The following is a 230,686-nucleotide window of genomic DNA, read 5'->3' on the forward strand; positions in this document are numbered from 1 at the left end:
GATGCATCCCTATACCGAAGGGCTTATCGGGTCCGTACCGACGCACAACCGTCGCGGCGAGCGGCTGAGGCAGATTCCCGGCATGACCCCCTCGCTGCTCAGGCTGCCGCCCGGTTGCGCCTTCCGCAATCGCTGCTCCTACGCCGACGATGCCTGCATGGACGAACCGCCGGTCATCGAGCCCGGACCCGGTCGACAGGTGCGCTGCATCCGGCCGCTGTCCGCGGGAGATGCCGCATGACGGCGATGATCGAGCTTTCCGGTATTTCCAGGCGTTTTGTCAAAAGTCTCGATCTGGCGGAGAAGATCGCCGGGCGATTGGGGGCCAGCGTGCATGAACAGGTCGTGCATGCGGTGGATCATGTCGACCTGCGTATCGACAAGGGCGAGGTGCTGGGGCTGGTCGGCGAGAGCGGGTGCGGAAAATCCACCCTTGGCCGTGTGGTCGCGGGCATTCTCCAGCCCAGCAGCGGGATATTGCGTTACCGCGGCAGGGACGTGAACGACCTTCGGGGTGACGAGCTGAGGGCCTACCGGCTGGCCGTCCAGATGATCTTCCAGGACCCGTTCGCCAGCCTCAATCCGAGAATGCGGGTCATCGACATCATTTCCGAGGCGCCGATTGCCCACGGTCTGATACGTTCCCGCGACAGGGAAGGCTACACGGCTGAGATCATGGACCAGGTGGGGCTCGATCCGGGTTTCATGCGCCGTTATCCGCACCAGTTCTCCGGCGGCCAGCGGCAGCGGGTCGGCATTGCCCGCGCCATTGCGGTCAAACCCGAATTCCTCGTGTGCGATGAGGCGATTGCCGCACTGGATGTGTCCATTCAGGCGCAGGTCATCAACCTGTTCATGGACCTGCGCGAAAAGCTCGACCTGACCTATCTCTTCATCAGCCACGACCTGTCCGTCGTGGAGCATGTCGCGGACCGGGTCGTCATCATGTATCTTGGCCGGGTCGTCGAGGCGGCACCCACCGGGACGCTTTTTGCCGGACCCGCACATCCCTATGCCACGGCATTGCTCGAAGAGGTGCCGAGGCTCGATTCCCGGCACCGGAGATTCCAGCCGATCAGGGGCGAGGTCCCGTCGCCGCTCGATCCGCCTCGGGGATGCCATTTTCATCCCCGATGCCCGCAGGCCATGCCGCGCTGCTCCGTCGAGCGGCCGGAATTGCGGACCATCGCCAGCCGGCATATCTGCGCATGTCATCTGAATGACGGGTGAGCCGTACACGCTGGTCCGGCCGGATCGCGCCGGCGATGCCCTGCCGATCCTCTACGACAGTCCGCACAGTGGCCGGGAATACCCCGACGATTTCGGCTCAGCGCTCGACCTCTCGCTGTTGCGCCGGGCCGAGGATGCCCATGTCGACGAACTGCTCTTAGAAGCGCCGGCGCAAGGGGTCAGCCTGCTGCATGCGCATTTTCCACGTGCCTATGTCGATGCGAACCGCGCACGCGACGACGTGGATCCGCGCATCCTCGACCGGGCGCCGTCCATGGCGCTCCACCCCGGCGAAAAATCGTCAATGCGCATTGGTCTCATTCGCGAGATCGTCACGCCTGGTCTGAATATCTATGACCGGAAGCTTTCGTGGAGTGAAGTCGAACGCCGTATCGAGCGCTGCTGGCTGCCCTATCGAAATGCCCTGACGTCGGTGCTGAGCGAGCTGCGCCGGCGGCATGGGCGCGTGCTGCATGTCCAGTGGCATTCGATGAAATCCGTCGGCAATGCCGCCACTCCGGACGGACCGGGCAGGCGGCGGCCGGACATGGTGGTGGGAGATCGGTTCGGAACGAGTTGCACAACATCGACCCGCGACCTGCTCCTGGAGCTGTTGCGCGAAGGGGGGTATGCGGTTTCGCTCAACGATCCCTATGCCGGAGGTGCCATCCTGAGCGAGATTGCCGATCCCGGCAACGGGATCGAAAGCCTGCAGGTCGAGATCAACCGGGGTCTCTACCTCGACGAGGCGAAAGTCGAGAAAACACTTGGATTCGAACGCCTGAAGTCGAATATTTCGGCGCTGACGGAACAGCTCGCCCGGAGATGGCAACCGTGATCGAAGCGCCTTATCTGATGTTCATTGGCGATGTCGCCGACCAGCTTGCCGCCAAGACATCGCAGGGGGTCGTCCACTGGCGGCCCCAGTTCTGCACCGGCCAGTTGCGGCTGGACGGGTGTCGCGCCGATCTCGACCTGCCCGACATGACCGTTGCCGAGGCCGCAGCCGCCGGTTGCCGAACCCTGCTCGTCGGCGTGGCCAATTCGGGCGGGGTCCTGCCCGGGCACTGGACGGCCACCATCGTCGATGCGATCGAGGCGGGCATGGATGTCGCGAGCGGCCTGCACATGCGGCTGGAAGACGTGCCGGCCATCGCCGAAGCGGCCGCGCGCAAGGGGCGGCGGCTGGTCAATGCCCGTCATCCGCGGCGGGGCTTCCGCACGGGCACCGGCCTGCGCCGTACGGGCAAGCGGGTTCTGGCGGTGGGCACGGACTGCTCATGCGGCAAGATGTACACCATGCTGGCGATGGAACGTTGCATGCGCGAGCGTGGGATGAAGGCCGATTTCCGCGCGACCGGACAGACGGGTATCCTGATTACCGGCGAGGGAATCGCGATCGACGCCGTGGTCTCGGACTTCATTTCGGGCGCCGTCGAGGAACTGGCCCCGGCGAATGACGACGATCACTGGGACCTGATCGAAGGACAGGGGTCGCTGTTCCACCCCGCCTTTGCCGGCGTCAGTCTGGGCCTGCTCCACGGCGCACAGGCGGATGCGCTGGTCCTGTGCCATGAGCCTACCCGCACCCACATGCGCGGCCTGCCGCACCAGCCCCTGCCATCGCTGGAGGACTGCCTGAAGCGCAATGTCGAGGCGGGGCGGTTGACCAACGCCTATGTTCGTTGCGCCGGGTTGAGCATCAACACGAGCGCGCTGGGCGAGGCGGAAGCCGCCGACTATCTCGGGAAGGTCGAGGACCGCATGGGGCTTCCGGCTGTCGACCCGTTCAGGCACGGCGCAGAGCGGCTGGTGGATGCCCTGTGATGCGGGCGTTGTCGATCACCTCTGTCAGTTTTCCCCTGCGCAAGCCCTTTTCCATTTCGCGTGATAGCGTCACCGAGGTTCATCTCGTTGAAGTGACAATCGCTGAACAAGGAACAAGCGGTCGTGGCGAATGTCGCCCTTACGCGAGATATGATGAAACGATAGCGAGCGTCACCGGGCAGGTCGAGGCGATGCGCGACGCCATCGGGAGCGGCATGGATCGTATCGCACTGCGCGAGGCCATGCCGCCCGGTGCCGCCCGCAATGCGCTGGATTGTGCATTGCTCGACCTTGAGGCGAAAATTGCGGGCAGGCCGGTGCACGAAATCCTGAAGGTTGCACGGCCGCGGCCCGTCGGAGTGACCTACACCATCAGCCTCGATACGCCGGATCGCATGGCGGCCGAGGCGAGGGCGGTCGGGCGGCCGCTCTACAAGCTCAAGCTGGGTGGCGAGGGGGACCTGGAGCGCGTCCGGGCCGTGCGCGAGGCGGCACCCGATGCGCGGCTCATCGTCGACGCCAACGAGGCCTGGACCGTGGACAGGGTCGAGCGATGGCTGCAACCCATGGCCCGTCTCGGCGTGGAGCTGATCGAACAGCCGCTGCCGGCGGGTGGGGACGAGAGCCTGCGCGGCATCGACCGGGCCGTACCTCTTTGTGCCGACGAGAGCTTCCACGACAGCCACGATGTCGACCGCCTTCGCGGCCTCTATGACTACGTCAACATCAAGATCGACAAGACCGGAGGGCTGACCGAGGCGCTGGCGGCCGCCGATGCCGCGCGCGACGCCGGTTTCGGTATCATGCTGGGATGCATGATGGCGTCGTCCCTGTCGATGGCGCAGGCGTTCCCGCTGACCACACGCGCCCGTTTCGTCGACCTCGACGGTCCTCTGCTGCTTGCACGCGACCGCGACCCGCCGGTGCGCTACGATGGTGCCGTCATGCAGCCACCGCCGCGCGAGCTGTGGGGATAGGATCGGTCCGGGTCAGGTTTCATCGATGGGTCACGAGTGCTTGCGCGCAACCGCATCCTGAACCAGCGCCGTCAGGCGGAAGAAGCCATGCGCCATCTTGGTGTAGGGTGTGAGCAGGAAGAAGGTGAGCACACCGCCGAGATGCAGCGCCAGCAGGAGACCGGTCAGGCCGGTTCCGCGGACGGCGTAGAGAAGGAGACCGCTGAGGCCGACATACCCCAGAAGCAGGACGAAGGCCCGTTCTCCGGCGGCGCGCCTCGGTGTTCCCAGCTGTGGATCGGCCTTGCGGCGCAGAATTTCGAGGCCGAGGCATCCGGCGACGAGGAGAAGCCCGCCGGCGACGCCGAGGAGCTTGGGCAGCGACCAGAAGGGGTAGGGGGCGGGTGCGTTGAACCCGTAGTGAAGAATTGTGGCTGACGTGGTGGAGGCAAAGCACAGCAGGAAGCCGTAAAGGACGGCCTGATGGGCGTGGCGTCTTGCATCCGAATAACGTTCACCCTTTTCGAAGTTACACCCCTGACCCTGACCACCGGAGAGGTTCTTCATGCGTCCGGCGGAAATCGCGGCATCGAGAAAGGCACCCAATGTCAGATGTCCACCGTCGACTTCCTTCCAGTACCGGCGAAGGCCGACACCAACCGCCACGAGCGGCAGAATGAATGCAGGCAGGAATATCGCCACCATCGCACCATGTCCGAGCCATGCATAGAAGCCGCTCCCGGAGCCGGGAAGGGTGGCGATGGCCAGGAACATCAACGCGCTGGCTATCACCAATGCGGTAGCGATGGCCCCGCCCCGCGCCTGGAACAGGCGGGCCAGCGCCTGCGGCCAGACCATCCGCTCCCAGCTTTGCGCGCGTGCGGCGGCCAGTGCCCGTGGCAGGTTCAGGTCGAATTCGTGCGGTGCGGTGTACTGGCATGCATAATAGCAACCCCGGCAGTTGTGGCAGAGATTGGCCAGTTGCGTGATATCGCCATCGGTGAATATCTTCTTCCGGGTGATGGCTGGAAAGACCGAACAATATCCCTCGCAATAACGACAGGCATTGCAGATCTCCACCTGCCGGCGGGCTTCCTCGACCGGATCGGCCGAAATCGCGCCGGGATCGGTTTGCAGGGTGACATCAAGCGACATGGGCCGCGGCCTCCCGTCCGGCGATGCGCCCGAAGACCGTGCCGATGGTCATGCCGAATCCGGCAAGATAGCCCTGGCCGAGGATCGAGCCCGCCATCATTTCTCCAGCACTCCAGATGTTGTCCCAGGTTCCGTCGCGCCCGCTCACGCGAGCGGTCCGGTCGACCTTGAGGCCCAGATAGGTGAAGGTGACGCCGGGCCGCAGCGAATAGGCGTAGAACGGCGGTTCGACGATGGGGCGTGCCCAGTTGGTCTTGGGTGGGTCGATGCCTTCCGTGGCCACGCCGTCCAGCCGCTGCGGGTGAAAATCCCCGGGGCGGCAGGCGGAATTGAAGGCCGCCACTGTCGCTTCCAGACGGTCGGCGGGGAGGTCGAGCCGGCGGGCCAGCCCGCCGATCGAATCAGCGGCGATCGGCGGATAGACGGACGGCATGAACAGGTCGATGGAGCGGCTGTCGATGATCGAATAGGCAACCTGTCCGGGCTGCCCGGCGACAAGGCGACCCCAGATGGCATAGCGCTTGGGCCAGACATCCTCGCCCTCGTCATAGAAGCGTTCGCCGTTCCCGTTCACGACGATGGAGAATGGAACGCAATCGAGCCGGGTGACGATGCCGCCGTCATACTTCGGCGCACGCCCGTCGATGGCGACCGCATGGCACTGGGTCGGGTCGCCGACTGTTTCCGCACCCTGGTCGATCATGTCCTTGAGGAGAACGCCGCGATTGTATGGTGTGCCCCGAATGAGGAAATTGCGGGCCGATTCGCCCCAGGCGCGGGCCAGCCAGTCGATGTCCGCCTGAAATCCACCGGCGGCGAGAACCACGGCACGCGCCGGGATCTGATGGGTCATGCCACCTGTCTTCACTTCGAGATGGGTGGCGCGGTGACCATCGAGAGCCACGTGTTTGACCTGGGCATCGTAGACGATCGTCACACCGAGATCTTCCGCCGTCAGGTAATAGGCATTTACCAGGGCCTTTCCCCCACCGAGGAAAAACGCGTTGGTGCGGTCGAGCGACAGCGTCCCCGCCAGCGAGGGCTGGAAACGGACCCCATGCGCCTGCATCCAGGGCAGGCATTCCGCCGATGTCCTGATCGCGTGACGGGCCAGATCTTCATCCGTCTTTCCACCGGTCACCCGAAGGAGATCTTCCCAGAACTCCTCCTCGTCATAGGTCTCGACCAGCGGCCCCAACGATCCATGATGCATGCAGCGGAAGTTGCGGGTGTGCCGGGAATTGCCGCCCCGGTAGGATCTCGGCGCGCCTTCGAGGACGAGCACGCGCGCCCCGGCTTCAGCCGCTTCGATGGCGGCACAGAGGGCCGCATTGCCGCCACCGGCAATGACGACGTCCCATGTCTCGCGGGCGATGCGTTTCGGGTCGGTCATGGTCATTCCTGCCGGTCCGGTGAAGACTGCCGCAACATGCGCAACCGTGTGAGGTGGGCGCGTTCCATGTGGAGGCGCATGGCCGTTTCCGCCGCGCTGCCATCGCGTGCGAAGAGCGATTCCAGAATGTCCTGGTGCTCGGCCACCGCCTCCTTGGCGCGGGTCGGCGATTCCATGCTCGTCGGCCCGAGGATCAGCAGCGTCGATTCGACCGAGGCCATGGATCGGTGCAGGAACCGGTTGCGCGCAGCGTCGAGGAGGCGGGCATGGAATTGACGGTTGAGGCGGACCAGGGCAGTGGCGTCGCCGATGGAAGCCTTCATGTCGACGTTGATGGATTGCAGTTCCTCGAGCTCGACCGACGAGGCCGCCCGTGCGGCCAGGCGGGCCGCGGTCGCCTCAAGGACCATCCGCATCTCGTAGAGTTCCATCATTTCGGAATATTCCAGCCTTCGGACGACCGCTCCGGTACGGGGCTGGTGTTCGACAAGGCCCTCGCTCTCGAGACGGCGGATGGCCTCGCGAACCGGGGTCCTGCTGATGGACAACCGCTCGGCAAGTTCGTTTTCCGTCAAGCGTGCTCCGGGTTTCAGCGCGCCCGAGCGAATCTCCTCCCTGATCCGCTCGAAGGCGCTGTCGCCCTGCAGGACGCGCGATTCGGGGTTTCCGGAAGTTGATCCACTCTTTCCCATTTTTCCTGTTTTCTTCATGCATCCAATCGTATACATCAGCATACAAATGCGTCAAGAACCCTCGTCCTTCATCCATCGCCTACCCCTCCGCCGCGCGGGCACGCTGGCCCTCGCCGGTTGCGGCGTCGTCGTGTTCCAGGCGTTGGGCCTGCCGTTGCCCTTCCTGTTCGGGCCGATGTTTTCCTGCCTCGCCGCCGCCCTGCTCGGGGTGCGACTTCGGGGCTTTTCCACGGTATCCAAGGGGGCGCGAACGATTCTCGGTGTGGCGGTCGGGGCTTCGATCACGCCAGAGGTCGTCCACCAGCTGCCGCAAATGGCGGGTTCGGCGGCGTTCGTGCCAATCTACATCATCGCTATCGGTCTCGTCGGCGTTCCCTATTTCCGCCATGTCTGCGGGTTCGACATGCCCACAGCCTATTTTGCAGCCATGCCCGGCGGGCTTCAGGACATGATCGTCTTCGGGCAGGAGGCCGGTGCGGATGTCCGGGCCCTATCGCTCGTCCATGCGACCCGGGTGCTCATCATCGTCACCATCGTCCCGGCCATCCTGCTGCATATCTTCGACCGGCCGCTCGTCAAGCCGATCGGGGCGCCGGCCTTCGACATACCCCTGGCGGAACTCGTCCTGATGGCTGCGGCCGCGATCGGTGGCTGGAAGATCGGCGAGCGGGTCGGACTGTTCGGTGCCGCCATCCTCGGTCCGATGATCGCAACCGCGATCCTTTCCCTGACAGGCCTCGTCGAGCACCGGCCGCCACGTGAGGCCATTCTCGCGGCGCAGCTGTTCATCGGTATCGGGATCGGTGTCGGCTATGTCGGTGTGACCGTTAGTGAAATTCGCCGCTTCGTGCTGTCGGGGATGGCGTTCGTAGCCATCCTCGCGATTCTCGCCGCCATCGTCACGGAGATTGTCGTTCAGCTGGGATTTGCTTCGCCAGTGGAAGGCTTTCTTTCCTTCGCGCCGGGCGGGCAGGCCGAGATGACCGTCCTTGCCATCGTTGCCGGGGCGGATCTCGGATTCATCGTCGTGCATCACCTGCTGAGGCTGACCCTGGTCATCATGGGTGCGCCGATCTTCGCCGCGATCCTCGGTCTGCGCGGCCCAGGGAGGGACAAAAAAAGTCATACATCATAACGTATTTCGTCGTGTCCTCCTGTGAATGAATTTGATTTATCGCGTTCCACCTGACATCCTGCGGGAACAGGCCGGCTCATTTTCGCGGCCGAATCATCTGTCACCTTGCGGGAAAGCCCTGCACGTTTCTCATTTCTCACAGGGAGGAAATGAATGAAAAAAGCACCGATCCTGATGTCGGTCGCCGCCAGTCTCTTTGTCGTTGCGGGAGCCCATGCAGTCCGCGCCCAGTCGTTTGACGGCAGCACCATCGACTATGTCATTCCATTCTCGGAGTCCGGCGGGTCGGCGAAATGGGCCAATTTCTATGCGCCGCGCCTGTCGCAGGAGCTTCCCGGCAATCCCACGGTGGTGGTCCGCTATCGTCCCGGTGCCGGATCGACCGAGGGTGCGAACTGGTTCCAGGGGCAGCAGGACAAGGGTGACGGACTTCTTGTTTTCGGCGATTCGGGCTCGACGAAATTCCCCTACCTGCTCGGCGATCCCCGTGTCCGCTACAAGTACGAAGAATGGCAGCCCGTTCTCGCGTCGGCCACCGGTGGTGTTGTGTACCTTCCGCCGGAACTCGGCACGAAGTTCGACGGCGACATGGATGACCTGAAGGACGAATTCTACCTTTACGGCAGCCAGGGCGCAACGACACTCGACCTCGTACCGCTGCTGGCATTCAAGATGCTCGGCCTTCAGGTCGATCCGGTCTTCGGCGTCGAGGGACGCGGCGATGGCCGGCTGATGTTCGAGCGCGGCGAAGCCAACATCGACTACCAGACATCGTCCGCCTACATCGCCAACGTCCAGCCGCTGGTCGATGATGGGCTGGCGACACCGATCTTCTCGTGGGGCGCGCTGGACGAAGCGGGTGCCATCGTCCGCGACCCGACCTTCCCCGACCTGCCGAGTTTCAAGGAAGTCTGCGAGGCGACGGCGGGTTGCGAAACCGAAGGCGTGGCATGGGACGCATTCAAGGCCTTCTTCGTTGCCGGTTTTGCCAACCAGAAGACGATCTTCCTGCCATCGTCGGCGTCGCAGGAGGTCGTCGACACCTATGTCGAGGCCCTGCGCAAGGCCATTGCGGCCGACGGCTTCACGACCGATTCGAACGAGGTTCTCGGCGTCTATCCCCAGCTTGTCGGCGAGGCCGCGGTCGAGGCGACGAAGCAGGCGACGACGATTTCCCCGGAAGCCAGGAAGTATGTCATCGACTGGCTCAAGGCCGACTACGATATTTCACTCGACTGATCTGATCGGGTGACGGCATGATCCGGCCCCGCCCGCGGAAACCGGGCGGGGTCCCTGTCTTACAAGCACCGGTCGGAGAATGTCTTGGAGACGCTTGCACAGGCCCTGCCCGAACTCGGGCGGGCGTTCTCACTCATCCTTCAGCCCTCGCAAATCCTTCATTTGCTGGGCGGTGTGCTTCTAGGTCTTTCGATTGGCGTCCTGCCCGGCCTGGGCGGAATTGCCGGGCTCGCGCTGCTTTTGCCCTTCATGTACGGCATCGATCCGGTTTCGGGCCTTGCGCTGATGGTCGGCCTCGTCGCCGTCATCCCGACATCGGACACGTTCTCGTCGGTACTGATGGGCATTCCCGGATCGTCGGCCAGCCAGGCCACTGTGCTGGACGGGTTTCCGCTGGCACGTCAGGGGCATGCGGCGCGTGCGCTGTCGGCGGCGTTCGCCTCCTCGCTCTTCGGTGGCCTGTTCGGGGCGATGGTCCTCACTGGGGTAATCCTCATAGCGCGGCCGTTGATTCTCGCGTTCGGTCTGCCCGAGATGCTGATGATCACCATCCTGGGACTATCCATGGTGGCGATCCTTGCCGGGCGAGTACCGCTCAAGGGTGTCGTCGCGGCCGGTCTGGGGATCATGGTCGGTACGATCGGGTCGGCGCCTGCTGGCGGCAGCCTGAGAATGTCAACTTACGATATTCCCTATCTGGTGGATGGCTTCCAGCTGGTCATTGTCGGGCTTGGCATCTATGCGGTGCCGGAGATCGTCTCGCTCCTGAGACAGGATCGCGCCATCGCTGAAGGCGGGACCCTCGGCGATGGCTGGGTCCAGGGGGTGGGCGACTGGTGGCGGCACAAATGGCTGTCGCTGCGCTGCGCGACCATCGGGGTGATCGTCGGCATCATTCCCGGTCTCGGCGGTTCCGTGGTCGACTGGCTCGCCTACGGTTCGGCGGTGCAGACCGCAAAGGATCGCTCGCAATTCGGACAGGGCGACATTCGCGGCGTCATTGCCCCGGAGAGCTCGAACAACGCCAAGGAAGGCGGCGGGCTGGTCCCCACGCTGATCTTCGGCATTCCCGGCTCCGGTTCCATGGCGATCTTCCTCGGTGGCCTAGCGCTGCTGAACATGACGCCGGGCCCGCAAATGGTCCGCAACAACCTCGACATCACCTACACGATTGTCTGGTCGCTTGCCCTGGCGAATGTCTTCGGTGCGGGACTTTGCATCCTGCTGTCCAAATGGATCGCGCGGATGACGACCATCCGTTTCACGATCCTCGCTCCCTACCTTTTCATGATCATCGCATTCGCCGCCTTCCAGTCGCGACAGTCGGCCCTCGACCTGGCGGCGCTGGTCGGCATCGGCATCTTCGGTATCCTCCTGCGCAGGTTCGATTTCTCGCGCCCGGCCTTCCTTATCGGCTTCGTGTTGAGCTACCAGTCGGAAGTGTTCGTCAATCAGGCGTTCCAGATCGCCGGGGCCCGGTTCCGCCGCAGCTTCGAAGCCGGATGGGACTACCTGCTGTCGCCGATCTCCATCGCGCTTCTGGTCCTGACGATTGTTTCCGTTGTTGTAGGTATTCGCGCTTCCAAGAACATTCGTGAAAACATCGATGCGCCAACGGGCGGTAAAACGGCGCCGGCGATTTTCCTCGGTTGCATCGCTTTCTACCTCATCGTCGCCTGCTGGAATTCCTGGGAAGTAGGACGGTTCCAGGACAAGATCTTCCCGCTGACGATCGGCCTCGTCACGCTCGCGGGCGCTGCGGCGCTGCTGGTACGCATGGCGGTCAGGCCCAGGAACGACGATGTCTTCATCGATCTGGAGTGTGGCGAGGAGGGCAAGGCGCCGTTCGGCCTGTGGTCGACCCTGGCATGGTTCCTGCTGCTGGTCGTCATGACCTTCTGTGTCGGTCTGGTCATCGCCCTGACCGTTTTCCTCATTGCCTTCTTCCTCGTCCGCGGCCGGCTCGGGTGGATGCGCAGCCTGTTCGCGACTGCAGCCGGCCTGGCGTTCATCCTGTCGCTCGCCGCCATTCTCGGCCGGGACTTTCCGCCGGGCTATCTCCAGTCGATCATCGACCTGCCCTGGCCCTTCACGTGAACGGAACGTCATGAATCAGACTCCCATACCCTATTTGTTCTTTCGTGGGGGGACCTCCCGAGGGCCGTATTTCCGGCGAAGCGACCTTCCCGACGACCGCGAGACCCTGAGCGAGGTTCTCATGTCGGTGGTCGGTGCCGGGCATCCGCTGAACATCGACGGCATCGGCGGTGGCAATGCCGTGACGACCAAGGTCGCGATGCTGAGCCCGTCGGAACGCGAAGATTGCGATGTGGATTATTTCTTCGCACAGGTTGCCGTCGACAAGCGCGAGGTCGATTATCGGCCGACCTGCGGTAACATCCTCTGTGGTGTCGGGCCTGCCGCCATCGAGATGGGCATGGTCCCGGCCGCCGACGGTGAAACGCTGGTCCGCATCCATGCCGTCAACACCGGTGCGGTGATCGAGGCGCGGGTCCAGACGCCGGCGGGGAATGTCGCCTATGAGGGAAACTTCGAAATTGCCGGTGTTCCCGGAACTGCGGCTCCGCTACGCTTGGATTTCCTCGAAACCGTGGGATCGGTGACAGGAGCGATGCTTCCGACGGGTCACATGCGCGACACCATCGATGGGATCGAGGTGACCTGCATGGATGTGGCCATGCCAGTCATGATGGCCAGGGCCGAGGATTTCGGCCTGACCGGCCATGAGACCCAGCGCGAGCTGGATGACAACCGGGCGTTCTTCGAGCGTGCGGAGGCCATCCGGTTGAAGGCGGGCGTCCTGATGGGGCTGGGAGATGTATCCCAGTCCGTGACACCCAAGATTGCGGTGCTTGCCCGACCCCGCAATGGCGGGTCCATCGCCGCCCGGTATTTCATGCCATGGGCATGCCATCCCTCGATGGCGGTGACGGGAGCACAATGCATTGCCGCCTGTGCCATCCTTCCGGGCACCGTTGCCGATGGTCTCAGTGATGGGCTGGAAGGCCAGCCGACGCCGGTCACCGTATCCGTCGAGCATCCTGCGGGAACATTCGATGTCCTGGTGGATTTCGCCCGCGCGGATGACGGTATCGAGATCCGCTCGGCCGGACTGGTGCGAACCGCCCGGTTCCTTGCCCGCGGCGAGGTAATGGTTCCGCACGGTGTCTGGAAGGGATTTTCTTGACGATTGGCACAATGTTCCCGGTGCGGGATCATGGCTCCGCGGTCCCGTCCGTATACCCACGCGAAAGGTAGCTGCACGCCACACGACTGGCGCGGGTACGGATCGCATCGATGACGCAGACAGGATTCGAGGACGATGTCTCAGCATGTTTTTGAATGGCTCGCCGACAGCTTCGTCAATGAGGGTGTCGAAGCCTGTTTTGCGTTGCTGGGCGATGCGAACATGAACTGGGCCACCGCGCTGGCCGGCCGCGGCGTACGGATGATCCATGTCCGGCATGAACATTGCGCTGTCGCGGCGGCGACCGCCTATGCGCGCAAGTCCGGAAAGCCCGGAATTGCCACGGTAACTTGCGGTCCCGGCCTGACGCAGGTGTTGACGGCGCTGCCGGCCGCCGTACGGGCGCGGATTCCACTGGTTGTATTCGCGGGAGAAGCTCCGTTGAGTGCATCGTGGTACAATCAACAGCTGGATCAGGCACCGTTCATCGCCGCGACGGGAGCAAGTTACCACGCGCTCCACCACGTTCCCCGCATGGCGGATGGGATCCGCGACGCGTTCGTCGAGGCGAAGGAGGAGCGGCGGCCGGTCGTGCTGGGCGTGCCGTTCGATCTTCAGACGCAGAAAATCAACAATGGTGGTAAACTGCCATTGCGGTCCGATGCGGTCATGGCAAAACTCTCTCCCGTCCCGCCAAATCCGGCCGATCTTTCCCAGGCTGCGGACGTCATCGGCCGGGCACGCCGGATCGTCATCATGGGAGGCATGGGTGCTGCCGCATCGGGAGCGCGGGAAGCCTGCACGCGATTGGCGGAGAAGGTCGGCGGGCTTCTGGCGACGACGCTTCCGGCCCGCGGGCTGTTTCATGGCAATCCGTTCTCGCTGGGTATAGCTGGCGGCTTTTCTTCCACGTTGACACGTGCCTGTCTGGCTGAAGCGGATCTGGTCCTCGCCGTGGGCTGCCAACTCACCCAGCATAATCTCGACAAGGGAAAGCTGTTTCCAAAGGCCGATATCCTTCATGTCGACATTCAACCCAGAACGTTGATTCAAGGGATGACCCCTGCCCGTTACTGGTTGCGTGGCGATGCGCGCTTGTCCGTCGAAGCCCTGCTGGAAATGGTCGGGACCCAGCCCGGATGGAGGTCGGATCGATTGGCCGAAGCCATCGCCGAAGCTCCTTCCGATATGGCGGAATTCCCCGCTGAGCCAGGTTTGCTCGATCCGCGAGATGTCGTGGCCAGTCTCGATGCGGCGCTGCCGGAAGACTGGCAGATGGTCAACTCCTCGGGTCACTGTTCCTTCTATTTTGCCCATATGAACCGACCGTTCGATAAATTTCTGACAATCCGGGAATTTGGTGCAATCGGGAATGGCATCTCCTATGCAATGGGCGTTGCCGTCGCCCGTGCGGGCGACACCGTGGTGATGTTCGACGGCGACGGCTCCCTCCTGATGCATGTTCAGGAACTCGAAACCATCAGGCGCAACGGCCTGAATATCATCATCTGCGTCATGAATGACGGTGCATATGGTTCCGAGATTCACAAGCTCCGCGATGAGGGATTGTCGGATGCCGGGGCGGTTTTCGGACAAGTCGATCTCGGCGCTGTCGCCCGGGGTTTCGGCCTTGGCGGTGTCAGGGTCGAGAAACTCTCCGATTTGCCCAAACTTGTGGAAGAGTTCTCAAAAACAGGAGGTGCCGCAGTCTGGGATTTTCCCGTTTCGGATCGCATAGCCTCGCCAGTCATCCGCCGTGCCCACCCCGGAGGACATGCCGGTATCGAGCGCCAGCCAGACGATTTGGGATCGCTGTTCGGACCGGATTGAACCTTTCCCGTCACAAGTCCCCGTTCCCGGGATGCCACCAGAACGGGAATGGTGCTACTGGGTCAGGGCATCGTGATTTTCGACATCATTCAGCAACTTCCTTGTTTCGTCGACAAACTCGCCTGAGAGCGCGACGACTTCTTTGGACTTTCCACGATCGGGCGGCGATTGGGTGATGAGCGCCAGAAGCGCCTTGTCCTCGGCATCGCTCATTCGGGTCGAATACTGCCCCTCCAGTTCGGTCATGGCCTGCCGGTCGTTCCGTTGTGCGAGGGTCATGGCCAGCCGAAGGACGATTCTTGCAGCCTCGCCCCTGATCGGCGTTTCTTGTCCCATGTCCGCCAGATAGGCATGCGCCTCGCTGATGACGACAGGAGCGTTGCCGGTGGCGAATGCCTCATCGATGCGCAGTGCGCGGGCCCAGGGTTCGTTGCGTTGTGCGAGGGTCTGGTCGAGTTCGGTGCCGCGGCCAAGATCGCGCAAGGCTTCGGCGATCATGCGATCGCGCTGTGCCTGTCCGACTGTTCCAAGCGCCTCCATGGCATCGCTTCTGAGGATCTTCAAGGCCGCCTCGGCGTCGCCGGCAGCCAGGTGCATGCGGGCTGCTTGCAGGCGGATCGGGCCTCGGTCCATGATCTCATCCAGGCGGAACGTGGCCTGTCGGTCGAGCATGGCCGCAGCCACGTTGTGCAGGCCGATACCGTCGACCTCTTCCGCAAGCCGGTTGATCAGGTCGTTGCCAACCTTGCCAGTGGGCAGGAGTTCGCGATAGCGGCGATAGATCGCCAGGGCCTGCAGGGGCGTACGCTTCCAACCATCGCGCCCGGCGAGGATGTCGGCGAAGAGCACGCCCATGTCCTCGCTGATCACCCTTGCCATTTCCGGCGAGGGCGCCCGCTCGGCTGCGATCTGCCAGACTTCCAGGGCCTCTTCGGCGCGGTTGCCTTCGGCCAGTAGCTTGCCATAGCGGCGCAGGTATTTCGATTCGTCCTTCTGGCCACGCCACAACGGCCGCTCGGGCTTGAGTGCGGCAATTGCCTGATCGACAGTGATCTTGTCGAGTTTCCGCATGAGTTCCGTGATGTCGAAGGAGACATCGAGCGCCAGCGGCATGCGGGCGCTTTCCCTGGCCTGTTCCAGATAGGACAGTGCGCGTTCGTTATCGCCATCGCGCTCGAAGGCCATCGCCTGCGCCAGCCGGAACGGAGCCTCGTTTTCGGGTGTCATCGGCTGCCGGTCGAGATGGTCGATCAGCACGAAGGCGGGATCGGCCTTGCCTTCGTCGAGATAGGCCCGGATGAGATCGATGCCTAGTCGGGCCCGCATCGGCGGCCCATAGGTCTTCAGTGTCTGCAGCAGTTGCTTTTCGGTCAGATCCGCGGGAACCGGTCCGTCGTCGCGTATGCTCATGACAGCCCGCCAAAGGGCGATTTCGGGATCTTCCGCGAGATCGTCGGCAGCAAGTTCCCCGCGCGCCTCATCGAGATCGCCATCCTGCAGGTCGGCGACCGCCTGAAGGGCATCGAGGACCTTCGATGCGTCTTCCCGACTGTCCGGGGCGACTTCCGCCAGAATGTCGCGCGCGCGGTCGACATAGGTCCGGGCTTCGCGCCCGAGGCCATTGGCCAGGTACAATCGGGCCATTCGGACATGCGCCATGAACCGATGCGGAGCATCGCCGCTGACAAGGGCGGGCAGGAGTTCGCGCTTCTGCTGCCATAGAGTGGAGGGCACCTTGACGTCCACCGACCCGAGATCCAGCAGCTTGTCGGCCGCGACCTTGAGGTCGGGAGACGACGGGACATGGTGGCCACCGGGTAGTGCATCGTCATGTTGCGCGGCCGCTGCCATGTGGCCGGTATCGGGATCACTGGCATTTTCGCCATGTCCGGCATCATCTTGAGTTGCGGCGTGATCTCCTGTGGCACCTTCGCCGGTTGTGTCGTCATGTCGGGCCATGGCTGCTGCGCTGGGCCAGTTGCCCAACCGCAGACCCTCGGGCCTGTCGATCAGCAGACCCCGCTCGATCGGGATAGTCTCCAGATCAGGACTTTTGACGCTCCATACCGCACCCTGAATTGCCGGAAGAAAGGCAAGGTTGACCAGCTCCCGACTGCGGCCAATGCCGATGCCCGGCTGGTCGAAGAACGCTATGCCCAGCATGTCGCCGACCGTCGGATCGGCCATGGTGACCGCACCTTCGGAATCTTCGAGGACAAGGGCGGGATTCGGACCGACGCGCAGAAGGCCGGGTTGCTCGGGTGGAGGACTGCCGCTTCCAAACTGGACGATCCAGCCAGGTCCGTCTCGCACGACCCTGGGCATCGACCGGCCCGTCATCGCGAACCGGAAGATCGTGGAATCGGCCTGGGGTTCCTGACGGATCGAGCGAATGTAACTGGTGGCATAACGTTGCATGGCTTCGCGGTCGGCAGTGACTGAATCGACCCGGGCATGGAATCCTACCCACAGATAGCCGGCGCGCTGAAATACGGCGGCAGCTACAGGCTCGGGCCAGAGAAAGCGCAATTCGACACCGTTATCCCGTGGAGCGGCGACGACCGGCAGCTCGGCGAAATGGGGTATCTTGCTGGAGACGCGACGGACCAGAACGGAGCGATCGATCTGGGCAAGGTCTTTCTGCGGCGGTCGATGATCCCTCGATATGGACTGGCTCCCATGGGAGAGCGTCAGGTCGTGCCCATCTGCTTCACCGGAGGCGGAATGCGCATCGGATGTCACGCCATGCCCGGCATCCGATATACCGCCATGGTCCCGTGTCGTATCGGTTTGGGGGTGTTCTTCGTCGAGCTTCGCTTCACCTGTGACGGCCTGTGCCGAAGCAGACTGTTCGTTCGATGAGGAAGACGTACGGGGATCACGTGTGCCATGAGTGTCGCCGCCATGCCCCCTCGGTGCGGGAACGGGTGTCGGCGGAGGAACGTCGTGCCCCGTGCCGTGCGTTGCAGTCCCGGATGCCCGTTGGTGCGTATCGGGCGCATGTTGCCGGGCCGCTTCACCGGTGGTCATCGGAATGTCGATGACAAGCTTGTCGCCGTCGACATTCATCGTTCGGACCGGGCCAGGGTGGGCGAGCTGCAGCGACAGTGTCGATCCCTCGACATGGGCATCGGAGATCAGTTTGCGGAATTTGGCCAGTCTGGCCAATTCCTCTCGCGGCAGAAGTCCTGGAAGCGGGACAGTGATGTGCCCCTGATTGTCGCGGATCGAGCCGTCTCCGGGCATGAACGGTTCGAGAACGACACGCAGGAACGTCTCATGTTCGCCGAGCCGCAGTCGCATCGTCCCCGTGTTCGTTGTCCGCGAGTTTGCTGGCGGTCGGTCGGTGATGAAGTCGATGGCGAGGATATTCCGGTCGATCACGCTCGTTCGTGTCGTGACCGACGCCTTGAGACCGATTTGCAGCGACAGGCGATCACGCGACAGGCTCGCGGTCGTCACCAACCCGTCCAGCCTGCGCCAGGTCTGCATGATTTCGAGCGGCACAGGCCGGGAGATCTGAAGCCGCAGTTCCCGATTGCCGTTGGCCCATCGCGCTTCGATCGGGTCCGGCCACTCGATGGCGAGACGTGTGAAGTCGGCATGCTGGCCGATACGGATTGTCGGCTCCGCCGCCTGGACAGCCGGCGCCATGCCAGGCAACGCAATGAACATCAGTACCGCGATGGCCACAACTCGACAAAGGGCGCTCACGGGGGCTGAAATGCGGTTGAGCGGGTTGTCCGTCATCTCGTCATTCCCGCTGCAATCGGAAGCCGATTTCGTTCGACAGGCTGACATCGGGCGCGTCCGTGACCAGCACGGTCCGGATTTCATCCGGGGATGTGACCTTCAACACTGCATCGCCGCGGGCGAGACTGGTCTCGATGTCATCATCGCGTCCCCGTGGTACCAGCAGAATCACTTGCCGGCCGTTGGCATCGGCTGCCTGCAGGATCTCGTTGATCGCAGCCATGGCGTTCGGTGCGAGGGACCAGCGGCCGGCATTCGACGTCGCGAGGTTTCGAAGGGTCACATCGAGACCGCGCATTCCGGATCCTACCTCAAGGTTCGGGCCGAGACCGAGACTTGCAAGTCGTGTGGTCAATACCGTCGCCAGATAGCGGTCGCCCGCACTGATGACCGGCCTGTCGGGATCGGCACCATGCTTCTGCGCGTCCGGGGGGTCGGCGATGAAATCCGCCGGCAGGGCAGTCCGGGTCTCGCCATGGGGTGAATACAGATCCTCGACGCGGATGGTCTGCATCGAGAAGGTGAGGACGAAGAAGGCGAGGATCAGTGCGGCAAGATCCGTGAAGGTGGCGATCCAGCCCTGTGTTGCCGGCGATCTCCGCATGAGACCGCGGTTCATGACGGCCGGTCCCGTGAATCGATTTCGAAGACCCAGCGATAGCTGTCGGCCATGCGCAGGCCGACGGCGATCCTTTCCATCGGTGCACCGAACCTGCGCATGGTCTTGCGCAGGATGTCCAGTCGTTTGGTCATGGCCGCCCGATCGACGCCGGAAAGCCGGTCGATCGGGCCTTCGAGTATCATCGATGCCTGGGTGGCCGATCCGGGTGCCGGGTTGCCCAGACTGTTGGCGAGGCGACGCAACATGACGAGACGGTCGATCTTGAGGATGGGGCGCGGTTCGTCGAACAGCTCGTCGGGGCGCATGAAGAAGCGGAAGGCATCGGCATCGATCGTCTCCGATTCCAGGTGCAACGCGATCGAACGGCGCAAGCGAGCCACCTGAACGTCGTTGGAGGGAAGGTCAACCGCGCTCAGGTCGGTGCTCGCGCCCTCGATCACCGAAATGATGCGGTAACCTGGATTGAACGTTCCTTCCAGCGACCGGAGCACTTTCTCCGCACGTTGCTCTTCAACATCGGACATTGAAACCAGAACGGCAAAGAAAGCGACCAGCAACAATAATACACTCAAAAAAAGCTGTTGATTGGCCTGATTCCCGTTGCCGGCAGCACCATCCCGGAGCCTTCGCACCGAAACCCCGGGAGCGCCCCGGCCGGCATCGTCGGCCTCTTCGATCCTTGATGGGTTGCCGTCGGCTTGCCGGGCATCGGCGGTCGAGGTGGTCACGGTTGGTCGCTTCCACATGCGATCGCTTGCGACCGGCATCGGTTCCGCACCATGGTGCGAGCAGATTTCGATGGGCTGTAATCCATCTCCCGTTCAATCCATTCCTCAAAGATTCCCTTTTGCCGTCATGGCGATTTCACCTGACCAGGAAGATATCTAGAGGTCGAAGCTGGCGAACAACGCATCGATATCCTGCTGGGTGTTGGCCGCAGCAGGAGTCTGTGGCCCGTTGAGGAGTTTCTCATCCTCGCTCCGGTTATCCACCGCTGGCTGCTTCGATGCGCTTTTGCCCGTGCGATGGCCGAAGGCCCGCAACAGCAGATCAACCCGCGTTTCAATATTTTGCAGCGTGTTGACGATCTTCGAGATGCGCTGTCCACTAAGATCCTGAAAATTGCAGGCCTCGTAGATCTTGGTAACAGCGTTGGCCAACTTCTGACCCGGATCTTCTTCAAGCGTTGGAATGATCGCTTCGACGGCTTCACAGGCGTCGAGAATGGTTCCGGTAGCCTCCTCGAGATGAACGCCGATCGCATCGAGTTCGATGCTGGCGATCGGGATCTGCTCGTTGGAAATCTCCTCCGGACGAATCTCGCTGATTTCCTGCTTGGCCTGGTAGATATAGCGCGCAAGGGCCTCCAGCTCGCCATAGACACGGAGATCCTGCGATGTCAGATCGCCGTGCAACGAGCCGAGCAACGCTTGTGTCACATTGCCGATTTCATCAATGGATACAAGATCGCCATGCTCCTTCTTGAGCACGGCGATCCGCTCGGCCAGTGTTGCATCGAAGTTACCAGAACGATGTTTGGGCGCAGTCATTGCGTGAACTCCAAGGGCCGGCTCCGCGAAGTCAGAACGGCCCGAGCACGCTCGCGATCTTGCCCTTGAGCGTCTCTGCGTTGAACGGTTTGACGATGTAGTTGTTGACGCCCGCTTCCTTGGCCGCGATCACGTTTTCCGTCTTGCTTTCTGCGGTCACCATGATGAACGGCGTATCCTTGAGATCGTCATCGGCGCGGACGTCGCGGAGCAGGTCAAGCCCGGTCTTCGGCTGCATGTTCCAGTCCGATATGACCAGCCCGTATTTCTTTTCCTTCATCCTGGCGAAAGCCATGCTGCCATCGGTGGCTTCGTCTATGTTCTGGAAATCCAGTTGCTTGAGCAGATTCCGCACGATACGCAGCATCGTCTTGTAGTCGTCAACGATGAGTATCGGCAAATTCTTGTCGACCGCCATAAATAGGGACTCCCGGGACCAGGTTAGGATTGCCGGTGGAAGCCGCACACGGAAAGTCGCCCCCGTCGAACAGCATCCCTCCATGGAATGGGAAGGTAAGCGCAAACCGTTAACTCGCAGTTAACGCCCGAATTCGCTCGGAGTGTCGATGAAACATGGTTATTTTCGGAGGTAATCGCGGCTCTCCCGTTGTAAGCAGCCGCCGGTTGGCGCCTACTGGGTTTGGTGTCTGAAATCTAGGATACGTCGCGATAGGTGTGTCTTGGAGCAAGAGCATTGGGTCGAGTGGAGATATTGACGGGTCCGGAGTGTCGTCGGAGGCGGACGGCTCGGGAGAAGTTTGCGATTGTTCGGGCATCGCTGGAGCCGGGTGCGGTGATAGCGGATGTTGCGCGGCGGTTTGGGGTGACGCGTCAGCAGGTGTATCAATGGCGATCGGATTTCCGGTCCGGGATTTTGCCGGCACCAGCCGAAGGCGCGGCGGTTTTTGCGCAGGTGGCATTGAGTGGTGGCGAGATAACTGATGCTGTCAGCACGGGCGCGGTTTCAGAGACGGTGGAGGTTCGCCTGCATGGCGGTCGTGTGCTGGTCGTCCCCTTGACGATCGAGCGCCGGCGGCTGCAGGCCCTGATCCGGACGGTAGAGGCGTCATGATCGGGCCGGGCACGGGTGTGCGGGTCTATCTGGCCTGCGGGGTCACCGACATGCGCAAGGGGATCCAGGGCCTGGCGGCTGCGGCGCAACAGGTCATTCAGCAGGATCCGTGCTCAGGCGCGGTGTTCGGCTTTCGTGGACGTCGAGGTGACCGGATCAAGCTGCTTTATTGGGACACCCAGGGTTTCTGCCTCTATTACAAGGTGCTGGAGCATGGCCGCTTTCCCTGGCCGTCGCCCGCCGACGGCATGGTTCATCTCACCTCGGCGCAATTGGCCATGTTGTGGGAGGGAATCGACTGGCGCCGGCCAGTTTGGTCATCCCCGCCATCGCGATTTTGAGCACTCTTCGAATCATCTTCTATAGTATTGAATCATCGTTGTTTTATCCTTTTTGAATGATCTGTTCCGGGCTAGAATCCGGTCATGAAGATCCATCTCGACAACCTGCCCGACGATCCGGTGGCTTTGCGTGCGATCATCGCCGAGCAGTACCTCCGGTTAGCTTTTCCCGTTCAGGCGGAATAGCCTGAACGATCAGGAAATGCGTCGAAACAAACAGATAGAGCGTAAGCGGGCGGAGATTGGCGCATTTTACGCGTTTTGACGCTCGCTTACCATCAAATGGCGGGCACAAATTGATCGGGAAAACCAGGAAGACGACAGCCTGCCGGAGGAATACCCTGATTGGCCGGTGACCTTCTATCTCGATGAAATGCCCCAGCTTGGCTATATGCGCATCATTGAGGATGCCGTGGCCATCACCCGCAGCTATCGCATTCGGCTGTGGCTGTTCGCCCAAGACATGGCGCAGCTCAGGGAAGTTTACCCGAAATGGCAAAGCCTCCTCGCCAACTGCCGCTGCAAGATTTTCTTCAGACCGAATGACGTGGACACAGCGAAAGACATCGCCGACATCCTCGGTATGCGGAAAGACATCTGGGGCGGCGAGGATTGGGTCGCCTCCCCGCAGAAACTCATGGGAAGGGAATTCCGTGAGGATGCAGTGATCTTTCAGGACGGCTTGATGATCCGCTCCCGCATGACCGCACCCGCCCATGAAAACCCCGGCCTTCAGGCATGGATCGCCGAACAGAAAGCCGATTTTGGCGAAGAGGTCATTCGGGCACCCCGTGCCGAACCGCCCGCCGCTCCCCTGCCGGGCGACATACCGCCCCCGGACCCGTCAGCACCTGACGGCAGCGGGGCAATCGCCGACACCCCCAAAAGTGAAGGCTCAGTTCGCATTAGCTGTTGATGGTCAACCGCAGCCATTCACGATGGTCCGGAACATCGGGCTTTTTGTCGAGCACGTGGTGCCATGCCAGATAGTTCGGCAGGTATTTTTTCGTGGCGACGCCGTTGAAGGCGGCGATCCAGCTCTTGAGGCGGCTGTGGCGGGCGTTGGCGTTCTGGATGTGCCAGCTTCTGTCGCGGACATGCTCGCCCTGGCGGCTGTTGACGGGCTCGTGATGGATGCCGTGGCGGTCGGCAACCAGGCGGAAGGCCGCGTGGCTGTCGGTACATAGGACGCCGTCGGCGGGCAGGCTGGCGCCGATGGCGGCGTCGATGGCATCGGCACTGCGGTCGGCCAGAACCGCCGCGCGTGTCGATCCGGTGCGGTCGCGGGCGACCAGCACGGCACCTGCTCATCGCTCAGACCGCGCTTGCGGGCCGGTGTGGCGCGTCTTTTGGGCGGACGCGGCGGCGGATCGACCTGTTTTCGCCAGCACCGCGAACCCTTGAACGAACGCCGGAAGAAAGTCTCGTCGGCCTCGACGATGCCCGAAAGCGCCTCGGCATCGGCCACGCCCGCCCGAAGAAAACGATGCCGCCAGCGAAAGCTCGTCGCCACCGCCACCCGGCACACTTTCGCTGCCTTGCGAACAGTGTCACTTCGGGAAAGGCAAGCGGTGAAGCTCGACCATTGCGCCTTCTTGCGCAGGCGCGCCAGCGGTGTGCCGGTCAGCGCATTAAACGTCCGGCTGCAGGCCGCACATCGAAAACGCCGCAACCCATGACTCTGACCCCACGGCTTCGAACCTTCCGCCCGGCAATGCGGGCAGGCCGGTTCCGGGCGAAGGCGAGCTTCCAGAAGCCCGATCACCACCGCCTCGTCCCCGCCACCGGCAAGCGCCGCTTCGAGCCGTTGTTTCTGCTCAACGTCAAGGCGAGCAACCATCGAAAGAAACAGTTCGAATTCCTCATTGCGCATCAGTCGGTTCTCCCAAATCTATAGAGAACATAACACGAACAACAGCTAGTGGGAACTGAGCCACGGGAAAAGCTTGAACTTGTCATACCTCCAGGGTGTCGGTATTTTCTGGCGGTATGCGTATTTGTGCGAGGGAAGGTCCATGGAAACGGCGACGAAACGAAAAACATCTCTGACACTTGATGCCGATGCACTCGATGCAGCGCGGGAGTTCGGCGTGAATGTCTCGGCAGTTGCCGAGGAGGCTCTTCGCCGCGCCGTTGCAGATGCCCGCCAACGCCGCTGGATCGAGGAAAACCGTGAGGCGTTTGCAGCACAAGCTGAGTGGCACGAGCAAAATGGTCATCCCTTGGCAGATATTATGGCAGGGCCGGCGCACACAACATGGAGCAACTGAGACGCTTCGATATAGCAGTTCATCGAAATGTCATGATGGTCGTTATCGAAAGCGAGCTTCTTCCACAGGATCCGGCGGTTGTCGTTATACCGTTGCTACGCGATTATCCCGCCGTCCGGCATCTGAACCCTGCAATACGGGTCGGAGATGAACATCTGGTGTTGGCCACGCGGCTTATCGGAGCAGTTCGGCGCGCGAGTTTGAGGCGTGTGGGAAATGCTTCGGAGCAAGGAAATGAAATCACACGAGCCGTCGACGTCTTGATGATAGGAGTCTAGCCTCAAGGGCACCTTCAATATTGCAAGAGAATAAGGACGTTATCTTATCCCACAAGTTTATCTTTCATAGAGTGTAAATGGTTTGGCCTACGAAAACAAGTTTTGTAGGGCCGCGCCGCGGGCGCCGGTCGGTGTGTGGTCTCGGCGGCCGCCGGCTCAATCACCCTGGAGTGGGAAGGGTGCTGAGCTTGTAACCCTTTTCACCATCTGCTAGACCAAACCACGCAAGATTTTCTCGCGCCAGACCATGACTTAGCACCATTTCAGGAAGTTCTCCGCTTGGCCGAACCCGATCAGCCCAAGAGCTTCGATATCGTTCCGATCGTGGACGAGATGAAGCGCTCCTACCTCGATTACGCCATGAGCGTGATCGTCAGCCGTGCGCTTCCCGATGTCCGCGACGGCCTCAAGCCGGTGCAGCGCCGCATCCTCTACGCGATGCGCGCGAATGGCTACGATATCGGCAAGCCGCATCGCAAGTCGGCACTGATCGTCGGCGATGTGATGGGCAAGTACCACCCGCATGGCGACAGTGCGATCTACGATGCGATGGTGCGCCTCGCCCAGGATTTCTCGATGCGCCTCGTGCTCATCGACGGCCAGGGCAATTTCGGCTCGATGGACAACGATCCGCCGGCGGCAATGCGCTACACCGAGGCACGACTTGCGCGTCCGGCAGCGGCCCTGCTCGATGATATCGACAAGGACACGGTCGACTGGCGACCGAACTATGACGAGTCGATCGAGGAACCGACGGTCCTCCCGGCGCAGTTTCCCAACCTGCTGGCCAATGGTGCCGGCGGCATTGCCGTCGGCATGGCGACCAACATCCCGCCACACAATCTGGGCGAGCTGATCGACGCCTGCGTGACGATGATCGAAAAGCCCGACATGGATGTGGTCGAGCTCATGGAGATCATCCAGGGACCGGATTTTCCCACGGGTGGCATCATTCTCGGTCGTGCGGGCATTCACCAGGCGTATTCGACCGGCCGCGGCAGCATCATCGTCCGCGGCAAGGCGGGGATCGAGGAGATCCGCAAGGATCGTCAGGCGATCATCGTCACCGAGGTGCCCTATCAGGTCAACAAGGCGCGCATGGTCGAGCGCATCGCCGAGGTGGTGCGCGAGAAGCGGGTCGAGGGTATCGCGGACCTGCGCGACGAGAGCGACCGCCACGGCGTGCGCGTGGTCGTGGAGGTCAAGCGCGACGCCGACGCCGATGTGGTCTTGAACCAGCTCTACAAGTTCACACCGCTGCAGACGAGCTTCGGCATCAACATGGTGGCGCTGAACGGCGGCCGGCCGATGGTGATGAACCTCGCCGAGGTGCTGCAGGCGTTCCTCGAATTCCGCGAGCAGGTGATCCTCAGGCGCACCGCCTTCGATCTGGCCAAGGCCCGCGACCGGGCGCATGTGCTGGTCGGGCTTGCCGTCGCCGTCGCCAACATCGACGAGATCATCGCGCTGATCCGCGCCGCGCCCGATCCGGCGACCGCCAGGGCCAACCTGCTGGCGCGCGTCTGGCCGGCGGAGAACATCCTGCCGCTTCTTCGCCTCGTTGAGCCCGCGAAGGACGGCGAGGAGGATGCTTCGACCTACCAGTTGAGCGAAACCCAGGCCCAGGCGATTCTCGATCTGAGATTGCATCGCCTTACCGGTCTCGAACGCGAGAAGATCACCGACGAGCTCACCGAGATTGCGAAGAAGATCGAGGAGCTGCTGCTGATTCTCAACGATCGGGGCCGTCTGCTCGAAGTGATGCGCGAGGAGCTATTGTCGGTGAAGGAGCGCTTTGCCGATCCGCGCCGCACCTTCATCGACACGGATGCCGAGATCGATATCGACATCGAGGACCTGATTCCCCGCGAGGACATGGTCGTCACGGTGACGATGAAGGGCTACATCAAGCGCGTGCCCCTTTCGACCTATCGTGCCCAGCGGCGCGGCGGCAAGGGTCGGGCCGGCATGAAGACCCATGAGGACGATTTCGTCAGTCGCATGTTCGTTGCCAACACCCACACGCCGGTGCTGTTCTTTTCTTCGCTCGGGCGTGTGTACAAGCTCAAGGTCTACAAGCTGCCGCTGGGAAATCCACAGGCGCGCGGCAAGGCGATGATCAACCTGTTCCCGCACCTGTCCGAGGGCGAGACAATCACCGCCATCCTGCCGTTGCCCGAGGACGAGGAAACCTGGGGCGAGTTGTCCGCCTTCTTCGCGACGGCATCGGGCAAGGTCCGCCGCAACGCCCTTTCCGATTTCACCCGCGTTCCGGTCAACGGCAAGATCGCCATGGGCCTCGACGACGCCGACCGCCTGATCGCCGTCGATGTCTGTGACGACGACCACGACGTGCTTCTGGCCATGGCTGGCGGCAAGGCCATCCGCTTCCCCGTTTCCAGCGTGCGGGTTTTCAAGTCGCGCAGCTCGGAAGGGGTTCGCGGTGTCGACCTTGCAGCAGGTGACGAAGTTATCTCCATGTCGATTATCGACCATGTGGAGGCGACCAGCGAGGAACGCGATGACTACTGCCGTGTTTCGGGCGCCATGCGTCGCGGCGACAGTGATGTGCCGGCCCTGCAGGCCATCGACCGGTCCCGCTTCGAGGAGATGCGTTCCCGTGAGCAGATCCTGCTGACCATCACGATCAACGGTTATGGCAAGCGCAGCTCGGCCTTCGAGTACCGCGTCACCAATCGTGGCGGGCAGGGCATCATCAATATCGAGACCTCCGAGCGCAACGGCATGGTCGCGGCCACCTTCCCGGTGGATGACGGCGACCAGGTCATGCTGACCACCGACAAGGGCAAGATGATCCGCATCCCCGTGGGCGGGATCCGGGTGGCAGGGCGCAATACCCAGGGTGTCACGCTGTTTCACACCGATGCCGATGAGCATATCGTCTCGGCCGCCCGTCTCACGGAAACGGACGAGGGCGACAGCGAGGAGCTCGACAGCGATGGCTGAGGCATGATCGATTTCCCGCCCGCGGCCTTCACATCAATAGTCTGTCAACACGCTGTTAAATGCTGTCCGGTATAAAGGGTTCTTGCCGGCCGTTGTCTGCAGACCTTGAATGGGTCTTGAGGAGCCGGGAGGAGACGTTGATGGCCCACCGAGGCGATGCGTTGCTGCAGGCCCTGTCGATGTCGATTCGTGGCCTCCAGTCTTTCCGGGAGACTTGTCAGCGGAGCGGGGGCAGAAGTGCCGGGATCTGCGACTATTGCGGTTCGACGATCCCCTGGAGCCAGTACCATTGCTCCGGCTGTGGGGCTGCCGCGCCGCCTCAGGTGCCGGCCGTTGCAGCAAGCGATTCTCCGGATCGCCGCTGGGTCGTGCCCTTGCTGCTGTGCATGGTTTTCCCGCCGGTGCTCGTGATCGTCGCTCCGATCCTGTTCGTGCGATGGATCCGAAGGCCGAACCGTGGCTGGATCGTTCCCGTTCTCTTCTGCCTGCTCTTTCCACCGGCCGTGATCGTCGTTGCACCCGCGCTTCTGTGGCGGTCGCCCGCAAGACAATAGAATCTTGCCGTCAGGACGGTCCGACGTCGCCTTTCGGGGGCCTTTCGGTGGTGGCACGAGGTGGTTTTGCCGGGCGGGGGTTGATGAGCAGGGCGACCTTGTTCATGAAGTCCGCGTCATTGCCATCGACGACAAGCGGTATGGCCTGGGTGATCGCTTCGAGAAGGGGGGCCAGCCAGTCCCGGTCCGTCTTGGAGAAGTCGCCGAGCACATGGCTCAAGACCCGATCCTTGTGGCCCGGGTGACCGATTCCTATCCTTACCCGGCGAAACTCCGGAGTGCCGATGCAGGCAGCGATGCTGCGCAGTCCGTTGTGACCGGCAACACCGCCGCCCAGCTTGACCCGCACCTTGCCCGGAGCGAGATCGAGTTCATCGTGCAGGACGATGATGTTCTCGGGAGCCACACGATGAAAACGGGCCGCTTCGGCGACGGCACGTCCCGATTCGTTCATGTAGGTCTGCGGCTTCAGCAGCAGGACCCTCTGGTTCCCTAGCTGGCCATCGGTCGACTGGCTCTGGAACTTCCTGCGCCAGCCCGGCAGGCGGAATGCCTCGACAACCGAATCCAGAACCATGAAGCCGACATTATGCCGGTGTCTCTGGTATCGGTCGCCCGGATTTCCCAGTCCGACAACGAGCTTCAATGGCCAGACTCGCCCAAGATGAACATATCGAACTCCGGAGCATTTCCCCATGGGGCACCATCGGGAAATGCCGGCTGTTCGTTTCGATGCATCAATTCTTCGGTCAGGTAATCTCTCCCAACTGAAGAAAACCTACTCTTCGTCGCCGCCCTCTTCTTCCTCCTCGGCCTCGTCGCCTTCCTCGCCGCCGCTCGGCCCGCGGCCGACGACGGTGCAGATGGTGAAGTCGCGATCGGTGATCGTCGGCGTCACGTCGGCAGGCAGGGTGATATGGCTGATGTGCACGGAATCACCGATTTCGCACGTGGCCAGATCGACCTCGATGGCCTCGGGGATATGGTCGATCGGGCAAACCAGCTCGATCTCGCGGCGCACGATGTTGAGCACACCGCCCCGCTTGATGCCCGGACAGGTTTCCTCGTTGAGGAAGTGGACCGGGATTTCCAGGGTGATCGTCGCACCCTTGGCGGCCCGCATGAAATCGACATGCAATGGAAAATCACTGACCGGATGAAGCTGGGCCTCGCGCGGAACCACGCGGATCTTGTTCTTGCCATCGTCGTGCAACTCGACCACCGAGCTGAAGAACCGGGGGTTCATGTCGAGCTGGCGGCGGATTTCGCGGTCGGAGACGGCAATCTTGGCGGGCTCGCCCTTGCCACCATAGACAATGGCGGGCAGCCAGCCTTCGCGACGGAGCGCGCGCGCGCCACCCTTGCCGGTACGCTCGCGGGGCACGTAGATCAGGGAAACGGTATCGGACATGGTCACTCCTTGGCCCCTCCGGCATGCCGCACCATGCGCGCACCCCGGACAGGCATGTGTCAGGCGGGATAGTCCCGCCCGGTTGAACTTCTCTTAGTCGAAAAGACTCGATACCGAGCTTTCCGAGGAAATCCGGCTGATTGCTTCGCCGATCAGTTGGGCCACCGACAACACGCGAATCTTGTCGGTCACACGGACACCCTCCGTCGGCCGGATGCTGTCGGTCAGGACCAGCCGGTCGAGCGAGCTGGCAGCCACCTTGGCCACGGCCCCTCCCGACAACACGCCGTGTGTTACATAGGCCTGTACCGAGCGGGCGCCTGCCTGCAACAGCGCATCGGCGGCATTGCAAAGCGTTCCACCACTGTCGATGATGTCATCAACGAGAACGCAGTGCTTGCCGGTACAGTCGCCGATGACATGCATGACTTCCGAAACGCCCGCACGTTCACGCCGCTTGTCGATGATCGCCAAAGGTGCGTCAAGCCGCTTGGCCAGACCGCGCGCCCTGGCGACGCCGCCAACGTCCGGTGAGACGATCATCAGGTCGTCAATACCCAGATTGTTGGCGATGTCGGGCGACAGCAGCGGCGTCGTGTAGAGATTGTCCACCGGGATGTCGAAGAATCCCTGGATCTGGCCGGCATGAAGTTCCATCGTCAGGACGCGGTTGGCGCCGGCCTCGGTGATCAGGTTCGACACGAGCTTGGCCGAAATCGGCGTACGCGAACCGGATTTGCGATCCTGACGCGCATAGCCGAAATAGGGAATGACGGCGGTGATCCGGCGTGCCGACGCACGGCGCAGGGCGTCGATGCAGACAAGCAGCTCCATCAGGTTGTCATTCGCCGGGTAGGACGTCGACTGGACGATGAAGACATCCTCGCCACGTACGTTTTCGTGGATTTCGACAAATACCTCCATGTCGGCAAACCGGTGTACCGTGGCACGGGTGAGTTCGACGTGCAGGTAATCGGCAATAGCTTCGGCCAAGGGCCTGTTACTGTTCCCGGCGAGAAGCTTCATGCAGAATTTCCGAAGGCGGTGACAAGGTTGCGCGCTCCATAGCAGCGAGGTGCACGGAAGTAAACGCAAACAGCCCGCGGCACGGTCCGTACGGATATCCATGCATCATGCCGTCGCCGGCCTGCCCGGGCGTCGCGGTTGCGACCTCTACCAGTCTTTCACGTAACAGGCCGGTGGCACCAGGCAGGGCTCGATGCTTGCGAACTGCTGCAGGAGTGGCCCATCGTCATGCGGATATTCGCGCGAAAGCAGCAGTCCCTGGGGAAGATGCTGCCACATGCCATCGGCTGAGAACGAGAACATGGGAACATAGTTGGGCCGGGACGTGTCGGGCACAAGCTTGTCATCCAGATTGTCGAGAAGGAGATATTGCCGGTCCCGAAACAGGGTTACCACGGCATGTACGCTATCCGTGGCCTCGTCCTTGACGACTGCCATCCGCAGGGTGTCGCTTGAAACCCCGAGATTGGCCAGTGCCACATATTTTGCGATGGCGTAGTCGTCACAATCGCCGCCGCGTCCCAGGAACTCGAGCGGGCTCGCCCAGTAGTCGCTCTTGCCGAACTGCCGAAGGTCCGACCTGTAGGGATGAAGGTTGATGAAACGGTTGATTTCCTCGATGGAAGCGAGCGCAATACGGCCTGTCTGGCGGCGCGAGAGGGAAAGCCAGCGCCGTGTCGCCTTGTTGGGACAGCGGGCGGAATCGTTGCGGCAGGCGATGTAGGTCGCCCGCTCCTTGTCGATCTTTTTCTGCAATGCCCGCCATTTTGACCACAAGTGGCCAGCTTCGACCCTCAGTTCGATCGTGCCCGACAGCGCGACGGGTGGGATAGCGTGACAGGTCCGCCACGGCGCGACCAGCAGGATGGCTGTCGCAAACAGGATTCTGAAAATCATCCGGCGTCTCATCTTCTTGTTTGTCCGACATACGGCGTTCAGACGCCGAACAACAAGTTTACGATGAAAATGCCTGATATTTCAAAGAGTTGCTATTCCTATAAGTTGAATAAATACTCAAAATATTCTCCCTCCGATTGAAAATACTTTTTTGTACCTGCAACCGGAGGGAATGATGAAATCAGCCGCGCTGATCGATCTGCGGGAAGGGACGGTGCTGTGGTCCGACATAGAGCTGGCGGGGGCGACCGATCTTCTGCTCGGGATCCTCGATCATCTCGTTCCACTGGGCGATCCAGCCGACGGTGCGGGCCAGCGCGAAGATGGCGGTGAACATGCGGGTCGGAATGCCCATCGCCTCAAGGATGATGCCCGAGTAAAAATCGACATTGGGGAACAGTTTGCGTTCGCGGAAATACTCGTCTTCAAGAGCAATGCGTTCCAGTTCCCTCGCGATGGCCAGCTTCGGATTGTGCTTCTGGCCGAGTTCCGCCAGCACCTCATCGGCACTCTTCTTGAGCACGCCGGCGCGCGGGTCGTAGTTCTTGTAGACCCTGTGGCCGAAGCCCATGAGCCGGAACGGGTCGTCCTTGTCCTTGGCCCGGTTGATGAATTCGGGGATGTGCTCGGGCGAGCCGATCTCCTCGAGCATGTTGACGACCGCCTCGTTGGCGCCGCCATGGGCAGGACCCCAGAGACTGGCGATACCGGCTGCGATGGCCGCATAGGGGCTTGCGCCGGTGGAGCCGACGAGACGTACGGTCGAGGTCGACGCGTTCTGCTCGTGGTCGGCGTGGAGGATGAAAATGCGATCGAGCGCACGCGAGAGGGTGGGGCGCTCCTTCCACGGCTCGCAGGGCACGCCGAACATCATGTAGAGAAAGTTTTCAGCGTAGGACAGGTCGTTGCGCGGATACATGAACGGCTGGCCGACCGAGTATTTGTGCGCCATCGCCGCAATCGTCGGGATCTTGGCGATCAGCCGGTAGCTGGCGATCATCCTGTGGTGCGGGTCGTCGGTATTCAGGTCCTCGTAATAGAATGCCGACAGCGCACCGACGACGGCGATCATGACCGCCATGGGATGGGCGTCGCGTCGGAAGCCGCGGAACAGGTAGATGATCTGGTCGTGGATCATCGTGTGATGTGTGATGTCGTGCTCGAATTGGGACTTTTGCGCAGCCGTCGGCAGCTCGCCAAACAGGATCAGATACGCGGTTTCCAGAAAATCGCTCTTTTCCGCAAGATCCTCGATCGAATATCCGCGATGCAGGAGAATGCCTTCCTCACCGTCGATGTAGGTGATCTTCGAACGACAGGCGGCGGTCGAGGTGAAGCCGGGATCGTAGGTGAAACAGTCGGCTTCACCATATAACTTGCGGATGTCGATGACATCCGGTCCGATGGTTCCTGCTTCCAGCGGCAGTTCGATGGGCGCGGCGCCATCGACGGTCAGGGTCGCAATACGGGCCTTGGCCGTGTCGGTCATACTATGTCTCCATCTTGCTGTTTTGTCAGAGCGCCGGCAGGCAACTCCCCCCTCGATTGTAGTCAACCTAGACCGAGTTTTGCATACGCTCAATCCTCATGCTGCATTGCGGGGTTGCGGCCAGATGCAGCATCCATCAGCCGACCGGAGACTTCCTCCTTGCCGAGAACATGCATCACCTCGAACAAGCTCGGCGATGCAGCACGGCCGGTGATGGCCGCGCGAAGGGGTTGCGCGACCTTGCCGAAGCCGACGCCCTGTTCCTCCGCAAAACCACGCAGGTCGTGTTCCAGCGCTTCCTCGCTCCAGTCGGCTACCGCTTCGAGCCGCTCCCGGACGGCCGTGAACAGGTCCTGGGATGCACCCGCTATCATCCTGGCCGCCTTGGCCTCCACCGGTACCGGCCGGCTTTCGACGTAGATTCTCGCGGCATCGGCCAGCTCGACAATCGTCCTGGCGCGCGAGGCGAGGCCGGGCATGCCCGCCACCAGTCGTTTCATCGCCGTGCCGTCCACAGCGAATCCCCCGTCCTTCAGGAGAGGGGCTGCAAGCCCGGCCAGTCGCGCCGGGTCGGCGGCCTTCATGTAGTGGGCGTTGAGGTGGGCGAGCTTGGCGAAGTCGAACCGTGACGGCGAACGGCCCACGGCGTCCATGTCGAACCAGGCGATGGCCTGATCGCGATCTATCACCTCGTCGTCGCCGTGTGACCAGCCGAGACGCAGGAGATAGTTGCAGACCGCTTCGGGAAGATAGCCCATGTCGCGATAGGCGTCGACGCCGAGCGCGCCGTGGCGCTTGCTGAGCTTGGCGCCGTCGGGGCCATGGATCAGGGGCATGTGGGCGAAGGCCGGCGCGCTGTGGCCCAGCGCCTCGAACAGGTTCTGCTGACGTGCGGCATTCACCAGGTGGTCATCGCCGCGGATGATGTGCGTGATGCCCATGTCGATGTCGTCGACCACGACCGACAGCATGTAGGTCGGCGTGCCGTCGGCACGCAGCAGGACCATGTCGTCGAGCTGGCTTCCGGCGATGCGGACAGTTCCCTGTATGAGATCTTCGACAACGGTATCGCGATCGGTCGGGGCCTTGAAACGGATGGCCGGATCGATGCCGGGAGGAGCCTCGGACGGGTCGCGGTCGCGCCAGCGGCCGTCATAGAGTGTCGGCCGTCCGGCCGCCTTGGCCTCCTCGCGCATGGCTTCCAGCTCGGCTGGCGTGCAGTAGCAGCGATAGGCGAGCCCTTTTGCCAGCAGACGTTCGACCGCAGCCTTGTGGTGATCGAGCCGGGCGAACTGGAAGATGGCAGGTTCATCCGACTCGAGCCCCAGCCATGAAAGGCCGTCGAAAATGGCGTCAACCGCAGCTTGTGTCGATCTCTGCCGATCGGTGTCCTCTATCCGGACGAGATAGCGACCGCCATGGTGACGGGCAAACAGCCAATTGAACAGTGCCGTCCGTGCGCTACCGATGTGCAAGAAACCTGTAGGCGAAGGAGCAAAGCGAACAACTACACTCATGGTTGCTTTCGGCATCATTATATGGTGAATGAGAGGTTCCGCCACTAGCACAATCGGTCAAGCCTTGCAGCAATACCTCAGATTCCGGGCTGGTCCGCTCTTCCGTCGACCGGGTTTCGCATGGGTACGACCGGTTCGTCTTGCCCGGTATCTGCGGCTGCTGATCGAGCTCGAACACCAGCGCTGGTTCCTGTGGATGCCGGTGGCGTTCGCGACGGGTATCGCCATCTTCTTCTCGCTGGATACCGAACCCGGATTCTGGCCGGCCGGCGCCCTGTGCCTCGCGACCATCCTCGTCGCAACGGCATGGCTGCCACGGCACAACAAGATCGCATCGTGGCTTGTCGTTCTGGGGATGCTGGTTCTGGCGGGTTTCGTCGTTGCCCAGTGGCGCAGCGCTCGTCTTCAGGCCCCCGTGATCGAGAAGCGGGGCACCTATGAGATCGTCGGACGTATTGCCCTGGTCGAGCCGCGTGCCCGCGGACCACGCGTCTTGCTTGAAGACCTGCGGATCGAGGGGGTCGACGCGGACCGGACGCCGGTCAGTGTCCGGGTCACGCTGAAGGGCACGAAACCATGGGTGAGTGCCGGCGATGTCATTGCCGTCAAGGCACGGTTGCAGGCGCCGGGCGGCCCGATGCTGCCCGGGGGGTTCGATTTCGCCCGGAATGCCTATTTCAGCCAGCTTGGCGGTATCGGCTTCGCCTACCGGCCGGCGGCGATCGTCGAACCCGCGACCGACAGCGCGATTCGCGGTGCGATCGCCCGGTTGCGCGCCACCATTGCCGAGAGGGCGCAGGCCGCCATTCCGGGTGCCGAGGGCGCGGTCGCGGCGGCCCTGGTGACGGCCCTTCGCGCGGACATTCCCGACAAGGTCTGGCATGACATGCAGATTGCCGGTCTGGCCCATCTGCTGGCCATTTCCGGCCTGCACATGGGGCTGGTGGCGGGCACGCTGCTGCTGTTCTGCCGCTATGGCCTGGCGCTGATCCCATGGCTCGCGCTGCGGGTGCCGGTCGTCAAGCCGGGTGCGGCCATAGCGCTCGCGGCATCCGCGTTCTACCTGCTGCTTGCCGGTGCCACCGTGCCCACGCAGCGCGCCTTCTTCATGACCTCGGTGGTTCTCGTCAGCATCATGATCGACCGCAGTCCGCTTTCCATGCGGCTTGTGGCGGTGGCGGCGATGATCGTGCTGGTCTTTCAGCCCGAAAGCCTGCTCGGGGCATCGTTCCAGATGTCATTTGCCGCGGTGGTGGCGCTGATTGCGGCCTATGAGCGCGAATACCGCATCGCGGAAACGACGGAAAGCGAACCGGACCAGCCGCCGTCGGCCATGCATCCGCTCCTGCGCTATTTCATCGGCGTCACGCTGACCACACTGATTGCCAGCCTCGCGACGATGCCCTTCGCCGCCTACCACTTTCAGCGAATTTCCCTTCTTGGCGTCGTTGCCAATCTGGTGGGCGTTCCGTTGACCGCCTTCTGGATCATGCCGGCCGGGTTGCTGGCACTGGCCGCCATGCCCTTCGGTCTCGACGGGATCTTTTTCACGGTGATGGGTTGGGGAATTGCGATGCTGCTCGACGCTGCAGCCATCGTGGCGTCGTGGCCGGGAGCGGGTGTGCAGTTGCCGCAATTGCCGATCGTGGTGATTGTCCTGACCGTGCTGGGCGGGTTGTGGCTCTGCCTGTGGCAACAGGTCTGGCGATGGGTCGGGGTACTCCTGTGGCCGGTTGCCCTGCTGGTCGCTGTCATGCACCAGCCGCCGGATCTGCTCGTCGACCGGGCAGGCAATCTGGTGGCGCGGATGCTGCCTGACGGGCGCGTGCAGATGGTTCGCTTCCGCAAGGATAATTTCGTCGAGGAAGGCTGGCTGCGGGCTCTCGGCGCAGAGCGGCCGGTCGACGCGCCGGAGCCGGGAGGCCCGCCTGTGGATGGCATGTCCTGCGATGATGGTGGCTGCCGCTTCCGGCTGGGCGGGCACACCATCAGCCTGGCCAGGACGCCGGCTGCCGCGATCGAGGATTGCCGGGAGGTCGATCTGGTGATTGCCCTGCGCACCATCGACAGGTGTCCCGACGGCACGCGGATGGTCGGATCACGCGATCTCTGGCTGTCGGAAGGTATCGCGCTCACCCTGCGCCGCGGCCATGCCGATATCCGGGAAACTGCTGCCGGACGCGGAGTGCGTTACTGGACTGAAGTTTACCAAAAATTCAATCATAAGTAGAATATTATTTGATGTTAATCGCGAAAACGAGTATTCTCATGATCGTATCGGAGTTGCTGCCATGACACCGTCGACATTTCCGTCAAAGTGGCGGACAGGGCTGGTCTGTGCCTTTCTTGCCGTGTTTTTCCACGCTGCCCTCGTATTGGCCGGGCACCCTGCCGCGGCGCTTCCGGTGAATGACGACCAACGGGCGACCACCATGATGCTGCTGCTGGCACTGGGCTTTCGCCCGGAGGCGTTGTCGCCGGAGACCACGTTGCCCGCCGCCGGTCCGCAGGACGATGATGTGCAGCCGTCCGCCGGTGCGGTTTCACCCGCGGCCCGGCCGGCCGGAAAGGGCGGCGAAGCGGCGGTCCGGGCCGGCGGCAATGGGTCGTGGCTGCTGCATGTTCCCGACGGCAATGCCGAACCGATGCCATGACGGCGGGATCCGGTTCCCCGAATGACGACGCCTCGCTGCTCTACATCCTTCGCGTGATCGGCGGATATCGCTGGCTGATCGGCGGCGCGGCTGCCCTCAGCCTCGGTACGGCCCTGCTGGTCCTTGTCATGGTCGAGCCGGTCTATCTCGCCCGGTCCATGATCCTCGTCGAACCGGCGCGCGAGGGCCGGCCCGACGAGGCGGTGGCCGAGGTGGGGATCGTCAACGACAGCGCGGCCATCGAGAGTCAGGCGAAGATTCTGGCATCACGTTCGATGGCACACCAGGTCATCGAACGTCTCGGGCTGGTCCGGGATCGCGAACTGGGCGATGACGGCGATCTTGAGACCGCAATCCGGTCCTTCATCGACCGCGTGCAGGTCGAACGCGACGGACGGACGAACGTCATTGCCGTCGGCTTCCGGTCCCGCGAGCCGGTCAAGGCCGCGCGGATCGCCAACGAACTGGCCTCGCTCTACATCGCGGACCAGCTGAGGGCCAAGCACGAGAGTACGCGCCGCGGCACGGAATGGCTGAGTGTCCAACTCGAACATGCCCGCCTTCGCTTCGAACAGGCCGAAGCCGCCCTGCATGACTATCGTGCGGGAATCCAGCCGACCTATGCCGATGCCGAGGTCCTTCACGGCATCGACATCGCGAATCTCAAGCGTGACCATATCGCGGCGCTGGCCGATATGGCGGCCCGGCGGGCGCGGCTGGAGCGGGTTCGCAGGCTGGTCAACACGCAATCGGGTGTTCAGGCGTTCGAGGAACTGGGCGGTTCGGCCGTGCTGCAGAACCTTCATGCGCTGAAGAACCAGACGATGAGGCAGGAGGCCGAGCTCTCCACCGACTTTGGCGTTCGCCATCCCAGGCGGCTCGACCTGCACAACCAGATCACCCGCCTCGACCTGCAGATCGCCACCGAACAGCGGGCTCTCGTCAGCCGGATGCAGAGCGAGCTGGATGAGGCCGTGGCGCGCGAGCGCACGCTGCGTCGCGAACTGGACAACCTGAAGGATCAGACGCTGGCGCAGCGCGAGGCCGAGACCCGCATGGCCGAGCTCGAACGCGAGGTCGAGATGGCGCGCCGGCTGTATGAGAGGTATCTCGGGCGCTTCGAGGCGGTTGTGGATACCGAGGAGACCCAGCGTGCCGATGCCCGGTTGATTTCCGAGGCGGTGCCGCCGCTTCGTCCCGTGGCACCCGATCCCGTCATGGTGGTCAGCAGCGCGCTGGTCGCCGGAATCGCCACTGCGCTCCTGTTGATCTATCTGCTTGAGCAGCGTGACCGGGGCTTTCGCGGCGGCCAGCATCTCGAAGCCACCATCGGGTTGCCCTGCATTGCCCATGTCCCCGTGATCTCCGGACGCGTCACCGGAGGGGTGCCGCCGCAGGATTACGTGGTACAGCAATCCCGGTCGCGGCTGGCCGAAACCATGCGCGGGCTGATCGCATCGCTCGATCTTGCCGATCGCAGACAGCGGGCGCGGGCCGTCCTTCTGACTTCCGCCGTGCCGGACGAAGGCAAGTCGACACTGGCTGCCTGTCTTGCCCGGGTGGCGGCCCAGGATGGACTTCGCGTGCTGTTGATCGATGCTGATCTGAGAAAGCCCACCTTGCATGAACTTCTCGAAACCGAAGCGGAAACCGGGCTGCAGGAGATCCTGCGCGGCGAGAAGCGGGTGGGCGAAGTCCTTCAGCATGACGCACCTACATCGCTCGTGTTGATTCCCGGCAAGCCGCGCAGGGACCAGCCGGCGCGGCTTCTCGGGCGGGAGGGGCTCGGGGCGCTGATCGAGAGTGCGCGCGACGATTTCGACCTCATTCTGGTCGATTCCGCTCCGCTGATGGCGGTTGCTGACGGTCGGTTGATTTCGCGAATGGTAGATGCAACCCTGTTTGTCTGCCGCTTCGACCACACCCCTCGTGCCATCGTAACCCGGTGCGTCGAGCAGCTGCGCGAAGCCGGCGCCGTGCTGGCGGGCGCCGTGCTGACCCGCGTCGACCCGGTTCGCCTTGCCCGCTACGGAGCCGCTGAATCCCGCATTCATCGCCGCGACGTTGCCGCCTACTATGCCGACTGACCTGCCATCCGGGCGTATTCCCCCTGCGATGCAGCATGTCATGGACCCTGCGGCGAACATCTGCTAACCGTCCTGCCCCGAATGTGGGGAAGAAACCGACGTGAATGTGCAGATCCACAATACGCTGACGCGCCGCAAGGACAGGCTGGAGCCCATCGAGCCCGGTCACGTGCGCCTATATGTCTGCGGACCCACGGTCTATCAGCGAATCCATATCGGCAATGCGCGGCCGCTGATCGTCTTCGACACGCTTGTCCGCCTGCTGCGTCACCTCTACCCGAAGGTGACATATGTGCGGAACATCACTGATATCGAAGACAAGATCATTGCCCAGGCGGAGGTCAATGGCGAAACCATAGCCGAGCTGACCGAACGTACCGCCGCCGCCTTCGCCGGGGATTGCGCGGCACTCGGCTGTGCCTCACCCGATCATGAGCCGCACGCCACTGCCCATATCGACGGCATGATCGCCATCATCGAGACGCTGGTCGGTCGCGGCCATGCCTATGCAGCCGACGGGCATGTGCTGTTCAACGTGCCGTCCATGCCGGCCTATGGCCGGTTGTCGGGCCGTTCGCGCGATGACCAGATCGCCGGGGCAAGGGTCGAGGTCGCCCCCTACAAGCGCGATCCGGCCGATTTCGTCCTGTGGAAGCCGTCCGATGGCAGCCAGCCGGGCTGGGACAGCCCCTGGGGCCGCGGCCGTCCGGGCTGGCACATCGAGTGTTCGGCGATGTCGGAAAGTCTCCTCGGGGTACCATTCGACATCCATGGTGGTGGTATCGACCTGGTCTTTCCCCACCACGAGAACGAGATGGCGCAGACCTGCTGCGCATCCGGCGAGGCAACGATGGCCAGCATCTGGATGCATAACGGCTTCGTCGACATGTCCGGTGAGAAGATGTCGAAATCGCTGGGCAATGTCGTGCGGGTCGACGAGGCGCTGGCGCTGGCCGATCCGTCGCCGGTGCGGCAGGGCGAGATCATCCGTTTCTGGATGCTGGGCGCGCATTACCGCCAGCCGATCGACTTCACCGCGGATGGCCTGCGCCAGGCCCGGGCCCAGCTCGACCGCTTCTACGGCGCGCTGGAGCGGGCGGGCGAGGCGACGGGAAGGACGGAGCCTGACAATGCGGTCGTGGCGGCGCTGGCCGACGACATGAACACGCCCCAGGCCATTGCGGTCCTTCATGAGATCCTGGGCGATCTCAATCGGGCGAAATTCGCCGAGAAGCCGGCCATTGCCGGCCGCCTGCGGGCCTCGGCGGCACTCATGGGCCTGCTGCAGGCCGATGCGACGACCTGGCTCAGGGGCGATGACGGTGGCGATGAGGAGCGCGTTGCCGCACTCGTTCAAGAACGTATCGACGCGCGCAAGGCGCGCAACTTTGCCCGCGCCGATGAAATCCGCAACCAACTCAACGCCGAGGGGATCGTCCTGGAGGACGGCCCCGGCGGGACAACCTGGCGCAGGGCATGACTGAGCGCATCTATATCTACGATACCACGCTGCGTGACGGCGCGCAGACCCAGGGCGTCAGCTTCAGTCCGGAGGACAAGCGCCGCATCGCCCGCGATCTCGACCGGCTCGGCATCGATTATATCGAGGGCGGCTGGCCCGGCGCGAATGACACCGACAATGTGTTCTTTGCCGAGAATCCGGGTTTTTCCACGGCGAAATTCTGTGCTTTCGGCATGACCCGTCGTTCCGGCCGCAGTGCGAGCAACGATCCGGGTCTGGTTCGCCTGTTTCAATCCACCGCTGAAGTCATTACCCTTGTCGGCAAGAGTTCGCGCAGCCAGGCCGAAGGGGCGCTCGGTGTCGATGCGGAGGAAAATCTCCACATGATCCGCGATTCGATGTCCGAATCGCGGAAACATGTCGGCGAGGTCATGTACGATGCCGAGCATTTCTTCGATGGTTTCAGGGAAGATCCCGAATATGCCCTGGCCGCCATCGAGGCCGCGTTCGAGGGGGGAGCCCGATGGGCCGTCCTGTGCGATACCAATGGCGGTGCCCTGCCGCATGAGGTGAGGCGGGCGGTGAGCCGGGTGGTGTCGCGGTTCCCGGCGGACAAGATCGGCATCCATACCCACAACGACACCGAGAACGCGATCGCCAACACGCTGGAGGCGGTGCTGGAGGGAGCGCGTCAGGTTCAGGGCACGCTCAACGGGCTGGGCGAGCGTTGCGGCAACGCCAACCTGATTTCGCTTATTCCCACGCTCAAGCTCAAGCTGGGCTTCGACATCGGCGTCAGCGACGAGGCGATGACCCATCTCACCGCCATCTCGCGTGCCTTCGACGAGCGGCTGAACCACACGCCGAACCGTTCGGCGGCCTATGTCGGGGCCAACGCCTTCGCCCACAAGGGCGGGTTGCATGCCTCGGCGGTGCTCAAGGACCCGGGGTTCTACGAGCATGTCAACCCGGCCCTTGTCGGCAACCAGCGCGACATCCTCGTGTCGGATCAGGCCGGGCGCTCGAATCTCCTGCGTCGTTTCGAGGAGATGAACCTCGCCATCGAGCCGAGCGACGAACAGGTCTCGACGATCCTCTCCACCATCAAGGAGCGCGAGGCCCACGGTTTTTCCTACGACGGTGCGTCGGCGAGCTTCGAGCTTCTGGTGCGGGAGGCGCTGGGGCAGCGGCTGGACTATTTCGAGCTGCTGACCTTCCGGGTGATCGACGAACGGCGATACAATGCCGTGCGGGAACTGGTCACGATGTCGGAAGCCACCATCAAGGCGCGGGTCAACGGCAACGATTACTACACCGTCGCGGATGGCAATGGCCCGGTCAATGCGCTCGATCACGCACTGCGGCAGGCGCTGGCGAACATCTACCCGTCGCTTGAGCAGATGGAGCTGATCGACTTCAAGGTGCGCATCCTCTCGCCCGAGGCCGGTACCGGCGCCATCACCCGCGTCATCATCGAGAGCAGCGACGATGACGGCCGTGTCTGGCAGACCATCGGTGTTTCCTCCAACATCATCGACGCGTCGTACAATGCCCTGTCGGATGCCATCATCTACAAGCTCGTGATCGACGGCCACACGCCTCCATGAAGTTGCAGTCCCGGCCGCGTGGCGGTGTGGAAAATCTCGGACCGGCACCCGTTGTCATTCTCTGTCGTCCCCAGATGGGGGAGAATGTCGGTTCGGCCGCGCGCGCCATGCTCAATTTCGGATTGACCGAACTGCGGTTGGTGAACCCGGCCTTCGGCTGGCCCAACGCCAAGGCGGTGGCATCGAGTTCTGGTGCGCATGCCATTCTCAACATGATGACAGTCCACGATACGCTTGAGGAAGCGGTCGGTGATCTTCACCACTTGTATGCAACGACAGCCCGCGAGCGCGGCATGTCCAAGCCGGTGCAGGGCGCGCGCGAGGCGACCATTTCCGCACGGGCACTCATTGACGACGGGAGAAGGGTGGGAATCCTGTTCGGGCCGGAGCGTACCGGATTGGTCAACGAGGAACTCACTCTGGCCGATGGCATCATTTCCGTCCCGTTGAACCCTGCCTTTCCGTCGCTGAACCTCTCCCAGGCGGTCCTGCTGTGCAGCTATGAGTGGCACATGTCGGGATTGGCGGAAGGTGAAGGATATCGCCCGGCGGCAATGGACGCCGATGTGCCCGCGACCAAGGGCGACCTTGCCCGGCTGCTGGATCATCTGATCGGGGAACTCGACAAGACGGGATATTTCCGCAGCGACGATCGTCGCATCAGTCTATCCCAGACCATTCGCGTGATGTTCGAACGTCGCCAGATGACCCAGAGCGAGGTCCATCTCCTGCGCGGGATCATCAAGGATCTCGTCAACGGCCGGCGCGTCGTCAATCGCGGCTAGGCGATCTTCGGCATCTTACAACAGTCCCGATCCGCGGAAGCTTGTGTGCCTGTTCTTGCCGATGATGACATGGTCGTGGACGGAGATGTTGACGGGTTGCAGGGCGCGGATGACCTGCTTGGTCATCTCGATGTCGGGCGGCGAGGGGGTCGGGTCGCCCGAGGGGTGGTTGTGGACGAGGATGATGGCGGACGCCGCCAGTTCCAGCGAGCGCTTGACCACCTCGCGCGGATAGAGTGGGGTGTGGTCCACCGTGCCGCGGCTCTGCACCTCATCCTTGATGAGGATGTTCTTGCGGTCGAGGAAGAGGATGCGGAAATGTTCTGCCGGTTCGTGGACCATGATCATTTCGAGATAGTCGATCAGCGCATCCCATGAACTGATGACCGGTCGCTCCGCGATCTGCTCCTTGAGCGCCCGCTCGAAGCATGCCTTGACGGTTTTCAGCAGGGCCTGTGTGAAATGGAGGTCGTCGGCACCGCGGTCCCCCGCCGCATCCGGCTGCGGGAGGACTTCGGCATAACGGGCCGGGTCCGCCGCAAGTGTCCCGCCGATGCCGCCAAAGCGCTCGATCATCGCCTTGGCGATGGGCTTGGTGTCGCGCCGCCAGATCGAAAAGAACAGGAGCAGTTCGAGAATTTCATAATCGGCGAGGCTGTCCGCGCCCTTTTCGAGCAGCTTGTTGCGCTGGCGGCCGCGGTGCCCGTGATAGTGCTTGCTGCCCCATGCGTCATGGTCCGGCGGGCCGCCCGGGGCGATGTCGAAGGGGCTCTGGCTTTCGGCGAGGCCGCCCGCGTCGCCGGCGATCAGGGAAGCGAGTCGTGCCAGTTCTCCGGCGCTGGCAAGGCGCCAGCACTGCTCCTCGCGACTCCAGCGGCCGCCCGCCTGCTTGATAAACTCCTTCACGCGGAACGTTTCGCCGGCGATGGCGAACGGGCGTTCATGTCCGGTTTGTTCATTGAGGGTGAGACCACGAGAGGCGAATGCCGTGCGCAGGGTCTCGTCTACCATGGTGGGTGGTGTCTCCCGTCGGGCGAAAGGGTGAAGGCTTCGACGCCATCCTCGGTGATGGCGATGGTATGTTCGAACTGCGCGGAAAGGCTGCCGTCGGTGGTGATCACGGTCCAGCCGTCTTCGAGCAGCGTCGTCTCGCCCGAGCCGAGGTTGATCATCGGCTCGACGGTGAGGAACATCCCCGCTTCGAGTTTCAGGCCCTTTCCGGGCAAACCGACGTGAAGCACCTGCGGCGGGGTGTGGAATTCCTGTCCGATGCCGTGACCGCAATAATTGCGGACCACGCTCATGCCCTGGCTTTCGGTGTAGGACTGGATGGCGTGGCCGATATCGCCCAGATGACCGCCGGGCCGGGCCGCACGGATGCCGCGCCACATCGCCTCGAAGGTTACCCGGCACAGCCTGCGGGCCTGCGGGGACGGCGTCCCGACAAAATACATGCGGCTGCTGTCACCGTGCCAGCCATCATGGATCACGGTGACGTCGATGTTGAGAATGTCCCCGCTCACCAGCTTGCGGCTGTCGGGAATGCCGTGACAGACCACTTCATTGAGAGAAATGCAGGTGGCTTTGGGGTAGCCGCGATAGTTGAGCGGTGCCGGCGTCGCGTCCATCGAGCGCATGAGTTCATGGCAGAGGTCGTCGAGTTCGGCGGTGGTGATACCGGCTGCCACATGGGCCTCGATACCATCGAGGACTGCCGCGCAGATCATGCCTGCACGGCGCATCCCGGCGAACGCCTTCGGCCCGTGAACGGGAACCGACGGCACAGCCTTGCGTTGCTTCAAGCGGGATAGCATGGATCGCGACTGCCTCATCCTGACATCTATACTGCAAGTTCCATCTTATTTCGAAGCTTTATTTCAAATTCATTGACGTCGCAGGCATAGGCCAGGAATTCGACACCGGCCAGGCGCGCCTCATCGAAGGCCGCACGGTAGTCCGGATCGATGTCGCCCGCGATCGTCAGCCGTTCGACATCGCCGCGCTGGGCCACGAAAAGCAGGGTGGCGGGATGGCCGGCGCGCACCAGCTCCGCCAATGTGCGCAGATGTTTCGTTCCGCGGCTGGTCACCGCGTCGGGAAAGGCGCCGATACCGTCACGTTTCCAGCTGACGCTCTTCACCTCGATGTGGCGGGTGATCGTCTCATTGCGGGCGATGGCGAAATCGAGACGGGTGCCTTCCTCGACCCGTACCTCGCGCAAGACGGTGTCATAGCCGCTGAATTCGGGAATCGTGTGCGCTTCCAGTGCCTCGCGAGCGATGCGGTTGGCATTGAGTGTGTTGATGGCGACCCGTGCACCTTCCTGTTCGATGATCTCCAGGCGGTAGGCGAGCTTGCGTCTGGGATCGTTCGAACGGGACAGCCAGGCTTTCGCATCCTCGACCGCCAGGCCCGGGAGCCGGCCCGGATCGGCACAGTGGGCGGTGACCATGGAGCCGTCCTCCAGCCGTATGTCGGCGAGAAATCGCTTGTATCGCCTGATCAACGAGCCGCTTATGAGGGGAGCCGGCAATTGCATGTCGTTCTTTCATCCATTGGCTTCGAAGCGAGGCGCACCTTGAGTGAAACAGAGACCGTCACCGCCTGCCTGATCATCATCGGCAATGAGATCCTTTCGGGAAGAACGGTTGACGCTAACCTTCCACATATCGCGAAAAGGCTGAATGAGAAGGGCATCCGCCTCACTGAGGCCCGCATTGTGCCCGATATCGAGGCCGAGATCGTCGATGCGGTCAACATATGCCGGGCCAGGCACAACTATGTGCTGACCACCGGTGGCATCGGCCCTACCCATGATGACATCACCTCCGCCTGCATGGCAAAGGCGTTCGGCGTGCCCTTCGGGCGCAATGAGGAAGCGGCGCGCCGGCTGGAGGCCTTCTACGGCGACCGGGTCAATCCTGCGCGCATGCGCATGGCCGACATGCCGGAAGGTGTGGCGCTGATCGACAATCCGGTGAGCACGGCGCCGGGCTTCATCATCGGCAACGTCATCGTCATGGCCGGGGTACCCAAGATCATGCAGGCCATGCTCGAAAACGTCCTGCCGATCATGCAGGGCGGGGAGCCCATGCTGTCGCGCACGATTGTCGCGTACCGGCCCGAAAGCGAAATGGCACCGGCGATGGCGGGCATCGAACGCGACTTTCCCGGCATCGAGGTCGGCAGTTATCCGTTCTTCCGCATGGAGCGCTATGGTACGTCCGTCGTGCTGCGGGGCACCGACGGCGACAGACTTGCCAGGGCAGCCGCGCATCTGCTGGACTATCTCCGCGTGGAGAACATCGACCATGAAGACGCCGGCTGACGCGATCGTCGACAGACCTGCATTTTCCCGATCTTGAGAAAATTCGGACTGGTTGATTCCGTCATGTGGAAATTCACCGGATATCGATGAAATTCTCGCCCCAGATCCCGGCCTTGCGACTCATCGCGATCTTCTCCAGTTGGCGATATTGATATGGCGCGTTCTCACGGGTGAGCGCGAAGCCCTCGATCAGCAGTCTCGCTGCGAGGTCCACCGGCGGATCGAACATGCGCCGGCCGGACACCGTGCAAACGGCCGAGACAGTGTCCACCGGTGTGCAGCGCACGAAGCCGTGCACAAGGTCGTCGAGCACCAGCACGGCACGCTGACCGCAGCGCACCGGTCTCAGGCTCGTGCGGCAGTCCCGGCCGAACGGAGCGAGTTCGATGCCATAGAGGGAAAAGCGCCGGCCGGCCACGGCGAGGGTGCCGTCATCCCGGACAGATGCGAGCCCCTCCACCACGCGTGGTTCCGCCGACGCTGGACCGATTGTCAATAATCCAAGCAATGCGATGACCCATATCATGGTGATATTATCGCAAATGCAAGGAGTGCCCGGCAACCCGTTCAAGCCGGATTGCAGACGTTCTTCAGGATGAAAAGAACAATTGGTGCGGGCGGAAGGGGTCGAACCTCCGACACCGGCGGTGTAAACGCCGTGCTCTACCGCTGAGCTACGCCCGCAAGCCCACAGGGTCCCGCATGCGGTCCCATGGTGCCGGCGATTATTAGAAGCACCGGCACCATCGGGCAAGACATCCGGAACCGGTGTCTGCAATATTTGATCCGGCTGGGCCGATTGTCATTTTCAGGGCCTACTGGTTCAGGGCCTACTGGCCTGCCTGTGGCAGTTCGACCGAATTGATCATCGACCGCAGCTGCTCGATCAGGGCGCGCGACTGGGCGGCCGTGTCATCAAGCTGTCTTTGCTCGCCGCGCAGACTGGCGACCCTTTCCTCCAGCGCCTGTACCTCGGACTGCCTTTCACCGAGTGCCGCTTCGGCCTCTTGCAGTCTGGCCTGCTGTTCGCCGAGTTTCGCGGCAGCGACCTTCGCAGCCTCGTCGGCAGCCTGCGCTGCCTGCTGGCTTTCCCGCAGGGCCTGTTCCTTCTTCAGCGCCGCCGCCTCGATTGTCGCCAGCCTTTCGGCGGCACCATCGATCGTTTCCTGCGCCTCGTTCGCGCGCTGCTCGACAGCGGCAATCTCGTCGTTGCGGGCCGCGATGGCCGTCCGCTGTTCATCCAGTCGGGCGGATGCCTCCGTCAGCTGCTGCTCGACAGCCGTCAGCTCGCCCTGACGACCTTCCAGTGCTGCCTGCGTTTCGCCGAGATCCGCCTGTGCCTTCCCGAGAGCGCCCTCGCGCTCGCCCAGCGTCGCGAGTTTCTCGTTGAGACTGGTCGCGGCGTCGCGGAGCTGGGTTTCGGCCGTGGCGATCTTGGCCTGGACCTCCTCGAACGAGCCATTGGCGCTGGTCATCCGGTCGAGCTCACCCCTGGTGCTCGTCAGGGACTCGTTCAGGGACGTGAGTCTCGCCGTGAGCTGCGAGGACTCGCTGCTGGCGTTGATCCAGCCGACAAGGCAGACCACCGTGGCCAGTGCGAAAGCGCCAAGGGCCACCATGGGGGGCAGCTCCATGCGCTTGAAGCTGTCGAGCGGATTGCCCGGTCGCGAGGCGCCTGCCTTGCCGCCGGTTGCGGGAAGCTGGTTCCTTGCGTCCTTGCCCTGACCGGTTGCCTGCTTTCCCCCTTGTCTTGCCATGGTGTTTCCCTTCTCGACGTTCCGGGTGGGGTCCGGGTGGCTGGTTGTGTCGCGTGTAGCGACCATCTAGCAGCACTCGGCCGCGATTGCGACACTCCTGACCCTGCATGTCTCTCCGCAGGCCCTGCCCGGCGGGTTTGGGCAATTGACAGATGCGGCCGGAGGATTGTAAAAGCCGCCAGCTCGTGAGTGGCGCTCTCGGCTGCGGTCTTGTGCGTGCCGGCGCCCACCCCCTCACTACCGGTGGATTCGATGTACGCAGTGATCAAGACCGGCGGCAAGCAGTATCGTGTCGCCAAGAATGACGTCATCAAGGTCGAGAAGCTTGAGGCGGAAGCCGGAAGTTCGGTCGATTTCGGTGAAGTTCTCCTTGTTGGTGGCGATGGTGAGCCGAAGGTCGGCACGCCGCTTATCGATGGTGCGAAGGTCACCGCCGAGGTGCTCGAGCAGATCAAGGGTGACAAGGTCGTCATCTTCAAGAAGAAGCGACGCAAGAATTTTCGACGCAAGCGCGGTCATCGTCAGCTGCTGACGGTCCTGCGCATCACCGATATCGCGGCCTGAGGAGAATTCGGCATGGCACACAAGAAGGCAGGCGGCAGTTCACGGAACGGTCGCGACTCCGCGGGCAAGCGCCTCGGCGTCAAGAAGTTCGGTGGCGAGCATGTGCTGGCCGGCAACATCATCATCAAGCAGTGCGGTACCAAGTGGCACCCCGGCAACAATGTCGGCCTCGGCCGCGATTTCACGATCTTTGCCCTGACCGAGGGGCACGTGAAGTTCAAGAAGGTGGGGGCCCGCACCACGGTCAGTGTCGAGCCGCTCGCCCAGGCCGCCGAGTGACAGCCGGTTAGCTGACCGCTTCTTCGGGGCGAACATGAAAGAAGGGGAAGGTCATCGGACCTTTCCCTTTTTTCGTTCGCCCCTGTCGATTTATGTTCCGGCACCCTTCCTCAATTTTGGGAGACCGTCCCCGAATCGGGAAAGGTGTCGGTGTTCCTGCGTCCGGCAGGATGACCGGCAACCCGTTCATGCGATGACGCATTGCGGACCACTCAGGACCAGGACCAGACCATGCGGTTCCTCGACTCGGCAAAGATCTTCATCAAGAGCGGCGATGGCGGTGCTGGAGCATGCAGCTTCAGGCGCGAGAAGTTCATCGAGTTCGGCGGGCCGGACGGTGGCAATGGCGGCCGTGGCGGCGACATCGTGGCAATCGCCGATCCCGATCTGAACACGCTCATCGATTTTCGCTACCAGCAACACTTCAAGGCCGGTCGCGGTGGGCATGGCATGGGCCGGAGCCGCAGTGGCAAGGCCGGTGAAACCATCGAGATGAAGTTGCCGGTGGGGACCCAGATTCTCGACGAGGATGGCGAGACGCTGCTCGTGGACCTCGGCAAGCCCGGCGACCGGATGATCCTCGCCCGTGGCGGCGATGGCGGCTTTGGCAACGAGCACTACAAGAGCTCCACGAATCGCGCGCCGCGCCGCTTCGATCCGGGCTATCCGGGAGAGGAGCGCTGGATCTGGCTCAAGCTGAAACTGCTGGCCGATGCGGGGCTGGTCGGACTTCCCAATGCCGGCAAGTCCACTTTTCTTTCGGCGGTCAGCCGTGCGCGACCGAAGATCGGCGACTACCCCTTCACCACGCTTGAACCCGGTCTCGGTACGGTCGTCATGGACGATCGCAGCTTCGTTATCGCCGACATTCCCGGATTGATCGAGGGTGCGCATGAGGGCGTGGGATTGGGGGACCAGTTCCTTGGTCATGTCGAGCGTTGCGCTGCGTTGATCCACCTTGTCGACGGCACGCAGGATGATGTCGCCGGGGCCTATGTCACGATCCGCGACGAGCTTGAGGCCTATGGGCACGGGCTTGTCGACAAGCCGGAGCTGGTCTGCCTCAACAAGATCGATGCCATGACCGACGAGGCGCGGCAGGAAGCCCGCAGTGCGCTCGCGGAGGTCTCCGGCCGGCCGGTCCATCTCGTCTCGGGCGTGAGCGGCGAGGGTACGGCACCCATCCTGAGAGAGGTATCGGCGATCGTCCTTCGCCGCCGGGCATCGGAGGAATGACAGGGCGGGGGGTGGAAAAAGCCCTTGCGGCACAGCGTCTCACGATCAAGATCGGCTCGGCACTGCTCGTCGACCGGGGCAAGGTCCGGCGTGACTGGCTCGACAGTCTGGCCGACGACATTGCCGAGTGGCGCGCCCGCGGCCAGGAAATCATTGTCGTCACCTCCGGGGCCATCGCTCTGGGACGGCCCGCACTGGGCCTGAAGAAGCGCGCCCTGCGGCTGGAGGAAAAACAGGCTGCCGCTGCCGCGGGGCAGATCCTGCTGGCACGGGCATGGCAGGAAAGTCTCGCGCGGCACGACCTCGCGACGGCTCAGTTGCTGGTTACGCCCGATGATACCGAGGACCGGCGGCGGTACCTGAATGCGCGGGCGACGGTGGATACCCTGCTGCGCCTTGGTGCGGTGCCGGTGGTCAACGAGAACGACACGGTAGCCACCAGCGAGATCCGTTTCGGCGACAATGATCGTCTGGGCGCGCGCGTGGCCGTCATGGCCGGTTCGGAAACGCTCGTGCTGTTCTCCGACGTGGACGGACTCTATACGGCGAATCCGTCTACCGATCCGGCGGCCGTCCACATCCCGGAAGTCGTTTCCGTCACGCCCGAGATCGAGGCGATGGCCGGCGAAAGCCTGTCCGGCGTCGGGTCCGGCGGCATGGTCAGCAAGATCGCGGCGGCCCGCATCGCGACCCGCGCCGGCACCACTGTCCTCCTGTCGCGCGGATCTTCCGCCCATCCGGTCCGCGAGCTCGCCGGCGGCGCCCGGTGCACCGTCTTCACCGCCCAGGTGACGCCTCGACGTGCCCGGAAGGACTGGATCGGTGCCGGTCTGGTCGTCAATGGACGGTTGACCATCGACGATGGCGCCGTCAGCGCCCTGTCGCGGGGGTCGAGCCTGCTGCCTGCCGGCGTGACGGCGGTGGATGGCAGTTTCGAGCGCGGCGACACGGTGCTGGTGTTGAGCCGCGATGGCCGCCAGCTGGCCAAGGGATTGTCGGCCTACGATTGCGACGACGCGCGCCGGATCGCCGGGCGCAAGACGGCCGAAATCGAGGCCCTGCTGGGCTGGCGCGGGCGCGACGAGATGATCCATCGCGATGACATGGTGTTGCTGTGAGTGGTAATCGCGGTGACATGGCCGCGGTTCGCGAGCATTTTCGCAATCAGGCGCTGGCCTGCGACCGGCTGGGGTCGCGCTACAATGCGAGGCTGCTGGCGCTGGCTGCCGATCGTCTGGACGAGGCTGCCGAACCCGATCGCCGGATCCTCGACTGGCCGGGCGATCCGGCGGCCGATGCGCTGGCCTTGCGCTGGACGGGCGCACTGCATGCCCTGGTGCTGGAGGGCCGGTCGCCTTCGATGATCGATATCGACGACGATGAGGCGCTGTGGCAGGCCGTCCGTGTCCTCATGGCGGCTCACGAATCGTTCATCGGCACCTTCCTCGATCATCCACCGCAGACCAACGAGGTCGCCCGTTCCGCGGCGTTGATGCCGGGATTCCAGGTCATCCACGCGCAGACGGGCCGGCCGCTGCGGCTGCTCGAACTCGGGTCTAGTGCCGGGTTGAACCGTCTCTGGCAGCACTGGCGCTACGAGGCCGGCCAGTGGAGCCATGGCAACCGCTCCGCTCGGGTGACCCTGCAGGTGGACTGGCAGGGTGGCCGTCCGCCCCTGGCGGACCCGGTCGTCCTTTCATCCCGTGGCGTTGATATTCGACCTGTCGATATCATGGACCATGACCAGCGTTTGCGGCTGCGGTCCTATATCTGGCCCGATCAGCCGCTCCGGCTGCGTCGGCTCGACGGGGCCATCGCCCAGGCGGCGGACTCCGGCATGACCGTGGAGCAGGGGGATGCCGCAGACTGGCTTGAGGCGCGGCTGGCCGAGGATCCTGATGACGGCGTCACCGTCATTTTCCACTCGATCGTCTGGCAATACCTGCCTCCGTCCGTCCGGCGGCGCTGCCGTGCCGCCATCGAGGGGGCGGGTGAAAGCGGTCGTTCCGTTGCGTGGCTGCGCATGGAGCCGGATGAGAGTGCCAGTCATGCCGTGCTGCATCTCGATCTGTGGCCGAAACGGCGCCATTTCCATCTGGCGGACTGTCATTTCCACGGAGCCTGGGTGCGCTGGCATGGAGAAAGGGGGCCGGGCGGCAATCGGATATAATCATATCTTGGTTTTGGAATGTGACGATTTGTTCCAGTCAAATATCTTGGATCGCCCCTTTGTATCTGGTCTCATTGCAGATAGAGATTGTCTCTTGCATGAGACGGGTGAGATCCGCCCTGTCCTTGAGCCAGATCAATGAAGTCATCTGCGGTTACGCGCAGGGCATCCCTGTTGGCGCCACCTGTATGGAAGTTCCATGGACGAAGCCGTCACGATCGAACAGGTCGAATCCCGCAAGGAGCAGCGTGATTCGAAGCTCTACCGAGGGCGGGTCGAGGTCTATGCCCGCTCGGTGAAGGGCAAGTTCAGGCGCATCAAGTGGGCCGTGCTCACGGCGCTGCTGGCGCTTTATTACATTGCACCGTGGATTCGCTGGGAACGGCCGGGCGCCGCGCCCGATCAGGCGATCCTTGCCGATTTTACTACGCGGCGGCTGTATTTCTTCTGGATCGAGATCTGGCCGCAGGAGGTCTACTACCTCACGGGCATCCTCATGCTCGCGGCCTTCGGGCTGTTTCTCGCCACCGCCCTGTTCGGCCGCCTGTGGTGCGGCTTCACCTGCCCGCAGACCGTATGGACGGACCTGTTCATGATGGTGGAGCGCTGGATCGAGGGCGACCGCAACGTCCGCATGCGCTTCGACAAGGCGCCCTGGACAGCACGGAAACTGCGCAAGCGCATCCTGAAGCACGCGGTCTGGCTGTTCATCGCATTCTGGACCGGCGGCGCGTGGATCATGTACTTCAACGATGCGCCGACGGTGACGGTCGATTTCTGGACCGGAAATGCCGGTCTTTCCGTGTATTTCTTCACCTTCCTGTTCACCGCAACGACCTACCTGCTGGCAGGGCACGCCCGCGAACAGGTGTGCACATACATGTGTCCGTGGCCGCGCATCCAGGGCTCGCTGGTCGACGAGGACACCATGGCGGTGACCTACGAGGCCTGGCGTGGCGAGCCGCGCGGCAAGCACAAGAAGGGCGAGGACTGGGAAGGACGCGGGGATTGCGTGTCCTGCCGCCAGTGCGTGGCCGTCTGTCCCATGGGCATCGACATCCGTGACGGCTTCCAGCTCGAATGCATCGGCTGCGGCCTGTGCATCGACGCGTGCAACAGCGTGATGGAAAAGGTCGACCGCCCGCGGAATCTCATCGCCTATGACAGCGAACGGAACCAGGAGCTGCGCGCCGAGGGAAAGCCTTCGGAAAACCACCTTGTCCGTGCGCGGACGGTCCTCTACGCGGCAATTCTGGCATTGGTGGCCATGGTCATGCTGGCGGCACTCGTCACGCGCAAGACATCCGACGTCAACATCCTTCCCGAGCGCAACCCCCTGTTCGTGCTGCTCGCCGATGGCAGCATCCGCAACGCCTACACGTTGAAGATCATGAACAAGGAGAATACGGACCGGACCTTCGAGCTGACCGTGCCGGGGCTTGACGACGCGAGGCTGGAAAAGCTGGGGGATACCGAACCTTCGAGATCCGTCGAGATGGTTGTGCCCATGGACGGTGTCGGTACCTACAAGGTGATGGTGATCCTGCCCAGAAAGGACATCGAGGGCCATTCCATGGATCTGGATTTCGTTCTGACGGACAAGGCGACCGGCGACAGCACCCTCCATGCGACGGTATTCAGGGGGCCATGACGGTGGAACGGGAACGGCAGCGCGGCTGGTGGATTCCCTGGCTGTTCGTCGGCCTGTTCGGTGTGGTGCTGGTCGCCAACGGTACGATGATCTTCTATGCGGCCAATAGCTGGACGGGTCTCGCGACGACCGGGTCGTATGAAAAAGGGTTGAAATACAACGAGAATCTTGCTGCGGCGGAAGCCCAGGACGAACTGGGATGGGATTTCGCCCTTGAGGTGAAGCTGGATCAGGGCCTGACCGGCCACCTGCTCGTCCAGCTGCGGGACCTTGAGGGCCAGCCGCTCAATGACGCCGACATCGAGGTGAAGTTCGAACGTCCCACCCATGAGGGCGACGATTTCAGCGTGGTCCCCGCCTTCGTCGGCCAGGGAAGGTACGAGGCTGAATTTACCGCGACGATGGCCGGTATATGGAACACGCACACCGTCATTCGCCGTGGCGATGACTTTCTTGTGCGTGACGGCCGTCACGTGCTGCGCTGATGGCCACGGTCATCCCGCGGGCGGTCGACCCGAAACCCTTCATCCAGTCGACGGAGGGGAAGACCGCCCACCGCCTTCACCTCATGGTGGAAGGGGTTCATTGCGGCGGTTGCGTGCGCAAGATCGAGAAGGCGCTGTCCGGGCTCCCCGGTGTCGATCAGGCACGGGTGAATCTCACGACCCGGCGGCTCACCGTCGGCTGGCACGGCGATCCCGCCATCGGCCAGCGGGTCACCGAAACGGTCCGGGATCTGGGTTATGGCGCCGTGCCGTTCGATCCCGAACGGCTGGGGGCCATCGACCAGTCCCATGAGAAGTACCTGCTGCGCTGTCTTGCCGTGGCAGGCTTCGCCGCCTCCAATGTCATGCTGCTGGCCGTGTCCGTCTGGGCCGGTCATTTCGAGGGCATGGGCGAGGCGACCCGCGCGTTCCTCCACTGGTTCGAAGCCCTCGTGACCCTGCCGGCCGTGGCCTACGCTGGACGACCATTCTTCCGGTCGGCGATATCGGTCCTGCGCAACGGGCACACCAACATGGACGTGCCCATCAGCCTGGCCCTGCTGCTGGCCTGCGGCATGAGCCTGCTGGAGACCGTCACCGGTGGCGAGCATGTCTATTTCGACAGTGCGGTGACGTTGCTCTTCTTCCTGCTCGTCGGCCGCTATCTCGACACACGGGCACGGGGCAGCGCACGCGCCGCTGCCCAGCGGCTGCTGGCCATTGGCGCCAAGGCCGTGACCCGGATCGCCGCAGACGGCTCGACGCAGGCGGTGCGATCGGAAGATCTGGTCAAGGGAGACCGGATCCTGATCGCCACCGGCGAACGCATCGGCGCCGACGGGGTCCTGCTCTCCGGGCATGCCGAACTCGACATGAGCACGATTTCGGGGGAAAGCGCGCCCTTGGGGATCGTTTCGGGCGAGCGGATGTTCGCCGGGACGATCAATCTCGGTGCCGCCGTGGAAATGCGGGTGACATCGGCCGGCGAGGGGACGCTGCTTGCCGAGATCGTGCGCATGATGGAGATGGCCGAACAGAAACGCGGCCGGTTCGTCAGCCTGGCTGACCGGGTGGCCGGTTTCTACGCGCCGGCGGTCCACAGTCTCGCTGCGGTGGCCTTCCTGTACTGGTGGCTGATCGGCGGGCTTGGCTGGCAGGAATCGCTGCTGATAGCGGTCGCCGTGCTGGTCGTCACCTGTCCCTGCGCCCTGGGCCTTGCCGTTCCGGCCGTGCAGGTCGTGGCGAGCGGCCGTCTGATGCGCCAGGGGATCCTGCTCAAGTCGGCAACCGCACTTGAGCGCCTCGCCGATATCGACCGGGTCGTGTTCGACAAGACCGGGACGCTGACGGAAGGGGTGCTGGAACTGGAGCGGCCCGTCGATGACGAGGCATTGCGCATTGCTGCCGGAATGGCCGCGAATTCGACGCATCCGCTCGCGCGGGCCGTCGCGGCGGCCTGCCCCGATGCACCGCGGTTGAAGCCGGTGCGGGAAATTGCCGGGTCGGGGCTGGTCCATGACGATGTCCGGCTTGGCCGGGCGGGTTTTGCCGGTCCCGACGTCGAGGGCGGCGATGAGCCGGAATTGTGGCTCGACCGTCCGGGACATGAGCCGGTGCGGTTCGTCTTTTCGGACCGGGTGCGCGATGATGCCGCACTGGTGGTCGATGCGCTGGCCGGGCGCGGGCTCGGCGTGGCCATGCTGTCGGGCGACCGGGAGCCGGTGGCGGCAGCCGTTGCCCGGGAGGTCGGCATCGGGGACTACGAGGCGCGCTGCACGCCCGCCGACAAGGTCCGGGCGCTTCAGGATGAGGCGGATGCCGGGCATCGGGTCATGATGGTGGGCGATGGTCTCAACGATGCGCCGGCATTGGCTGCTGCCCATGTCTCCGTGTCTCCGACGAGCGCGGCGGATATCAGCCAGATGGCTGCCGACGTTGTCTTCCAGGGGCGGCACCTTTCCCCGATTATGGAATTACTTGGTGTGGCACGAAGTTCGCGGCGGCTGGTCCTTCAGAATCTCGTCATGGCCTTCGGCTACAACGCGATAACCATACCGCTGGCGATGGCGGGATATGTCACGCCACTTCTGGCAGCCATTGCCATGTCGACAAGTTCCATCGTCGTTGTTTCCAATGCTCTCCGATTGTCGAGAATTTCTATACATTGACACTTGTACCGAATTTCCGGTCTATCTTGATACCGAGAAGTTTGGAGGAACGAGCATGAATAACCAGCCGACCCGCCTCGACGAACCCGGCCGCGGCCGCATCTACGACAGCATCGCCGAAACGGTGGGCAATACTCCGCTCGTTCGCGTGCCGCGGTTCAGCGGGGAACGGGGGCTGAGGGCTGATCTTCTGCTCAAGCTGGAGTTCTTCAACCCGCTGGCGAGCGTGAAGGATCGCATCGGCCTGTCGATGATCGATGCGATGGAAGCCGAGGGGCTGCTCAAGCCCGGTGGAACGATCGTCGAGCCGACGTCCGGAAATACCGGCATTGCCCTGGCGTTCATGTGCGCGTCGCGTGGTTATCGGCTCATTCTGACCATGCCGGAGTCGATGTCCGTCGAACGGCGCAAGATGCTTCGGTTCCTTGGGGCGGAGATCGAACTCACGCCGCGCGAGAAGGGCATGAAGGGGGCCATCGACCGGGCGAGGGAACTGCTGCGCGAGATCGATGGCTCGATCATGCCCGGGCAGTTCGAGAATCCGGCCAATCCAGCCATTCACCGCCATACGACCGCTCTGGAGATCTGGAACGATACCGGCGGCAAGGTCGATGCCGTGGTCAGTGGTGTCGGCACCGGCGGCACGCTCACCGGCTGCGGTCAGGTGCTCAAGGAGAAGAAGCCGGACCTCAGGATGATCGCCGTCGAGCCCGAAGCGAGTCCGGTCCTTTCGGGCGGCAACCCTGCGCCCCACATGATCCAGGGGATCGGTGCCGGCTTCATTCCCGATATTCTCGATACCGATCTTATCGACGAAGTGGTCAAGATTGCCAACGAAACCGCGCTGCAGACCTCGCGTGAACTGGCAAGACTCGAGGGAATTCCGGCCGGCATCAGCTCCGGCGCGGCGGTGGCGGCGGCCTGCGAAGTCGCCGAGCGCCCGGAGATGGAGGGCAAGATGGTTGTCGTTATCGTCCCGTCCTTCGCGGAGCGCTACATCACGACTGCACTTTTCGAGGGGTATTGACCGGTTGATCTGCATCAACGCCATGATGTGACCCCGCAGCCAGACTCACGAACCGGGTTCGTGTCGACCAGGAGGACGTAAGCCGTATGGACCAGAACGACCGCACGCCTGTGGAGGCCGAAGCGCCGAAGCTCAAGGATACAACCGACGCCGGCGGGGCGTCCAACGGCAGCGCTCCGTCTGTGGTTGCAGGCACCGCCGAGACAGGGAGCGAACCTGCCGTCGCCCGTGAAACCGGCAAGTCTGCCAAGGCTACTACGCCCAAATCGGGGAAAGTTGCCAAAAGTAGAAAATCTGCCGGACCTTCCGTTGCGGCTGATGGGAGCGGGAAGGATGGTGCGATTGCTGTCGACGGCGAACCGCCTGCGGCAGGGGAAGGCAGCCGTGCCCATGTGCTGGCGGAAATGCGCCGCGATCCTGCACTCATCCGGAGAATGTTTGAAACAGGGGAATATCCCTATCATTCGAAGATCCGCCGGAGGACCTACGAAAAGCAGAAGGCCGAACTTCAGGTCGAGCTGCTGAAGGCGCAGGCCTGGATCAAGGACACGCAGCAGAAGGTCGTGCTGCTGTTCGAGGGGCGCGACGCTGCCGGCAAGGGCGGCACGATCAAGCGTTTCATGGAGCACCTCAATCCGCGCGGCGCCAAGGTCATTGCCCTGGAAAAGCCGTCCGAGCGCGAGAAGACCCAGTGGTTCTTCCAGCGCTACATCCAGCACCTGCCGGCCGGCGGCGAAATCGTCATGTTCGACCGCTCGTGGTACAACCGGGCCGGCGTGGAGCGGGTCATGGGCTTCTGCACGGCCAACGAGTACCTCGAATTCATGCGCCAGTGCCCCGAGGTCGAGCGAATGCTCGTGCGCAGCGGGATCTGGATGTTCAAGTACTGGTTCTCGGTGACCCAGGAAGAGCAGTCGCGCCGCTTCGCCGCCCGCGAGCACGACCCGCTCAAGCAGTGGAAGCTGTCGCCCATGGATCGCGCCTCGATGGATCGCTGGCCCGAATATACCGAGGCCAAGGAAGCGATGTTCTTCTACACCGACATCGCCGACGCGCCCTGGACCATCATCAAGTCCGACGACAAGAAGCGCGCACGGCTCGAAACCATGCGCCACTTCCTCAATGTGCTGCCTTATCCGGACAAGAACTTTCACCTCATCCACGAGCCGGATCCGCTGATCGTCGGGCACAGCGAGCACGTGATCGGCCGTAGCGAGAACGTGCTCGTGAATAGCCAGCACCCCGACAAGCGCAAGGCGAACGCCGACGGGGTCAGCAAATCCTGAACCCGCGATAACCCTCGGCTGCCACCCTGTCGCAGATCTCGCGATAGGGCGGGCAGCCGACATAGGGCATGAACACCCGCGGCTTGCCGGGAATATTGGCCCCGAGATACCAGCTGTTGCAGGTGGGGTAGAGGGTACGGCCGGCCACCTCCCGCACGTGTTCGACCCACTGCGCCTCGGCGTCGGCCTCCGCCTCGATCCGTGTCCGGCCATCCGATGCCAGCGCCGCCAGACAGTCGCTCACCCATTCGACATGCTGCTCGATCGACGCCAGCATGTTGCTCAGCACCGACGGGCTGCCCGGTCCGGTGATGGTGAAGAGGTTGGGGAATCCCTCCACCATCAGGCCCAGATAGCTCACCGGCCCTTCGCTCCACTTCTGCTTCAGCGTCCGCCCGCCGGTACCCTCGATGCGAATGCGATCCAGGCTGCCGGTCATCGCATCGAAGCCGGTGGCAAAGACGATGTCGTCCAGCTCGAAGGTCCGCCCGCCGGCCACCAGCCCGCCCTCGGTGATCCGTCCGATTGGCGCTTGCGAAATGTCGACCAGTTCCACATGGGGAAGGTTGAACGTCTCGTAATAGCCGGTGTCGACGCACAGCCGCTTGCAGCCGATCACGCTCGCGGGCGTCAGCCGTTCGGCCACCTGCGGGTCCTTCACCGCCTGGGCGATCTTGCGCCTGATGAAGTTGCCGGCCAGTTCGTTGGACCGCGGGTTCGTCAACTGGTCGGCGAAGCAGTTGTTGAACGACAGCCCGCCCAGCTGCCAGCGATCCTCGTAGACCTGCTCGCGCTCCGCATCGTCGACCTCCAGCGCGGATCGCGGATCGAAGGGGAAATCGATGTAGTTGCGGCGCATCCGCGCCCGTGCCCGGATCTCGGCGTAATGCGCCTTCATCTCCGCCTGCTCGTCCTCGCCGAGCGGACGGTTGCGCGCCGGAACAATGAAGTTGGGCGTGCGCTGGAACACCGTGAGGCGCGCCGCCTCCTCCGCGATCACCGGGATCGACTGCACGGCCGAAGACCCCGTTCCGATCACGCCCACCCGCCGGCCGGTGAAATCAATCTTCTCATGCGGCCATTCGCCGGTATGGAAGACGCGTCCGCCGAAACTGTCCAGCCCCTCCATTGTCGGGCGATTGGGAGACGACAGGCAGCCCGTGGCAAGGATCAGGAAGCGGGCATCGAGCGCCAGACCCTGCGCGTCGACATGCCAGAGGTTCCCGTCGTCGTCGAACCGGGCCCGCTCCACCCGTGTCGAGAAGGTGATGTCCCGACGCAGATCGAACCGTTCGGCCACATGTCGCGCATAGTCGAGAATCTCCGGTTGTGACGCAAACCGCTCGCTCCACTCCCACTCCTGCTCAAGCGCCTTGTCGAAGGAATAGGAATATTCGAGACTCTGGATATCGCATCGCGCGCCCGGATAGCGGTTCCAGTACCATGTCCCGCCGACATCGTCTCCGGCCTCGATCACACGGGCGGTCATGCCCAGGCCGCGCAGCCGATGCAGCATGTAGAGCCCTGAAAATCCCGCCCCGACAATCACGGCATCAAACGCGTGTCGCTCAACCAAGTGAATTCCTCCCCGAATTCATAACTCCGACACCGGTATCCTAGCAGCATCGGCAGGGCATGCGATCCTTGAGGAAGGAAAGGGAGGAAGAAAAAGGGAGGTCCTACAATTACACTATTTTCATTGTAAAATAACCCCGCACGAAGGCGTCAGGGGATGCCGGAGAGCGATTTTCCGAATACCGGGTGGGGTTTGCAGACCGGCAGCGGCCGCAGCGTTGGCACGGGCGGCACAGGCGGCGGCGGCAGGTCGGGGAAATCGCCGGGCGGAAGCGCGCGGATCAGGCGCAGTTCGTCCGGCGCGAAGATGGCAAACGCTCCCGCCTGCGGGGTCGTCATCATCGCGTCGAGGATATGCTCGTGGAGACTTTTCAGCAGGCGGGACCGTCCCCTGGCGCGGAGCCTTTCCTCCTCGCTGCGGGATTTCCTCGCCCTTGCGGGTTTCGCCGCTCCGGGAGTGTCCTTCGTGAGCGACCATGGCACCGGGCAGACATCCGGCACGTCGATCCCTCTGGCCACCGACTTCAGCAGCGAGGTGATGACATTCCCCATTCCCCTGCGTCCGGCACGATCCAGCCATGCCCTTTCGGCACCATCCGCCGATGCGACGGATTGCGCCAGGGAGTTGTCCTGCAACTGGCGGAACCAGTCGCGGGAGTGAAACAGCAGCAGACGGTGGAGGATCACCCGGAGGCCATGACCACCATGTGGGGATAGTCCCGCCCGCATCGCCGACAGGACACCCGCCACATGCGGCAGATGTTCCAGCCCGTCGACCTCCGCCACATCAAGCCGGACCTGCGGCCCCGACAGCACCCCGCGCCGCCCGGTCGCCACCAGCCAGCACACCTTCAGGAAACGAACCGCGCCCCAGCGAAAGACCCGGCCGGCGAGTTTGCGCGGCAATATGGGGAGAGACGTGGTGGGGGTGTGGGACATGGGGGGAGGTTATGATGGAAGGGTAGCGCAAGAGTCAAGGAATTTTTTCTTATAAATGATTTCGACATCTGTCGTGCCGGTCAAGCCATACCCGGTGAACGGACCAAGACAAAGCGCTTCATGTGGAAAGCGAAGGTTCGGACCGGTTCACGGAAAATCAAAAAGTCGCGAGAATATTCAATGCAAATCAAGATTTTATGGCAAAAATTCTGGAAAAACAGGGAGTTGATAAATTTTACGAAAATTGGTGTGGCTTTTTAAGGTAGTTCCATCCGGTGTGCAAGTTTTTATTATGGCATTTTTAAGGCGAGCTTATTACACTGGCCGGTGTTGCTAATGCCAATCAGGAGGTTACAAGCAAAATGTCCTTGCAAGAGCATGTCGTAAGTCTCCGAAGCAAGCATGCCCGTCTCGAACAGCTTATCGACGACGAGCAACATAGACCCCTTCCTGACCAGACAACTCTTGCGAAGCTCAAACGGGAAAAGCTCCGGGTCAAGGATGAGCTGGAGAATTTACAATTGGAAGTTGAGAGTCGTGCGGGAGCTGCCAGCTCCGCAACCATCAACTGAACTTCGGCAAGGTCGCGTGAGCGGCCGTTTTCGTTTGTAGCCCGCATCAGCGGCGGCATGTTGTTCCTTGATGTGTTTTTCGCCGGATGCGGAGGAATGTCGACAGGGACTGCGGTCCTTGGCGCAGAACATGTGACCAGAACTCCAACGGGCTTCGCGACAGGGCACCTGAAGGTGCCCTGTCCTGTATCGATGGACCCGTTGCGACGACAACGTGATTCAGAGCAGGTTGCGCGAAGAGAGATTCCGCAGCAGGGCAGTGGTACCGAAGACCCATGGTGCCGCCTTGTCGGAAGTTGTCACATCGTTGACAAGCGCTCCCAGTCCCGCACTGCGGATGGTGACGATGTCGCCCGCCTTGTGGGTGAAGCCTTCTCCCTTGACGTCCCGGTCCTCGGTGGGCGCAAACATGGTTCCGCAGAAGAGCACCGCGCCATCGGGGTATTGGTGCGTATGGCCGCAAAGCGCCTGGGCGAGGTCCAGCGGGTCGCGGCTGATCTGGCTCATTGAACTCGAACCGCGCAGGACGAAGCCGTCCTTGCCGGTCACTTCGAGCTCGACCGTTTCGCCGCGCACGTCATCAAGACCGTAGCTGTCGTCGAAGAGGCGGATGAACGGGCCGATGGAGCAGGATGCGTTGTTGTCCTTGGCCTTGCTCAGCAACAGCGCACTGCGCCCCTCGAAATCGCGCAGGTTGACGTCGTTTCCGAGCGTCGCGCCGACGATGCGGCCTTTGGAAGATATGGCCAGCACCACCTCGGGTTCGGGGTTGTTCCAGTTCGACCGCGGATGCAGGCCCACCTGGTCACCATGGCCGACAGCGCTCATTGGTTGCGCTTTGGTGAATATTTCCGCATCGACACCGATGCCGACTTCCAGATATTGCGACCAGAGGCCCTGTTCGATCAGGTGATCCTTGAGTTTCAGCGCGCCCTGCGAGCCCGGTTCGACCGAGCGCAAATCGCCGCCGATCAGCGACTCGACGCGGGTGCGGATATCGAGCGCCCTCGCTGCATCGCCACGCGCCTGCTCTTCGATGACCCGCTCCAGCATGCTCCTGACGAAGGTCACGCCTGCCGCCTTGAGGGCCTGCAGGTCGACGGGAGCAAGCAGGCGCGGGGTTGTCGGCGACCGATCGGCGGCAACCGTGGAGCGCAGCAACTCGTCGAGACCCATGAGGCGCTCGCCCTGCACGGAACGCGCGGCATCGGCCGGATCGTCGAGATCGAGCAGTTCGCTCATCAGCGGGAACTTGCGGGTCAGGTCGACCAGGCCGTCCCGTTCGACCCGCACGACATGCGGGCCGTCATCGAGCCACACGCGCCCGAGCAGCGTTCCCTTGCAGCCATCTTCCGGCAGTGTCCGTTCGGCGGACAGTTCAAGGCTCATCGTTTCTCCCCTTGCTGATGATGTGTCGGAGGCGGGCGGCGTCAAAGCCCGCGCGCCCGCTCCCGGAGCTGGAATTTCTGGACCTTGCCGGTCGAAGTCTTGGGCAGCGGGCCGAAAATGAACGTCCTGGGGACCTTGTAATGGGCGAGATGTTCCCGGCAGTGCGTCTGGAGTTCGGCGTGGGAGACCTCTGTACCCTCCTTCAATGTGACGAAGGCACAGGGAGTCTCGCCCCACTTTTCGTCGGGACGGGCGACGACGGCGGCTTCAAGAACGGAAGGGTGGCGATAGAGCGCCCCTTCCACCTCGATCGAGGAGATATTCTCGCCGCCGGAAATGATGATGTCCTTCGACCGGTCCCTGATCTCGACATAGCCGTCGGCGTGGCAGACAGCGAGGTCGCCGGTGTGGAACCATCCTCCGGCAAAGGCGGTGTCGGTGGCCTCCCGGTTCTTGAGGTAGCCCTTCATGACGTCGTGGCCCCGCATCATGATCTCGCCGACGGTCGTTCCATCGCGCGGAACTTCCACCATGGTTCCGGGATCCATGACCGACAGCCCTTCGAGCACGGGATAGCGCACGCCCTGCCGGGCCATCCGGTCGGCGCGGGCACGGCTGTCGAGGCCGGACCAGTCATCCTGGACCGCGCAGACGGTCGCGGGACCATAGACTTCGGTGAGGCCGTAGACGTGCGTGACCTCGATGCCGAGCCGTTCCATCCTTTCGAGTACGGCAGCCGGCGGCGCTGAGGCCGCCGTCATCATCCGCACCTTGTGGCCGAAGTCGCGCCGGTCGCTGTCGGGTGCATTCACGATGAGGCTCATGACGATCGGAGCGCCGCACAGATGGGTGACGCCATGTTCGGCGATCGCGGTGTAGATGGCGGCGCTCTCGACCCGTCGCAGGCAGACATGCGTCCCGGCCTGAAGGCAGACCGTCCATGGAAAGCACCACCCGTTGCAGTGAAACATCGGCAGTGTCCAGAGATAGACCGAAGCCTGTTCCATGCCCCATACGATCACGTTGCCGACCGCATTCAGATAGGCGCCCCGATGATGGTAGACGACCCCCTTGGGGTGGCCGGTCGTGCCCGACGTGTAGTTCAGCGATATGGCCTGCCATTCGTCGGCGGGGAGAAGGGGATCGAAATCGGCATCGCCCGAACGCAGGAACGCCTCGTATTCGATGTCTCCCGGAGAGGTCCCGGTGGCGCCGCGATATTCCGGGTCGATGATGTCGACGACGGCGACCTTGCGGCCGATACTGTCCAGTGCTTCCCGGATCGCCGGTGCGAACTCGCTGTCGACCAGGATCAGGCGGGTTTCACTGTGTTCGATGATGTAGGCAAGGGTCGCGGCGTCGAGGCGGTAGTTGAGCGCGTTGAGGACCGCACCGGCCATGGGAACGCCGTAATGGGCCTCGACCATCGCCGGGATATTGGGGGCCATGATCGCCACCGTATCTCCGGGAACGATGCCGTTCTTCACCAGCGCCGACGCGAGCCTGCGGCAGCGTTCGCGCAGTTCGGCGTAGCTGCGCCGGATCGGGCCGTGGATGACCGCGATGCGTTCGGGGTGGATGTCGGCGGTACGTTCCAGGAAGCTCAATGGTGTCAGGCTGGTGAAATTCGCATCGTTGCGATCGAGGTTCCGTTCGTACGCGGATTGCGCCGGGTGCCGGCAGTAGCGTGTCATCGGATCGATTCACCTCCCCAATAGGCACGGCATTCCGAATGCGCCTGCCTGCCAGTTGCACGCAGCGACGGTGTGCCGTTTGCCCATACATATCAGGATGGCCGCGAGCCTGAAACAAGGCATGCGCATGAGTCTGCTCCCGTCATGCGCTTCTTCGATGACTTCTTCGCGAAATCCGGCAATTCGGGAAGATTGCAAACATGGAAACGCCGCCGGAATCGATCCGGCGGCGCATCTGGCAAGTCTTTCCGAGAGGATCGGACGTTCAGCGGGCGGCGGCGACGCGCATGGGGCCCGTACGCAGGACAAGGCAATCCTGCTTCTGGCGGTGCAGCGCCTTGCATGCGGTCTCGGCTTCCTTCTGGCTCAGGCCGACGAGGCGGGAACGATAGACCGGCCGCCGGCCGCTGCGCAGGGCGCTGACGTCGACATTCCCCTTGAGCAGGATCGACGGCAGTTTCTGGGCTATCCTGTACGCCTGACGTCGCGCCTTGTTCGCGTCATGGTAGGCACCGACCTGAACACCGTAATCTCCCTGGGCGAGCTGCTTGGGCTGGCCTTCCTTGAGGCGCATTCCCGGCTTGGGGGCCGGCAGCATCAGGTCGTCATCCGAGGCGACGACGGGGGCCACCACCACCGGCAAATCGCCGGAATCATCGACGAGAGATTCGGCCAGTGCCACGATCTGCGGCTCGTCAGTCTGCGTGCCGGCCATCGCCGGCTTGGGCAACACGGGATCGATGCTGGCCAATACCGTAGCCGGCGCCGCGGGCTTGATCCTGGGGGGACCCAATACGAGGAGCGGCGCCGGTTCGGGTTTCTTCGGAAGTTTCGAAAAACCCAGATCCATCAGGCGGGCAACTTCCGCATCACGCGAGGTTGCCGTGCGGCCACCGAATACCACGGTGATGATGCGACGGCCGTTCCGCTTCGCCGACGCCGCGAGATTGAATCCCGAAGCCTGGATGTAACCCGTCTTGAGACCATCCATGCCGTCATAACGCTTCATCAACCTGTTATGGGTGCGATAGGTCCGACCATTGTAGCGAAAGGAAGCCGCACTGAAATACCGGTAACGGTCGCCATGCCTGGAAATCAGGCTGCGGGCGAGTGTCGCCATGTCGCGGGCAGTGGTCTTCTGGTGGCGATTGGGCAGGCCGGATGCGTTCTTGAAGGTCGTCTTGCTCATGCCGAGCGCACGCGCCTTCTTGGTCATCTTGATCGCGAACTGGATCTCGCTGTCGGCCAGCGCCTCGGCAATGACGACAGCGACGTCGTTGGCCGACTTGGTGGTCAGGGCGAAGATGGCATCCTCGACGCTGATCGTCGCGCCCCGCTTCAGGCCAAGGCGCGAGGCCGGCATGCCGGCGGCCCTGCGGCTGACCTTCAGTTTCGATTTCAGGCTCAGCTTTCCGGCGTCCATCGCGTCGAACAGCATGTACAAGGTCATCATCTTCGTCAGCGAGGCCGGATAGACCAGCTTGTCCACGTGACTGGAATGGATGATCTTGCCGGTATCATAGTCCATGACGATAGCGGTGTACTGACGCGCAGCGGCCGGAGTTGCCGTCGCGAACCATGCCATGGCCAGGACAGCCATGACTCTCACGCCAAATTTGAACACGCCTGTCACGATCACGGGTCCTTCGACGATGGGTGAATGTCCAACCGCTGCACGCAGCATTCCAGATAACGAACGTCAGCTGCAATACTTATCGCAAATGGTTAACGTTCGATTAAAGGAAATCAACTAACAGGCGTACTTTTTTATGGAATTGTGTCGCATGCGTTCCCGTCGTGCGATCATTCCGCAACAGGCTCAAGCCACTTCTTGTAGATGTATCCCTCCTGGCCATTGGGCAGGACGACCCTTTTCCAACCGAGCTTCTCGCCGATGACCCGCACCTTGACATTGCCGTCCACTGCTCCGACCCGAGCATCGTCGTTGCTGGGTCCCGCGCGAAAATACACGGCCGAAATCGTCCGATAGATGTCCCCGTTGCCGGAATCGGCCGGGGCAACGGCCTGTTCCGCGGCCGTGCTTTCCGGTTCCGTCCTTGCGGTGTCGCCGCCGGTCGTGGCAGCGTCATCCACGCCCCTATCCGCGGCAACCGGTGCCGTGGGAACGGATGCGGCCGCCGATTCCGCATCGGTAGTCGTCTGCGCCATGGAGGATTCCGGAATCGCGGGAGGCGAGTTGCTGGCGGTCGGGGTAGCTGCCGGAGCCGACATGGCGGCTTCAAGTTGACCCACGACCCTCTTGAGATCGGCATTCTCGGGATCTCTCGCGAGCGCGGCCTTGTAGTCGGCAAGCGCACCGTCGAGGTCACCTTCTTCCGCGTTCAGCTGGGCGCGCTTGATATAGGCCGCGGGGTGGGTCGGATCGGTCGCGATGGCTGAGTCGAAGTCGGCGCGAGCTTTTTCGGCCGAGTTCTCCTTGATGTAATCCATGCCGCGCTTCAGGTAAGCGACGCGCAGGTTGCGCAAGGTGGTCTCGTCCTTGGGGGACAGCGTCAGTGCCTTGCTGTAGTCCTCTATGGCACGATCGGTGTCTCCGATCTCACCGAGTGCGACACCTCGATTGTTGTAGGTGATCGCCAGCGCCTCCGGATCGAGTTCGCCCGAGGTGATCGCCCTGCCGAAGGCGTCGATGGCAAGTTGGTACTGACCGGATTTGAAAGCCGTGTTGCCTTCCTTCACATCAGTCAGTGCATCGGCATGTGCGGAACCTTGCCATAGGACAAGAGCGAAAGCGGCGAGGATCAGCAGACCGCGCATTCCATCAAACTCCTTTCAAGGGGGAGGACCATCGTCCACGGTGCGCATTCATCAAGGCAAAAGTGTAGCATTCAAAAGCCATTTCGTCAGCCGCGCTTCCTGGCATTCCGGGTCTTGCGCAACTTCTGCCGAAGCGGCTCCGCCGCACCTTCATGAACATTCTGCGGACTTCGGGTCAGTGCGACAGCTCCGGCCGGCACATTTCTGGTAATCACGCTTCCGGCTCCGACAATGGCACCATCGCCAATGCTGACCGGGGCAACCAGTGCCGAATTCGAGCCGATGAAAACCCGTTCGCCCAGTTCGGTCCGATGCTTGCCGAAGCCGTCATAATTGCAGGTGATCGTTCCGGCGCCGATGTTCGAGCCGCCGCCCACGCTGCAATCGCCGAGATAGGTGAGGTGGTTCGCCTTGGCTCCGGGACCGAGTTCCGCATTCTTGATCTCGACGAAATTGCCCACGTGGACATCGGCTGCAAGCCTGGAACCGGGGCGCAACCGCGCATAGGGGCCAACAATTGCGCCGGGGCCGATATCGGCATCCTCGACATGGCTGAATGCGCGGATGCGCGCACCTTCGCCCACCTGCGCGCGACCGGCAAAGACCACATTGGGCTCAATAACCGCTCCGGCACAGATATCGACATCGGCACAAAGCCAGACGGTCTCGGGAGCAGGCATGATCACTCCGGCATCCATCAACTCCGTCCGGCGGCGATTCTGCCAGATGGCTTCGGCCTCGGCAAGCTGTGCCTGGGAATTGACGCCGTGACCTTCCTGCCAGGGCCCTTCGAGCGATACGCAATTATAGCCACGCCGAACAGCCAGAGTGACGATATCCGTCAGGTAATACTCGTTCTTTTCCGGTTGCAGTTCGATGGCTTCGACCAGCTCGCGCAGCAATGCGCCGTCGATGGCCATCACGCCGGAATTGCACAGGCCCTCGCGGCGCAGCTTCTCGTCGGCATGACGATGCTCGACGATCTCGACAAGATGCCCGTCATCGCCGATCCGCAAGCGGCCGTAGCCATCGTTCGCGGGCGGATTCATGCCGAGCACCGCGACGGCGGCGCCATGAAGTTCCCGCGCAGCCACAAGGCGCCGTACGGTATCCTCCAGCAACAGTGGAGTGTCGCCGAACAGTACAAGAACCGTTCCGCGGCCTTCCAGACCGCCCATCGCCGCAGCGACCGCATGCCCGGTGCCCAGGGGGGGATCCTGAATAGCGATACGAAGTTCCGGGTCGATTTCCCGGGCGACGTTTTCCACGGTCTCCATGCCGGGAGCGAGAACCAGGACCGTTCGCTCGCAGCCGAGATCTTGTGTCAGCTTCAGGACATGTCCTATCAGCGGTCGACCGGCCAGCGGATGCAAAACCTTGGGAAGAGGTGCGCGCATCCGCGTACCCTTGCCGGCTGCAAGGACTACAGCGCTCAAAAGCCCCACGCTCATCGGTCACCTGCTCATGAAAGATTCGAGGTCCGAGGGTCGAACTAGCGTTCATGACGGATCGATGCAAGGTCGCCTGTATGCCGATCAGCCACCGATACGCCGGCATTTGTCGTCACCGGGGTCTCCGGGGATGATCTGCCATCCCGGGATCACGGATTGTAGATCACGCCGCCGAGGACCGGCGGCATATGGACTCCCAGATTGACCGGCCCCAGATCGAGCCCGGCGTTCTTGTGCTGCCAGCCGCTCATGTAGGTGACATTCCATCGCCTGTCGTCATGAGTGAGAACGAAGCGACGGTCGTTGAAACCGTGACAGTGACCACCCCGCGACGGATCCTCGGCATTGACCCCGCCGACAACGTCATAACGGAGATTGACTTCAATCCGGTCCGCATTTCTCGACACTTCATTGACACGCGTGATGGCATTCATTCGCGGGTTGGTGCAAAGGGCGCGATTCTCGACGGCCCATTTTTCGTAATAGTCGCGCACGCTCCGCTCCACCTGCGGGTCGAGGCCGTCGGTCATGGCCCCGCACCCGCAGAGAATGCCCATGGCGACCCCGAGAAGCGAGCCCGGTGCCCGGATGCCGCCCGTCCTGCGATATCCCGATACCTTTTCGACCATCCGGGCTCCTCCGCCTGCCATTTCCACACGAATAGCCATGTCATGCGGTCGATGCTACGGTTCCGCCAGAAGAATCAACGGGAGAGTGGAATGCGGTTCGCGGGCAAGGCGGTGATCGTCACGGGTGCAGGGCGCGGCATCGGGCTTGCATGCGCGCGTCGCTTCGCAAGCGAGGGAGCCTACGTGATCGTTGCCGAGCGGGATGAGCAGTCAGGATCGCAGGCGGCCGCGATGATTGTATCCGACGGCGGCCTTGCCCAGTTCGTCCACACCGACGTCGCCGATGCGCGATCGGCCGGGGCGGTCGTCGATGCGACACTGGAATGGGCCGGTCGCGTCGATGTCTTGATCAACAACGCCGGGATCGTCCGGACAGGCAATATTCTCGATATGACAGAGGCCGATTTTGACGATGTGATCGGTGTCAACCTCAAGGGGGCATTCCTGGTCGGTCAGGCCGCTGCAAACGTCATGGCCCAGCGAGGCGGCGGAGCCATCGTGAACATGTCGTCGATCAACGCGCAGGTCGCGATCGCCGACCAGCTCGCCTATGTCGTCAGCAAGGGCGGGCTCAATCAGCTTACCCGTGCGATGGCCCTGGGGCTGGCCGATCGCAACATTCGCGTGAATGCCATCGGGCCGGGATCAATCCGCACCGAAATGCTCGACCAGGTGATGAACGATGACAGCGCGCGCTACCGCATCCTGTCGCGTACACCCTTGATGCGTCCGGGCGAGCCGGATGAGATCGCGGCACTCGCGGCTTTTCTTGCAAGTGACGAAGCGAGCTATATAACCGGCGAAATCATCTACGCTGATGGCGGTCGCCTCGCCCTCAACTATACCGTGTCCGTACCCGATTGAACCCGTGGTCTTCGCGATTCCGGGGAATTGCGTCGCCAGGCAGGTTTCGACGGTCCGGGGCAAGCGGGGCCATCAGCAGGATCAGACGCCGAGGAGCTATTTATGGACAGACCCCTCATGCCCAAGGCGACGGCCGTGTGGCTCGTCGACAATACCGGGCTGACCTTCGACCAGATCGCCGACTTCTGCGGCCTCCATCCGCTTGAGGTCAAGGGCATCGCCGATGGTGAGGTGGCGACCGGGATTCGCGGCCTTGATCCTGTCAGTCAGGGAATTTTGTCGCGCGAGGAGCTTCTTCGTTGCCAGAAAGACCCCAAGACGCGATTGAAGGCGCTTCGGTCGATCGCCCTGGACATCAAGCAGCCCAAGCGCAAGGAGCCGCGCTACACGCCGCTGTCGAAGCGCCAGGATCGCCCCGACGCGATTGCCTGGCTGTTGCGGCATCATCCCGAGCTCGCGGACCAGCAGATCTGCCGCCTGCTTGGAACTACCAAGAACACGGTCCAGGCGGTTCGCGACCGCACCCACTGGAAAAGCCAGGACATTCGCCCGCGCGATCCGGTATTCCTCGGTTTGTGCCAGCAGATCGAGCTGGACGAGGCCGTGGCCAAGGCGCGCGCGCAGCGTCCCGAGGATGTCCCTGTCGCCCCGCCTCCGGACTATGACGATGAGCAGCCGGAACTCGGTGAGGGGGGGATGCCCGCCGAGTTCCAGCTCGACGACAAGCCCTGAGTCCATCGCTGCCGTCCTGCCGGGAACAGCCGGAACCGACGGGGCAGGGAAACTGCCAGGAAGATTGCGGGTGGCGGGCTCCTTCGACCGCCTTTTCTCATGCCCTTGCGGTGCGGGTCATGGCCTGAACCGCAAGGGTGAGAAGAACAATTCCTGGCGGGAAGTGCCTGCTGTCATCATTTTCAACAAGGTAATAATTCTCACACCTGTTGTCCAACATGTTGAATTTGCGAGAATTATGAAAATTTCAAAAGCATGAACTTTGTCATGGTAGCCTTGTAAGCGGTTTGGTAAGGTTTCCTCATGTGTGGAAGGCGGGAGAGGTCGCAACGCCCCTCCTGTCCGCTCTTGCAATTCAGAGGAGGGAACCATGAAGAAACTGGCAGTTGCTGTCGGTGCTTCGCTGATGGCGTTCGGCTTTGCTTCGGGAAGCATGGCGGCCGAAGAGCGCTTCATCACGATCGGAACCGGCGGGCAGACCGGTGTCTACTACGTGGTCGGCCAGTCGATCTGCAAGCTCGTCAACCGCGCCGCGGCCGATCATGGCATCAAGTGCACGGCTCCTTCGACCGGTGGATCGATTGCCAACATCAACGCGATCCGCGAAGGATCGATGGACATGGGAGTGGCCCAGTCCGACTGGCAGTACAATGCCTATCATGGCACGTCGAAGTTCGAGGAAAACGGTCCGTTCGAGGACTTGCGCGCCGTGTTTTCCGTGCATGCCGAACCGTTCACGGTGGTTGCCCGCGATGATGCCGACATCAACAGTTTCGACGACCTGAAGGGCAAGCGCGTCAATGTCGGCAATCCCGGGTCCGGGCAGCGCGGCACGATGGAAGTCATCATGCAGGCGAAGGGCTGGACCATGGATGACTTCCTGCTCGCCTCCGAGCTGAAGTCCGCCGAACAGTCCGCTGCACTCGGCGACAACAAGGTCGATGCGATCATCTTTACCGTCGGCCACCCCAACGGTTCGATCCAGGAAGCCACCACCACGACCGACGCCCATCTGGTTCCGGTTGAAGGCCCCGAGATCGACAAGCTGGTCGAGGAAAACTCCTATTATTCGAAGGCCGTCATTCCCGGCGGGATGTACAAGGGGTCGGATACGGACACCAACACCTTCGGTGTCCGTGCCACTTTCGTGTCTTCGGCCAAGGTGGACGATGAGGTCGTCTATGAGGTCGTCAAGGCCGTGTTCGACAATTTCGACCGCTTCAAGGGACTGCACCCGGCTTTCGCCCATCTCACGGAAGAAGAGATGATTTCCGCCGGTCTCTCCGCTCCGCTGCACCCCGGTGCCGAGCGCTACTATCGGGAGCGTGGCTGGATCCAGTAGGTCCTGCCGCGTCGCTCGCAGGCTGTCGGTGCGGCTCCCGTGGGGCACATCGGCAGCCTGCGGGGAAATGCCGCAACACCATCCAAGCAACAAACAATCATTCTTGAGCAGGCAGTCGTTTCAAGTCGGGCAGGACAACAGGCATGAGCAGTCAGACCGAGGTCGTCACCCAGGCGCCAGATCTGGAGGAGATGGTAGCCCAGTCTGATACGGGTGCGCGCAACCCGGGCGGGGTGGCCGCCAGGATCATTCTGGGGGTTGCGCTCTTCTGGTCGCTTTTCCAGCTGTGGATCGCTTCACCGATACCTTTCATGCTCGGTTTCGGGGTATTCAACGACACCGAAGCCCGTTCGATCCACCTTGCGCTGGCCCTGTTCCTCGCCTTCACCGCCTATCCGGCATTTGCCCGGAGTCCGCGCGATCACGTGCCGGTCGCGGACTGGATCTTCGCCGTGGTCGGTGCGTTCTGCGCCGCCTATCTCTACCTGTTCTACAACAGCATCGCCGATCGCGTCGGAGCGCCGGCCACCCAGGACTATGTGGTTGCGGTCATCGGAATGCTGCTGCTGCTGGAAGCCACGCGCCGGTCGCTGGGACCGCCCCTGATGATCATCGCGATCGTGTTTCTGGCCTACACCTTCCTCGGGCCATACATGCCGGAGATCATTGCCCACAAGGGCAATACCCTCGGTGAAGTTGTCAATCACCAGTGGATCACCACGGAAGGCGTGTTCGGTATTGCGCTGGGCGTCTCGACGAGTTTCGTCTTCCTGTTCGTGCTGTTCGGCTCGCTTCTCGACAAGGGAGGTGCGGGCAACTACTTCATTCAGGTCGCCTTTTCGCTGATGGGCCACATGCGTGGCGGACCGGCCAAGGCGGCGGTCGTGTCGTCGGCGATGACCGGCCTGATTTCGGGTTCCTCCATCGCCAATGTGGTAACCACCGGCACATTTACCATTCCGTTGATGAAGCGAGTGGGTTTCTCGCCGGAAAAGGCCGGCGCGGTCGAGGTGGCCTCGTCCGTCAACGGGCAGATCATGCCGCCCGTCATGGGTGCTGCGGCCTTCCTGATGGTCGAGTATGTCGGCATTCCCTATTTCGAGGTGGTCAAGCACGCATTCGTGCCGGCGCTCATCTCCTATATCGCCTTGGTCTACATCGTTCACCTGGAGGCGATGAAGGCTGGCATGGAGGGACTGCCGCGCTCCTACACACCGGGTCCATGGACCCGGCGGTTGATGATGCTGCTGTTCGGCATCGTCGTCCTGTGCGGCCTGTCGCTGGCGGTCTATTATGGCATTGGCTGGATTCGCCCGGCCTTCGGCGAAAATGCCTTCTGGGTCATCGCTGCCGGGATCGGTGTCGTCTACGTCCTTCTTGTCGGGTTCGCCTCGCGCTTTCCCCCCTTGAAGATGGACGATCCCGACGCGCCCATCACGTCGCTGCCGTTGCCCGGGCCGACGGTCAAGGCGGGTCTCCATTTCCTGCTGCCGGTGGTCGTGCTCATCTGGGCGTTGATGGTGGAGCGCCTGTCTCCCGGTCTCTCGGCGTTCTGGGGCTCGGCGTTCATGATCTTCATCCTCGTGACGCAGAGGCCGCTATTCGCGATCTTTCGCCGCACCGGCAATGTCGGCAGCGAATTCGTCGCCGGGTTCAGCGACCTGCTCGATGGCCTGATCGGCGGCGCCCGCAACATGATCGGCATCGGCATCGCGACCGCCGCAGCGGGTATCATCGTCGGGGTGGTCAGTCAGACCGGCGTGGGATCGGCGCTGGCCGATGTGGTCGAGGTCCTGTCGGGCGGCAACATCCTGGCCATGCTGTTTCTTACCGCCATTCTGTCACTGATCCTCGGAATGGGATTGCCAACGACAGCGAACTACATCGTCGTGTCAGCCCTGCTCGCTCCCGTTATTGTCACGCTGGGCCAGCAGAACGGCCTCATCGTGCCGCTGATCGCCGTGCACATGTTCGTGTTCTATTTCGGCATCATGGCCGATGTCACGCCTCCGGTCGGCCTTGCCTCCTTTGCAGCGGCCGCGATCTCGGGCGGTGATCCGATAAGAACCGGTTTCGTCGCGTTCTTCTATTCACTGCGTACCGCGGCGTTGCCGTTCCTGTTCATCTACAATCATGAGCTGCTCCTGATCGATGTGACCTGGTATCAGGGCATTTTCATCTTCGTCATTTCCACCGTCGCGATGCTGATCTTTGCCGCTGCGACGCAAGGGTGGTTCATCACCAGACTCAAGTTCTGGGAAATTCCCCTGCTGTTGCTGGTAGCGTTCTCGCTGTTCCGTCCCGGTTTCTGGATGGATCAGGTTTCACCACCTTATGCGGAGGTGGCACCTACGGAACTGGCGAGTGCCGCCGACGCGACGCCGGCCGGGCAGGACCTGCGCATCCGGATCGCCGGTCTCGACCAGTTCGGCTCACCCATGGAAACGGTGATGCTGCTCAACATGCCCGAAGGTGCGACGGGTGAGGAGAAGTTGCAGGCTGCCGGTCTCAACCTGCGCCATGATGGCGACAAGGTCATCGTCGATGATGTCGCCTTCGACAGTCCGGCACAAAAGGCCGGCTTCGATTGGGATCAGGAAATCATCGCGGTGCGCAAGCCGCTCGACCAGCCGAGCAAGTACTGGATCTTCATTCCCACCTTGCTGGTCCTGGGAGGGATTGTCGCCCTTCAGCGCAAGCGGGCCGCAAGCCCGGCCTGAAACCATCGGCATGTTGTCGACAGGTGTTGGATATCGGTGGTTAACGAGACGGTCAGTGACTGGTTGCTGATCGCGGCAGGAATGGAGCCCGAGGGAGCCCGGACGATGTACAAGCGCATTCTTCTCCCCGTCGATGTCGGCCAGCAACCCACCTGGGAGCGGGCGTTGCCCTCGGCGGTCGAGATGGCAGAGCGGCATGCCGCCGGACTGACGGTGATGACCGTGGTCCCGGACTTCGGGTCGAGCCTCGTGGCCGGTTATTTTCCCGAGGGATTCGAGGAAAAGGCGACGGACCATGCACGAAGGGAGCTGGAGCAACTCGTCGCCCGCGAGGTGGCGCCATCGCTGCAATGCGACCTGCTCGTCGCGCATGGCCGTATATGGCAGGAGATCTGCGAAGCCGCGCGGAAGGTCGATGCCGATCTGATTGTCATGGCGTCGCACAAGCCTTCGTTCAGCGACATTCTTCTTCAGCCGAATGCGTCGCAGGTGCTTCATCATGCTCCTATTTCGGTACTGATCGTCCGTTGAGGTCTTTCATCGACAGGAAGTTGGTGACGATAACCTGGTTCTGCCGTCTGCAATGGCGACACGGGATTGACGGCAGGATGTTCAGGTAATATTGAATTCCGAATTCAATGCTTGGTGCACATGAACTGTGAAACCCATAGAACCCCAGCCCAGCCGCGGTGAACAGGTCTATCAGGCCATCGTCGACGAGATCTGTACCGGCGGTTTGCTACCGGGTACCCACCTCGTGCAGGATCAACTTGCCGAGCGGCTCGGTGTCTCCCGACAGCCCGTCCAGCAGGCCATGGCGCTGTTGAAGGCGGACGGTCTGGTCGAGGACGCGGGGCGCCGGGGTTTGCGTGTGGCCAGCCTCGACCTGGCGCGAATGCGCCAGCACTACGACATCCGGGCGGTTCTGGACGGGCTGGCTGCCCGGCGGGCGGCAGGACAGTCGGTCGCGGCCGGAACCGTTCGTTCCGCGCTCCGGGCGGCAGGGGAGGATCTCGTCCGGTGTGGCAGGGCGGCCATCGAGCGTGGTGCCATACCCGAACAGATTCGCCTCGATGAGGCATTCCACAAATTGATCTATGATCATTCCGGCAATCCGCTTCTTTCGCGTACTGCAGAGCCGCACTGGCGCTTTCTGCGGCGGGCGATGGGTGACGTGCTGCGCCGCGCGGCACCGCCGGCGAGTATCTGGGATCAGCATGCCGCCATCCTCGAAGCCATCGTCTGCGGCGAAGCAGAGCGTGCGGAAGCGCTGGCCATCGATCACGTCGAACGCGCGGCGACGCGGCTCGAACGGGCACGAAAGGCCGGTGAAGCGGCCTCGTCGCAGGAGGAACCGATATCATGTCCGACCCGCTGACGCTGGGACAGCTCCTGTCGGCGCAGGCACGCCTGCGGCCGCAGGCGCTGGCCGTGCGCGACCTCGAACGCAGCCTGACCTTCCACCAATGGAACCAGCGCGCGTGCAGGCTTGCCAATGCACTCGTCGGCATCGGTCTCGAACGGGGGGACAGGGTCGCGGTGCTGGCCTACAACCGTCTCGAATGGGCGGAGATCTATGCCGCGACGGCCAAGGCCGGGCTGATTGCGGTGCCCATCAATTTTCGTCTCGTCGGCAGTGAGGCGCGGCATGTCATCGAGGACAGCGGTGCGCGGGCCCTGATCGTCGAGGAGGAGCTGTCGGGCGTCATCGACAGCGTGCGCGACACCCTGTCCGTGGACGAGGACCGCTATATCCTGATGTCGTCCGGCGGAACGGCGGTGCGGCCCGGTTATCGCCGCTACGAGGAATTGCTTGCCGCAGGGGCTCCGGGCGAGCCTCGGGTGGATGTAGGTCCGGATGACACATGGTGCCTGATGTATACGTCCGGCACGACGGGAGCACCCAAGGGAGCGATCCGCAATCATCGCAACATGGCGATGCTTGCCCTGATGACCCAGGTCGAACTGGGGTTGCATCGACGCGACGAGGCATTGCTGGTCATGCCCATGTGTCATGCCAATTCCCTGTTCTTCTTCATGTCATTTATCTATTGCGGCGGTGCGGTGACCATATTCTCGCGGTCCTCCTTCGACCCGGAACTTTGCCTGCGGACCTTCGCCGACACCGGAGCGACATTCACGTCGCTTGTTCCCACTCACTATACCATGTTGCTCGAAACACCGGCATCGAGCCGTCGTGGAGATTTCACGAGGGTCGAAAAGCTGATGATCTCATCGGCACCGGCGCATGCCGAGACAAAACGTGCCGTAATGGCGATGTTCCCGAATTCGGGATTGTTCGAGCTGTACGGTTCCACCGAGGCGGGCTGGGTGACGATGCTCCACCCGCATGAGCAGTTCGACAAGCTGGGGACGGTGGGGCGCGAGACCGTGGGATCGGCACCGATCCGCCTGCTCGATGGCGACGGGGCGGAAGTTCCTGACGGTACACCCGGCGAGTTGTTCTCGTGCGGACCATATTGTTTCCAGGGATACTGGAACCTCCCGGAGAAGACTGCCGAAGCCTTCAGGGGACCGTGGCTCAGTGTCGGCGACGTTGCATTGCGTGACGAGGACGGGTTCATCCGGCTCATCGACCGGAAGAACAATCTCATCATCTCCGGTGGAGAAAACATCTACCCCTCCGAAGTGGAGACCGTCATTGCCGATCATCCGGCCGTGCGCGATGTTGCCGTCATCGGCCGGTCCGATCCCAAATGGGGTGAAAGCGTCCTGGCCGCGATTGTCTGCAAGAGTGGAATGTCGGCGAGCGAGACCGAGATCATCGAATTCACGCGGCAACGGCTTGCGGGATACAAGCGGCCGCGCGGTGTCGTGTTTCTCGATGTCGAAGAGATGCCGCGCAACGCCACCGGCAAGATCCTGCACAAGAATCTGAGGGAACTGTTGAGCAAGCGATTCCCGTGAAAGTCCGGCGCCACGACCTTTCGCGCCGCTTCGATGTCATTCCGGAGGTATCCCATGAGCGAATATGACAGCAGCCTGCCGCAGCAGGATCTCAACGAGAGTGCGACCAGCGTGGCCGCATGGGTCGCAAGGTCGTTGAAGGCCCGTGGCGTGGACCGGATCTTCGGCCTTCAGGGCGGTCACATCCAGCCCATCTGGGATCATGCGGCGCGACTTGGCATCCGGATCATCGATGTTCGCGATGAAGGTGCGGCCGTCCACATGGCGCACGCCCATGCCGAACTCACCGGGAAGCCGGGCGTGGCCATGGTCACGGCCGGACCGGGAGTGACCAATACGGTGACGGCCATGGCCAATGCTTCGCTGGCACGGATACCGCTGCTGCTGATCGGTGGCTGCACCTCGCGACCTCAGGCCAACATGGGGCCGCTTCAGGACATTCCGCATGTCGATATCCTGCGCCCCGTGACCCGTTGCGCCCGCACGGCGCGCGTGGCCGAACAGGCCATTCGTGAACTGGACGAAGCCATGGCACGGGCAGGTGGTGACATGGGCGAGCCCGGCCCCGCCTATATCGAGTTCCCCACCGACGTCCTCAGGACGAGCGTGGCCGCCGATCTCGTCCTGCCGGAGTGGATCGAAGGCCGCCCCGGGCGTCGCATCCATCCCGATCCCGATGGTGTCCTTGAGGCTGTCGGCGCCATTCGTGCCGCCCGTCGTCCCCTGGTCATCAGTGGCGGCGGCGCGCGCCGTGCATCAGCGGCGCTGGAGCGTTTCCTCGACGCTGCCGACGCGTTGTATCTCGATACCCAGGAAAGCCGCGGACTGGTCCCCGCCGATCATCCGTCGGTCGTCGGTGCGGTACGCGCTGCGGCCATGGGTGGAGCCGATCTGGTGATCACACTGGGCCGCAAGCTGGACTACCAGCTCGCCTACGGTTCACCCGCAATTTACGGCGACGCAAGGTTCATGCGGATTGCGGACAATGCCGGCGAACTGATCGACAATCGGCGCGGTGCTCCCGAGCTTCTGTCCGACGTCGGCCTCGCGCTCGATGCCATCACCGACGCACTCGGCAACGATGCAGGTTCGCGGGACTCGGACTGGCTCGATGGTCTTCGCAGCAAGCATCGCGAGCGCATGATGCGCGGCGAAGCTGCTGCCATGCCGGCAAATGGTCCCGATGGCAAGATTCACCCGATGGCGATCTTTGCAGCATTGCGTAAACTGGTGGAGCCCGATCACATCGCGATCGCCGATGGTGGCGACCTCCTGAGCTTCGCGCGTGTCGGACTCACGGCCTCGACCTACCTCGATGCGGGCGCGTTCGGTTGCCTTGGAGTGGGGGTCCCCTATGCGGTCGCAGCCGCGCTGGACTTTCCGGGCCGGCAGGTGATTGCCGTCAACGGCGATGGTGCATTCGGCATCAATGCCATGGAAATCGACACCGCTGTCAGGCACGGTGCGAAAGCCGTCTTCATCGTCTCCAACAATGCGGCGTGGAACATCGAACGCGTCGATCAGGACGTCAACTATGGTGGCCGCGTCGTCGGCACGACGCTCCGTCATTCGGATTATGCGGCCATGGCTCGCGCGTTGGGTGCGCATGGCGAACGGGTCGAGGATCCGGCGGATCTGGAGGCCGCTTTGAAACGCGCGTTCGACAATGCGCCCGCGGTGGTCGATGTCGTGACCTCGCGATACGTGGTTTCCTCCGACGCCAGCAAGGGGCTCGGTTTCGTTCCCGACTACCAGCCCCTGACGGCCTGGGACGATGCCGAGCGCCGCCGCCGGGGTGAAATCTGAAGGGGAGCGAGCGATGACATCGATGAAAGGTCGATGGAGCCGGCGGTGCTGATCGGTCATCACGCCCTTGAAGGCTGGCTGGCTCGCGTGCTCCATGCCCGAACGGTCCGTGTCACCGCGGCGGAGCAGCTTTCGGGCGGAGCCATTCAGGAGAACTGGGGGCTGGAAATCGACCTGGATGGCGAGATGCGCAACCTTGTCCTGCGCAAGGATTCACCGGCCACCATTGCCGCCAGCCGCAGCCGTGCCGAGGAATACCAACTGTTCGTCGCAGCCCACGCGGCGGGTGTGCGTGTGCCCGAGCCCCTGGGGTTCTGCGATGATCCGGAGGTGCTCGATGCACCCTTTGCCGTGGTGGAACGGTGCCGGGGTGTGGCCTACGGACCCAGGATTGTCCGTGATCCGTCATTGGGCGGGGACCGGCGGGCGCTGGGAGAGGAGCTGGGACGCCAACTCGCCCGCATCCATGCCATTGTTCCCGGCGATGACCTGCAGGCAATCCTCGGTGCAAGGCCGATTGACCCGGCGCAAGATGTTGTCGCGACGCTCCGGCAATGGCTGGACGGAATGAGCGCCGACAGGCCGGGTCTGGAATGGGCGTTGCGTCAGGCGGAAATCCATGCGCCGGAGATGGCCGAGACCACACTCACCCATCAGGATTTCCGTACTGGCAATTTTCTCGTCGACGGGCAGGGTCTCACGGCCATCCTCGATTGGGAATTCGCCGGCTGGTCGGATCCGATGTCCGATATCGGCTGGTTCTGTGCGGAGTGCTGGCGGTTCTCAAGGCCGGACCTCGAAGGCGGGGGGCTTTGCGAGAGGTCCGACTTCTATCGCGGTTACGAGGCGGAGAGCGGGCGTCCGATCGATGACATACGGGTTCACTGGTGGGAAATCATCGCCCACATTCGCTGGGCGGTCATTGCCCTGCAGCAGGGCCATCGGCACGCCAGCGGTGAGGAACGCTCCCTGCATCTGGCGTTGACCGGCCGGATGGGCGACGGTCTCGAACTTGCGGCATTGCGCATGACCCGGCCCGGAGCATTCGCATCATGACGACACAGGCATTCGATCTCCTTGAGGAGACCGTTTCCACCCTGCGTGAAAAAATGGCGCCGCAGGCTCGTGGCGAGATCCGCTATCTGACGCTTCTGACGGCCAACGCGGTGGCGACGGCGGTCCGGGAGCTACGGATGGCAGGACAGCTTGATGCGCTGGAACATGCTGTTGCTGCCGACGGCAGGGCGATCCGTGCGGGGAAGCACGACAGGGACGCGGAACTCTATCGGCAGCTCGTTCACGTGGCCGCCATACGCGCCTGGATCGCCGATCCCGACAACCTCGATGAGCGCGAACGGACGACATTCATCGACGATACGATATATCGCTGAACGTTCCTGTTCCAGGTGAAGAAAAAGGCCCGTCCGGAAGGACGGGCCTTTGGTGTCTGTTGCGACAGGGAGAGATTCTACTCCTTGACGGCACCGGTCAGGCTGGAAACATAATATTCCACAAAGAACGAGTAGAATAGTGCCACCGGGATCGATCCCAGAAGCGCGCCGGCCATCAGAGATCCCCAGTGGTAGACATCCCCCTCCACGAGCTGGGTCAGAACCGCTACCGGAACGGTCTTCTTCTCGTTCGACTGGATGAATGCCAGTGCGTAGATGAATTCGTTCCAAGACAGTGTGAAGGCGAAGATTCCCGACGAAATCAGACCCGGTACCGCGAGGGGAAGGGTGATCTTGGTCAAAATCTGCAAACGGGAGGCACCATCGATCAGGGCACATTCCTCAAGTTCATAAGGTATCGACTTGAAGTAGCCGATCAGCAGCCAGGTGCAGAACGGGATGAGGAAAGTGGGATAGGTGAGGATCAGTGCCCATTGGCTATCATAAATGCCGAGATGGAAGACCATCGTCGCCAGGGGAATGAACAGGATCGACGGAGGTACCAGATAGGCAAGGTAAATCGCCAGCCCTACCCAGTTGGAGCCCTTGAAGCGCAGGCGCTGGATGGCATAGGCAGCCAATACCGATGCGAAGATCGATACCAGTGTCGATACGATGGCCACCGTCATGGTGGTCATCAACCATGATGGATAGTCCGTGTCGAACAACAGTTTCTTGACGTTCGCCAAGGTCGGGGAACTGACCCAGAAGGGGTTGTAGTCCTTGTAGTTGTACAGTTCTTCATTGGATTTCAGCGTGGTGATCGTCATCCAGTAGAAGGGGAAGAGCAACACCACGACGAAGCAGATGAGCGGCGTGTACAGCGTCACGATGCGGCGCGGGAGGCTCTCCCACTGGATCATGCCGGTACGTTCGCCCGTGTCTGTTGCAGCGGCTTCCTCAGTCATCGGCACCTCCCTGCTGCCATTTGCGCCGGGCAAGCGCGAAGTAGCTGAAGACTGTCGCAGCAATGAGGAAGGGGATCATCGCGACCGCGATGGCCGCTCCTTCGCCAAGCATGCCGCCCGGAATTCCGCGCTGGAAGGCCAGCGTCGCCATGAGATGGGTGGAGTTCACCGGTCCGCCGCGGGTGATGGCGTAGACCAGTTGGAAATCCGTGAAGGTGAAGATCACAGAGAAGGTGAGGACCACAGCCAGGATGGGCATCAGCATCGGAAATGTGACGTGGACGAAGCGCTGCCAGGGCGTGGCGCCATCGAGCATGGCCGCCTCGTAGAGCGACGGCGAGATCGTCTGCAGCCCGGCCAGAAGGCAGATGGCCACAAACGGGATGCCGCGCCAGATGTTGGCGGCGATCAGCGACATCCTGGCGTTCCAGGGATCACCCAGGAAATTGATGTAGTTATCGAGAATGCCGAGCTTGTCCACGAGCACGTAGGAGATGATCGAGAACTGCGGGTCGTATATCCACCAGAATGCGATCGCCGACAGCACCGTCGGAACGATCCACGGAATGAGAATGATGGCACGCAGAAGCGACTTGAACGGCAAGTGATGATTGAGGAGCAGCGCCAGCCATAGCCCGAGGGCGAATTTCCCGATGGTCGCCACGACCGTGTAGAGCAGCGTGTTTCCCACCGACATCCAGAAGATCGGATCGTTCCACAGCCAGGCGTAGTTCTCGAAACCGACAAAGTTGCCCGTTCCGCCAATCCTCGTGTCGGTAAAGGCCAGCCAGATGCCCAACCCGAGAGGATAGGACAGGAACACACCGAGCAATCCCACCGCCGGGATCAGGCAGATTATGATCAGGAATATCCTGTTGTCGAACAGCCTACTCAGCCAACTATCCTTTGGCCGATCATAAGCCAGCGATTTTGCCGACGTTGCCACCCCGTTCTCCGATCTTATCAAGCATGCTGCCCCCGTCCGGTCCCGGGCGGGGGCAGCGCCATTGACCGTTATTTTCGCGACCTACGACCTGTAGTACCGGCTGGCGCGACGTTGTGCTTCGGCGGCTGCCTCCTCCGGAGTTGCCTGTCCCGAACACACGGAAGCGACCATCTGAACGATGATGAAATCGGCAAGCGTGGCGGCACTCTCCGGACCAAGGCGGCCGGAATACCCATCCCACACGGCATCCTTCATCACGTGCTTGTAGGCTTCGTGCTTCGGGTCGTTGGTCCACACAGGGCTGGCATCGTAGGCTTGCAACGGATGGTTGAAGTAGCCGATCCCCTTCTCAAGCCATTCGCCATATTGCGGGCTTTCCATCATGAAGGTCAGGTAGGCCTTCGCCGCATTCGGATACGGAGTGTAGTCGAAGATCATCGAGTTGAAGACGAGGCAGCGCTCGGTGGGGATACCCACGGGACCGACCGGCATGCGCGCATGGAAGATGTCCTCGGCCAGTGCCTTGATGGCCGGATCTTCCGATGTCTTGGCGGCATAGTACACGGAGATGCCGTTCTGGGTCAGGGAGATTTCCTGGGCGAGGAAAGCCTTGTTGTTGTTGGCGTCCAGCCAAGAGAGCGTGCCCGGAATGAAGGTCTCGTAAAGCTTCTTGCCATATTCCAGGGCAGCGACCGTCTCGGGGCTGTCGATGATGAGCTTGCTGTCGTCATCGGCAACCTTGCCGCCATGCGACCACACCAGCCAGTGCGTCCAGGCATTGCCGTCGCCGGGGGCGTTGCCTACGGCGAGACCCATGGGTGTGCCATTGGCCTGCAACGCCTTGGCCATTTCGAGGAAACCGTCGACATCGCCGGGAACCTCGCTGAAACCCGCAGCCTCCAGCATCGACTTGCGATAGACGATCCGGCCACCCGAGGCGCCAACCGGCATGGCGATCCACTTGCCGGTGTCGGGATCGACGCCATAGCGCTCGGCCAGCGGCCACCAGCCACCATATTTCTTTCCGAGATAGGACGTGATGTCACTCAGATCGTGAAGCTTGTCCTTGTAGAGAAACGGATTGTCGGCAAAGCCGATGACGACGTCGGGACCGGAGCCGACATTGGCCGCAACGGCCGTCTTCGTCGGTACATCCTCCCAGCCCTCGAACTCCACCTTCACCGGCACGCCCGTTGCTTCGGTGAACTTCTTGGTATTCGCCAGCCAGATCTCCTCGTCGGTCGCGACGAACTTTGTCGGGCGCAGCAGGGTGAGGCTGGCACCGTCCTCGATGGGCAGGTCGGGCGGCGCGACATCGGCTGCCGGAATCTGTGCACGAAGGCCGACCGGACCCCCGAGAGCCGTCCCTGCGAGCGCTCCGGCTCCAAGGATCATTGAATCGCGTCGTGTCAGACGAATGGCCATTGCCGAAGTTCTCCCTGTTATCCGGGCCCGACAGGCAGGTCCCTTGATGGTCCAAGAACCTGCCAAAATAACGAGTTGAAAGCAACGGTGGCAGGCCCCGAATCATCGAATTGTTCATCCGGGGTACTGTCATTGCCCGGATCTGCGCGCATGGCATGGCGTTTCACACGAGGATACGGGTTCCGCTTCGGGCGGCATCGAATACCGCTGCGACCGCGGCCAGCGTGCGCGTGGCATCCCGTGCCGGCACGAGGGGCTCTTCCTCGCCACGGACCACGGCACAGAAATGCGCGATCTGCCGTGCATAGGGATCGGCTTCCTCGCAAGGCAGCACCTCGCGCTCCATGATGTCGTGCCAGCCCAGACCGGCGCCCCCATGCTTCCACAGCACCGGATTGGGAAATTCGAGGGATGCCCTTGTTCCGCTGAAGCGGTGCGTGTTCTCGCCGACGGCCGGAAAATCCGGGTTCTCGCCCGTGGCCAGCTCCCAGGCCCAGGGAGCCGGTGTACCATCGGAGATCAGGACGGTGCCGATCGCCCCGCTTTCGAACGTGAGAACAAGTGCGGCCGCGTCTTCCTTCTCGAAGTTGTGGACACGGTCGGACAGTTCCGCGCTGATCGAGCGGATCTCACCGCAGATGAAGCGCAACGTATCCATCTCGTGGATGAGATTGGTCAGGACCGGACCGGCCGCGCGCTTTTTGCGCCAGTCCGCAGCGAAGTAGCTGTCGGGTTTCTTCAGCGTCCAGTGGGCGTGAAGCGCAATCAGACGGCCGATATTGCCGCAGGCAATCCACTCGCGTGTCTTGCGCAAAAGGGGATAGTAGCGTCGGTGATGGCCCACGAGTACCTGTCTTCGGTTCGCTTCCGCCCGGGCGATCATCTGTTCGGCTTCATCGACAGTCGCCGCTATCGGCTTTTCCACGAGCACGTGCGCACCGGCATCCAGCAGTTCGAGTACGGGTGCGAGGTGATGCTCGGTGGGCGTTGCGACAATCACCCCATCGGGGCGCTGGTCGGCCATCAACGACGCAATCGAGGAACAGCATGTCGTGGCGAATTCATCGGCGATGCGGGCGGCTGCCGGGGAAGGGTCGACGATGCCGACGATCTCCACATCGTCGCTGGCGCGCATGCGTTCGAGATGGACACGGCCGATGGTGCCGGCGCCCACGATGGCGAGTCTGACCGGCGTGCGACGGTCGCGTGCGGTGGATGGCATGAGAATTTCCCGGGAAGCCAATTGTATCGCTGGTGTAATGCTCCATCCCTTGAAGGAAAAGGAGTTGGTCCCTTCGTAACATGACGCTCCGGGAGGCAGTCTTTCTGCCTGCGGAGGGCATACTCAGGTAATCAGGACTGGTAGAAAGTTATACTACAGATACAATCATGCGTTGCAAAACGATCGGCGTCGTAATAACTCGCCCAGCTGCGAGTCTGGTCTGTAACTCTGGGAATAAGCATGCGCAAAGGTCTCGCCGAACTTATCGGCACATTCACACTCGTGTTCCTTGGCTGCGGGTCCGCGGTTATCGCGGGGGATTTCATCGGTTTCGCCGGGATTTCCTTTGCATTCGGCTTCGCGTTGATGGGCATGGCCTACGGCATCGGGCGGATCTCCGGTTGCCACATCAATCCGGCGGTAAGCCTTGGCGTCCTGCTGTCCGGGCGGATGGGTTTCGGCGAGTTCGTGGTCTATGTCATTTTCCAGTGTGCCGGCGCGATCATCGCCGCTCTGGTCCTGCTGATCATCGTCCATGGTGGAACGCCTCCTGTTGAAGGCGAGGTCGTCAGCCTCGGCCAGAACGGTTTCGGCCCTGGCTATCTCGGCGAGTACAGCCAGTTCTCGGCCTTCGTTTTCGAAGCTGTTGCGACCTTCCTGTTCGTGATCGTGATCCTGGGTTCGACGCACGGTCTCGCTGCGCCGGGCTTTGCCGGGCTTGGCATCGGCATCACCCTGACGGCCATCCATCTTGTCGGCATCAATATCACCGGCGTGTCGGTGAATCCGGCGCGCAGCCTGGGGCCGGCCCTGTTTGCCGGTGGAGAGGCGATGAGCCAGCTCTGGCTGTTTATTGCCGCTCCCGTCGTCGGCGCGGTCCTCGCGGCCATCGTCAATCGTGTTCTCGAAGGCAGCAACGACTGACCACGTTGCCTGCTGCTTTCTCTCCCACCTGGCCGGCAGTGCTTTGCCGGCCAGGTGCACCTGTTGATCGGATCGCGAAAATAACAAGCGGGCCATGTGATGCCGGCGGCGGTCCTGTCTCAGACGACGAGGGCACCCGTTGCCAGGCCGACGCCGAAGACGCAGTGGGTCATGAAGGCCAGCACACAGGCTTTGGGCGGGTTTGGCGTGTTCCGCCCGAGAAGCCCTCCTCCCATTGCAGGCATGAAGAAAAACCATGGAACCAGCACACTGATGGCACCGAAGACGAGCCCGTTGAGAATCGTCGGTTCCAGCCCCAGAAGATCCCGGATGACCCAGAGATAGATGAAACCGTAGGCAATGCCGGTGACGTAGTGCCCGATCCAGCCGATCGCCAGTTCGTGATCGACCGGTTTTGCCTCGGTTATCGGATCGTGGAACATCCTGCCCTGGGGAAGATGAGCAAACCAGCGTCCTACCAACGCCCAGTTGCTGACAGGAATACCAGCCGCCAACCTGAGGATACGCTGCCAGGCATCGAGGAACAGCGTGGCAACAACTCCCGACATGATGGCTTCGATCATGAAGCTCTTTCCCCCCCTAAGATGTTTTCGATCCCATCTTGACGATCTTCTCGTCAAGGCTGAACTGTTCGGACATTTCGTCAACACGCTGTTAAAATATTCTATTGGAACAGATCGCCACAACTCTCAGTTCTTGTCTGGTCGATGTTGCCGTCTCCGGTTCCCCGGCCTCCTGCATTCAGATGGAACCGGTACGTGATAGGAAGGCGCATTGAAGTGGGCACCAGCAAGGTAGTGGGCTGCCATCATATCCGACCGGCATGTCCTAGCGTTGCAGTCGATAACCGCCGGGTTCCGTGAGCAAGATGGTGGTTTCCCCGGCGACAGGCTCGATTTTCTGGCGAAGCCGGTAGATATGAGTTTCCAACGTATGAGTTGTAACGGCAGCATTGTATCCCCAAACTTCATCGAGCAGCACCTCGCGTGAGGCGGGGCGGTCGCCGATCCTGTAGAGATATTTGAGGATTGCCGTTTCCTTTTCGGTGAGATGGATCTTCTTGCCATTCTCCATCACCAGCATCTTTACCGCAGGGGTGAAGCTGAAAGGGCCGATGGTGAAGGTCGCATCGTCACTGAGTTCGAATTGCCGCAACTGGGCCCTGATTCTCGCCATCAGGACACCAAGCCGAACCGGCTTGGCAACATAATCATTCGCGCCGCTGTCCAGGCCGACAATGACATCGGCATCGTTGTCATGGGCCGTGAGCATGATCACCGGCGACTTCAATCCCTTGCGTCGCAACAGTTTGCACAGGTCGCGACCGTCCGTGTCCGGCAGGCCGACATCAAGCACGACCGCATCGAAAGATTGTCCAGCCGCAAGAGCCAGCGCGTCCTTGCCCGAAGCTGCCTGAGCGACAACAAAACCTTCATGCAGCGCCAGTTGCTCGGCGAGCTCCTGACGGAAATCATTGTCGTCGTCGACAACGAGGATCTGGCTTCCGGTATGCATACTCGAATCGTCCGCGAAATAGGCCACGACATTCCCAAGTTCATGTGACGAGAGGACACCGGACCGATGATAACGGGCTTGAACAGCTTACAAGCTGCCTGAAGCAAGGTCGACCCTGCTCCTCGGCATTTGTGCCATACAGTATCGGCGCAGGTCGTCATTCCTGCCCGCAAATTCACCGGCTTGCGGCAATTGGCGACAAGCACAAACTGGCATAACGGGAATGTCGCAACAGAAGGAAATTATACCAATGGACAGAAATCTTGCGATGACAACACTGGCTGTCCGGCAATGTACAATGGATGTGGCGCTTCAGGGCACGGCCATGAGAGCCGCCGCGGCAACACGTCCATCGCCGATCAGCAGATTGTAGGTCCGACAGGCTGCCGGAGTGGCCATGATGTCGACGGCCATGCCGATCTTGCGCAATTCCGCCGCAAGCCCCGCGGCGGATGGATCGAACCGCTCACCCGTACCGATAATGAGAATTTCCACGGGAGGAGTCAGTCGGGCGAGTTCCTGCATCCGCCCGACCTCAAGGGCACCATCCCATGCCGTCACCGCTTCGCGATGGATCAGGATGGAACCGTCATGACGCGCCGCCTCCACGCGGAAACCGCCATCGCCATAGCTGGCGATGGTGAGCCATTCGTTGGTAAGAACACGCCGCGCTTCCATGAGTTAGTTCCCCGGAATTGCCCGTTCGCGTTGCCGTGGCGGTCGAATCAGGGTGCCTGTTCGGCTTCGGCCTTGTTCCGGCCGATCGACCGCAGGTCGAGATGGATGAGGATGGGAGCAGCAATGTACACCGTGGAGTAGGTACCGACCAGAACTCCCCAGATCATCGCGAAGGTGAAACCCTTGACCACTTCGCCACCGAAGAAAAACAGCGCCAGCAGGGCGATGAGGGTGGTCAGTGACGTCATGCAGGTTCGAGCCAGCGTTTCATTGATCGACAGGTCGATAAGTTCACTGATCGGCATCGATTTGAAACGACGCAGGTTTTCGCGAATGCGGTCGAAGATGACAACGGTATCGTTGAGTGAATAGCCGACGATGGTGAGCACGGCGGCGACAGTCGTCAGGTTCACTTCGAGGCCGGTGACGGCAAACATGCCGATCGTGAGCGCAATGTCGTGGATCAGGGCGGCAATTGCTCCGACACCGTACTGCCACTCGAAACGGAACCATATGTAGATCAGCACCGCCACCAGGGACAGGCCGATGGCGAGCATCCCGTCCTGCAGCAGTTCCTCGCTGACCTTGGGGCCGACGAATTCGGTTCGGCGGAAGGTGACGTCTTCCCCTGAGAGTTCGTTCAGCGCGTTCTTGACGGTTTCAACGGCCTGTTGCTGTGCGTCCTCGCCACCTTCCTGGCGCTGGATGCGAATGAGGACATCGTCGGCAGCACCAAATTCCTGCAAGGCGACCTGCCCCAGGCCGAGGCCATTCAACTCCGCTCGCAGGGTGCCCAGATCGGCGGGGCCGGGTGTCTTGACCTCGACGAGGATACCTCCCTCGAAATCGATGCCGTAATTGAGGCCGGGATAGAATGCCAGCACAGCCGAAAGGACAATCCCCACCACGGACATGACCATGCAGAGCATCTGCCAGCGCATGAATTTGAAAGTCGGCTTTTCGGGAAACAGGCGAAGTCGCATGAGCTTGGCCTCAGATTGGAAGGGCGGCGGGGCGCGCGCGCTGGAACCACATCATCATGAGCAGGCGTGTCACCATGATGGCTGTAAACATCGAGGTGACGATACCCACCGTCAGTGTCACGGCAAAGCCCTTCACGGGGCCGGAACCGAACTGGAAGAGCAGCACGGCTGCGATCAGCGTGGTGACATTGGCGTCGACAATCGTGCGCATCGCCTCGCTGAAACCCGTGCCGATCGCCGCGAGCGGGGTCCTGCCGCGACCCACCTCATCACGTATGCGCTCGAAGATCAGGACGTTGGCGTCAACCGCCATGCCGATGGTGAGCACGATTCCGGCAATACCCGGAAGGGTAAGGGTGGCTCCAAGCACGGAAAGCGCAGCCACGATCAGTACCAGATTGGCAATCAGCGCCACGTTGGCAAAGATGCCGAAGAGTCCGTAATAGGCGGCCATGAAAACCGCGACCAATACCAGCCCGAGGATGCTGGCGAGCTTGCCGGCCGCGATCGAGTCCGCTCCCAGATCTGGCCCGACAGTGCGTTCCTCGATGATGGTGAGCGGTGCGGGAAGCGCACCCGCGCGCAACAGGACTGCCAGATTGTTGGCTTCGTCGAAGCTGAATGAGCCGGTGATGATACCGCTTCCACCCAGGATCGGCTCGCGGATACGCGGAGCCGAGATGACCTTGTCATCGAGCACGATGGCAAACAGCCGGCCGGTATATTCCTGCGTGATCTCGCCGAATTTCCGCGCTCCGGTATTGTCGAAGCGGAAACTCACAGCCGGCATGTGGTTGCTGTCGACCGTCGCCTGGGCGTCCACGAGATTGTCGCCTGACAGCTCGACCTTGTTCTCGACGAGGTAGTATTCGGGGCCGGGATTGCTCGGGTCGGCCTCGAGAAGGCGGGAGCCGGGCGGCACGCGTCCCGCCAGCGCATCCTGGACACTGCCCTCCATGTTGACCATGTGGAAGGTCATGCGTGCTGTCGTGCCAAGGAGAGCCTTGAGCTTTTCGGGATTGCGCTCGCCCGGTACCTGAACGAGTACCCGGTCGTCCCCCTGACGCTGGATGGTCGGCTCGCGCGTGCCAAGTTCGTCGATACGCCTGCGAACGACTTCGAGCGACTGGCTTACTGTACTGGTGACGAGTTGTGCGCGGGCAGATTCGCTGAAGCCGATGGTGATGCGGCCGCTGCTGTCGTTCTCGATCTCGTAGGTGCGCCCGGCCGGGTTGCCGAAAGCACCGGTGGGGACGACCGGATTGAGGGTTTCGATCTCGGCAAGCGCATCCTGCAACTGGGCCGGGTCGGTGAGCGAAACCACGAGATGCTCGTTGCGCACGGTCTGCCGATGCCCGATCTGGGCCTTTCGCAGCGCCAGACGAACGTCATTGCGCAACGTGTCCAGACGTTCCTTGATGACGTCGCCGATCTCGACCTGCAGCAGCAGATGCGAACCACCCTGAAGATCGAGCCCGAGATTGATCTGGCTCCTCGGGAGCCAGTCGGGAAGGCTTTCGGCAGTCTCCCTACTGACCAGATTGGGGAGACTGAAGGCTATGCCGAACAGCAGCACGACACTGACGACTATGACCTTCCAGCGCGGATAGTTGAGCATCGGGCCCCGCTATTTCTTGAAAAGCTTGCCGAGGAAGCCGCCACCTGTGCTGCTGGTCGAAGCAGGCTGCGCCTGAGTGTTCGCATTGGCTGCCGGCTGTGGCTTGGATGCCAGCTCGGAAACCGTGCCCTTGGCGATCTTGACCTGTACGTCCTTGGCAATTTCCACCATCAGGAATGTATCTTCAACCTTGGTGATCTTGCCGAAGATCCCGCCGGAGGTGACGATCTGGTCGCCGCGCTTGAGGTTGTCGATCATCGCACGATGATCCTTGGCCCGCTTCTGTTGCGGGCGGATCAGCAGAAAATAGAAAACCACGAAGATCAGGATGAGAGGCAGGAGAGAGACGAAAAAATCGCCTCCGCCTGCCGGAGCAGCCGCTTGAGCGTAGGCCGGCGAAATGAGCATCGGTTCCTCGAAGAGCTTTTTGAAAGACTGGTTCGGTGGCGCCTTATATCTGGTGTGCAGCCATTTGGAAACAACCGCCGGGCCTGCCGGTCATTTCGTGGCCGCCGCAGGATTGTCCAGGAACAGGGATGGCCATCATGTCCGCGGTGCCGGGGCGGGATGGCCGATGAACGTGGCGTCCCCCTTGAATGATGAACGAAAAAATCGTTGATGCGGGGTAACGCCATCGTGAACCAGACAAATTCCGGAATGTCGCGGATGTCCGATCCAGCCGAAATCCAAACACTGCTCGTTCGTATTGCCGAAGCCCTCGAACGAATGGCACCGCCCAAGCAGGGTGTGCTCGACATGGGTGTCGGGGACGCTTTCGTCTACGACAGCAATGCGGACAATCTGAGGGTGATCGACAAGGTCAGCCGCATTCCTCTCGAACTGCTCTGCGGCATCGACCGGGTGAGCGAGATTCTGCTTGCCAATACCGAGCGCTTCGCTCGCGGCCTTCCGGCCAACAATGCGCTCCTGTGGGGTGCGCGCGGCATGGGCAAGAGCAGCCTCGTCAAGGCCGTTCATGCCACCGTCAACGATGCGGTCGACGACCCTCTCGCGTTGATCGAGATCCATCGCGAGGATATCGACCACCTGCCGGATCTGCTGGAACGACTGGGGCGCAGCGGTCGCAGGTCGCTGCTGTTCTGCGATGACCTTTCGTTCGATGCCGGCGAGACCAGTTACAAGTCGCTGAAGGCCGTACTCGAAGGTGGTATCGAGGGACGACCTGACAATGTCCTGTTCTATGCCACTTCAAACCGCCGGCATCTGATGCCCCGGCAGATGATCGAGAACGAGCGGAGCACGGCAATCAACCCCGGCGAGGCTGTCGAGGAAAAGGTATCGTTGTCCGACCGCTTCGGCCTCTGGCTCGGGTTCCATGCCTGCAATCAGGAAACCTACCTGGCCATGGTTCACCGTTACGCGGGGCATTTCGACCTCGCGGTTGACGACAAGGATGCACTCGAATGGGCGGCCACCCGCGGTAACCGCTCAGGCCGCGTGGCATGGCAGTTCATCCAGGACGCGGCCGGCCGTCTGGGGCGCGTTCTCTGAGGGCCGGTTTGCCCGGCCCGGAAACGAAGCTGCCGGCAATGTACGGGGTCACTCGGCGCTGGCCACGCGGGTACCGTTCTTGGGCAGATGCGACAGCGGGTTGAGAGGGGTCGTGCCCTTGCGCAGCTCGAAATGCAGGCGCGGGCTGTTGACGCCGCCCGAGGTACCGACCTTGGCCACGGGTTGACCGCGCCGGACCCGGTCTCCGGTACGCACGAGCAGCGCATCGTTGTGGGCATAGGCCGACAGGAAACCGTCGGCGTGGCGAATCATCAGCATTCGCCCCATGCTGGGAATGTCATCGCCTGAGTAAACAACAATGCCGCTTTCCACCGAACGCACCGTACTTCCCCGGGTCGCCTGGATATCGATGCCATCGCTGCGCTGCCCATTTCCGCGTGCGCCGAACCGGGTCACGACCACACCTTCGACCGGCCAGATGAAGCCATCCCGGCTGAGGTCGGGCACAGGCGCCGACGCCAGCAGGCGCTGGGTCCGTTGCGTCTCGCTCTCGCGCCGGTCGGCCGTCATTCCCGGGGTAGTCGTGGCATTGCGCCGGGGAGCCGCTGCCGGCTCCACATCGAACGGCGAGACGGGGGCAGCACTGGAAGCCATCGCCGTACCGGTGGTGATGCGGACCTTCTGGCCGACACGGATCCGGTTCACGTCGAGATCCGGATTCATCGCGCGCAGCTCGTCAAGCCTGCGAGCGTAGCTGCGGGCTATGCTGGAAAAGGTTTCCCCGCGCCTGACCGTATGGAGCTGCTTGCCGGCGGGTATGGGCCGGGTCAGGACCACCTGCCCGACATAGACCGGATAGGGGATGTCGAGGCGGTTGATCGATGCGAAGTCGCTCAGGGACAGCCCATAGGCGCGGGCGATCCCGATGGCCGTATCGCCCGGCATCACGACATGGCGATTGTCGGACTGCGGACGCACGCCGGGCGGACCGGGCGCTGCCGCCACGCCCTGCTTCTCTCCGCGCTGCTGCAACGACACGGTCATGGAACGAATGGCATCGTCCTGGGCACGCATTCGCGAAGCCTCCCAGCCGATCTGGTCATTCCACTCGAAGTTCTGATAGTCCGAGCACCCTGCCGTGATGGCCAGCACGCCGGCGGACCAGAGACGGAGCAGGGTGATCGCGCACGTTTTCATCATGACCTGAAAATTAACGATAACGCCGATCGCCGATCAAGCGGAACACCTCAGAGCGACCGTGAGCTGTTGCTGCAAGGACACGGATTTTCCTGCCGCGAAGGTGGAATTGAACCGGTGGATATCGCGTTCAGCCAGAGTTCAATCGGGTGAGATGTTCGAAACAGCCGTGATGGGTCATGTCGAGGTGGATCGGGGTGACCGACACGAAGCCGTCATTGACGGCCGCCAGATCCGATCCCTTGCAATGGCGGTCGGCACCGCGCAGGGCCCCTACCCAGATATAGGGTTCGCCACGCGGATCGATGCGCTCGATCAGGTCCTCCCCGATGTCGCGCCGCCCCTGCCTTGTGGCGCGAAGCCCCCTGACCTCATCAGGTTCACGGTCGGGGAAGTTCACGTTGATGAGTGTATCCTCCGGCCAGCCGATCTCCAGGCAGCGGCGGATGACCTCGGGCGCCCACCGCTCGGCGGTCTGCCACTTCACCGGGGTACGGTCCTGGCAGACCTGCGACAGCGCGATCGCCCGATGACCGAGCAAGGTCGCTTCCATGGCTGCGGCGATAGTACCGGAGTAGGTCATATCCTCGGCGAGGTTGCCGCCGTGATTGACTCCCGACAGCACCAGATCGATCGGCTTGTTCTTCAACACCTGATGCAGGGCTACCAGGACACAATCGGTGGGCGTGCCGTCGACGGCACGGTGACGCTCCGTGACCTCGCGGATTCTCAGTGGCCGGCGCAGGGTGAGCGAATGGCCGGCACCGCTCTGGTTGTGTTCCGGGGCGACCAGCCACACTTCGTCAGCCAGTTCGAGGGCAACCCGCTCAAGCACCTTGATGCCGTTCGCATTGATGCCGTCGTCATTGCTGACGAGGATCCTTTTCAGTTCAGCCATTGGGGACCAACCTTTCCATACCGCCCGTGTAAGCGCGCAGGGCTTCGGGAATCGTCACCGAGCCATCGGCTTCCTGATAGTTTTCGATGACGGCCACCAGCGTGCGGCCGACCGCAAGGCCGGATCCGTTGAGCGTATGAACGAAACGGGTCGACTTCTCGCCTTTCGTCCGGCAACGCGCGTTCATTCGCCGCGCCTGGAAATCTCCGCAATTCGAACAGGAGGAAATCTCGCGATAGGCATCCTGCCCCGGCAGCCAGACTTCCAGGTCATGGGTCTTGCGCGCGCCGAAGCCGGTATCGCCGGAGCAGAGCGTCATCACCCGATACGGCAGGCCCAGACGTTGCAGGATGACCTCGGCGCAACCGGTCATCCGCGCATGTTCATCCTCGGATTGCTCGGGCACGGTGATGCTGACAAGTTCCACCTTCTGGAACTGATGCTGGCGAATCATGCCGCGCGTGTCCTTGCCGGCGGCTCCCGCCTCGGACCGGAAGCAATGGGTCGACGCCGTGAAGCGATAGGGAAGCTCGGCGGCATCGATGATTTCGCCAGCAACCAGATTGGTCAGCACCACTTCCGCAGTCGGAATCAGCCAGCGCCCATCTGTGGTCCGAAACAGGTCTTCGGCGAATTTCGGCAACTGGTTGGTGCCATAGACGGCCTGGTCGCGCACGAGCAGCGGTGGCGAGATTTCCGTATAGCCGTGCTCGCCCGTCTGTACATCGAGCATGAACTGGGCAATCGCCCGTTCCAGACGCGCCAGCTGACCCTTGAGCACGACGAACCGCGAACCGGACATTTTCGCTGCCCGTTCCAGATCCATGCCCAGTGCCGGACCGATCTCGTCATGCTCCCTCGGCTCGAATGCGAAACTGCGAGGTTCTCCCCACCTGCGTTCCTCCCGGTTGTCGACGTCGGAGGCGCCGTCCGGAACATCGTCGGCCAAGAGATTGGGCAGGGCGGACAACCTTGCTGTCAGCTCTTCCTCAAGCTCTTTCAGTCGTGCTTCGCCGGCTTTCAGGCTGTCCTTGAGAGCCGCAACCTGGTCGATCAGATCCTGCGGCGGCTTGCCGTCAGGGCCGCGCCTTTGGCCGATTTCCCTCGACAGGCGATTGCGGTCCGACTGTTCCTCCTGCACCTTCGTCTCGACACCGCGCTTTTCCTTGTCGAGTTCGAGGATTTCGGCGGCCATCGGCGACAGACCACGTCGTTTCATGCCTTGGTCGAATGCGTCCGGATTTTCGCGCAACCACCGCAGATCGTGCATTGCTCGCTGCTTTCACACTGAAGTTCCAGTTCGGAGCTGACGTCATAAAGTGCCATTGCAGGTGCTGCAACCGGATGCCTCGGATGAAAGTGTCAACCCGCATCGGCGCCATCGGTCCGGGCGGGCGGTTTGCTTGCTGGCCGTTGCGCGGCGGGACAGTCTCGCCTAATAGAAGGCCAACCGATGACGCCGAGAGCGGAACAGGAACAGGCTGAACATGAGTCCGCGGGCTGCAGTCAGCCGTTACCGGAACAGGGGAGTTTCAACGGTCGATGAAGCTTGGAATCGCGACGGAAACCCGGGATGGCGAAGAACGTGTCGCCGCATCGGCCGATACGGTCAAGCGTTACGCCGGCCTCGGGCTCGAAGTGTTGGTGCAGCGCGGTGCCGGAACGGCTTCCGGCATTGCCGACGAGGCCTTCGAGAAGGCCGGGGCAAGGTTGGTGGATGATGCGAAGGCAGTCTTTGACGCCGACATTGTCTTGAAAGTGCAACGTCCGACTGATGAGGAAATGAGCCTCCTGAAGAAGGAGCAGGTATTGGTCGGAGCGCTCGATCCCTATCCGCACCGCGAGCAGGTGCAGGCCTATGCCGACAAGGGCGTGGCCGCGTTCTCCATGGAGCTGCTGCCGCGCACGACGCGGGCGCAGGCGATGGATATCCTGTCCTCGCAGGCCAACCTTGCCGGTTACAAGGCGGTCATCGACGCGATGGCGGCGTATAACCGCGTGCTGCCGATGATGATGACGGCGGCCGGCACGGTGACCCCGGCCAAGATCTTCATCATTGGTGCCGGCGTGGCCGGCCTGCAGGCGATCGCCACGGCGCGGCGCATGGGGGCGGTCGTGACGGCGACCGATGTGCGGCCGGCCTCCCGCGGTGAGATCGAATCGCTGGGTGCAAAGTTCGTCGGTTTCATTCCGGACGATGCAGCGACCAAGGGCGGCTATGCCCGCGCGTTGACGCCCGAGGAGCAGAAGAAGCAGGCCGAGATGGTGTCCGACCACATCAAGGGGCAGGACATCGTCATTACCACCGCCCAGATTCCGGGCCGGCAGGCACCGCGGATCGTGACCGGTTCCATGGTCGATTCGATGAAGCGGGGCTCCGTGCTCTTCGATCTGGCCGCCGAGACCGGTGGCAATGTCGAGGGCAGCAAGCCCGGCGAGATGGTGACGACCGGTGGCGGTGTCCTGATCGTCGGTGCCCGCAACCTTCCGGCCAGGCTCGCTCCGGCCTCATCCGTGCTGTTCGCCAAGAACCTTCTCAATTTCGTCTCGTTGCTGGTGAACAAGGGCGACAACGGTCCGGAGTTGAAGATCAATGCCGAGGACGAACTGGTCGCGGGCACGATGCTGACCCGTGACGGTGCCGTCGTGCATCCCAATCTCAAGAGCTGAAACGCCCGGACGGAGAAACAGAACCATGCATGCCATCGATCCCGGGATTTTCAATCTCATCATTTTCGTGCTGGCGATATTCGTCGGTTACTATGTGGTCTGGTCGGTGACCCCCGCATTGCATACGCCGCTGATGAGCGTGACCAACGCCATCAGTTCGGTGATCATTGTCGGTGCGTTGATTTCGACAGGTGCCGACAGTTTTGCCGCGACATTCTTCGGCTTCATTGCCGTCATTCTCGCGGCGGTGAACATCTTCGGCGGCTTCGCCGTCACCAACCGCATGCTTTCGATGTTCAAGAAGCGCGGTTGAGGGGAACAGGACCATGAGCGCCAATCTTGCCGCCATCGGCTACCTCGTCGCCGGCGTCTGCTTCATTCTCGCCCTGCGCGGCCTCTCGCATCCCGCGAGTTCCCGTTCGGGTAACCGCTTCGGCATGATCGGCATGACGATCGCCATCGTCGTCGCGATCCTGTCGCTCCAGCATGCGGGTTTCGCTACCTACCTGCTGATCCTTGCCGGTCTTGCGATCGGTGGTGGCGTCGGATTTGTCGTCGCCAGGAAGATCGAGATGACGGCGATGCCCCAGCTGGTGGCCGCCTTTCATTCACTCGTCGGCCTGGCTGCGGTGTTCGTTGCGGCTGCCGCCTTCCTCAATCCGGGTGATTTCGGCATCCTGAAGGATATGGCTGATCCCTACAGCATCAAGGCCCTCTCGCTCCTTGAGATGGGGCTGGGGACCATCATCGGTGCCATTACCTTCACGGGCTCGGTGATTGCCTTCGGCAAGCTGCAGGCCAAGTTGCCTCCGGCTGTCGAGAACGCGCTGGGGCCGCTCAAGGGACCGGTCACCAAGGTCATGAGCAGCAAGCCGATCATGCTGCCCGCCCGCCATGTCATCAATATCGCCATCGCCGTGCTCATCGTGCTGGTGCTTGCCTGGTTCATGAGCTCGGTGAGCGGCTTTGCCTTCTTCCTCATGACGTTGATGGCCTTTGCGATAGGCGTGCTGCTCATCATCCCGATCGGCGGCGCTGACATGCCTGTCGTGGTATCGATGCTCAATTCCTACTCGGGCTGGGCCGCTGCGGGAATCGGCTTCACGCTCCAGAATCCGGCGCTCATCGTCACGGGTGCCCTGGTCGGATCATCGGGTGCCATCCTTTCCTACATCATGTGCAAGGCGATGAACCGTTCGTTCATCTCGGTCATCCTTGGTGGCTTTGGCGAAAGTGGCGGAGCGGCCGGAGACGATGACATCGATCGGACCGTCAAGTCGGGGAGTGCCGACGATGCTGCCTTCATCATGGAGAATGCGCAGGACGTCATCATCGTTCCCGGCTATGGCATGGCCGTGGCGCAGGCACAGCATGCGGTGCGAGAATTGTTCGACACGTTGACCAAGAAGGGCGTGAATGTGCGCTTCGCGATCCATCCGGTAGCCGGTCGCATGCCCGGTCACATGAATGTGTTGCTGGCCGAAGCCAATATTCCCTACGATGTCGTCCACGAGATGGAGGACATCAACAACGACTTCCAGCAGGCCGATGTGGCCTATGTCATCGGCGCGAACGATATCACCAATCCGGCTGCAAAGAATGATCCGCAGAGCCCGATTTTCGGCATGCCGGTTCTCGATGTCGACAAGGCCAAGGCTGTCTTCTTCGTCAAGCGTTCGATGGCCGCCGGCTATGCGGGCATCGAGAACACGCTGTTCTATCAGGATAATACCATGATGCTGTTTGGCGATGCAAAGAAGATGACCGAGGAAATCGTGAAGGGTATGGATTAGGCCGTCAGCGCTTTCGGACGCGAGAGGGTCAGTCTGGTAATGCGCATGTGTTACCGATGCATGGCAGTGAAGGCATCATCTGGCGGCCGGGGCATGTGCCCTTGCATTGACCGGATGTAGCCATGATATGATCGATATCCTTGCCGCCGAAGCAAGTGACTTGCTTCGGCGGTTGTTGTTCGGGCATGACCTTGTTTGTTGGGTTGACCGGTCGTCTCCGCCGCAAGGTCGCGCAGGGGCGTCAGTGTGTGGTGCCCGGGCGAGACGGCGGCGTGAGCATGTCTGGGGTTTTCCATTGCGGGTCTGTCGGGATGGCTTTTGCGAATGTGAAGCGGGTCAGGTGGGTAGCTTTATCCCAGGAGGATCCTTGTTCGGTGCGCAGCTTTTATGCGAGCCCGGAACACCATGTCCTTGGTGGGAGTAGCTGAAGATGTCGGCAGTTTCTGCAAGATCCGATGTGTTCCAAAATCAGGGGCGTGGTTGGTATGGGCTTGATGTAGTATTCGATTATATTTTCTCGTTTGAATTCTATTTTGTTCTTTATCTTTATTCAAATGCCCTGAAATTCCTGATACCGTTTCCACCGCTTCCTGTCGATGAAACGATCGTGTTCGCGGGGATCAGTATTCTTATCGGTATCCGTGTGATAATCATGGAAGGCATCCGGGTACAGTCATTATATCTGGTCGGGGCTTATCTCCTCTTTATCAGCTTTCTTCTCCTCAGTACGACGTGGTCAGGGTCGAAAATCTTATCCAGGGAATATCTGACGTATTATTTTTCATTTCAGTTCTGGAATATCACCGCGGGTACGGCGGTTCTCGCCACGTCCCGCGAGCGGTGTACCCGTTTCATCAATCTCGTCATCCTGTTTTCAGTAGTGATTGGTTCAGCAGGAATATACATTTATCACGTTTTCGGTTCATTCCGGTTTTATGAAGGTTTCGCCAAGGGAATACGTGTCTACAATCGCTGGGGGTATGCGGTAGCCTATGGCTGTGTTGGCGCATTCGGGTTTTTCTGCTTGTCGAGAATGTTCACAAGCCGACAGATCACTTATGGCATTCTTTTTGTAATTGCGTTCTACTTCCTTATCATTGGAACAAGCCGCGGGTCGCTACTTTCCGCATTGGCAGGTCTTTGCTCGATCATCCTGTTCTTGCGTCCCCAGATTGACGAGAATGGTCATATCCTTGTCCACAAGGTCTATATTCTGTTTTTTGCAGTATTTATCATAGGAATTTTCACGATAGTCTACATAGTGATCAATGTTGGCAACATTGAAACCTTTGGCAGATTTGTGAAACTCTACGAACAGTCGGAGAATACAGATCTCGTTTTTGGACCGAACAGGTTCAACTACTATCACGAGGCCATCCTGCATTGGCTCCAGGCACCGATATTCGGCAATGGCATCGCCGATTTTGCGCTCTATGGCCGCCCGGCCGAACTGGAAGGAGCTCATCCGCATAACATGGTCCTCGAACTTCTGACGGATGGTGGAATCTTTGGCCTGTTGTTGTTCAGTCTCATACTGTTCGTGGCCCTCCATAAGATCGGTTTTTCGACTATTGGAAATGATCCCTTGATGCTGACGATCATGATGCTGTTCCTGTCAAAAATGGTGGCCGGAATGTACAGCACGCAAATTTGCCTGATGGACTTCCTGTTCGTATCGATAGGAATGCTCACGCTGGCGCCGTCTGGCCAGGATGCACCGGCCACCTGGAGCGATCCCCTTGTTCCGGGCGCAATCAGGTAACGCAACTTCCTCTTTGGCTGTCGTTCCTTGATGCAAGGAGTTTTTGGCTTGTCTGGGATGCGGCGGCCAACTCGAATGATATGGCCAGGTTGATTGCGCATGTTTCCCTGAATGTTACAATGTAGGCATTTGACCGGGTAAAATATCGGATATAGCCTATTAATTGATTATTCAACTTAAAAGAGGCATTTATTGATCTGTTACACTATGAGTTATTTGCAACAGGTTATTTTTGCGATCTAATGTGTAATTTATTCTTTAAAACGCCAGTTCGTCGCGGTAGGGTTTTCCCGCATTTCAAGTTCAGGGCTCTCATGAAGGAAACATTGCGGGAGTTTGTGGCATTCCTCGCCGGGGGGCTCTTCGTGACGGCAGTGCATTTCCTGCTGTTGACCGGGCTGGTTGAACTGGATGTGCTGATGCCGCTGGTGGCAACCAGTCTCGCCTATTGTATCTGCGCCCTGCTGAATTTCTTCATTCGCTACAACCTGGTGTTTCGGAGCTCCGCTCCGATGGGGACAGCACTCCTGCGGGCGGTGTTCGTGTCCGGTTGCGGGTTCGTCCTCAACGCCTCGATCTTCGCGCTGGTCGAGACGTTCGATCGTTCGCACTATCTCTTCTCACAACTGTGTGCGACCGGCGGCGTCTTCATCTGGAACTTCACGGCGTCGCGCTACTGGGTTTTCGCTCAACGCCACTCGCGGACTGCGGGGAAGATGGGCCCATCTTGCGGGAATCGCGCGGGTGGGCCCATGGAGTCATCAACAACGGGCGATAAGTGCCATCAGGCTCCGATTTCGACGACCTTGCCGGAATGGAGCGAGTCGTAGGCTGCATTGGCCAGCGCCAGTGCCCGACGGCCGTCCTCGAAACTCACCGGCATGGCGCTGCCTTTCTCCACGGCGTCGATGAATGCCTGAATTTCCGCATTGTAGGCTTCCCTGTAGCGCTCGATGAAGAAATAGAGAACGGGATCCCGTGCCGCCGTATGCTCCGCGTTCCATCGCTCGACAGCCGTCCCGCGCCGGTTTTCGGCCTTGAGCATGCCGGTGGCACCGATGGCCTCGACCCTCTGGTCGTATCCGTAGACCGCCTTGCGGTAGTTGTTGATGCAGCACTGTGCACCGGATGCGGTCTCGAGCAGGATCATCGCCGTGTCGTGATCGTTCAGGTCGCGAACCTCCTGTGCGATCAGCGCGTTGGCAAAACAGGTCACCTTGACCGGCTCCTCGCCCAGCATGTAGCGGGCGAGGTCGAAATCGTGGATGGTCATGTCACGCAACAGGCCTCCAGCCACCTTCATGTAGGCGACAGGCGGAACCTCGGGGTCGCGGCTGGTGATGATCAACTGACGCAGTTCGCCGATCTCGCCACTGCGTATGCCGTCATGTACCGCCTTGAACGAGGGATCGAAGCGCCGATTGAATCCTATCATCACCCGTGGATCGAGTCCCTTGATCTCGTTCCAGCAGCGATCGACGCGGGCCATGTCGAGATCGACCGGCTTCTCGCACAGGATGGCTTTGCCGGCCCTGGCTGCGGCGCCGATGAGGTCGACATGGGTATCGGTCGAGGATGCGATCAGGACGGCATCGACGGTCTTGTCGTTCAGCGCGTCGTCGATCGACGATGCCGCGGTGGCACCGTGCCTTTTGGCGCAGTCATTCGCGGAATCGCTGACGACATCGTAGACATAGGCCAGTTCGGCCCCGGGATGGGCGGCAAGATTGTCGGCATGCATGCGGCCGATGCGGCCGGCGCCGAAAAGAGCGAAGCGAAGCATGTTGGCTCCTCTGGAATTAGAACGTACATTCCATGATTATGGTATTATGGAATGTACGTTCTGTTTATGCCGGATTGCGCATGGCGGGAAGGGTGTCATCGAGCGCTTTCCACAGGCGGTCGAACAACTCGTCGATTTCCCCATCCTTGATGATCAGGGGCGGACAGATGCCGATGGCATCGCCGGGCAGCGGCCGCAGGATCAGCCCATGGGCGACGCAGTTCTGCGCCAACGTGGGCGCGGCCTTGGCCGATACCGGATATTGCTCGCGGGTTGCCTTGTCGCGCACAAGTTCGAGCCCGCCAAGCAATCCGACGCCTCGCGCCTCGCCCACCAGCGGATGCTCGGCCATGCGGTCGAGGCCCGCGCGAAAGCGCGGTGCGACCGCACGCACATGATCGAGGGTTCCGTCCTCCTCGTAGATTTCTAGTGTACGTTTGGCGACTGCTGCCGAAACGGGATGTCCGCCATATGTGTAACCCATGCCGAGCACGCCGAGCTTCGCCGACTGGTCGGCCAGCACGTCGTAGAACTCCTCGCGCATCAGGAGGGCGGCAATCGGCAGGTAGGCCGATGACAGCTGCTTGGCGACCGTCATCAGGTCGGGCTGGATCGACAGGGTCTCGCTGCCGAACATGTTGCCGGTACGGCAGAATCCGCAGATCACCTCGTCGGCCACCATCAGCACGTCGTATTTCTTCAACACCTTCTGGATCTTGGGGAAATAGCTCGCCGGCGGCACGATCACCCCTCCGGCACCCTGGACCGGTTCGGCGAAGAAAGCTGCCACCGTATCCGGGCCGAGCGCCTGGATCAGGGTCTCGACTTCCTGTGCGAGACGGTCGGTAAAGGCTTCCTCGCCTTCGCCCTCATGTCCCTCGCGGTAATGCGACGGCGGCGTCACGTGGAAGAACCGGTCGGATACCGGCAGGTCGAACCCCGCGCGGGCATAGGGAAGGCCGGTCAGGTGTCCGGCCATCGAGGTGATGCCGTGATAGGCCCGGCGCCGGCCGATGATGCGCTTCTTCTCCGGCTTGCCGCGGGCATTGTTGTAATACCAGATCAGCTTGATGGCGGTGTCGATGGCCTCGGACCCGGAATTGACGAAGAATGCCTTGCGCAGCGGATCGGGGGCAAGGTCGAGCAGCATGTCGGCCAGTTCGATCACCGGCGCGGAGGAGCGGTGCGCAAAGGTGTGGGTGTACGGCATCGTCTCCATCTGCGCCCTGGCGGCCTCGGCCAGCCGCTTTTCGGAGAAGCCCAGCGAGGTGCACCACAGGCCAGCCAGGCCCTCGATATATTGCTTGCCGTCATCGTCATGAACATAGATGCCTTCGCCACCCGTGATGACCAGCGGGCCCTGCTGCTCGTGCGCGCGCAGATTCGTGTAGGGGTGGATGTGATAGGCGATGTCACGTGCCTGCAGGGAATTGGGTACGATGGTCATGATGCGGCTCCGGCCCTTATTCTTGTCAGAGTGTCAGCATATCAAGCGCTCGTCGGCCCGACAAACGAATGTGGCAGGCCGACGGATGCGTGCCGTCCGTATTTTTGCTCTCCGGAACAAAGCCCGGGCACGCGCCGCTGCGGCAAAGCGGGGGCCGTCCGGTCCCCGTCACGGTCAGCCGGATGCCGGGTGCTCCGGTGCCGCGTGGTCTCCATTCTCGCAGAGCTGGTGATCGCCCAGCACTTCCATCACGCGGCAGTCGGCGATCCGGCCGCCACGGCACTGTTCGATCATGCGCTCAAGCTCGCGGCGCAGCGCTTCCAGCCGCCCGATGCGCCTTGTGACATCGTTCAGCTGCGCGCTCGCGATGGCGTCGACGGCCTCGCAGGACTGATCGGGCCGGTCGGACAGGCCGATCAGGTCGCGCACTGACTGCAGCGGGAAGCCGAGCTCCCGCGCGTGACGGATGAAGGTCAGGCGCCTTACCGCCGATTCGTCATAGAGCCGCTGGTTGCCTTCCGATCTCGGCGGCTCGTCGAGCAGGCCGATCTGCTCGTAATAGCGGATGGTCTGCACCTTGCAGCCGGCCGCCCTGGCGATCCGCCCGATGGTGAGATGGCGGGGCATGATATTTTCTCCCTTGAACCTCCAGTCACTGTAGGAATTACAAGGACAGGTGAAAACGGATTCTCGAACCTGCGGGAGATGGCCATGTCTGCATGCTGCGGACACGATCACGGAACATTCGACGGCACCTCGCCCGGGTTCCGCCGCGCGCTATGGATCGTGATCGTCATCAATGCCGGGATGTTCCTTGTCGAGATGACCGCGGGATCTCTGTCGCAATCGCAGGCCCTCAAGGCCGACGCCCTCGACTTCCTGGCCGATTCGCTGACCTATGGCATCAGTCTCATGGTGTTGGGGAAATCGCTGCGCGTGCGGGCAACGGCGGCATTGCTCAAGGGGTCCAGCCTGCTCCTCATGGGTCTCTGGGTCTTCGGCTCGACCCTCTACAGGGTGCTGGTGCCCGGCATTCCCGACGCTCCGGTGATGGGGATCGTCGGTGTCATGGCGCTGCTCGCCAACGTCGCCAGCGTACTGATTCTCATGCGCTACAAGGACGGCGATGCCAATGTCCGTTCGGTCTGGCTCTGCAGCCGCAATGATGCCATCGGCAATGTCGCCGTCCTGGTTGCGGCAGGTGCCGTGACATTCGTCGGCCACGGCTGGCCCGATCTGCTGGTGGCCACCATGATGGCCGGCCTGTTCCTCTGGTCCTCCATCCAGATCATCCGCCAGGCCCAGGGTGAATGGCGGCTGGATCCCGCACGGGGACAGGAAGGAGAGATATTCATGGATTCCACTGTAAAATAACCCCGTGCGAAGGCGTCAGGGGATGCCGGAGAGCGATTTTCCGAACACGGGGTGGGGTTTGCAGACCGGCAGCGGCCGCCTCGCCGACACGGGCCGCACGGGCGGCGGCGGCAGGTCGGGGAAATCGCCGGGCGGGAGCGCGCGGATCAGGCGCAACTCGTCGGGCGCGAAGATGGCAAACGCTCCCGACTGCGGGGTCGTCATCATCGCGTCGAGGATATGCTCGTGGAGACTTTTCAACAGGCGGGACCGTCCCCTGGCGCGGAGCCTTTCCTCCTCGCCACGGGATTTCCTCGCCCTTGCGGGTTTCGCCGCTCCGGGAGTGTCCTTCGTGAGCGACCATGGCACCGGGCAGACATCCGGCACGTCGATCCCTCTGGCCACCGACTTCAGCAGCGAGGTGATGACATTCCCCATTCCCCTGCGTCCGGCACGATCCAGCCATGCCCTTTCGGCACCATCCGCCGAGGCGACGGATTGCGCCAGGGAGTTGTCCTGCAACCGACGGAACCAGTCGCGGGAGTGGAACAGCAGCAGACGGTGGAGGATCGCCCGAAGGCCATGACCACCATGTGGGGATAGTCCCGCCCGCATCGCCGACAGGACACCCGCCACATGCGGCAGATGTTCCAGCCCGTCGACCTCCGCCACATCAAGCCGGACCTGCGGCCCCGCCAGCACCCCGCGCCGCCCGGTCGCCACCAGCCAGCACACCTTCAAAAACCGCGGTGCGCCCCAGCGAAAGACCCGGCCGGCGAGTTTGCGCGGCAATATGGGGGGAGTAGGAGAGGTGTGGGACATGGGGGGAGGTTATGATGCAAGGGCAGTGCGAGAGTCAAGGAATTTTTTCTTATGAAAATTGACCTGTCGGATTTGCATAAATTACATTTATTCACTCCTCGTTAGTAATTTCCGGCGATACTTGGCTCCGGTAATCCCGTTGCTGTGCGAGCGTAAACATGCCTCCGGTCAGAGTTCCGTCAGCGCTTACCATTGTTCGAGATGAGCAGGGGTCGATCGGTGCGTTCATGGCGTTGTCCATGCTGGCCTTTCTCGGCATCAGCGCCCTGGCCATAGACCTGTCGCGGCAGGCGACCGCGGAATATGAACTGGCGCACAGTACCGAACTCGCCTGCAAGCGCTACGAATCGTTCTATCGGGACCATCCCGGCGTCGAGACGCGCAGGTCCGCGGCCCTCAGGCAGTTCAATGCCCAGTCGGCGGCCCTCGGCGCATCGGCCTGGGGCCCCTCGGCGCGGATCAGCGGCGGAACGGGCGACCAGGAACTGGATGCGAGCGCATCCGGCTCGGCAAGCTTCGCCCGCCTGCTGGGGGTCAGGCAACTCAGTGTGAACAGTCACAGGACCTGTCTGGCGCCCACTCCCGCTTCACTGGCCGGAACATTGCTCTTCCAGGACGGGTTCGAGGACATCGTCCTCGCATATCGGGCCTGGACCGTGGTCCAGAAGACGGTTGCATGGCGGGTCACCGACGGTGCGGCCCTCGAAATCCAGGCCGGTACGGTCACGCCCGCACTCGAAGGCGTGAACTTTGCCGAACTGGACAGTGAGTATGGATGGAGGATAGGGAACCCGGGCAAGAGTGCGAACTCCGCCATCACCACCGACATCAGGTTCAGGGTCGGATATTTCGAATTGCGTTATCTCTACCGGAGCCGAACCGCCAGGGTCGACGACAACATCATCGACGTCTACCTCGATCGCGATGGCGAACCGCTCCAGACGCATCTGATCGACGAGGCGGTCTTCAGTTCGGAATGGGAGGAACGGGTCGTACCGCTGCGCATCACCGTCGCCGATACCTACCACCTGACCTTCAAGGCCGCCGGCGTCGAGAACACGACGGGCGGCCTGATCGACAATATCCGGATCTATTATGCTCCCTAGTGCTCGGACGCATTCACTTCGTTCATTCATCCGAGCAACAGTTCCTTGTTTTTGCATCAATTTATCCAGACAGATCAGTATGATCTGTCTGGATCGATGCACTGGCAGCGTGACTGTCCGTGCCGTCCGGACCCTGCCGCGGCTGGCCGATGACAGGCGTGGAATTGCCGCACTGGAATTCGCACTGGTCCTCGGTCCCTTCCTGCTGCTGCTGTTCTTCATGATCGAGCTGGGCTGCATGCTGGTTGCCGATGTCGTCATCGGGAATGCCTCCGTCGGGCTGGCGCAGGCCTATCGCAGGAGCGAGACGGCACCGGCCGATCTGGCGCAGGCCCGCGCCTTCGTCTGCACGAAATTCGCCTCCTTCCTCGATTGCGACGGCAAGATGAAGATCGATATCCGACCGGTCGGCGATATCGACGACATCTCGAACAAGGTCATAGGCAGCAACGGCTTCAAGGCGGGGAAGGACGGCGATCTCCTGGTCGTCAGGATCGGCTACGCCTGGCAGGGGCTGACCCCGGTCCATCGCCTTGCCAATCTCGGCACGTCCGCCGGCGGCCAGCTTGTCTCCGGCAGCTTCGTTCGCCGGGCCGGCAAGTCGTGACCGCCCAGCGGCATGTCCGGCGTCATGGCCGGTGGCTGGCAGGTCTCCTGGGGTTCGGGCACTTCCTGAATTGCCGGTCCGGTGCGAATGCCGTCGAGTTTGCGCTGGTGGCCCCGGTGATGCTGATCCTGGGGATGGGGACGATCGAGCTGTCCGCCTATCTGCGTGCCGACCGGGCGGTGAGCGATCTCGCGGGCGCGACGACAGTGGCCATCGGCGACCTGGAGGTCGTCACGCAGAAGGACATCGCCGACCTCGCGAAGTCGATCAGGGCTGCGAGCGGCTATCTCGACACCAGACGCCTCCAGGTGTTCGCCGAATCCGTCACGATGAGCGGCGGCAGGCCGGTCAGGGACTGGCAGGCCTGGGTCCTGCGCGGCAACGGCGTGCCGTCGGTGCCCACCGAGGTGCATGACAAGCTCGCCACCGCCGCACTCGACAATGGCGAGAGTGCCATGATCGTCGATGTCTCCTATGCCTATCACGACATCGTCGGCGGCGGATTTCTCGCCGATACCATCATCAGCCGCACCTTCCTCGCCTACCCGAAGAACGACGAACCGGTCGAGCTGGAATGATGGGGGTGCCGGATCGTGTCCGGCTGCCCGCCGTACTCAGAATTCCGGTGCGAGCGTGACCCTGATGCCGTCGAGTTCGTCGCTGAGCTTGATCTGGCAGGACAGGCGCGAGTTGTCCTGCACCTCGAAGGCCTCGTCGAGCATCAGTTCCTCGTCGGCGTCGGGCTCGTCCAGTTTCGCCAGCCACGCGGGATCGACATAGACATGGCAGGTCGCGCATGCGCAGCACCCGCCGCAGGCCGCCTCGATGGGCAGATTGGCGTCGCGTATGACTTCCATGACGGACCAGCCGATGGTCCCTTCGATTTCGCTTTCGTTTCCATCGCGATCGACGACGACAATCTTGGCCATGCTAGGCAATACCCAGTTTCTTGTGGAGATCTGTACTTGAGGTCGTGTAGCGGAACACGAGCTTCTTTTCGGGACGGCAGAGAGCAAACGCCTTCTGGCACATCAGTGCTGCTTCATGGAAGCCGGAAAGGATGAGCTGCAGTTTCCCGGGATAGGTGCAGATGTCGCCGATGGCGAACAGGCCGGGCTGGCTGGTCTCGAACGCGCTGGTTTCGACCTCGATGTGATTGCGGTCGATGTTCAGGCCCCATTCGGCTATGGGGCCGAGTTCCATCTTCAGGCCGTAGAATGCGAGCAGGCGGTTGCAGGGCAGGGCATGTTCCCCGTCGGTGCCCTTGATGGTCAGGCCGGAAAGTTCGCCATGGCTGCCGTCCAGTGCGGAGAGCTGGCCGATCACCAGCTTCATCTGCCCGGCGGCCACCAGGGCGCGCATCTTCTCGACGGAATCGGGCGCGGCGCGGAATTCGTCGCGGCGGTGGACGATGGCGACGCTGCGGGCGATGGGGTGGAGGTTGAGCGCCCAGTCGAGGGCCGAATCGCCGCCACCGGCGATCACGACATCCCGATCACGGAAATCCTCCATGCGGCGAACGGCATAGAACAGGGACTTTCCCTCGAAGCTGTCCGCATCGGGCAGGGGAATGCGCCGTGGCACGAAGCTGCCGGCACCGGCGGCCAGCACAATGGCCGGCGCCTCGAACACCTTGCCGGCACTGGTCTTGAGCCGCCAAGCTCCGTCGTCGAGCCGGGTCAGTTCCTCGGCCTGCTGCTGCAGGTGGAACTCCGGCTTGAACGGCTGGGCCTGCTGCATGAGCCGGTCGACCAGTTCCTGGCCGGTGCAGACCGGTAGTCCCGGAATGTCGTAGATCGGCTTTTCGGGATAGAGTTCCGCGCACTGGCCGCCAATCTTGTCGAGATTGTCGACAAGGTGACATTGCAGCCCGAGCAGTCCCGCCTCGAACACGGCAAAAAGCCCTACCGGCCCGGCTCCGACAATGACCAAATCGGTCCTGGTGACGTCTGGCACCTGATCAGTCCCTAACACCGTTGTCCTCTTGCGGATGCTGCGTAGCACCGCTGAACCTTGCTCACAAGAAATGGTGTACCATGCAAGAGGGTCCCCAACTGTCACCATCAGGTCAACAGGTTGATTTTCCACGGATGAATCCGGGATTTCCGGAGTGTCGCGGTGTGGCGCGTGTTCCGGCGCCCCGTCCGGCATTTCAGGAGCAAGGCCCGCGCCCCGTGTTGAAGATGCGTGATCGACCCGCAGGCTATTAACGTTTTGATTGATCTATGTTACAAAGGAGCATAAATTCTTCATCGCTGACGCTGGAAACCGGGCCAAAAAAAGACCCGCGAAAAAAATTTCGCGAGTCTCTAAATGGTTGCCCTCAGCAACTGAACTTTACGAGAGTTTTGCTCTTCAATATGTGATTTTTCTCACATCGGGAATGATTGTCCCGAATGATCCGATGTTTAGGTGATTTAACAGAAAAAATTTGTTAATTAAAATGATCAACAAAAGTATCGTGTTATTCATGGCCCGCAATATGCGCGTTGAATTGTCGTGAATGCTCGCGGTCGTTCGTCGGGGCGGAAAAAAGCGACCCACAAAGCGAAGAACAGGCTCTGTGGGTCATTGCCGGGATTTGCCCTCTGACGGTAGCCTACTGGCTCAATGCCGACACAAATCTGTGGCAGAACACGTATCCGGGAACATCGCGATAGGTACCGCCGCAAGGGTGGGCTCCACTGTCTCTCGAAATCCAGTGTCGTCCAGAAATCCTGACGATCATGAATTTGCCGCCTGGATACACGATGCGCAGTGACAATACTCACAAATGGAGGAAATTTCCCGAAATACTTACTTGTCATTGTCCGATTCCGATTGTTACTTGATCGGGTTCAATATTTCAATTATTGAGAATATAAAAAAATGAAGTTTATACTCAAAAGCGTTAAATGTCGACCCGTCCTTGTGTGGCGTTTCCCGGCGATGCGCGCGGATGTCGCCAACCCTTTGAAACGCTGGTAGGATCTGGCGGTCGTGATGATGTCGCAGGGGAGGTGGGAGTGCCGGCATGAGTCTGTTGATCGAAGGCGACGGGGCGCCGCTGGTGTTACTGCATGGCATCGGCGGCAATGCAGAAAGTTTCCGGCCGCAGATCGAGGTCTTCGGTGGCCGTTATCGATGTCTTGCATGGAACATGCCGGGTTATGGCGGAACACCGCTCGTGGAACCGCCCGATTTCAGATCGCTGGCGGCGACGCTCAGGAGCGATCTGAGCCGACTCGGGATCGAGCGGGCGCATTTCCTCGGTCATTCGATCGGCGGCATGATCGTGCAGGAACTGGCGGCAACCTCGCCCGAACTGGTTCGTTCCATGATTCTGGCGGCAACGAGCCCCGCCTTCGGCAGTCGCGACGACAGGTTCAGGCAGCGCTTCCTCGCCGAAAGGCTGGCACCGCTCGACGCCGGGATCACCATGCACGACCTGGCGGCAGCCCTGGTGACGACGCTGGTGAGCACCCATGCCGATCCGGACGGGGTTCGCCGGGCGCTGGCGGCCATGCGCGCGGTGCCGGAGACAACCTATCGGGCGATGCTCGAATGTCTCGTCACCTTCGACCGGCGCGAGTCCCTCGGATCCCATCGGATGCCGGCCCTGTTGCTCGCGGGCGACGTGGACCGCACCGCACCGGCGCCGATGATGGAAAGGATGGCCGGGCGCATCAAGGGCGCCCGGTTCGCCGTCGTGCGGCGGGCCGGACACCTCCTCCATCTGGAACAGCCCCGTGCCTTCAACGCACTCGTCATGGCCTTCCTGCAGGAAGTGGATCACACCCTGTGAACGATGACCCCATCTTCGATCCCGCAGCGTTCGGTGCCGATGACAGCGGGTCCGCCGATGTCAAGGGCTGTGCTCTACGAGCGGTCCGGGACCAACGGCTGAACCCTGGAGCGATGCTGCTGATGGCGGCTGGCGAGATTCCAGTACTGCAACCGCAGTGAGGGGCGGTATCGGTCCTCGCCGTAGAGGCGGCGCAGATTCGTCATGACCCCGGCGACATGGCCGAAGCCGATCGCGCGTGCCCATTCGAGCGGTCCGCGAGGGTAGTTGACGCCCAGCTTCATCGCGGTGTCGATGCCGGCCTCGCCGGCCACGCGCAAATGGACGGCTTCGGCGGCCTCGTTGGCGAGCATGGCGACCGTGCGGGCAACCACGAGTCCCGGCAGATCGGCGACGGTGGTGACCTTCCTGCCGGCGGCCTGCAGCAGGCCGATGATGGCACGGCGCCGGGGCTCGTCCATGCTTGCGCAAAAGGCAACCGCGACGCGCGGAGAGATATTCCAGTCGAGGCACCAGTCGACGAGGGCGACAGGGTACCCACCGTCGAGCGAGTGCTCGATGGCGAGCCTGCCGTCGCTCAGGCCGAAAGCGGCACCTTCGACGAGGATCATTCCCGGGCCTTCGGCTGTGGTTTCGACTGTCACGCCAGCGGCCTTCGCAGCGTCGACGATGGCATGCAGGGGGCCGATTCCGCCTTCAACACGAATTGATGACGGAGCGGGGCAGGGCGGCTCCTCGCTGACGGGTGGCGAGGGTACGTCATTGCCATAGGTGTATATGCCGCGGCCGGTCTTGCGACCCAGCCGGCCGGCGGCAACCAGTTCCTGCTGAAACAGGGCAGGGCGGTAGCGCGGGTCGCCGGAGAAGGCGTCGAAGACCGTTCGCGTCACCGCATGGTTGACGTCGTGGCCGATAAGGTCGGCAAGCTCGAACGGTCCCATGCGAAAACCGCCGCAATCGCGCAGGATGGCGTCGATGGTGGCTGCATCGGCAGCACCTTCTTCCAGCAGGCGGAACGCCTCGCCATAATACGGCCGGGCAACGCGGTTGACGATGAATCCCGGCGTCGAGCGAGCCATGACCGGATCCTTGCCCCAGGCCCGTGCCGTCGCGGCCACCGTTTCCGCAACTTGCGAAGACGTTGCCAGTCCGGAGACCACCTCGACAAGTCGCATGAGCGGGGCCGGATTGAAGAAGTGCATGCCGACGCAACGCTCCGGCCGGGCGAGTGCCCGGGCGATCGCCGTGATTGAAATCGAGGAGGTGTTGCTGGCGAGGATAGCGTCGTCGGCGACATGCTCCTCCATCCCGGCGAACAGCTGCCGTTTGGCCGAAAGGTCCTCCACGATGGCCTCGACGACCAGCCGGCAATCCGCGATCCCGGCCGGACCGGAGGCAGGCCGGAGGCGGTCCATGGTGTCGTCGCGGTCCCGCGCGTCGAGCCGGCCTTTCTCGACCATGCGGTCCAGATGGCCGGCTATGGTTGCCCGGGCCCTGGCAAGGGCCGCCGCATCCGCATCGACGAGGTGGACGCGATGGCCCGCCCGCAGGGCGATCTGGGCGATGCCCGCCCCCATGGTTCCCGCGCCGACGATGCCAATCGTTGCATTCCCGGGAATGGCTGCGGCTGTCATCATTCTCCCCGGAACGTCGGTCGCCGCTTGTCTCGAAAGGCCGCCACGCCTTCCTGATAATCCGCGCTGCGCCCCAGCATGCGCTGCAGGCGGGTTTCGAGGTCGAGCTGCTGGTCGAGGCTGTTCGCACATCCGCAGTGAATGGCCCGCTTGGTCAGCCCCAGCGCCTTGGTGGGACCTCGGGCAAGTTCGCGGGCAAGGACGAAGGTCTCCTCAAGCAGATTTTCGTCATCGACGACCTTCCAGATCAATCCCCATTTTTCGGCCTGCTCCGCGCTGAGACGTTCCCCCAGAAGGGCAAGTCCCATGGCTCGCTGGGGACCGAGGAGTCGTGGCAGGAACCAGGTTCCGCCGGCGTCGGGCATGAGGCCGATTTTCTGGAAGGGCTGGGTGAAGGAGGCGGACCGGGCGGCAAAGACAAGGTCGCAGGCCAGCGCGATGTTGACGGAAGCGCCGGCGGCGATGCCGTTGACGGCACAGATGACCGGCAATTCGAGGTCGCGAATCTGACGAACAAGTGGGTTATAGTATCGGTTAAGGACTTCTCCCAAGTCGGGAGGTTCACCATTCCTGCCCATGATGTCATCATCGAGGTCCTGCCCGGCGGAAAAGGCGCGGCCATTGCCTGTCAGCAGCACCGCCCGGATCTTCGAATCGGTGGCGGCCCGTTCCAGGCAGGCGCGCAGCGCATCCTGCATGGCGACGTTGAAGGCGTTCAGCCTGTCGGGGCGATTGAGCGTGACGAGGGCCACGCCCCCTTCATCGTCATACAGCACAGGCGAATCGTTCAAGATCGGTTCTCCGGGTCACGATGCTCCTCCGTGCGCATAGACCATCGGGCAGTCGAGTGGTAGTTCAATGGATAAATTCCCGTTCAAAACCCCGAAATTTGCTTTCGGTCCGTTCCCCGGTCATCCGTCGAGAGGGTCAAATCCGGTCATGATTATCGCCCAGATCACCGATACCCATATCCGCGAGGGCCGCGCACTTCTCGGTCCGGTCGATCCGGCGGCCTGCCTCGAACGTGCGGTGGCCGCCGTGAATGCCCTCTCGCCCCGTCCCGATCTCGTCATCCTGACCGGCGACATCGGCAATGACGGCACGCCTGGCGAGTATGCAATCGCCCGGTCGATCCTCGACCGGTTGGCAATGCCCCTTTACGTCATTCCCGGCAACCACGACACCCGTGCCGCGATGCGCGAGGCATTCGGCGACATCACGCCATTCGCCGACGGGTCGCCATTCCTGCAATACCGCATCGAAGCCGGGCCGATACGTGTCCTCGCCCTCGACACGCTGATCGAGGGACGCCCGGAAGGCCGGCTGTGCGCCGAAAGACTGCGATGGCTGGAGGCGGAACTTGAGGATGCGGGCGACACACCGGTGCTTGTCGCCATGCATCACCCTCCGGTGAAGACCGGCATCGAGGGCATGGACGCGATCCGTCTCCTGTCCGGCGCGCGCGAGCTCGAAGCCATCCTTGTCCGTTATCCCAATGTCGAGCGCATCGTGGCCGGCCATCTCCACCGGGCGATCCAGCGGCGTTTCGCCGGAACGGTCGTGAGCCTGTGTCCAGGTGTCGCCCACCAGCTTCACCTCGATCTGGGGCAGGGCAGCGAACTGGCGCTGACCGCGGAGCCGCCCGGCTACCAGCTGCATCTCGTCGATGACGATGGGGCCGTCACAACGCATACCTGCGTACTTGGAGACTTCGGGCCGCCGGTCACGTTCGCCAGCATCTTCATGGACTGAACGGGCCGCTGCAAGTCAGCGGAACGCCGGCTCGTCGAAACTGCGCAGCTTGCGCGAATGCAGCCGTGTCAGTCCTTGTTCGCGCAAAAGGCGAATGGCTTCGAGACCAATTTCTATGTGCTGGTTCACCCGCTCCTGATAGAAGCGGTTGGCCATGCCGCGGAGCTTGATTTCGCCATGAAGCGGCTTGTCCGAAACGCACAATAGCGTGCCATAGGGCACGCGAAAGCGCAGTCCGTTGGTGGCGATGGTTGCACTTTCCATGTCCACGGCGATTGCCCGCGACTGGTTCAGCCGCTCGAACAGTTCGTCATAGCGCAACTCCCAATTGCGGTTGGCGGTCGTGGCCACGGTTCCGGTACGCATCCGGGTCTTCAGGTCCAGCCCCGAAAGGCCGGTGACATTGGCCACGGCCGATTGCAGGGCCACCTGCACCTCGGCAATGGGGGGAACGGGCACGAAAGGCGGAACCTCCTGATCGAGCACATGATCCTCGCGCATGTAGCCATGGGCCAGGACATAATCGCCCAGCTGCTGGGTGCGGCGAAGCCCGGCGCAGTGGCCAAGCATCAGCCAGCAGTGGGGACGCAGCACGGCAAGATGATCGGTGATGGTGCGGGCGTTCGAGGGGCCCACGCCGATGTTGATCATGGTGACCCCCTGACCGTCGGGCCGGCAGAGATGATAGGCCGGCATCTGCGGCAGATGATCGGGCGGCGTGCCCTCGTCGGGGCGGTCGTGGAACCTTCTGTTCCAGGTGATCACATTGCCCGGCTCGACGAAGCATTCATGGTCCTCGCCCTCGTTCACTTCCCTTTGGGCATGGCCGATGAAGTGGTCGATATAGCGCTGATAGTTGGTGAGCAGGATGAACCGCTGGAAATAGCGCGGTGCGGTGCCGCTGTAGTGGTAGAGCCGGTGCAGGCTGTAATCGACCCGTTCCGCGGTAAAGATCGCCAGCGGCTGGGGCTCGCCCTTGCTGGTCCAGTAGGTGCCGTTGGCGATCTGGTCGTCGGTCTGCGACAGGTCGGGCATCGGGAAGAGGTAGGTGAGCTGGTGCGCGCGCTCCTGCGAGATGCCGCTGCCGCCTACATCCACCAGATAGGGCAGCGGTATCGGCCGGCGGCTGGTACCGACGACCAGCGGTACTTCGTGATGCGAGGCCAGGCTGAAAAGTTGTTCGGTATAGTAGTCCGAGAACAGCTTCGGCTGGGTGATGGTCGTGCCGTAAATGCCCGGGTCATGCAGCGCGCCATGGGCCAGCCGTGCATCGAGATTGAGATCGGCCGCGGCCACCCGCAGGCCGACATAGGGATAGCGGGCGTTGATCTCGCCCGGTTCCTCCCCGGATACCGCATAACGGATGAAGGCATCCTTGAGTCGGGCACCGGCCCTGTCGTAGAGATCCCGCAACCTTTCGACAGCTGCACCCGCATCCTTCTCGATGGTCAGATCAGTGATGCCAAAGGCCTTGAAGGGCTCCAGAATATCGTCGCTCATGCGTCCACAGCCTTCGTTTTCATATGGGTACTCTTGTCTGCACCTTTCGGATCGGCGAAGGCATATACCAATCGCCAACACAGGTCAGCCAGTTCGGATGAAAAGCCGTTGAGCCAACCCCTGATTTCATTGAGAGATGCGCAGCTCAGCCTCGGCGGGCGGCAATTGCTGGCAGGCGTCGATGCGGATGTCCAGCGCAGCGACCGGATCTGTCTTGTCGGCCGCAATGGCACCGGCAAGTCGTCCTTGCTGAAGGTCATGGCCGGACAGATCGAACTCGATGCCGGCTCCCGCCAGCCAGCCGGACACGTGCTGGTCAGCTATCTCCGGCAAGAGCCCGATATTCCCGACGGCATGATGCTGGAGCAGGTCGTTCTCGATGGACTGCCGGCGATTGATCGAAACGAGCAGAACCTCTATCGGGCCCGTGAGCTGCTGGTCAGCTTCGGGATGGAGCCGGGCCGGCCGAGCAGGCCGCTTTCCGGCGGCGAACAGCGCAGGGTATCCCTCGCGAGAGCGCTGATAGGCGAACCTGACCTGTTGCTGCTCGACGAACCCACCAACCATCTCGATCTGCCGGCGATCGAGTGGCTGGAAGCGCGGCTGCGCGAGTTCAGGGGCGCGCTGGTGGTCATCAGCCATGACCGCCGTTTCCTCGTCGAAGTGGGGAATGCCACCTGGTGGCTCGATCGCGGCACATTGCGGGTCAATGGCGAGGGCTACGACCGGTTCGAGGCGTGGCGCGACGAGGTGTTGCGCGAAGAAGAGCGCGAGCTTGGCCGGCTGGCACAAAGGATCAGGGCGGAGCAACACTGGCTGCATCGCGGCGTGACCGCCCGGCGCAAGCGCAATCAGGGCCGGTTGGGGCGCCTGTCCGAGTTGCGGGCGGCACGAGGAAAGCTGTTGCGCGACGGCTCCGCGGTGAAGCTCAGGGCAGAGCATCAGGCGGGTAGCGGTGCGCTGGTGATCGAGGCGGAATCCCTGGTCAAGCGGTTCGGCGAAACGACGATCGTCGACGGCTTTTCCACCCGCATCATGCGCGGCGACCGCATCGGCTTCATCGGCCGCAATGGCACCGGCAAGACAACCTTGCTGCGCCTGCTGCTGGGTGAACTGGAACCGGATGACGGAACGGTGCGCGTTGGCAGCAATCTCGCCATTGCCCGCTTCGACCAGCACCGTTCCACTCTCGACGAGCGTATCACGCCCTGGCAACTGCTTTGCCCGGATGGGGGAGACATGGTCAGGCTGGGACAGGACAGTCGCCACGTGGTGAGTTATCTGGGCGATTTCCTGTTTCGCGACGATCAGGTCCGCACACCCATTCGCGCCCTTTCCGGCGGTGAGCGAAGTCGCCTGCTTCTGGCGAGCATCCTGGCACAGCCGAGCAATCTTCTGGTTCTCGACGAACCGACCAACGATCTCGACATCGAGACACTCGACATTCTGGAGGAAATGCTGGCCGACTATCGTGGTACGGTGATGATCGTCAGCCATGATCGCGATTTCCTCGATCGCGTGGTCACAAGTACGGTCGTGCTCGACGGTCAGGGAAGCATTGCCGAATATGCCGGCGGCTACAGTGACTATCTGCGTCAGCGTCCGCAACCCGCCGAAGCCTTGCGGGCCGTCCGTCCATCCGCACCGGCACCGAAGCCCGCCGCTCCGGCAGGACGTTCGGCCATCGACCGCAAGCTCGAACGGGAGCTTGAGCGGCTGCCGCTGCGCATCGAAGCGCTGGCGCACAAGATCCGCGAGCATGAAAACCGCCTGCACGAGGCTGACTTCTACCAGAAGGATCCGGAGGGTTTCATGAAGCTCAGCCGGCAGGTCGAACAGCAGAAGGCGGAACTCGACGAACTCGAAACCCAGTGGCTGGAACTCGAGGAACGCCGCGAAGCCCTCGGGCAGGGAGAATAGACGGAAGGCTCCGACACTACCGGTCGTGTGCGTCTGTTCAGTTCAGCGCAGACCCGAGGCCTCGATGGCGGGGGCGGCAGGTAACCAGCAGGACAAGGCCGGGTACACCCAGGACGACCCAGGCCGGTAGCGTAAGCAGGAAGCGTACGGGGGCCCACACCACCGGGCTGATGTTCTTCTCCACCAGCGCCTGAAAGCCGACGAGGCTGTTGGCATGAAGGCTGAACCATATCGACCCCAGCGAAAGCGGCTGATAGGCTTGCGATGCGAGCATGTGGAACACCTCGGCAATGGCCGAAGCGCCGGCCAGAACGAGGAGAACATAGGCGAGACCGTAGAGAAATTGCCGCATCCGGTACCATCCAGGTAGAATGTGTTGCACTGCAGATTGCCGGGATCAAGATAACAGATCGAAGATCAATCGCCACAGGTTGCATGGTGCACATGGCGCGGCTATGTTCCGACCGCCCGCCTTGTCGGGCATCCGTCACCAGCAGGCATACCTGCGTGCGTGTCCGGAGGGATGGCCGAGTGGTTTAAGGCGCACGCCTGGAAAGCGTGTTGGGGGCAACTCCTCACGGGTTCGAATCCCGTTCCCTCCGCCACTTCAGTCCTTGAGTGGGCACTGAGTTTACGCCACTTCCCGCCACCAGCGTCTGTAGCAGCCGGGACTTCGATCCCATGATACGAACCTCGCCCTCGGCGACCTCGACGCGCTGCGCGAGCGCCCGCAGGTGGTCGCGGCGATAGCCGCCACCTTCAAGCCGGATACGCTGGCGGGCCTTTGCGGCGAACTTCCTGAGCATTTGCGGCGTCACCGCCTGGCTCCCGGCGTGCTGGAGCATCGCCTGCGCACGCTCGGCATCGACGCGTGCCTGATCGCGGATGGCCTTGAGGCCGTCGATGCGGTCTTTCAGCGCCGGGTCGTCCAGATCGGCTACGCCCGCCTCGATGGCGTTGTAGAGCCGTTTGAGGCGCAATTCCGATTCCGTGGCGCGTTTGTTGAGTTCGGCGATATGCTCGCGGCGGCGCTCCGAGCGTTCCTCTCGCCGGTCGAGAACGGCGGTAAGGATGGTTTCCAGACGTTCGGGCTGAAGCAACTGCTTCTCAAGGTGATCGGCAACCAGATCGTCCAGCTTCTGCATCGGCACGGCCATGCCCTCGCAGGCGGTCGGTCCCTGCCGCGCCTTCATCGAGCAGGCATAATAGCGGTAGCGCCCACCCTTGCCGGTGCGGATGGTCATGGCCCCGCCGCACTTGGCGCAATGGATCAGGCCGGTCAGCATGGTCGGGCCGCTGATGACGCGGGCTGGCATGACCTTGGGGTTACGGGCCTTGAGCAGCTTTTGAACCGCGTCGAAGGTCTCACGGTCGATGATTGGAGGGACCGGCACGACAACGATCTCTGTTTTGGGTTTCAGTTCCTTGCTCTTGGAGCGCTTATTGAACTCATGCTCGCCCATATAGGTGCGGCGGGTGAGGATGCGGTGAACCTGACCGATGCCCCAACGTCCGCCGTCGCGGGTGAAGATGCGGCGACTGTTGAGATAGGAGACGATGTTCTTGACGCCCATCTGGCCGGTGGTGCCGTCGCCTTCCAGGGCAAGGCGATAGATCAGTCGCACCGTGTCGGCGTGGAGCGGGTCGATCTCCAACTTCTTCTTGACCTTCGCGCCGCGCTGCTCGGCGGCGACTGTGCGATAGCCGATAGGAGGAAGCGAGCCGTTCCAGAAGCCTTGTCGGGCATTCTCCTTCAAGGCCCGCATGACGTGCTTGGCGTTTTCCTTGGACTGGTATTCATCGAACAGCGCCATGATCTGCCGCATCATGACGTGCATGGGGTCATCCCCCATTTCCTGTGTGATCGAGACGAGCTTGACCCCGTTCTTGGCAAGCTTGCGAACATAGAACTCAAGCTCGAAGTGATCGCGGAAGAACCGGCTGAACGAATGGACCACGACCACATCGAAGGGCGCGGGTTTCGACGTGCCCGCCTCGATCATGCGCTGGAACTCGGGGCGGCGGTCATTGGTGGCCGATGCGCCGGGTTCGATGAAGGTCTCGACCAGTTGCAGGTTGCGCGCCTCGCAATAGGCTTCGCCCTGCCGCTTCTGGTCGGGAATGGAAACGTCATGCTCGGCCTGTCGCGCCGTCGAGACGCGCAGGTAAAGGGCGGCGCGTACCCCTATGGTTTTCTGGGGCACGGTCATGGCGATGTCTCCTTCTCAAATTGTGGCTCGGCCGCCACCATCGGGCCGCATGACTGCGATCAGGCCGCTTTCTCCAATGGACGCGCGCGCTCGACCCGTTCGCGCTCCTTGGGCGTGTTCATTACCTCCCAAAGATCGCTGCGCCGCTGCACGTTGAGCCAAAAGTCCGGGCTGTTGCCGAACACACGGGCGAGGATCAGCGCCGTCGCCGCCGTCACGTTCCTGCGATTGCCGCACAGCTCGTTGACGTGCTTGCGCTGGACGCCCATCGCTTCGGCGAGCGCGCCCTGTGTCAGCCCCATCGGCTGCATGAACTCTTCGGTCAGTATCTCGCCGACTGTCGCCGGCTTGCGCTTGGTGGTCAGCATCTTTGCCTCGCTTTCATCGGTAGCTGTGATCGTCCAGATAGATTCCGTCCGCCTCGCCGCGCTTGCCATCCCACCGGAAGATCAACCGCCATTGCTGGTTGACTCGGATGGAATGGAAACCTGCTAGGTTGCCGCGCAGCTTCTCGAAGTGATTGCTGGGCGGCACGCGCAAGTCCTGATCGGTCACGGCGTCGTCAATCATCTGGAGCTTGCGGAACAAGCGGGCTTCCAGGTCGGAAGGGATGTTGCGGGAGCGGATATCTTCCACAAAGAAGGCCCGCAGCCAGTCGTCCCGAAAGCCTACGATCACAGCGTCACTCCAGTAATGGGCATATGTACCACTCTATAACTCATATTGCAATAGGAAACAGGGTTCAGCCACCGGAGCCGAACAGCTCATCGAACAGGTCGCCGAACCACCGCTCGAACACCTCGATCTCGGCTTCTGTAACGGGAACAGGGTCGGGCCAGTCGTCGGTGACGGTCCATGTGGACAGATCATGTTTGGGCGGCCTGCCGGGAAAGGGCCACGGATAGCCCAGCAATTCCTCTAGCTGCTCCGACGCGGTAAGCGCCTTGTTGGCGTGCTGGGAATGGGATTCGTCGGTCGTCCCGTCATATCCGGGATCGGCGGGCGCACCGGCCTTAACGGGCTTCATCGGTATGGCCTTCCGGCCGCCATCCGACCGGATCGGCAACCCATCGGTTGATGTCGGATTCGCGCCAGCCCGCGCCGTTGGTGCTGATCCTGAGTTGGGGTGGGAAAGTGCCCTCGACGATCTTGCGGTAGATGGTGGACTTGGACAGCCCGGTGCGGGCGAGGACGGTGTTCATGCGGACAATACGGTCTGGCTCGCGCATAGCTTTTCTGCCTCCTGCTGGTTGTTCCTGACGGTCAATGGAACCAGACAGAACGGCGAATTACCGTTTCGCAAGAGCTATTTAGCGGGCGTCGTACTGTGGCGTAGAAGCGGCGGGAAATAGGATGGTCTTAGAGTCCGATCCCGCGACCCCGCCCCAGGTCGATGCCGTGGGTGAAGGCGAGTTCAGCGCCGAGTCGGCGGCCTGATTCGAACATGATGCCGAGTTGCTGCTTGCGGTTGGCGAGAATGGATTCCAGTTGCGGATCGCGTTGGAGGCTCTTCGCCATGTCGCCCATCGAAGAGCGGGTGGCGTTGTAGCCGGACATATCTCCCGCCTGGTACTGCTGTTGGCTGGCGCGATCGAGTTTCTGCCAGCGCTCCACGAAGCGGTCGGCGCGGCGCTGCGGATCGGTACGAATTTCCGTTTCAAGCTGGAGGGCGCGAACTGCGCGGTTGACACGGCCTGTCGCAGCCTCACGCACAAGTTCCGGGTCTTTGACATACGCGGCCTCGGCATCGCGCCAACCATGCGGCCGCACTTCCTCAAAGGCTTTGCGGGCATCAGTCAGTTCGCGCATTTGCTCGGGGCTGGCCTTAGCGCCGGTATCCTCGGTACTGAATATCCCGTCCACCGCGCGGGCATGACGCTTGAGCGCAGCGGTCCGCGCACGGCGCATCGCCAATTCCGGATCATCGGCGTCCTCCCTCACAGGCGATGCCGGTTCACGCTGCGGACCCTCCGCTTCCGCTCTTCTCCTTTCCGGCTGCCCTGGGACATCTGCGCCGGGCGCGCCGTCTGCGGGCAGGCGCAGGCCGTCGAACATGCCGCGCACCTTCTCCGGCACTTGCCTGGCGATCTCGACAACCCGCTCCATCCGCTCGCGGAAGGTGATGCCTCGCCGCTCGGCATAGTCCTGCGCCGGGTCGGTCTGCTCGTAGTCCGATGCCATGTCCTTGGCCCGGTCGCGGGACAGGGTGCGGACGAGCCGGTCCTGACTGGCGAAGTCGTCCTGGCCATAATGCAGGTCCATGCCGTCACGGTGCCGAGACAGGGCGACATAGCTGCCGTGACTATCCAGGCCCGGCGTCGCTAGCACATGGGTGCGGTCCACCGTCATGCCCTGTGCCTTGTGGATGGTCGCGGCATAACCGTGGTCGATGCGGTCGTAGTCCTTCAGGTCGAAGGCGACGGAGCGGCCATCGTCCGTGCGAACCGACATGGATTGGGAGCTGACTTCCTCAATTGTGCCCAGCGTGCCGTTCTTCACGCCAAGCCCGCGTTCGTTTTGCAGGAACATGATGCGATCCCCGGTGGCAAAGCTGCGAGTGCCGCGTTCGACTGCGACGCGCACGTCCTCGCCAAGATCGCCAGCCGCCCGCATCTTGTCGCGGGCTGCCTCGTTGAGTTCGCGCACCTCGGCATTGGTGTGCGTGAGGATGATGCGGCTGCTGTCCGGTACGCTCTGCCTGTCACGGTCCCATCTATCGATCAGATCATCGCGCGCCTGCTCTCTCGTTTGAGCCTCATGTACCATGTTGTGCGCGTCGTAGGCATGGATTGCATGGCCCGTCCTGCCAGTCGCCAGATCGCGAGTCGCGTCCCGCTGCCAGTCCTCGCGCTGGCGGCGAACCTCACGAATCTCGACACCGCCATGACGTTCGTGAAGCGAGCGGAAGGCTGCGCCCGCCTCGATGGATTGCAATTGCTGTGGATCACCGACCAGCACCACCTTTGCACCCGCGTCGGCGGCATGGGACAGCACACGTTCCAATTGGCGTGTGCCGACCATGCCCGCCTCATCGATCACCAGAACATCGCGGCTGGTGAGCATGTCGCGGCCCTGTTTCCAGCCATGTTCCATGCTGGCGATGGTGCGCGAGGCAATGCCCGATCCACCTTCCAGATTCTCGGCGGCGATGCCGGATAGCGCAACGCCGCGAACCTCAAAACCTGCCGCTTCCCAAGCCTCGCGCGCCACGCCCAGCATGGCGCTCTTTCCCGTCCCGGCATAACCCACGACTATGCCAAGGTCGCGCCCGTCTGTGACATGCGCCAGCGCATCGACCTGCTCGCCGGAGAGGACAAGACCGCGCTGTTCGGCGCGCGCAAGTGCGGCCGCTCTGTCCCGGTCGCTGACCTCGTGGCGTTCATTTTCGGCCATGAGTTCTGCCGCGCGATGAAGGCGCTGTTCCACCTCGATCATGTCGCGCGTGGTGAACCGATCCTCGCCGCGTCCGTCCTGCCCGAGTTCGACCAGATCGGGCGAGCCGCGCATCGCGCCCATGACTTCGTTGAACTGCTCGATGCCGTCACTGTGCCGATGCGCGAACATTGCCATATCGCGCCGCGTGAAGGTCGATTGTTGATGCGTGATCGCATCCAGTGCGACGGAAGGATCGGTGATGATCCGTGCGCCGTTGTTGCGCGCGATCTCGCGGTGCATGTCCGCGCGATCGGCGGCCTCAATCCCTTCGCGCTCGATGCGCTGCGCAGGTGCGCCGACCTGGCTCTGCGGCTCCAGCCCGATGCCCTGAGCCTCAAGGCTGCGATGGTCGATCCTCGCGTCAATGTCGAGTTCGGCCAGCCGCTCATTCACATGCTCGGCCCAGCGTTCCCGCCACCGCTCCACCATCTCCGTGCGGTTCCAGTCCCGCGCCTTTTTGCCGAATCCGTATTCATCGACTTCGCGCATGGTGAGCATGACATGGGCATGGGGTTTCGGCATCCCGTCCTCGCCAATATCCCAATGCACATTCAGGTCGGCGATCATACCCTGATCGACAAACTCGGCCTGCGTGAAGTCGCGTGCCAGTTCGATGCCCTGCGTCTGTGTCATCTCGCGCGGAATCGCAAATTCCACCTCACGGGCAAGCTGGGCGTCCTTCCTGACCTCGAAGGCTTCAACGTCATTCCAGAGCCGTTCGCGGTCGCTCCATTGCTCCGGTGCGTTCTCCGGCAACAGCACCTCGGAATGGACGACACCGCGCTTGTTGGAGAAGTCCTGCACGCGGTCGATGCGCTCGTCGCGCATGCGTGAAGCCGAGCGGTAGGCGGCGGATGCCACCGCGCTGCTCCCGGCCTTGCGGCCAATGACTTTGACGTGAAGATGATAGATCGCCATCGCGATCCAGAATTGGCACGAAGAAGCGTACGTCGGAACGACGTATAAGCGCGCCCTCCCTCGAAAAAATCTCGGGATGGACCGGCCCGTGCCAGACCGTCCCGGCAACAATACTGCGTTCAGCTGCCGGCGCAACTATCATCGATCCATCAACAGCTTATGGAGATGATGATGCGCAAGCCACGAGACTATGATGCGGAATTGAAGGCTCTGGAGGAGAAGACCAGGGAACTGAAAACCCGCAAAGTGCAGCAACTCGGCGAACTGGTCATTGCCACCGGGGCCGATGCGCTCACCGTCGAAGAACTGGCGGGCGCGCTGGTCGCGCTGATGGAAACAAAGGATGCCGGAAAGAGGGAGTCATGGGCCAAGCACGGCGCGGCATTCTTTCGCAGTAAGTCACGGCGATCTGCGAATGCGCCTGATCGGGACGCTGGCGGCGCTGCAACGCAATCGGGCGGCGCGCAATCGGCATCAGGCGGCGCGGGCGCGGCATGACATGCGCACCTGGCAGGTGGAGCGCCGCAAGAGGACGCGGCACCTGATCGAACTCGGCGGTCTCGTCGTGAAGGCGGGCATCGTGGACCTGACCGGCGACGACCGCGCGATGATCTATGGCGCGCTGCTCTGGATGGCCGACAAACTCGCCGGCGAGGACGGGGACCGGGCGCGAGAACTGTGGGCCGGAAGGGGGAAAGAGGCGTTCAACGCGGAACGAAACGAGCGGAAGGAAGCCGCTCCCGCTGCACCAACTGACGCGCCTCATGACGGGACATGACCGATGGCGGGCGGCGCGGAGACCCCACATATCGCAGCGCTGCCGCCATCACGCGGCAACGACGCGCAGGCGTAGGCTCTCCTGGCCACGTTGCCATTGCCGGAAAGAGCTATTTCGTCCAAAATGGCGCAATGGATCGCCAAGGGAATCGGCCATGAAAACCATGTCAGCGCGCGAAGCGAAGAACGGCTTCGGGCTGATGATCGACACCGCGCGTGCGGAGCCGGTGCTGATCGAAAAGCACGGGCGCGGCGTTGTAGTGGTCGTCTCGGTGGAAGAATATGAACGGCTTTCCGTGCAATCTGGACGCACGGATAAGGGGGAAACGGGGACCAAGGGGGCGTCGAAAGGTGGCCAATGAAGCGTTCGCGCGCGTCAAGATAGACCAGCTTCTGAAGGACGCCGATTGGTCGCTTTCGGGCGGCCGCAGCGTGCGTTTCGGGTCTCCATCTGAGGGTGGTGACGAGGCAGGCGGTGCGCCGCATAGCTGTCGAGGCGACGCATTCGCCACGCTGAAAGCCAGGCGAGCGAGTGTCAATCCGAGCGCAGGCGGGACGCGGAAAGCGCACTGCGCCAATGCCTGATTTTCGCATCTCCCCGATCTCGATCGTCAATCAGATCAAGAGCAATTTGCAAGATCGGTACGATTCCGGATATCCGATCCTCAAGGAATTGCTGCAAAACGCCGACGACGCGGGAGCCCAGAGATTCAGGCTCGACGTATTGCCTGGCTGGCCAAACGCGGTGAACCCGCTGCTGCGCGGGCCGGGTCTTCTGGTCGCAAATGATGGCGTCTTCCGCGAGCAGGACGAGAGTGGAATTACGTCGTTTGGCGAGAGCAGCAAAGCCGCTGACAGCGCCGCGATCGGCAAGTTTGGCTTCGGCCAGAAGGCCGTATTTCACCTCTGCGATGCGTTTATCGTCTACGCCCGAAGGGAAAACGGCGCCCCGTTTAGCACGGTCGTCAACCCGTTCCTGGAGGTGGATGTCGCGGGCAATATCAGTCGGCAGTGGGAGCCTCTCGACCCCGCCGATGTCGGATTCTTGGGCGGTGAGGTCGCCTCAAATTTACCTGATCGCCACCTCGTTCTTTGGCTCCCGCTGCGCCGGAGAGGTATCCAGCCAGCCCCAGGGGTTGGCTTTTCCAGCAACATGCCATCGGCAACAGAGACGATCAGGGAACTCATCCGACCTGACGATTTGCGCGCTGTCCTGACGACGCTGCGTCATCTGAAGTCGATTGAGATTCTGGAGAACGGTGAAACTCGCTGCGCGTTGGAACTCGATGTTGCGCAGGGTCGCTTCATCGGGCCGAACCGTTTGGGCGATGGTGTTCACACCTTTGGCGGGAAGATCGAAGTCGCGCCGGAGAGATCGGCAGCGTCATTTGTCGGGCGTGAAACGATGGCTCTTGACGGTCGTCTCGCGGAGCTGAGACGCACACCGCATTGGCCGCAAACGATCACCGTTCTCAGCCCACAACCCGTCCCGGAAAAGGGAGAGCCGCACGGGGCCGCAACGCTGTTGCGCATCCCCCACGGGGGAATCGCGCGCACCATGCCTGCGCGGCTTCGCATTTCCTGGGCCGTGTTCCTGCCAATCTCCGATGAATCCAGCATAGACATCCCGCTCGACGACGACGGTGCGCTCGGCCAATTCCGCCTCCTGCTGCACGGCTATTTCTTCCTCGACAGTGGCCGGCGCCAGATAGAAGGGCTAAATGCCTCCGTCGAAACGGACACGCCCGCCGATGCTGCGGCGTTGCGCCGCGGGTGGAATGCCGAACTTCGCGACTCCGTGGTTCTCCCACTCCTGCCGACTCTGCTGAGAGACGCGCTTGGCGAGGCGATGATCACATCATCGGAACTCACGCAGCTTGTGTCGGCACTCGCACGTCATGACTGGTTTCGGCGCAACCGCGAAGCGATTTGCCGGGAACATGCGTTGGTGCGTGTGCTCGAAGGGCCGGCCATCGTTTGGCGTGTCGTCCGGTCGGGGGACGCTCTCCGGCCGCTGCCGGCCTCGGTGGCGGATAACCCTCAACGGATTGAGGAATTGTTCGGAACCATCGGTGCATGGGCCGATTCAAGCGGTGTGCATCTCGTCGTCGATGGCCGCGCAGGGCTGAGCGCGCAGCCGATACGCTGGACCGGGGCAGACCTTGGCGCAGTATTCTCCGGGCTTTCGCCGCGTGCGTTTCAGTCACGCGATCTCTTGCGACTTCTCGTCGATTTCCTCGACATAGCGATGCTCGGCGATGCCGAGCATTCCGTGATCGGGCCGCACATGGTCACGGCTTTGCGCACGGCAATGTCGGAAACTCAGGCGCTTGCTCCGTCTGAACTCGTTAAATCGGCTCTTGCCCACGTTCCACATGGCGCGCTGTTCCCGCTTCCGCCATCCGTCGAAAACCGACAAGTCCTGCGCGCCCTGGCATCTGCCCCGGCGAATATCCTGCCAGTTCGCGGCGAATGGCTCGACGATGGCCGACGCCCTCCCCGACTATCCGACAAAGACCTCAAGACGTTGCTCGCCGCACTCGAACCGCTGATTGAAGGCGATCAGGCGGATCAAGCGGCTACCGCCGCGTTGGCGCTGCTCGCTCAGGCCGAGCGGAATATCTCCGAACTGGCGCGTGATCCAGATTTCGCATCCATTAAGGTTCTGCGGGTGCGGGATGTCCGTATCCGTGGCCCGATTGTGCTATCGCTCCAAGCGCTTGTTGAACGCTCCAGAGCCAGACTCTTGTTCTCAAGCTCGCCTCAGGCGAACACATGGCTGCCTTTACTCGTGGGGGCATTGCCAGACGTATCCCCGCTAATCGTGGATAGCGGTGCGATGTCCCTCCTTCGAGACGCGGCAAATCTCACCCTTCAGTCGGCGGGTAAGGAGGCCGCGTTCTCGCTCATCGACAAAGCCATGAGCTTTGGGCCGATAAGCGCCCGCCAACGGCTACTCGATGAGATTGGAATCGACAGCAAAGACGATCCAGCGGCGGCACGGCGCCTCTGCGTTGGTATTCGTGAAGCGGGATACTCAGCATCAAAGCTCTGGACCCTTGACCCGAACCAGAAACGAATAGAGCGTATTACCACGGCTCTTATCGCCGAGAGCCAGAACGAATTTCTTGTCCCAACCGGCATAGCTGATGGACTGTCCAGGACGCAACGAAACCATCTTCGCATAGAGGTGCTCGACGCGACCAATCTGGAAGAGTTGTTCGAGAAGAATATCGCCGCCATCGAGCAACTCAGCCCTGATGTTTCAGAGCGGGAAGCTGTCCTTGAGGCCGGCCTGCCCGATGATCTGCTGATCCGGCTGCCTATTCACGAAAGGCGGGACGGAACCGTTGGCGATGGAAAGGGTATCTTTCGTGAGACGAAAGAATGGCCTGTTCCTGAAGCGTTGCGGGCGGTCGTCTCCATCGTCCAGCCATGCCGAAGCCAGAAGGCGAGGGAACGGCAAGGGCAGCTTATTGGGGCATGGTCGCCATTAAGCCAGATTGAGGTTGCGCTCGGTTGCGATGATCCACACCGCTTTCGTGGTGATATACTGGATGCGCTCGCCAAGCTCGAATCTTCGCCCGATGAGCGCGTGCTTGATGCGCTTCGCGCCAAACCGTGGCTTCTGGCGGACGGGCAGCCTGTCGCGCCGCAGGATGTGCTCGCTCTTCCATCTGTGGTCGATGAAGCGGCGCGAGCGCTTCTTTTGAAGAATGGAGAAGCGCCGCCGTTCTTGCCCGCTGCAAATCTGGCCATCGATGTGCGCAAGCATCGTGGGTTCGATGATCTTGGAAAATGGGTTCTGCCGGACAGGCGCTCATCATTCGAAGCGCTGGCGCTGATGGTCGAGGATGCGGGCATCATCGGACGCCTCGGAGCGGCGGATGAGTTTCCGATAGACGATTTTGCGACATTGGCGAAAGACAGCGGCGATGTTGGGTTGCCGGGTTGGCCTCTGCTGGCGGCGGTTCTGGCCTCGGAGGCTGATGGCGGGGACGCGATGAAGGTTGTCGCTGCTTTCGCAGAGATTCTCCCCTCCAACGCAAATTTGGCAGGAACCCACCTCGACCGCATGGCGACGCTGGCGGCGGCAAACGGGCGGAAAGGCGAGACCGCCCGCAGGGCCTATCGCCACGGCTTCAACGTCGTCGCTCGTTGGCGAGAAGAAACTCGCTATCAGGTGTTCGGTGAAACGCTGGTTCCTACCGAGGCCGGAGATTGGCGCAGCGGCCGGGAGGTCGTCCAGGGCGGTGACGGGCTCGATCCGAATTATGTATTGGCGCGGGACTACGCATCCACGCTTGGAAAGCATGAGGCAGCACCCGCCGAGAGGCATGGCGCCGGACATGAAGTCCATGACTCATCTCCAACCGATCATCGCCGGGGGGAGATCAGGGATGTCGATCTGACTGCGTTGGAGCCCCAGTGGGCAGACCAGCATCGGTCGTTCCTCACCACATGGCGGGGGCGCGTACCGTCCGACCTGGTGATCGTCTATCTCGGCTTGATAGGCCGCAGCGAGCCCTTTCAGCGCCTTGCGAACGAATGGGCGATCGACGCGACGGCCGATGTCGATACCCTTTGGGCTGACCTCGACAATCATTTTCCCAGAGAAATCCTCTATCCGAACTCGTTGGCGGATGAGGTCGATCAACGCCGTTTCCTAATCGAGTTGGTCGCGGGCGAGCATGTGCAGGCCGTCGCTCTGTCGGGGGACGTCTTCGACGCGCCGTTGGGTGATCCTGACAAGGGAATCCTTATCGGGAATCTGCACAAGAGCCATGAGGGCATCCGGGCTGCCGATGGCAAAGTGCGGTCATTGATCACGCTGCCGGTCAGGCAAGTCGATCCGAGCGGATACGGTCAGAAAGAGGCCAGCGGTATCTTCCGGCGGTTTATCGAGACAGTCGCGGCGGACTGCCTGTGGCTTGGCCTGGAACGCCAGCGTGCGGCGTTGCGAGAGATGTTGGACAAGGCAGTTGAGGTTGATCAATCGACGATCGAGGAAACCGAACGCCTGCTTCGAGACCGGCTCCCCACGATTCTCGCTGAGCTAAAGCTCTCCACTGATTACCGAACACAGAAGGCGCTACGCGCATATCAGGCTGATGAGAGCCGCCTCCTTCACCTTTCCGCACCGGCGCGAAAGATGGAGGAGCTGAAATCGGAGCTATGGCAAAAGGTATCCGACAGCACGCTGGCGAGTGAGCTTCTGTCTGCGGTTCGCGCCAAGATCGGGGATTTCGGATACTCCGCCAGCCGGGTTCTATTCGAGCTGTTCCAGAACGCCGACGATGCCTATCGGCAGCATGGCGAATCTGCATCGGACGCCCATTTCTGTCTAGAACTGCTGCCGGGCGACCCAAGTGGGTTTCGTGTCGTCCACTGGGGCCGCCCGATCAATCACATGGGACATGACTCAGAGGAAGGGCGTCGCGTCGGTCACGACCGTGACCTGCTCAATATGCTGCTGATGAACTTCTCCGAGAAACGCCCCGGAGACGATCTCACCGGCAAGTTTGGCTTGGGCTTCAAGAGCGTCCATGTGCTGTCGGATGGTGTCGGCATCGCCAGCGGCTTCATCGCCTTGCGCACGGCCGGCGGCTTTTTGCCGATGCCTTGGCCGGAAGGCATCGACATAGCAGAGGGGCGAAAAGCCCCTGACGGCCGAAAGGCGACCGTTATCGAGGTTCCCTTTTCAGCGGAGACGGCTGAAAAAGGCGCCGAAGCGATGGCGGCGTTCAAATCTGCTGTGACTTGGCTGCCTGCTTTCGCGCGCACCATCCGCCGCGTCGAAATCGAGGACGACGTTCCCATGAGCATCGATTGCTCATCTTTGCCGCTCCTCGGCGAGAGCCAGGTCAGCGTCGTTTCCATGTCAGGCGGGCACCGCGAGCGAGCCCTGCGCTTCGATCTGTCGTCCGGGTTTGCCCTTTTGCTGCATATCGGCGCCGCTGGACCGGATAGATTTCCCGATGGCCTGAAGCGACTTTGGAATCTAGCCCCGCTTGAGGTGCCATTACGTTCGGGCTGGCTGCTCAACGGTCCTTTCGCGGTCGATCCGGGACGCACAGGGCTGGCCGGCTCGATTGGCGACCAAACGGAGAAGTTTCGAACGCTCGGGCGGGCATTAGGAGACCGCCTCCTGAAATTGCACGATCTCGCGGATGCAGACTGGCGCGGGTTCGCGGAGAGCCTGGACCTGGATGCCTCTGACGCTTCCAGAACAGCGGCCTGGAGCACCTTCTGGTCCCATCTGTTCGATGTTCTCGCGCCGGACTTCGACGATGATCTGGCCCGACACCTGCACACCGATGGTCATGGATACGGCCACCTCATAGGCCAGCGCGAAGTCGTGCCGACCCGTCTGCCGCCTCCATTCGCTTCGTTGGTGAAGGCGTCGGACGCGGCCCATTTTGTCGATGGCGCGTTGTCGGGCTCTACCTTGCTTGGCAAGGTGCGGGACTGGTCGGCTATGACGGAATTGCGTGATCGGGCCATTGCTTCCGAGGTTGCCGGACAACTGAAAAAGCTCGGATATGGGAGCATCCGTCCCATTCGCCTATCGGATGTGATGCATATCGAGATGGGGCCCGATAAGCGCGTTGACGTCGATCTCGCAACGCGGCTCGGTCAAGTTTTGACCTTGGAAAAAGTCGAGCGGGAGCCGCTAAATCAGGAACGCCAACAAATTTTGGCTGCAGCGGGACAAGCGCATTTCCGTGCTCAAGATGGTTCGTGGCGTTCCGTCCGAGACCTCAGTTCCGAAGATGCCGATAGCGACGATGAAAAGCTGCGCTGCGGTTTCGCACCGGAAAGCGCGCTCTTGGGGCATGGCTATCAAAACGCGGCGCTCGAATTCTTCAAAGCTGCCCGTGCGCAATCTGGCTATGGCCCACAAGTGTCACTTCTTCTGAAATGGGCGAAGAACGCCAACTGCACAGACCGTCACCGCGCCGTGCTTCGCTACGTAGTCGATGGCAGTCAAGGACGGGCACTGGCCGCCGAAATACGTGGCGATTTACCAAGTTGGATTCCTCGACCGATGGAAAGTCTTCTTACGGACGCCTTGCTCGAAGCGTGGGTGGAGGAAGACAAGAAACGACTCCTCCTTGAACTTGGTGGGCACAGCCTCTTCAGCATAGCCGAAATTTCGCTACCCTCGCCCACGCCGCCACCGCCTGAACCTGCAACGGTTCTCGCGGCGATCCATGCCTGGTGGCGCGCCGAGGGCTTCGGCCTCCGCGCCTCATACGCGGAGAGAACCTACCCAGGGCATTTCTCGCCGTCGCAGCTTCGTGGATCACAGGATCGTGCCGCATGGTTCACGATGTTCGCCTTGGCCTGCTTCCAGTCGTTCGGCCGTGTGCAGGATGGGCAGCACAGGAGCTTCATCGACACCGGCTTCAGGGAAGGCTGGTGGCAGGAACTGTCCGAGTCACGGCCTCCCGATCAGGTGCAGTCATGGCTTGAACGGCTCGAACGATGGAGTGCGCCCGAACATTTCGATCAGCAATATCTGACTTGGCGACGCACATTCGTCGATCTGTATTCCGTTGCTCGTTGGCTGGATGAGTATCGCGAGGTTACGGTCAAGCTACCGAGAATTATCGAGGAACATGGCGTCATTTCTCTCAATGGTGCCTTGCAACCGAGCTACTGGCCGCCTGCCATGCGCCTTTCCATCGATGCCGCCCCGATAAACCGTTCTCTCGGTATCGGCATGAACTGGATGATCCGCGAACTGCTGCGGCACGGCGCCTATGAGTCGCGCGATGAGAATTTGATGATTCCCTATGTTTGGGCTCCATCCCAGCGTGTCCGCATCCTGCTGAATGAATTAGGTGCCGACGTTGGTGAGCGGCCGGACAAGGAAGCAAGTCGGACGATCTGTGATTTCGTAGCGAAACATCTCGGAGACGGTCGTCGGTTTGATGGCGATTTCGATCTCCCGCTTCAATTGATTACGCGGCACAGGCACCGGGATGCTTTGGAAGCCTGCTTCGATGATGTTGGCGGTGCTCCACCTGACCTCCTTGAGGATGAGGATGACCAGGAGAACGACGGCGAAATGGGGAGTAGTGGCGAATGACGGAAGCACGACCATTGGCCGCCGGTGTTCCCGTTCACCATCCTCGTCATGGCAATGGGCGCATCGTGGTGGATATGGGAGCCACCGCCGTGGTTCGTTTCGGCGGGACTGTTGAGCAGGTTCTGGCAAGCGAGATTGCCGAGATACCGTCTCTCTACTCGGCTCTCCGCACAGGCGCGGACGCAGACCCCATCGACGCGGTGATCCGTGCTCAGGCGCTTGCTATTCGATCGGTCAATGACCAGTGGGGCGTATTTTCACGTTCGCGCGTGCAGTTGCTTCCGCACCAGCTATGGGTTTGCCGCAAAGTGACCCAGGAATGGCCCTTTCGCTGGCTTGTCGCCGACGATGTGGGGCTAGGTAAGACGATCGAATGCGGCCTTGTCCTCATGCCGTTGATCGCATCCGGGCGCGTGCGCCGGGTGCTGATCCTCGCGCCGGCAAAGCTCGTCCCGCAGTGGCAATTTCGCCTCAAGGATATGTTCGACATCCGACTCCAACGCTATGTCACGGAAGCGGATACAGCGCGCGGCGATTTCTGGGCGACCGCTTCGATGGTGGCTGCATCTTTCCATACGCTGAGAGATGACCGTCGCGGCGCACGGCAAAGGCTTCTCAACGCCGATCCCTGGGATTTGGTCATTGTCGATGAAGCTCACCACCTCAGCGTGGATGAACGCGCCGGCGAGACGCTGGCATATAGTCTCGTTTCCGACCTTCAGGAGCGGGGTAAGATCAACTCCCTGCTGTTTTTTACCGGAACCCCGCATCGTGGGAAGGACTACGGCTTCTTCGGCCTGATGCATCTCGTGCGGCCGGACCTCTTCGACCCGGAGCGTGACCCGCTTGAGCAGCTCTCTCAGCTTTCCAAGGTCATGATTCGAAACAACAAGGCGACTGTCACCGATCTCCAGGGGCAAAAACTCTTCAAGCCTGTTAACGTCTTCAGCCGGGAATACCAATATAGCGACGATGAAACGCAGTTCTATCGAACGTTAAGCGAGTTCGTCATCGACGGCCGGGCCTATGCCGCGACTCTTGACGGGCGTGCGCAGACAGCGCGGATGCTCGTGCTGATTACGCTACAGAAGTTGGCTGCCAGCTCGATCGCGGCAATCCGCAATGCGCTCCGTAAGCGGCGGGCAATGCTGGCAGACCTCGTTAATCGCTCAAATGAGACCGGCTCTGTCTCGCTTCCCGATGACGAACAAGCCACGTTTGATGATCTGTCTGAGGCGGAAGAGGCTCTCCCAGGTTCCGCGGCTGTCCTGTTGATGGAAGATGAAATACAACGCCTCGATGAGTTAATCGCTCTCGCCGACGCTATAACCCAAGAAACGAAGATCGAGCGCCTTCTTCAGATGATAGGCGAGGAGTTCGGCCCGGATGAGCCGATCCTGCTTTTCACGGAATACAAGGCGACCCAAGCGCTCATCGTCAACGCATTTCATCGTCGGTTTGGGTTTGGTTCGGCCACGTTTATCAACGGGGACGAACGGTTGGACGGTCTTGAGCAGTCGTCAGGTGCGGCAAAGATGGTAAGTCAGCCTCGCGAACACGCCGCAGATTCTTTCAACGCAGGCAAGGTGCGGTTTCTCGTATCCACGGAAGCCGGCGGCGAAGGCATCGACCTTCAAGAGCGCTGTGCTGTGCTGGTCCACGCGGATATGCCCTGGAACCCGATGCGGCTCCACCAAAGGGTGGGGCGTCTATCCCGCTATGGCCAGACGCGGCCCGTCTCAGTCTACATTTTGCGAAATCCCCAGACCGTCGAGGCGCGCATCTGGGATTTGCTCAACGCGAAGCTGGAGCGGATTCAGACAGCTCTCTCGTCAGTGATGGAGGAACAAGAGGATATTTCGCAGTTGGTCATAGGCATGGCCGGCAATTCGCTTTTCAACGAGCTGTTCTCCGGGAGTGAAGGGCTTTCTGGCGAACGATTGGGAGCATGGTTCGATCGCGCCACCGCCACCCTCGGCGGGCGTGACGTGGTTGAAACCGTGCGCGAGCTTCTGGGCTCTGTGTCGAGATTTGATTTTCAACAAGTCGGAAAAGACCTGCCGAAGGTTGACCTTCCCGACCTAGAGCGATTCTTCACTCAAACTGTCGGCAGGCATGGGCGCCGGATTTTCCGGCGGGATGATGGTTTGGAGATCAGGACCCCCGATGATTGGAAAGCACGCAGCTACGCGCTCCGGGACAAGTACGAGGGACTGGTTTTTGACCGCAGCCTCCGTGGTGCCAATGCAGCCTCTCGGGTTCTGGGGATAGGTCATCCTCTGTTCGACATTGCGCTCGACGATGCGCAGGACATTCCAGCGCGAGCTGTTTCCGTCGAGGGACTCGGCAACCCGGTGCTGATCCTAGCTGTTGAGGACGAAGTTACCGGGACCGGCTCGCTCGTCCATAGGCTGATTTTCGGCATGACGGAGAAGGACGGGAACATCGAAGTCTTGCGTGATTGGGAACTGTTGCAGGTGATGAACGCGCTCACGGTCAAAGGTCCTGCTGGCGCCGGGCCGGCGAATGAGGGTGCTGAGGCGGTAATTGAGCGTTTCAAGCAGGCATTTGACGCTAGCCTCGCCTCCCATGCACCCACTCTCCGGCGGCCGATTTCGTGGCCGGAAATGCTCTTCCTTCCGAGTGCGGCAGGGTAGCGTCTCATAGGGCTATAGCGTAAACGTAGTGATCATCACTATCGGTCGCGGCCCGCCAGCCGTAACCGGTGCAAAAGTCCGGGCGATCAGACCTTGGCGGCGGTGACGAGCTGGGCGAGTGGTGGGATTTCTGTCGTGTATGGTACGGCGAGTCGGTGGCCGAGGAGCTGGAAGAAGGAGACGTCGAGTTTCTGGCAGGTTTTCATGCAGCCGAGCAGGGTATCGCGTGCCTGACGGCCGGCATCGGACCAGGTGCCGCCGGAGATCTTGCGTTTGGTGACGTGGCAGCGGATGTCGTTTTCCGAGCCGTTGGTGTGCAGGGGGATTTCGGGTCGGTCGAGGACCAGGAGGAGTTCCGGTTTGCGGGCATGCAGGCGTGCGAGCAGGCGATCGAGGGTGGCGAAACCGGTCTTGCGCTTGAAGATGCGGTCGAAGCGGGCACGGAGCTGGGCAGCTCGCGACCTTTGCGGGGCTTGTTTGTAAGCCTTGAGATCGGCGTAGAACCACCAGACGAGCTGGCGGAGGAGATCGATGGCACGTCTTTGGCTTTCATTGAAGCCGACGAGCTTGTGGATCAGGCGCTCGGCATGAACCCAACAGAGTGCATGTTGGCCGACGCGGAACTGTCCGGCGCCATCGGAGACGATGACGGTATCGTTCAGCAGACCGTGGTGGTGGATGCTGCCCCACAGTGCGGCCTCGGTGGCGATTTTGACCGGGTCGGGGTGAACATCGAGTTGATCGATACCGAGTTCGCCCAGATGGGCCGAGAAGGCGCCGCGATCGGCGAATGTCCTGGTGTCATGCGCCTCCAGCCGGGCGATCACGGAGCCTGCCAGCGCATGTTTGCGCATGTAGCTGAAGGCGTCGTCATTGAGGACATAACCGCCATGACCGGCGCGCAGCAGTTCGAGAAAATTCACCCGGCTCTTGGAAAACGTCGTCGCGAAGTGGGTGAAGCGGTCATCGCCGATCTGGGTGGTGAAGCCGTTTTTGGCGCCATGCCGGGCGCCGGTGTCATCGACGGTGATCCATTTCGCGCTCTCGAGACCGGCGCGGAACAGCTCCGTGGCCTCGTCATGCAAATCGCCTGGATCATTGTTCAACAGCCGGATGACCTGGCACTTGGAAATGACGATGCCGATCTCGTTCAGCATCGCCGTCAAGCGTTCCGTCGTGACCTGGCCCTGGACGTGCTGCAGAATGATGAACCGCACCAGTTCAGGCCCGAAATGCCCGCACAAGCCCTGGGGCAACGGCGCTGTCACCGTTCGCCCGTCCGGCGTCATCCAGCGCTCCCGGCGATAGCGGATCACCCGGCTCTCCAGCCGCAGATCCTGCACGACAAAATCCTCATACCCCTTGAACCGCGAGCCGGGCGGCGCCTCAACCCCGAGCTTCTGCTCCTCGCTCACCACAGGAACCCGCCGGCTGGCCTTCGACGAACCACCCCGCTTGCCCTTGCCGCCTCGCTTGCCTGTGGCCGTCGATGTTCCGGCCTTCGCTGCCATCCCCGACGGTTTGATCTTCGGCCGCCCTTTCAGCCCCTTGAGCCGGGCAATCTCATCCCGCAATGCTGCATTCTCCGCCTCCAGCAAAGCGACGCGCTCCAGCAGCGCCGCAACCAAATCGCGGAGATCATCAAGGCCGAGTGTGGCGAGGTTGGTGGCATTGGGCTTGGACATAACAAACTTGAATCACGTCCCATCGCTCTTGGGAATCGAGAACATATTCTTATTCCATGCGCGCAGATCAAGCCTCAAAAATCCAGTCCGCCCGGACTTTTGCACCGGTTACCGCCAGCCTTGTCAAGTCACTGAAAAACCTGGGTTTCTCTGCGGTCTCCCAAAGGCCGATGTGTACCATTATGGCACACGTTTTTCACAAGAAACCCGCCGTGCCCCACAACCAGTACATCCGCCAGCGAAGACAGGGCTGGTATGTCCGCGTCGCTGTTCCGCCGACCCTGCGGCCCGTCATCGGTAAAGCCCATGTGATCAGGTCGTTGAAGACACGGGACGTGGAGACGGCGCGGATGCGGCGCTGGGGCGTTCTGGTTCAGGTGAACGAGTGGTTTTCCGAGGCGAGGAGCGGCGGATCCAAGCCGCTTCGCTCTGACCTTCCTCGGCACGCCTCCTGCACGGAAAGACCACCCGCGACAGTGAGGCGAGATCAAGAACGTTCGCTTGTGGCAACACGGCCAGTCGCGCAAACATCCGCCCCAACGACCGCCGTCAGTTCATGGCATACAAGATGCCGTCGGTGGTGGCATCCACCGCATCAGTTCGTTGTAAGCCCCGATGCCAGGGGATAAGACTGGCGTATGAGAGATGCAGACGAACAGGAATTGATGAGCCGGGCGGCGTGGTTGTATCACGTCGGTGGGTTGAATCAGGAAGAGACAGCGAACCGGTTGGGATTGAACCGGGCGCGGGTGAACAAGCTGTTACAGCTGGCAAAGGATGCGGGCATCGTCTCGATCTCGATCAACACGCGCAACAACGGCATGCTTGAGGTCGAGGAGAATCTGCGCCGGTATTACGGACTCAAGCGGGTCATATGTTCGTCTGCGCTGGGGCTGACGAAGGGCGCGCTCCTGCCCGGGGATCTGATCGACTATCCGCGCAGGGCCGTGGGCTCGCTCGCGGCGACATTGCTGCGCGAGTATCTGGTCCGGAACCCCAACTCGACCATCGGCACCGGCTGGGGGCGCACGCTCGACCAGATAACAAGGAACATGGCCGGCATGTCTGCACCGGGCGCGCGCTTTGTCAGTCTCATGGGCTCGCTCACGGCCAGCAGCGCCTTCAACCCGTTCGAGGTCGTGCAGGCATTGGCAAAGGCGACGGGCAGCGACGGTTATTTCCTTCCGGTACCTTTCATCGCCAACTCTCCGGAAGATCGTGAAATCCTGCTTTCACAGACAACCGTTCAATCGGTTCTGGGAATGGCCCGGTGCCCGGATCTGGCAATCATTTCGGTTGGGGAGCTGACCGAACAGTCCTTGTTGCGACAATCCGGCATGATCTCCGCCCGCGAACTGGAGGAGCTTCACAAGGCAGGCGCCATCGGTGACACCAATGGCATCTTCTTCGGCGCCGATGGGAAGCCGGTCCGGCACGAGCTGAACCGCCGCACGTTGGCGGTCGGGTTCACGACACTCGGCGCCGCGCATACGGTTCTTCTGGCGGCCGGTCTGGAAAAGGCCGAGGCGACGCGTGCACTGCTTTCAAGCGGCATCATCAGCACGCTCATCATTGATGGCGACACCGCCAGGGCCATCCATTCGGCCTTGTAGGCCCGGCCCGGCGCGACCTTGCCCTATCGACCGGGCAAGGTCGCGAGCATGAAATTACAAATGTCACGGTGATTGACAAAAGTAATATTACCATCCAGTCTTGTGTGATGGAGGCGATCCAGTGGATCGTGCCGCAACGAGATCAGGGAGGATGCAATGAACAGATTGACTGCAAAGACGGCCGTTTGCGTGGTGACAGCAGTGTTGGCGACAGGTGCCGGAGGCGCGGCCTTCGCACAGGACCAGCTGGATATTGCGTGGGTTCATTCCAATGCCGCGGCCCAATCCGAGCAGCGCGTGAAGGCGGGATTCGAGGAATGGCTGGGCGAAAAGGGCTATAGCTGGAACGTCAGCTTCCTGGACAGTCAGGGATCGGGCGAGGCGACAGCCACGAACCTGCAGGATGCAGCTTCGCGCGGGGTTGATGCCATCATCATCACCATGTCCGATCTACGTGCTTCCAAGGCCGCGATCGATGTCGCGATCGACGCCGGCATCCCGGTTTTTTCCGTCGACAGCGGCTATGTCGATGGCATTCAGGTCGATATCACGACGAACAACTGGGCCATGTCGGCCGATGTTTCGCCCTATCTCCTGGATCAGATGGGCGGGCAGGGGAACCTGATCTTCCTGCGCATGGCCGAACATCACGGCACCCGCAAGCGCGGCGATGTGATGGCGGTCGTCCTGCAGGAATATGGTGATGTGGAGGTGCTGGCCGAGCACAATATCGACTATACGGCCTTTTTCGAGGACACGACCTCGACCATGCAGGATTTCGTGGCGCGCTTCGGCGAGGACATCGATGCCGTTTGGGCGCCTTGGGACGAACCCGCGCAGGCGGCGATCAACGTGATGCAGGCTGCCGGGCTGAGCGACGTGAAGGTGATCGGCATAGACGGCCACCCGCAAGCCGTAGCCGAGGTCTGCAAGCCGGACAGCATGATGATAGCGACCGTCAGCCAGCCTTTCGAGGGCATGGGCGCGAAGATCGGTGACTGGATCGAGCAGATCGTCGGTGAGGGCAGGCCCCGCGACGAGGTCATTCCGAGCAACATCGTCTATATGGATGCGCCGCTCGTAACCAAGCAGAACTGCAAGGATTTCATGTAACGCGGGGTACAGCGCTGGCGGGCCGCCTTCCTTGTGTGGCCCGATCCTGTCGGTCGTTGTGAAATTCACAAATAACAGGGGATCACGCATGTCCGTGCATCTCTGCGAAATTCTTATGGAGTTTCCGGGGACCCGTGCGCTTGATGGGGTCGATGTGGCCTTCGGTTTCGACGAGGTTCACGGACTGGTCGGCGAAAACGGCGCCGGCAAGAGCACCTTCGTCAATATTCTCGGCGGATCCCTGCAACCGACCAGGGGCCGGATCGAAATGGATGGCCGGCCAGTCACCTTCTCTTCGCCACGCGAGGCGTTGCAGCACGGCATCGCCCATGTCAGCCAGGAGGGCAGCCTCGTACCGTCGCTGACCGGGGTCGAGAACATCATGCTCGGTGCCGAGCCCAAGGGGCCGTTCGGGGTCATTCGCAGGGATCGATTGCGGCAGGACGCGCGCGACCTGCTCACTGCATGGTTTCCCGGCGTTGCCATTGATCTCGACCGCCCGGTGATCGACCTGCCCATGGCCGAACGCAAGGTGGTCGAGATCGTCCGCGCGCTGCGTGGCGATATTCGTCTGCTGATCCTCGATGAGCCCACGGCCACACTGGAAGCGCCCGAAAAGAAACAGCTTTGGGACATCATTCGGACGCTGCCTTCGAAGAAGGTCGGAGTTGTTCTGATCTCGCACTTCCTGACCGAGGTCGTCGCCCTCTCCGACCGCGTCACCGTGTTGCGCGACGGCAGACATGTAGGCACGCTGGATCGCGGTGTCGCGACCGAGGCTGGACTCACCGACCTGATGCTGCGCCGCGAAGACGGCGGGGCCGGGCGCTCGGCTGCCGAGAGTGCCGCCGAACAGCCGCGCGCGATCGGTGAGGTTGTGCTCTCGGTTTCCAACTGGACGGCCGGCACGATCGAGGTGGACACGTTCGAATTGTGCGCTGGCGAGATCGTCGGGTTGATCGGCCTGACCGGCGCCGGCCATTTCGGCTTTGCGCGCACGCTCTATACGCGGCAAGGCGTCCAGTCGGGCAGGATCGCGATTGCCGGCAGTGAAATCACCAGACCGGGTGTTCGGACGATGCAGCGCGCAGGTGTGGCGCTGGTGCCGGATCACCGGATGGAAAACGCATTGTCCAGCGAGGGCACGGTGGTCGAGAACTTGACCATGGTGCACCCGGAATTTGCCGCCACGAGTGGCATTCTCAACCGCCGCCAGGAACGCGACGAGGCAGACCGGGTGATCCGGCTGCTGAATGTCAAGACACCGAACCAGCGCCAGTTGATCCGCAATCTGTCGGGCGGCAACAAGCAGAAGGTCTCGATTGGCAAATGGCTCTATGGAGCTGGTGATGCCTACAAGGTGCTGATTTTCATCGAGCCCACCGAGGGTGTCGATATCGGCGCCAAGATGGAAATCTATGCCCATATGCGCCGGCTGGCGAATGCCGGCGCGGCGGTCCTGATCGCCTCCTCCGATCTCGGCGAGATCGGACAGGTCTGCGACCGTGCGATCCCCTTTGTCCATGGCGTTCCCGGCGCTGACATTCCATCCGTCGAATTTTCCGAAGGCCGGTTCATCCAGGCCATCTCCGGAGAGGCTGCATGACTTCCGAAAACGCATCCCCGCCTGCCGCGGCCAGACCTGTCCGTTCCGATCTTCTCCAGCGCTACTCGACGCTGGGTGTGCTGATCTTGATGTTCGTCGCCTTTTCACTGTTCGTTGACCGGTTTCTTACGCCCTTCAACCTGATGAACATCCTGCAGCAGATCGCCATCCTGACCATCGTCGGGTCGGGTCTGACCTTCGGCTTCGCTGCAAAGGAGATCGACCTGTCCGTCGGTTACACGGTCGGGCTTGCGGGAATCCTCGTGCCGTTCCTTTTGACCATCGGCGCACCGCTGGTGCTGGCGCTGGCGGCAGGACTTGCCGCCGGGATCGTGGTCGGCCTGATCAATGGCGTGCTGGTCACGAGGGTCGGCATTCCGTCGCTGATCGCCACCCTTGCCATGGGGTCGATCCTGTTCGGCGTGAATTTTCTGCTGACCGGAGGACGCGCGATCTATGGCGGCCTGCCGGATGCCTATCTGGCGCTTGGCCAGGGTCGGCTGTTCGGCATTCCCAACCTCGCCTATCTGATGATCGCCGCCGTTGCCATCGCCTGGTTCGTGATGGAGCACACGGTATTCGGCCGCTACGTCTACGCCGTCGGCGGTAACCAGAAGGCAGCCGAGCTGTCTGGCGTTCGCATCACCTTCTACCGCATGGCGGCGCTGGTGCTGGTGTCGGTGTTCGCGGTGGTTGCCGGGACGTTGCTGGCCTCCCGCCTCGGGTCGGGCCAGCCCAATGTCGGCGAACGCTACCTCCTGGATGGCCTGGCCACGGTGTTCATCGGCATGACCATGTTCCGTCCCGGCACGGCGACGGTGCTCGGTACATTCTGTGGTGCGCTGTTCATCGGCGTGATCAACAACGGCCTGAACCTGATCGGAATGGACACCTACATCCAGAACATCGTGAAGGGCGTCATCATCCTGATCGCGGTGGCGATCGTCTCACGCACCACCAAGCTCAACCTTCTCTGAGGACGCCATCATGACTGCACCGCCCAACGCAGCGGCGCCGGGTTCGAACACGGACCTTGTGGAACTCTATCGCGGGATGCGCCGGGTCCGCACCTTCGAGGAACGCGTCGGAGAACTGTTCGTGCGCGGCCAGTCCGCCGGTTCGATGCTGCATCTGTCCATTGGCGAGGAAAGCGCCGCCGTCGGCTTCGTCTCGCTCATGCGCGATGGCGATACCTTCACCACGCATCATCGCGGACATGGCATCTTTCTGGCGCGCGGCGCGGACCCAAAGAGGATGATGGCCGAGATCGGCGGCAAGGAGGCGGGCTACTGCCGGGGCAAGGGCGGTTCAATGCATATCGCCGACATGGGCCTCGGGCATCTGGGTGCCAACGCCATCGTCGGCGGCGGCATCCCGGCGGTCGTCGGCGCCGGACTCGCCTCCAGGCGCGATGGCAGGGGTGCCATCTCGGCCGCCTTCTTCGGCGACGGCGCGATGCAGCAGGGCATTCTCTACGAGAGCATGAACATGGCGGCCTTGTGGAACCTGCCGGTGATCTTCGTCTGTATCAACAACCAGTACGGCATGGGCACGCGGATCGAGCAGGCGACCAAGGGGCGCGCGCTGCATGAGCGTGCTCTCGCCTTTGGATTGAATGCGGAAACCGTCGACGGGCTGGATGTGCGCGATGTGCGCGAAGCCGCGTCGCGCCTGATCGACGCGGCGCGGGATGGCAGGCCGGGCTTTCTGGCCATCGAGTGCTACCGCTTCTTCGGCCATGCGCGCATGGACAAGAGCCCCTATCGCTCGGAACAGGATGAACGGGAGGGGCGCGCCCGCGACCCGGTGCTGTTCGCCCGTCAGGCACTCCTCGACAGCGGACAGGCGGACGAGGCGACGCTGGATGCGATGGATGTGGGGATCGCCGTGGAAATGGATGCGACGATCGACTTCACCGCCGCCGCCGCGGAGCCACCTCTCGACTCCATGTTCCGCGATGTCTACGCACCCGGCGAGCCCGAACCCGAGGCTGTCGCCACTCGCATCGACCGCATTCTGGCAAGAGGGTAGGACGTTGGCCGAGATGACTTATCGCGACGCGCTGAAGCAGGCCCTGCGCGACGCCATGACCGAGGATGACACCGTCATGGTGATCGGTGAGGAGGTCGGCCGTTATGGTGGGGCCTACGGCGTCACCAAGGGGCTCTACGAGGAATTCGGCCCGGATCGCCTGATTGACACGCCGATATCCGAACCGGCGATCATCGGTGCCGCCGTCGGTGCCGCCATGTCCGGCCTGCGCCCGGTGGCGGAACTGATGTATGTCGATTTCATCGGCATGACGATGGACCAGCTCGGCAATCAGGCGGCCAAGATCCGCTACATGTTCGGCGGCCAGATCGGTGTGCCGATGGTCCTGCGCACGCAGGGCGGCACGGGCCGTTCCGCCGGCGCCCAGCATTCCCAGTCACTCGAAGCCTATGTCATGCATACGCCCGGCCTGCGGCTGGTGATGCCTGCCACTGTGGCAGATGCCTATCACCTGTTGCGGCAGTCGCTGAAACAGCCCGACCCGGTCGTCTTCATCGAGCACAAGGCGCTCTACACGTTGAAGGAGGATGTCGATCTGTCGGCTCCCGCTCCGCAATGGGGCAGGGCTGCCGTCCGCCGGACCGGCGACGATCTCGTCATCGTCACCTATTCCCGCCAGGTCCATCATGCCATGGCCGCCGCCGCCGAGCTGTCGCGGAACGGGGTTGAGGCGACAGTCATCGACCTGCGCACGCTCAATCCACTGGATTTCGACACGGTGCGCGAACATGTCGAGCGGATCGGGCGTGCGATGGTCGTGTCCGAAGGCGTGATGACAGCAGGTGTTGGAGCCGAACTGTCGGCGCGCATCCATGAGGAATGCTTCGACTTTCTGGTCGAACCGGTGATCCGTGTCTGTGGCGAGGACATTCCGATTTCGGTTTCGGTCGAACTGGAGAAGAACTCGGTCCCCGTCGTGCCATTCATCGTCGAGGTCGCCGGGCGCATCGTCGCCGAAAGACGTGCCGCATGAGCATTGTCACGCTCAGGATGCCGCGTCTCGGCGAGACGATGGAGGAAGGGACCGTCGCCGGCTGGCTCCTTGCCGAGGGCGAGCGTTTCGAACGCGGAGTGCCGCTGATCGAGTTCGAAACCGACAAGACGGCCGTGGAATATCCGGCACTTGGTGCTGGCAGACTGGTGAAGCTGCTGGTCGCGAAGGGCGATCTGGTGAAACTGGGCGATCCGATCGCCGAGATCGACCTTCTGGGCGGCGAGAACTGGGTCGATGCGGATCAGGACGAGGCGGGCGGGGAAGAGGTCGCTGCCACCGGTAATGAAACCGACCGGGTCATTGTCGACCTGCCCATGCCGCGCCTTGGCGAGACGATGGAGGAAGGCAGGATCGTCGGCTGGATGGTCGAGATCGGCGCATCCTATGAGCGCGGTGCCCCGATCCTGGAGGTCGAGACCGACAAGACCGTGGCCGAATTTCCGGCACTGGTGTCGGGGCGGCTGGTCGAGACGCTGGTGGCGCCCGGCGATCTGGTCAAGGTGAACTCGCCCATTGCCCGGGTCGAGATCGCCCGGACCGACGCCGTTCCGCCCGAGCGAACCGATGCGGTCGCTGCCGGGAAATTGCGGGCCGCGGAAGCTTTGCCTGATGCGCCGGTTTTCGCGACCCGGATGCAGCCCGGTGCGCGTGTCAGGGCGACGCCGGTGGCACGCCGGGCGGCGCGCAAGGCGGGGATCGACATCGAGACGCTTCGCGGCAGTGGCCGCCGTGGTCGGGTCGAGTTGGTCGATGTCACTCGTGTCGTCCGGGGCGGTGCGCTCGCTGCGTCGAGCTGGGGCCCTGCCGATGGTGCGTCCGTCTTGCTTGTTCACGGCTTTGCCGGAGATCGTGTAACCTTTGAGCAAGTGGGCAGGACCCTCGGCCGGGCGGGTCTGGCGGTGCGCGCGATCGATTTGCCCGCGCATGGTGAAACGCTTGCCGAGGCGCATGATTTCGATGGCATCGTTGCCGCGCTTGCCGCCGAACTGGACCCGGCGCGGCCCGTCCATCTGGTGGGGCATTCGCTTGGCGCGGCGGCTGCGGCGGTGGCGTCGCGCAAGGGCGGTGTGTCGTCACTGACCCTGATAGCACCAGCGGGGCTCGGCCTGTCAATCGACGCGGAATTCGTCGACGGCATGGCGCGGGCGGAAAGCGTTGGCGTCATCGGCCATCTGCTCAGGCGTCTGTCGGACCGCGCAGCGGGTTTTTCGACTGAAGCCATTGCGGAAATCTACGAGCAGCTTGCCCGGGGACGCTTGCGTGCTCTCGCAGCCGATATCTGCAGGGGAGGCCGGCAGACGGTGAATGTGCGCAGCGAGCTGGCAAGGCTTGCCGGGACGATGCCGGTTCGGATCATCGTCGGACAACAGGACCGGATCATCGACTGGCGCGAGGCGCTGGACGTCTCGCCCGCCATTGCCTTGCATGTGTTCCCCCGCGCTGGCCATATGCCGCAATGGGACGCACCGGCCGAGGTCGCGGCGATCATCAGGAAGGAAGGGGTTCATGTCTGACGAACAGGTTGCGGAACGGCTGAAGGCGGCGAAGAAGCGCACGGGCGGTCTGGCGCGGGCCACACCCGAACTGATGAAGGGCTTTGCCGCCGTTGCGGCAGCGGCGACCCGGGCGGGGCATTTTTCGGCTGCGGATCGCGAATTGCTTGCCGTCGCCATCTCGGTCGCCATACGTTGTGAGGATTGCATCCTTTACCATGTCGATGCCGCCCGGCGCCACGGCGCCGATGAGAGCGTCCTGGTCGAGGCGCTCGAGGTGGCTGTGGAAATGGGTGGCGGTCCGGCGGTCATGTATGCCGCCCGCGCGCTGGAAACCTATCGCGCGCTCTGAACGAAGCCGCCGATCACGGGAGGAAGACATCATGACCTATTTCCTGACCGCGGATGGCGGCACCGAGAGCCTTCGCGCAAGGGTCTACGATCTGGACGGTACCTGTCTCGGGACTTCCGCCGTGCCCTACAGGACCGATTTCAGGCCCGGTCGGGTCGAGCAGGATCCGGAGGACTGGTGGGCCAATCTGGTCAAGGCGTCGCGCGGGGCGATCGAGAAGGCGGCCATCGACCCCGCCGCGATCGAGGCCATCTGCTATGCCACGACCTGCTGCACGGTGGTCGCGCTCGACCGGCAGGGGCGGGCGCTGCGACCTGCGATCATGTGGATGGATGTGCGCGCCCACAACGAGGCGGAGGCGGTGCTGGCGACCGGCGATCCCGCGCTGGAGCTCAACGGCGCCGGACATGGGCCGGTATCGGCGGAATGGATGATCCCCAAATCGCTGTGGCTGAAGCGAAACGAGCCGGAGATTTTCGCCAGTGCGTACCGGATCTGCGAATATCAGGATTTCATCACCCATCGCCTGACCGGCGAATGGGCGGCCAGTCTGGATAATGCTGGGCTGCGCTGGCACTATCGCGCGCGTCAGGGTGGCTGGGCATCCGGTCTTCTGAGTGCGCTCGATCTGGCGGAGCTCGAAGGCAAATGGCCCGCACGCGTCGTGCCGCCCGGCGAGGTGATCGGGACGCTGACGCAGGCGGCAGCCGCCGAACTGGGTTTGCCGGCATCGGTCAAGGTCGTGCAGGGTGGTGCCGATGCGCTGATCGGAATGATCGGGCTTGGCGTCTGCCGGCCGGGTCAACTGGCGATGATCACCGGTTCCTCGCATCTGCAGTTCGGTGTAACCGAAGGGCCGGTCCATGCGCCGGGAGTGTGGGGTAGCTATGCAGACATCGTCTATCCGGGCCGCTGGATCGTCGAGGGCGGGCAGACATCGACCGGGTCGATCATCAACTGGCTGTCGCGCCTGACCGGCGGGCCGCTGGATTTCGATGATCTGAACCGCCGGGCCGCGGCCCTGCCACCGGGGGCTGAGGGGTTGCTGGTGCAAGACCATTTCCAGGGCAATCGCACCCCGCATACCGACCCCCTGTCTCGCGGTGCGCTCGTCGGGCTGACGCTCGGGCACGAGTTGCACCATATCTTCCGTGCGGTGATGGAGGGGATTGGCTTCGGCACCCGCGCGATCCTCGATGCGTTCCGGGCGGCTGGGTATGCCGGGGAGGAGATGACCGTGGGTGGCGGCGCGACCGCGTCGGACCTGTGGTTGCAGATCCATGCCGACACGGCCGGCATCCCGGTTCGCGTGCCGGCCTCTGCCGATGCGCCGTCGACGGGATCGGCGGTGCTGGCGGGCGTCGGTGCGGGGCATTTCGACACCATCGACGAGGGCATCGCGCAAATGGTCCATCCGGGCCGCGTCATTGAACCGATCGCCGCGAACATGGCCCAGTATGACGCGATCTACGGGCGTTACGCGGCGCTCTATCCGGCATTGAAGGAAATCCTTGGATGACCCTCGCGGAACGGTTTTCGCTGAAGGGCAGGAGCGCGCTTGTCACCGGTGGGGCGAAGGGGATCGGTGCCGCGATCTGCGAAACGCTGGCCGAAGCGGGTGCCCGGGTCCGGATCGCCGATCTGGATGCGGAGGCGGGCGAGATGCTCGCCAATCGGATCGGCGGCGAATTCGCCCGTCTGGATGTGACGGATTTCGACGCCTGCGCGGCACTCGCGGTGCGGTTCACGCCCGATGTGCTGATCGCCAACGCCGGCATCGTCCACAACGCCGCCACGGTCGATCTCCATCCGGCTGACTGGCAGCGGGTCATCGACGTGAATCTGTCGGGCGTCTTCAACACGCTGCGTGCCTTCGGGCCCGGCATGGTCGAACGTGGTGCGGGAGCCTGTGTCTGCACTTCTTCCATGTGCGGCGAGGTTCCGGTCTGGCCGCAACCGCAGGCCGCTTACAACGCCGCCAAGGCCGGTGTGAACCTGCTGGTCAAGTCGACCGCGCTCGAATGGGCGCGCTCGGGTGTGCGCGTGAACGCTGTCGCCCCGGGATATACGGCGACCGAGTTGACGCTTGCCGGCCGCGCGAAGCGCGAATGGTTCGATGTCTGGATGGAGCGTACACCGATGGGCCGTCTGGGCGAGCCGCGCGAGATCGCGGATGCCGTGCTGTTCCTGGCCTCTGATGCGGCCAGCTTCGTCACCGGCACCGTGTTGACCGTCGATGGTGGTTATACAGCAGCATGAGGGGAGAATCGGGATGACTGAAATGAGAACGGCGCTGGTGACTGGCGCCAGTCGGGGGATTGGCGCGGCGATTGCGTTGGGCCTCGCCCGGCGCGGTTATGACGTGGCACTGAACGATATCGAACGCCAGAAGGATGAACTGGAAAAGGTTGCCGCCGAGATCCGCAAGATGGATCGCCGGGCCGAGATCTGCCTTGCCGATGTCAGCGACAAGGCCCAGGTCGAGGCGATGGTCGCAAGCGCACTCGCCGCCTTCGGCCAGATCGATGCTGTCGTCAACAATGCCGGTATCCTGATCGCCGGCGAGGTCGACGGACTGCCGGAGGGCACCTGGGACGCGGTCATGGATGTGAACGCCAAGGGCTCGTTCATGGTGATACAGGCGCTGCTGCCGTCGATGAAGGCGCGCGGCTACGGACGGATCGTCAACATCGCCTCGATCGGCGGCAAGCATGGTGCCCCGGAACAGGCTCACTATTCGGCTTCCAAGGCGGCGGTGATGGGCTTTTCCCGCGTCCTCGCACAGGAGGTCGGGCCGCTCGGGATCACGGTGAACTGCGTCTGTCCGGGCATCATCCTGACCGATATGGGGCGAGTCAATCTCGACGATCCGGCCGTGCGTGGCGCCTGGCAGGCCAAGACCGCCATGGCCCGGATCGGCGATCCCGAGGATGTCGTGGGCCCGGTCGCCTTCTTCGCATCCGACGATGCGGCCTTCGTGACCGGCCAGACCCTGAACGTCGACGGCGGCATCGTCTTTTCCTGACTTCCTCCAGAACAGGAATGCGTTTTGGAGAGCACCAAAAAGCATGGGGTTCCCGGTAGCGAGTGGCCGCGTTCCGCCGCAGGCTTTGGCTATGTTGGAGCACACATCATCTGAATCCGAGTGCGGATCGATCCTGCAGTTGAAGGTCCGGCTGCTTGGTCTCAGTCCGATGGTCTGGCGGTGAGTATTGGTATCGACCCCAGTTCGGAATCGGGACACAGCTTCCGGGCAACACGAAAAGTGGTGATCATGCGTGCTGCCGGTTAGCGTTTCCCGATTAGGTGAAATCGGAAAACTGGCTCTATCTGTTTGTTTCGACGTAAGCGGCCGCCGGTTGGCGCCTACTGGGTTTGGTGTCTGAAATCCAAGATACGTCGCGATAGGTGTGTCTTGGAGCAAGAGCATTGGGTCGAGTGGAGATATTGACGGTTCCGGAGCGTTGTCGGAGGCGGACGGCTCGGGAGAAGTTTGCGATCGTTCGGGCATCGCTGGAGTCGGGTGCGGTGATAGCGGATGTTGCGCGGCGGTTCGGGGTGACGCGCCAGCAGGTGTATCAATGGCGATCGGATTTCCGGTCCGGGATTTTGCCGGCACCAGCCGAAGGCGCGGCGGTTTTTGCGCAGGTGGCATTGAGTGGCGGCGAGATAACTGATGCTGTCAGCACGGGCGCGGTTTCAGAGACGGTGGAAGTTCGCCTGCATGGCGGTCGTGTGCTGGTCATCCCCTTGACGATCGAGCGCCGGCGGCTGCAGGTCCTGATCCGGGCGGTGGAGGTGTCATGATCGGGCCGGGCACGGGTGTGCGGGTCTATCTGGCCTGCGGGGTCACCGACATGCGCAAGGGGATCCAGGGCCTGGCGGCTGCGGCGCAACAGGTCATTCAGCAGGATCCGTGCTCAGGCGCGGTGTTCGGCTTTCGTGGACGTCGAGGTGACCGGATCAAGCTGCTTTATTGGGACACCCAGGGTTTCTGCCTCTATTACAAGGTGCTGGAACATGGCCGCTTTCCTTGGCCGTCGCCCGCCGACGGCGTGGTTCATCTCACCTCGGCGCAATTGGCCATGTTGTGGGAGGGGATCGACTGGCGCCGGCCAGTTTGGACAGCCCCGCCATCGCGATTTTGAGCACTCTTGCGGGCTCGGGACGTGCTGATCGAGACCTTGAGGATCAAGATCGCCAGGCTCAGACGGCAGCGCTTTGGCAAGAGCTCGGAAAAGCTGGCTGGCGAGATCGAGCAGCTGCAACTGGCACTCGAGGATTTGGAAATCGACACGGCGGCTCTTCTCGATGCCGGTGATCACGACGACGACAAGCCGGCCGAAACCAGGCCAGCAGGCCAGGGCAAGCGTGGTGGCCACCGGAAACTCGATCTGCCGGATGACGCTCCGTGTGAAGAGATCGTGCTCGATCCGGGCGAAACCTGCGAGCCCCTTGTGGGGTGCGGGGTCCCCACAGCCCCGCAGAGTGTGGTGGCCAGCTGCGGCTGGTCGGGCAGGATGTCTCGGAGATCCTCGACTTCATCGCTGCCAAGCTCAAGATCACCCGGACCACACGCCTGACCAGGTCCTGTCGGGACTGCGAGAGCATCGTCCAGCCGCCAGCACCCTCGCGGCCCATCCCCAAGGGGCTCGCCGGCCCCGGTCTGTTGGCCCACATTCTGGTCGCGAAGTTCGATGATCACCTCCCGTTGTATCGACAGGGCGAAATCTTTGCCCGACATGGCGTAACGGTGCCCCGATCAACGCTGATCGACTGGTGCGGCGGGGCAATCCGCACGCTGCGGTCACTGGCCGAACTCTTGAAAAGCCAGGTCATGGCGGTCAGCCGGCTGCATGCCGATGACACGACAATCCCGATGCTCGATCCGAAGAACGGCAAGAAGGCGACGAGCGAAGCCCGGATATGGGCTTATGTCCGTGACGACCGGCCTTTTGCCGGGGTCGATCCTCCAGCCGTCGCCTGCTTCTTCACCCCCGATCGCAAAGGCGATCATCCCCAACGGCATCTGGCGCAATTCGCAGGCATTCTGCAGGCAGATGCCTATAAGGGCTTCCTCAAACTGTACGCGCCTGATCCGATCACGGGCCAACGCAGGGTTCGAGAGGCGGCATGCTGGGCGCATTGGCGTCGTGACTTCCACGATGTCTGGAAACTCACGAAATCACCGATCGCCCAGGAAGCCCTAGAGCGGATCGGCAGCCTCTACATGATCGAACGCCAGATCAACGGCCACCCGCTCGGCGAGCGCCTTGCGGTCCGCCAGACCAAAAGCAAGCCGCTGGCCGCAGCCTTCAAGGCCTGGCTCGAGCAGCAACTGCCCAAAATCTCCGGCAAGTCCGATCTCGCACGTGCCATCCGCTACGGCCTTTCCCGCTGGCAATCCTTCACGCTCTTCCTCGAGGAACCCACCGTCGCCATCGACAACAACGCTGCCGAACGAGCCATCCGTCCGCTGACCATCGGAAGACGCAACTGGCTCTTCGCAGGCTCCCAGGCAGGCGGTGAAAATCTCGCCGACATCCTCTCGCTCATCGAAAGCGCCAAATTCGTCGGCCACAACCCCGAAGCCTACCTCGCTGATGTCCTCGCCCGCATCAACGACCACAAGATCAATCGCCTGAACGAACTCCTGCCCTGGAACTGGCAGCCACCAGCCAAAAGCGAGCGTCAAAACGCGTAAAACGCGCCAATCTCCGGCTGCTTACGCTCTATCTGTTTGTTTCGACGCATTTCCTGATCGTTCAGGCTATTCCGCCTGAACGGGAAAGGCTCAGTTCGCGTTAGCTGTTGATGGTCAACCGCAGCCATTCACGATGGTCCGGAACATCTGGCTTTTTGTCGAGAACATGGTGCCAGGCGAGATAGTTGGGCAGGTAGCGTGTGGCGACGCCGTTGAAGGCGGCGATCCAGCTCTTGAGGCGGCTGTTGACGGGCTCGTGATGAATGGCGTGACGATCGGCAACCAGGCGGAAGGCCGCGTGGCTGTCGGTGCAAAGGACGCCGTCGGCGGGCAGGCTGGCGCCGATGGCGACGTCGATGGCATCGGCACTGCGGTCGGCCAGAACTGCCGCGCGTGTCGATCCGGTGCGATCCCGGGTGACCAGCACAGGTACCTGCTCGTCGCTCAAGCCGCGCTTGCGGGCCGGTGTGGCGCGTCTTTTGGGCGGTCGCGGCGGCGGGTCAGCCTGCTTTCGCCAGCACCGCGACCCCTTGAACGAACGCCGGAAGAAGGTCTCGTCGGCTTCGACGATACCCGAAAGCGCCTCGGCATCGGCCACGCCCGCCCGAAGAAAGCGATGCCGCCAGCGAAAGCTCGTCGCCACCGCCACCCGGCAGATCTTCGCTGCCTTGCGAACAGTGTCACTTCAGGAAAGACAGGCGGTGAAGCTCAACCATTGCGCCTTCCTGCGCAGGCGCGCCAGCGGTGTGCCGGTCAGCGCGTTGAACGTCCGGCCGCAGGTCGCACACCGAAAACGCCGCAACCCGTGACTCCTGCCCCACGGCCGCGAACCTTCCGCCCGGCAATGCGGGCAGGCTGGCTCCGGGCCAAGGCGAGCTTCCAGAAGCCCGATCACCACCGCCTCGTCCCCGCTACCGGCAAGCGCCGCTTCGAGCCGCTGTTTCTGCTCAACGTCAAGGCGAGCAACCATCGAAAGAAGGAGTTCGAATTCCTCGCTGCGCATCAGTCGGTCCTCCCAAATCTATAGAGAACATAACACGAACAACAGCTAACGGGAACTGAGCCAATCAAAAATGCAGGAAAATTACCCGAAGGAGATCAATAGGCTCCAGCCTTCGCGGGTACCACCAGCACAGTCTTGAACAGAATGAGAATATCATACCAAAGTGTCCAATTGCGGACATACCAGGTATCGAGACTCACCCGGCGCTCGTAATCGAGATCGCTGCGACCGCTGATCTGCCACAAACCTGTAAGGCCCGGGCGGACCTCAAGATAATAGACCTTGGCGTCGCCATATCGCTCCAGCTCGTCAGGAACAACGGGCCGCGGCCCAACCAGACTCATGTCGCCGCGCAGCACATTGAAAAGCTGCGGCAACTCGTCGAGGCTGCTCTTGCGAAGGAAATGTCCGAACGCCGTGATCCGGGGGTCCTTCTTGAGCTTGTAGGTTTCCTGCCACTCTCGCCTGGCCTCCTCGTCCTCGGCCAGCAGCTTTGCGAGAACCTCGGCCGAATTCGGCACCATCGAACGGAACTTCAGGCACTGGAACAGGTGTCCGCCACGCCCGACACGGGTATGGGCGAAGAAGATGGGACCACCCGACCACCCGACGGCGATGCCCAGAATCACCATGACCGGAGCCAGGAAAACGATCAGCGCGCTGGCGGCGACGATGTCGAAGAGCCGCTTGAGCATCTGTGACCATGGCCGGGCAAGATTGTTCGAAATGCGCAGCGACAGGATGTCATAGGAAAAGAAGTGCGAGGTCCGGGCATTGTTGATCGGAAGTCCCCGGACCGGCGAGATGATGTCGATATCGCCATGATAGAGCGACAGCTTTTCGAGCAGGCTCTCATGTTGCGGGATCTGGTCGAGCTCAAGGGCAACCACGATGTGCGACTTGCCGAAGGTCGATGGCGAGGACATTGCGGAGGGATCCAGGGGGCGCACGGGAATCAACCTGCCGCCGATGCGCGCTTGCGACCACTCGGAATCCGGTGCCGCATCCGGCTCGATGAGGGCGACGACATCGAAGCCCAGATGGGCATTGTCCGCGTAGGCCTCAGCGGTCTCGCGGGCGAGGGCGCCGGCACCGATGATCACCGTCGGCTGCTTCCAGCGGGTCATGGTCAGGCGTTTTACCAGCAGGCGGCTCAACGGCAGTATCGCGGCCACGAACATCCATCCGGTCATCACCCAGAGCCGCGAAAAGTTGATTTTCGCCAGATAGAGAAGAGCGGCATCAAGCAACAATGCGACGAGGGCCATGGCCGCAATGTCGCCCACTTCCTGCCAGAATTGCCGGCGACGGCTGTAATGTCCCAGTTGCTGGAAGGTCACGATGCATCCGCCCATCAGCAAGGCAAGGATTGCACCGCGAGCATCGGTGAAATTGTCAAAGGAAAAGTTGACGAGTCCGCCCGCGGAAATGCATAGCATCATCGTCAGCACGTCGGAAATCGGAAGAAACAATGAAGGGAGGGCCGTCCGACCCGGACGTCTGGACTGGGCCGCCTTGATCTGTCCTGCCAGCATGGAGGCGTTGTTCCCTTTGAATGCTGTTGACACGGCCAAATGGCCTCCTTCACCAACCATTGAAATAATCGCCTGTCAGCTGTGATTTAGAGCACAGTCACTCCTGACCAGCTGCTCCAGGCCAGGTTGCGATTTGACGCCGGTCAAGCCGGGCAAAGTTGCGGTACTCGGTAAACTCACTCACCCCGATCAGCAATGCCTGTCTTGGGTAGATATACCAACGGGTACGGTTACGATGCAGGCAGGTCACACCCCGGTGCTTGAGAGCAGGGCTGCGAGGACAATATCATCAACCGTCGCGCCTCTGCTCAAATCACATATAGGTCGGGCAAACCCTTGCAGGAAAGGGCCAATTGCCTGCATCTGGCCCAATTCCTGGAGTAACTTGTAGGCGATATTTCCCGATGCCAGGTCGGGAAATATCAGGACGTTCGCTCTTCCCGCGACGGCGCTCGGCTTGCGGATCTTGCGTTCGGCAATGCCCGGCGACAGTGCCGCGTCGGCCTGCAATTCGCCATCCACGGACAGTTCCGGCATCCGTTCACGAATGATGGCCAGGGCCTTGGTGACCCGGTCGACCTCACCATGGGCAGCGCTGCCATGCGTTGAAAACGAAAGTAGTGCGACACGCGCCGGCTCCCCGAGAAGGCGCTCGGCGGTGGCGGCGGAAGCGATGGCGATATCGGCCAGTTGTTCGCTGTCAGGTGCAATGTTCACCGCGCAATCCGAGAAGATGAACCGCTGACCCTCGCGCCTTGAACCTTCCGGTGCGAGCATGAGAAAGAAGCTTGAGGGTGTGGCGATGTCTCCGGTGAGACCCACGCTCATCATGCCGGCTTCGATGACCCGTCGGGTCGGATGGGTGGCACCGGCCAGCAGCATGTCGCCATCGCCGGCCTCAAGCATCGCCGCGGCGAGGAACAGCGGCCTCGAAAGCAGACGCCGGGCCTGACCTGTCGTCATGCGCTCCCGGCGGGCAGCGATACGTCCGGCGTAGAAGTCGAGCCTGTCGGGCGCGGCGGAACCGGAGTATACGGGCACGGGCCTGCCCAGGCCGAGATCGGCAAGCTGCCTCGCGGCTTCCTCAATGCGCCGGTCGTCCATTTCCGGGAGAAGGATCCTCCTGGGCGCGGACCGGGCCCGATCGAACAGTTCGTCTCGAAACGACACGGGCTGCCTGCTCCCCTTGTTGTGCGACTGGTGCAGGGTCTAGGCTAACAGCAAGTTGATGAACAGGGGAGCAGGGAAGCGTGAGCGAAGACGAAACCGTTCGGATTCACCGGGGTCTCAAGGGTGTCCATTTCGAACGCTCGGCAACGAGCTTCATCGATGGCCGGGCTGGAGTCCTTCTGTATCGCGGCTACTCGATCCACGATCTTGCCACCCGGGCAACGTTCGAGGAGGTGGCACACCTCATTCTCAAGGGTGAATTGCCGAACCGGGCCGAACTGGCCGAGTTCGAAGGGCAGCTCGTGCAAGCGCGGACCCTGCCCGGTCCGGTTCTCGATATCATCCGGACAATGGCGGCAGCCCATCCCATGGATGTGCTTCGCACGGCCGTTTCGGCCCTTGCAGCTTTCGATCCCGATGTTGCCGACAACGATGCGCAGGCGACCCTGCGCAAGGGCATCCGTCTCACGTCGCAGGTTCCGGCGATCGTTTGTGCGCACGAGCATATCCGCAACGGCCGCGAACCGGTTCCGGCCGATCCGGCATTGTCTCATGCAGGCAACTTTCTGTGGATGCTCAAGGGTGAGAAGCCTTCGGTTGCCGCAACCGGGCTCATGGACAAGGACCTGATTTTGCATGCGGAACATGGTTCGAACGCATCGTCTTTCGCGGCCAGGGTGGTCGTGGGTACGCAGGCGAACCTGCACGCTGCGATGACGGCAGCCGTGGCGGCACTATCGGGCCCCGCTCATGGCGGCGCTGCCGAGGACGTCATGCGCATGGCTCGGGAAATCGGCGACCCGGCGAGGGCGGCTGGATACGTGAAGGCCAGGCGGAAGGCACGCGAGGCGGTCACCGGCTTCGGTCATCGAGTCTACAGGATCGAGGATCCGCGCGCGCGGCACATGCGCGAAGGTGTCGAGAAGCTGTCCAAGGAAATGGGCGAACCACGCTGGCATCAGATACTCGAGGCCGTGGTCGAAGCCATGAAGCCCTACGCCAGGCATGGCGTGGCGGTCAATGTCGATTTCTATTCGGGTGTCATCTATTACCTGCACCAGATTCCGCAGGATCTTTTCGTGCCGATCTTCGCGATCGGCCGGGTGCCGGGCTGGACAGCCCAATGTTTGGAACAATATGCCAGCAACATCCTCATCCGTCCGCTGACGCTGTATGACGGTCCCGAACCGAGGGCATTCGTGCCGATCGAAGATCGCTAACGGGTGGAGCCAAATCGTACCCGGATGTTGTGTGCATGGAAAAGTACGGTTTCTTAACCGTCTTTCTTAATCCGCTATTAACCGACAGCGTTCAAGGTTGGTGTCGATTCGACGAACGAGGGAGGTGCGCAGGCCTTTCAGACCGGGTCATGCCACTGCCTTCCCACCATTGCCACCCGAGCCGACCGGGACTGTCATGCCTATCAGCACCGAAAAGTCGGGCGATCGCCACCGAGGTGACCTGCTCATCGTCAAGCCGACTTCCCTGAAATATTCTCGGGACGTGAAATGTTTGACGTCCTTGCGTTTTTTCGCGGCAGCATGGGTGGTTCTGCTGCATTTTTCGCATGAACTGCCGATGGCGGTCACCGATCTGACCCAGTTTTTCGAAAATGGCAGGCTTGGCGTCGATTTCTTCTTCGTGCTTTCGGGATTTATCCTGTCGCACGTCTACCTGACCTCGCTCGAAGAGGACAGATTCAGCTTCCGGCGGTTCATTCAAAAACGTCTCGCCCGGCTCTATCCGCTGCACCTTGTCTGCATATTGCTCGTTGCCGGCTATATCGTTGCCGGCGCGCTGGTCGGTGTCTCGGTGAGCAACCCTGAGGTCTATTCACTCGACAGGCTGGGGTACAATCTTCTGCTCATGCATGCCTGGGGCGTGGTCGACGGGATGAGCTGGAACTATGTCTCCTGGTCGATCAGTGCCGAGTGGTTCGCGTATCTTCTGTTTCTGCCGATGAGCATGCTGTTTGTCCGCTGGCAGGTCCGCTCATCCCTCAAGCTGCTTGGTGCCATGGCGTTCCTGGTGTTCATGGTCGTCGCTTCGCCATCCGTCTTCGGTCGGGATCTCACCCAGCTGACTCACGATTTCGGCAACATGCGCATCCTTCCGGAGTTTATCCTCGGCATTGCCCTGTACCATTTCAGCAACGATCACGACGTGGACGCTGTTCTCGGTCCATGGTTGCTGGCCTTGGCCGTGATCGCCCTGGCGGCCATCGCCCATTACGATCTCAATGGGTTCTGGGCAGTCGTCCTGCTTGCGTTCATCATCTTTGCCTCGTCCTCGCTCGAACGGCAGGGCAAGCTCGGTTTTCTCGGCAATCGCGTGCTCGTCTATCTGGGGGAGACTTCCTATTCGCTCTACATGCTGCACGCCATCGTCTTCATCGTCTATTTCAAGTCTCTTGATGTCGTGTTCGGCGATCAGCTGCGGTCGGTGATATGGTACCTTGCACCACTGGTGATCCCGCTTTCCTTTGCGGCAGCCTCGGTCGGATATCACGTCGTCGAGGTCCCGTGCCGTCGCTGGATTACCGAAAGGATCGACCTCGACTCCGTGTTTCGCTGGCCCCGCTCACACACCGTTCCCGATTAGAGCGCATCCTGATCACGGTTCGAGCCGACAGATATTCCAGACTGTGCCGGTACAACTGCTCCGCTTGCGCACATGGTCCGGCACCTGACGGGACATGCGTCTCTGTGTGTCCATGAGCCAGACTTGATCTCAGCCCCATGGCGTGCTCGCGGGTATCATTTGATGTGACGGATCGGAAGGGTGAATGGATTGGCGGTCGTCTGCCTTCAGGCGAAAAGCCGCGTGAATTTCCGTTCGCCGGTCGTGGTGAAGGTTACAATGCGCGAGGCCCGATCCCGGCTTGCCCAGCCCAGTTCCTCAAACCGCGAGAGCAGCGCACGGCCGAGGCTGCCGGCAAGGTGAGGCCGGCGTTCGCTCCAGTCGAGGCATTCCCGGCAGAGTGGTGTGCGCCTGGCCCGGAGTTCGCCAAGATCGACGCCCAGAGCCGTGACGAATTCAGCACCACTGGTGGTGAGTAGCGGCGGCGCCTCGTCTGCGAGCATGAGGTGACCGTGCTCCACGAGGCATGCGAAAAGCCAGGTGCCGCGATCGCCGGCGAGATGATTGTAGCAGACCCGCGCCCGGCGCAGGGCAGCATCTTTCGGACCGACCCGGCTGCGCAGGTGTCCGGCTCCGGCGGCCAGCCCCATCAATCCTTCCAGGACCCGCGCAACATCGGCATTGGCCAGCGCGAAGTATTTATGCCGTCCCTGCCGGCGCAAGCACAGCAGGCCGCCCTGATCGAGCTTGGCCAGATGCGAACTGGCGGTCTGCGCGGTCACGCCAGCCTGCCGTGCGAGTTCGGTCGCGGTCAGGGCCTTGCCACTCATCAGCGCCGTCAACATGTTGGCGCGCGCGGGATCTCCGATCAGGGCGGCGATCCGGACGATATCCGGTCCTTCTTTCATGGTTCGATCATAATCGAAGCATGTGGTACTAGCAATCTGTTATGACCCGTGTGCAAATTCGGAAAGGAGCCATGCCATGCTGACCTGTGTCATTCGCTATCATGTCGATCCGGCGAAAGGAGCGCAGTTTGCGCAATATGCGCGGAACTGGGGCCAGGCCATCCCGCGTTGCGGTGCCGATCTCATTGGCTATTTCGCGCCATACGAGGGTTCGAGCACGCTTGCCTACGGCATCTACAATATTTCGAGTCTTGCGGCTTATGAGACCTATCGTGCCCGGCTTGCCGCCGATCCGCTCGGCCGGGAGAACTACGACTTCGCACAAACTGAAAAGTTTCTGCTGCGCGAGGATCGTACATTCTTGAAACTGGTTTCAGCACCGCATGGAGCTGCCGCATGATCGCCGTTATCTTCGAGGTCGAGCCCGCACCGGGGTGCCGGCAGGATTACCTGGACATGGCCGCCGCCATGCGTCCGCTGGTCGAGAGTATCGACGGGTTCATATCGGTCGAGCGCTTCCAGAGCACGACCAATCCGAACATGCTGTTGTCATTGTCCTTTTTCGAGGATGAAGCCGCCGTTGAGCGTTGGCGCAACCTGCCGCAACATCGCGCGGCACAGAACAAGGGACGGACGGGAATTTTCACCGGCTACCGGTTGCGCATCGCCCATGTCCTGCGTGATTATGGCATGACCGATCGCGGGGAGGCGCCACCAGACAGTCGCGAGGCGCATGGGCAGCCGGATCCATGACCCGGCTGTTCGAACAGGGCAGGCCGTCCATCGCCGTTGCCTGACAGGGCATGGACGTGCAAGGCAGGAGCCGGGTTTCGAGGGGGTGGCGATTGTCCGGTCGTTTTTCGAGATTTTCCTGGCTTGTTGGTATTCTCCTGATTGTGATTTTGGTCGGATTGGCCGTGTGGGGTGTGCAGTTTCTGGCTGACCGGCGTCTGGCGGAAGCGCTTGAACATGCCCGGACGAGCCTTCCGGCCCAGGTCCGGCTTACCTACGGCGCGCATTCGGTTGATCTTGGCGAACAAACCTTTGAGGTAAATGATGCCAGATTGAGCGAAAACGATCGCGTACTGACGGTCGCCTCGATCGAGGGGCAAGGCGTCGATATCAGCCTCGGGCTGGAACTCCGCTCGATCGGGACGGTCACCATGCGGGGAGGGACGCTTGTCGACGATTCCGGACGGAAGATCACGTTTGACCTGATGAGCCTGCACGATGTCGATCCCGCTCGTCTGGAAGCGTTGTTGAAGGCATCGCCGCATGTCTCGCTGGAGCTCTTGCAGGCCATCAACGGCGCGGTGCGTGTTCAGGGGCTGCATGCGATCATGCCGGGATTTATGCTGGACGTTCCGCAGGCGACGCTGGTTCGCGAAGCCGCCCCCCGGAATCGCGAAAGGTTCACCATTATTGCGGATGATATCGATATCTCGCCGGAAGAGCTGCCGGTCATCGGGTATGGTATTCTGCCGGAGCTCAGGAACGTGCACCTTGAAGCTGCCTTGACCCGCTCGGCGACCGAACCCCTTTCGGTTTTGAAAATGACAGCAAGTGCGGCGGGTTTCGGCCAGATCGATCTTTCGTTACAGATCGCAGGAGTGTCCGGCACGAGCAGTGCCGGAACGATACCGGCCGTGGGAGTGTCGCGCGTGACATATCGTGACGGGGGATTCGTCGACCAACGAATGACGGCCATCGCCAACGAGCTCGGTATCTCGCGTGTCGACCTCGCCCGGCGTATCGGCGACCTGATTGCCAAACGCATACGGGCCAGAGGCGACCTCCTGCAGGACGCTGTTCGGCAGACTGTCGCATTCCTGACCAAACCCGGCACGATTGCCGTGGAAATCGGTCCGGACCAGCCTGTTGCCCCATTGGTGGCAATCAGCCTTGGCCTGTTCGCTCCGGAAAACCTTGCGCAGATGCTACGGCTGAAGGTCATGGCCGAGCAATAGGGGAAGGCACCAGGCCCCGTTCAGGCGATGATGTCGGGATGGCGCTGCCGTTCGAGGATACCGATCCGGTCCTTCAGCGCCAGCTTCTGTTTTTTCAGCCGCTGCAACTCGACAAGGTCGGGCATGCCGTCTTCGACCAGTTGCCTGATACGGTTGTCCAGAGCCCGGTGAGCGGCGCGAAGACTGGACAGGCGCGTGTCGATCTCTTTAATCTTCTGCTCTTTGCTCATCTAGGTTCTTGACCCATCTTGCAAACCGGTGCGGATTGGAATCCGTTTTCGCGTGGCTGATGTCCCCAAGCCAAGTTGGGTTCCAGATCATAACGGGAACGGTCTAGCACATCACCTGTCATTTTTCAGCTTCATCCACGTGGCTGTAACGTTACGTTCGTGGATGGGAAAGGACGGAATGCAGCGCAACACACCTTCATACAAGCGGATCGGCATCATGACCAGCGGTGGCGATTGCGCCGGACTGAACGCGGTGATCCGCGCCGTCGTCCTGCGCGCGGCCGGGCTCGGCTGGTCGGTCATGGGCATCGACGAGGCGACACACGGCTTGCTCAAGCGCCCGGTGGCGGCCAGCGAACTGACCCCCGACAGCGTGAAGGGAATCCTGCACCAGGGCGGGACGATCCTGCGAACGACCAATCGCGGCAATCCCTTCGCCTATCCCGATGGCCATGGTGGCGCGGTCGACCGGTCGCAGGAAATCATCGACGGTTACCGCCTGCTGGGCCTGGATGCACTGATCGGCGTCGGTGGCGACGGCAGTCTCGCCATCCTGCGGCGGCTCGCACAGCAAGGCGGTATCAATCTGGTCGGCATTCCCAAGACCATCGACAACGATCTCGGCCACACCGAGCGCGCCGTCGGCTTCAGTACGGCGGTGGTGGTGGCTACGGAAGCCATCGACCGGCTTCACGTCACTGCTGCCAGTCACAATCGGGTGATGGTGCTGGAGGTGATGGGCCGTGATGCCGGCCACATCGCGTTGACGTCGGGCGTGGCCGGCGGTGCCGATGTCATTCTCATCCCCGAGATTCCCTACAGGATGGATGCGATCTGCGACAAGATTCTCGGTCGGCGCGACGTGGGACGCAACTTCAGCCTCGTCGTCGTGGCCGAGTCGGTCAAATCGGACGAAGGCGAAGTCCAGCTTTATCAGGATGCGCATGGTCAGTCTCGCTATGGCGGCATCGGTCGAATGATCGCGGAAGAAATCGCCGCGCGGACGGGTGCGGAAACGCGCGTGACGGTGCTGGGGCACGTCCAGCGCGGCGGATCGCCGGTACCTCTGGATCGAATCCTGGGTTCGGCCTTCGGCGTGGCCGCGGTCGACCTGATCGAGCAGGGGCGGTTCGATCGCATGGTCGCCTGGCAGAACCGTGCCGTTGTGGATGTGTCGATTGCCGAAGCCTGCGCACAATATCAGGCCGTTGATCCTCATGATACTCTGGTCCATACCGCCCGCGGGCTCGGGATCTGTCTGGGCGACTGAGCGAGGCGTGCCCGGCATCCGTACGCGCTTCCGCTTCGTCAGGGAATGATAGGAACATGAGCAAACTCGTCGCCGACATCGGCGGAACCAATGCCCGTTTCGCGCTGGTCGACGGGACCGGGGAACTGAGCGACATCCGCAATCTGCCGACATCCGGTTATCCGGGGCCCGCCGCTGCCGTGCGTGCCTATCTCGGAGTGCGCGAGGTGGATACGCTGGTCATGGCCGTAGCGACACCGGTCGCCGGTGACCGCATTCGTTTTACGAATTGCAACTGGGAATTCCTGGTTCCGGGGTTGCAGGCCGAGCTGGGGCTCGAACGCCTGTCCGTGATCAACGACTTTGTCGCTCAAGCGCTTGCCGTACCCCAATTATCCTCGAAATATCTCGATCCGGTCCGTGACGGAACGGTCGAGCCGGGCTGGCCTATGGCTGTCATGGGGCCGGGAACGGGACTAGGCGTGGCGGCGTTGGTTCCTGTGGGCGGCGGATGGCGGCCGTTGGCGAGCGAAGGGGGGCACGCTTCCTTCGCGCCGCAGAATGCCCGTGAGGATGCGATCCTGCGTGAACTGCGCAGGCAATGGCCGCATGTCTCATGCGAACGCGTGGTCTCGGGCCCCGGCCTGCTGCATGTCGCCCGGAGTCTTGCCGCTATCGACGGCAAGGAATTGCAGGCCCTGTCACCGGAGTCGGTAACCCAGTTTGCCCGCGAACGAAGCTGTGAAATCTGCATGGAGACGGTCGAGGTCTTCTCGGGCCTGATCGGCTCGATGGCGGGCGATCTGGCGCTGACCTTCGGTGCAAGGGGTGGGGTCTATCTGTGCGGAGGCGTTACCGCCCGCCTGGGCGAACTGCTGGACCATGACCGGCTGACGACTGCATTCCTCGAAAAGGGCCGACTGCGCTCCTTCCTCGAACCGGTTCCGGTTGCCATTGTCACCCATCCCAATCCGGGATTGCTGGGCACTGCACACTATCATCCGGACCTCTGAAGGTCGCTGACGGACGATATCTGCCCGATTTCGTCAACTCACGCGCTGACGTTTGCCGTAGAGTTGTTCGGCACGGGTCTCGAACGCCGAGACCATGCGGCGGACGGCTTCTTCGAAGAGCAGGCCGATGAGGCCCTGCAGGACGCGGGAACGGAACTCGAAATCGACGAAAAAGTCCACATGGCAGCCACCTTCCCCGGCAGGCTCGAATCGCCAGTGGTTGTTGAGGTAGCGGAACGGGCCGTCGATATATTCGACATCGATGCCCGACTTTGGAACCAGCTTGACCTTGGAGGTGAACCGTTCGCGGAAGACCTTGAAGGCAATGATGAGATCGGCGAAGAAGACAGTCTCACCTTCGCGTCTTGTGATACGGCATGCCTTGCACCAGGGCAGGAACTCCGGATAGTGATCGACGGCCGCAACGAGGTCGTAGAGCTGCTCGGGGGAGTACGGCAGGTGCCGTCTTTCTGCGTAGGTCGGCATCGATACGGCTCAGGCCCGGCGGCCAAGCTTAGCGTTTCGGGCCTCGCGCAGCCGGGCGAAGTCGTTTCCGGCGAGGTAGGATGAGCGCGTCAGCGGCGTCGCGGATACCATCAGGAAGCCCTTGGCCCGGGCCGAACGTTCATAGGCTCTGAACTCGTCCGGATGGACGAAGTTCTCGACCTTGTGATGTCGGGCGGTCGGTTGCAGATACTGGCCGATGGTGATGAAGTCGATGTCGGCGGAACGCATGTCGTCCATCACCTGCAGGACCTCGCGCTTTTCCTCGCCGAGCCCGACCATGATGCCGGACTTGGTGAACATCGACGGATCGAGTTCCTTGACCTGTTGTAACAGTCGCAAGGAGTGGAAATAGCGCGCACCGGGACGAACCGTACGATACAACCGCGGCACGGTTTCGAGGTTGTGATTGTAGACATCGGGCCGGGCTTCGACGATCCTCTCCACCGATCCCGGCTTGCGCAGGAAATCGGGTGTGAGAATTTCGATGGTGGTCGAAGGAGATGCCTTGCGGATTTCCTCGATGCAGCGGACAAACTGGAAGGCACCGCCATCCGGCAGGTCATCGCGATCGACCGAGGTGATCACCACGTGCTCAAGGCCCATGGTTACCACCACTTCCGCCAGATGTTCCGGCTCGGCCGGATCGACCGCGCGCGGAGCACCTGTCTTGATGTTGCAGAAGGCACAGGCGCGCGTACAGGTGTCGCCGAGGATCATGACGGTGGCATGCTTCTGCTGCCAGCATTCGCCGATATTCGGGCAGGCCGCTTCCTCGCAGACCGTCACGAGATTCTTCGCGCGCAACAACTGGCGCGTTTCGTGGTAGCCGCTCGACGTCGGTGCTTTCACGCGGATCCACGCGGGCTTGCGCTGTATCCTGTGTGGCTGGGTAATCGTGATCGTGGACATGGACCTAGAAGTGAATGGCTCTGCCGAAGGCGTCAAGTGCGGCTTCGTGCATCATTTCCGACAAGGTGGGATGCGGGAACACGGTAGCCATGAGATCGAGCTCCGTTCCTTCCAGCTGACGGGCAATTCCGTAGCCCTGAATGAGCTCGGTGACTTCCGCTCCGATCATGTGCGCACCGAGAAGCTCGCCGGTGGCCTCGTCGAAGACGGTCTTGACGAGACCTTCCGGTTCGCCCAGCGCTATCGCCTTGCCGTTGCCGATGAAGGGAAAGCGTCCGACCTTGATCTTGTGCCCGTCGGCTTTGGCTGCCTCCTCGGTAAGACCGACGGATGCAACCTGCGGCGTACAATAGGTACAACCCGGGATCTTCGTCACATCGAGCGGATGTGCCGTGTGCAGGCCCGCGATCTTCTCGACACAGAGAACGCCTTCATGACTGGCCTTGTGCGCGAGCCAGGGCGGGCCGGCAAGATCGCCGATGGCATAGACCCCTTCGGCTGCCGTCCGACACCATGGGTCAATCACGACATGGGTACGGTCAACCTTGATGCCTGCTTCTTCCAGCCCCAGATCCTCGACATTGCCGACGATACCGGTGGCCATGATGACCCGTTCGAAGGTCGTGGCCGTATTCCTGCCACCCGCCTCGATGGTGGCCTCCACGCTGTCCTTCCCACGCTTGAGCGCCTTGACCTGCGCACCTGTTACGATCTTCATGCCCCGTTTTTCGAAGGCCTTGCGAGCGAATGCGGAAATCTCCGCATCTTCCACCGGCAATACGCGGCCCATCACCTCGACTACGGTGACGTCCGATCCGAGGGACTTGAAGAAGCTGGCGAACTCGATGCCGATGGCCCCGGAGCCTACGACCAGCAAGGTTTTTGGAACGACATCGGCAACCAGCGCGTCCCTGTAGCTCCAGACGAGCCTGCCATCGCTTTCCAGTCCGGGAAGTTGCCGGGCGCGGGCGCCGGTGGCGAGAATGATGTGCGGACTGCGCACCGTCTCCTTGCCATCCTTTGTCTCGACGGAGACGGTATCCTTGCCGGCGAGCCGGGCCGTGCCCATGATCACGGTGACCTTGTTCTTCCTGAGAAGATGGGCCACGCCCTTGGACAGTTGACCGGCGATGCCCCGGCTGCGCCTGACGACGGCTGCCAGATCGTAGCTTACGCCGTCGACCTTGAGACCGTAGGACTGGGCATGATGGATATGATCGAGAATTTCAGCCGAACGCAACAGAGCCTTGGTCGGGATACAACCCCAGTTGAGACAGATGCCGCCCAGATGCTCTCGCTCGATGAGGGCCGTCTTCATGCCGAGCTGGGCGGCACGAATGGCCGCGACATAACCACCCGGACCGCCGCCGACAACCACGAGGTCGAATTGTTTCTCCTTCATGAGACGTCCTCGTTCCGGGTTAGAGCAGGAGGGCCAGAGGATCCTCGATCAGACCCTTGAAGCTTTGCAGCCATTCTGCCGCGAGCGCACCGTCCACCACCCGGTGATCGACGCTCAGTGTCACACTCATGACCGTGGCGATGGTCAACTGGCCGTCCCTGACCACCGGCCGTTGTTCACCGGCACCGACGGCGAGAATGCAGGCTTGTGGCGGATTGATGACGGCGGAGAAATTCCTGATACCGAACATGCCCAGATTGGAGATGGAAAAACCCCCGCCCTGGAATTCGTGCGGTTGCAGCCTGTTCTCCCTGGCGCGGCCGGCGAGTTCTTTCATTTCGTTGGAGATTGCCGCAACACTCTTCGTATCCGCATCGCGAATGATGGGCGTTATGAGACCGCCTTCGATAGCCACGGCTACCGAAACGTCGATATTCTCCAGCTGAAACAGCCGATCACCGCCCCATTGGGCATTGACCTGCGGATGCGCCCTCATCGCAAGGGCAACCGTCTTGATGACGAGATCGTTGACGGACAACTTGTAATTGGCACTGGCCCGCCCGTTGAGCTGCTTGCGCAGGTCGAGAAGGCCGTCGATCTCGCAATCTACCGTCAGGTAGAAATGTGGAACCTGTTGCTTGGATTCGGTGAGCCGCCGGGCAATCACCTTGCGCATCGCGTTGAGCGGCACCTCGCGATGGGTCCGTTCGGGGGGCGTTGACGGCAAGGCGGCGGGCACGGCTGCCGCCGGCATCGCCTGTCCCTGTCCCTGTTCCCGTCCGGCTGCTGGCGCCGTGGCCTTGCCAGCACCGCCGTCCCTGGCCGCCTTTTCGATATCGCTCTTGACGATCCGGCCATGCGGTCCGGTACCCCTGATGCCCGCGAGGTCGAGACCTGCCTGCTGGGCCATGCGCCGTGCAAGCGGACTCGCGAAGACACGGTCCTTGCCCGAAGCAACCGGTGCCGACGGGCTGCTCCTGCCGGCATGTGACGATTCCGCCGACACGGAGGGAGCGGCTTCGGCGGATGCCGGGGGGGGAGCGGACACCTCGACGGCCTTGTCCAACGCGGAAGCGTCTTCACCATCTTCGAGCAGCATGGCTATCGGCGTGTTGATCGCGACATTCTCGGTGCCGGCGGCGATGAGGATTTTTCCCAGAGTTCCCTCATCGACGGCTTCCACTTCCATGGTTGCCTTGTCGGTCTCGATCTCGGCGATGACATCGCCGGAGCGGATAACATCTCCCTCTTTCTTGAGCCAGTTCGCGAGAGTGCCTTCCGTCATGGTTGGTGACAGGGCCGGCATGAGAATGGGAGTGGGCATCGTCGGCTCCTGTCAGTCGCGATAGCAGACGGATTTCGCCGCTTCGACGACATCGCGGGTCTGCGGCAGCGCCAGCTTTTCGAGGTTGGCGGCGTAGGGCATGGGCACATCCTTGCCGGTCACACGTACCACCGGCGCATCGAGATGGTCGAAGGCTTCCTCCATCATCAAGGCGGCAATTTCCGAGCCGACACCGAACTGCGGCCAGCCTTCCTCAAGTGTCACGATCCGGTTGGTCTTCATGACCGAAGAGATCAGGGTCTCCCGGTCGAGCGGCCGGATGCTGCGCAGATCGATGACTTCCGCACTGATACCCTCTTCCGCAAGGGCGTCCGCAGCTTCGAGTGCGCGTTGCATCATCAGCGAGAACGAGACAATGGTGACATCATCGCCCTCGCGCAGAATTTTCGCCTTGCCGATCGGCAACACCCAGTCCCCGGTTTCGGGTACATCAAAACTCTGGCCGTACAAGACCTCGTTTTCGAGGAACACGACCGGATTGGGATCGCGGATGGCGGCCTTGAGCAGGCCCTTGGCGTCGGCGGCCGAATAGGGTGCCACCACCTTGAGCCCGGGACAGTGGGCATACCAGGAACTGTATTCCTGACTGTGCTGCGCACCCACGCGGGCAGCCGCCCCGTTGGGACCGCGAAACACAATCGGCGAACCGATTTCTCCACCTGCCATATAACGTGTCTTGGCAGCGGAATTGATGATGTGGTCAATCGCCTGCATGCCGAAGTTCCATGTCATGAACTCGACGATCGGCCTGAGCCCGGCCATGGCGGCGCCGACCCCCAGACCGGCAAATCCGTATTCGGTGATCGGCGTATCGACCACGCGCTTCGCCCCGAACTCGGCGAGCAGCCCCTGGCTCACCTTGTAGGCCCCCTGGTATTCGGCGACTTCCTCTCCCAGGAGAAATACGTCACTGTCGCGACGCATCTCCTCGGCCATCGCATCCCGCAGGGCTTCGCGCACGGTCATCCTGACCATGTTCGTTCCGGCCGGAAGTTCGGGATCGCTTGCAGCGGGAGACTGTCTCGGCTGGGGTTCGACGCGCGCTGGTGCAGGATTCGCGCTGGCCGCCGTATCGGCCTTGACCGGCGCGGCCGCAGGCGCGGCAGCCGCTCCATCGAGCGCGGACGCATCCTCGCCATCGGCGAGCAACCACGCGATGGGAGTATTGACGGCGACAGCTTCGGTCCCATCGGGGATCAGGATCCTGCCGAGAATGCCTTCGTCGACAGCCTCGACCTCCATGGTCGCCTTGTCGGTCTCTATCTCGGCGATCACGTCTCCGGACCGGATCTCGTCGCCTTCCTTCTTCAGCCAGCGCGCCAGATTACCCTCGGTCATGGTCGGGGAGAGGGCCGGCATAAGGATTTCGACGGGCATTGATGATGTCCTCCCGGGGTGGCCGTCAGGCGTCGACGAGAATATCCGTGTAGAGCTCGCTGGCGTCGGGTTCGGGGCTGTCCTGAGCAAATCTCGCCGATTCGTTGACGATATCGCGAATTTCCTTGTCGACAGCCTTCAGGTCGATTTCTCCCATGATATCGCCCTCGATCAACCTTGTCTTGAGCCCCTCGATCGGGTCGTGCTGCTCGCGCATCTTCTGCACTTCCTCCTTCGAGCGGTACTTGGCGGGGTCGGACATGGAATGACCGCGATACCGATAGGTCAGGGCTTCGAGAATGTAGGGTCCCTTGCCCGAACGGACATGCTCGATGGCGGCAACCGCGTGTTCATGCACGGCGCTGACGTCCATGCCATCCACCTGCTCGCCGGGGATGCCATATGCGGCACCGCGCTCGAACAGGTTCTGGCCGGCGGCCGCGCGGGTCGTGGATGTGCCCATGCCGTAACGATTGTTTTCGATCACGTAGAGGGCAGGGAGTTTCCACAGCGAGGCCATGTTGAAACTCTCGTAGACCTGCCCCTGATTGGCAGCGCCATCGCCCATGTTGACAACGCAAAGACCACCATCCTCGCGATATTTGTGGGCGAAGGCGATTCCGGTCCCCAGCGATACCTGGCCGGCGACGATGCCGTGGCCGCCGAAGAAGCGCTTGTCGACGGCGAACATGTGCATCGAGCCGCCCTTGCCCTTCGAGTAGCCGGTATTGCGACCCGTGAGCTCGGCCATGACCCGGCGGGGATCCATGTCGCAAACCAGCATGTGACCGTGGTCACGGTAGCCGGTGATGACCGAATCGCCATCGCTCAACGCGTGCTGGATACCTACGGCGACGGCTTCCTGGCCGATATAGAGATGGCAGAAGCCGCCGATCAGGCCCATGCCGTAAAGCTGGCCCGCCTTCTCCTCGAAGCGCCGGATGAGAAGCATGTCACGATAGAAGCGCCTGAGCTGGTCGGCATCGACAGCCTTGCTGTTCGAGCCCTCTTTCGCTGTTTGAACAGACGACTTCTTCGTAGACGAATGCCTGGTGGCTACCATGAAATTCGGCCTCCCCGGGATAGCTGATCGTTGTTGGCCATCGATCGCTTTGATCGGCGATACAAGAACAGTCCGACGACTCGGTACCTCTTTCTATGCATGTCTCCCATGCGTGTGATGCAAGGCTTGCCTTTCCCTATTTCCCGTCCGGTTGCTCGGGAACCAGAATGATTGCCTCATTGTGACCAACGTAACCCAACTTCTTCAATTCCTCTTCCAGCAGGTCGGGAGAGACATGATTTTCCTTCAACCCACCGACGCGGCGTTGCAGATCATCACGTCTGGCCTCGAGGCCGGCCAGTTCATGTCGTCTGATTTCCACCAGCCGAGATTGATCGATCCAGGCGAGCAAACCCCGTTCGCCATGAATCGCGTGGTATCCGAAATACGCAAGGACAAGGACCAGAACCGCAGTCGCTGAATGGCGACCAAGCGACTTGGAGAATTCACTTCCCATACTCGTTCATGCCGCCTGGCGAACCTTTCGGATCAGGTGGATATGGCAAGGGCCCTGCGCCCAGCATAGATTGCATTATCGCCCAGAAGTTCTTCGATACGCAACAACTGGTTATATTTTGCCAGCCGATCCGACCTCGACAGCGAGCCGGTCTTGATCTGGCCGCAATTGGTCGCCACCGCGAGATCGGCGATGGTCGAGTCTTCGGTTTCGCCCGAACGGTGGGACATGACCGAACGATAATGGTTGTCGGATGCCAACCTGCAAGTGTCGAGTGTCTCCGTCAGCGAACCGATCTGATTGACCTTGATCAGAATGGCGTTGGCAATTCCCTTGTCGATACCTTCCTGAAGGATCCGGGAATTGGTGACGAACAGGTCGTCGCCAACCAGTTGAATCTTCTTGCCAAGGCGCTCGGTGAGCGCCTTCCAGCCATCCCAGTCCTGCTCCGCCATTCCATCCTCGATGGACAGGATCGGGAATTTGGAGCACAGCCCTTCGAGCATGTCGACCAGTCCCGCCGCGTCGAGCGTCTTGCCCTCGCCCCTTACCTCGTAGCGACCGTTCTCGAAGAACTCCGACGAAGCGACATCCAGCGCGAAGACGACATCATCGCCCGTACGATAACCGGCTGCCGACACCGCCTTGTCGAGGAAGGCCAGGGCCTCCTCGGCACTGCCGATATTGGGCGCAAAACCACCCTCGTCACCGACATTGGTGTTGAGACCTTCGCTCGCCAGCGCCTTTTTCAGGCTGTGGAAGATCTCGACGCCCATGCGCAAGCCCTCGGAGAAGGTCGGCGCACCGACGGGCATGATCATGAATTCCTGGAAGTCGATCGGATTGTCGGCGTGGGCGCCACCATTGATGACATTCATCATCGGTACCGGGAGTACCCGGGCGGCCACGCCGCCGACATAGCGGTAGAGCGGAAGACCGGTGGCCTCTGCCGCTGCCTTGGCGACAGCAAGGCTTACGCCGAGAATGGCGTTGGCCCCGAGACGCTCCTTCGCATCAGTCCCGTCCAGCTTGAGCATGGCCGCATCGATAGCGCTCTGATTGACACCGTCCATGCCGAGAATCGCGTCCGTTATCTCGCCGTTGACAGCTTCCAGCGCCTTGGAGACCCCCTTGCCCTGCCAGCGTGATTTTTCACCGTCACGGAGTTCCAGCGCTTCACGACTGCCGGTCGACGCACCTGATGGAACAGCTGCGCGACCGGAGGCGCCATTTGCCAGTTCGACATCAACTTCGACCGTGGGATTACCCCTGCTGTCGAGTATTTGACGGCCGATGATGCTTACAATTTCCGTATCGTGCATGGTCATTTCGTTCCGACTTGAGGATCAGGCCAGTTGCGGTAACCTGCGTGCCTTTGACAGTTTGTCAAACGCCATGAGATCTTCCATGACGTCGCGCATCCGATTCAGGGGGACCATGTTCGGTCCATCGCTTAATGCCTGATCGGGATTGTCATGAGTCTCGATGAAGACTGCCGAGATACCGAGCGACACGGCGGCACGTGCCAGCACGGGAACAAATTGCCTCTGGCCACCCGAGCTGCCACCCTGACCACCCGGCTGCTGAACGGAATGGGTCGCATCAAAGACCACGGGCCAGCCTGTGGAAGCGAGCTCGGGCAATGCCCGCATGTCGGAGACGAGCGTGTTGTAACCAAACGACGCACCACGCTCGCATACCAGGATGCGGTCCGATCCAAAGCTTTCGAGCTTCTTCACGACATTGCGCATGTCCCACGGTGCCAGAAACTGCCCCTTCTTGACATTGATGGCCGCTCCCGTCCGGGCAGCCGCTTCCAGCAGGTCGGTCTGGCGACAGAGGTAGGCCGGTATCTGCAGAACATCACAGACCTCCGCCACAGGAGCCGCATGGGTCGTTTCGTGAATGTCCGTGATGACCGGGCGACCGGTCCGTGCCTTGATATCGGCGAGGACGCGCAGCCCCTTTTCCATGCCCACACCGCGCGATCCACCGATACTCGTGCGGTTGGCCTTGTCATAGGAAGCCTTGAACACCAGCGGCAGGTCGAGACCCGTTGCCAACTCGTCGAGTGCCAGCGCCATCTCCATGGCATGGGTCTCGCTTTCGATCTGGCACGGCCCGGCGATCAGGGCGAGGGGAAGATCGTTGCCAAAGCGAACGCTGCCGACCGTCACTTGGTGTTTTGTGGTTGTCATCGTCAAACCAGTATCGACTGTTCGCGCGCTGCGCGGATGAAGGCCTCGAATAGCGGATGCGGATCGAAGGGCCTGGACTTCAACTCAGGATGAAACTGTACGCCAACAAACCAGGGATGTCCCGGCAGTTCGACAATCTCGGGCAACTGGCCGTCCGGAGACATGCCGGAAAACCGCAGGCCGGCCTGTTCGAGCCTGTCCTTGTAGTTGATATTGACTTCGAAGCGATGACGGTGGCGTTCACTGATTTCCGCCCGTCCATATACTTCCCGCACGACGCTTCCTTCAGCCAGTGTACAGGGATAGGCACCCAGCCGCATCGTGCCACCCTTGTCGCTCTCGGCACTGCGGCGAACCTTTTCGCCGGCCACTTCCCATTCGGTCATCAGGCCGACGATCGGATCGGGACACGGGCCGAACTCGGTGGAGCTGGCACCGTTGATGCCGGCAAGATTGCGCGCGGTCTCGATGCAGGCGAGCTGCATGCCGAAGCAGATGCCGAGAAAGGGAAGTCCCCGTTCGCGGGCATAGGTCACGGCGGCGATCTTCCCTTCCGAACCACGTTCCCCGAAGCCGCCCGGCACGAGAATTGCGTTGACCCCCTGCAATCGGTCACTCGCCTCCTGATGGATGAAATGCTCGGCATCGATCCAGTCGGTGACAACCTTGACACGGTTGGCGATACCGCCATGCGACAGGGCCTCATTCAGCGATTTGTAGGCATCCATCAGGCCGGTGTACTTGCCGACGATGGCGACCCGTACTTCGCCCTCGGGACGTTCCTGCCGGCTGACGATCTCGCGCCACTGCGACAGATCGGGCGGGGTCATGGTGGCGAGGCCGAGAATCTTGAGGAGCTGAACGTCGAGCCCTTCCTCGTGATAGCGGATGGGGACTTCGTAAATCGACTTGCAGTCGAGAGCCGGAATCACGCATTCCGGATGCACGCTGCATTGCAGGGCGATCTTGCGACGCGCGTCCTGCGGAATTTCCCGCTCGGACCGGCACATCAGGATGTCGGGCTGAATGCCAATGCCGCGCAGTTCGCGGACACTGTGTTGGGTCGGCTTGGTCTTGAGTTCGCCGGCAGACGCTATCCACGGCACCAGTGTCATGTGCATGAAGGCGCAATGACCGCGGGGCAACTCGTTGGCGAGCTGGCGAATGGCCTCAAGAAAGGGCTGCCCCTCGATGTCACCCACCGTACCACCGATCTCGCATAGCACGATATCGGCGTCATCGACGTCATTGAGGATGAAATCCTTGATGGCATTGGTGATGTGCGGGATCACCTGAATTGTCCCACCCAGGTAGTCGCCCTGCCGTTCGCGAGTGAGAACTGTCCAGTAGATGCGCCCGGCCGAAACGCTGTCGCTGGCCCGGGCTGGAACACCGGTGAAGCGCTCGTAGTGACCGAGATCCAGGTCGGTCTCCGCACCATCTTCTGTTACGAACACTTCGCCATGTTGATAGGGCGACATGGTGCCCGGGTCGACATTGAGATAGGGGTCAAGCTTGCGGAGGCGAACCCTCAGACCCCGAAGCTGAAGCAGTGATCCCAAGGCTGCGGAAGCCAGTCCCTTGCCGAGCGAGGAGACTACGCCACCGGTTATGAAAACATAGCGTGCCATCAACCAGCAGTATCCAGCCATTGGTGGCAGGATGCAACCATCGTTGTTCTCATCAGGTCAGTCTTCTACTTGTCGGCGATAGGTGCGGCGGGCTTTTCAGGCTGTGCCGGTTCGTTCGTGGCCGCCGGCGCTTCCTGCGTTGCGGTGCCGGCATTTTCGAGAATCGAGGAAGGCCCACCGGAGTTGCTGGCGACAATCGCCAGAGCAAGACTGGTGACGATGAAGCAGGTTGCAAGGATTGCGGTCGTGCGCGTCAGAAGATTGGCGGTACCCCGTCCGCTCATCATTCCGCCCATGGTCGTACCGCCGAGCCCCCCGAGCGCTCCGCCTTCGCTTCGCTGGATAAGAATGACGCCAACAAGGGCAAGCGCGATGATCAGGTGGATCACCAGTAGAACCGTGCTCATGATATTCTCTCTTCCCGGGCCGACCCGTGCTCAGGCACCGCCGCCGGCCGTGTAGATACTCCAGAAACTGCCAACATCAAGACTGGCGCCACCGACCAGTACGCCATCGACATGATCGATCGACATGATGTCGGCAGCGTTGTCCGGTTTGACCGATCCGCCATAGAGCAGGGCCAATGGCTCGCCCTGCGTGCGCATTGCCGTCATGCCGGCAAGTTTGCCATGGATAACGGCAATCTCGTCGAGCGTTGGTGTGCGGCCCGTTCCGATCGCCCACACCGGCTCATACGCGATGACGACGCGATCTGCGTGGCAGCTTGCTGGAAGACTGTTGTCAATCTGACGCTGCAGAACCTCGATCTGTCGGCCGGCGACATAATCCGCCTCGGTTTCGCCGATACAGAGCACCGTCAGCAGCCCGGCCGCCAGGGCGGCTTCCGCCTTGGCCTTGACCACCGCATCCGTTTCGCCGAGCCCGTGCCGACGCTCCGAATGGCCGACGATCACGGACGTGGCGCCGATGTCGCGAAGCATCGATGCCGACACCGAGCCCGTATAGGCGCCCGACGCCTTCTCGTGGCAGTCCTGCCCCCCCACAACGATGTTGCTGGAGGCTACCCTGCGGACGACTTCGCCGATGATGGTCGCCGGCGGGAAGATGCCGAACGTCCCGCTGAGCGCCGCGGCGGCATCTGCGAGGCCACCCGCAAGCGCCAGTCCGTCGGAGCGCAGACCATTCATCTTCCAGTTTCCAAGAACGATCGGGCGTGGCAAAGCCATCGCGTCGGGCCTTTCCTTTCTGTGGAACCGCGGCTACCTATCACAGCCATTCATGGGTGGCCAGTGATAGGCTCGTCAAAACGAGAGTTTGCCGGTCGCCTGCGCCCGTCTATATGTTTGGCAGGCCATGACCGAGGCCGGAACATTTTTGCTCTGGTGAGGTTTGCCGGGGTCAGCGTCTCGCGTCGGGCGTTTCACTGACTGGTTTCCAAAAAAACGGATGGTGTTGGACGATGCTCGATGCGATGCGCAATCAGGCCTCCAGCTGGGTGGTTCGCGGACTCCTGGTGCTGCTGATCCTCAGTTTTGCGATCTGGGGCATCGGTGACGTGTTCTTCGGGCCGCGCGGGGGACAGACCATTGCGGAAGTGGGTGATCTCGAGGTCACCGGCACCGAGGTCAATCGGGAGTTCGATGACCAGATCAACAGGTTCCGTCAGCAGTTCAATACTCCCCTTGACCGTGGCCAGGCTGTCGCCTTCGGCCTGTTGAACCAGGCAATGCAGGCCAAGATCGCCCAACGGCTGGTGGATATGCACGGTCTCGACTTGGGGCTTGGTGTGGCCGACAGTTCGGTGCGTGCGGCGATCACCGAAAATCCCGTGTTCCGTGGCTCTGCCGGGTTCGATCGCGATCGGCTGGATGTGGTGTTGCGCAGCCAGGGCATGACCGAGGATGCCTTTATTGAGGAGGTCCGGGACGATCTCCGTCGGGCGATGCTGATCGATGCCGTCAGCGGTCTCGTCGTGATTCCCCAAGAGGAGGCCAGCCGTATCTACGCCTATCGCAACGAAGAGCGGCGCGGAACCGCCTTGCACCTGCTTTCAGCGGCCATCGTTATCGCGGATCCCGATGACAGTGTGCTCGAAAGCTGGCTCGACGGTCACAAGAACGAGTTCAAGGCGCCGGAATACCGTTCGGGGGTCGCGGTGGTCATCGAGCCCGAGAGTCTCGTCGGTGAGATCGATGTCACGCCGGATGAGCTCCAGAGCGCCTATGATGCGCGGATCGCATCCTTCACAACACCGGAAAAGCGCAAGGTCGGCCAGCTGCTTGCTCACGATGAGGCGGTAATCGGGAAGGCACGCGAGCAGATCGAGAATGGCGCGACGATGGCCGAGATTGCGGAAGCGCTCGCCGGCGAAGGCGTGTCCTACAGTTCGATCGGTCCGTTGGCCCGGCATGACCTGCCCGCATCGCTCGGCGATCCGGTCTTTGCGCTGCCCGACACGGAAAGCATCAGCGACCCTGTGCAGAGCGCCTTCGGCTGGCATCTTTTCAGGTTGATCGAGGTGGAGCCTGAAAAGGTCAGGCCTCTCGATGAGGTTCGTCAGCAGCTGCATGACGATCTGGCGCTTGAACATGCCCGCGCGCAGCTTCCCGATCTGGCCAATTCGCTCGATGACGAGGTTGCCGCCGGTTCCGATCTGGAGACTGCTGCCGGACAGCTGAATTTCCCGGTCGTCAAGCTCGACATGGTTGACCGCAATGGCGAGCATGCCGACGGTTCTCCTCTGGATAATGACACGATCAGTGGAGATGTGCTGGGTCGCTTCTTTTCCGGAGCCCGGGGTGAGACATCGTTGCTGGAGCAGACCGACGACGGATATCTCATGTATCGTGTCGATTCCATCGATCCGCCGCGCGACCGCACGCTGGACGAGATCCATGACAAGGTGCTTGCCGCGTGGAAAGCCGGGCAGCAGCAGAAGCGGGCGATGGAGGATGCGGCCCTCATCGTCGAGCGACTTCACGCCGGCGCAACGCTTGAGGCGATTGCCGCGGAAAAGGGCGATGCCGCGACGCTGGTCGATATCGAGCCGGTCAAGCGCAATGCCGATCCCGCCGCGGCCGGCATCAATGCCGAGGTGCTGGCCACGTTGTTCGAACTGGAACAGGGAACCGCGAGCACCAAGCCCATCGATGTCGGCGATGGCGCCGTCATCGTGCGCGAAGACGAGGTGATACCTGCCGCAGAGCCGGAATCTCTCGACCCGCTGAAGGAGGAACTGCGCATGCAGGAGCAGAATGACCTTCTGGTGCAATACGAGCAGGCCCTGCGCCATCGCTATCCGGTCCAGATCAACGAGGCCGCGCTGAGGGCGCTGGCCACAGCCTTGAGCCCAACGCAGTGAGTACATTCCCCGATCGGAAGAGTTTCGCGACGCAGTATGATACCGGAAGGCCGCAGGTCGTCTGGACCTCGCTTGTGGCGGATCTCGAAACCCCTGTCTCGGCCATGCTCAAGCTGGCCGAAGGACGCCCCTACAGCTTTCTGCTCGAAAGCGTGGAGGGAGGGGCCACGCGTGGCCGTTATTCGATTATCGGCATCAAGCCGGACCTGATCTGGCGGTCACGCAGCCAGCGCGTCGAAATCAATCGCCGTGCGCGGTTCGACCTCGATGCGTTCGAGCCGGTGCCCGGAGAACCGCTTGATTGCCTGCGTGCACTCATGATCGAATCGCGCATTGAGCTGCCTGCGGAACTTCCTCCCATGTCGGCGGGCCTCTTCGGGCAGATGACGTACGACATGGTCCGTCAGGTCGAGCGCCTGCCCGAGAAGAATGCCGATCGGCTTGATTTGCCCGAGGCGGTATTCATGCGGCCGACATTGGTTGCCATCTTCGATAATATCGAGGATCGGGTAACTGTCGTGACGCCGGTCTATCCCTCACCGGAGATGTCCGCCGACCGGGCTTTCGAACTGGCCAGGGAAAGGCTGTCGGATGCGGTGGCCGACTTCAGTCGCGGCATCAATCCGAGCGGTGCGCGAATGTCCTCGCCGCACCCCGAGCCGGTCTCCAACATGACTCGCGAGACCTTCAAGGAGATGGTCGAAAAGGCGAAGGACTATATCCTTGCGGGCGACATCTTCCAGGTTGTGCCGTCGCAACGCTTCGAGGTTCCGTTCGAATTGCCGGCCTTTGCGCTCTATCGCGCCCTGCGGCGGCTCAACCCCTCGCCATTCCTGTTCTTTCTGGAACTGGACGGATATACCCTTGTGGGGTCGAGCCCGGAGATCCTCGTGCGGTTGCGCGATGGTGTCGTCACCATCCGTCCGCTGGCCGGAACCCGGAGGCGGGGCCGAGATGCTGACGAGGACAGGGCATTGGCCGAAGAGCTGCTGACCGATCCCAAGGAGCTGGCGGAGCACCTCATGCTGCTTGATCTCGGTCGCAATGATGTCGGCAGGGTGGCACAGGTCGGTAGTGTCGAAGTTACCGAACAGATGCAGATCGAGTACTACAGCCATGTGATGCACATCGTTTCGAATGTGCAGGGACGCATCCGGCCCGAACTCGATGCCATCGATGCGCTGATGGCCGGCTTTCCCGCCGGGACGGTTTCCGGCGCGCCCAAGGTTCGCGCCATGGAGATCATCGAGGAACTGGAACCGGAGCGTCGCGGTTTCTACGCCGGAACGGTGGGGTACATCTCGGCTGACGGTGACATGGACACCTGCATCGCCCTGCGTACCGGCCTGGTCAAGGATGGCAAGCTCTACATCCAGGCGGGGGGAGGCGTCGTCGCGGACAGCGACCCGGATGCCGAGTTCGAGGAAAGTGTCAACAAGGCAAAGGCGCTGGTTCGCGCTGCCGAGGAAGCCGTCCGCTTCGCTCAACGCAGCCGCTGATTCCCGGCAGGAGGGCGCGCCGCTTCAGGATGTCCTTCGTCTTCGGCGCTCGTTGCGGTCGCGCTTGTGGCTTTCCGCGGCATCGGTGGGCGTGGTAATGCTGCCCAGCCGGAGCTCGACAGCATCGACATCGGGCATGTCCCCGCGCGGTGTCTCGTCGAGGGCCTTTCGCATCGCCGCCAGGTGGATTCCGGCCGTGCCACAGCAGCCACCGATGATCACCGCGCCGGCATCGCGGGCCATGACCGCATAGGTCGCCATGATCTCGGGCGTGCCCGAGTAGTGGATATGGCCATCGCGATATTCCGGAATTCCGCAATTGCCCTTGGCGACAATCATGTCGTCAGCGTGTTCCAGGCGGTTCATTCCGAGGATTGATCCCAGCAATTGGGCCGGACCGATACCGCAATTGGCGCCGAATGCGGCTGGTGGGCGGGCCAGCGTGCGGGTGAAAGCGAGGGCTGTGTCGGGCGTGAGGCCCATCATCGTGCGACCGTTCGTGTCGAAACTCATGGTGCAGACAACCGGCAGGCCCGTTGCCGAGGCGCCTGCCACCGCCGCTTCGAGTTCTTCCGCCGATGACAGCGTCTCGCACCACAGGATATCGACCCCTCCGTCGGCGAGAGCCCTGGCCTGTTCGGCGAAGGCTGCTGTCGCATCGGCGATGGAAAGGGTGCCGACCGGTTCAAGAATCTCGCCTGTGGGGCCCATCGATCCTGCTACCAGCACGGGCCGGCCGGCATGATCGGCCACGGAGCGCGCAATTCTCGCGGCGGACGAATTCAGTTCGGCGACCCGATGCTGGGCATCATGCAGCGTCAGGCGCATAGCGTTACCGCCGAAGCTGTTGGTGAGAATGATGTCGGAACCGGCTTCGATGAATTCACGGTGGGCGTCGGCAATACGATCGGGGTGCTCGACATTCCACAGTTCGGGACTGTCGCCAGTTTCCAGACCACGCCGGAAAAGTGCGGTTCCCATTCCGCCATCGGCGAGCAGCACGCCCCGGTCTTCGAGCATGGATTGCAGCTTGTTCATCATTTCACCCTTGCGCGCCTTCTCGGCCGGCTGTCGGCGGCACTCGTCCGTCCACGTGCGCGGCGCCTCTCGCGCAGGTCATTGACGATGGTCAGTCGTTCAGTGTTGTCGGCATAAGGCCAACGGGCAATTTCCCGTGCCGTCCGCAGACAGCCCTCGCATTGGCGCGTCTCGCGGTCAAGTCGGCAGATGCCGATACAGGGGGAGGGAATGTCGGGGAGGTCGCTCACCAGCGCCGCTTTCACAACAGTACAGAATCGAGCCATACCGGTCGGACGCCTCCATAGACGAGATGCCGTGCTTGCGAAAGGCATTCCGCCGATGGCCTGCATTCCCATACGGCACATCTCCCCGGTTCGGGGAAGGACGACGCCTCCGGTTGACATTCAGGTGAAGGTCGCCATTTGCCCGGTACGCTGCTAGAACCGCGTCGCGTGTCTGTTGCAAGCATTACACGGTTCGTCATTGTCAACGAGAAGGATAAATCCAGCCATGCTGGACAAGACCTATCATGCCCGTGAGGCCGAGCAGGCGATTTACGAGCGGTGGGAAAAGTCGAATGCATTTGCGGCCACGCCGTCGGGCAAGGCTCCCTTCTGCGTGATGATGCCGCCGCCGAACGTGACAGGCTCGCTGCACATGGGCCATGCGCTGGACCAGACCCTTCAGGACGTCCTCACCCGATATCATCGCATGAAGGGCCATTCGACCCTGTGGCAACCCGGCACGGACCATGCCGGAATTGCCACGCAGATGATGGTCGAGCGCAAGCTGGAGAGCGAGGGCACGAGTCGCGTCGCTATCGGCCGCGAGAAATTCCTCGAAGCGTGCTGGGAGTGGAAGGAAGCCTCGCAGGGCAATATTCTTGGACAGTTGAGGCGTCTCGGCACGTCGCCCGACTGGACCCGCGAGCGCTTCACCATGGATGAGGGATTATCCAGGGCGGTATTGAGGGCCTTTGTCCAGCTTTACAAGGAAGGGTTGATCTACAAGGACAAACGTCTGGTCAACTGGGACGTCAAGCTCAAGACGGCCGTCTCCGATCTGGAGAGCGAGGCAACCGAGGTTCAGGGCTCGCTGTGGCATTTCCGGTATCCGGTGGAAGGAGAGGAGGATCGTTTCCTCACGGTGGCGACCACCCGGCCGGAAACGATGCTCGGCGACACAGGTGTCGCGGTGCATCCGGATGACGAGCGGTTCAAGGATCTGGTCGGCAAACATCTCGTTCTGCCGCTGGTCGGGCGGCGCATTCCAGTGGTTGCCGATGAGCATTCCGATCCGGAGAAGGGCTCGGGGGCGGTCAAGATCACGCCGGCCCACGACTTCAACGACTTCGAGGTCGGCAGGCGCCATGGCCTCGAAGCCATCAACATTCTCGATCCCGACGGCACATTGAACGACAGCGTACCGGAAAAATACCGGGGCATGGATCGATTCGACGCGCGCAAGGCCGTGGTCGCCGACATGGAAGCGCTGGGGCTGCTGGACAAGGTCGAACGGCATTTGCACACTGTCCCGCATGGTGATCGTTCAGGCACGCCTCTTGAGCCATTCCTGACCGACCAGTGGTATTGCGATGCGATAACCCTGGCCAGGCCGGCGATCGAGGCGGTCGAGAGCGGCAGGACCGTCATCGTTCCGCAGATGTTCGAGAGCACCTATTTCGAGTGGATGCGCAACATTCAGCCCTGGTGCATTTCACGACAGCTGTGGTGGGGACATCAGATACCGGCATGGTACGGTCCCGACGGCGGGATATTCGTCGAGGAGTCGGAAGCCGAGGCGCTGGCGGCAGCGGAACGACACTATGGCAGGCCGGTCGACCTCGAACGCGATCCGGACGTGCTCGACACGTGGTTCTCTTCCGGTCTGTGGCCCTTCTCGACACTGGGATGGCCCGATCAGACACCGGAGCTGAAGCGGTTCTATCCGACCAGCGTTCTTGTTACCGGTTTCGATATCATCTTCTTCTGGGTCGCCCGGATGATGATGATGGGCCTCCATTTCACAGGTGAGGTACCGTTCAGGCACATGCTGCTCCACGGGCTCGTCCGCGACGAGAAGGGGCAGAAGATGTCCAAGACGCGTGGCAATGTCATGGACCCGATCGAGATGATCGACGAGTTCGGAGCGGATGCCCTGCGTTACGCGTTGATGGCGTCAGCCCCGGTGGGGCGTGACGTCAAGATCGGCAAGCCACGGGTCGAAGGCTACCGGAACTTCATCACCAAGCTGTGGAATGCTTCGCGCTTCGTCCAGATGAATGGCGGCGAATTTTCCGAGAGTTTCGATCCTGCAACCTGTAATTATCAGGTCAATCGATGGATCGTCGGCGAGACGGTCCGGCTCAATATGGCCGTCGACGCGGCCATGGAGAGCATGAAGCTCAACGAAGCCGCGACCGCCATCTATCAGTTCACATGGGACCTGTTCTGTGACTGGTATGTCGAAATGGCCAAGCCCGCCTTCTCGGGCGAGGACGAGGCGCTCAAGGTCGAAACCCGGTCTGCGGCCGCCTGGGTGCTGGCGAAGGTCCTGCACCTGATGCACCCGATCGCACCCTTTGTCACCGAGCAGCTCTGGAAGGAGTTGTTCGGTCGCGAAGACATGCTGATCCGTGCGCAATGGCCGGAGCTGCCCGCCGCTCTGGTCGATGCGCAGGCCGAGGCCGAGATGCGCTGGCTCATACAGGTTGTCGGTGCCATTCGCGCTGCGCGCAGCGAGCTCAATGTTCCCGCATCGGCAAAGTTGCAGCTTGAAGCCTACGGTGCATCAGCCAGGACCGGCGAGTGGCTGCGACGCCATCGCGAAGCTCTCATGCGACTGGCCCGGTTGGAAGATATTGTCGAGGGTGCCGGCAGTGTTCCCCCGAACACTTTGCAGGTGGTGGTCGACGAGACGACCTTTGCCATGCAGGTGGCCGATTTTGTCGATCTTGCTGCCGAGCGCGGCCGCCTGCAAAAGGAATGGGGCAAGGTCGAGGCCGACATCATGAAGATCGAGAAGAAGCTCGCCAACGAGAGCTTTCTGCAACGCGCGCCCGAAAGCGTGGTCGAGGAACAGCGCGAAAGGCTGGAATCGGCATTGCAGGCCAAAGGCAGGCTCGAGGCGGCGATCGAGCGGATCACGTTCTGAAGGAGAGGGCTGGTCATGTCATCCAGCATCGTTGCCAGCGCAGCTGACGCGCGTACCGTCCATGTCATCGACAGGGACGGTTTTGACCAGTTGAAACAAGGGCTTCCGTCGCTGGCCCGTGGCTGGCTGGACACGACAGGTTTCAAGCCCCGGCCGCAATCGGCGGCCTACTGGCCGGACGAGACCGGCCGCGCCGGTGGAGCGGTGCTGGTCTGTTCGAGCCCGGTCGAGCCCTGGGATGCCTCGATGCTGCGTTCGGTTCTGCCCGACGGGACATGGAAGCTCGATGATCCAAAGGGACTGCTGCCACCGTCGGAGGCGGTGTTCGGCTGGATCATGCAGGGATATGGCTTCGATCGATACAAGTCGAAAGGTGCAGATGGCAGCGAGCAGTTCCTTTGCGTCCAGCCTGATGCCGATGTCAGGCGGATGCAGGATCTCGCCGGCGCGATAGCGCTCGGCCGCGATCTGGTCAACACGCCGGCCAACGACCTTGGGCCCGCGGAACTGGCGGATGCTGTCTTGTCGGTTGCCGGAAGGCACGGTGTGGTGGCGAGGACCATCGTCGGCGATGCATTGCTCGAACAGAACTTTCCGCTGATCCATGCAGTCGGCGCTGCCAGCAACCGGGCACCCCGGTTGATCGACATGGTCTGGGGCAACGAAGCCCATCCGAAGGTGACCCTTGTGGGCAAGGGTGTGTGCTTCGACACGGGCGGTCTGGACCTCAAACCGGCCTCGGCCATGGGTCTGATGAAGAAGGACATGGGCGGTTCGGCTGCGATGCTGGCGCTGGCGGATGCGATCATGTCGGCACGGTTGCCGGTCCGGCTGCGGCTGCTGGTTGCCGCTGTGGAAAACAGCGTGTCGGGGAATGCCTTCCGACCGGGCGATGTGTTCAAGAGCCGCAAGGGCATTACCGTGGAGATTGGCAATACCGACGCCGAGGGGCGATTGATCCTCGCTGATGCCCTGGCATTTGCCGATGAGGAGGAGCCGGAGATCCTTGTCGATGCGGCGACCCTCACGGGGGCGGCAAGGGTGGCGCTCGGCCCCGATCTGCCGGTCCTTTTCGCCAATGACGACAAGCTCGCGGCCGATATCCTGCTGGCCGGAGAGACGTGTGCCGAACCCCTGTGGCGCCTGCCCCTGCATCAACCCTATCGTCGGTTGATCAAGGGCAAGACGGGTGACATCGACAATTCGGGGACCAAGCCTTTCGCCGGCAGCATCACGGCGGCCCTGTTCCTTGAAAGCTTCGTCGAGAAGGCGAAATCATGGGCGCATCTCGATGTCTATGGTATCAATGGCGACACGCGTCCCGGCCGGCCGGCTGGCGGCGAGGCCGTGGCCGTGCGAGCCCTGTTTGAAATGTTGCGCAATCGTTACGGAGACGTCGCTTGAGTCGTCAATCGCCGGGCCGTCGGAGCGACTATCTGTATTTCAGCGAGATCAACACCCGCTGGATGGACAACGATATCTACGGTCATGTCAACAATGTCGTCTATTACAGTTTCTTCGATACTGCGATTGCCCAGCTCCTGATGAGCCGTGGCGGGCTCGACCCATGGTCGGCCGGGGTCGTCGGCATGGCCGTGGAAAACGGCTGTCGCTATCACAGCTCGATTGCCTACCCGGACCGGGTCATCGCCGGTGTGAGGGTTGCACACCTGGGAAACAGCTCGGTACGGTACGAGATTGGCATCTTTCGCAACGATGACGATAGTGCCGCAGCGGAAGGTCATTTCGTTCATGTCTTCGTGACCCGGAACGACCAGCGGCCAACGCCCATACCCGGGGGTATCCGTGAAGCTCTCGAATCGCTGACGAGGTCCGTTCCTGCTGGCTGACAGGCGAACTCTTCGCGTCCGATGGCGGAAACACCGCAGAAAATGCATCAGCGGTCGGGCCCTCGGTCTGCAACCGGCACGACATAGGGACCCTCGGGGATCACGGCGATTTCGCTAACTCCGTGACGCTTCAGGCTTGCGGCCAGGGCTGCGCTGATGTCGGGTGCATGATCGACCCCGGTCATCGCTTGCGCCCTTTCGTCGAGACCGTCGCTCACGAGAGTCACGCGGCCCGCTCTCATGGCCTTGAGCTGCATCTGTGTCTGCCACTCGTCGATATCGGCCAGCGGCTTCCCTTCGATGCTCGACCAGAAGCCGTTCACGCCGAGCTCCACGAGCCTTTGCTGGGCTTGTGCAAAGTGTGGCGAGCCGATGCCCTCGCTGCATTGCGAGGCAATGATGAGATCGCCACCCTCGGCAAGGATACCCAAGGCCCCCACCATGCCCTTGACGGTCTGATAGTAAGTCTTGTCGAGAGGGTAGCCGGCGGAACTCGTGACCACGACCTTGTAGCGGCGCGGAATGTGTACCTCGGCGAAACGGCTCACGAAGGCGACGGCTTCAAGATGGGAGCTGACGATTTCGCCGAAGTTGACGAAGGCCAGGCGGCGTTCTTCGTCGATGACCGTGTTGAGAGCCAGGGCTCCACCAAGCATTTTGACGATGGCGAGCTGTTCTTCATGCAGCGGGTTGCCGTCGAGGTTGCAGTTGCGTGCGGCGGGATCGCTCATGAAACGGCTGTTGTGAAAGGTGGTGATCGTGTCCTTGTGCGCGACGCCTGGGGCGATCACCTTGCGCCCTCCCGACCAGCCGGCCATGAAATGCGGTTCGACGAGACCGGTGGCGATCTTGAGGTCGGCCTCGACCAGCCGGCGGTCGAGCCTGACCGGAACGCCGCGGCCGGGCGTGTGACCGAGATCGACATGATCCTCGTCGCGCTCGGCGAAGTGGTTGGCGACGGTGACGTGGTCCATGACCCACCGATCGCCAACCAGTTCGGCCAGTTCATCGCCTTCGTTGGGACGGTGCAGGCCGGTGGCGACGAGTACGGTGATGCCGGACGCGGGCAGGCCGGCATCCATGAGACGGCGGATCAGCGGCCGAAGGAAAAGATGATTGGGAACGGGGCGGGTAATGTCGCAAATGAGGATGCAGGCCGATCGCCTGCCTGTCGCGAGTTGGCCGAGCGGGGCGAGCACCTCGTCGATGGCCGCCTCCGGATCGTCCAGCACGGGCATTGCCTGCTTGTTGATGACATGTGCCGCGATGCCCTGGGGAATCTCCACGGCGAGAGTGCCGCGGCCATAAAGAAGCTCGATCGCCATGGTTGTGTTCTCCCCGTTCCGTTGCGCATGTCCGAACTGATGCGGACATCCTGATCCTTCGCCATTGTGCCTGCTTACCCTTGCGGGCGCCATCCATGTTCGATAGAGCGCATGCGTCTGGGGAGAAATGGTGTCGGAGGCTCGAATGCTGCGCAACGGTGGTCGCATTCTCATTGATCAATTGCTGCTCAACGGTGTTGATCTCGCGTTTGGCGTGCCGGGAGAAAGTTACCTGCATGCGCTGGACGCCATGTATGGACAGAATGCGTTCAAGTTCGTGATCTGCCGCCAGGAAGGTGGTGCGGCGATGATGGCGGAAGCCTGTGGCAAGCTTACCGGCCGACCGGGCATTGCCTTTGTCACCCGCGGTCCCGGTGCTACCAACGCGACAGCCGGGCTGCATATCGCCATGCAGGATTCCACTCCGATGATCCTGTTCATCGGACAGGTGGGGCGCGGCATGATCGAGCGCGAGGCCTTTCAGGAACTGGATTATCGACGCTTCCTGTCACAGGTGACGAAGTGGACTGCCGAGATCGACGATCCGGCGCGAATCCCCGAATTCGTTCATCGGGCCTTCATGACCGCCACCTCGGGCAGGCCCGGCCCGGTGGCGCTGGCTCTGCCGGAGGACATGCTGGCCGAGGAAGCCGATGTCGCCGACGGAAAGCCTTTCGTGACGGTGGAAGCGTGGCCGTCACCCGGTGACATCGAGGCGGTTGCCGAAGCGATCGCAGGGTCCGGGCGGCCCCTGCTGCTGCTTGGTGGCAGCGGCTGGGACGAGAAGGCATGCGCCGACATCGCCTCGTTTGCGGACAGGTTCGACATGCCAACAGCAGTCGGATTTCGTCGTGCCCATCTGATGGACAACACGCATCGCTGCTACATGGGGGATGTGGGCATCGGTGCCAATCCGTCGCTGCTGCGCCGGTTGAACGAAGCGGACCTGCTCATCGTGCTGGGATCGCGGCTTTCGGAGATGACTACCGACGGTTACACCCGTATCGGTCTTCCCCTGCCGACCCAGAAGATGATCCACATCCACAACGGTGCGGAAGAACTGGGGCGGGTCTATCAGGCTGAACGGGCCATTCTCTCCGGCACGAGGGCCATGGCCGCGGCACTGGCGGAGTTGACGCCGCCGGTCTCACGTCCATGGGCGCCGACGCTGGAGCAGGGCCGCAGGGATTATGACAGCCATACCTCTGCGGTCGTCATACCCGGCGATGTCCAGATGGGCGAGATCATGGCATGGCTCAACCAGAGGCTGCCGGCCGACACGATCGTCACCAATGGCGCGGGCAATTATTGCACGTGGCCGAACCGGTTCTACCGCTACCGCAGCTTCGGCAGCCAACTCGGTCCGACGTCGGGTTCGATGGGTTACGGACTGCCGGCGGCTGTGGCGGCCAAGCTGCGCTGCCCAGAGCGGCCTGTGGTCTGCTTTGCCGGTGACGGGTGCTTCATGATGCATGGACAGGAGCTGGCGACTGCCATGCAGTATGGCGTGCCGTTCGTCACCATTCTCGTCAACAACGGCATGTATGGCACCATCCGCATGCATCAGGAGCGGGAATATCCCGGACGGGTACAGGGAACGGACCTGAGCAATCCTGATTTCGTGGCGCTGGCGCGCGCCTATGGCGGTTTTGGCGCCAGGGTCGCGCGCACCGACGAATTCGCATCGGCCTTCGAGGCCGCGGTGGCGTCGAATTTGCCGGCCGTCATCGAGGTGATGATCGATCCGGAGGCCATCACGCCGAAGCTGACCATCTCCCAGATACGCGAAGGCGCGCTGAAGCGCTGATCCCGCCGGAGACCTGACCAGAATCGCGATGTTCAATCGGTAAGGAAATTTTCCCGTGGATTTTAACAATGTCGATGTGAACCTGTTCGCAAAACTGCTGTTGTTGATGCTGATCGGGCTTGGTCCGAAGATCGCCCTGGTACCGTTCATCGAGAAAACCCAGGGTTTCGAGCCCGCGATCCAGCGGGAGATCGGTACCCGCATGGTGATCGTCGCCGTGGTGACAGCATTGATCCTGTTTGCCACCGGCTGGCTGCTGCTGCGGATGTTCCATATTTCCGCGGGTGCGGTGGAGATCGCCGGCGGGCTTGTCCTGATGCGGTTGGCCCTGGGCATGGCCGTGGGCCCGACAAGCGAGGTGGTGCGCGAGGTCGAGGGGAGGGCGCCGCCGACCGATCCCATGAAGCTTGCGCTCTATCCGCTGGCCATCCCCTATCTGCTCAATCCCGTGGGGATCAGCGTGCTGATCGTGGCTTCCAGCAATGTCAGCAATGTCGGCGGTGTCCTGCTCGTGATCTGCGTGGTGCTGATGATTGGAGGATTCGACCTGCTGGTATTCCGCAACATGGACAAGATAGCCAAGCGGTTACGTCCCACTGTGCAGATTGTCTCCGAAGCGGTTTTTGGCATCCTGCTTACCGCTGTTGCCATCCAGCTCATCGTCACCGGCCTCAACGCGTTCGGCATTGTCAATCTGGGCAGTCACTGACAAGGGCTCGCTCGCAGCCGTCGGCCACGCCGGTCTCTGCCCCTGATCTGTGCCGTTGCCGCGAACTTCTCCAATCTCGTCCGGATCGTCGGACCCTTTCGCCTCGTCGCCATTCATGGTGTATTCGGTCGAGCGGACCAGAGGCCGCGGGTATCATGGGAGATGTCATTGTCGGGTCTGCTCGGTCAATGGCAGGTCTGGGCCGTACTGGCCGCGTGCTTCGCGGCACTTACGGCGATCTTCGCTAAAGTGGGGATTGCTGACGTCGGCTCGGATTTCGCCACCTTGCTGCGGACGGTCGTCATTCTCGCGACGCTCGTCCTTATCGTCGTTGGCACCGGTCAATGGCAGTCGCTCAACTCGGTTCCGGGAAAGAGCTATATCTTCATCATCCTTTCGGGGCTCGCGACGGGCGCGTCATGGCTTTGCTATTTCCGGGCGCTCAAGCTCGGCGAGGCGTCGCGAGTGGCCCCCGTGGACAAGATGAGTGTCGTACTGGTGGCACTGTTCGGTGCTCTTTTTCTTGGTGAACGGCTCGGCACGATCAACTGGCTGGGCGTTCTCCTGATCGCGGCGGGAGCCGTACTCGTCGCGTGGAAGCCCTGACAGTGGCTTGGTGACGCCGCGGCAGCCACGGTGAAGTATCGGTCTGGTGCTGTTGCATTGCAGCACGATCCGGCACGCAGTGTTGCCGAAACGGGCTCCGTACCCTTGCAGGGTGGCACTTGGAGTCACAGTTCTATAGATTGCCGTCCGATTGCCGCCCTCGTTGCCGAAAGTGCTTGCGTCCATGGAAAAGTCACGACACGTCAAGGTCCTCATCATCGGGTCGGGGCCGGCCGGCTACACGGCAGCCATCTACACCGCCCGCGCCGGGCTTGATCCGTTGCTGGTGCAGGGCTTGCAGCCTGGCGGGCAGCTCTCGATCACCAATGATGTCGAGAATTATCCGGGCTTTGCCGAGGCCATTCAGGGGCCGTGGCTGATGGAGCAAATGCAGGGGCAGGCGGAAGCCTGCGGTGCCGAGGTGATGTTCGATCTTGTGAGCGAGGTCGATCTGAACGCGACTCCGTTGCGGGCAAGGACGGATGGTGGCATCGAGATCATGGCCGATTCGGTGATCATTGCCACCGGAGCGGTGGCTCGGTGGCTGGGGCTGCCGAGTGAACGGGCCTATCAGGGGCACGGTGTTTCGGCCTGCGCAACCTGTGATGGCTTCTTCTTCCGCGGCAAGCGGGTCGCGGTAGTCGGTGGCGGCAATACGGCAGCCGAGGAGGCGCTTTATCTCGCCAATCTGTGCGAGCACGTCACGATCGTTCATCGGCGCGATGAATTCCGCGCGGAGAAGATCCTTCAGGAACGCGTTTCCAAGACTGAAAATATCGACGTCGTATGGAACCATGTGGTCGATGAGGTGCTGGGTGTGGATGAACCCAGATCGGTCACGGGGCTGCGGCTGAAACATGTGCAAGGCGGCGAGACATCCGAGATTCCGGTCGAGGGGGTGTTCATTGCCATCGGTCATTCACCCGCGACCGAACTGTTCAGGGGCCAGTTGGCGATGGATCGCGAAGGTTATCTGATCACCCGCCCCGACAGTATGGCAACCGAGGTCGCCGGTGTGTTCGCCGCAGGTGATGTGCAGGACAGGATTTACCGCCAGGCGGTGACGGCTGCCGGCACCGGCTGCATGGCCGCACTGGAGGCCGAACGTTATCTATCTCAACATCAGGACGGTTGATGGAGTGGTCGTGCTCGGATCGGGAACCGCACAATCCTGTGATCGGGCGCCCGCAGGGCGGGTGAGGACGTTCCGCTGATCATGGGGTTCGGGCACTCTCGTCCGTGCGGGGCTGGACTGCAGGGATGATGGCTCGCGGCGCATTCGGCAACCTGCCAGAACGGATTGACATATGCTTGATTGGGACCGTGTCAGGATTTTCCATGCCGTAGCCGGGGCAGGCAGCTTCACCAAGGCCGCCGACCGGCTGGGGCTCAGTCAGTCCGCCATCAGCCGCCAGATCGGTGCTCTGGAGGAGGATCTGGGAGTTTCCCTGTTCCACCGGCATGCGCGCGGCCTGCTGCTCACGGAACATGGCGAGATCCTGCTGGAGACCGCCACGGCCGTGGCCAGGCGCATGGCGTCGATGCAGACCGTGCTGGGAGAAGTCCGCAATACCGCCAGCGGTCACCTGCGTGTCAACACGACCGTGGGAATTGGCACGGTATGGCTGGTTTCGCACCTAGCTGAATTCCGTGAGCTCTATCCCGAGATCAGCATCACGCTGGTTGCCAGCGATTCCGACCTGGATCTGTCGATGCGCGAGGCAGATGTCGCGATCCGTCTTCAGCAGCCGACGCAATCGGACCTGATCCAGCGCAAGCTGATGACGGCGCATACCCACATCTATGGCAGCAAGGCGTATGTCGCCAAGCATGGAAGTCCGGCCAATGTTGATGAGCTCTCGAAGCATGAACTCATCGCCTACGGTGACGATTGGCAGCCGCCCGTTTCCGGTTTGAACTGGATCCTCGAAGCGGGAATGGATCTTGCCGAAAGCGAGCGGCGGACGCCGACCCTCAAGATCAACAATGTCTTTGGCATGCTTCGAGCGACCGAATGCGGACTGGGGCTTGCCTCGCTGCCGGATTACCTTTGTGCTCAGAGTCCGCAATTGCAGCGGGTTCTTTCCGATATCGAAGGGCCGGGATTCACCGCCTATTTCGTCTATCCGGAAGAACTGCGTTCATCCCGTCGGGTATCGGCGTTCCGCGATTTTCTGCTGGAAAAGGTCGCTGCGCAGCCCGTCTGGTAGCGTTTTGCGCAATGCAGCAAAAAAATATTGCGGTGCCGACAGAAGGTTGCTCTATCTTGGGCTATCTTCCAACCATATGATTTTCCTGAGAAAATTCAGATTGCTTGAATGAGTTGATGTCGCATTCGGGAAGCCATGCAAAAACTGCAAGGCAGACTTTACAAAAAAAGGCTGGTGGTAGGTGATGGAGCTGGCTAATTATTGCAGTGCAGCACGGGTGGAGCCTCTGGACACCCTGCTGAGTTCTCCGGGTTCGGAGAGCGGAAGCGAATGTTGGAGTTCGCTCCAGAGCTGGTCCCTACGGGACCATCTCATCCAGACGTTTAGCCTCCCTGATCTACTTGGCCGGGTCTTCGGACCCGGCTATTTTTTTCAAGCTCGGCTACGTCTGCAAGGGGCTATAATTGGCTCGGCATATTTCCGTCAAGCGGGAAATCTGTGCAGAAATGATGATATTAGCCTATAGATTGAATTTGCCCGACTCGGATTGCGTCTTCACATGAAAAGCTTCTCGGATTTCAGGCCCGCATAGAGGTCGGCTACCTGTTCCCCGTATCCATTATAAATCCGGGTGGGGACGATTTCATTGGTTCCCAGTATCTGTTCATCGGCCTGGCTCCAGCGGGCGTGTGGAACGTCCGGATTGATGTTCGCCCAGAAACCATACTCGGATGCCTGGATTTCTTCCCAGAAGCTCACTGGGCGTTCGTCGGTGAAACTGAAGCGCACGATGGATTTGATCGACTTGAAGCCATACTTCCAGGGTACGGTCAGTCGCAACGGGGCACCATTTTGCCGGGGCATCGGTTTGCCGTACATGCCGGTGGAGATGAATGCGAGTTCGTTGCGGGCTTCTGCCATCGTGAGACCTTCGACATAGGGCCATGGATACCAGAACTGCAGCTGTCCGGATGCCACGCTGGAATCCTTGAAGGTCTCCATGCGAAGATATTTCGCGCTGCTCAGCGGTCGCGCCATGTCAATCAGTGCGCGCAGGGGAAAACCTGTCCAGGGGACAGCTATCGACCAGCCTTCGACGCAGCGATGCCGGTACAGGCGCTCCTCGACCGGCATCTTGCGGATCAGGTCTTCGGCATCCAGCGTCATCTCCTTGTCGACCATGCCGTCGATCACCACTGCCCAGGGGCGGAGTCGAAGGCTCTGGGCGGCCGAGGCGATCCGCTTGTGTGATCCGAACTCATGAAAATTGTTATAGGAGGTGACGAGTGCCTCGTCGGTAATATCCCGATCGAGGGTAAATGCGGGATTGCGCCTTGCCGGGTAGATTTCGGGGGCGATCGGAGGCTCGTCGGCGACGCCGGAGCCGCATCCCTGCAGGGGGGTGAGCAGCGATCCGACCGCAAGGCCCTTGAGCAGGGCCCGGCGATGCAGCCACACACCTTCGTCGGTTGCCTGGTTTTCGTTGATTTCCCAGCTTTTTCGACTTTTTGTCAGCATCGTGTCCACTCACTTCGCGGCAGGGAACTCCAGATGGCAGGTTGACGTCATTAGCGCCGTTGCCCGTTCCGCGCAAATCAAGGGGACGCGATGGAACCGTTGTTGGCCTTTGCAAGAGCGGCAGCCAGCTGACGGGTTCGCGCGAGCATGGAATAAAGACCGTTCTGCCGGCCGGGAGTAAGCATCCTGCCTAGGCCGATGCTCTCGAACACGCGTGTCTCACTGTCGGCAACAACCTGCGGCGGGCGATTGTCGTAGAGGCGCAGGACCAGGGCGATAAGTCCCTTGACGATGACGGCATCGCTGTCGGCCGTGAGGCGCATCTTGGCGCTGGTCATGTCGAGATCGGCGGTCAGCCATACCTGACTCTGGCAGCCGCGCACTCTCGATGCCTCCGTTTTCAATGCATCGTCCATTGCCGGCAGTTCCCTGCCGAGTTCGACGATATGCTCGATCACCTCGCGCGCATCCTCGAAGAACTCGAATTCCTCGATGATCGCGGCCTCTTCTTCGGCCAGTGTCGGCTGCTGCTGCATTGCTGGATCGACGTCCCTCGTTCTCAAGCTGTGTCGCCGGTCATATGTTGCGATCCGCCGACGCGTCAATAAAGGAGCCGCCGCCGACCTGCCGGTGCCATACATCCTGACTCCCCGGCACGCCCCTCGATTGAGCCATCGGAACGGTGAAGAATGTTCCGAACGAGCGTAATTCAGGGCTGCGACCGTAACCGGTCGTGGAATTTTGATGTCAGGTTCGCGAGGAGCTGGGACGGCTTTGTCTGCACGGCGCTCACAGCTGGCGCGTTGGCTTGACGAACCGCCAGCTGGAGCCCGCGCTCACGGCGTTCCACTGATGTCGAACGAATATGGCGGACTGATCGAACGGCGCGAACCACGGCAACGCGTCCAGGGGGAGCAGATGGCCCCCCTCGAACACATACTGCATTACTTCCGCCTCGCCGGTCCCGCCGGCAATACCATGCCCACAGAAGCTGTGACCTCATTTCAAAAGGGGTCGCTCAGACAAGGATTGCTGGACCCAGACAACCCAGCCTCAGGCAACCGCGGCGCGTTTGAGTATTTTTCAGTCGTCTTCGTCAATATCATTGGCTACGGTCAGGACTTGGCGTCCGCGATACATTCCGCTCTTGAGGTCGATGTGGTGAGGGCGGCGGAACTCACCGGAATCCTTGTCCTCGACGACCTGGGGCGCGGTCAAGGAGTCATGGGAGCGCCGCATGTCACGCTTGCTGCGGCTGACTTTCTTGCGTGGGACGGCCATTGTTCAATCCTTTGGGCTTGATGCCTGCGAACCGACGTTGCAGGCGAGTTCATATCAGTTCAGGTTGTCGGGGCATCGACCGCCCACGACAAACGGCGCTCCAGAAATCTCGATCGGGAACGTCATCTCCTGCATGCTCATCTTCAGGCGCACGCTTCTTAAAGGATGAGGCGGCAAATCGTCAATCCATACCCCTGACGAATCGCACAGGGAGTTTTGTCCCGGTTTTCGGCGGACATGTCGACCTTGCTGGTTTCCCCGCCACACCCATGCATCACGAGACCGGTAATGTGCGGTTGTCTCGTTCGGAACGGATTTTCTTTTGCGCTACAAGATTTTATGACACTGTAGAATTAAACATTTGTTAATTGCTAGCGATTATCCTCCGCCGGGACTCGGGATTGGCGGGGGATCGGGATTGACGGTCAACAACAATCGGGTTGTCGAAGATGAAAGGGGTGCCGTGGCCATCGAAATGGCTGTCGCATTCATCATCCTCGTGATCGTGTTACTTGGTCTGACCGAAGTTTGCATAGCAACGGTACAGCAAAAACAGGCTGACCATGCGTTTGACGTTTTTTCTGAATTGGTGATGTCACAACGGGATCCGATAAATTGTCAGGATCTTGATAATTACTATCAAATGTCATTATCGACATTCCTTGCAGGAAATATTGGTAGTAATCTATACTCGAAAGCAAAAAATTCCGATAGTTTCAATAGTCAGGTATTCGGCATTCGCGTCGCCGGTGTGGCATTTGAAAGAGCCAATGGCAATCGCGTGCAGGAAACGACGCTCTGGCAATCGCACTACAACACCAGTCATGCGTTTTCTGTCGGCAACTCGGACCTGATTCCCAAAAATCTTGAGAGCGAAGGAGAGTTTTATGTCGTTGTCGAGGGGGAAACCCGGCTACGCCCGATGTTCAGTTTCATCTTCGGAAACAAGGGCGATCTGATCGTCCACAATGTGCAACCGATTATTTCGGTGCCACGCTACCAGCCCGCCATCACGATGTCAGGCAGCCAAACCGGCACCTGCAGCCATCTGTAGTAGCACGAATGAATATACCTTCAATTCGCTCTTATCTCCGGCGACTGCAGCAGGATTGTCGTGGTGTAGGCGTCATTATGCTGGCCATCCTCCTCCCGGTTGTGCTGATGATCTGCTCGATCGCTGTTGATGGTCTCCAGGCTGTCGTCTTCAAGCAAAAATTGCAAAATGCAGCCGATGCGACAACATTGGCGGTCGCCAAGAAATCGGCAGTGAATGAACACATTTCTGTCAATGAACTAAAGAAATATGGAGAAGAATTCTTAAAAAGTCAATTTCATGGAGTCTACAAGATCGATTCATTCATTGTGAATCCAGGAAATTCATCTGCAAGAATTGAATTGACTGGAAATGTTCGTGGAATATTTTCCAGTATATTCAACGTAGAAATATTACGATATAAAGTGATTTCTGCAGCTGAATTTGACCGCATGAAGCTGGAAGTGGCTCTCGTTCTCGATAATTCCCGATCGATCAGTGACGCTGAGCTGGCTGGTGTCAAGGCCGCCGCAAAGGAACTGGTCGACAGCCTGATGACGGTCAACGGTACGGGGTATAGTCGCCAGACCTTGATCTCGATAGTGCCGTTTGCCGGCACGGTGCGTCTGCCGCAGTCGGAGATGGGCGAATGGTGGATTGATCTCTATCAAGGTACCGCACCAAATCACCGTGACCACATAAATCGGGTCAGCAAGTCCGTGCGCGGCGGGTCGCCGTACAACTGGAATCCGACGCGCGGAGAGCTCTTTGATCAGGTCTCGGACCAACGCTGGGCCGGGTGTGTCGAGCACCGGCAATACCCTTTCGATACACGGGATTTTCCCGCATTGAAGTGGGATCCGAGTACCTGGTTTCTGCCGTACTTTGCCTTTGATATCCCCGATATTGTCAAGGGCAAGCCGGTCGACAGGGTCGACTCGGCCAACAACAACTGGCTTGAGGATGACGGCGGTGTCTGCAGTGGCGGAGTACCAAGTGATTTTATGGAGAATGTTGATAACACGTGCAAGTATGGTGTACCCGGACAACCGGTAACCAGCAATAGCACAATGGCGGACCTGAAGGGTGACAGAATTCGCCGGGGGCCGAATTTCTACTGCACGATGTCGCCATTGTTGCCATTGACCAGCAATCGCGACGAAATTTTTGCCGCACTCGATGCGATGGTCAATGATCACATCAATGTGACCGACCTTACCATCGGTCTTACCTGGGGATGGCGTGCCCTGACGCCTTCACCGCCTCTCGATCAGTCGACCAGTGAAAATTTTGATAACGATTCGCACAAAATACTGATCCTGATGACAGATGGAGCAAATGCTTCACCGGTTGCGGAGACCCGCAATTACGGCGCATGGGGATTTCCGAGCGATGGTCGCTTGGATCGCTCGCTCACGATCGATTCGAAAAATGAAGTCGTCAACGCATTTATGGATCGGCGTACCAGCGAAACTTGTAGCCATGCGAAATATGCAAATATCAAGGTAATTACAGTAAATTTCGGAACAAATGATGATGGAATTGAGCTTTTGCGGAACTGCGCATCGAGCCCTGCAGATTTCTATTTGGCGCCGGATGTTAAAAGTTTAAATGACGTATTTCGGTCTATTTCCCAGTCAATTGGAACGCTTCGGCTGACGAAATGAGGGAATCATGAAGTTCATGAATTGCTTTGGAAGTTGCCGGGCGGGTATTGCGGCAATGGAATTCGCATTGACAGCTCCATTGTTTTTTTTGCTGGTCATGGGAATATTCGATACGGGTTTCTATTTTATGCAAAAATGGGCACTAATTACAGGATTGGATCGTGCTCAGAGAGTTATTCAGACGGGAGAGATCCTCAAGACTCCAGCCTGGCGACGCGAGCTTTCATTTCGCGACCTGATTTGCAGGTCTCGACTTCTGCCGAATTGCGAAAAGAGAATTGTGACTCAAGTCCGCGAACTTGATGGTGCCTCAATGGAGAGCATGACGAGTGATGGGAAGGTCAATGCATCGGAAGGTCATTTCGTTGCCGGCAATCCCGGTAAGATCATGGGGGTTGAAGTCGTTTACCGGCTACCTCCCAGCTTTGTCGGGCCAATCCTGGAACAATCAAAAGGCCCCGACGGATCTGTCTACATCAATGCCATGACCATCTTCCGAACAGAGCCATACTAGCCCGAAAAATTCATGAAGTTGCAAGCGAGTGCGTAACCGGTGCAAAAGTCCGGGCGATCAGACCTTGGCGGCGGTGACGAGCTGGGCGAGTGGTGGGATTTCTGTCGTGTATGGTACGGCGAGTCGGTGGCCGAGGAGCTGGAAGAAGGAGACGTCGAGTTTCTGGCAGGTTTTCATGCAGCCGAGCAGGGTATCGCGTGCCTGACGGCCGGCATCGGACCAGGTGCCGCCGGAGATCTTGCGTTTGGTGACGTGGCAGCGGATGTCGTTTTCCGAGCCGTTGGTGTGCAGGGGGATTTCGGGTCGGTCGAGGACCAGGAGGAGTTCCGGTTTGCGGGCATGCAGGCGTGCGAGCAGGCGATCGAGGGTGGCGAAACCGGTCTTGCGCTTGAAGATGCGGTCGAAGCGGGCACGGAGCTGGGCAGCTCGCGACCTTTGCGGGGCTTGTTTGTAAGCCTTGAGATCGGCGTAGAACCACCAGACGAGCTGGCGGAGGAGATCGATGGCACGTCTTTGGCTTTCATTGAAGCCGACGAGCTTGTGGATCAGGCGCTCGGCATGAACCCAACAGAGTGCATGTTGGCCGACGCGGAACTGTCCGGCGCCATCGGAGACGATGACGGTATCGTTCAGCAGACCGTGGTGGTGGATGCTGCCCCACAGTGCGGCCTCGGTGGCGATTTTGACCGGGTCGGGGTGAACATCGAGTTGATCGATACCGAGTTCGCCCAGATGGGCCGAGAAGGCGCCGCGATCGGCGAATGTCCTGGTGTCATGCGCCTCCAGCCGGGCGATCACGGAGCCTGCCAGCGCATGTTTGCGCATGTAGCTGAAGGCGTCGTCATTGAGGACATAACCGCCATGACCGGCGCGCAGCAGTTCGAGAAAATTCACCCGGCTCTTGGAAAACGTCGTCGCGAAGTGGGTGAAGCGGTCATCGCCGATCTGGGTGGTGAAGCCGTTTTTGGCGCCATGCCGGGCGCCGGTGTCATCGACGGTGATCCATTTCGCGCTCTCGAGACCGGCGCGGAACAGCTCCGTGGCCTCGTCATGCAAATCGCCTGGATCATTGTTCAACAGCCGGATGACCTGGCACTTGGAAATGACGATGCCGATCTCGTTCAGCATCGCCGTCAAGCGTTCCGTCGTGACCTGGCCCTGGACGTGCTGCAGAATGATGAACCGCACCAGTTCAGGCCCGAAATGCCCGCACAAGCCCTGGGGCAACGGCGCTGTCACCGTTCGCCCGTCCGGCGTCATCCAGCGCTCCTGGCGATAGCGGATCACCCGGCTCTCCAGCCGCAGATCCTGCACGACAAAATCCTCATACCCCTTGAACCGCGAGCCGGGCGGCGCCTCAACCCCGAGCTTCTGCTCCTCGCTCACCACAGGAACCCGCCGGCTGGCCTTCGACGAACCACCCCGCTTGCCCTTGCCGCCTCGCTTGCCTGTGGCCGTCGATGTTCCGGCCTTCGCTGCCATCCCCGACGGTTTGATCTTCGGCCGCCCTTTCAGCCCCTTGAGCCGGGCAATCTCATCCCGCAATGCTGCATTCTCCGCCTCCAGCAAAGCGACGCGCTCCAGCAGCGCCGCAACCAAATCGCGGAGATCATCAAGGCCGAGTGTGGCGAGGTTGGTGGCATTGGGCTTGGACATAACAAACTTGAATCACGTCCCATCGCTCTTGGGAATCGAGAACATATTCTTATTCCATGCGCGCAGATCAAGCCTCAAAAATCCAGTCCGCCCGGACTTTTGCACCGGTTACGCGAGTGCAGACTAACCGTTTGTTATGGCGTATGATTCTGGTGCTTGGGCAGTTTCACAGCCGACAACGGAGCTTGCGCTCGCCATGGCCGAAGATATGCCGCTTTTTACGGGATTGTCACCTGTTGATGGCAAGGCGGTGCGGGTTGCGTTTGACGGTGGGCGGCTGGCGGGATGTATTGAGGATCCACGTCGTCCGGACCGGATCGTGCATGATCTGGCTTCGATGATCCGCTTTCGGGCACTGATGATTGCTGCCGGCTACGCAGATGCCAATGACTGCGAGCGGTTGCGCACCGATCCTGCATTCAAACTGGCGGTTGGCCGGTTGCCCGAGAGCGGGCGCGACCTGTGCTCGCAGCCGACCATGACCCGGCTTGAGAACCTGCCTAGCCGCAATTCCGTTCACTTTATAATGACGATGGTCGGTTTTTGCTGTTTCGGGTTGTATGGTCCGGCCTGAGTTTGCGGTGAATGGGCATGTTTGGCGTGGTTTCTCGGTGATCTTCGTCAGCAAGCTGTTGAAAATGTTGAATTTGGTTTTCGTCGGTGGTGGATTTTCGTCGAAAAACATGTGGGCACACGAATTGATGTTTTCTGGCTTTTCGGGGCGGTCAAACATGCTATTGTCGTGGGCATGTACTTGCGAACGACCAGGCGGCGGAACAGGGATGGCAGCGAGGTGTGCTACTACGCGCTCGCCGAGAACCACCGCCATCCGGAAAAGGGCCATGTCGAGGCCCGGGTGGTGCATAGCTTCGGCCGTGCCGACAAGCTGGACCGGGCGGTGCTCGAGCGGCTGGTGGCCAGCATCCGGCGGGTTCTGGCCGAGGAGAAGGGCGAGCTGGTGGTCGAAGGCGGCGGTGCTGGCGCAATCGAGATCGAGGCGGTTTTCGAGCTCGGTGTTATCCATGTGGTCAAGGCGCTGTGGGAACAGTTGGGCATTGGTGCGGCGATCACCTCCAGGATCGAGCAGAACAAACTGAAAGCACCGCATCTGGCGGCGTTGCTGGCGATGGTTGTACAACGTCTGGCACGGCCGGGCTCGAAGCTGGCCTGTCATGAGCATTTTCTGGATCGGGTATGGCTGCCGGAGGCCAAGGATCTCGCCTTGGGGCAGCTTTACCGGGCACTCGACCTTCTTGCCGAGCATGGCGACGCCATCGAACGCGAGGTGTTCTGGAACAGCGTCGATCTGTTCAAGCTGGATGTGGATCTGGTCTTTTATGACGCCACCACCGCCTGGTTCGAGACCGATGAGGAGGATGTTGCCAGCCACGAGTGGCGCGGGCTGCAGTTCGAACCGCTTCGAAAGCGCGGTCATTCCAAGGAGGGCCGCGACAACGACCCGCAGATCGTGATTGCTCTTGCCGTGACGCGCGAAGGCGTGCCGGTCCGTTCCTGGATCTTTCCCGGCAATACGCCCGACGTCACCACCGTGCAGAAGGTCAAGGACGATCTGCGCGAAATGCGGCTGGGACGGACGCTGTTTGTTGGTGATGCCGGCATGTACTCCAGGGGCAATCTCGAAGAGCTGGCCAAAGGTGCCGGTAAATACATTCTCGCCACGCGGACCTGTCCGAAATTTCGTGTACGGGCGATGATGATGGAAAGAGAGGAACCATCACATGCCAGCACGCAAGAAGCCTACGCAACGTGAGCGACTGATCGACCAGTTGCTTGTTGGGCAAGATCCCTCGACGCTGTTCGACAAGGGAGGATTGCTTGATGAGCTCAAACGGCAATTGGCCGAGCGGGTGTTGAACGCCGAGATGGATCATCACCTGGCTGGCGAAGCGAGCGAGGGGAAATCCAACAGCCGCAATGGCTACAGCTCCAAGACGGTGATCACGGACAGTGGCAAGTTCGGGATTGCGGTGCCACGTGACCGGTTATCGACCTTTGATCCGCAGCTCATCGCGAAATATCGCCGGCGACTGCCGGGCTTCGACGAAAAGATCATCTCGATGTACGCCCGCGGCATGACGGTCAGGGAGATCCGCGGTCATCTGGACGAGATTTATGGCGTTGACGTCTCCCCCGAGCTGATCAGTGCCGTGACCGACGACATCCTGGACGAGGTTGCCGAATGGCAGAACCGGCCGCTGGAAAGCCTTTATCCGCTGGTCTTTTTCGATGCCTTGAGGGTCAAGATCCGCGACGAGGGGATGGTCCGCAACAAGGCGGTCTATGTCGCGCTCGGCGTTCGGCTCGACGGCCAGAAGGAGATCCTCGGGCTCTGGATCGAACAGACAGAGGGCGCGAAATTCTGGCTGCGGGTGATGAACGAGCTGAAAAACCGGGGCATCGAGGATATCCTGATCGCGATCGTCGATGGCCTGAAGGGGTTTCCGGAGGCGATCACGGCCGTGTTCCCGCAGACCCAGGTCCAGACCTGCATCGTTCATCTGATCCGCAACTCATTGGATTTCGTCAGCTACAAGGACCGCCGGGCCGTCGCCGCCGAGCTGAAGACCGTCTACCGGGCCAAGGACGCCGACGCCGGAATGGCGGCGCTGGAGGCGTTCGATGCTGGAATTTGGGGGCAAAAATACCCGGCCATTGCCATGTCCTGGCGTCGCAACTGGCAGGCCGTCATTCCGTTCTTCGCCTTTGCCGACGACGTTCGCCGGATCATCTACACCACCAACGCGATCGAAGCCCTGAACAGCAAACTGCGCCGCGCGGTGCGAACCCGTGGTCATTTCCCGAATGACGAGAGCGCCATGAAGCTGCTCTTCCTGGTCTTGAACCTGGCCGAAAAGGAGGGGCCTGTCAGGAATTTCGTGTACGGGCGATGATGATGGAAAGAGAGGAACCATCACATGCCAGCACGCAAGAAGCCTACGCAACGTGAGCGACTGATCGACCAGTTGCTTGTTGGGCAAGATCCCTCGACGCTGTTCGACAAGGGAGGATTGCTTGATGAGCTCAAACGGCAATTGGCCGAGCGGGCGTTGAACGCCGAGATGGATCATCACCTGGCTGGCGAAGCGAGCGAGGGGAAATCCAACAGCCGCAATGGCTACAGCTCCAAGACGGTGATCACGGACAGTGGCAAGTTCGGGATTGCGGTGCCACGTGACCGGTTATCGACCTTTGATCCGCAGCTCATCGCGAAATATCGCCGGCGACTGCCGGGCTTCGACGAAAAGATCATCTCGATGTACGCCCGCGGCATGACGGTCAGGGAGATCCGCGGTCATCTGGACGAGATTTATGGCGTTGACGTCTCCCCCGAGCTGATCAGTGCCGTGACCGACGACATCCTGGACGAGGTTGCCGAATGGCAGAACCGGCCGCTGGAAAGCCTTTATCCGCTGGTCTTTTTCGATGCCTTGAGGGTCAAGATCCGCGACGAGGGGATGGTCCGCAACAAGGCGGTCTATGTCGCGCTCGGCGTTCGGCTCGACGGCCAGAAGGAGATCCTCGGGCTCTGGATCGAACAGACAGAGGGCGCGAAATTCTGGCTGCGGGTGATGAACGAGCTGAAAAACCGGGGCATCGAGGATATCCTGATCGCGATCGTCGATGGCCTGAAGGGGTTTCCGGAGGCGATCACGGCCGTGTTCCCGCAGACCCAGGTCCAGACCTGCATCGTTCATCTGATCCGCAACTCATTGGATTTCGTCAGCTACAAGGACCGCCGGGCCGTCGCCGCCGAGCTGAAGACCGTCTACCGGGCCAAGGACGCCGACGCCGGAATGGCGGCGCTGGAGGCGTTCGATGCTGGAATTTGGGGGCAAAAATACCCGGCCATTGCCATGTCCTGGCGTCGCAACTGGCAGGCCGTCATTCCGTTCTTCGCCTTTGCCGACGACGTTCGCCGGATCATCTACACCACCAACGCGATCGAAGCCCTGAACAGCAAACTGCGACGCGCGGTGCGAACCCGTGGTCATTTCCCGAATGACGAGAGCGCCATGAAGCTGCTCTTCCTGGTCTTGAACCTGGCCGAAAAGGAGTGGAGAATGCCGCCACGCGAATGGGCCATGGCCAAGGCACAGTTCGCCATTCTCTTCGAAGACCGCCTCCGGGCCGCCTGAAAATCATGATCAATTCATCGCCCGTACACGAAATTCCTGACAGGCCCGCGCGGGATCGGCGCATTCCACAAGGCGCTGAACAGTTCCGCCCCTTCGTTGAGTTCCTTCCACATCTCGCACAACGTCCGGCCCTTGGGCGGTGCTGAAAGCCAGCGAACGCCGCTGTTACACAGCCGGGTGCATGGAGGGTGAGCCACGATCAGCATATCCCAGCCATCGTTCAACACATCACGAACGTCGCCGCGAATGTGACGGTTCGAGCCATCTTCGGATGGCAGGAGGTCGCATGACCACGCATCATATCCGGCACGGTCAAAGGCATTGCGAACGGTGCCCGAGAACTCGCAGGCGACAAGAACGGTTCCAGCAGACATTGGGGAATATCCTGGGTGTGGTGTTGAATATGTGTGTGGAATGCCTTCGAAGGCTTCAGGTGCGGTCGGCAGTCCTCGCCAACTCAGCGTTGAACATTGCGAGCGCTTCGACCTTGGAAAGATCGTAATGGCTCCCGCCGCATCCGCCCGTTTGCCTGTTCTGGCGTGTCACCACGTAGTCATGCGGTCGGGAAATCAGGAGGTAGCGTGACGACGCAAGCCCGCCTCTTGCTGGCACGTCGATTTCAGCCAGTACGCAGCCATCGAAGGTACGGGCGACATGGTTCACGAGTTCGTCATGAGGCAGGTTCGCGGTCGTGGTCATCGGTCTGTATCTCCGGTCATGGGTCATGACTCGACCGTTGATTGCCTCGCATGTTTCAGGAGGCAGCCCGGTCAAGCGCTGGTGGTGTCAGTGGTGATGATGGTGTGGGCGAGTTAGTACCGTATCGGTATTATCTCGCTGCCTGGCCTTGGGAAAGGGCGAGTGCCGCCAGTTGAAGCGCGAGGGTGACGATGGTTTCCTGAGCGCTGTCGGCTTTGGGTGCAGGCTGGTAGGCCGGTGCGGGATCTTCGGACAAGCCCGGTGCGGTGCCGGTGTCAGGCAGGGTTTCCCGCAGGTTGCGGCGTTCGCGGTCCTTGATGTATTGGGACATGGCGTCGTGAAAGACTTGCGCCATTGGGCGGCCTTCGCGATGCGCTATTGCCGCTATCTGTACCTTGTCACATTTCCGAACGCAAACGGAAGCACCATTCTTGCTCATGGGCATCGTTCACACTCCCCTGCTGCTGGCGCGTGTGTCGATGAACACGCCTGCATCCCGCGAGGCGAGCATGGCGAACACGGGGTTGCGCTCGCTGCCGATGCGGCACGAGATGTGGCCACGGCTGATGGCGAACTCGAACAGGTCGGCGATGGAAAGGGAAACCTGGCGACCGATATGAAAGGTCATCGGTGTTGCTCCTGTTTTGCGCTTTCTAGGGCGCGGGTTTGGGTCCGGGTGCTAGAAACACGTAACAGGACGTGCCCCATGCCCTTTGGCTCACCTTGCGGCTCACTTGGACATTCGACATGGGCACCCGGATGCTATCGAAACTCGTGGAAGCAACACAGATGCCGCCTTATCGGTGGCGGGAGACCGCCTGTTAACATGGGTTTCTAGGCCCGTGGCGATGTTTGTAATTCAACTGGGAGGGGAATGTCAAGGGATTTTTTTGTCGTACAGCTAAGTTTTCTTTGATATACTTTCGCATTGTGCTTTGACGGCAGATATATCTACCGAGAGAAGATCCACATGAATCTTGTTATTCTCTATCTACTCTGCGATCACTTTGGTTGGTCAATGTGGTGGGTTGTTGGGGGCTTTGTTGTAGACTATTTTGCGTTTAGAGAACTAGCCCAGATTGGCAACGAAGCACGGGTAGCAGAACTTCAAGAAATTGTGAATGAAGCTCTATTCAAACAAAATCGTGAGATCGAGGAAAAGTTAGACTGCATTGCGCGTAGAGTTAGCCCACACAGTGCATATTATTCGCAATTTGACGACGATGAGATCTGATCAATCCACCAGGAAAACCTTGAGTATTGCCGCGATGGCCAGGGTTACACCCGAGCCGACCACGAAGCCGTACCATTTGTTTTCGGTCTGAAGCTTTGTCGTTTCGGCTATCAACCGGCTGATTTCGGCGCGCGTCTTCTCCAAGCCTTCCACTTGTGAGTTCGTTTCGCTCTCCATCTTCGAACGCTCAGTATGGAGCTTCATCGTTTCGGCCATCATCTTCGTGATTTCGGCACGTGTTTTCTCAAGGTTTTGCCTGATCTGTTCAAGCTCAAGAGCCTCGCGATGTTCGGGTGTACTGGCCATATGAAGCCCCTTTCGTGTTCGGATTTTAGCAGATGACCGGACGGAATGCCAATCAGGGCTTTGCTAACATTATAGCCTTCCGGCTGATTTTTTGCTACATTTCGCGTAGAGTGGCTGAGCGGGAGAATATGATGCATTGTCCGAAATGCGGTTCGGAGGTCCGGACGAAGGCGGGGTTTATCGGTGAGGTTCAGCGTTGGTTGTGCAAGTCGTGCGGCTGCAAATATACGCGCAGTACGAGGCACGGGATGGGAGACGGGATCAGACGTCGGGCGTTGCAGCTCTATCTCGAGGGCATGGGCTTTCGCGCGATCGGGCGGGTTCTGGGTGTTTCGAATGTCGCCGTTCTCAAGTGGATCCGGGCTTTTGGCGAGGAGGTCGAGCGGATGCGCAGGCCCGGTCCGCCGCCGAAGATCGCGATGATCGACGAGATGTGGCACTTCGTTCATGCCAAAAAAACGAATGCTGGCTGTGGATATCGATGTGTTATCTCACAAGATGTATCCTCGGCGTTCATGTGGGCGGACGAAGCGCCGACGACCTGAAGAGCTTTCTCAAATCGTTTCCCCAGGCTCAAGGTCGGATCACCTTCACCGACGATCTCGCCGCCTACGCGGCCGTGCTGCCGAAAGGCGCCCATTTCACCGGCAAGATGCACACGCAACGGCTCGAAAGCCTCAACGCCAACGTCCGTCATCATCTCGCCCGATTCCGCCGCAAAACACGATGCACCACCAAATGCCCGCGCATGGCCTACCTCTCCGCGCTGCTCTTCATGCAGGCGCATAATAAAAAGCTATTTAGTTAGCAAATCCGAATTTCGGGCTGCCCTAATAAGGTGTTCCGCAGACGGCCACTGCCGCCAGAAAACACCAAGCGCGCCTCCGGGTGCGAAATGGCAAGCGCAGCAGCCGCTGTCAGCCGTTCGGCCGCTTCATTGAGCTGTGGGTCGCCCTAGGCTGCGGTTGCCCGTTGATCTTCAACGCCACCGAGGACTACGATGCCGTCGATTTGTTCTGGTGCGGCCCGCGGTGGAAACTCCGCCTCGAGCGGGCGCAGCAGGATGTCGCCAATCGGAAACATGCCAACGGCCACGAGCGCGGCTAGCGTCGTAACAGCGCTCCAACGCGCCAAATGCGGGCGAGCAAGACGCCCTGCGGCCAGGCTCACGACCATGCCGATGACCAGCCAGGTTTCCACCTGCAGGGTCAGCCCGATGAGCTTGGAGATTATGAAGAACGCCGTGTCCATTGCGACAGTGATCAACTGCGCTGCGGGCGCACCAGAAACTGGCCGACCTTCGAGAGGTTCTTGAGCGCCAACGTGTGCAGGCCACCTACGCGGTTGCGGCGGATCGCCAGCATGTCCTCTTCCATCTTCTGGCGGATCTTGGCCCAGTTACGGTTGCTGACACCGCCAACCCGCATCTTGTAGAGCACCTCGGGGATATAGACCGACTTGCCCGTCGCCTGCGAAAAGTAGCGCAGGATGAAATCGTAATCGGCCGAGATGCGCATGTTGTTGTCATAGATCCCGAAACGCTCGTAGACCTCGCGCCGCAGGTAAAGCGTGGGGTGCGCTGGCATCCAGCCATATTTCAAGCGCCGCGGATGAAACGCACCGGTCGACCAGTGCCGAATGACCCGCGACGTGTCTGCCTGGGAGACATAGGCCAGATCGCTGAACACGGCCTCAACTGCCGGGTCTTTAAATGCTGACGCAATTCGTGCCAGCACCCCGTTGTGGGCAAGAAAGTCGTCGCTGTGAATGAAGCCGACCACGTCGCCACTGGCGTTGCGCAAGCCCTTGTTCAGAGCGTCATAGATCCCGTCGTCTGGCTCGCTGATCAGGCGCATCCGGTCATGGCCAGCACGATCAATGGCAGCCAACGAGCCATCCTTTGATTTTCCCTCGACCACCAAATGCTCGACGTCAGGATATGTTTGCGCGGCTACGCTGGCGATAGCCTCGCCGACGGTCGCTTCAGAATTGTAAACAGCAGTAATGGCAGAAATTTTCAAAGACGGGGTCTTGGCAATAGAAGGATTACCACATCTCTACATGAAACCAGCCTTGGGAGAAACGCGAAGATGCAGTCGCTGCAAGGAAAATTCGCGGGGTTTCGCGTGCAAACTTGCCTGGAAAACGCTATTGCGACGCCAAGAGGATGGAGACGTACCCATGTCCGAAGTAGCCCCGCCGAGGAACCTCACCCCAAGTCTGTACAAGACAATCGAAGCCGAGATGCTGCGCGCCTGCGCCGAAGTGGCGGCTCGTCACGGCCTCGTGTCTGAAGGGCTTGGCGTTCAGGCCATGGACCTGCGCTGGAATTTCGAGTTCGGCGTGCGTGTGTCCATCCCGCTGCCGGATGGCACAACGCTGGATCCGGAGCGCATGTTGTTCGAGGCGCTCGCCGAGGAGTTCGGGCTTTCGCCCGATGACTTCGGTCGCGAGTTCTCGACGGGGCGGGAGCTGTTCCGCGTTGCTGGTATCGATCCGCGCCGACCCAAGTATCCCATCTCCGCCACGCGCATCCCGGACGGGAAGGGCTACAAGTTCACCGCCGAGAACGTGGCGCTGCTCCTGCAGGCTGCGATGAAAGACGTGTCGCCGAAAGCGTGATTGGGGGCGGTCACATCATCAACGCCCACCCAGATCATCACTACTTGAAAAACACCATAGTGGTGGTGAACGACCACCGGCTGAAAGCCGGTGGCTTCAGGTTACGGCTCAAAGCCGGATCGGTCCGCCGTTCGGCGGACTACGTGACGTGAAAGTCATCATCCGAAGATGTATCCTCGGCGTTCATGTGGGCGGACGAAGCGCCGACGACCTGAAGAGCTTTCTCAAATCGTTTCCCCAAGCCCAGGGGCGCATCACCTTCACCGACGATCTCGCCGCCTACGCGGCCGTGCTGCCGAAAGGCGCACATTTCACCGGCAAGATGCACACGCAACGGCTCGAAAGCCTCAACGCCAACGTCCGTCATCATCTCGCCCGATTCCGCCGCAAAACACGATGCACCACCAAATGCCCGCGCATGGCCTACCTCTCCGCGCTGCTCTTCATGCAGGCGCATAATAAAAAGCTATTTAGTTAGCAAAACCCATCCGCCCACCGTAGCTTCAATGCCAACAAGGTGAGCAACTGCTCAGTGGGGGATCTCTAAATGGGAAGTCAATATTTTATAAATATTTTACCTTGAATGGTATGGAATATATTTGGTAAATATTAAAACATACCGGCATACATGCGAATTTATTACCATCATGTTAATGAAAACTAAATATCAATGTTAATATATGAAATATTTAGATTCAAAAAATGACTAAAATCAATAAGTTATAGATTCTTTATAATTAATTTTTTCAGTTAATAAAAAAATTTTTCTACTATTTATATATGTATTAATTAGTTAATTTATAGTGAAAGAAGCTAACATATCGGACCTCGACTTTCATACATTCCGCTCATCACTTGCGGATACGAAATTCGAGGAAACAATCTCATGCTGAAGAAGAACAACTGGTCGATCCCGGGCTTCACCTGCATTGCCATGCTTTCGCTTTCCGCCTGCGGCGGCGGCAACGGCGGCGACTTCCATGCGGGTGGCGCTGGTACCGGCACGGGTGCCGGCAGTGGCGGCGGCACCGCTCCGGTGGTCGATTTCACCGTTCCGAACCCCTACGCCACCTATGACGATGACAATGCCAGCAACATCGGCACACTGACGGTCTTCGGCGACAGCTATTCGGACGTGAACGGCAAGAACAACGCCAAGTTCTCGACCTGGGCGGAACGGGTGATCCATCGCACGGACGGCGGCACGCTAGACAGCTATGCCAAGGGCGAGGCTTCAGCCAACAGCACGAATGTCTATTACAATCCCGATCCGGTCACCGGCATCGACGCCGAAGGAGATGACCCGGACAACACCCTGAGGAACCAGGTCGACCGGTATAACGCCAGCGGGCATGTCCGGGCGGATAACGACCTCACGGTCGTCTACATGGGCTACAATGACGTCAACATGCTCTGGGACGATCCGTCGAAGGGCGTCACCAAGCTGACCTCGGCGCTCAACGACTACGAGACCGAGATCGGACGCCTCGTTGCCGGCGGCGCTACCGCGGGCGATCGCAAGATCTTCCTCACGCTGATCCACGACTGGGACAGCACGCCGAAGGAGCTTGCCCGGATCAACAAGCAGATGCAACCCGGCGGACTGTGCGACACCAAGGGTCTGACCGCGGAGGAGTGTGCCTACAAGCGTCAGCGTACGCTCGAATGGAACCAGCGCCTGGTCGATATCGCGAATGCCAACGAGAACATCGTCGCCGTCGACCTGTTCACGGTCATCGACCGTGTCCTTGCCGACCCTTCGAAGTTCGGCTTCATCGATGTCACCTCGGCCGGCGGAGACAATGCGGTCGCCGATGACGCTCAGTATCTCTATTTCGACAATGTCCATTTCGGAGGACACGGTCAGGAGATCATCGCCCAGGTGATGAACCACTACCTGACCCGCGGCTGGGACTGGGCGAACACGCTGGCGGCCGGCAGCGAAGCCGCAGCACAGATCGGACAGGACATCGACAACGGGCTGCTCCTTGCGCTCTCGCAGCTTACCGACGAACAGCGCCTGGGCCTGAACAGCTTTGTCATGGGTGATGGCGGCATCGAACCCGCAGCCGGAAATGCCGGTGCGCGTTCGAGCTTCGAGCAGATGCGCGGAACGGAGAATGCGCCGGTCGGTTTCGGCCTGAACTATGCCTTCGACGACAACACGATGATGGGCTTTGCCACGTCCAACTACGGCAATGGTTCCACTCATGGCAACGACCTGCAGAGTTCACGGGTCGAGAGCTCATCGCAGGCCTTTGCCTTCTACTTCAATACCGAAGCCGCCGGCATCAAGCTGCGGACCGTGGCAAGCTACTCGGACGACAATCACCAGCGCACGGAGCATGACGGCCTGATCGGCGCGACAGACAGCGCCTCCTTCGGCGGCCGCACGATGGCCATCTCGCAGACTGCGAGCCTGCCGCTGGAAATCGGCGGCAACTGGTTCACCCCGTGGATCAACCTGTCGCATACGGTCCAGCAGCTCGACAGCTACACGCTGTCCAACCCCTACCTGTCGGACACGACATACAAGGGTGACGATGTCTCCGAGACCTATGCCACCATCGGGCTCACCTCGCAAAGCCGCACGTTCTCGTTCGGCGACAGCGGCAGCCTCCAGTTCTCCGGGCGTCTCAGCTACAGCCAGAGCCTGGCGCTGGACGACTACAAGGTCAACATCCGTGAGCACGCCCTGGGCTACAACCAGACCGAGACCATCAAGCGCGACCAGCAGGGCATTCTCGGCCTGCGGCTGGGTGCGGAACTGGGAATCAGCGATCAGCTCTCGCTGTCTGCGAACTATGCCGCCGACAAGCAGAACGACGCAGATCCGAACCAGAGCATCCGCGTCGGTCTGACCTACCGCTTCTGAGTTGGCCAGGGGGGACACCCGGGGGCACTGTACCCCCGGGGCCCAACCCCGGACGTCTCGAAACCCTTTCTTCCTGAATCCTTTTCCTCCTGAAGACTTTTGAACAACGATAAATTTCTACCGCAAGTGGCAACTGGGGAAGGGCCTCGAGCGCCCTTCCCGTAATTTTCCAGCCACTCCCGATGTCCATGGTTCTCTCGGCGATGACAGCGCACCCCCGTTAGGAGCGAACCCCGATGTCTGGCCGGCACCACACCTGGCCCGATCTGGCCAAGGGCCTTTCCATCGTCATAGTCGTCTATGGTCACGCAGTTGTCGGTGTAACAGCCGATATCCCCATCGATCCGGGGCTTTACGCCCTGCTGATGAAGCCGCTCAGCCAGTTCCGCATGCCCCTTTTCCTTTTCGTGTCGGGACTCTTTGCAGCAAACGCCCTCAAGAGAAGCTGGCCGGAATTCGTGGATCGCACGCTGTTGCAGCTCATCTATGTCTTTGTACTGTGGAACCTGCTGCAATACGGATCCCGGATGGCCTTTGCAGGCTTTGCCAACCACCCGGTCGATCCCACCATCCTTCTGCGCTTCCCAATCGATCCGCTCAACGTAACGTGGTTCATCTGGGCCCTCATCGTCTACAACGTGATCTGTCGGGCATGGCAGGGACATTCCCACATCGTGCTGTTCGCCGTTGCCACGTTTCTTGCGCTCGACCCCATCGAAGGAGTGACTTATGCGCTTGAGCAGACAACACGTTTCTTCGTGTTCTTCCTCGCGGGGACGGCCATGTCATCCTGGTTGCTCGGCCGCGACTGGAAGGTGAAAGGCTGGCATGTGGGCTTGTCGATACCGGCCTATTTCATCGGTTCGGCACTCTTCCTCCAGACGGGACTGGCGGAACATGCCGCAGCCATCCTCGCGATGCGATGCGCGGGCATCACGTCGATCATCCTGCTTTGCATGTGGTTCGCCGGGAAATTCCAATGCACCAGCCTCGCATGGCTGGGACGCAACTCGATCGCGATTTTCGTCATGCACACGATCGTCACGGCCGGAGCCCGTGAGCTGCTGTTGCGCACGGGGCTGACCGACAACTTCATCGTGCTGGTGATGGCTGCATGGATTGCGGGTGTCGTTGTACCGCTGGCGCTGAAAGTTGCACTGGACCGCCTGGGCGTCCCATGGCTGTTCAGACGACCCAGCTGGTTTCGCCTTCCCCGGCGGGAACCGGCCATGACACAAACTCACGCCAACACGACCGGCAATATTCCCATGACCGGGTGAACATGGCACCGAACTACAGGGATATGATCCGGGCGTCACGCATATCCATCATGGCCACCAGTCCCTCCAGGGAGGGAACACGATGATCGCATGGGCTGCAAGCCTCGCGCCCGTCCACGCGGTGCCGGATTTCCCAGCATTCTTTCACTCTGGCGAATGACGCGATGCTTCGCACTGCGTGCCCGGACAAGGAGTGCTGCACGTCAGATATCGCCATTCCACCCTTTCACCGAACGGATTTCAATCTTATTTCGTCAAATGGTTTATTTTATGATTGATTATTCAATCATAGGTTTAGTATATTTGGTCGTCATCTCCATGCCTGATGGAGTTCTAATGTCCAAATGTGCTACGTTAAATCAGAACCGTGAAACTATCGACATTGCCATGGCGAGTCGTCGTCTTGCAACAATTGTCGATGCTCTTCAGGAGGTCACCCATAACCATACCACACTTCTGACCTTGAGAACATTTCTCGCGGTCGGTATTCAGGAAGGTCAGGGCGTTACCGAAATTGCGGAACGCCTTGGCGCAGCGAACGCCACCATTTCGCGCCAGCTGCTCGATCTCGGCATTCGCAATCGCAAGCTCGAAGATGGCTTCGGCCTCGTCGAACCCCGCGTGGATCGCAGCGATTTGCGAAAACGGTCCTACTACCTTACCGACAAGGGCCGCGATGCCATGAATTATGTCGTCAGACAACTCATGAGCGACGAGACGCTTCCGCCGATCGAGACAATCAGCGCCAAGATGGCCGTTGGTTGAACAATCGAACTCGATGACACCACTGGAGATGCTGTACATCACCAACTGAGAGCCACCAGCGGCCTGACGATGTGGTCGTCACATCCGTCCATCGCGCAGGCCTGCCGGTGGCTCTCCGCAGTTCCCTTCCGCTCCCGAGGGAACACCGGACCGCGGAAAGGAAATCCGGGCCGGCCGATGACGGGAACATGTCGTCCTGCCTTGCCCGATCCCGACACTCGGCAATTCCCGCCTGTCCTGCTATGCACCCCATGCCATGCTACTGGTCGAGCGTCATCAGTGGCAGGTGCGGCCTCGCGGGGTCGTTTCATCCAGCCCAATCGTTGGAAATCGGGTGACCGGCGACGACAACCTCGACAAGGCCACGTACCGGCCGCCTCCAGGCGGGACCGGAGCGGCGCGGTGGCAGCGCCGGACCACCGACATTCTTGCATTCATCGCCGGGTGTGGATTGCTGGCATGGGCCATATGGCTCGGTGCCGGCAATATGAGCTACAATTGGCAGTGGTATCGCGTGCCGCGCTATATCTATCGGGTCATCGATGGCGAGATCATCTGGGGCCCCCTTGCCAGGGGCTTCATCGTCACCCTCGAGATCACCCTGTGGGGCAGTATCCTTGCACTGGCCGTCGGCCTGGTCACGGCCCTGTTGCGGCTGTCGCGTTCGGCAGCCGGCCATGCCATCGCGACGATCTACCTTGAGACCGTGCGCAATACGCCCCTCCTCGTGCAGATGTACCTGTTCTACTTCGTTCTTTCGCCCATACTGGGCATAGAACGGTTCTGGACCGGCGTGATCTGCCTGGCCTTCTTCGAGGCCTCGTTCATTGCGGAGATCATCCGCGGAGGCATTCTTTCCGTTCCACGCGGGCAATGGGAAGGCGCCGCAGCGCTTGGCCTGCGCCCCTGGCAGGTCCAGGCACGCGTGGTCCTGCCACAGGCCATTCCGATCATGCTGCCTCCACTGACCAGCGCCATCGTCAACCTGATCAAGGATTCGGCCATCGTCTCGACCATCGCCATCTTCGACCTGACGACCGAAGGGCGCAACGTCGTCGCCGACACCTTCATGAGCTTCGAGATCTGGTTCACGGTCGCGGCCATCTACCTCGTGCTGACCATCAGCCTGTCGCTTCTGGCGGCATGGCTTGAGCGGCGCAGCCTCGCGCAGATGAACTGAGTTTCATGAGCAATTAACGTTACATCCTTGTTTCCTCGTCGGAAAATCATTCCTGCCAGTGGTTGGTTATGGAATGAAAGGTACGAGAGATGTCTAAAAACAGGATTCTTGCTTCAGCACTGGTCGCGGGATTGATGTCCGCAACGGCGATAGCGCTTCCTGTCCATGCGACAGACGCAAGCGCCGGGCCGGTCGACAAGGTGGCCGAAGCGACAAAACCCAAGGATGAAACCAACGAAAGCCTGCTGAAACTGTCGAATGAGGGCTTTCAGGCGATGCGCGGCATCCGGGCCGCGCGGATAGCCATATTCAACGGACAGACGGACGTTGCCGCCAAGATGCTCACGGAGGCCAAGGATTCTCTTGATCTTGCCGTCAAGAATGCTCCCGACTTCGCGATCAAGAGCCAGGTTTCGATTGGCGGGAAGGTCGTCAACACCAGCAATGACGATGGAAAAGTCGACCTTGTTCCCGTCGATGCGGAACTCATGGTCGCCGACAATTACATCGACAGTCCCGAAAAGCAGTCGCACATCGCCACCGCCAACGAGCATATCAAGAACGGCGATCACAAGAAGGCCCTTGAGGAACTCAAGCTCGGCAATATCGACGTCAGCTACATGCGCGTGCTGATGCCGCTGCAGGCGACCCAAAAGCATGTTGATGATGCGATCACGATGATGAACGAAAAGAAATTCTACGAGGCGAATCTGGTACTGAAAGCTGCCGAAGCGGGCTATCAGTATGATACCATCGTTCTCGAGGGTCAGCCGGCTACCACGACTGGTAATGGCGACACGGCCGACAGTGCAAAGGCCGCGAGCGACAACGCAAAAACCAGCGCCCAGTAACCGACAACCGGAACTGTCCGCGTTTTTTCTCCTCTTTCCGCATGCCATGACTGGGGACGGCTTTTGCCCGTCCCCTCTTTTTCGACATTTCTCTCCATCGGGGAAATTTCGCTACGGTTGGGCGGATCGGTCTGCTAATGACGTCATAGCGTGTTGGCGTGCCTTGTGTGTTGCCCGTTTTGAAGGTGGCAGACTGGCAAATCATGCTCTGCGAGCAGGAGAGGAAACGATGCGAATTGCAAGGACGGCCCTGGTCATGGCGGCCGCGGTCATCTTGGTCACGGTATTCGGCCCGGCGACCAGCCCCGCCCGGGCGCAGGATGCCCAGAAGGCCCTGTCATCTGAAAGTGTGATCGAAACCATCAAGCAACGCGGAACGATCCGCGTCGGCCTGTCGACGTTCGTTCCATGGGCCATGCGGGACAAGAACGGAGAATTGATCGGCTTTGAAGTCGATGTCGCCAGGAAACTGGCCGAAGACATGGGTGTCGACATCGAATTCGTACCGACCGCATGGGACGGTATCATTCCAGCCCTTCTGGCAGGGAAGTTCGACGTCATCATCGGCGGCATGTCCATCACGCCCACCCGCAACCTCACCGTCAATTTCTCCCTGCCCTATGCCACATCGTCCCTGGGTGTGATGGCCAGCAAGAAACTGGCCGAAGGGTTGGCCTGGCCGGATGACTACAACAGCCCGGATGTGACATTCGTATGCCGGCGCGGCGCGACACCATGCATCTATATTCAGGACAATTTCCCCAAGGCGACCCTTCGGCAGTTCGACGATGACGGACAGACCCAGCAGGAAGTGCTGAACGGCAACGCCCATGCGCTGGTCGCCTCCCAACCCGAGCCGGCCTTCATCATCTATGACAATCCCGACGTCGCATTCGCTCCGACGGATGAAAAGATCGAGCCTCACAGCGATGCATTCGCGCTGCGCAAGGGAGATCCGGATGCGCTCAACTTCTTCAACAACTGGATCATGATCAACATCCAGAGCGGATGGCTGCTGGATACCCGCGAATACTGGTTCGGCGGCCGCCCCTGGGCCGACCAGGTCGCCCAGTAGATCTGTAATCTGTATCGAGGTGAACGGGCGGCGTCCCTGCCGATGCCGCCCGTCCCGTTTCCCGCACATCCCCGGTTCGGCCAGCCATCATGTATCCCGATCCCGACAGACCGCGAACCGTCGGCAAGCTCGATATCCTCATCCTCGCCGTCATTGCGGCTGCCGCGGTGTTCGTATGGTACCGGGTCGCCGATGTCCTGGTGTATCGCTGGAACTGGAGCTTCCTGCCTCAGGTGCTGGTTCGCCATGACGACCGGCTGGGATTGTGGGTGCCCAATCTCCTGCTTGAGGGACTGCTGACCACCTTGCGGATCTCGATGTGGTCGATGCTCATCGCGAGCCTGTTCGGCATTGCCCTGGGAGTGATGGCCACCATGCAGCGCCTGTTTCCGCGAATGGTCGCCTTCACTTATGTTGGACTGATCCGCAATATTCCCCCATTGGTGTTCATCTTCGTTTTCTATTTTTTCATTTCGTCGCAGATCGTTCCAGCACTTGGTCTCGACAGCTGGGCACGCGACCTGGGCCACGTGGGACACTGGATCATCAACATCCTCCTGGGCCCGGGTGAACTGTTCGAGAATCTGGTCTCCGGCGTGCTCTGCCTGGCGATGTTCGAGGCGGCCTATATCTGCGAGATCGTCCGCGCGGGCATCCGGTCGGTTCCGGACAGCCAGCGCGAAGCGGCATCGAGTCTGGGGCTGGGCCGCTGGCAGGCCTTCCGCCTGGTCGTCCTTCCTCAGGCACTGCGCGCCGTCATGCCGCCCATGGCCAACCAGTTCATCATGCTGGTCAAGAACAGTGCCATCATGTCCCTGATATCCGTACAGGAATTGACCTTCACCGGCACAGAGGTCGCAGTCTCGACCAATCGCCGGTTCGAGGCCTGGATTGTCGTGGCGGTCATGTATTTCCTGCTATGCTACGGTCTCGCCCTGTTGTTCGCTTACCTCGAACGGCGCTCACGCCTCTCGGCACGCTGACGGGACCGTTCGTCCGGAGAGGGTCGGACGGACTTGCATGGGCCGCGGTGACACGGCGCGGATGTCGATCCCGGAATTTATGAACCTGCCGTCAGGTCGACGACATTGCCGGGTTTTGAGGTCGGGGGCATGAACGCATCTCCATTGAGGAGGGAAATCCCCGACTTGTAGGCCACATGCGACAGCGATACCGACCAGGCATTTGTCAGCATGGGTGTCATGGCCAGCGTTCTCGCCATTTCCGAGAATTTCCTGAGCTTTTGATGCGTGCTTTCCGCCTCCGGATCAACCGTCCCCAGATCGATCGACAACACGCCGATACCGCAGCTCTCGACATGCTCGGCGACGATCAGGTCCGATGGCAGCCGGGCAACGATCTCGGCACAGTACGGCTTGATATAGGCCATGAGCTCACGCACGCGCGCCTGCGGCATCGATGGCGGAATTCCTATAATCTCGAAGTAAAGAGTATCGACAGAACAATCAGGCAATGTTCGGCATTTATCAATGAACGGATCACGGAAGCGCATCGCTGCCAGCGTCTCGAAATGGATCGGAAGGACGATCACCGGCTGTTCGCTGTTCATTGCCGCTGTCTCGAGCAGGGCAGGCATCTGATCCAGTGCCCACTTGTCGACCTCGAAGTCGAATGCACCATTGACACTTTCGGGACAGACGACATCAACCGGAAGGATAGTGCCGTCATTTTCGCGCAAGACAATGTCGGCATGATACAACCGGATCTTCTGATCCTGGAACGCGATTGTCGGGCGATAGCGAATACGCATGCCGGCGACATTCTCGTTGAACAGCTTGACCTCCGCGCTGTCGATCGACTTGCCATAGCTCTCGATGCGGTTCTTCAGCTGCTGGAAACTGGTGATATCCTTGAGACCGAGGCCGAAGTCGAACGGCATGGTCTTGACCCTGATGGCGGTACCACCCGGTACCGATCCGCAAAGACGGCCGGTAATTTCGGACGCGATGAGGCGGCCGCGAAGATCGGCGTCGGCCCGTACCAGCCGGGTCGACAGGACATAGATCTCCGTTTCGCCATTGGCGACATAGACGTCGTGCTCACCGAGGCTCCTGTGCAGGGCGCTCTCGATCATCTGGAACGCCTTTTCCTTGATCGCCGGCCAGCGCAACCCGAAACGGTACCGCACGCGGTCGAGTTCGAAAATTTGCAGGCAGCCCTTGGTGCGCTGGTCGGGCAAGGTAACGTGAACCTTGCGAAACGCCTCGATCCTTCTGGCAAAATCGCCGAAATCCAGTGGATTGAGCCCCGAAGGCGTCCGCGGAGGATAGAGCGCGAACTGCCCTTCGTCATTGTCCTGTTTGACAGTATCCCTGGCGCTATCGGCCCGCGAGCCTCCAAGCAGTTTGGCAAGAACCATGGCGATTAAATCCCCGACAACCACGCGAACCAAGGAACTCGTCACGCGCGGCACTGACATGTTCGACCATCGGCAGTTTGACAAAAAAGAATGAAAACTCCGTTAAAGGAAATCCACCATATATCGGATGCCCCGAAGATCGGAATGCCATGGCGGGCCAACCGGCGAAAGACTGCATCAAACTGCAAAAGGAGAATGGATGCACGATGTTCCCTTCAAGGAAACCGGAATATCCTCAAGGGCCGACAACCTGTGCAGCCGGACGCCAGACGCGCTATCATGCCGCTTCACGGCTTGCGAAGCGTAACGATGCCAGAAAAACACGTCTTCCGGTCGTCGAGGATCGCCGAAGGGACTCATTCATGCTCCATGCAATAGCTGCCAGCCTTGCACTTCTCATCCTGACACTCATGACCGGATCGGCAAAGGCCGAGGATGTGGACGATCTGCCCTGCCAGCCGGCCCGGCCCTGTCCTGTCGAGGATGGCGACTATCTCCTGAGGTTTCCATCAGACTGGGACGGAAGGTCTCGCCTCCCGGCGGTGCTGTTCTTCCACGGATACAATTCGTCAGCCAGAACGACCTTCGACAGCAGCTCCTTACGCCGCGAATTTGCCGATCACGGCTATCTCGTCATCGCGCCCGATGGTGCCCGGCGCGCGCCTGACCGTCCGCGAGGATGGCCATCCATGCCGCTGGGCAACGGAGTGCGCGATGACCTTGCCTTCACCGACCACGTGATGGCCGACCTTCGCAGACGCGTTCCTCTCGATGACGAGCATATCCTCGTCGGCGGCTTTTCCTCGGGCGGATCGATGGCCTGGTACCTCGCGTGTTATCGCGGATCACGATATGCGGGATTCGTGTCGATTGCCGGCGGTCTGCGCAATCCGCACCCCGAAGGCGCCTGCCCCGATGGTCCCGTCCGCATGTTCCATATCCACGGTTTCACCGACCCGACAGTCCCGCTTGAAGGTCGCAGGATCGGCCCCTGGCATCAGGGTGACGTCTTCATGTCGCTCGACCTGCTGCGCCATACCAATGGCTGCCACTCGCAACCCGACCGGTTCGAGATGGGCGAGACCTACCGCTGCCGCATCTGGGACACCTGCAGCAGCGGCGATGATATCCGCCTCTGCCTGCATGACGGCGGTCACATGCTGCCGCCGGACTGGGCATCGATGGCCCGAAACTGGTTCGAAAGTCCCACGGAGCCTCCCGCCGCGAACTGACAACCACGCGGGAATTCCGACAATTACCGACTTCCCCCACACCATGGACATTGGCACATACCGACAGCCGAGCCCTGTCCAGTCGATGCCATTTTTCTTGCGCGCTGCCGGGTTGACGCTATAACGCAGGTCGTCTTCGCGACGGGGCATGATTTCGTCGCTTGTCGTCGACCCGGCGAAAGGGGCTCATCGCGGCCGTTTTTGTCTTGTGTCGTCACAGTCCAGGGAGACCATTGGACAAATGCCGAGTTACGAGCATACTTTCATAGCGCGTCCCGATCTGTCTGGCACCCAGGCCCAGACCTTGGCCGAGGAACTTGGCCAGCTCATCAGGGACAATGGTGGCGAAGTGAAGAAGACGGAGTACTGGGGACTTCGCACCCTGGCCTACAGGGTGAAGAAGAACCGCAAGGGCCATTATCTTCACATGAACGTCGAAGCACCGGCGAGCACCGTCATGGAGCTCGAACGGAACGAGCGCATTCACGATGACGTGATCCGTTATCTTACGGTGAAGGTCGAGGCGCACGACGAAAATCCCTCCATCTTCATGCAGGCCAAGAGCAGCCGCGACGATCGTCGTCGCGACCGCAACTGATCTGCTGCCACCGGAGTAGAGACTCATGATCGATCAGACCGCAGAGCGTGGTGACCGCGGAGAGCGTGGTGATCGCGGCGACCGCAGTGAGCGCGGCGAACGTGGAGAGCGCGGCGATCGCCGGGAACCGCCGACAATCACGATCCGTCGTCCGTTCTTCCGCCGCCGCAAGGCCAGCCCGTTCGCCCATGCCGACGCACCGGCGATCGACTACAAGGACATCAAGCTCCTGCAGCGCTTCATTTCCGAGCGTGGCAAGATCGTCCCTCGCCGCATTACGGCAGTAACCGCCAAGGAACAGCGTGCGCTGGCCCGGGCGATCAAGCGTGCGCGTGAACTGGCCCTTCTCCCCTACGTCGCCAACTAGGCTGCCAGGAGAAGGCCCGGATAAGAGTTCCGTGCCGGGAATGTCATGCGCAAGGCCGCACCTCTGATCGGACTCGCCGCTTTCGCGAGTGCTGTGTTGTTCCTGTCCATTCCCTTGGGAGTGGGCAGGATTTCGCTCGTGGCGTATTTCGTCCAGCTGCCCTTGCTGTATGTCGGTTTCACCCTGGGCCTGACCGGCTTTTCCGTCGGCAGCCTGGCTGCGTCACTGATCGTCCTGCTGGTCGCCGGCGGAATGGCGGCCGGCATTTTCGTCGCCATGGACGTCGTGCCGGGTTTCATCGTGATCAGGCATGCGCTGTTATGGCGTCCCGCAGGCGATGGTTCGAGAGAGTGGTTCCCTTCAGGACTGATCCTTGGGCGGCTGGCCATATACATGCTGGTCCTCCTGATCGTTGTCCTGGGCTGGTTGCAGTTCCGGTTCGGTGATCTTGCCGACAACTTTTCGGCCGGCATGGATATCCTGGCGGCAGACTATGCCGGCAATGCCATGGCAGCCCAGGTCATCGGAATCTATCGTGGCCTCGTCCCTGTCCTGCCTGGCATCGCGGCGGCGGGTCTGTTCCTGGTGTCGGTGGCCAACGGTGCGATGGCCTTCAAGCTCGCCCAGGGACAGCAGCGTTCGGTTCGCCCGAACGAACTCCTCAGATTGTTCCGCCTGCCAGGCTGGTTCATGCCAGCCTTTCTGGTTACCATCGCCGCGGCGATGGTGCTGAACGGAAATCCGGGGTTCTATGCCCGCGGGGTGGCCATCGTTCTCGGGACCGGATATCTGCTTCTCGGGCTGGCGCTGGTCCACAGCCTGATGGCACGGGTCCTGACCGATACGTTTCGTCGCGTCACGGGCCTGACCGTCTTCTATGTCGTTTTCGTCCTGTTCGGATTGATCGCGGTACCTGTCGTCGCCGCCATGGGTCTGATCGAGGATCGTGCGCAGATGCGCCATACCATGTCGTGAACGTTACTGGAGCTTAGCAAGATGCAGGTCATCCTTCTCGAGCGGGTCGCAAAACTGGGTCAGATGGGCGAAATCGTCAATGTCCGCCCGGGTTTCGCGCGCAATTTCCTCATCCCGAAGGGCAAGGCCCTGCGCGCTACCGGAGAAGCCATGCAGCGCTTCGAAGCACAGCGTGCCGAACTTGAGGCCAACAATCAGGAACGCCGAGAGCATGCCCTGACAATGCGCGGCGACGTCGACGGCAAGTCTGTCGTCATCCTTCGCCAGGCCAGCGAGAGCGCGCAGCTCTATGGTTCGGTGACCCCGCGTGACATTGTCGAGGCGCTGGCAGAAGGCGGTATCGAGCTCAACCGTCAGCAGATCCGGCTTGAACAGCCGATCAAGACAACCGGGATTCATACGGTTGCCGTTGAGCTTCATCCTGAAGTCGAAGTTCAAATCCAGGTGAATGTCGCCCGGTCGCGCGAGGAAGCCGACATTCAGGCGGGTCTCGCACCGGACGTCGAGCCTGAACGCGAAGAAGAGGTCAAGGACGACAACGAACCTGATCCCCGGCTGGCAAATTTCGACATGCTGGACGAAGACTGAAGTTCGAACGTTCGCGACTGCGGAAAGATCCGCCGGATTTCCCCTTTCCCGTCACAACTTGTCGACGGGAAAGGGGAACTGGTCGTATCCGACCGAACCGGCATGCGGCCGCAATATGAAATTCGGATTGCCCGGCTGACCTTTGTTGCTGCATTGCCGAAAGCCCTCGGTTATGGTCATCGAAATGCTGCCCTGATCAGTGGACAGTCGTTCCTTTGTCGGAGATGATCAAATGGCGTCGGCGGATGACAAGCCGAAACGTGGCGACGAAAGCAGTAATGTCGTTGCCGTTGTCAAGAAGTACGCGAACCGGCGTCTTTATAATACTGCGACCAGCAGCTATGTGACACTTGACGAACTGAGTCAGATGGTTCGCCAAGGCGATGAATTTGTAGTCTATGATGCAAAGTCAGGCGACGATATCACGCGCTCCGTCCTGACCCAGATCATTCTCGAAGAGGACAGCAAGGGACGCAATCTCCTGCCGATCAGTTTCCTGCGGCAGCTTATTGCCTTTTACGATGACAGCCTTCATGCGATCGTCCCGCGCTACCTTGAGGTGTCGATGGAGAATTTCGCCCGACACCAGGATCAGATGCGCTCCTATGTGGAAGACACGATCGGACGGTTTTTCCCGGTGCCCGGCATGGACCGAAGTGCCAAGCCGTTCGAGGATCTCACCCGACAGAATCTTGCGATGATGCAGAATGCTGCCCGCATGTTCAGTCCCTTCGCCGATCCCAAGGACGAGACGCAGGACTCGACCGGCGAAACAACCTCGTCCGGAGAAAACGACAGTCAGAAGGAAGTCCTCTCCAACGAGATGAAGGAACTCAAGGCACAGCTCACCGACCTGCAACACCAGCTCGACGCTCTCGCCCGCAAGAACAAGGAGTAAATATCCCCCGGCAGAGCCGGGGGCTTTGGTTGAGAGCCGCTCAAAGCGGCGGTTTGCGGCGCTGCGCGGCCGCAATCTGTTCGCCGCCTGAAGGCGGCATGTTCAGGGTAACAGCGCGAGTTGATCGAGCCGGCGATCTTCCTTCTCCTGATTGCGAATGTAGTCGCGGATGACCGTTTCGTCTCGCCCGACCGTGCTGACAAAATATCCCCTTGCCCAGAAATGTTGGCCAACGAAATTGCGTCGGCGTTCGCCATAAACACGGGCTAAGTGAATGGCGCTCTTCCCTTTGATGAAGCCGACGACATTGGAGACAGCATATTTGGGGGGAATGGCGAGCATCATGTGGACGTGATCCGGTAGCAGATGACCTTCTATGACCTTGCTCTCCTTTTGTTTGGCTAGCTGTCGAAAAACCACGCCGAGATGTGGGCGCAGGCCTGTATACAGCGTCTTGCGTCGGCATTTCGGGATAAAGACGACATGATATTTGCAGTCCCAAACGCTGTGACTTAGGCTCTGATACGTGTCCATCGCTGACGTTCCTTCCGTATGCGTGGTGGCAAACGAAAGAAACCCGGCGATGGACTGCCGGAAACGTCAAACTCGGGCTGCCGCCCCGGCATAGCCGGGGGATCTCCTATTTTAGTTTAGAGTTTCCCGTTGTAACCGGTGCAAAAGTCCGGGCGATCAGACCTTGGCGGCGGTGACGAGCTGGGCGAGTGGTGGGATTTCTGTCGTGTATGGTACGGCGAGTCGGTGGCCGAGGAGCTGGAAGAAGGAGACGTCGAGTTTCTGGCAGGTTTTCATGCAGCCGAGCAGGGTATCGCGTGCCTGACGGCCGGCATCGGACCAGGTGCCGCCGGAGATCTTGCGTTTGGTGACGTGGCAGCGGATGTCGTTTTCCGAGCCGTTGGTGTGCAGGGGGATTTCGGGTCGGTCGAGGACCAGGAGGAGTTCCGGTTTGCGGGCATGCAGGCGTGCGAGCAGGCGATCGAGGGTGGCGAAACCGGTCTTGCGCTTGAAGATGCGGTCGAAGCGGGCACGGAGCTGGGCAGCTCGCGACCTTTGCGGGGCTTGTTTGTAAGCCTTGAGATCGGCGTAGAACCACCAGACGAGCTGGCGGAGGAGATCGATGGCACGTCTTTGGCTTTCATTGAAGCCGACGAGCTTGTGGATCAGGCGCTCGGCATGAACCCAACAGAGTGCATGTTGGCCGACGCGGAACTGTCCGGCGCCATCGGAGACGATGACGGTATCGTTCAGCAGACCGTGGTGGTGGATGCTGCCCCACAGTGCGGCCTCGGTGGCGATTTTGACCGGGTCGGGGTGAACATCGAGTTGATCGATACCGAGTTCGCCCAGATGGGCCGAGAAGGCGCCGCGATCGGCGAATGTCCTGGTGTCATGCGCCTCCAGCCGGGCGATCACGGAGCCCGCCAGCGCATGTTTGCGCATGTAGCTGAAGGCGTCGTCATTGAGGACATAACCGCCATGACCGGCGCGCAGCAGTTCGAGAAAATTCACCCGGCTCTTGGAAAACGTCGTCGCGAAGTGGGTGAAGCGGTCATCGCCGATCTGGGTGGTGAAGCCGTTTTTGGCGCCATGCCGGGCGCCGGTGTCATCGACGGTGATCCATTTCGCGCTCTCGAGACCGGCGCGGAACAGCTCCGTGGCCTCGTCATGCAAATCGCCTGGATCATTGTTCAACAGCCGGATGACCTGGCACTTGGAAATGACGATGCCGATCTCGTTCAGCATCGCCGTCAAGCGTTCCGTCGTGACCTGGCCCTGGACGTGCTGCAGAATGATGAACCGCACCAGTTCAGGCCCGAAATGCCCGCACAAGCCCTGGGGCAACGGCGCTGTCACCGTTCGCCCGTCCGGCGTCATCCAGCGCTCCCGGCGATAGCGGATCACCCGGCTCTCCAGCCGCAGATCCTGCACGACAAAATCCTCATACCCCTTGAACCGCGAGCCGGGCGGCGCCTCAACCCCGAGCTTCTGCTCCTCGCTCACCACAGGAACCCGCCGGCTGGCCTTCGACGAACCACCCCGCTTGCCCTTGCCGCCTCGCTTGCCTGTGGCCGTCGATGTTCCGGCCTTCGCTGCCATCCCCGACGGTTTGATCTTCGGCCGCCCTTTCAGCCCCTTGAGCCGGGCAATCTCATCCCGCAATGCTGCATTCTCCGCCTCCAGCAAAGCGACGCGCTCCAGCAGCGCCGCAACCAAATCGCGGAGATCATCAAGGCCGAGTGTGGCGAGGTTGGTGGCATTGGGCTTGGACATAACAAACTTGAATCACGTCCCATCGCTCTTGGGAATCGAGAACATATTCTTATTCCATGCGCGCAGATCAAGCCTCAAAAATCCAGTCCGCCCGGACTTTTGCACCGGTTACTTCCCGTTCAGGTAACCACATGGACGACAAGGAAAGGTGTCAAAGCAACGGAATAGAGCTTCAGACCGATTATCCCCGACGGGAAGCGCTCTGAGCCCTTTCAATAGCAGGCAGGCTACTTCAAGTTCAGCCGAGTGCCGTTCGATAACCTTGGCACAAGACAGTGCGCTCTTCAGCATCGCGGAGTGGCCCCGGACCGGAGCACCAGACGGGAGTGGGCCAGGCGGCGTCACCGACATTGCGGCCAATGACATGGACATGCATTTGCGCCACCACATTTCCGATCATTGCGATGTTGCGCTTGTGCGGACGGGCAATGCTCGCCAACACCGCATCGGCGCGACGGGTTTCGAGCATGAGCTGATGATAATCAGCGTCACACAGATCGCCGTAGTCGCGCAGACCGGCAATACGGGGGATGAGCAGCAGCCAGTGCCAGCGGGCATCGTCCTTGAAGCGGATATGGCACAGCGGCCAGTCGCCAACCGGATCGCTGCCATCCAGCAGGCGGGGGTCGATGGTAAAATCGCTCATGGCCCGGCCTTTGTCAGTCTGGTACCGTATTGGAGGTCTGCCACCACGAACAAGCCCATCAGTCTCCGGTCTCTCCAGCAACGCACAACTCCGTCCCGGCCCGTTCCAGGACATCGCATAGTTCGGCTGGCGGCTGGCGGTCGGTGAAAAACGCATCGACCTGTTCGAAATGTCCCATGCGCGCCATGGCATGGCGTCCAATCTTGCTTGCATCTGCTGCCAGAAAGACCTTGCGCGCGTGTTCGATGATGGTTTGCGCCACTCTCACCTCGCGATAATCGTAGTCGAACAGGGTACCGTCGAGGTCTATCGCACTGATGCCAATGATTGCGATGTCGACACGGAACTGACGGATCAGGTCGATCGTCGCCTCGCCGACGATCCCCCGGTCGCGTGCACGCACGGTACCGCCGGCAACCACCACCTGGAAGTCCTCGTTGCCGGCCATCATCGCCGCCACATTGAGATTATTAGTCAAAACTGACAATCCCTTATGTTCGAGCAGTGCCATTGCGACAGCTTCTGCCGTCGTGCCGATATTGATGCATAACGAAGCGTGATGCGATACCCGGGAGGCAACCTCAGCAGCAATTCGCTGCTTGGCCGCCAGATTCATCACCTTGCGGCTGCTGTAGGCGATGTTTTCCGTACTCGAAGGCAGCCCTGCACCACCGTGGAAGCGCTGGACAAGCCCCAGATCGGCCAGTTCGTTGATATCCCGGCGGACGGTTTGCGGCGTCACGGCAAATTGTTGCGCCAACGCATCAATGGTCATGAACCCCTGCCGGCGAACGAGCTCGACCATCTGCTCGCGCCGCCCGTCGATCGCATTCATGTCAAATTCTTCACCTGTGCAACCATCAATACGCCGGTTTCGATCGCACCCGGCTCACCGCTTCAGCCCAGCCGGCGAGACGTTCCCTGCGGACCGAATCATCGAGAATCGGCTCGAAACGACGTTCGAGGCGCCATGCCGCGGCAATCGCATCAAGGCCGGAGTAAAGTCCGACATCGAGACCAGCGAGATAGGCGGCCCCCAGCACGGTTGTCTCGATCACCTGCGGCCGGTCCACCGGGGTCGCCAGGATATCGGCCAGGGACTGGCATACCCAGTCATTGGCGACCATGCCGCCGTCGACCCTCAGAGTAGCTGGCAGACTTCCCGCGTCGGCGGCCTCGACATCATCGCTCATGGCGTCGATCAGGTCTGCCGTCTGGTAACTCACGGATTCGAGCGTGGCGCGAACGATATGCTCCAGCGAGCTGTCGCGGGTCAGCCCCAGAATGGCCCCTCGTGCATCGGGATCCCACCAGGGAGCCCCGAGGCCGGTAAAGGCAGGAACGACATAGACACCGGCCGAACTTTCCACCGAACGAGCGATGGCCTCGGTCTCATGAGCCTGATTGACCACCTTGAGTCCATCGCGAATCCACTGCACCGCGGCACCCGCGACAAAGATGCTTCCCTCGATGGCATAGGTCGTCTTGCCGTCCAGGCGATAGGCAATGGTGGAGAGCAGGCGATTGCGCGATGCAACGAGACGATCGCCGGTATTGAGCAGGGCGAAGCAGCCCGTACCGTAGGTGCTCTTGAGCATGCCGGGCTTAAAGCAGGCCTGTCCCACGGTCGCTGCCTGCTGGTCGCCCGCCATGCCATTGATGCTCATGGGCGCGCCGAACAGGGCGGCGTCGGTCGTGCCGAATGCGCAACTGTTGTCCCGGACTTCGGGCAGCATCGAACG

At 61.3% G+C, this 230,686-nt stretch carries 214 protein-coding genes, 2 tRNA genes and 3 pseudogenes (2 of these 219 cut by a window edge); 122 read left to right on the forward strand and 97 right to left on the reverse strand.

All coding sequences use genetic code 11. The features are described 5' to 3' along the window. The 5 genes in view from H6851_05360 to H6851_05380 are tightly spaced (each overlapping or abutting the next) and all read left to right on the forward strand, a layout consistent with a single transcriptional unit that may run on beyond the window. On the forward strand, positions 1 to 241 hold the 3' portion of the coding sequence (locus H6851_05360; protein ID MCB9943034.1) for an ABC transporter ATP-binding protein. It extends 767 nt beyond the left edge of the window; only the last 241 of its 1,008 coding nucleotides appear in the window; its start codon lies beyond the left edge, outside the window; it ends in the stop codon at positions 239 to 241. Continuing rightward, on the forward strand, positions 238 to 1,230 hold the full coding sequence (locus H6851_05365) for an ATP-binding cassette domain-containing protein (protein MCB9943035.1): 993 nt from the start codon (positions 238 to 240) through the stop codon (positions 1,228 to 1,230). The genes H6851_05360 and H6851_05365 overlap by 4 nt, the downstream gene beginning before the upstream one ends. Then, a complete protein-coding gene (locus H6851_05370) occupies positions 1,220 to 2,068 on the forward strand; it encodes an N-formylglutamate amidohydrolase (protein ID MCB9943036.1) in 849 nt (282 codons plus the stop codon). Before H6851_05365 ends, H6851_05370 begins: the two co-directional genes overlap by 11 nt. After that, the gene (locus H6851_05375; GenBank protein ID MCB9943037.1) at positions 2,056 to 3,057 is read left to right on the forward strand and encodes a DUF1611 domain-containing protein; all 1,002 of its coding nucleotides are present in this window, start codon (positions 2,056 to 2,058) and stop codon (positions 3,055 to 3,057) included. Before H6851_05370 ends, H6851_05375 begins: the two co-directional genes overlap by 13 nt. After that, positions 3,057 to 4,034 carry a dipeptide epimerase gene (locus H6851_05380; protein ID MCB9943038.1) on the forward strand — a complete coding sequence of 326 codons (978 nt, stop codon included), beginning with the start codon at positions 3,057 to 3,059 and terminating at the stop codon, positions 4,032 to 4,034. Before H6851_05375 ends, H6851_05380 begins: the two co-directional genes overlap by 1 nt. A 30-nt stretch (positions 4,035 to 4,064) precedes the next feature. Here H6851_05380 and tcuB read toward each other — a convergent pair whose 3' ends face one another. The 3 genes from tcuB to H6851_05395 are packed head-to-tail and all read right to left on the reverse strand — an operon-like array spanning position 4,065 to position 7,253. Next, positions 4,065 to 5,168, reverse strand: coding sequence for a tricarballylate utilization 4Fe-4S protein TcuB (gene tcuB / locus H6851_05385; protein ID MCB9943039.1), 1,104 nt, complete (start codon positions 5,166 to 5,168; stop codon positions 4,065 to 4,067). Continuing rightward, positions 5,158 to 6,561, reverse strand: coding sequence for an FAD-dependent tricarballylate dehydrogenase TcuA (tcuA, locus tag H6851_05390; GenBank protein ID MCB9943040.1), 1,404 nt, complete (start codon positions 6,559 to 6,561; stop codon positions 5,158 to 5,160). The genes tcuB and tcuA overlap by 11 nt, the downstream gene beginning before the upstream one ends. A 2-nt stretch (positions 6,562 to 6,563) precedes the next feature. Next, positions 6,564 to 7,253: a GntR family transcriptional regulator gene (locus H6851_05395; GenBank protein MCB9943041.1), complete on the reverse strand. Its 690-nt coding sequence runs from the start codon at positions 7,251 to 7,253 to the stop codon at positions 6,564 to 6,566. A gap of 46 nt (positions 7,254 to 7,299) precedes the next feature. Between H6851_05395 and H6851_05400 the strand changes: the two genes are divergently transcribed. The 5 genes from H6851_05400 (at position 7,300) to H6851_05420 (ending at position 14,665) form a co-directional block, all read left to right on the forward strand. Beyond that, positions 7,300 to 8,388: an AbrB family transcriptional regulator gene (locus tag H6851_05400; protein ID MCB9943042.1), complete on the forward strand. Its 1,089-nt coding sequence runs from the start codon at positions 7,300 to 7,302 to the stop codon at positions 8,386 to 8,388. A 153-nt stretch (positions 8,389 to 8,541) separates the two neighbouring features. Then, positions 8,542 to 9,627 carry a tricarboxylate transporter gene (locus H6851_05405; protein MCB9943043.1) on the forward strand — a complete coding sequence of 362 codons (1,086 nt, stop codon included), beginning with the start codon at positions 8,542 to 8,544 and terminating at the stop codon, positions 9,625 to 9,627. An 84-nt stretch (positions 9,628 to 9,711) separates the two neighbouring features. Next, the gene (locus tag H6851_05410) at positions 9,712 to 11,724 is read left to right on the forward strand and encodes a tripartite tricarboxylate transporter permease (protein ID MCB9943044.1); all 2,013 of its coding nucleotides are present in this window, start codon (positions 9,712 to 9,714) and stop codon (positions 11,722 to 11,724) included. Between the two features lie 10 nt (positions 11,725 to 11,734). Further along, positions 11,735 to 12,835 (forward strand): 4-oxalomesaconate tautomerase, encoded by a 1,101-nt coding sequence (locus H6851_05415; GenBank protein MCB9943045.1) that lies wholly within the window; start codon positions 11,735 to 11,737, stop codon positions 12,833 to 12,835. 135 nt (positions 12,836 to 12,970) lie between these two features. After that, positions 12,971 to 14,665: a thiamine pyrophosphate-binding protein gene (locus tag H6851_05420; GenBank protein MCB9943046.1), complete on the forward strand. Its 1,695-nt coding sequence runs from the start codon at positions 12,971 to 12,973 to the stop codon at positions 14,663 to 14,665. 54 nt (positions 14,666 to 14,719) lie between these two features. On the opposite strand, the gene H6851_05425 is transcribed toward H6851_05420, so the two are convergent. The 5 genes from H6851_05425 to H6851_05445 form a co-directional block, all read right to left on the reverse strand. Next, positions 14,720 to 18,415 carry a tetratricopeptide repeat protein gene (locus tag H6851_05425; GenBank protein ID MCB9943047.1) on the reverse strand — a complete coding sequence of 1,232 codons (3,696 nt, stop codon included), beginning with the start codon at positions 18,413 to 18,415 and terminating at the stop codon, positions 14,720 to 14,722. Positions 18,416 to 18,419: 4 nt separating this feature from the next. Continuing rightward, positions 18,420 to 19,037 carry a hypothetical protein gene (locus H6851_05430; GenBank protein MCB9943048.1) on the reverse strand — a complete coding sequence of 206 codons (618 nt, stop codon included), beginning with the start codon at positions 19,035 to 19,037 and terminating at the stop codon, positions 18,420 to 18,422. Next, a complete protein-coding gene (locus H6851_05435; protein ID MCB9943049.1) occupies positions 19,034 to 19,768 on the reverse strand; it encodes a hypothetical protein in 735 nt (244 codons plus the stop codon). The genes H6851_05430 and H6851_05435 overlap by 4 nt, the downstream gene beginning before the upstream one ends. A 156-nt stretch (positions 19,769 to 19,924) precedes the next feature. After that, on the reverse strand, positions 19,925 to 20,590 hold the full coding sequence (locus tag H6851_05440; GenBank protein ID MCB9943050.1) for a protein phosphatase CheZ: 666 nt from the start codon (positions 20,588 to 20,590) through the stop codon (positions 19,925 to 19,927). A gap of 31 nt (positions 20,591 to 20,621) precedes the next feature. Then, positions 20,622 to 21,008: a response regulator gene (locus tag H6851_05445; GenBank protein ID MCB9943051.1), complete on the reverse strand. Its 387-nt coding sequence runs from the start codon at positions 21,006 to 21,008 to the stop codon at positions 20,622 to 20,624. Between the two features lie 276 nt (positions 21,009 to 21,284). Here H6851_05445 and H6851_05450 point away from each other — a divergent pair, with 276 nt between their 5' ends. The 3 genes from H6851_05450 (at position 21,285) to H6851_05460 (ending at position 22,919) form a co-directional block, all read left to right on the forward strand. Next, on the forward strand, positions 21,285 to 21,662 hold the full coding sequence (locus tag H6851_05450; GenBank protein ID MCB9943052.1) for a transposase: 378 nt from the start codon (positions 21,285 to 21,287) through the stop codon (positions 21,660 to 21,662). Further along, a complete protein-coding gene (tnpB, locus tag H6851_05455; GenBank protein MCB9943053.1) occupies positions 21,659 to 22,003 on the forward strand; it encodes an IS66 family insertion sequence element accessory protein TnpB in 345 nt (114 codons plus the stop codon). The genes H6851_05450 and tnpB (H6851_05455) overlap by 4 nt, the downstream gene beginning before the upstream one ends. A gap of 277 nt (positions 22,004 to 22,280) precedes the next feature. Continuing rightward, positions 22,281 to 22,919 (forward strand): TraM recognition domain-containing protein, encoded by a 639-nt coding sequence (locus H6851_05460; GenBank protein ID MCB9943054.1) that lies wholly within the window; start codon positions 22,281 to 22,283, stop codon positions 22,917 to 22,919. On the opposite strand, the gene H6851_05465 is transcribed toward H6851_05460, so the two are convergent. Next, positions 22,909 to 23,301, reverse strand: a complete 393-nt coding sequence (locus H6851_05465; GenBank protein MCB9943055.1) for an IS1595 family transposase — start codon at positions 23,299 to 23,301, stop codon at positions 22,909 to 22,911. The genes H6851_05460 and H6851_05465 overlap by 11 nt on opposite strands. Positions 23,302 to 23,588: 287 nt before the next feature. On the opposite strand from H6851_05465, the gene H6851_05470 reads away from it, so the two are divergent. The 5 genes from H6851_05470 (at position 23,589) to H6851_05490 (ending at position 28,072) form a co-directional block, all read left to right on the forward strand. Further along, positions 23,589 to 23,900, forward strand: coding sequence for a hypothetical protein (locus H6851_05470; protein ID MCB9943056.1), 312 nt, complete (start codon positions 23,589 to 23,591; stop codon positions 23,898 to 23,900). Positions 23,901 to 24,018: 118 nt separating this feature from the next. After that, positions 24,019 to 24,273, forward strand: a complete 255-nt coding sequence (locus H6851_05475) for a type II toxin-antitoxin system CcdA family antitoxin (GenBank protein ID MCB9943057.1) — start codon at positions 24,019 to 24,021, stop codon at positions 24,271 to 24,273. Then, positions 24,261 to 24,551: a CcdB family protein gene (locus H6851_05480; protein ID MCB9943058.1), complete on the forward strand. Its 291-nt coding sequence runs from the start codon at positions 24,261 to 24,263 to the stop codon at positions 24,549 to 24,551. The genes H6851_05475 and H6851_05480 overlap by 13 nt, the downstream gene beginning before the upstream one ends. A 333-nt stretch (positions 24,552 to 24,884) precedes the next feature. Continuing rightward, complete coding sequence (gene gyrA / locus H6851_05485; protein MCB9943059.1) at positions 24,885 to 27,518, forward strand: DNA gyrase subunit A; 2,634 nt, start codon at positions 24,885 to 24,887, stop codon at positions 27,516 to 27,518. A gap of 140 nt (positions 27,519 to 27,658) precedes the next feature. Then, the gene (locus H6851_05490) at positions 27,659 to 28,072 is read left to right on the forward strand and encodes a hypothetical protein (protein ID MCB9943060.1); all 414 of its coding nucleotides are present in this window, start codon (positions 27,659 to 27,661) and stop codon (positions 28,070 to 28,072) included. 10 nt (positions 28,073 to 28,082) lie between these two features. On the opposite strand, the gene H6851_05495 is transcribed toward H6851_05490, so the two are convergent. From H6851_05495 to H6851_05520, 6 genes are all read right to left on the reverse strand, one after another. Next, a complete protein-coding gene (locus H6851_05495; GenBank protein MCB9943061.1) occupies positions 28,083 to 28,718 on the reverse strand; it encodes an aminoacyl-tRNA hydrolase in 636 nt (211 codons plus the stop codon). A 132-nt stretch (positions 28,719 to 28,850) separates the two neighbouring features. Then, a complete protein-coding gene (locus H6851_05500; protein ID MCB9943062.1) occupies positions 28,851 to 29,483 on the reverse strand; it encodes a 50S ribosomal protein L25/general stress protein Ctc in 633 nt (210 codons plus the stop codon). Between the two features lie 93 nt (positions 29,484 to 29,576). Continuing rightward, positions 29,577 to 30,509 carry a ribose-phosphate pyrophosphokinase gene (locus H6851_05505; GenBank protein MCB9943063.1) on the reverse strand — a complete coding sequence of 311 codons (933 nt, stop codon included), beginning with the start codon at positions 30,507 to 30,509 and terminating at the stop codon, positions 29,577 to 29,579. Between the two features lie 147 nt (positions 30,510 to 30,656). Beyond that, positions 30,657 to 31,406, reverse strand: a complete 750-nt coding sequence (locus H6851_05510; protein ID MCB9943064.1) for a transglutaminase-like cysteine peptidase — start codon at positions 31,404 to 31,406, stop codon at positions 30,657 to 30,659. A 181-nt stretch (positions 31,407 to 31,587) separates the two neighbouring features. Next, the gene (locus H6851_05515; GenBank protein MCB9943065.1) at positions 31,588 to 32,895 is read right to left on the reverse strand and encodes a citrate synthase; all 1,308 of its coding nucleotides are present in this window, start codon (positions 32,893 to 32,895) and stop codon (positions 31,588 to 31,590) included. An 89-nt stretch (positions 32,896 to 32,984) separates the two neighbouring features. After that, the gene (locus H6851_05520) at positions 32,985 to 34,412 is read right to left on the reverse strand and encodes a glutamate--tRNA ligase (protein ID MCB9943066.1); all 1,428 of its coding nucleotides are present in this window, start codon (positions 34,410 to 34,412) and stop codon (positions 32,985 to 32,987) included. 64 nt (positions 34,413 to 34,476) lie between these two features. On the opposite strand from H6851_05520, the gene H6851_05525 reads away from it, so the two are divergent. From H6851_05525 to H6851_05550, 6 genes are all read left to right on the forward strand, one after another. Then, positions 34,477 to 36,642, forward strand: coding sequence for a ComEC family competence protein (locus tag H6851_05525; GenBank protein MCB9943067.1), 2,166 nt, complete (start codon positions 34,477 to 34,479; stop codon positions 36,640 to 36,642). A 61-nt stretch (positions 36,643 to 36,703) separates the two neighbouring features. Further along, the gene (locus H6851_05530; GenBank protein MCB9943068.1) at positions 36,704 to 37,066 is read left to right on the forward strand and encodes a hypothetical protein; all 363 of its coding nucleotides are present in this window, start codon (positions 36,704 to 36,706) and stop codon (positions 37,064 to 37,066) included. Next, positions 37,063 to 39,153: a polysaccharide biosynthesis tyrosine autokinase gene (locus H6851_05535; GenBank protein MCB9943069.1), complete on the forward strand. Its 2,091-nt coding sequence runs from the start codon at positions 37,063 to 37,065 to the stop codon at positions 39,151 to 39,153. Before H6851_05530 ends, H6851_05535 begins: the two co-directional genes overlap by 4 nt. Positions 39,154 to 39,253: 100 nt before the next feature. Next, entirely contained in the window at positions 39,254 to 40,633 is a 1,380-nt protein-coding gene (locus tag H6851_05540; protein MCB9943070.1) for a cysteine--tRNA ligase, read from the forward strand. After that, positions 40,630 to 42,222, forward strand: a complete 1,593-nt coding sequence (locus tag H6851_05545; protein MCB9943071.1) for a citramalate synthase — start codon at positions 40,630 to 40,632, stop codon at positions 42,220 to 42,222. Before H6851_05540 ends, H6851_05545 begins: the two co-directional genes overlap by 4 nt. Beyond that, positions 42,219 to 43,007 (forward strand): RNA methyltransferase, encoded by a 789-nt coding sequence (locus H6851_05550; GenBank protein ID MCB9943072.1) that lies wholly within the window; start codon positions 42,219 to 42,221, stop codon positions 43,005 to 43,007. The genes H6851_05545 and H6851_05550 overlap by 4 nt, the downstream gene beginning before the upstream one ends. A 15-nt stretch (positions 43,008 to 43,022) precedes the next feature. Here the strand turns inward: H6851_05550 and radC are convergent, their stop codons facing one another. Genes radC through sfsA form a run of 3 tightly spaced genes read right to left on the reverse strand, consistent with a single transcriptional unit; the run spans position 43,023 to position 45,546 of the window. Further along, on the reverse strand, positions 43,023 to 44,018 hold the full coding sequence (radC, locus tag H6851_05555; protein MCB9943073.1) for a DNA repair protein RadC: 996 nt from the start codon (positions 44,016 to 44,018) through the stop codon (positions 43,023 to 43,025). Beyond that, a complete protein-coding gene (gene map, locus H6851_05560) occupies positions 44,012 to 44,821 on the reverse strand; it encodes a type I methionyl aminopeptidase (GenBank protein ID MCB9943074.1) in 810 nt (269 codons plus the stop codon). The genes radC and map overlap by 7 nt, the downstream gene beginning before the upstream one ends. 26 nt (positions 44,822 to 44,847) lie before the next feature. Beyond that, positions 44,848 to 45,546, reverse strand: a complete 699-nt coding sequence (sfsA, locus tag H6851_05565) for a DNA/RNA nuclease SfsA (protein MCB9943075.1) — start codon at positions 45,544 to 45,546, stop codon at positions 44,848 to 44,850. Between the two features lie 15 nt (positions 45,547 to 45,561). On the opposite strand from sfsA, the gene H6851_05570 reads away from it, so the two are divergent. Continuing rightward, the gene (locus tag H6851_05570; GenBank protein MCB9943076.1) at positions 45,562 to 46,335 is read left to right on the forward strand and encodes a competence/damage-inducible protein A; all 774 of its coding nucleotides are present in this window, start codon (positions 45,562 to 45,564) and stop codon (positions 46,333 to 46,335) included. Positions 46,336 to 46,408: 73 nt separating this feature from the next. On the opposite strand, the gene H6851_05575 is transcribed toward H6851_05570, so the two are convergent. The 3 genes from H6851_05575 to H6851_05585 all read right to left on the reverse strand — a co-directional run bounded on the left by H6851_05575 (position 46,409) and on the right by H6851_05585 (position 48,092). Further along, entirely contained in the window at positions 46,409 to 46,798 is a 390-nt protein-coding gene (locus tag H6851_05575) for a nuclease-like protein (protein ID MCB9943077.1), read from the reverse strand. A gap of 146 nt (positions 46,799 to 46,944) precedes the next feature. Beyond that, a tRNA-Val gene (locus tag H6851_05580) sits at positions 46,945 to 47,019 on the reverse strand. A 146-nt stretch (positions 47,020 to 47,165) separates the two neighbouring features. Continuing rightward, positions 47,166 to 48,092, reverse strand: a complete 927-nt coding sequence (locus tag H6851_05585) for a hypothetical protein (protein MCB9943078.1) — start codon at positions 48,090 to 48,092, stop codon at positions 47,166 to 47,168. A gap of 252 nt (positions 48,093 to 48,344) precedes the next feature. On the opposite strand from H6851_05585, the gene rplU reads away from it, so the two are divergent. From rplU to ppk2, 10 genes are all read left to right on the forward strand, one after another. Beyond that, positions 48,345 to 48,656, forward strand: coding sequence for a 50S ribosomal protein L21 (rplU, locus tag H6851_05590; GenBank protein ID MCB9943079.1), 312 nt, complete (start codon positions 48,345 to 48,347; stop codon positions 48,654 to 48,656). A gap of 12 nt (positions 48,657 to 48,668) precedes the next feature. Beyond that, positions 48,669 to 48,935 carry a 50S ribosomal protein L27 gene (gene rpmA / locus H6851_05595; GenBank protein MCB9943080.1) on the forward strand — a complete coding sequence of 89 codons (267 nt, stop codon included), beginning with the start codon at positions 48,669 to 48,671 and terminating at the stop codon, positions 48,933 to 48,935. A gap of 231 nt (positions 48,936 to 49,166) precedes the next feature. Continuing rightward, the gene (obgE, locus tag H6851_05600; GenBank protein ID MCB9943081.1) at positions 49,167 to 50,171 is read left to right on the forward strand and encodes a GTPase ObgE; all 1,005 of its coding nucleotides are present in this window, start codon (positions 49,167 to 49,169) and stop codon (positions 50,169 to 50,171) included. Further along, complete coding sequence (locus H6851_05605) at positions 50,168 to 51,289, forward strand: glutamate 5-kinase (protein MCB9943082.1); 1,122 nt, start codon at positions 50,168 to 50,170, stop codon at positions 51,287 to 51,289. The genes obgE and H6851_05605 overlap by 4 nt, the downstream gene beginning before the upstream one ends. Then, the gene (locus tag H6851_05610; GenBank protein ID MCB9943083.1) at positions 51,286 to 52,341 is read left to right on the forward strand and encodes a DUF2332 domain-containing protein; all 1,056 of its coding nucleotides are present in this window, start codon (positions 51,286 to 51,288) and stop codon (positions 52,339 to 52,341) included. Before H6851_05605 ends, H6851_05610 begins: the two co-directional genes overlap by 4 nt. A gap of 199 nt (positions 52,342 to 52,540) precedes the next feature. Further along, positions 52,541 to 53,992, forward strand: a complete 1,452-nt coding sequence (gene ccoG, locus H6851_05615; protein ID MCB9943084.1) for a cytochrome c oxidase accessory protein CcoG — start codon at positions 52,541 to 52,543, stop codon at positions 53,990 to 53,992. Next, positions 53,989 to 54,477 (forward strand): FixH family protein, encoded by a 489-nt coding sequence (locus H6851_05620; protein MCB9943085.1) that lies wholly within the window; start codon positions 53,989 to 53,991, stop codon positions 54,475 to 54,477. Before ccoG ends, H6851_05620 begins: the two co-directional genes overlap by 4 nt. Beyond that, positions 54,477 to 56,645, forward strand: coding sequence for a cadmium-translocating P-type ATPase (gene cadA / locus H6851_05625; GenBank protein MCB9943086.1), 2,169 nt, complete (start codon positions 54,477 to 54,479; stop codon positions 56,643 to 56,645). The genes H6851_05620 and cadA overlap by 1 nt, the downstream gene beginning before the upstream one ends. 55 nt (positions 56,646 to 56,700) lie before the next feature. After that, on the forward strand, positions 56,701 to 57,672 hold the full coding sequence (cysK, locus tag H6851_05630; protein ID MCB9943087.1) for a cysteine synthase A: 972 nt from the start codon (positions 56,701 to 56,703) through the stop codon (positions 57,670 to 57,672). Between the two features lie 86 nt (positions 57,673 to 57,758). After that, entirely contained in the window at positions 57,759 to 58,958 is a 1,200-nt protein-coding gene (ppk2, locus tag H6851_05635; protein MCB9943088.1) for a polyphosphate kinase 2, read from the forward strand. On the opposite strand, the gene H6851_05640 is transcribed toward ppk2, so the two are convergent. Further along, positions 58,945 to 60,474, reverse strand: a complete 1,530-nt coding sequence (locus H6851_05640; GenBank protein ID MCB9943089.1) for an NAD(P)/FAD-dependent oxidoreductase — start codon at positions 60,472 to 60,474, stop codon at positions 58,945 to 58,947. The genes ppk2 and H6851_05640 overlap by 14 nt on opposite strands. Before the next feature lie 209 nt (positions 60,475 to 60,683). Next, positions 60,684 to 61,472, reverse strand: coding sequence for a hypothetical protein (locus tag H6851_05645; GenBank protein MCB9943090.1), 789 nt, complete (start codon positions 61,470 to 61,472; stop codon positions 60,684 to 60,686). 362 nt (positions 61,473 to 61,834) lie between these two features. Here H6851_05645 and H6851_05650 point away from each other — a divergent pair, with 362 nt between their 5' ends. Beyond that, positions 61,835 to 62,044: a YdcH family protein gene (locus H6851_05650; GenBank protein ID MCB9943091.1), complete on the forward strand. Its 210-nt coding sequence runs from the start codon at positions 61,835 to 61,837 to the stop codon at positions 62,042 to 62,044. Positions 62,045 to 62,263: 219 nt separating this feature from the next. On the opposite strand, the gene H6851_05655 is transcribed toward H6851_05650, so the two are convergent. From H6851_05655 to H6851_05680, 6 genes are all read right to left on the reverse strand, one after another. Next, positions 62,264 to 63,433, reverse strand: a complete 1,170-nt coding sequence (locus H6851_05655; protein MCB9943092.1) for a fumarylacetoacetate hydrolase family protein — start codon at positions 63,431 to 63,433, stop codon at positions 62,264 to 62,266. A 41-nt stretch (positions 63,434 to 63,474) separates the two neighbouring features. Then, positions 63,475 to 65,127: an acyl-CoA synthetase gene (locus H6851_05660; protein ID MCB9943093.1), complete on the reverse strand. Its 1,653-nt coding sequence runs from the start codon at positions 65,125 to 65,127 to the stop codon at positions 63,475 to 63,477. Between the two features lie 265 nt (positions 65,128 to 65,392). Next, positions 65,393 to 66,727, reverse strand: coding sequence for a D-alanyl-D-alanine carboxypeptidase (locus H6851_05665; GenBank protein ID MCB9943094.1), 1,335 nt, complete (start codon positions 66,725 to 66,727; stop codon positions 65,393 to 65,395). Positions 66,728 to 66,930: 203 nt separating this feature from the next. Then, entirely contained in the window at positions 66,931 to 67,905 is a 975-nt protein-coding gene (locus tag H6851_05670; GenBank protein ID MCB9943095.1) for a tetratricopeptide repeat protein, read from the reverse strand. 86 nt (positions 67,906 to 67,991) lie between these two features. Continuing rightward, positions 67,992 to 69,356: a bifunctional UDP-N-acetylglucosamine diphosphorylase/glucosamine-1-phosphate N-acetyltransferase GlmU gene (gene glmU / locus H6851_05675; GenBank protein MCB9943096.1), complete on the reverse strand. Its 1,365-nt coding sequence runs from the start codon at positions 69,354 to 69,356 to the stop codon at positions 67,992 to 67,994. A 149-nt stretch (positions 69,357 to 69,505) separates the two neighbouring features. Then, positions 69,506 to 69,985, reverse strand: coding sequence for a hypothetical protein (locus H6851_05680; GenBank protein MCB9943097.1), 480 nt, complete (start codon positions 69,983 to 69,985; stop codon positions 69,506 to 69,508). A 90-nt stretch (positions 69,986 to 70,075) separates the two neighbouring features. Between H6851_05680 and H6851_05685 the strand changes: the two genes are divergently transcribed. The 10 genes from H6851_05685 to H6851_05730 all read left to right on the forward strand — a co-directional run bounded on the left by H6851_05685 (position 70,076) and on the right by H6851_05730 (position 81,768). After that, positions 70,076 to 70,849, forward strand: a complete 774-nt coding sequence (locus tag H6851_05685; protein ID MCB9943098.1) for an SDR family oxidoreductase — start codon at positions 70,076 to 70,078, stop codon at positions 70,847 to 70,849. A gap of 102 nt (positions 70,850 to 70,951) precedes the next feature. Beyond that, positions 70,952 to 71,581: a DUF1013 domain-containing protein gene (locus H6851_05690; protein MCB9943099.1), complete on the forward strand. Its 630-nt coding sequence runs from the start codon at positions 70,952 to 70,954 to the stop codon at positions 71,579 to 71,581. Between the two features lie 370 nt (positions 71,582 to 71,951). Next, positions 71,952 to 72,923 carry a TAXI family TRAP transporter solute-binding subunit gene (locus H6851_05695; GenBank protein ID MCB9943100.1) on the forward strand — a complete coding sequence of 324 codons (972 nt, stop codon included), beginning with the start codon at positions 71,952 to 71,954 and terminating at the stop codon, positions 72,921 to 72,923. A 143-nt stretch (positions 72,924 to 73,066) separates the two neighbouring features. Next, positions 73,067 to 75,643, forward strand: a complete 2,577-nt coding sequence (locus H6851_05700; protein ID MCB9943101.1) for a TRAP transporter permease — start codon at positions 73,067 to 73,069, stop codon at positions 75,641 to 75,643. A gap of 36 nt (positions 75,644 to 75,679) precedes the next feature. Further along, a complete protein-coding gene (locus tag H6851_05705) occupies positions 75,680 to 76,174 on the forward strand; it encodes a universal stress protein (protein ID MCB9943102.1) in 495 nt (164 codons plus the stop codon). Positions 76,175 to 76,301: 127 nt separating this feature from the next. After that, positions 76,302 to 77,021 (forward strand): GntR family transcriptional regulator, encoded by a 720-nt coding sequence (locus H6851_05710; protein MCB9943103.1) that lies wholly within the window; start codon positions 76,302 to 76,304, stop codon positions 77,019 to 77,021. Then, positions 77,006 to 78,571 (forward strand): AMP-binding protein, encoded by a 1,566-nt coding sequence (locus H6851_05715; protein MCB9943104.1) that lies wholly within the window; start codon positions 77,006 to 77,008, stop codon positions 78,569 to 78,571. The genes H6851_05710 and H6851_05715 overlap by 16 nt, the downstream gene beginning before the upstream one ends. A gap of 54 nt (positions 78,572 to 78,625) precedes the next feature. Continuing rightward, positions 78,626 to 80,377 carry a thiamine pyrophosphate-binding protein gene (locus H6851_05720; GenBank protein MCB9943105.1) on the forward strand — a complete coding sequence of 584 codons (1,752 nt, stop codon included), beginning with the start codon at positions 78,626 to 78,628 and terminating at the stop codon, positions 80,375 to 80,377. 33 nt (positions 80,378 to 80,410) lie between these two features. Beyond that, positions 80,411 to 81,433, forward strand: coding sequence for a phosphotransferase family protein (locus tag H6851_05725; GenBank protein MCB9943106.1), 1,023 nt, complete (start codon positions 80,411 to 80,413; stop codon positions 81,431 to 81,433). Beyond that, positions 81,430 to 81,768, forward strand: coding sequence for a hypothetical protein (locus H6851_05730; protein ID MCB9943107.1), 339 nt, complete (start codon positions 81,430 to 81,432; stop codon positions 81,766 to 81,768). The genes H6851_05725 and H6851_05730 overlap by 4 nt, the downstream gene beginning before the upstream one ends. A gap of 77 nt (positions 81,769 to 81,845) precedes the next feature. Here H6851_05730 and H6851_05735 read toward each other — a convergent pair whose 3' ends face one another. From H6851_05735 to H6851_05750, 4 genes are all read right to left on the reverse strand, one after another. Further along, a complete protein-coding gene (locus H6851_05735; protein ID MCB9943108.1) occupies positions 81,846 to 82,736 on the reverse strand; it encodes a carbohydrate ABC transporter permease in 891 nt (296 codons plus the stop codon). Beyond that, positions 82,729 to 83,682 (reverse strand): sugar ABC transporter permease, encoded by a 954-nt coding sequence (locus H6851_05740; GenBank protein ID MCB9943109.1) that lies wholly within the window; start codon positions 83,680 to 83,682, stop codon positions 82,729 to 82,731. Before H6851_05740 ends, H6851_05735 begins: the two co-directional genes overlap by 8 nt. A gap of 81 nt (positions 83,683 to 83,763) precedes the next feature. Then, positions 83,764 to 85,107 (reverse strand): carbohydrate ABC transporter substrate-binding protein, encoded by a 1,344-nt coding sequence (locus H6851_05745; GenBank protein MCB9943110.1) that lies wholly within the window; start codon positions 85,105 to 85,107, stop codon positions 83,764 to 83,766. A gap of 163 nt (positions 85,108 to 85,270) precedes the next feature. Beyond that, entirely contained in the window at positions 85,271 to 86,329 is a 1,059-nt protein-coding gene (locus tag H6851_05750) for a Gfo/Idh/MocA family oxidoreductase (protein ID MCB9943111.1), read from the reverse strand. Between the two features lie 240 nt (positions 86,330 to 86,569). Here H6851_05750 and H6851_05755 point away from each other — a divergent pair, with 240 nt between their 5' ends. Then, positions 86,570 to 87,253, forward strand: a complete 684-nt coding sequence (locus H6851_05755) for an aquaporin (protein MCB9943112.1) — start codon at positions 86,570 to 86,572, stop codon at positions 87,251 to 87,253. A gap of 119 nt (positions 87,254 to 87,372) precedes the next feature. Here H6851_05755 and H6851_05760 read toward each other — a convergent pair whose 3' ends face one another. From H6851_05760 to yajC, 6 genes are all read right to left on the reverse strand, one after another. Next, positions 87,373 to 87,837 carry a DUF2938 family protein gene (locus H6851_05760; protein MCB9943113.1) on the reverse strand — a complete coding sequence of 155 codons (465 nt, stop codon included), beginning with the start codon at positions 87,835 to 87,837 and terminating at the stop codon, positions 87,373 to 87,375. Between the two features lie 265 nt (positions 87,838 to 88,102). Next, positions 88,103 to 88,789: a response regulator transcription factor gene (locus H6851_05765; GenBank protein ID MCB9943114.1), complete on the reverse strand. Its 687-nt coding sequence runs from the start codon at positions 88,787 to 88,789 to the stop codon at positions 88,103 to 88,105. Between the two features lie 312 nt (positions 88,790 to 89,101). Continuing rightward, on the reverse strand, positions 89,102 to 89,467 hold the full coding sequence (locus H6851_05770) for an Mth938-like domain-containing protein (protein ID MCB9943115.1): 366 nt from the start codon (positions 89,465 to 89,467) through the stop codon (positions 89,102 to 89,104). A 47-nt stretch (positions 89,468 to 89,514) separates the two neighbouring features. Next, positions 89,515 to 90,450, reverse strand: coding sequence for a protein translocase subunit SecF (gene secF / locus H6851_05775; GenBank protein ID MCB9943116.1), 936 nt, complete (start codon positions 90,448 to 90,450; stop codon positions 89,515 to 89,517). Between the two features lie 10 nt (positions 90,451 to 90,460). After that, the gene (gene secD, locus H6851_05780) at positions 90,461 to 92,068 is read right to left on the reverse strand and encodes a protein translocase subunit SecD (GenBank protein ID MCB9943117.1); all 1,608 of its coding nucleotides are present in this window, start codon (positions 92,066 to 92,068) and stop codon (positions 90,461 to 90,463) included. Between the two features lie 9 nt (positions 92,069 to 92,077). Beyond that, positions 92,078 to 92,476, reverse strand: a complete 399-nt coding sequence (gene yajC / locus H6851_05785) for a preprotein translocase subunit YajC (GenBank protein ID MCB9943118.1) — start codon at positions 92,474 to 92,476, stop codon at positions 92,078 to 92,080. Positions 92,477 to 92,734: 258 nt separating this feature from the next. Between yajC and H6851_05790 the strand changes: the two genes are divergently transcribed. Continuing rightward, the gene (locus tag H6851_05790) at positions 92,735 to 93,580 is read left to right on the forward strand and encodes an ATP-binding protein (GenBank protein ID MCB9943119.1); all 846 of its coding nucleotides are present in this window, start codon (positions 92,735 to 92,737) and stop codon (positions 93,578 to 93,580) included. A 48-nt stretch (positions 93,581 to 93,628) separates the two neighbouring features. Here the strand turns inward: H6851_05790 and H6851_05795 are convergent, their stop codons facing one another. The 3 genes from H6851_05795 to serS form a co-directional block, all read right to left on the reverse strand. After that, positions 93,629 to 94,741 (reverse strand): LysM peptidoglycan-binding domain-containing M23 family metallopeptidase, encoded by a 1,113-nt coding sequence (locus tag H6851_05795; GenBank protein ID MCB9943120.1) that lies wholly within the window; start codon positions 94,739 to 94,741, stop codon positions 93,629 to 93,631. Between the two features lie 127 nt (positions 94,742 to 94,868). Next, the gene (gene surE, locus H6851_05800) at positions 94,869 to 95,636 is read right to left on the reverse strand and encodes a 5'/3'-nucleotidase SurE (protein ID MCB9943121.1); all 768 of its coding nucleotides are present in this window, start codon (positions 95,634 to 95,636) and stop codon (positions 94,869 to 94,871) included. Then, positions 95,629 to 96,906, reverse strand: coding sequence for a serine--tRNA ligase (serS, locus tag H6851_05805; GenBank protein MCB9943122.1), 1,278 nt, complete (start codon positions 96,904 to 96,906; stop codon positions 95,629 to 95,631). Before serS ends, surE begins: the two co-directional genes overlap by 8 nt. 272 nt (positions 96,907 to 97,178) lie before the next feature. Between serS and H6851_05810 the strand changes: the two genes are divergently transcribed. The 5 genes from H6851_05810 (at position 97,179) to H6851_05830 (ending at position 102,691) form a co-directional block, all read left to right on the forward strand. Next, entirely contained in the window at positions 97,179 to 98,306 is a 1,128-nt protein-coding gene (locus H6851_05810) for a Re/Si-specific NAD(P)(+) transhydrogenase subunit alpha (GenBank protein ID MCB9943123.1), read from the forward strand. Between the two features lie 25 nt (positions 98,307 to 98,331). Beyond that, the gene (locus H6851_05815) at positions 98,332 to 98,619 is read left to right on the forward strand and encodes an NAD(P) transhydrogenase subunit alpha (protein ID MCB9943124.1); all 288 of its coding nucleotides are present in this window, start codon (positions 98,332 to 98,334) and stop codon (positions 98,617 to 98,619) included. A 13-nt stretch (positions 98,620 to 98,632) separates the two neighbouring features. Further along, positions 98,633 to 100,099: an NAD(P)(+) transhydrogenase (Re/Si-specific) subunit beta gene (locus H6851_05820; protein MCB9943125.1), complete on the forward strand. Its 1,467-nt coding sequence runs from the start codon at positions 98,633 to 98,635 to the stop codon at positions 100,097 to 100,099. A 430-nt stretch (positions 100,100 to 100,529) separates the two neighbouring features. Further along, on the forward strand, positions 100,530 to 101,861 hold the full coding sequence (locus tag H6851_05825; protein ID MCB9943126.1) for an O-antigen ligase family protein: 1,332 nt from the start codon (positions 100,530 to 100,532) through the stop codon (positions 101,859 to 101,861). A 314-nt stretch (positions 101,862 to 102,175) separates the two neighbouring features. Continuing rightward, positions 102,176 to 102,691, forward strand: a complete 516-nt coding sequence (locus tag H6851_05830) for a GtrA family protein (protein ID MCB9943127.1) — start codon at positions 102,176 to 102,178, stop codon at positions 102,689 to 102,691. Here the strand turns inward: H6851_05830 and iolG are convergent. The 3 genes from iolG to H6851_05845 form a co-directional block, all read right to left on the reverse strand. Further along, positions 102,646 to 103,644 carry an inositol 2-dehydrogenase gene (gene iolG, locus H6851_05835; protein MCB9943128.1) on the reverse strand — a complete coding sequence of 333 codons (999 nt, stop codon included), beginning with the start codon at positions 103,642 to 103,644 and terminating at the stop codon, positions 102,646 to 102,648. The genes H6851_05830 and iolG overlap by 46 nt on opposite strands. Positions 103,645 to 103,708: 64 nt before the next feature. Then, the gene (locus H6851_05840) at positions 103,709 to 105,091 is read right to left on the reverse strand and encodes an aminotransferase class III-fold pyridoxal phosphate-dependent enzyme (protein ID MCB9943129.1); all 1,383 of its coding nucleotides are present in this window, start codon (positions 105,089 to 105,091) and stop codon (positions 103,709 to 103,711) included. Positions 105,092 to 105,265: 174 nt separating this feature from the next. Further along, the gene (locus H6851_05845) at positions 105,266 to 105,718 is read right to left on the reverse strand and encodes a helix-turn-helix domain-containing protein (protein MCB9943130.1); all 453 of its coding nucleotides are present in this window, start codon (positions 105,716 to 105,718) and stop codon (positions 105,266 to 105,268) included. A gap of 84 nt (positions 105,719 to 105,802) precedes the next feature. On the opposite strand from H6851_05845, the gene H6851_05850 reads away from it, so the two are divergent. Then, positions 105,803 to 106,465, forward strand: a complete 663-nt coding sequence (locus tag H6851_05850; GenBank protein ID MCB9943131.1) for a cation transporter — start codon at positions 105,803 to 105,805, stop codon at positions 106,463 to 106,465. Positions 106,466 to 106,480: 15 nt separating this feature from the next. Here the strand turns inward: H6851_05850 and H6851_05855 are convergent, their stop codons facing one another. Further along, a complete protein-coding gene (locus tag H6851_05855; GenBank protein MCB9943132.1) occupies positions 106,481 to 107,266 on the reverse strand; it encodes a hypothetical protein in 786 nt (261 codons plus the stop codon). Positions 107,267 to 107,424: 158 nt separating this feature from the next. Between H6851_05855 and H6851_05860 the strand changes: the two genes are divergently transcribed. The 3 genes from H6851_05860 (at position 107,425) to H6851_05870 (ending at position 109,557) form a co-directional block, all read left to right on the forward strand. Next, positions 107,425 to 108,372 carry a hypothetical protein gene (locus H6851_05860; GenBank protein ID MCB9943133.1) on the forward strand — a complete coding sequence of 316 codons (948 nt, stop codon included), beginning with the start codon at positions 107,425 to 107,427 and terminating at the stop codon, positions 108,370 to 108,372. Between the two features lie 109 nt (positions 108,373 to 108,481). Continuing rightward, a complete protein-coding gene (locus H6851_05865; GenBank protein ID MCB9943134.1) occupies positions 108,482 to 108,979 on the forward strand; it encodes a pilus assembly protein in 498 nt (165 codons plus the stop codon). Next, positions 108,976 to 109,557: a pilus assembly protein gene (locus H6851_05870; protein ID MCB9943135.1), complete on the forward strand. Its 582-nt coding sequence runs from the start codon at positions 108,976 to 108,978 to the stop codon at positions 109,555 to 109,557. The genes H6851_05865 and H6851_05870 overlap by 4 nt, the downstream gene beginning before the upstream one ends. A gap of 36 nt (positions 109,558 to 109,593) precedes the next feature. On the opposite strand, the gene H6851_05875 is transcribed toward H6851_05870, so the two are convergent. Together H6851_05875 and H6851_05880 are read right to left on the reverse strand one after the other, a co-directional pair. Continuing rightward, a complete protein-coding gene (locus H6851_05875) occupies positions 109,594 to 109,908 on the reverse strand; it encodes a 2Fe-2S iron-sulfur cluster binding domain-containing protein (GenBank protein MCB9943136.1) in 315 nt (104 codons plus the stop codon). Between the two features lies 1 nt (position 109,909). Continuing rightward, on the reverse strand, positions 109,910 to 110,935 hold the full coding sequence (locus H6851_05880) for an NAD(P)/FAD-dependent oxidoreductase (GenBank protein MCB9943137.1): 1,026 nt from the start codon (positions 110,933 to 110,935) through the stop codon (positions 109,910 to 109,912). Positions 110,936 to 111,992: 1,057 nt separating this feature from the next. Between H6851_05880 and H6851_05885 the strand changes: the two genes are divergently transcribed. Continuing rightward, positions 111,993 to 112,763 carry an alpha/beta fold hydrolase gene (locus H6851_05885; GenBank protein MCB9943138.1) on the forward strand — a complete coding sequence of 257 codons (771 nt, stop codon included), beginning with the start codon at positions 111,993 to 111,995 and terminating at the stop codon, positions 112,761 to 112,763. 74 nt (positions 112,764 to 112,837) lie between these two features. On the opposite strand, the gene H6851_05890 is transcribed toward H6851_05885, so the two are convergent. Then, positions 112,838 to 114,397 (reverse strand): 3-hydroxyacyl-CoA dehydrogenase, encoded by a 1,560-nt coding sequence (locus H6851_05890; GenBank protein MCB9943139.1) that lies wholly within the window; start codon positions 114,395 to 114,397, stop codon positions 112,838 to 112,840. Next, positions 114,397 to 115,188, reverse strand: a complete 792-nt coding sequence (locus H6851_05895; protein MCB9943140.1) for a 2-(1,2-epoxy-1,2-dihydrophenyl)acetyl-CoA isomerase — start codon at positions 115,186 to 115,188, stop codon at positions 114,397 to 114,399. Before H6851_05895 ends, H6851_05890 begins: the two co-directional genes overlap by 1 nt. A 148-nt stretch (positions 115,189 to 115,336) precedes the next feature. On the opposite strand from H6851_05895, the gene H6851_05900 reads away from it, so the two are divergent. Beyond that, entirely contained in the window at positions 115,337 to 116,149 is an 813-nt protein-coding gene (locus H6851_05900; protein MCB9943141.1) for a phosphodiesterase, read from the forward strand. 15 nt (positions 116,150 to 116,164) lie between these two features. On the opposite strand, the gene H6851_05905 is transcribed toward H6851_05900, so the two are convergent. Next, positions 116,165 to 117,649, reverse strand: coding sequence for an AMP nucleosidase (locus H6851_05905; GenBank protein MCB9943142.1), 1,485 nt, complete (start codon positions 117,647 to 117,649; stop codon positions 116,165 to 116,167). A gap of 108 nt (positions 117,650 to 117,757) precedes the next feature. On the opposite strand from H6851_05905, the gene H6851_05910 reads away from it, so the two are divergent. Next, the gene (locus H6851_05910) at positions 117,758 to 119,569 is read left to right on the forward strand and encodes an ABC-F family ATP-binding cassette domain-containing protein (protein MCB9943143.1); all 1,812 of its coding nucleotides are present in this window, start codon (positions 117,758 to 117,760) and stop codon (positions 119,567 to 119,569) included. Between the two features lie 37 nt (positions 119,570 to 119,606). Here the strand turns inward: H6851_05910 and H6851_05915 are convergent, their stop codons facing one another. Beyond that, positions 119,607 to 119,921 carry a hypothetical protein gene (locus H6851_05915; protein ID MCB9943144.1) on the reverse strand — a complete coding sequence of 105 codons (315 nt, stop codon included), beginning with the start codon at positions 119,919 to 119,921 and terminating at the stop codon, positions 119,607 to 119,609. Positions 119,922 to 120,086: 165 nt separating this feature from the next. Here H6851_05915 and H6851_05920 point away from each other — a divergent pair. Next, positions 120,087 to 120,174: transfer RNA gene (locus tag H6851_05920), tRNA-Ser, on the forward strand. Here H6851_05920 and H6851_05925 read toward each other — a convergent pair. The 6 genes from H6851_05925 to traA form a co-directional block, all read right to left on the reverse strand. Continuing rightward, entirely contained in the window at positions 120,145 to 121,779 is a 1,635-nt protein-coding gene (locus H6851_05925; protein MCB9943145.1) for a recombinase family protein, read from the reverse strand. The genes H6851_05920 and H6851_05925 overlap by 30 nt on opposite strands. A 59-nt stretch (positions 121,780 to 121,838) precedes the next feature. Further along, positions 121,839 to 122,147: a HigA family addiction module antidote protein gene (locus H6851_05930; GenBank protein MCB9943146.1), complete on the reverse strand. Its 309-nt coding sequence runs from the start codon at positions 122,145 to 122,147 to the stop codon at positions 121,839 to 121,841. 13 nt (positions 122,148 to 122,160) lie between these two features. Further along, positions 122,161 to 122,457 carry a type II toxin-antitoxin system RelE/ParE family toxin gene (locus tag H6851_05935; GenBank protein ID MCB9943147.1) on the reverse strand — a complete coding sequence of 99 codons (297 nt, stop codon included), beginning with the start codon at positions 122,455 to 122,457 and terminating at the stop codon, positions 122,161 to 122,163. A 64-nt stretch (positions 122,458 to 122,521) separates the two neighbouring features. Next, positions 122,522 to 122,806 (reverse strand): hypothetical protein, encoded by a 285-nt coding sequence (locus tag H6851_05940; GenBank protein MCB9943148.1) that lies wholly within the window; start codon positions 122,804 to 122,806, stop codon positions 122,522 to 122,524. Continuing rightward, positions 122,793 to 123,008 carry an AlpA family phage regulatory protein gene (locus H6851_05945; protein ID MCB9943149.1) on the reverse strand — a complete coding sequence of 72 codons (216 nt, stop codon included), beginning with the start codon at positions 123,006 to 123,008 and terminating at the stop codon, positions 122,793 to 122,795. The genes H6851_05940 and H6851_05945 overlap by 14 nt, the downstream gene beginning before the upstream one ends. A 130-nt stretch (positions 123,009 to 123,138) precedes the next feature. Beyond that, on the reverse strand, positions 123,139 to 126,132 hold the full coding sequence (gene traA, locus H6851_05950; GenBank protein ID MCB9943150.1) for a Ti-type conjugative transfer relaxase TraA: 2,994 nt from the start codon (positions 126,130 to 126,132) through the stop codon (positions 123,139 to 123,141). 171 nt (positions 126,133 to 126,303) lie between these two features. Here traA and H6851_05955 point away from each other — a divergent pair, with 171 nt between their 5' ends. The 5 genes from H6851_05955 (at position 126,304) to H6851_05975 (ending at position 137,661) form a co-directional block, all read left to right on the forward strand. Continuing rightward, a complete protein-coding gene (locus H6851_05955) occupies positions 126,304 to 126,630 on the forward strand; it encodes a conjugal transfer protein TraD (GenBank protein ID MCB9943151.1) in 327 nt (108 codons plus the stop codon). Position 126,631: 1 nt separating this feature from the next. Beyond that, positions 126,632 to 126,910, forward strand: a complete 279-nt coding sequence (locus H6851_05960; protein MCB9943152.1) for a conjugal transfer protein TraD — start codon at positions 126,632 to 126,634, stop codon at positions 126,908 to 126,910. Between the two features lie 154 nt (positions 126,911 to 127,064). Then, the gene (locus H6851_05965) at positions 127,065 to 127,271 is read left to right on the forward strand and encodes a type II toxin-antitoxin system Phd/YefM family antitoxin (GenBank protein MCB9943153.1); all 207 of its coding nucleotides are present in this window, start codon (positions 127,065 to 127,067) and stop codon (positions 127,269 to 127,271) included. Positions 127,272 to 127,486: 215 nt separating this feature from the next. Further along, entirely contained in the window at positions 127,487 to 135,004 is a 7,518-nt protein-coding gene (locus H6851_05970; GenBank protein MCB9943154.1) for a hypothetical protein, read from the forward strand. A gap of 389 nt (positions 135,005 to 135,393) precedes the next feature. Next, entirely contained in the window at positions 135,394 to 137,661 is a 2,268-nt protein-coding gene (locus tag H6851_05975; protein ID MCB9943155.1) for a helicase SNF2, read from the forward strand. 86 nt (positions 137,662 to 137,747) lie between these two features. Here the strand turns inward: H6851_05975 and H6851_05980 are convergent, their stop codons facing one another. Continuing rightward, entirely contained in the window at positions 137,748 to 139,346 is a 1,599-nt protein-coding gene (locus H6851_05980) for a transposase (GenBank protein MCB9943156.1), read from the reverse strand. A 638-nt stretch (positions 139,347 to 139,984) separates the two neighbouring features. Here H6851_05980 and H6851_05985 point away from each other — a divergent pair. From H6851_05985 to H6851_06050, 14 genes and pseudogenes are all read left to right on the forward strand, one after another. Next, positions 139,985 to 140,959 carry a sugar-binding transcriptional regulator gene (locus H6851_05985; GenBank protein ID MCB9943157.1) on the forward strand — a complete coding sequence of 325 codons (975 nt, stop codon included), beginning with the start codon at positions 139,985 to 139,987 and terminating at the stop codon, positions 140,957 to 140,959. Positions 140,960 to 141,115: 156 nt separating this feature from the next. Then, a complete protein-coding gene (locus H6851_05990; GenBank protein ID MCB9943158.1) occupies positions 141,116 to 142,072 on the forward strand; it encodes a sugar ABC transporter substrate-binding protein in 957 nt (318 codons plus the stop codon). Between the two features lie 88 nt (positions 142,073 to 142,160). After that, complete coding sequence (locus H6851_05995) at positions 142,161 to 143,678, forward strand: sugar ABC transporter ATP-binding protein (protein ID MCB9943159.1); 1,518 nt, start codon at positions 142,161 to 142,163, stop codon at positions 143,676 to 143,678. Beyond that, complete coding sequence (locus H6851_06000; protein ID MCB9943160.1) at positions 143,675 to 144,655, forward strand: ABC transporter permease; 981 nt, start codon at positions 143,675 to 143,677, stop codon at positions 144,653 to 144,655. The genes H6851_05995 and H6851_06000 overlap by 4 nt, the downstream gene beginning before the upstream one ends. A 76-nt stretch (positions 144,656 to 144,731) precedes the next feature. After that, entirely contained in the window at positions 144,732 to 145,709 is a 978-nt protein-coding gene (locus H6851_06005; GenBank protein ID MCB9943161.1) for a thiamine pyrophosphate-dependent dehydrogenase E1 component subunit alpha, read from the forward strand. Between the two features lie 13 nt (positions 145,710 to 145,722). Continuing rightward, positions 145,723 to 146,703, forward strand: a complete 981-nt coding sequence (locus H6851_06010; protein ID MCB9943162.1) for an alpha-ketoacid dehydrogenase subunit beta — start codon at positions 145,723 to 145,725, stop codon at positions 146,701 to 146,703. Next, the gene (locus H6851_06015) at positions 146,700 to 148,238 is read left to right on the forward strand and encodes an alpha/beta fold hydrolase (protein MCB9943163.1); all 1,539 of its coding nucleotides are present in this window, start codon (positions 146,700 to 146,702) and stop codon (positions 148,236 to 148,238) included. Before H6851_06010 ends, H6851_06015 begins: the two co-directional genes overlap by 4 nt. Beyond that, positions 148,231 to 148,569 carry a carboxymuconolactone decarboxylase family protein gene (locus H6851_06020; GenBank protein MCB9943164.1) on the forward strand — a complete coding sequence of 113 codons (339 nt, stop codon included), beginning with the start codon at positions 148,231 to 148,233 and terminating at the stop codon, positions 148,567 to 148,569. Before H6851_06015 ends, H6851_06020 begins: the two co-directional genes overlap by 8 nt. A 31-nt stretch (positions 148,570 to 148,600) precedes the next feature. Continuing rightward, positions 148,601 to 150,088, forward strand: a complete 1,488-nt coding sequence (locus H6851_06025; GenBank protein ID MCB9943165.1) for a carbohydrate kinase — start codon at positions 148,601 to 148,603, stop codon at positions 150,086 to 150,088. Next, a complete protein-coding gene (locus H6851_06030) occupies positions 150,085 to 150,828 on the forward strand; it encodes an SDR family oxidoreductase (GenBank protein MCB9943166.1) in 744 nt (247 codons plus the stop codon). Before H6851_06025 ends, H6851_06030 begins: the two co-directional genes overlap by 4 nt. A gap of 13 nt (positions 150,829 to 150,841) precedes the next feature. After that, positions 150,842 to 151,594, forward strand: coding sequence for an SDR family oxidoreductase (locus H6851_06035; protein MCB9943167.1), 753 nt, complete (start codon positions 150,842 to 150,844; stop codon positions 151,592 to 151,594). Between the two features lie 404 nt (positions 151,595 to 151,998). Then, positions 151,999 to 152,376, forward strand: coding sequence for a transposase (locus tag H6851_06040; protein ID MCB9943168.1), 378 nt, complete (start codon positions 151,999 to 152,001; stop codon positions 152,374 to 152,376). Next, positions 152,373 to 152,717, forward strand: coding sequence for an IS66 family insertion sequence element accessory protein TnpB (tnpB, locus tag H6851_06045; protein ID MCB9943169.1), 345 nt, complete (start codon positions 152,373 to 152,375; stop codon positions 152,715 to 152,717). The genes H6851_06040 and tnpB (H6851_06045) overlap by 4 nt, the downstream gene beginning before the upstream one ends. Before the next feature lie 6 nt (positions 152,718 to 152,723). Beyond that, positions 152,724 to 154,273 (forward strand): annotated as a pseudogene (locus tag H6851_06050) (IS66 family transposase). A gap of 100 nt (positions 154,274 to 154,373) precedes the next feature. Here H6851_06050 and H6851_06055 read toward each other — a convergent pair. The 4 genes from H6851_06055 to H6851_06070 form a co-directional block, all read right to left on the reverse strand. Next, complete coding sequence (locus H6851_06055) at positions 154,374 to 154,922, reverse strand: IS1595 family transposase (GenBank protein MCB9943170.1); 549 nt, start codon at positions 154,920 to 154,922, stop codon at positions 154,374 to 154,376. A gap of 36 nt (positions 154,923 to 154,958) precedes the next feature. Then, positions 154,959 to 155,276 carry an IS1 family transposase gene (locus H6851_06060; GenBank protein ID MCB9943171.1) on the reverse strand — a complete coding sequence of 106 codons (318 nt, stop codon included), beginning with the start codon at positions 155,274 to 155,276 and terminating at the stop codon, positions 154,959 to 154,961. A 95-nt stretch (positions 155,277 to 155,371) separates the two neighbouring features. Further along, positions 155,372 to 156,844 (reverse strand): undecaprenyl-phosphate galactose phosphotransferase WbaP, encoded by a 1,473-nt coding sequence (wbaP, locus tag H6851_06065; protein MCB9943172.1) that lies wholly within the window; start codon positions 156,842 to 156,844, stop codon positions 155,372 to 155,374. A gap of 213 nt (positions 156,845 to 157,057) precedes the next feature. Next, the gene (locus H6851_06070) at positions 157,058 to 157,981 is read right to left on the reverse strand and encodes a phosphate acetyltransferase (GenBank protein ID MCB9943173.1); all 924 of its coding nucleotides are present in this window, start codon (positions 157,979 to 157,981) and stop codon (positions 157,058 to 157,060) included. Between the two features lie 80 nt (positions 157,982 to 158,061). On the opposite strand from H6851_06070, the gene H6851_06075 reads away from it, so the two are divergent. Continuing rightward, positions 158,062 to 159,201: a citrate (Si)-synthase gene (locus H6851_06075; GenBank protein MCB9943174.1), complete on the forward strand. Its 1,140-nt coding sequence runs from the start codon at positions 158,062 to 158,064 to the stop codon at positions 159,199 to 159,201. A gap of 292 nt (positions 159,202 to 159,493) precedes the next feature. Then, positions 159,494 to 160,582, forward strand: a complete 1,089-nt coding sequence (locus H6851_06080; GenBank protein ID MCB9943175.1) for an acyltransferase — start codon at positions 159,494 to 159,496, stop codon at positions 160,580 to 160,582. Positions 160,583 to 160,788: 206 nt separating this feature from the next. Here the strand turns inward: H6851_06080 and H6851_06085 are convergent, their stop codons facing one another. Further along, a complete protein-coding gene (locus tag H6851_06085; protein MCB9943176.1) occupies positions 160,789 to 161,469 on the reverse strand; it encodes a winged helix-turn-helix transcriptional regulator in 681 nt (226 codons plus the stop codon). 76 nt (positions 161,470 to 161,545) lie between these two features. Between H6851_06085 and H6851_06090 the strand changes: the two genes are divergently transcribed. From H6851_06090 to H6851_06100, 3 genes are all read left to right on the forward strand, one after another. After that, complete coding sequence (locus H6851_06090) at positions 161,546 to 161,869, forward strand: NIPSNAP family protein (GenBank protein ID MCB9943177.1); 324 nt, start codon at positions 161,546 to 161,548, stop codon at positions 161,867 to 161,869. Then, positions 161,866 to 162,222 (forward strand): antibiotic biosynthesis monooxygenase, encoded by a 357-nt coding sequence (locus H6851_06095; GenBank protein ID MCB9943178.1) that lies wholly within the window; start codon positions 161,866 to 161,868, stop codon positions 162,220 to 162,222. The genes H6851_06090 and H6851_06095 overlap by 4 nt, the downstream gene beginning before the upstream one ends. Positions 162,223 to 162,533: 311 nt before the next feature. Further along, positions 162,534 to 163,436, forward strand: coding sequence for a hypothetical protein (locus H6851_06100; GenBank protein ID MCB9943179.1), 903 nt, complete (start codon positions 162,534 to 162,536; stop codon positions 163,434 to 163,436). Positions 163,437 to 163,456: 20 nt separating this feature from the next. Here H6851_06100 and H6851_06105 read toward each other — a convergent pair whose 3' ends face one another. Continuing rightward, a complete protein-coding gene (locus H6851_06105) occupies positions 163,457 to 163,666 on the reverse strand; it encodes a DUF465 domain-containing protein (GenBank protein MCB9943180.1) in 210 nt (69 codons plus the stop codon). Between the two features lie 178 nt (positions 163,667 to 163,844). On the opposite strand from H6851_06105, the gene H6851_06110 reads away from it, so the two are divergent. Continuing rightward, positions 163,845 to 164,936, forward strand: coding sequence for an ATP-dependent 6-phosphofructokinase (locus H6851_06110; GenBank protein ID MCB9943181.1), 1,092 nt, complete (start codon positions 163,845 to 163,847; stop codon positions 164,934 to 164,936). A 56-nt stretch (positions 164,937 to 164,992) separates the two neighbouring features. After that, the gene (gene glk, locus H6851_06115) at positions 164,993 to 165,928 is read left to right on the forward strand and encodes a glucokinase (GenBank protein ID MCB9943182.1); all 936 of its coding nucleotides are present in this window, start codon (positions 164,993 to 164,995) and stop codon (positions 165,926 to 165,928) included. Between the two features lie 33 nt (positions 165,929 to 165,961). Here the strand turns inward: glk and H6851_06120 are convergent, their stop codons facing one another. The 12 genes from H6851_06120 to H6851_06175 form a co-directional block, all read right to left on the reverse strand. Further along, complete coding sequence (locus H6851_06120; protein MCB9943183.1) at positions 165,962 to 166,414, reverse strand: type II toxin-antitoxin system RatA family toxin; 453 nt, start codon at positions 166,412 to 166,414, stop codon at positions 165,962 to 165,964. A 9-nt stretch (positions 166,415 to 166,423) separates the two neighbouring features. Next, a complete protein-coding gene (gene lipA / locus H6851_06125) occupies positions 166,424 to 167,344 on the reverse strand; it encodes a lipoyl synthase (protein MCB9943184.1) in 921 nt (306 codons plus the stop codon). Positions 167,345 to 167,348: 4 nt separating this feature from the next. Then, positions 167,349 to 168,746, reverse strand: a complete 1,398-nt coding sequence (lpdA, locus tag H6851_06130; protein MCB9943185.1) for a dihydrolipoyl dehydrogenase — start codon at positions 168,744 to 168,746, stop codon at positions 167,349 to 167,351. Between the two features lie 19 nt (positions 168,747 to 168,765). Further along, the gene (locus tag H6851_06135; protein MCB9943186.1) at positions 168,766 to 170,070 is read right to left on the reverse strand and encodes a pyruvate dehydrogenase complex dihydrolipoamide acetyltransferase; all 1,305 of its coding nucleotides are present in this window, start codon (positions 170,068 to 170,070) and stop codon (positions 168,766 to 168,768) included. A 12-nt stretch (positions 170,071 to 170,082) separates the two neighbouring features. Beyond that, positions 170,083 to 171,468 (reverse strand): pyruvate dehydrogenase complex E1 component subunit beta, encoded by a 1,386-nt coding sequence (locus H6851_06140; GenBank protein ID MCB9943187.1) that lies wholly within the window; start codon positions 171,466 to 171,468, stop codon positions 170,083 to 170,085. Between the two features lie 25 nt (positions 171,469 to 171,493). Beyond that, positions 171,494 to 172,531, reverse strand: coding sequence for a pyruvate dehydrogenase (acetyl-transferring) E1 component subunit alpha (gene pdhA, locus H6851_06145; protein MCB9943188.1), 1,038 nt, complete (start codon positions 172,529 to 172,531; stop codon positions 171,494 to 171,496). Between the two features lie 136 nt (positions 172,532 to 172,667). After that, positions 172,668 to 172,988: a septum formation initiator family protein gene (locus H6851_06150; protein ID MCB9943189.1), complete on the reverse strand. Its 321-nt coding sequence runs from the start codon at positions 172,986 to 172,988 to the stop codon at positions 172,668 to 172,670. Between the two features lie 32 nt (positions 172,989 to 173,020). Beyond that, a complete protein-coding gene (gene eno / locus H6851_06155; protein MCB9943190.1) occupies positions 173,021 to 174,310 on the reverse strand; it encodes a phosphopyruvate hydratase in 1,290 nt (429 codons plus the stop codon). A 24-nt stretch (positions 174,311 to 174,334) separates the two neighbouring features. Beyond that, on the reverse strand, positions 174,335 to 175,186 hold the full coding sequence (kdsA, locus tag H6851_06160; GenBank protein ID MCB9943191.1) for a 3-deoxy-8-phosphooctulonate synthase: 852 nt from the start codon (positions 175,184 to 175,186) through the stop codon (positions 174,335 to 174,337). Between the two features lie 2 nt (positions 175,187 to 175,188). Then, positions 175,189 to 176,817: a CTP synthase gene (locus H6851_06165; protein MCB9943192.1), complete on the reverse strand. Its 1,629-nt coding sequence runs from the start codon at positions 176,815 to 176,817 to the stop codon at positions 175,189 to 175,191. A 65-nt stretch (positions 176,818 to 176,882) separates the two neighbouring features. Further along, positions 176,883 to 177,224: a preprotein translocase subunit SecG gene (gene secG, locus H6851_06170; GenBank protein MCB9943193.1), complete on the reverse strand. Its 342-nt coding sequence runs from the start codon at positions 177,222 to 177,224 to the stop codon at positions 176,883 to 176,885. A gap of 30 nt (positions 177,225 to 177,254) precedes the next feature. Then, complete coding sequence (locus H6851_06175) at positions 177,255 to 178,004, reverse strand: triose-phosphate isomerase (protein ID MCB9943194.1); 750 nt, start codon at positions 178,002 to 178,004, stop codon at positions 177,255 to 177,257. A 233-nt stretch (positions 178,005 to 178,237) separates the two neighbouring features. On the opposite strand from H6851_06175, the gene H6851_06180 reads away from it, so the two are divergent. Together H6851_06180 and H6851_06185 are read left to right on the forward strand one after the other, a co-directional pair. After that, positions 178,238 to 180,139: a peptidyl-prolyl cis-trans isomerase gene (locus tag H6851_06180; protein MCB9943195.1), complete on the forward strand. Its 1,902-nt coding sequence runs from the start codon at positions 178,238 to 178,240 to the stop codon at positions 180,137 to 180,139. Continuing rightward, positions 180,136 to 181,638 (forward strand): anthranilate synthase component I, encoded by a 1,503-nt coding sequence (locus H6851_06185; GenBank protein ID MCB9943196.1) that lies wholly within the window; start codon positions 180,136 to 180,138, stop codon positions 181,636 to 181,638. Before H6851_06180 ends, H6851_06185 begins: the two co-directional genes overlap by 4 nt. 24 nt (positions 181,639 to 181,662) lie before the next feature. Here the strand turns inward: H6851_06185 and bmt are convergent, their stop codons facing one another. Together bmt and H6851_06195 are read right to left on the reverse strand one after the other, a co-directional pair. Beyond that, positions 181,663 to 182,679, reverse strand: a complete 1,017-nt coding sequence (bmt, locus tag H6851_06190; protein ID MCB9943197.1) for a betaine--homocysteine S-methyltransferase — start codon at positions 182,677 to 182,679, stop codon at positions 181,663 to 181,665. Further along, positions 182,676 to 182,942 carry a DUF1289 domain-containing protein gene (locus H6851_06195; GenBank protein MCB9943198.1) on the reverse strand — a complete coding sequence of 89 codons (267 nt, stop codon included), beginning with the start codon at positions 182,940 to 182,942 and terminating at the stop codon, positions 182,676 to 182,678. Before H6851_06195 ends, bmt begins: the two co-directional genes overlap by 4 nt. A 226-nt stretch (positions 182,943 to 183,168) precedes the next feature. On the opposite strand from H6851_06195, the gene H6851_06200 reads away from it, so the two are divergent. From H6851_06200 to H6851_06210, 3 genes are read left to right on the forward strand one after another with little or no spacing between them, the layout of a single operon-like run. Next, positions 183,169 to 185,811: a valine--tRNA ligase gene (locus H6851_06200; GenBank protein MCB9943199.1), complete on the forward strand. Its 2,643-nt coding sequence runs from the start codon at positions 183,169 to 183,171 to the stop codon at positions 185,809 to 185,811. 15 nt (positions 185,812 to 185,826) lie between these two features. Beyond that, a complete protein-coding gene (locus tag H6851_06205; GenBank protein MCB9943200.1) occupies positions 185,827 to 187,215 on the forward strand; it encodes a leucyl aminopeptidase family protein in 1,389 nt (462 codons plus the stop codon). After that, complete coding sequence (locus H6851_06210) at positions 187,212 to 187,661, forward strand: acyl-CoA thioesterase (GenBank protein MCB9943201.1); 450 nt, start codon at positions 187,212 to 187,214, stop codon at positions 187,659 to 187,661. The genes H6851_06205 and H6851_06210 overlap by 4 nt, the downstream gene beginning before the upstream one ends. Positions 187,662 to 187,708: 47 nt before the next feature. Here H6851_06210 and larA read toward each other — a convergent pair whose 3' ends face one another. Further along, positions 187,709 to 188,986 (reverse strand): nickel-dependent lactate racemase, encoded by a 1,278-nt coding sequence (larA, locus tag H6851_06215; protein MCB9943202.1) that lies wholly within the window; start codon positions 188,984 to 188,986, stop codon positions 187,709 to 187,711. Between the two features lie 145 nt (positions 188,987 to 189,131). On the opposite strand from larA, the gene H6851_06220 reads away from it, so the two are divergent. The 5 genes from H6851_06220 to H6851_06240 all read left to right on the forward strand — a co-directional run bounded on the left by H6851_06220 (position 189,132) and on the right by H6851_06240 (position 194,318). Next, entirely contained in the window at positions 189,132 to 190,793 is a 1,662-nt protein-coding gene (locus tag H6851_06220) for a thiamine pyrophosphate-binding protein (GenBank protein MCB9943203.1), read from the forward strand. A 55-nt stretch (positions 190,794 to 190,848) separates the two neighbouring features. Beyond that, positions 190,849 to 191,502, forward strand: coding sequence for a MarC family protein (locus H6851_06225; protein ID MCB9943204.1), 654 nt, complete (start codon positions 190,849 to 190,851; stop codon positions 191,500 to 191,502). 162 nt (positions 191,503 to 191,664) lie between these two features. Continuing rightward, positions 191,665 to 192,108: an EamA family transporter gene (locus H6851_06230; protein ID MCB9943205.1), complete on the forward strand. Its 444-nt coding sequence runs from the start codon at positions 191,665 to 191,667 to the stop codon at positions 192,106 to 192,108. A gap of 184 nt (positions 192,109 to 192,292) precedes the next feature. After that, entirely contained in the window at positions 192,293 to 193,243 is a 951-nt protein-coding gene (trxB, locus tag H6851_06235) for a thioredoxin-disulfide reductase (GenBank protein MCB9943206.1), read from the forward strand. A 172-nt stretch (positions 193,244 to 193,415) separates the two neighbouring features. After that, positions 193,416 to 194,318, forward strand: a complete 903-nt coding sequence (locus tag H6851_06240) for a LysR family transcriptional regulator (protein ID MCB9943207.1) — start codon at positions 193,416 to 193,418, stop codon at positions 194,316 to 194,318. 495 nt (positions 194,319 to 194,813) lie between these two features. Here H6851_06240 and msrP read toward each other — a convergent pair whose 3' ends face one another. The 3 genes from msrP to H6851_06255 form a co-directional block, all read right to left on the reverse strand. Next, positions 194,814 to 195,776 (reverse strand): protein-methionine-sulfoxide reductase catalytic subunit MsrP, encoded by a 963-nt coding sequence (gene msrP, locus H6851_06245; GenBank protein ID MCB9943208.1) that lies wholly within the window; start codon positions 195,774 to 195,776, stop codon positions 194,814 to 194,816. Between the two features lie 77 nt (positions 195,777 to 195,853). Continuing rightward, entirely contained in the window at positions 195,854 to 196,312 is a 459-nt protein-coding gene (locus H6851_06250; protein MCB9943209.1) for a SufE family protein, read from the reverse strand. Between the two features lie 547 nt (positions 196,313 to 196,859). After that, positions 196,860 to 197,057: a 50S ribosomal protein L32 gene (locus H6851_06255; protein ID MCB9943210.1), complete on the reverse strand. Its 198-nt coding sequence runs from the start codon at positions 197,055 to 197,057 to the stop codon at positions 196,860 to 196,862. A gap of 418 nt (positions 197,058 to 197,475) precedes the next feature. Here H6851_06255 and H6851_06260 point away from each other — a divergent pair, with 418 nt between their 5' ends. From H6851_06260 to H6851_06270, 3 genes are all read left to right on the forward strand, one after another. Next, a complete protein-coding gene (locus H6851_06260; protein MCB9943211.1) occupies positions 197,476 to 198,111 on the forward strand; it encodes a pilus assembly protein in 636 nt (211 codons plus the stop codon). Positions 198,112 to 198,188: 77 nt separating this feature from the next. Next, entirely contained in the window at positions 198,189 to 199,757 is a 1,569-nt protein-coding gene (locus H6851_06265; GenBank protein ID MCB9943212.1) for a VWA domain-containing protein, read from the forward strand. A 7-nt stretch (positions 199,758 to 199,764) separates the two neighbouring features. Then, entirely contained in the window at positions 199,765 to 200,271 is a 507-nt protein-coding gene (locus H6851_06270; protein MCB9943213.1) for a pilus assembly protein, read from the forward strand. Positions 200,272 to 200,328: 57 nt separating this feature from the next. Here the strand turns inward: H6851_06270 and H6851_06275 are convergent, their stop codons facing one another. Further along, a complete protein-coding gene (locus H6851_06275) occupies positions 200,329 to 201,927 on the reverse strand; it encodes a transposase (protein ID MCB9943214.1) in 1,599 nt (532 codons plus the stop codon). Between the two features lie 370 nt (positions 201,928 to 202,297). On the opposite strand from H6851_06275, the pseudogene H6851_06280 reads away from it, so the two are divergent. The 4 genes and pseudogenes from H6851_06280 to H6851_06295 all read left to right on the forward strand — a co-directional run bounded on the left by H6851_06280 (position 202,298) and on the right by H6851_06295 (position 206,084). Beyond that, positions 202,298 to 202,429, forward strand: a pseudogene (locus H6851_06280) (transposase). Positions 202,430 to 202,612: 183 nt separating this feature from the next. Further along, positions 202,613 to 203,698 (forward strand): IS1634 family transposase, encoded by a 1,086-nt coding sequence (locus H6851_06285; GenBank protein ID MCB9943215.1) that lies wholly within the window; start codon positions 202,613 to 202,615, stop codon positions 203,696 to 203,698. Continuing rightward, positions 203,667 to 204,839, forward strand: coding sequence for an IS256 family transposase (locus H6851_06290; protein ID MCB9943216.1), 1,173 nt, complete (start codon positions 203,667 to 203,669; stop codon positions 204,837 to 204,839). The genes H6851_06285 and H6851_06290 overlap by 32 nt, the downstream gene beginning before the upstream one ends. A 24-nt stretch (positions 204,840 to 204,863) precedes the next feature. Further along, complete coding sequence (locus tag H6851_06295) at positions 204,864 to 206,084, forward strand: IS256 family transposase (GenBank protein ID MCB9943217.1); 1,221 nt, start codon at positions 204,864 to 204,866, stop codon at positions 206,082 to 206,084. A gap of 47 nt (positions 206,085 to 206,131) precedes the next feature. On the opposite strand, the pseudogene H6851_06300 reads toward H6851_06295, so the two are convergent. The 4 genes and pseudogenes from H6851_06300 to H6851_06315 all read right to left on the reverse strand — a co-directional run bounded on the left by H6851_06300 (position 206,132) and on the right by H6851_06315 (position 207,411). Further along, positions 206,132 to 206,458, reverse strand: a pseudogene (locus H6851_06300) (hypothetical protein). A gap of 55 nt (positions 206,459 to 206,513) precedes the next feature. Continuing rightward, positions 206,514 to 206,783 (reverse strand): hypothetical protein, encoded by a 270-nt coding sequence (locus H6851_06305; GenBank protein ID MCB9943218.1) that lies wholly within the window; start codon positions 206,781 to 206,783, stop codon positions 206,514 to 206,516. Positions 206,784 to 206,913: 130 nt separating this feature from the next. Continuing rightward, positions 206,914 to 207,138, reverse strand: coding sequence for a hypothetical protein (locus H6851_06310; protein ID MCB9943219.1), 225 nt, complete (start codon positions 207,136 to 207,138; stop codon positions 206,914 to 206,916). 93 nt (positions 207,139 to 207,231) lie between these two features. Then, a complete protein-coding gene (locus H6851_06315) occupies positions 207,232 to 207,411 on the reverse strand; it encodes a hypothetical protein (GenBank protein ID MCB9943220.1) in 180 nt (59 codons plus the stop codon). 342 nt (positions 207,412 to 207,753) lie between these two features. On the opposite strand from H6851_06315, the gene H6851_06320 reads away from it, so the two are divergent. Next, complete coding sequence (locus tag H6851_06320; GenBank protein ID MCB9943221.1) at positions 207,754 to 208,017, forward strand: hypothetical protein; 264 nt, start codon at positions 207,754 to 207,756, stop codon at positions 208,015 to 208,017. Here the strand turns inward: H6851_06320 and H6851_06325 are convergent, their stop codons facing one another. After that, a complete protein-coding gene (locus H6851_06325; GenBank protein ID MCB9943222.1) occupies positions 208,018 to 208,323 on the reverse strand; it encodes a hypothetical protein in 306 nt (101 codons plus the stop codon). It lies immediately after the preceding gene. A gap of 248 nt (positions 208,324 to 208,571) precedes the next feature. On the opposite strand from H6851_06325, the gene H6851_06330 reads away from it, so the two are divergent. Both H6851_06330 and H6851_06335 read left to right on the forward strand, forming a co-directional pair. Next, positions 208,572 to 208,868 (forward strand): IS1 family transposase, encoded by a 297-nt coding sequence (locus H6851_06330; protein ID MCB9943223.1) that lies wholly within the window; start codon positions 208,572 to 208,574, stop codon positions 208,866 to 208,868. Continuing rightward, on the forward strand, positions 208,805 to 209,131 hold the full coding sequence (locus H6851_06335; GenBank protein MCB9943224.1) for an IS1 family transposase: 327 nt from the start codon (positions 208,805 to 208,807) through the stop codon (positions 209,129 to 209,131). Before H6851_06330 ends, H6851_06335 begins: the two co-directional genes overlap by 64 nt. Positions 209,132 to 209,277: 146 nt before the next feature. Here H6851_06335 and H6851_06340 read toward each other — a convergent pair whose 3' ends face one another. After that, complete coding sequence (locus tag H6851_06340) at positions 209,278 to 209,589, reverse strand: hypothetical protein (protein MCB9943225.1); 312 nt, start codon at positions 209,587 to 209,589, stop codon at positions 209,278 to 209,280. Beyond that, entirely contained in the window at positions 209,586 to 210,344 is a 759-nt protein-coding gene (locus H6851_06345; GenBank protein ID MCB9943226.1) for a glycosyltransferase, read from the reverse strand. Before H6851_06345 ends, H6851_06340 begins: the two co-directional genes overlap by 4 nt. Positions 210,345 to 210,504: 160 nt before the next feature. Here H6851_06345 and H6851_06350 point away from each other — a divergent pair, with 160 nt between their 5' ends. From H6851_06350 to H6851_06390, 9 genes are all read left to right on the forward strand, one after another. Then, a complete protein-coding gene (locus tag H6851_06350) occupies positions 210,505 to 210,945 on the forward strand; it encodes a hypothetical protein (protein ID MCB9943227.1) in 441 nt (146 codons plus the stop codon). Positions 210,946 to 211,093: 148 nt separating this feature from the next. Then, positions 211,094 to 211,423, forward strand: a complete 330-nt coding sequence (locus H6851_06355) for an IS1 family transposase (protein MCB9943228.1) — start codon at positions 211,094 to 211,096, stop codon at positions 211,421 to 211,423. Between the two features lie 408 nt (positions 211,424 to 211,831). After that, positions 211,832 to 213,820, forward strand: coding sequence for a hypothetical protein (locus H6851_06360; GenBank protein MCB9943229.1), 1,989 nt, complete (start codon positions 211,832 to 211,834; stop codon positions 213,818 to 213,820). 236 nt (positions 213,821 to 214,056) lie between these two features. Further along, positions 214,057 to 215,100, forward strand: a complete 1,044-nt coding sequence (locus H6851_06365) for an acyltransferase (GenBank protein ID MCB9943230.1) — start codon at positions 214,057 to 214,059, stop codon at positions 215,098 to 215,100. A 90-nt stretch (positions 215,101 to 215,190) separates the two neighbouring features. Next, the gene (locus tag H6851_06370; GenBank protein MCB9943231.1) at positions 215,191 to 215,865 is read left to right on the forward strand and encodes a hypothetical protein; all 675 of its coding nucleotides are present in this window, start codon (positions 215,191 to 215,193) and stop codon (positions 215,863 to 215,865) included. 256 nt (positions 215,866 to 216,121) lie between these two features. Further along, positions 216,122 to 217,045, forward strand: a complete 924-nt coding sequence (locus H6851_06375; protein MCB9943232.1) for an amino acid ABC transporter permease — start codon at positions 216,122 to 216,124, stop codon at positions 217,043 to 217,045. 89 nt (positions 217,046 to 217,134) lie between these two features. Beyond that, the gene (locus H6851_06380) at positions 217,135 to 217,896 is read left to right on the forward strand and encodes a YfdX family protein (GenBank protein ID MCB9943233.1); all 762 of its coding nucleotides are present in this window, start codon (positions 217,135 to 217,137) and stop codon (positions 217,894 to 217,896) included. Positions 217,897 to 218,125: 229 nt separating this feature from the next. After that, entirely contained in the window at positions 218,126 to 218,971 is an 846-nt protein-coding gene (locus H6851_06385; protein ID MCB9943234.1) for a transporter substrate-binding domain-containing protein, read from the forward strand. A gap of 89 nt (positions 218,972 to 219,060) precedes the next feature. Next, complete coding sequence (locus H6851_06390; GenBank protein MCB9943235.1) at positions 219,061 to 219,954, forward strand: amino acid ABC transporter permease; 894 nt, start codon at positions 219,061 to 219,063, stop codon at positions 219,952 to 219,954. A gap of 77 nt (positions 219,955 to 220,031) precedes the next feature. On the opposite strand, the gene H6851_06395 is transcribed toward H6851_06390, so the two are convergent. Further along, entirely contained in the window at positions 220,032 to 221,351 is a 1,320-nt protein-coding gene (locus H6851_06395; GenBank protein ID MCB9943236.1) for a hypothetical protein, read from the reverse strand. A gap of 362 nt (positions 221,352 to 221,713) precedes the next feature. Here H6851_06395 and H6851_06400 point away from each other — a divergent pair, with 362 nt between their 5' ends. From H6851_06400 to phaR, 6 genes are all read left to right on the forward strand, one after another. Beyond that, positions 221,714 to 222,583: a polyhydroxybutyrate depolymerase gene (locus tag H6851_06400; protein MCB9943237.1), complete on the forward strand. Its 870-nt coding sequence runs from the start codon at positions 221,714 to 221,716 to the stop codon at positions 222,581 to 222,583. A 241-nt stretch (positions 222,584 to 222,824) separates the two neighbouring features. Then, complete coding sequence (rpsF, locus tag H6851_06405) at positions 222,825 to 223,181, forward strand: 30S ribosomal protein S6 (protein MCB9943238.1); 357 nt, start codon at positions 222,825 to 222,827, stop codon at positions 223,179 to 223,181. A gap of 25 nt (positions 223,182 to 223,206) precedes the next feature. Beyond that, entirely contained in the window at positions 223,207 to 223,548 is a 342-nt protein-coding gene (locus H6851_06410) for a 30S ribosomal protein S18 (GenBank protein MCB9943239.1), read from the forward strand. 45 nt (positions 223,549 to 223,593) lie between these two features. Then, entirely contained in the window at positions 223,594 to 224,523 is a 930-nt protein-coding gene (locus H6851_06415; protein MCB9943240.1) for a hypothetical protein, read from the forward strand. A gap of 21 nt (positions 224,524 to 224,544) precedes the next feature. Further along, positions 224,545 to 225,111, forward strand: coding sequence for a 50S ribosomal protein L9 (gene rplI, locus H6851_06420; protein ID MCB9943241.1), 567 nt, complete (start codon positions 224,545 to 224,547; stop codon positions 225,109 to 225,111). 232 nt (positions 225,112 to 225,343) lie between these two features. After that, complete coding sequence (gene phaR, locus H6851_06425; protein ID MCB9943242.1) at positions 225,344 to 226,009, forward strand: polyhydroxyalkanoate synthesis repressor PhaR; 666 nt, start codon at positions 225,344 to 225,346, stop codon at positions 226,007 to 226,009. Between the two features lie 102 nt (positions 226,010 to 226,111). Here the strand turns inward: phaR and tnpA are convergent, their stop codons facing one another. The 5 genes from tnpA to glpK form a co-directional block, all read right to left on the reverse strand. Beyond that, positions 226,112 to 226,543, reverse strand: a complete 432-nt coding sequence (tnpA, locus tag H6851_06430; protein ID MCB9943243.1) for an IS200/IS605 family transposase — start codon at positions 226,541 to 226,543, stop codon at positions 226,112 to 226,114. 156 nt (positions 226,544 to 226,699) lie between these two features. Continuing rightward, positions 226,700 to 228,298: a transposase gene (locus H6851_06435; GenBank protein ID MCB9943244.1), complete on the reverse strand. Its 1,599-nt coding sequence runs from the start codon at positions 228,296 to 228,298 to the stop codon at positions 226,700 to 226,702. A gap of 238 nt (positions 228,299 to 228,536) precedes the next feature. Next, positions 228,537 to 228,944 carry an HIT domain-containing protein gene (locus H6851_06440; protein MCB9943245.1) on the reverse strand — a complete coding sequence of 136 codons (408 nt, stop codon included), beginning with the start codon at positions 228,942 to 228,944 and terminating at the stop codon, positions 228,537 to 228,539. A 58-nt stretch (positions 228,945 to 229,002) separates the two neighbouring features. Next, positions 229,003 to 229,779 carry a DeoR family transcriptional regulator gene (locus H6851_06445; GenBank protein ID MCB9943246.1) on the reverse strand — a complete coding sequence of 259 codons (777 nt, stop codon included), beginning with the start codon at positions 229,777 to 229,779 and terminating at the stop codon, positions 229,003 to 229,005. Between the two features lie 25 nt (positions 229,780 to 229,804). Further along, on the reverse strand, positions 229,805 to 230,686 hold the 3' portion of the coding sequence (glpK, locus tag H6851_06450) for a glycerol kinase GlpK (GenBank protein MCB9943247.1). 642 nt of this gene lie beyond the right edge of the window; only the last 882 of its 1,524 coding nucleotides appear in the window; the start codon falls outside the window, past its right edge — the gene reads right to left on this strand; its stop codon occupies positions 229,805 to 229,807.

Source organism: Geminicoccaceae bacterium, from assembly GCA_020638465.1.
GTDB lineage: Bacteria > Pseudomonadota > Alphaproteobacteria > Geminicoccales > Geminicoccaceae > JAGREO01.

Coding starts and splice junctions, on each gene's coding strand:
- H6851_05515 (MCB9943065.1), bottom strand. CDS start 32,895: ATGACCGACACGGCCAAGGCCCGTATTGCGACCCTGACCGTCGATGGC.
- H6851_05810 (MCB9943123.1), top strand. CDS start 97,179: ATGAAGCTTGGAATCGCGACGGAAACCCGGGATGGCGAAGAACGTGTC.
- H6851_05585 (MCB9943078.1), bottom strand. CDS start 48,092: ATGGCAAGACAAGGGGGAAAGCAGGCAACCGGTCAGGGCAAGGACGCA.
- H6851_05520 (MCB9943066.1), bottom strand. CDS start 34,412: ATGAGTGTAGTTGTTCGCTTTGCTCCTTCGCCTACAGGTTTCTTGCAC.
- H6851_05405 (MCB9943043.1), top strand. CDS start 8,542: ATGAAAAAAGCACCGATCCTGATGTCGGTCGCCGCCAGTCTCTTTGTC.
- H6851_06350 (MCB9943227.1), top strand. CDS start 210,505: ATGTCCGAAGTAGCCCCGCCGAGGAACCTCACCCCAAGTCTGTACAAG.
- H6851_06030 (MCB9943166.1), top strand. CDS start 150,085: ATGACCCTCGCGGAACGGTTTTCGCTGAAGGGCAGGAGCGCGCTTGTC.
- H6851_05700 (MCB9943101.1), top strand. CDS start 73,067: ATGAGCAGTCAGACCGAGGTCGTCACCCAGGCGCCAGATCTGGAGGAG.
- H6851_05375 (MCB9943037.1), top strand. CDS start 2,056: ATGGCAACCGTGATCGAAGCGCCTTATCTGATGTTCATTGGCGATGTC.
- larA (MCB9943202.1), bottom strand. CDS start 188,986: ATGGCGATCGAGCTTCTTTATGGCCGCGGCACTCTCGCCGTGGAGATT.
- H6851_06335 (MCB9943224.1), top strand. CDS start 208,805: ATGTGTTATCTCACAAGATGTATCCTCGGCGTTCATGTGGGCGGACGA.
- H6851_05930 (MCB9943146.1), bottom strand. CDS start 122,147: ATGCTGACCACCAAGCGCAAGCCGGCGACAGTCGGCGAGATACTGACC.
- H6851_05845 (MCB9943130.1), bottom strand. CDS start 105,718: ATGCCCCGCCATCTCACCATCGGGCGGATCGCCAGGGCGGCCGGCTGC.
- traA (MCB9943150.1), bottom strand. CDS start 126,132: ATGGCGATCTATCATCTTCACGTCAAAGTCATTGGCCGCAAGGCCGGG.
- H6851_05620 (MCB9943085.1), top strand. CDS start 53,989: ATGACGGTGGAACGGGAACGGCAGCGCGGCTGGTGGATTCCCTGGCTG.
- H6851_05985 (MCB9943157.1), top strand. CDS start 139,985: ATGAGAGATGCAGACGAACAGGAATTGATGAGCCGGGCGGCGTGGTTG.
- H6851_06165 (MCB9943192.1), bottom strand. CDS start 176,817: ATGGCACGCTATGTTTTCATAACCGGTGGCGTAGTCTCCTCGCTCGGC.
- H6851_05395 (MCB9943041.1), bottom strand. CDS start 7,253: ATGGGAAAGAGTGGATCAACTTCCGGAAACCCCGAATCGCGCGTCCTG.
- H6851_06090 (MCB9943177.1), top strand. CDS start 161,546: ATGCTGACCTGTGTCATTCGCTATCATGTCGATCCGGCGAAAGGAGCG.
- H6851_05980 (MCB9943156.1), bottom strand. CDS start 139,346: ATGTCCAAGCCCAATGCCACCAACCTCGCCACACTCGGCCTTGATGAT.
- bmt (MCB9943197.1), bottom strand. CDS start 182,679: ATGATGAACAAGCTGCAATCCATGCTCGAAGACCGGGGCGTGCTGCTC.
- H6851_06220 (MCB9943203.1), top strand. CDS start 189,132: ATGCTGCGCAACGGTGGTCGCATTCTCATTGATCAATTGCTGCTCAAC.
- H6851_06010 (MCB9943162.1), top strand. CDS start 145,723: ATGACTTATCGCGACGCGCTGAAGCAGGCCCTGCGCGACGCCATGACC.
- H6851_05755 (MCB9943112.1), top strand. CDS start 86,570: ATGCGCAAAGGTCTCGCCGAACTTATCGGCACATTCACACTCGTGTTC.
- H6851_05770 (MCB9943115.1), bottom strand. CDS start 89,467: ATGGAAGCGCGGCGTGTTCTTACCAACGAATGGCTCACCATCGCCAGC.
- kdsA (MCB9943191.1), bottom strand. CDS start 175,186: ATGACAACCACAAAACACCAAGTGACGGTCGGCAGCGTTCGCTTTGGC.
- H6851_05995 (MCB9943159.1), top strand. CDS start 142,161: ATGTCCGTGCATCTCTGCGAAATTCTTATGGAGTTTCCGGGGACCCGT.
- secF (MCB9943116.1), bottom strand. CDS start 90,450: ATGCGACTTCGCCTGTTTCCCGAAAAGCCGACTTTCAAATTCATGCGC.
- ppk2 (MCB9943088.1), top strand. CDS start 57,759: ATGGACCAGAACGACCGCACGCCTGTGGAGGCCGAAGCGCCGAAGCTC.
- H6851_06250 (MCB9943209.1), bottom strand. CDS start 196,312: ATGCAGCAGCAGCCGACACTGGCCGAAGAAGAGGCCGCGATCATCGAG.
- secG (MCB9943193.1), bottom strand. CDS start 177,224: ATGAGCACGGTTCTACTGGTGATCCACCTGATCATCGCGCTTGCCCTT.
- H6851_05415 (MCB9943045.1), top strand. CDS start 11,735: ATGAATCAGACTCCCATACCCTATTTGTTCTTTCGTGGGGGGACCTCC.
- H6851_05550 (MCB9943072.1), top strand. CDS start 42,219: ATGAAGTTGCAGTCCCGGCCGCGTGGCGGTGTGGAAAATCTCGGACCG.
- iolG (MCB9943128.1), bottom strand. CDS start 103,644: ATGCTTCGCTTCGCTCTTTTCGGCGCCGGCCGCATCGGCCGCATGCAT.
- H6851_05765 (MCB9943114.1), bottom strand. CDS start 88,789: ATGCATACCGGAAGCCAGATCCTCGTTGTCGACGACGACAATGATTTC.
- H6851_06195 (MCB9943198.1), bottom strand. CDS start 182,942: ATGGCTCGATTCTGTACTGTTGTGAAAGCGGCGCTGGTGAGCGACCTC.
- H6851_05890 (MCB9943139.1), bottom strand. CDS start 114,397: ATGACAGCCGCAGCCATTCCCGGGAATGCAACGATTGGCATCGTCGGC.
- H6851_06085 (MCB9943176.1), bottom strand. CDS start 161,469: ATGAAAGAAGGACCGGATATCGTCCGGATCGCCGCCCTGATCGGAGAT.
- H6851_05855 (MCB9943132.1), bottom strand. CDS start 107,266: ATGTCCCACACCTCTCCTACTCCCCCCATATTGCCGCGCAAACTCGCC.
- tnpB (MCB9943169.1), top strand. CDS start 152,373: ATGATCGGGCCGGGCACGGGTGTGCGGGTCTATCTGGCCTGCGGGGTC.
- H6851_05680 (MCB9943097.1), bottom strand. CDS start 69,985: ATGGTCGAAAAGGTATCGGGATATCGCAGGACGGGCGGCATCCGGGCA.
- H6851_05380 (MCB9943038.1), top strand. CDS start 3,057: ATGCGGGCGTTGTCGATCACCTCTGTCAGTTTTCCCCTGCGCAAGCCC.
- H6851_06410 (MCB9943239.1), top strand. CDS start 223,207: ATGATCGATCAGACCGCAGAGCGTGGTGACCGCGGAGAGCGTGGTGAT.
- surE (MCB9943121.1), bottom strand. CDS start 95,636: ATGGCTGAACTGAAAAGGATCCTCGTCAGCAATGACGACGGCATCAAT.
- H6851_06295 (MCB9943217.1), top strand. CDS start 204,864: ATGCCAGCACGCAAGAAGCCTACGCAACGTGAGCGACTGATCGACCAG.
- H6851_06110 (MCB9943181.1), top strand. CDS start 163,845: ATGCAGCGCAACACACCTTCATACAAGCGGATCGGCATCATGACCAGC.
- H6851_05720 (MCB9943105.1), top strand. CDS start 78,626: ATGAGCGAATATGACAGCAGCCTGCCGCAGCAGGATCTCAACGAGAGT.
- cadA (MCB9943086.1), top strand. CDS start 54,477: ATGGCCACGGTCATCCCGCGGGCGGTCGACCCGAAACCCTTCATCCAG.
- H6851_06240 (MCB9943207.1), top strand. CDS start 193,416: ATGCTTGATTGGGACCGTGTCAGGATTTTCCATGCCGTAGCCGGGGCA.
- H6851_05825 (MCB9943126.1), top strand. CDS start 100,530: ATGTCGGCAGTTTCTGCAAGATCCGATGTGTTCCAAAATCAGGGGCGT.
- H6851_06140 (MCB9943187.1), bottom strand. CDS start 171,468: ATGCCCGTCGAAATCCTTATGCCGGCCCTCTCCCCGACCATGACCGAG.
- lpdA (MCB9943185.1), bottom strand. CDS start 168,746: ATGAAGGAGAAACAATTCGACCTCGTGGTTGTCGGCGGCGGTCCGGGT.
- H6851_05505 (MCB9943063.1), bottom strand. CDS start 30,509: ATGAAGCTTCTCGCCGGGAACAGTAACAGGCCCTTGGCCGAAGCTATT.
- H6851_05665 (MCB9943094.1), bottom strand. CDS start 66,727: ATGGCTGTCCTGGCCATGGCATGGTTCGCGACGGCAACTCCGGCCGCT.
- H6851_05480 (MCB9943058.1), top strand. CDS start 24,261: ATGGAGCAACTGAGACGCTTCGATATAGCAGTTCATCGAAATGTCATG.
- H6851_06105 (MCB9943180.1), bottom strand. CDS start 163,666: ATGAGCAAAGAGCAGAAGATTAAAGAGATCGACACGCGCCTGTCCAGT.
- H6851_06175 (MCB9943194.1), bottom strand. CDS start 178,004: ATGGCTTTGCCACGCCCGATCGTTCTTGGAAACTGGAAGATGAATGGT.
- H6851_06370 (MCB9943231.1), top strand. CDS start 215,191: ATGGGCTGCAAGCCTCGCGCCCGTCCACGCGGTGCCGGATTTCCCAGC.
- H6851_06395 (MCB9943236.1), bottom strand. CDS start 221,351: ATGGTTCTTGCCAAACTGCTTGGAGGCTCGCGGGCCGATAGCGCCAGG.
- H6851_05475 (MCB9943057.1), top strand. CDS start 24,019: ATGGAAACGGCGACGAAACGAAAAACATCTCTGACACTTGATGCCGAT.
- H6851_05960 (MCB9943152.1), top strand. CDS start 126,632: ATGCGCACCTGGCAGGTGGAGCGCCGCAAGAGGACGCGGCACCTGATC.
- eno (MCB9943190.1), bottom strand. CDS start 174,310: ATGCACGATACGGAAATTGTAAGCATCATCGGCCGTCAAATACTCGAC.
- tnpB (MCB9943053.1), top strand. CDS start 21,659: ATGATCGGGCCGGGCACGGGTGTGCGGGTCTATCTGGCCTGCGGGGTC.
- H6851_06205 (MCB9943200.1), top strand. CDS start 185,827: ATGTCATCCAGCATCGTTGCCAGCGCAGCTGACGCGCGTACCGTCCAT.
- H6851_05860 (MCB9943133.1), top strand. CDS start 107,425: ATGCCTCCGGTCAGAGTTCCGTCAGCGCTTACCATTGTTCGAGATGAG.
- H6851_05820 (MCB9943125.1), top strand. CDS start 98,633: ATGAGCGCCAATCTTGCCGCCATCGGCTACCTCGTCGCCGGCGTCTGC.
- H6851_05990 (MCB9943158.1), top strand. CDS start 141,116: ATGAACAGATTGACTGCAAAGACGGCCGTTTGCGTGGTGACAGCAGTG.
- obgE (MCB9943081.1), top strand. CDS start 49,167: ATGCGGTTCCTCGACTCGGCAAAGATCTTCATCAAGAGCGGCGATGGC.
- H6851_05545 (MCB9943071.1), top strand. CDS start 40,630: ATGACTGAGCGCATCTATATCTACGATACCACGCTGCGTGACGGCGCG.
- H6851_05830 (MCB9943127.1), top strand. CDS start 102,176: ATGAAGGAAACATTGCGGGAGTTTGTGGCATTCCTCGCCGGGGGGCTC.
- trxB (MCB9943206.1), top strand. CDS start 192,293: ATGGAAAAGTCACGACACGTCAAGGTCCTCATCATCGGGTCGGGGCCG.
- H6851_05975 (MCB9943155.1), top strand. CDS start 135,394: ATGCCGTTGATCGCATCCGGGCGCGTGCGCCGGGTGCTGATCCTCGCG.
- H6851_05690 (MCB9943099.1), top strand. CDS start 70,952: ATGGACAGACCCCTCATGCCCAAGGCGACGGCCGTGTGGCTCGTCGAC.
- H6851_05670 (MCB9943095.1), bottom strand. CDS start 67,905: ATGCGCGGTCTGCTGATCCTCGCCGCTTTCGCTCTTGTCCTATGGCAA.
- H6851_06310 (MCB9943219.1), bottom strand. CDS start 207,138: ATGGCGCAAGTCTTTCACGACGCCATGTCCCAATACATCAAGGACCGC.
- H6851_06000 (MCB9943160.1), top strand. CDS start 143,675: ATGACTTCCGAAAACGCATCCCCGCCTGCCGCGGCCAGACCTGTCCGT.
- H6851_05490 (MCB9943060.1), top strand. CDS start 27,659: ATGGCCCACCGAGGCGATGCGTTGCTGCAGGCCCTGTCGATGTCGATT.
- tnpA (MCB9943243.1), bottom strand. CDS start 226,543: ATGGACACGTATCAGAGCCTAAGTCACAGCGTTTGGGACTGCAAATAT.
- H6851_05655 (MCB9943092.1), bottom strand. CDS start 63,433: ATGAGCCTTGAACTGTCCGCCGAACGGACACTGCCGGAAGATGGCTGC.
- H6851_06020 (MCB9943164.1), top strand. CDS start 148,231: ATGTCTGACGAACAGGTTGCGGAACGGCTGAAGGCGGCGAAGAAGCGC.
- sfsA (MCB9943075.1), bottom strand. CDS start 45,546: ATGCAATTGCCGGCTCCCCTCATAAGCGGCTCGTTGATCAGGCGATAC.
- H6851_06315 (MCB9943220.1), bottom strand. CDS start 207,411: ATGACCTTTCATATCGGTCGCCAGGTTTCCCTTTCCATCGCCGACCTG.
- H6851_05875 (MCB9943136.1), bottom strand. CDS start 109,908: ATGGCCAAGATTGTCGTCGTCGATCGCGATGGAAACGAAAGCGAAATC.
- H6851_06365 (MCB9943230.1), top strand. CDS start 214,057: ATGTCTGGCCGGCACCACACCTGGCCCGATCTGGCCAAGGGCCTTTCC.
- H6851_05535 (MCB9943069.1), top strand. CDS start 37,063: ATGACGGCGGGATCCGGTTCCCCGAATGACGACGCCTCGCTGCTCTAC.
- H6851_05965 (MCB9943153.1), top strand. CDS start 127,065: ATGAAAACCATGTCAGCGCGCGAAGCGAAGAACGGCTTCGGGCTGATG.
- H6851_05945 (MCB9943149.1), bottom strand. CDS start 123,008: ATGCGCGAGCCAGACCGTATTGTCCGCATGAACACCGTCCTCGCCCGC.
- H6851_05905 (MCB9943142.1), bottom strand. CDS start 117,649: ATGAGCGACGATATTCTGGAGCCCTTCAAGGCCTTTGGCATCACTGAT.
- H6851_05940 (MCB9943148.1), bottom strand. CDS start 122,806: ATGAAGCCCGTTAAGGCCGGTGCGCCCGCCGATCCCGGATATGACGGG.
- H6851_06265 (MCB9943212.1), top strand. CDS start 198,189: ATGCTGGCCATCCTCCTCCCGGTTGTGCTGATGATCTGCTCGATCGCT.
- H6851_06025 (MCB9943165.1), top strand. CDS start 148,601: ATGACCTATTTCCTGACCGCGGATGGCGGCACCGAGAGCCTTCGCGCA.
- rpmA (MCB9943080.1), top strand. CDS start 48,669: ATGGCACACAAGAAGGCAGGCGGCAGTTCACGGAACGGTCGCGACTCC.
- H6851_05725 (MCB9943106.1), top strand. CDS start 80,411: ATGGAGCCGGCGGTGCTGATCGGTCATCACGCCCTTGAAGGCTGGCTG.
- H6851_05850 (MCB9943131.1), top strand. CDS start 105,803: ATGTCTGCATGCTGCGGACACGATCACGGAACATTCGACGGCACCTCG.
- serS (MCB9943122.1), bottom strand. CDS start 96,906: ATGCACGATCTGCGGTGGTTGCGCGAAAATCCGGACGCATTCGACCAA.
- H6851_06435 (MCB9943244.1), bottom strand. CDS start 228,298: ATGTCCAAGCCCAATGCCACCAACCTCGCCACACTCGGCCTTGATGAT.
- H6851_05640 (MCB9943089.1), bottom strand. CDS start 60,474: ATGCTGCATCGGCTGCGCGGCCTGGGCATGACCGCCCGTGTGATCGAG.
- glmU (MCB9943096.1), bottom strand. CDS start 69,356: ATGAGCGTGGGGCTTTTGAGCGCTGTAGTCCTTGCAGCCGGCAAGGGT.
- H6851_05425 (MCB9943047.1), bottom strand. CDS start 18,415: ATGACGGACAACCCGCTCAACCGCATTTCAGCCCCCGTGAGCGCCCTT.
- H6851_05660 (MCB9943093.1), bottom strand. CDS start 65,127: ATGACACGCTACTGCCGGCACCCGGCGCAATCCGCGTACGAACGGAAC.
- H6851_06325 (MCB9943222.1), bottom strand. CDS start 208,323: ATGGCCAGTACACCCGAACATCGCGAGGCTCTTGAGCTTGAACAGATC.
- H6851_05510 (MCB9943064.1), bottom strand. CDS start 31,406: ATGATTTTCAGAATCCTGTTTGCGACAGCCATCCTGCTGGTCGCGCCG.
- H6851_06390 (MCB9943235.1), top strand. CDS start 219,061: ATGTATCCCGATCCCGACAGACCGCGAACCGTCGGCAAGCTCGATATC.
- H6851_05440 (MCB9943050.1), bottom strand. CDS start 20,590: ATGACTGCGCCCAAACATCGTTCTGGTAACTTCGATGCAACACTGGCC.
- H6851_05530 (MCB9943068.1), top strand. CDS start 36,704: ATGACACCGTCGACATTTCCGTCAAAGTGGCGGACAGGGCTGGTCTGT.
- msrP (MCB9943208.1), bottom strand. CDS start 195,776: ATGCTGACAAAAAGTCGAAAAAGCTGGGAAATCAACGAAAACCAGGCA.
- H6851_06150 (MCB9943189.1), bottom strand. CDS start 172,988: ATGGGAAGTGAATTCTCCAAGTCGCTTGGTCGCCATTCAGCGACTGCG.
- H6851_06095 (MCB9943178.1), top strand. CDS start 161,866: ATGATCGCCGTTATCTTCGAGGTCGAGCCCGCACCGGGGTGCCGGCAG.
- H6851_05745 (MCB9943110.1), bottom strand. CDS start 85,107: ATGGCCATTCGTCTGACACGACGCGATTCAATGATCCTTGGAGCCGGA.
- H6851_05815 (MCB9943124.1), top strand. CDS start 98,332: ATGCATGCCATCGATCCCGGGATTTTCAATCTCATCATTTTCGTGCTG.
- H6851_06305 (MCB9943218.1), bottom strand. CDS start 206,783: ATGACCACGACCGCGAACCTGCCTCATGACGAACTCGTGAACCATGTC.
- H6851_05955 (MCB9943151.1), top strand. CDS start 126,304: ATGCGCAAGCCACGAGACTATGATGCGGAATTGAAGGCTCTGGAGGAG.
- H6851_06400 (MCB9943237.1), top strand. CDS start 221,714: ATGCTCCATGCAATAGCTGCCAGCCTTGCACTTCTCATCCTGACACTC.
- secD (MCB9943117.1), bottom strand. CDS start 92,068: ATGCTCAACTATCCGCGCTGGAAGGTCATAGTCGTCAGTGTCGTGCTG.
- H6851_05650 (MCB9943091.1), top strand. CDS start 61,835: ATGTCCTTGCAAGAGCATGTCGTAAGTCTCCGAAGCAAGCATGCCCGT.
- H6851_05645 (MCB9943090.1), bottom strand. CDS start 61,472: ATGTCCCACACCCCCACCACGTCTCTCCCCATATTGCCGCGCAAACTC.
- H6851_06330 (MCB9943223.1), top strand. CDS start 208,572: ATGGGAGACGGGATCAGACGTCGGGCGTTGCAGCTCTATCTCGAGGGC.
- H6851_05685 (MCB9943098.1), top strand. CDS start 70,076: ATGCGGTTCGCGGGCAAGGCGGTGATCGTCACGGGTGCAGGGCGCGGC.
- H6851_06445 (MCB9943246.1), bottom strand. CDS start 229,779: ATGAATGCGATCGACGGGCGGCGCGAGCAGATGGTCGAGCTCGTTCGC.
- ccoG (MCB9943084.1), top strand. CDS start 52,541: ATGGACGAAGCCGTCACGATCGAACAGGTCGAATCCCGCAAGGAGCAG.
- H6851_05840 (MCB9943129.1), bottom strand. CDS start 105,091: ATGACCATCGTACCCAATTCCCTGCAGGCACGTGACATCGCCTATCAC.
- H6851_06005 (MCB9943161.1), top strand. CDS start 144,732: ATGCGCCGGGTCCGCACCTTCGAGGAACGCGTCGGAGAACTGTTCGTG.
- tcuB (MCB9943039.1), bottom strand. CDS start 5,168: ATGTCGCTTGATGTCACCCTGCAAACCGATCCCGGCGCGATTTCGGCC.
- H6851_06360 (MCB9943229.1), top strand. CDS start 211,832: ATGCTGAAGAAGAACAACTGGTCGATCCCGGGCTTCACCTGCATTGCC.
- H6851_06255 (MCB9943210.1), bottom strand. CDS start 197,057: ATGGCCGTCCCACGCAAGAAAGTCAGCCGCAGCAAGCGTGACATGCGG.
- H6851_05370 (MCB9943036.1), top strand. CDS start 1,220: ATGACGGGTGAGCCGTACACGCTGGTCCGGCCGGATCGCGCCGGCGAT.
- H6851_06320 (MCB9943221.1), top strand. CDS start 207,754: ATGAATCTTGTTATTCTCTATCTACTCTGCGATCACTTTGGTTGGTCA.
- H6851_05750 (MCB9943111.1), bottom strand. CDS start 86,329: ATGCCATCCACCGCACGCGACCGTCGCACGCCGGTCAGACTCGCCATC.
- H6851_06385 (MCB9943234.1), top strand. CDS start 218,126: ATGCGAATTGCAAGGACGGCCCTGGTCATGGCGGCCGCGGTCATCTTG.
- radC (MCB9943073.1), bottom strand. CDS start 44,018: ATGGTAGACGAGACCCTGCGCACGGCATTCGCCTCTCGTGGTCTCACC.
- H6851_05915 (MCB9943144.1), bottom strand. CDS start 119,921: ATGCGGCAATTTCTCTACGGTCTCGCCTATGTTCTCCTCGTTCTGGCC.
- H6851_05695 (MCB9943100.1), top strand. CDS start 71,952: ATGAAGAAACTGGCAGTTGCTGTCGGTGCTTCGCTGATGGCGTTCGGC.
- H6851_06015 (MCB9943163.1), top strand. CDS start 146,700: ATGAGCATTGTCACGCTCAGGATGCCGCGTCTCGGCGAGACGATGGAG.
- H6851_06180 (MCB9943195.1), top strand. CDS start 178,238: ATGCTCGATGCGATGCGCAATCAGGCCTCCAGCTGGGTGGTTCGCGGA.
- H6851_05445 (MCB9943051.1), bottom strand. CDS start 21,008: ATGGCGGTCGACAAGAATTTGCCGATACTCATCGTTGACGACTACAAG.
- H6851_06270 (MCB9943213.1), top strand. CDS start 199,765: ATGAAGTTCATGAATTGCTTTGGAAGTTGCCGGGCGGGTATTGCGGCA.
- H6851_05730 (MCB9943107.1), top strand. CDS start 81,430: ATGACGACACAGGCATTCGATCTCCTTGAGGAGACCGTTTCCACCCTG.
- rpsF (MCB9943238.1), top strand. CDS start 222,825: ATGCCGAGTTACGAGCATACTTTCATAGCGCGTCCCGATCTGTCTGGC.
- H6851_05500 (MCB9943062.1), bottom strand. CDS start 29,483: ATGTCCGATACCGTTTCCCTGATCTACGTGCCCCGCGAGCGTACCGGC.
- H6851_06120 (MCB9943183.1), bottom strand. CDS start 166,414: ATGCCGACCTACGCAGAAAGACGGCACCTGCCGTACTCCCCCGAGCAG.
- H6851_05735 (MCB9943108.1), bottom strand. CDS start 82,736: ATGACTGAGGAAGCCGCTGCAACAGACACGGGCGAACGTACCGGCATG.
- H6851_06275 (MCB9943214.1), bottom strand. CDS start 201,927: ATGTCCAAGCCCAATGCCACCAACCTCGCCACACTCGGCCTTGATGAT.
- gyrA (MCB9943059.1), top strand. CDS start 24,885: ATGAAGCGCTCCTACCTCGATTACGCCATGAGCGTGATCGTCAGCCGT.
- H6851_06035 (MCB9943167.1), top strand. CDS start 150,842: ATGACTGAAATGAGAACGGCGCTGGTGACTGGCGCCAGTCGGGGGATT.
- H6851_06440 (MCB9943245.1), bottom strand. CDS start 228,944: ATGAGCGATTTTACCATCGACCCCCGCCTGCTGGATGGCAGCGATCCG.
- H6851_05760 (MCB9943113.1), bottom strand. CDS start 87,837: ATGATCGAAGCCATCATGTCGGGAGTTGTTGCCACGCTGTTCCTCGAT.
- H6851_06415 (MCB9943240.1), top strand. CDS start 223,594: ATGCGCAAGGCCGCACCTCTGATCGGACTCGCCGCTTTCGCGAGTGCT.
- H6851_05605 (MCB9943082.1), top strand. CDS start 50,168: ATGACAGGGCGGGGGGTGGAAAAAGCCCTTGCGGCACAGCGTCTCACG.
- lipA (MCB9943184.1), bottom strand. CDS start 167,344: ATGTCCACGATCACGATTACCCAGCCACACAGGATACAGCGCAAGCCC.
- rplI (MCB9943241.1), top strand. CDS start 224,545: ATGCAGGTCATCCTTCTCGAGCGGGTCGCAAAACTGGGTCAGATGGGC.
- H6851_05885 (MCB9943138.1), top strand. CDS start 111,993: ATGAGTCTGTTGATCGAAGGCGACGGGGCGCCGCTGGTGTTACTGCAT.
- H6851_05925 (MCB9943145.1), bottom strand. CDS start 121,779: ATGACCGTGCCCCAGAAAACCATAGGGGTACGCGCCGCCCTTTACCTG.
- H6851_06290 (MCB9943216.1), top strand. CDS start 203,667: ATGCCAGCACGCAAGAAGCCTACGCAACGTGAGCGACTGATCGACCAG.
- H6851_06375 (MCB9943232.1), top strand. CDS start 216,122: ATGCTACTGGTCGAGCGTCATCAGTGGCAGGTGCGGCCTCGCGGGGTC.
- map (MCB9943074.1), bottom strand. CDS start 44,821: ATGCTATCCCGCTTGAAGCAACGCAAGGCTGTGCCGTCGGTTCCCGTT.
- H6851_06200 (MCB9943199.1), top strand. CDS start 183,169: ATGCTGGACAAGACCTATCATGCCCGTGAGGCCGAGCAGGCGATTTAC.
- H6851_06230 (MCB9943205.1), top strand. CDS start 191,665: ATGTCATTGTCGGGTCTGCTCGGTCAATGGCAGGTCTGGGCCGTACTG.
- yajC (MCB9943118.1), bottom strand. CDS start 92,476: ATGCTCATTTCGCCGGCCTACGCTCAAGCGGCTGCTCCGGCAGGCGGA.
- rplU (MCB9943079.1), top strand. CDS start 48,345: ATGTACGCAGTGATCAAGACCGGCGGCAAGCAGTATCGTGTCGCCAAG.
- H6851_05400 (MCB9943042.1), top strand. CDS start 7,300: ATGCGTCAAGAACCCTCGTCCTTCATCCATCGCCTACCCCTCCGCCGC.
- H6851_06135 (MCB9943186.1), bottom strand. CDS start 170,070: ATGCCCACTCCCATTCTCATGCCGGCCCTGTCACCAACCATGACGGAA.
- H6851_05970 (MCB9943154.1), top strand. CDS start 127,487: ATGCCTGATTTTCGCATCTCCCCGATCTCGATCGTCAATCAGATCAAG.
- pdhA (MCB9943188.1), bottom strand. CDS start 172,531: ATGGTAGCCACCAGGCATTCGTCTACGAAGAAGTCGTCTGTTCAAACA.
- H6851_05420 (MCB9943046.1), top strand. CDS start 12,971: ATGTCTCAGCATGTTTTTGAATGGCTCGCCGACAGCTTCGTCAATGAG.
- H6851_05790 (MCB9943119.1), top strand. CDS start 92,735: ATGTCCGATCCAGCCGAAATCCAAACACTGCTCGTTCGTATTGCCGAA.
- H6851_06380 (MCB9943233.1), top strand. CDS start 217,135: ATGTCTAAAAACAGGATTCTTGCTTCAGCACTGGTCGCGGGATTGATG.
- H6851_05795 (MCB9943120.1), bottom strand. CDS start 94,741: ATGATGAAAACGTGCGCGATCACCCTGCTCCGTCTCTGGTCCGCCGGC.
- phaR (MCB9943242.1), top strand. CDS start 225,344: ATGGCGTCGGCGGATGACAAGCCGAAACGTGGCGACGAAAGCAGTAAT.
- H6851_05365 (MCB9943035.1), top strand. CDS start 238: ATGACGGCGATGATCGAGCTTTCCGGTATTTCCAGGCGTTTTGTCAAA.
- H6851_05900 (MCB9943141.1), top strand. CDS start 115,337: ATGATTATCGCCCAGATCACCGATACCCATATCCGCGAGGGCCGCGCA.
- glk (MCB9943182.1), top strand. CDS start 164,993: ATGAGCAAACTCGTCGCCGACATCGGCGGAACCAATGCCCGTTTCGCG.
- H6851_05715 (MCB9943104.1), top strand. CDS start 77,006: ATGTCCGACCCGCTGACGCTGGGACAGCTCCTGTCGGCGCAGGCACGC.
- H6851_06060 (MCB9943171.1), bottom strand. CDS start 155,276: ATGCGCAGCGAGGAATTCGAACTCCTTCTTTCGATGGTTGCTCGCCTT.
- H6851_05430 (MCB9943048.1), bottom strand. CDS start 19,037: ATGAACCGCGGTCTCATGCGGAGATCGCCGGCAACACAGGGCTGGATC.
- tcuA (MCB9943040.1), bottom strand. CDS start 6,561: ATGACCGACCCGAAACGCATCGCCCGCGAGACATGGGACGTCGTCATT.
- cysK (MCB9943087.1), top strand. CDS start 56,701: ATGAATAACCAGCCGACCCGCCTCGACGAACCCGGCCGCGGCCGCATC.